The sequence below is a fragment of the Ensifer sp. SL37 genome, assembly GCF_026672675.1.
GTDB classification, from domain to species: Bacteria; Pseudomonadota; Alphaproteobacteria; order Rhizobiales; family Rhizobiaceae; genus Ensifer; species Ensifer adhaerens.
The window spans coordinates 922,747-1,148,857 of the sequence record NZ_JAPPRN010000001.1; the positions used below are offsets into that span (position 1 = coordinate 922,747).

Here is a 226,111-nt window from a genome sequence, read left to right on the forward strand (position 1 = left end):
ACCTGTCACGCGCGCACCGCATGGTGCGCGGCATCCGCGCCGGCGTGGTGCACGTCAATACCTATGGCGGCGCCGACAACACAGTGCCGCTCGGTGGCGTCAGGCAGTCCGGCAATGGTCACGACAAGTCGCTGCACGCGCTCGACAAATACATCGATCTGAAGACCGCCTGGATTCAGCTCTGACCCCCGGGACGACAAACCGTATCGGCGTTGGGCCGGGTAAGAAGGCTATTCCATCGTCGCCCGCAAGGCCCGGATGATCTCTTCGGCAAACATGGCGGCGGCCAGGCCGTGGCCGCGTCTTTCCCGCTGCACCAGCGAAAGCACGTTCTTTGCAAAAGTCCGGTCACGGATCTGCAGGTATGTCAGGACGCCGTTTCGCTGTTCCTCGGTAATGTCGAACTTGCTGAGGAAAGCGATGCCGTCGCCGGCCGCGGCCAGGAACTTCATCGCCTCGATGGAATTGGTGAGATAGCTCGGCTCGACTGTCAGCCCGGCCTCAGCGAAGGCGTCGGCGACGATGCCATGGATCTGCATCGACTTGTCGGCAAAGATCAGCGGGTAGGGCTGGCAATAGGCCAGCGGCAATGATTCCATGCCGGCGAGCGGGTGTTCAGGAGCAACGACCGCGCCGAGGCGGGTGTCCATCTTCCAGAGTGTCTCGATCTGCGGCGTCGGCGGGAGACTGAAGGCAAAGCCGAGGTCGGCCTCGCCACCGGCCACCGCCTGAACGATCTCGCGGGCGAACATTACCCGGATCGTGATCTTGAGGCGTGGATGGCGTGCGCCGAAGATCGCAGCCACCTTCGGCACGATGCCGCCGGCAAGGCCGTTCATTGTGGCGATGATCACCTCGCCGCTCTGCAGCGCCTTGATATCGCGAATTTCGGCTTCGACCTGGCTGTATTCCTTCATGGTCCGGCGCACATGCGCGACGAGGATTTCGCCGGCCGGCGTCAGCCTGAGGCCGCGCGGCAGCCGCTCGAACAGCGGCTCGCCGATATCCTCCTCAAGCTGCAACACATGCTTGTTGATGGCCGAGGCAGCGACGTTCAGCCGTTCGCTCGCCCCGCGGATCGAGCCTGAGCGCGCCACCTCGTCGATATAGCGCAGCACGCGTGAATGCAGCATGGTCTTCCCCAATTTAATCGTTCTCGAAAAGCGAACGGTACGAGCAGAAAATACTGCTTTTCGGAAGCGGTGCAATGACTTCTTATGGTTGGCGAGGGGCGCGCTGCCGGCACTGCACCCGCTGAATATGGCGGGTTATGGGCAGGCGCCGACGACTCTGAAAGTGGAGGACTATTCGTGAACCAGACTGAAGCCGCGCATTACGAAAAGGTGCGCGCCATCTTCGATATCCTGAACGGCGAGCGGGAGGCGGATCTTCTTTTGAAGAACCTGAACATCCTCGATGTTCACGGAGAGACCGTCTACCAGGGGTCCATTCTCGTCTACGACAAGCGCATCGTTGCGCTCAACCCCGACGAGACGGTCTTGAAGGTCAAGCAAGTCTTCGACGGCAAGGGCCTCTATGCGATCCCCGGCCTGATCGACGCGCATATCCATTTCGAATCCCAGCTCGCGCACCCGACGGCGCTCGCCGAGGCGATGGTTCCCTGCGGCACGACGACGATCTATGCCGAGTGCCTGGATCTGCTCAGCGCCGCGGGCAAGGAAGGCATCGAAGCGGCCGAGAGCCTTTTCCGGGATTACGAGCAGCTGCCCTACCGGCTCTATGCCTTCGCACCGGGCAAGAAGACGGCGGCATCGGTGACGGAAGCCGTGCTCAAGATGGAACCGGTGATCGGCCTCGGGGAGTTCGAGCACTTCACCTACAGTTCCGGCAACGACGACGATTTCCGCAAGGCGGCCTGGGTCCGCGCCAAGGGCGGCTTTATGAACGGCCACTGGGGCGTCACCGCGCTCTCCGACATGATCCTCAACTACCTGCCGGCGATCGGCGTCTCCAACAATCACGACGTCTGGAACGAGAAGGATATCGAGAAGAGCATTCGCTACGGCTTCCCGACGCACATCAAGTTCGGGGTCGGCAGCAGCGAGGTGATCAAGGTGCTGTTGCGCGCGATCGTCGACCGCAAATGGCCGACCGACAATTTCATGCTCTGCACCGACAACATCTCGATCGAGCGACTGCTCACCATGGGCCACATGGACTGGATCATTTCGCTCTCAGCCGAAATGGGCATCAACCCGATCCACGCGATCAAGATGGCGACCTACAACACCGCGCGTTCTTTCCACATGGAAGACAAGATCGGTTCGCTGACGCCCGGCCGGTTCGCCGATATCGTCTTGACCGACAGCCTGTCGAAGATCAATCCGCTCTACGTGTTCAAGGATGGCGAACTGGTCGCAAAAGACCGTAAGCTGCTGAAGAATGCCGACATCGACTATTCCGGCATGTGCAAGGACGGCGTTTCCGGCCTCGCCGATCTCTCGCCGGAGCAACTGGACATCGTGCCCCTGGAAGTGTCGGAAGACGGCACGCAGGCCAAGGTCTATTTGTTCGATGTCTACGGCCGCGGCCACGCCAAATTCTACCAGGAAATCTGGGTTCCGCTGAAGGATGGCAAGGTCGTTGTCGAGCATGAGGGCAAGAAGATGAGCCGGCTGTCGGTCGTCCAGCGCTATGCCGACGGCAAACGCCATGTGGTGAACGGGCTTTTCAAGGGCGTTCATGTCGATCGTGGCGCAGTGGCGACCTTTTGGCCGGCGCCGAAGCCCTATTTCGTCGTCGTCGGTCAGGACAGCGCCGAGATGTGCCATTGCCTCAAGCGGGTCGATACCCATGCCGGCGCCTGCATCGTCACCGACGACAGGGTGGAAAAGGCCGTCATGCCGCTGGAGATCTACGGGGTCATGGCGAACATGAGCGTCGAGCAACTGACGGCCAGTGCCGCTGCGATCGATGCGGCGCTCGAAGCTCTTGGCAACCGCAACGAAGGCGAACCGGTGGTCAACAAGCTGCTCAGCCTGTTCATCTCGTTGCACCGGTTCCGCTTCATGGCCTAGAGCCATTCAGAAAAAGGAGACGGGCGTTTCGGCGTCCGTCTGCCTGGAAAGTGGCGTGCTTCCGCGACAATGGGCGGACATGCCGAATGATATAAAAGCGCATCGCTGAGGGGGCGATGGGCCGGCGGGGTAAGGAGCTCCGCATCGTTTCGAGGGAGGAAACAATGGCACACAATGCGGCGGAAGCCGAAATCGTCGATACCGGCAGCCTGACGCGACGCTGGATCATGTATGTCGTCGGCATCTATGTGCTGACCTTCGGTGTCAGCCTGGCGATCCGCGCCGGCATCGGCATTTCACCCCAGAGCAGCCTGACGCGGACCATGACGCTGGTCTATCCGCCCTTCAGCCAGGGCACGTACAACTTCATGCTCGAACTGATCATGCTGTTCCTGACCTATCTGGTCCTGCCCAAGGACTTCAAGCTCAAGAACTTCGCCTCGCTGATCCCGGCTTTCGTGCTCGCGGTTTTCTTGGACTTCAACCTGGGGATCACCGAGTTCATCAAGCTCGAGGCCTATCCGCTGCGGGTGGCGCTGCTGGTCTTTGCCGATGCGGCGCTGGCCTTCGGCCTGTTCCTGATGATCCGCGCCAATCTGGTGCTGATGCCGATCGACATGTTCGTCAACACCATCTTCAAGCGCACCGGCTGGAAGTGGGGCAACATCAAGACCGGCTTCGACTGCACGCTGCTGGTTCTGTCGGCCTGTATCGGTCTGCTCTTCCTCGCAGAGGTCAAGTTCATCCGCGAAGGCACGATCCTGAACGCCATTCTCGTCGGGCAGTACATCAAGCTCTACTTCTTCCTGTTCAGGAAGTTCCAGGGCAAGGCGACACCTTCGCCGAAGGGCCTGGAAGCGGCCGCGGAATAGCATCCCGCGCAAAGATGCGAGAAGGGGCGCCCAACCGGCGCCCCTTTATCATGTGTCGTGATCTCTGCTTACGGGCGAACAGGCTTATCCGAAAGCGAGTTCGAGGTTCTGCCGGTCCCGTGCCACCACCTGGCACTTGGTTTCGAAACCGTCGCCGGCGACCACCAGAACGAGTTCCGGTGGTATGCCGGCGGAATTCGAAACCGTAACCGCCGCGCCATCGGCGCCCAGCGACCGGATGGTGCAGTCGATCCGTGAATGCCTGTCGTCGAAGAGAATGGTTCCGGCCTTCAGCACGCGCTGGCGCGGACCGAGCGGATAGCCGGCTTCGAGACTGCTCCATTCGACGCAGCGGTTTCGTCCGCCGGCCTTGGCGAGATACATCGCCGCATCCGCCTGGGCGAGCAAGGTGGCGTTATCCCTGCTATTGGCCGAAAGGGCGGCGGTGCCGAAGCTCGCAGTCACCGCGAGCTGGCCGAATTCACCGTGGATCGTCTGAGCGGCGATCGCTGCCCGCAGTTTTTCCGCCGCCGTCAGCGCGCCTGTCGCGTCGACATGCGGCAGCATGACGGCAAATTCCTCGCCGCCGAGCCGCCCAAAGAGGTCGCTTGCTCGCAGATTGGACTGGCAGATGGAGGCAACGGCCTTCAAGACCTCGTCTCCTGCCGCATGCCCGTGTGTGTCGTTGACCCGCTTGAAATGGTCCACATCGAGGACGATGCAAGACAGGTCATGCTGGTGCCGCACCGCGAGCGAGATCAGCTTGTCCGCTTCCTCGCGGAAGGCGCGCCGCGTCAGCGTCCCGGTCAGTCCATCCGTCGCGGCCGAGCGGAGCAGATCGATCCGGTCCATCGCCACGCCAGCCAACTCCATCAGGATCGCAAGATCCGTCTCAGTGAACTGTCGTGGCGCGCGATCGATCGCGCACACGGTCCCGACTGTATGCCCGTCCCGCGTCTTCAGCGGGACGCCTGCGTAGAACCGAACATGTTCGGGACCGGCCACGGCCGGGTGCTGCGAAAAGCGTGCATCCTTCGTGGCGTCGTGGACGACGAGAGGCTCCTCGGCGACGACGACATATCGGCAGAAGGTCTCTTTGCGCGGGACCTCGTCGGCCGAAAGGCCGGAGCAGGCCTTGTACCATTGGCGATGTGCATCGACCAAGGAGACGATGCCGATCTCTATGGAGAAGACCTGTTTGATCAGCCGTACGACCCGTTCAAGGCCTTCATCCCTTGGCGTGTCGAGGATATCGAGATGTCCAAGGGCGGCCAAGCGATCGAATTCCCTGCCTTTCGCGTCCGTCGTCGGACGTCCGGCTGGCTCAGCAACCACCATTCCGTTTTCCTTTCTCATTCCACGCCCGGCAATAGACGCGTTTTAGGGAAAAAACAAAAGGCGCTGAACAGCAACTGGATGTGGATTGCGCCGGCTCTGTGGCGAAAGATGCCGTGTTTGCACCGAACCAGCGACGCTGCGTCCGTGCTTACCCGCCGAAACTTCCGAGCTGCGTCGGCACGTGTACATAGTTGCGGTCGAAGTAGAGCAGCGCATTGCCATCGCTGCGCGAGCGGATGCCGACGACCCGGCCGATGAGGATATGGTGCGTTCCCAAGAGCCGCGCCTCGGCCAGTTCGCAGTCGAGCGAAACGATCGCATCCTTGACGGCGAAGCTGCCCGATTGCATCTCGACCCAGTCGGTGGCGGCATAGCGCGCGGCCATGTCCTGCGTCGCGCCGGCGAAATGGCCGGCGAGATCCCGATGGTCGTGGCTGAGCACGTTGACGCAAAAGCGCCTGTTGTCGATGAACAGCCCGCATTGGGTGGAGTTCCGGTTCATGCAGACAAGCAGCGTCGGCGGCTCGTCGGTTACCGAGCACATGGCGGTGGCCGTGAACCCGCCGCGTCCGGCGGGTCCGTTGGTGGTAATGACGTTGACCGGCGCGCAGACCCGCGCCATCGCATTGCGAAACTCGGTCTTTGAAACGAGCGGTTCCATGGCAGGCCTCACTCGGCTGCGCTGCGAAGGGTGGCGTTGTCGTCGAGCGGCGGCAGCCAGGTATTGCCGGTCCAGCCGTTCTCGTCGTAGTCGGCCATGCACTGATCGACGAGCGCCTCCATCTCCTTCAGGCGCCCACCGCGCTCGGCGCCCTTCAACACCTGCAGCCGCACCTCTTCGGGTGCACCGGCATAGTTGAGTTCGTAAAGCGCGTGCCGCCCGCCAAACTCGGTGCCGGTCGCGTCCCAGAGCAGCTTCATGATCTTGATGCGCTCGATATGGCCCATGTCGTTGGAGCCGCGCACATATTGCGCCAGGTAACGATCGATCTCGGGATTGCCGAAATCGCGCGCCGAGGAGGGCAGGTAGATCAGGCCGGAGGCGACGACCCTGCGGATCGTCTCGACGACGCGCGGATAGGCCTCCGACATGAAGGTGCGGTAGGAAAGCGCAGCTTCGAGATTGGGCAGCACCGCGCCGTCGGCCCAGGGAATGGGGTTATGCGCCATGGCGTTGGAGAAGCTCCAGAACATGTGTCGAAGGGCAATGACCTCGCCGAGCGCCGCCTGGTTGCCGCGGAAGGCGTCGCCGCCGGTCGCCCTCAAAGCCTTGGCAAGCAGGCCGGCGAGGAAGTCGAGTTTCACCGCGAAGCGGGTGCAGCCCTGGAAGCAGTAGCCGTGCATGAAGCCGGAGGCCGGGTGGAAGGAGAGGATCTTGGCGGCGTCGCGCAGCACCAGAACATCCTCCCAGGGCACGAAGACATTGTCGAGCACCAGGATCGCGTCATTCTCGTCGAAGCGCGACGACAGCGGATAGTCGAAGGGATGGCCGACCGTGTTGGCCGTCTGCTCGTAGGAGACCCGGCAGAACATCTTGATGCCCGGCGCGTTCATCGGAACGATGAACATGACGGAGAGCGAGGGATCCTCGGTCACCGTCGCCGAGCTCTGTGCGAGGAAATTGTAGTGCGTCAGCGCCGAGGAGGTCGCCACCACCTTGGCGCCGGAGACGTAGATGCCGGCATCCGTTTCCTTGGTGATGTGGACGAACACGTCCTTCACCGCATCCGCCGGCTTGTGGCGATCGATCGGCGGATTGACGATCGCATGGTTCATGAAGAGGGCGGCTTCCTGGGCGCGTCTGTGCCAGGCGAGCGCATTGTCCTTGAACGGCCCGTACCAGTTGGCATTGGCGCCCAGCGTGTTCATCAGCGCCGCCTTGTAGTCGGCGGTGCGGCCCATCCAGCCATAGGACATGCGTGCCCACTCGGCGATCGCGCCTTGCTGTGCCGCAAGATCGGAGGAGGAGCGGGCGACGCGGAAGTATTTGTGGGTGTAGCCGCCCGAGCCCGTGTCGGTCGGTGACGTCAGGATATCCTTCTTCGCCGGGTCGTGCAGCGCGTCATAGAGCCTTGCGAGCGACCGGGCGGAATTGCGCATGGCCGGATGGCTGGTGACGTCGTGGACGCGCTCGCCATTGATATAGACTTCGCGGCCGTCGCGAAGGCTCTCCAGATATTCGGCGCCGGTGAAGGGCCGCGCCCTGTCGGCGCGGAAATCCTCTGCTCTCATTTTCTCCTCCTTGAGTTTCGTCAAGGCTAGGCGTTGAAATCGGCAGCGGCCATGGACAGAATGGCAAAATGACTTGGACTTTTTCGGGTGGAACATGAGCAGCAGCATTCCAAGTTTCTTCGTCTATGGCGAACCGGAGCAGAAGGTCGAGCCCGGGTTCTTCCATGTCGAGACGGTGATGGCGCGGCGGAACCTGCATCAGGGCCAGGTCAAGGCGCACAAGCACGACCAGATGGGACAGATCACCTACTGGCTGAGCGGCGGGGGAACTTACTTCATCGACGACAAGCCTTTGGACTTTTCCGCACCCGCCATCAGCTTCGTGCCGAGCGGCATCGTGCACGGGTTTTCGGTCGATCCAGAGACGAGCGACGCGATTGTCGTTTCGATTGCCGATGGTGCGCTGCTCTCTATCCGCGAGCAAACGACGCTGGCGCTCGATACGCCCATGATGATCCGTGGCGACGGTGAAGACCGGCATTGGCGCCGTCTTGCGGAACTGCTCGATATCGTCGCTGATGAGTACGCCGGCGGTGCCACGGGCACGCAGCGGATGCTGGCATCTCTGGTCGCCGCCGTGCTGACCCAGATCGCCCGCCTGGCAGCCGCAGCACCGCCCACCGCCCAGCCGACACAGGCGATGCTGGCCACGGAACTGCGCCGGCTCATCGATCTGCGTTTCCGCGAGAACTGGAGCGTCGGGCACTACACCGACGCGCTCGCCACGACGCCGCACCTGCTTGCCAAGGCGAGCAGGGATGCCTTCGGCATGCAGGTGAAGGAACTGATCAACGAGCGGCGATTGCTCGAGGCCAAGCGCCTACTGCTCTTTACGGTCCGGCCACTCGAAGACATTGCCTATGAGATCGGCTTTGCCGACGCCGCCTATTTCTCGCGCTTTTTCCGCCTGAGGGTCGGCGAAGCCCCGAGCGACTGGCGCCGCGCGCGGTTGAACTCGCCTGGAGCCGGCTAAGTCACCGGCTCCGAGAGGTATCGCCAAGTCCGTCGGTTATCGGCCATAGGCCCGCATAACCTCCATCAGAGGCTCATGCTGGATCGCCCGGATCTTGAAGCGATCATGGGCTGTGCCGCCGGAATCTTCGGCCGCGATCATCGCGTTCACCACTGCTTCTTCGACGCTGTCGACGGTCGCGAGATAGACGGGGTCAAGCAGCTCGTCGTTGACGATTTCCAGCGACAGTCGCGGCGGCGCCTTGTGGGCCATCGGCTGGGTGTTGGCGGTGGAGAAGGCGAGGAAGATGTCGCCGGAATTGTTGCCGCCGGGCGTGCCGTTGCGGCCGATGCCGATCGCCGCCCGTCGCGCCAGGCGCTTGAGTTGATGCGGTGCCATCGGCAGGTCGGTCGCGATCACGACGATGATCGAGCCGCGCTCCTGCATCTGGCTTTGCGGCGTGCCGTCGCGCATGTGTTCGCCGACCGGAACGCCGCGGATCGTCAGCCAGTCGCGTTGCCCGTGATTGGCTTGGACCAGCGTGCCGATCGTGTAGTCGCGGCCGCCGAATTCAACGACGCGCGAGGCGGTGCCGGTGCCGCCCTTGAAGCCATAGGCGATCATGCCGGTGCCGCCACCACAATTGCCTTCCTGGACCGGGCCGGACGCGGCAGCGTCGAGTGCGGCGTGCACATCGGCTTCCGTGATCGGCTGGCCGTTGATGTCATTCAAAACGCCGTCATAGGTTTCGGCGACCACCGGCATCAGCCAGAGGAAATCATCGGTGTCGTAGGTCGTCCTGTAGCGCTCCAGCATCCATTGGATGGTGGCGTGGTGGGTCATGCCGACCGCATGGGTGTTGGTGATCATCACGGGTCCGAGGAAGAAGCCGCCATCCTCGATCCAGTGGGTGCCGGTCATTTCGCCGTTGCCGTTGAAGCGGTGCACCCCGGCATAAACCGGGACCGGTGTTTCCGATCCGGCATGCGGCAGGATGGCGGTGACGCCGGTGCGCACCGGGCGCTTTCGGCCGGGTCGCGGCGTTTGCTCCTCGATAGTGCGGAAGCCGACGGCAATGCCTTCGACATCCGTGATGGCGTTGAAGCGGCCGGTGCGGCCGGCAAAGGGCAGGCCGATATCGCGGGCGCGGGCGCTGGAGGGCGTAGAGGTTTTGTCGTTCATGATCATTTCTGCCGGGAGCGAAGGTAAAGGCCGAGCGAGGCGACGACGAAGGAGAAGGTCAGCATCATCACGGCGATGGCGTTGATCTCCGGTTTGATGCCGCGCCGAAGCATGGAGAAGATGAACATCGGCAGCGTCGTGACATCGACGCCGGCGATGAAATAGGTGATGACGAGATCGTCCATCGAGATGATGAAGGCGAGCAGCGCGCCGCCGACGATCGCCGGGAAAAGCTGCGGCAGCACCACCCGACGAAAGGTCATCCATTCGTTGGCGCCGAGGTCGGCCGACGCGTGTTCCAACGTGCGATCCATGCCGGCAAGGCGGGCCGAGACGACGATGAAGACGTAGGAGATCAGGAAGGTGCACTGGCCGATGATGATCGTCGTCAGGCCCAGCCGGATGCCGGAATTGACGAAGAAGATCAGGAGCGCGATGCCGAGCACGATATCCGGCATCAGCATCGGCATGAACATCACCACCCGGTAGAAGCGCTGGCCGACAAATTCGAAGCGGTAGAGCGCAATCGCGATCGCCGTGCCGAAGACGGTTGCAATGGCCGTTGTCGAGGCGGCGATGACCAGGCTGTTCCACACCGCCTGCAGCAGCTGCCCCGTCGATTCGATGTAGAGCGCGCTCTCGGAGACCTTGGTCTTGAAGCCGAGAACCTGAGCGTACCATTCGGTGGTGAACCCGGTCCAGGTCATCATGTTCACCGGATTGGCGTTGAACGAATAGATGGCGATGACCACGAGCGGGATGTAGATGAAGGCGAAGAACAAGCCGGTGTAGGCAAGCAGGCCACCGGTAAAAAGGGATCGAGCGATCTTCATGGGCGCCTCACCGTGCCAGTGCGGCGGCAGCGCCGCGCCGTCCGGAAAGGATGACATGGGCGATCATCATGATCAGCATGACGCTCATCACCATCATCGCCAGTGCTGCACCGAAGGGCCAGTTGCGGGCGGCGAGGAACTGCTGCTCGATGAGGTTGCCGAACATCATCACCTTGGCGCCACCAAGCACCGCCGGCACGACGAAGTTGCCGAGCGCCGGGATGAAGACGATGACGGAGCCGCCGGCGATGCCGGGTGCGGTCAAGGGCAGGATGATGCGCAAGAAGGTGCGCACGGGGCCGGCGCCGAGATCGAGCGAGGCGCGCACCAGCGTCCAGTCGAGTTTCTCGACGCTGGCATAGACGGGCATGAACATGAAGGGAATGAACACATAGGTCATGCCGAGGATGATCGCGCCCTTGGTGTAGATCAGGTCGAGCGGCCGTTCGATCAGCCCCGTGGATAGAAGCACTTCGTTGACGAGGCCGGTCTGGCGCAGGATCAGCACCCAGACGAACAGCCGCACGATCAGACTGGTGAAGAAGGGCAGTGTGATCAGGAACAGGCAGAAGTTCTTCCAGCGGTCGGAAAGCCGGGCGATGCAGAAGGCCGCGGGGTAGCAGACGAGGAGGGTCGCGAGCACCGTAAGGGCCGCGATCTCGATCGAGCGCAGGAAGATCGCGATGTAGATCGGATCGAACTCCTCGAACATCGGATCGGCGAAGCCGAGAATGCGGCCGAAATTATGCGGGTAGAAGGTCCATTCCACCCCGCCATAAAGGCCGGGTGCGAGAAAGCTGGTCACGATCATGATCGCGAGCGGCCCGAGGAAGAAGACGGCGAGAAAGGCCGAGACGGGCCCGAGCAGGAGTGCAAGCTGGAAGCGGCGGCGACTGGCGATCGTCATCTTAGGCACCTGCGCTTTCGCCAATCAGGTGCACGGCGGCTGGATCATAGGCAAGTCGCGCCTTACGGGTCTGCTCGACCGTGCCAACGAGGCTGCGGCGGTTGGCCGGAATCTCGGCGACGACCTTGCGGCCCTCGGCGGTGCGACCGAACAGCTCGAAGGTGGAGCCGACGAAGACGATCTGGTCGAGATCGACGTCGATCGTCGGGAAGGGAGCGTTGTCCTCGGCGAGGAAGAACTGTTCCGGACGGATCAGCGCCGTTGCCTCTGCCGAAATCTTCCGCTCGCAGGGCCGGTGGCGGATCGCCATGCCGTCAGCCGTCATCAACCGGTCGCCGTCGAGCCTGCCTTCGAACAGATTGCTGGCGCCGATGAACGTTGCAACGAACGTGTTGACCGGATGGTCGTAGATGGCGCGAGGCGTATCGAGCTGCTGGATGCGCCCGCCTGATAGCACGGCAACGCGATCCGACATCGTCAGCGCTTCCTGCTGGTCATGGGTGACGAAGATGAAGGAGATGCCAAGCTCGTTCTGCAGCGTCTTGAGTTCGATCTGCATGGCCTGGCGCAGGTTCTTGTCGAGCGCCGACAGCGGTTCGTCGAGCAAAAGCAGCTTCGGCCGGGCGATGATGGCGCGGGCGAGCGCCACCCGCTGCTGCTGGCCGCCGGAGAGCTGGCGCGGCTTGCGTGCTTCCATGCCTTCGAGCCCGACCATCTTCAGGGCGGACGCGACCTTTTCCCGGCGCTGCGGCTTGGCAACGCCCGCCACCTCCAGCGAGTAGGCGACGTTTTCGCCGACGGTCATATGTGGAAACAGCGCGTAGTTCTGGAAGACGGTGTTGACCGGGCGACGATAGGGCGGCCGGTCGGTCATGTCCTCGCCGTCGATCAGGATCGAGCCGCCGTCGAGTTCGACGAAGCCGCTGATCGCCTGCAGCAGTGTGGTCTTGCCGCAACCGGAGGGACCGAGCAAGGTCAGGAATTCGTTGCGGCGGACATCGAGATTTATACGGTCGAGAGCGGTCACGGTGCCGCCTTCCGGAGTGGTAAAGGCCTTGCTCGCCTCCACCAGCCGGACGATGGAATTCTGCATACTTCTGTTCCCCAAAATGTTATTCAAATAACGCTTGTGCGTTTTCGATATATGGATACCATTTGCCTATCGGAGTCAACGGCCACGAGAAGCCGTGATCCGGAAGCGGCCGGTCAAGGTCGTGTCAGGCCGTCCGGCCAGAACCATCAGAGGAGAATTTCGATGACGATGACAAACGGGACGACCCGCGGGGGCAGGAGAGCCTTCGCGACCCGTGCGCGCACAGTGGCACTGTCCCTCGCGACGCTGACAGCCCTTTTCGGCACGGCGCAAGCGGCCGAGCTCAACATCTACAACTGGGGCGAATACATCAATCCGGCTGTCCTCAAGAAGTTCGAGGAGGAGACCCAGATCAAGGTCAACCTCTCGACCTATTCCTCCAACGAGGAGATGCTGGCGAAGATCCAGGGTGGCGCCACGGGTTACGACATCGTCTTCCCGTCGGTGCACATGCAGGACATCATGGCCAAGCTCGACCTGCTCGAAAAGACCGACATCAACACCTATGAGGGCTTCAAGAATATCGACCCGACGTTCCTGCGCGCCAAGAGCGACCCGAAGGGCGAATATTGCCTGCCCTATGCCTTCGGTACGGTCGGTATCCTTTATAACCGCACGCTGCTCGGCAAGGACGTGACCGGCTGGCGCGACCTGATCGAAACCGTGAAGGCCAAAGGCCTGAAATTCACGCTGCTTGACGACATGCGCGAGGTGCTGTCGGTCGGCCTCATCCTCAATGGCCACAAGGTCAATTCCACCGACCCTGCCGAATTGCAGCAGGCGGCCGATACGATCATCGCCATGAAGCCGGATGTCGCCGCCTTCACCTATGACACCCGCCCGATGGTCGCGGCCGGCGATGTGGCGGCCGGTCATTTCTTCGTCGGCTCGATGGTCGACGTCTTCGGCAATCCGAAGGATCTCGGCTACGTGATCCCGGAGGAAGGCGCGACGATGTATCAGGAGGATATCTGCGTTCTGAAGACCGCGCCGAACAAGGAGAACGCCGTAAAGTTCATGCAGTTCTACACGCGTCCCGAAGTGGCGGCGCTCAACATCGAGCAGCAGACGAACGGCACGGCCAACGTGCCTGCGCGGCAATTGACCCCCGAGCAGATCAAGAATAGCAAGGAAATCAACCCGCCGCCGGAAACCATGCAGAAGCTGCAGATCTTCGAAGATCTCGGCCCCGGCGTGCGCCAGCTCGATCGGGTCTGGACGAAGGTGAAGACGGCGCAATAAACAGGCGATGCGACGGAGCGGGATATGCGGCGCTAGCTTGCCGGCGTCCCGCTCCGATCATGCAAGGGGAGGGGACGTGGCGCAGCGAATCCTGAAGCTGGTGCGCAGCGACGAGCTCAGACGCTCGAAATCTGATAAGCTCATCGCCAACTACATCGAGCGTAATCTGGCCGACATTCCCTTCGAGACGGCGCGTTCGATCGCGACCCGGCTTGAAGTTTCGCCGATGACGGTCGGGCGTTATCTTCGGCGCATGGGCTTCGACGGTCTCGACGAGCTGAAACTCGAGCTTCGGCGCGACGGCTCCAACAATCCTGCCTGGCAGGTGAAGGGATCGGTTGGCCGTCTGCGCGACGACAACCGCGAAGGCAAGCTGCTTGCCGGCCTGATCCAGCAGCAGATCGACAATCTCGGCATGATCTATGAGTTGACGACCGCGCCGGAATGGCAGCAGGCGATCGACGCTCTGATTGCTGCCAGCGAGGTCTATGTCGCTGCCTACCAGAACGTACGCGGCATCGCGCAGTATTTCGCGAGCCAGCTATCCTATACCCGGCCGCGGGTGCAGTTCGTCGATGGCCTCAACGGCACCTATGCCGAGCTGCTCGACGGTTCCGTCGAGGGACGCGTGCTGTTCCTGCACGACGTACGCCGCTTCGCCGCCAAGGCGCGGCCCTTGGCGGAGGAGGCGCGTCGGGCCGGCGTCAAGGTCATCCTCTTCACCGACGAGTTCTGCCCCTGGGCGCCGGAGGTCTCCGACATCTGCCTCGTCGTGCCCGGGTCCCATGGTCCGCTCTGGGATGGAGCAGCAACGACCGTCGCGGTCATGGACCTGCTTCTGAGCAACATCATCGTCGTCCTCGGCGACGAGGTCGGCGAGCGCGTCGCCCAGCTTACTCGGCTACAGAACGTCTTCGGCGACTTCGAGGATTGAAATCGAAGTCCGAAAGCTCAGGGCGCCGACGTCTGCGGGATGTAATCCAGCCCGATGTCGATGGAGGCCGGCCGGCCGTCGAGAAGCAGTTCGCTGATGCGCGGCGCCGTCCTGGCGATGACCTTGCCGCCCTTGACCACGCAGAGCCGGTTCGGTTTCAGCCGCAGCGCTTCGCTGACATCGGCCGCCTGCATCAGGACGAGGTCGGCCTTACAGCCGACGTCGAGGCCATAGCCTTCAAGGCCCATGGTTTTCGCTGCATTCACGGTGATGGCGTCGAAGATCTTGCGCTTGTCCTCGATCCCGCCCATCTGCGTCACGTGGATGGCCATGTGAGCCACTTCCAGCATGTCGCCCGAACCCATCGAGTACCAGGGATCCATGACGCAGTCGTGCCCGAAGGAAACGTTGAGGCCGGCCGCCATCAACTCGCGAACCCGCGTCATGCCGCGGCGCTTGGGATAGGTGTCGTGGCGTCCCTGCAGCATGATGTTGATCAGCGGATTGGGGATCACGTTGATCTCCGCCTCCGCCATCAGCGGGATCAGCTTGGAGACATAGTAGTTGTCCATCGAGTGCATCGAAGTCAGGTGCGATCCGGCGACGCGGCCCTGAAGTCCGAAACGGACCGTTTGAGCCGCCAGCGTCTCGATGTGGCGCGACATCGGATCGTCGGTCTCGTCGCAATGCATGTCGACCGGCAGGCCGCGGTCTGCGGCGATCCGGCAGAGCACTTCCACCGAGCGGGTGCCATCTTCCATCGTGCGCTCGAAATGCGGGATGCCGCCGACGATGCCGATGCCCATATCGAGTGCGCGGTTCAGTGAAGCCTCGCCGTCGGCCGCGCGAAAATAGCCGTCCTGCGGGAAGGCGACGAGCTGCAGGTCGATATAGGGCGCGACCTTTTCCTTTACCTCCAGCAGTGCCTCGGCCGTCACCAGCCGTGGATCGGAGGTGTCGACGTGGCTGCGGATGGCAAGAAGGCCCTGGCTGACGGCGAGGTCGCAATAGCGTAGCGCCCGCTCGACCAGCGCCTCCTTGGTCAACATCGGGCGCAGCTCGCCCCAGAGCGCGATGCCTTCCAGCAGCGTGCCCGAAATGTTCATCCGCGGCAGTCCGAGCGACAGCGTCGCGTCCATGTGGAAATGCGGGTCGCAGAAAGGCGGGCTGAGCAGGCGGCCGGTGGCGTCGATTTCTTCGCCCGCTGTCGCGGCAAGAGCCATCTCGATCGCTGCGATCTTGCCGCCCTTGACGCCGACATCGACGCCAAGCCGTCCGTCCGGAAGATTGGCATTGCGGATGATCAGGTCGAACATGCTGGTTTCTCCGGTGGCGGTAACGGCGCGGGCCTTGAGCGAGGCTTAGGAGCCGAAGCTCTTTCGATAAGCCGCCGGCGACGTGCCGAATCGACGAACGAAGGAACGACGGAAGGCGATATCGTCATGGAAGCCGATATCGGTCGCAATCTTTTTGAGCGGGATGCTTGTGTCTTCGGCCAATCTGCGCCCCGCCTCAAGCCGCATGCTCTCAACATAGTCAGCCGGCGTCATGCCCACCTCCTGCTTGAATTGCCTGGAGAAGTTTCGCTCGCTCATGCCGGTGCGCCTGGCGATCGCCCCGACACCGAGATCGGCAGAGAGGTTGTCGGCAATGTAGTCCTGCGCCGCGCGAATAGGGGTCTTCTGCGCAAGCTGGCCGGCAAGGAGCGTGCTGAACTGGGTCTGGCCGCCGGGTCGCTTGAGGAAGACAACAAGTTCACGCGCGACTTTCAAGGCGATGTCCAGGCCGAGATCCTTTTCGACGATGGCAAGTGCGAGGTCGATGCCGGCTGTCACGCCCGCCGAGGTCCAGACATTGCCGTCCTTGGTAAAGATGCGGTTGGGCTCGAGCTTCACCTCCGGAAAGCGCTTGCCGAATTCCGCCGCTTGCGACCAATGCGTCGTCGCCCGCCTGCCGTTCAACAGGCCCGCTTCGCCGAGCACGAAGGCGCCGGAGCATACCGATCCGAAGCGACTGGCACGGGCGGATGCGTCCTTCACCCAAGTCAGAAGCGATATCGGAAGCGGTCGTTCGTGAATGAGCGGGTCCCCGGCAACCAGCAGGGTATCGATGTCGGCAATGCCGTCATCCATCGCACGGTCGGGAAGGAGGGTCAGCCCGGAAGACCCACGCACCGGGGCGGTGGAGGCGCTGACGACCTCCACCGAATAATGGTCGGTGCCACTCTGACGGTTGGCCTCCGCGAACACGTCCGAAGGGCCGATAACGTCGAGGAGCTGGACGCCCTGCATTGCGACGATCGCGACTTTGTGAACGGCCATTAGCGAACCTCGAACAATCTGCCGGTGAGGATGATGCTGATCGTCCGATAGAAGACAACCGCAATCGCGCCAGCCAGAAACAGAAAGAACAGTCCAGCCAGCCCGGTGAGGACGGTGCTCTCGGCAGACGCAGCATACCGGAAGAAGGCGATCGAGAGCGCAGCAAGCGGAAAGCTGATCGCCCACCAGCCGACGCTGAAGGGGACATGGGAGCGGAATACCATCGGCGACAGGACGAGCATCAGAAACAGCGCGAAGTAGAACAGGACCGTGGCGAAGAGATCGACCGAACCCGTGACATTGGTATAGGCGAGGAAGCCGACGGCAAAGGGGGCGACCAGAACCATGAGAGACGGCCGAGCCAGCGCCGGAAGTGGATCTTCATGGCGCAACCGCGAGAAGATCAGCGCAATGAAGACTGCGGCGATGACGCTGCCGACCGAGAAGGCAAGCATGTTGACCTCATGTGCCCAGGCGAACGGCATGGCGTGGCCGGTAACGGCGATATCCAGAGTGGCGACACCGGGGATGAGCAGCGGCGGCAGCGTCGTATCGCGCGACTGTTGCCGGCCGAGGAAGCCCCTGGCGACGACATAGGCGAGGGCGAAGGTCAGCGCCGACGCAGCCGTCCAGACGACTTCTGACAGCAGCGGGCTATAGCGGTTGAGAAAAGCTGACTGCAGAAGCAAGCCGATTGCGACCGTTGCGAAGAAGTTGCTTTGAACCGGATGGGCGAATTCGGCGACGACCGTGGCCGGATGGCGGTGCCACTTGAAAGCGTAGCCGAGCGCAAGGCTTAGAAAGATCGAAGTCCCGAGCCAGCCGACATATTCGCCGGGAAGGGCCGGCAGACCGATCGTCCTGGTGGCTTCGCGCCAGGCGAGGCTCAGGCCGGTTATGCCCATTACCGAGGCGAACAGGTTGATCGGAAGCTGCGAGATCGACCTGCGGGTCAACGGCGTGCTGTTCGAGAGGTCCATGGATTGAACGGTCATTGGATTATTCCTGTCCGAAAGAGTGCTGACAGGATTAAAACACGCCACGCCGTTGTCTTGAATGATCCAGATAGTACGATTCCGGACTCGCTGCGTATGTTTCCGGCCAAGGACCGATCAGTCGCGCCGTCATATGGATTGCGGACGGCGAAGCCGGTCACACGGCTCCGTAGCTGCGCCAGAGAACGTAAAGGCTGACGGAAAAGATGATCGCACGGAAAATCTTGGTCAGCGTATCGCGCTGGGTCGAAAGCTGCGTCGAAACGATCGTGCCGATCACGCCACCCGCGACGCCACCCAGGATGAAGTAGCCGGCGATGCGCCAATCCACCAATCCAGAGGCGGCATAGTTGATCGCGGTCGTCAGGCCGAAGGTGCCGACAGCAAGCAGCGACGTGCCCACAGCGTTGATGAGCGGCATGCCGGTCGCAAGCAGCAGTCCGGGAACGATGAGGAAACCGCCGCCGATGCCGAAGAAGCCGGAACAGGTGCCGGTCAGAAGCGCTGTCAAGCCGGTCTTGGCGTGTGTGCCGAGCGAAAGCGACTGCGGTGTCGCCGCCGTGTCGCACCTGACCTTCCGCATGGCGAAGCTGACGAACATCATCACGAGGCCGAAGAGGAACAGCAATCGCTGGCCATCGATCAGCTTGCCGAGGCTGGAGCCGAAAAAGGCGCCAAGCGAACCCGCGACCGTGAAGATCAGCGCGCAGCGCCACCAGAGATGACCGCGGAGCGCGTGGCTTATCAGGTTGAGATAGGCATTGGCGGAAACCGCAAGCGCTCCGGTGCCGAGCGCGGTGTGCACGTCGCGGATGCCGACGACATAGATCAGGAGCGGCGTCGCCAGGATCGAGCCGCCACCGCCGATCAGGCCGAGCGTGAAGCCGGTGAGCGAACCGGAGCCGATCGCAAGCAGCATCTGCTGGAAGGGGTCCGCCACGATGCCGCTACCCCCAGACCGAACCGGGCAGCGCGTTGAGCGGTATCTTCAGGTAGCGTCGGCCGTTGTCCTCGGCGACAGGGAGCTCGCCGCCACGCACGTTCACCTGCAGCGCGTACAGGATGAGCTTCGGCATCGGCAGGGTGCGGTCGCGCGCCTCGCGCAGGCCGACGAAATCGGCCTCGGACTTGCCGGCAACGTGCGGGTTCGTGGCCTTCTGTTCGGCGACCGTGCTTTCCCAGCGCGCCTCGCGGCCGCCGGGGCAATAGTCGTGGCCGGTGAAGAGCCGTGTTTCGTCCGGCAGTGCCAGAATGGCCTGGATCGAGCGCCAGAGGTCGGCAGCGCTTCCGCCCGGAAAGTCGGCGCGGGCCGAGCCGCTGTCGGGCATGAACAGCGTGTCGTGAATGAAGGCGGCGTCGCCGATCACGTAAGAGATCGAGGCGAGCGTATGTCCCGGCGAATGCATGACGTGGGCCTTGAGCTCACCGATCTGAAACGTCTCGCCGTCGGCAAACAGCCGGTCCCATTGCGAACCGTCGCAGGCGAAGTCCGGCCAGTTGTAGATCTCCTTCCAGATCCGCTGCACGCCCTTCACATGTTCGCCGATCGCCGTCGGCGCGCCGGTCTTTGCTTTGAGGTAGCGCGCCGCCGAGAAATGGTCGGCGTGCGGGTGGGTGTCGAGGATCCACTCGACCGTCAAACCCTTGGCGGCGATATGGTCGAGGATCGCATCGGCATTCCGCGTCGCGGTCGAGCCGGACTTTTCATCGAAGTCCAGCACCGGATCGATGATCGCGCATTTGCCCGTCGCCGGGTCGGCGACGACATATTGGATGCTGCCGGTGCGGGGATCGTAGAAGCCGGTCACATCGGGCTTATGCATAGGCGAGGGCCTCTTCAGCCGCGGCGCACGGGAAGAAGATCGCGCGGGCGGGGTCAAAATCGTAATCGGCTTCGAAGCTCGGCGCGTCGGCGGCGAGCTGCGTGACGCAATCGAGAATGTACTTCACCTTGTCTTCCGAAAGCAGCACGCTGAAGTTCAGCCGGGTGAAACCCGGCTTCTCGATTTCCTCGCCGGCAAGGATCGCCTGGCGGATCTGTTCGGAGTGCTCGGCATCGATCGACAGCAGCCGATGAACGTAAGGTCCGGCGCAGGCGCAGCCGCCGCGCGCCTGGATGCCGAAGCGGTCGCTCAGCATGCGGGTGACGAGCTGCTGGTGGACATAGCCGCCCTTGCCGTTCCTGATGCGGAACGAAAAGATCGGCAGCCGGTCCGGTTCTTGCAAGCCGAGCAGTTCCAGTTGCGGAATGGCCCTCCAGGCGGCAAATGCCTGCTCCGCCAGTTCGCGGTTGCGCCGCTCCATGCTCTCAAGCCCGATCGCGTGTTTGACGATGAAGGCAAGGGCTGCACGGATGTCACCGACGACGTTCGGCGTTCCGGCCTCTTCGCGGGCCTCGATGTTGGCGCTGTAGTCGTGTGTATCCGGCGAAACGAACTTCACCGTGCCGCCGCCCGGCCAGGTCGGCTTGTCGGTCGTGACACTGTCGCGGCGAACGATCAGGATGCCGGAAGCACCCGGGCCACCGATGAACTTGTGCGGCGAGACGACGATGGCGTCGATCTCGGCACCGGAAACGGGAGACATGGCGATTGGAACATAGGGGCCGGCGCCGGCATAGTCCCAGATCATCTTCGCACCGGCAGCCTTGACCATGCGGGTGATCGCGGCCACGTCGCTGGTGATGCCGGTGATGTTCGAGCCGGCCGAGAGGGTACAGACTGTCAGGTCGGACGAGCCAACGCTCAGCGCTTTGCGAAGTTCCGTGAGGTCCGGTCCACCCGCCGGGCATTCGGCGATCTCAACGATCTCAGCGCCGCTTTCGCGCCAGGGCAGGATGTTGGAGTGGTGCTCGTAGGGGCCGATGATGACGCGGACGGTTTGGCCGGCAGCAACCGCGTCGCTAACGCCGACGAGCTTGACCAGACGGTTGATGCCGGAGGTCGCACCGGAGCCAGTGAAGATCACGGCATGGTCGGCCGTGGCGCCGCAGAATTCCCCGATCAGCGCCCGCGCTTCCCGCCGCATCCGGGTCATGAAGCCCCCGCAATAGGAGGCTTCGGTGTGGCTGTTGGCGTAGTAAGGCAGGACCTCTTCGAGCACGAAATCTTCGATCACGCGCAGCGCGCGGCCGGAGGCGACGTAGTCGGCATAGACCAGTGCCTTCGTGCCGTAGGGACCGGCGATCCGCGCCTTCGCTCCGACCAGGTCGTCGCGTAGCTCGGCGACGAGACCCGGCCGGTTCAGGGACTGGCGGAACCGGGCGAGCGGCGAGAGCGCCTCGCAGGGTTGGTGGACGGCGGGCACGATCATCGCGCTTACTCCTCGGAGCGGACATTGACAGCAATTGTAATCCCGTCCAGGGTCGAAAACCTCACCTATCTTCTGCGGTTTCATCGAGGAATTGTGTCAAATGATCGAATCGTCGCTCAAAATCGATGCTTTCGATCTGAACATTCTTACCGCATTGCAAAAAGATTCGTCGCTGTCGCAGCGGGATCTGGCCGAAAAGGTCGGCCTGTCGCAAAACGCCTGCTGGCGGCGCCTCCAGCGCCTGCAGGCAATCGGTGTGATCCGGGGCTCGCATGCAGACATCGATCTCGACGCTTTGGGGCTGGATCTCACCGTGTTCGTGATGATCCGCACCCGCCATCACTCCAAGGAATGGAGCGACGGTTTTCGGCAGCATGTCGAGCGGTTGCCGGAGGTGATCGATTTCTATCGCATCGGCGGGGATTGGGATTATCTGATCAAGGTGGTGACCCGCGGCATGCGCGGCTATGACACCTTCTACCAGAAGCTCATCACCAATTTCGACCTCGCCACGGTCACCGGCTTCTTCTCGATGGAGGCGATCATCAACGGTCGCCCCGTGGATCTGAGCCGGTTGAGGTGAGGCGCCGTCTCCCGGCACCTCATCATTCTGTCGTTACATGACGCCGAAGCGTTCGAAGGCCTCGACGGTGCTCATGCCGGCCTCGATCGCCAGCCGCACCTTGTTTTCAGTCTCGGCCTTTTCCAGCGCCAGCGCGATCGCCTCGCGCTCCGCCTCCTTCGGGATGACGAGCACGCCGTCGCGGTCGCCGAAGAGGATGTCGCCCGGCCGGATGCGGATGCCGCCGATCTCGATCGGGATGCCGTAGTCGACGACCTTGCCGCGTGGGCCCTGGTCCTGGGCGTAGGAGCCGTAGCAGAAGGTCGGGAAATCGAGCGCGAGAATGCCGGCGCTGTCGCGGCAATAGCCGTCGCAGATCGCACCGGCCGCCTTGAGTTTCATTGCTCGCGTCGACATCAGTTCGCCCCAGACCGCATAGCGCGGCGACGAGCCGGAACAGACGTAGATCTCGTTTTCCTTCAGGCTATCGAGTGCATGGAACATCAGGCCGAAAGGCTTGGCGCTGAATTCCGAATGGCCGCCGGCCTCAGCGGTCGCGAAAAAATCCGCCTCCAGCACGGGCATCGCGCGGCCCACAGCGACCATGTCGTCGCGCAGCGCCTTGATCTGCGGCGGCAGGAACTGGTGCTGCAGGCCCATCGTGTCGAGAATGTCGCCGACCACGGCCGTGAACAGCCGGCTGCGCATGGCGGTAAAGAGTTCGGTATCGTCTTCAAAATGTTTCATGTCTTCCCTCAATCCTTGTGCGCCATGGCCGTTGCAATGCCCTGCATGACGCCTCTGATTTCTGCGAGACCCTTCAAGCGCCCGATCAGCGAATAGCCGGGGTTGATCCGCTCCTTGCCGATATCGTCCGCGAGCAGATGGCCGTGATCGGGCCGAAGCGGGATCTGCCAGTCGGTGCGACCCTCGCGGACGCGGCGCTCCTGCTCCTGCATCAATGCCAATATCACCGCGGGCATGTCGCTCGATCCGCCAAGATGGTCGGCCTCGTAGAAGGATCCGTCTTCTTCGCGCTGGACGTTGCGCAGATGGGCGAAATGGATGCGCGGGCCGAATTCGCGCACCATGGCCGGCAAATCGTTGTCGGCGCGTGTGCCGTAAGAGCCGGTGCAGAAGGTGATGCCGTTGGCCGGACTGTCGACGGCAGCGAGAATGCGCCGGACGTCGGCCGGCGTCGAAACGATCCGCGGCAGGCCATAGAGAGAGAAGGCTGGGTCATCCGGATGGACGCAGAGCCGGATACCGACTTCTTCTGCGACCGGCACGATCTCCCTGAGGAAGCGCGCGAGGTTCTCATGCAAGATGTCGGCGGTGACGCCATTATATTCCGAGAGGGCTGCGAGGAAGCTCGCCCGGTTGAACTGGCGCTCGGTGGCCGGAAGACCGGCGATCAGATTGCGTTCGATCCGGTCGATTTTCGCCTGGTCCATCTCGTCGAAACGCTGGCGGGCGGCGGCGATCTGCTGCGTTGAGTAGCTGTCCTCCACATGCGGACGCTGCAGGACGAAGAGGTCGTAAGCGGCAAAATCGACAGCATCGAAGCGCAGCGCAAAGCCGCCATTGGCCAAAGGCTGCATCAGTTCCGTGCGCGTCCAGTCGACCACCGGCATGAAGTTGTAGCAGACGATGCTGATGCCCGAACGTGCCAGGGCGCGAAGCGTATCCTTGTACCAGCCGATATAGCGATCGCTATCTGGCGTCGCGAGCTTGATCGAATTGTGCACCGGAATGCTCTCGACGACGCTCCAGCGCAGGCCGGCCGCCTCGATCAGCGCCTTCTGCTTAAGGATAGCCTCATCGGACCACGGCGAGCCGTCGTAAATGTGATGCAGCGCCGAGACGATCCCTGTGGCGCCCGCCTGCCGGATGTGGCTGAGCGGCACCGGATCGTTGGGCCCGTACCAGCGAAAGCACTCTTCCATCAGTCTCATGCAGAACTCCTACCCGCTTCCGTGGCTATTGTTGGACCACGCCCGGCAATAATGTCCCATTGGTCCAACAATTCAAGTCTGAAAGCGGAGATTTCGCGTGAAAATCACCGATTAAGCTGAGGCCTTCAAATTTTCGCTTGACGGAAACTGCAATCTGGACCAACAAATAAGGCATCGCAGGGAGGAGAGCCGGTGAGCAGTTCGGTAAGGGAAGAGGTGTTGTCGGGCGTCGAGGCCGTGGAGCCGGGCAAGACCTCGGCCGTCGATCGGCTGGTCGAGCAGATCCGCGACATGATTTCTGAGCGTGGCCTTGGTGTCGGTGACGCGTTGCCGACCGAGCGTGATCTCGGCGAACAGTTCCAGGCCGGCCGCAACACCGTGCGCGAGGCGCTGCAGGTGCTGCGCGCCTATGGCATGGTCGAGACCCGGCCGAAGGTGGGCGCCGTGATCAGCGGTGGCCACGGCGAGGCGATCCGCCGGCTCTTTGCCTTTCACAACGGTATCTCACCGGACTCGTTTCATGACCTGCAGGGCTTCCGCCGCATCATCGAGACCGGTGTCGGCGAACACATCATCCTGACGGCCAGCGACGCCGATTTCGACCGGCTCGATGCGATCAATTCCAGGATCCTTGAGGCCGAGAGCGTCGAGGCAGCCGCACAGTGCGACTATGAGTTCCATTCGGCGATCGTCGAACTCTCGGGCAACCGCACGACGCTTGCCGCCTATCACATGCTGCGTTCGGTGATCGAGGAGGTCATGCGGCTCGGCAAGGCCGAACGTCCGGTGCACGCGGCGACCTTCGAGGCGCATGCCGAGATCATCCGGGCGCTGAGGGCGCGCGACCGCATCGCCTATGTCTACCTGATGAGCCGTCATCTGGAGTTCGGCATCCGCTTCGTCGATGCCGTGCCGGGCAGCTCGCAGCCACGATAAACATTTGGAGATTGGGTCCGAACCGCGCTTCACGCGGTGCGGGCAGCCATTTGCCGGATTTTCGCCCGTTGGTCCGGCGGCACGAACAGGGCACTTGGGAGGAGAACCAATATGAGCAACATGAAACGTCTGGCGCTTGCCGCACTTCTTGCCACCGTCAGCTTTGCGCCGGGCGCAGCCTTTGCTGGCGGCAAGGCGATCGCTGGCATCGTCTTCCAGCAGGACCAGTATTTCCGCGGCATCCAGATCGGCATGGAGAAGGCTGCGGAAGCCGCCGGCGACGAGCTTCTCGCCGGCAACAGCGACAGCAAGCTGGAGAAGGAAGCGCAGCTCATCGACACCTACATCGCTCGCGGCGTGAACTCGATCGTCGTGGCGCCGCTTTCGGCCGATGCCTCGGTGCCGGCGCTGAAGAAGGCGCGTGATGCTGGCATCACGGTCGTCACCTACGGCACTTCGGCCAATGGCGACGTCGCCCAGGCGACGGTGACGAGCTCGGACCGCGATATCGGCATCGGCACAGGCAACGCCGCAACCGACTTCCTGAAGACCCTCGGCAATGGTGGCAAGGTCAAGATCGGCACGCTCGCCTTCAAGGCACTGCTGCCTGAACAGTCGAACGCCCGCGTCGACGGGTTCTTAAGCGTCGTCAAGGACCAGGTCGATATCGTCGCCCAGCAGGATGCCTGGCTTGCCGAAAAGGCGCTCGCGGTCGCAAGCGACATGCTGACGGCCAATCCCGATATCCAGGTGATCTACGCTGCCAACGAGGGCGGCACGATCGGTGCGGTCCAGGCCGTGAAAAAGGCAGGCCTCGAAGGCAAGGTCTTCGTCTTCGGCACCGACGGTTCCGAGCAGCTCGCCAACATGTTGCTGAATTCCGACAACGTACTGCAGGCAACGACGGCGCAGCAGCCGCTCGAGGTCGGCAAGCAGGCGATCGAAGCGGCACAGAACCTGCTCGACGGCAAGAAGATCGAGACCAAGGTCAACGTGCCGGTGCTGCCTCTGACGCGCGCCGATACGCAGGCGGTCGCGGCCTACAAGGAAGGCCTGAAGGCGCTGAAGTGATTGGGTTTTGACGTCAGCCGAGCGGCGGGACATCGCGCCCGCCACTCCCTCGTCTTGCACAGCAGGAAATCCGCATGAGCTATCCGCAACCGAGTTCAGCCGCGTTGCAAGGGGTGCAGGGACGGCTGGACTTTCGGGCCGTGACCAAGCGTTACGGTCCGACTGTCGCCCTCTCCGAATTCACCCACAGCTTCGCCCCCGGCCAGGTGCATGCCCTGATGGGCAAGAACGGCTCGGGCAAATCAACGCTCGTCAAGCTGCTTGCCGGCGTCACCGAGCCGACATCGGGCACGATCAGTGTCAATGGCGAGGATCGCCATTTCACCTCGCCGCATGATGCCTTTGCCGCCGGCATCGTCACCGTGCACCAGGAGCTCTCGCTGGTGCCGGAGCTTTCTGTCGGCGAGAACATCTTTCTCGGCCGGCTGCCGCATCGGCGTCGCGCCGGTTTCAGCGTCGTCGACTGGGCGGGCCTGCACAAGCGCGCCGGCGAATTGCTTGCCGACATGGGGCTTGCGATCGATTCCCGCCAGCCGGTTTCGGCGCTGAGCGTCGGCCAGCAGCAGGTGGTGGAAATCGTCAAGGCGATGTCCTTCAACCCGTCGATCCTGCTCTTGGACGAACCGACCTCGGCGCTGGCGTCGCGCGAGGTCAAGCAGCTCTTCGCACTGATCGAACGGCTGCGCGCCCGCGGCGTGACGATGATCTACATCACCCATCGGATGAGCGAGCTTTTCGAGATTGCCGATACCTGCACGGTGATCCGCGACGGCCATTACATCGGCGCGGTCGAGATGAAGGCGACGACGCCTTCGGCGATCGTCGGCATGATGTTCGGCGATGCCGCCCGCGCAACGCGGCCGCCGCGGCGCACGCTCGATCGCACCCGGCCGGTGCTCGAGGTGCGGGATCTCAGCCGCTCCGGGCATTTTCAGAATGTTTCTTTCGATCTCTATCCGGGCGAAATCCTCGGAATCGCCGGCCTGCTCGGCGCCGGGCGCACCGAACTGATGAGGGCGATCTTCGGCGCCGACCGGATCGACAGCGGTTCAGTGACGTTCAACAGTCGCGATATGACCGGTGCCAGCCCACGCGACATGCGCAAGGCGGGACTCGGCTACACGCCGGAAAATCGCAAGGAGGTCGGCCTCGTGCAGTCGCTTTCGACCGCCGACAATCTCTGCATGGCGAGCCTCGGCCCGATCTCCAACAGAGGCTTCATTTCGCGCCGCCGCGAACAGCCGCACGTGCGCCGCCAGATCGCCGATCTGCACATCAAGTGCGGCGATCCGGAACTGCCCGTGTCGTCGCTGTCGGGCGGCAACCAGCAGAAGGTGGTGATCGGCAAATGGTTGAACCGGCAGCCGTCGGTGATGTTCTTCGATGAGCCGAGCCGCGGCGTCGACGTCCAGGCCAAGCGCCAGATCTTCGACATCATCTGGCAACAGGCCGCCGATGGCCTTGCCAGCCTCTTTGTCTCGACCGAGCTCGAGGAGGTGCTGGAAGTCGCCGACCGCATCCTCGTCATGCATCACGGCGCCGTCGTCGCCGAAGTGGATCCGACGAAAACCGACCTGACCGAACTCTACGGCCTGTGCATGGAAGGGGCCAAGCAATGACACTCGTGAGCCAGACCACGGAAACAGGCGGACAGAACACGCCGCTCAAGTTTCTGAAAACCTACCCGATGGAGATCATTCTCGCCGCATTGGTGATTTTCCTGATCTTCGTCGCACCGGGCTTCGCCTCCACCAGCAATGTCTTGAACGTGCTGCGTACCGTCTCGATGCTCGGCATCATCGCCTTCGGCATGACGGCGGTTATCATCAGCGGGGAGATCGATCTCTCGGTCGGCGCCGGTGCCGCGCTCGCCGGCTGCATCGTTGCCTGGTTCGCCGACCGTTTCACCGACACGTTCGGTGACTGGGGCGCGGTCACCGTCGGTTTTGCGGTGGCACTTCTGCTCGGCTTCTCGCTCGGCTATCTCACCGGCCGTTTCCGGCAGTGGTTCAACGTGCCGACCTTCATCACCACCCTGGCGCTTTTCGCGGCACTCCGCGGTGTCGCCAATTTGATCACCGGCGGCTTCCCGATGTCGTCCTTCCCGCTCGGTTTCGATTTCCTCGGCGGCGGTTATCTCTTCGGCATTCCGTTCCCGGTCTATATCTTTGCGCTGACCTTCGCGGCGATGCACTTCCTGATGAAGTACACAAGCTTCGGCCGTGAGGTTTACGCGGTCGGCGGCAACATGGAGGCGGCACGTCTCTCCGGCATCGACATCTGGAAGGTGAAGGCGCTGACATTGGGCCTGACCGGCGCGCTAACCGCCGTCTCCGGCACGCTGATCGCCTCGCAGATCGGGGCCGGCACCGGGACGACGGCGACCGGCATGGAACTCGACGTGATCGCGGCCGTCATCATCGGCGGTACCTCGCTCTTTGGCGGCAAGGGCCGGATCTGGGGCACGCTGATCGGGGTGCTCTTCCTTGGATGCATCTCCAACGGCATGACGCTGATGAATGTCAGCGAATATTGGCAATACGTCGTGCGCGGCGGGATCATCCTCGGCGCCGTGCTCCTGAACCAGGTTCTGGAACGGGTGCGCTGAGACCGGCGCGGGGTGTCCGCATCCCGCTCCCCCTTATGACCAACGATCACGCTTATGATCTCGGGTCGACGCCGGCCCGGATCATCGCGATCCATCGCGGAGACAATCATGACTGAATTCAAGGGAAAGATCGCGCTGGTCACCGGCACGTCCGGGATCGGGCTTGCCTCGGCGATCCGGCTCGCCTCGTCAGGCGCGACCGTGCTTGCTTGTGGCAACGACGTCGCCACCAACGAAATCTTCGACCGCATAGCCAAAGAGCGCGACTTGCCGATGTCGACCCGACTGACGGACGTTGCCGTGGAAGCAGAGGTCGAGGCGGCCGTGCGCGAGGCGGTGCTGCGCCACGGCGGCCTCGACATCATCGTCAATGCCGCCGCCGTTCACCCCTATGGCACCGTGCTCGACACCAGCGCCGAGACCTTTGCGCGCTGCCTGTCGGTCAATGTCGGCTCGATTTATCTCACCGGCCGCTTCGGCATTCCGGAAATGATGAAGCGCGGCGGCGGCGCGATCGTCAACATCTCCTCGGTGCAGGGTCATGCCTGCCAGCAGAACGTCGCCGCCTATGTCGCTTCCAAGGGCGCGATCCATGCGCTGACCCGCGCCATGGCGCTCGATCATGCGGCGGCGAAGGTCCGGGTCAATTCGGTCAGCCCAGGCTCGGTGCGCACGCCGCTGCTATCGCTTGCAGCCCGCACCTATGGGGGCGAGGGCGTCAGCGAGGCGGAAGCCTTTGCCCGCTTCGGCGCGGCACACCCGATCGGCCGCATCGGCGAGCCGGAGGAGGTGGCCGAGCTGGTCGCTTATCTCGCCTCGGATCGCGCCGCCTTCGTCACCGGCTCGGACTTCCGCATCGACGGCGGCCTCACCGCCGGCATCGGCGTCAAATAATCGGATAGGAAACGACAAGATGAAAATCGGCCTTGGGCTCTACCGGGAGCAACTCACCCCGGATAACTTTCAGTTTGCCTTGCAGGCGGGCGCGACCCACGTCGTCGCGCATCTCACCAACTATTTCGCCGGCAAGGATCCGAAGATCGACAGTGGCGACCAGGGCGGCTGGGGTGATTGCTCCGGTGACCGGCTCTGGACTTACGAAGAGCTGTCGGCGCTGGTGAAGGACGTGCGGGCCGGTGGGCTGGAAGTGGCGGCGATCGAGAACTTCTCGCCGCGCTTCTGGCATGACGTGTTGCTCGACGGGCCAGAGCGGGCGCAGCAGATCGAGGGGCTGAAGCAGCTCATTCGCGACGCCGGTCGCGCCGGCATTCCCTGCATCGGCTACAATTTCTCGCTTGCCGGCGTCTATGGCTGGACCCGCGGCCCCTACGCCCGCGGCGGTGCGGAATCCGTCGGCTTCGGCGTCGAAAACAGCATCGCGCCAAGCCCGGATGCGCCGATTCCAGACGGCATGGTCTGGAACATGCGCTATCGTCGTGGCGTCGCCGGCGCTGCCTCCGTTTCCGTCAGCTCGGCGGAGCTCTGGGACCGCCTCAGCCACTTCCTGAAGGAGGTCGTGCCGGTCGCCGAGGAGGCGGGCGTGGTGCTCGGCGCTCACCCGGACGATCCGCCAGCCGAGGAACTGCGTGGCACCGCGCGGCTCGTCAACCGTCCGGAGAAGTACGACCGGCTGATGGCGATCGTCGACTCGCCCTCGAACGGGCTCGAACTCTGCCTCGGCTCGCTGCAGGAAATGCCGGGAGGGGATATCTACGAGCACGTTCGTCGTTTCGCCCGCTCCGGCCGCATCGGCTACATCCACTTCCGCAACGTACGCGGAAAGATGCCGCGTTATGTCGAGACCTTCGTCGACGAGGGCGATATCGACATGGCCGAAATCATCCGCATCCTGCGCGACGAAAACTACCAGGGTGTGATGATCCCCGACCATACGCCGGCCATGACCTGCGGCGCCTCCTGGCATGCGGGCAAGGCCTTTGCGCTCGGCTACATGAAGGCGCTTGTGCAGAATGCCGAGGCGCTCGGCCCCGCGCGTTCGATCCCGACAAGCATCGCAGCGGAATAGGAGGCGGAGATGGCCCGTGAGCTCGTCTGTGTCGCGCCCGTCGGCGACCGCTGCGGCGAGGGCGCCGTCTGGTCGGCGGAAGAGGCGGCGCTCTACTGGACCGACATCAACCGCTTTCTGATCCACCGCTATGACGAGGCGGCGTGCGCGGTCAGGACGTGGCTCTTCGACGAGCCGGTGGTGGCGATCTCGCTGACCCGTGAAGATGGGCGTCTGCTCATCGCTCTCGGCTCGAAGCTCATATGGTGGTGGCCCGAAACCGACCGGCGGCAGGATCACGGCTTCGTCCTGCCCGGTTCACCGCGTGTTCGGCTGAATGACGGTCGCGCCGATCCCCTCGGAAACTTCTGGGTCGGCTCGATGAAGAACAACGTGCTTCCGGATGGCCAGCTTGGCGACGTTGCCCCGGGCGAGGGCATCCTCTACCGGATCGCACCCGATGGCACCGTCACCGAATGGCGGCATGGCCTCGGCATTTCCAACACGCTCTGCTGGAGCCCGGATCGAAGCACCTTCTACTTCGGCGATACGCTGGCAAACGAGATTTACGCCTTCGACTATCATGCCGTGGACGGCTCGATTTCCGGCGAACGACCCTTCTTCACCGGTTTCGATCGCGGCGCGCCCGACGGCTCGGCGATCGACAGCGAGGGGTTCCTCTGGAACTGCCGTTATGGCGGTGGCTGCATCGCCCGTGTTGCGCCGGATGGCAGCCTTGCCGAGACGATCGATATGCCGATCACCAACATCACCACCTGCACTTTCGGTGGCGCCGACCTGAAGACGCTTTACATCACCACGGCCGGTGCGGGGCCAGCCGAGCGTCTCGCCGGCAGCCTCTATGCCATGCGCGTCACGGTCGCCGGCATGCCGGAAAACCGGTTCGGGGCGGCTACAAAGTGAGCGCGGAGACCACACGGCGCGCGCTCGCCTGGGCGCATGGCTGCCTCTCGGTGCAGTCGCTCGGCGGCATGCTCGGCCCGGTGCTGTTCCTGCTTCCGGACGGGCGGCAAGTCAGCCCCTTGCAAGTTGCGCCTTGGGGCAACGATCCCGAGCGCGAGACGCTGCCGGAAATCCTGAAGGAATTGCGTGGCGAGTGGCCGTGTGTGCCTTTCGGCAGCGACGCCAGCCGCACGCTTCCTGCAGGCTGGTCCGTAGACGGTGAGAGTTTCGACGGCGCCGGCGTGCCGCATGGCCATAGCTCCAATGTCCATTGGGCGTGGGGTGCCTGCGACGACCGCCAGATAGCGATGGAATGCCATTATCCGGAGAACCATCCGATCCGACTGTTGCGGCGGCAGATCGTGCCGGATCCAAATGCGCCCTCCATCGACATCACCCTGGAAATCGAGGCCCGGCGTCCGTGCCGCCTGCCGATCGGCCTGCATCCGACGTTCCGACTGCCGAGCCGTCCCGGTTCGGTCACGATCGAACCCGGCGCCCATGATCGCGTCTGGAGTTTTCCCGGCGATGTCGAACCGGGCGCGGCTCTGTTCTCGCCCGATCGGCAATGGTTATCGCTCGGCAAGGTCGAGACGCGCAAAGGTGTCATGCTCGATGCGTCGCAGGTGCCGCTTGTCGAGGAGACCGAGGACCTGCTGCAGCTCTCGGGCATCGACGGCAGCCTCGCGCTCCACTATCGCGACGAGGGTTTTCGCGCGCGGCTCACTTGGCAGAACGAGCATTTCCCAAGCTTGCTGCTCTGGTACAGCAACCGCGGTCGCAAGGCCTACCCCTGGAATGGGCGGCACGTGGCGCTCGGCGTCGAGCCGATCGCATCCGCCTTCGATCTCGGACCGGCTGTCTCCACGGGCGACAGCCCCATCGCGGGATCCGGCGTTGCAACGGCGATTGCCTTCGAACCCGATCAGACCTTCACCACCCGCTATCGGCTTTCCGTCGAAGCCGCTCCGATCGGCTGAATGGTCGCTCGCTGAGACATATCCAACTGAAAGGCCAAGAGAATGAAATTGTTGCGTCTCACCGTCGACGGCTCTGCCGTGCCCTGCATCCTCGATGGCGAGGGCAAGGCGCGGGACGTGTCTTCGCTCGTCCAGGACTTCACGGCGGAGACTTTGCCTGGTGTCTTGGCAGTGCTCTCCGGCGCCGATTTCGCGGCGCTCCCTGTGATGCCGGTGGTCGATGCGGACATCCTGCCGCCGGTCGCAAGGCCCGGTACAATCTGGTGCGTCGGCCTCAACTACTCCGACCATGCGGAAGAGGCGGGACTGCCAGTGCCGTCCGAACCGATCCTCTTCAACAAGGCGGCCGGCACCTATTGCGGCCCGAACGCACCGCTTCTCCACACCGAGAAAATGTCGAAGCTGGACTGGGAGGTCGAGCTCGGCATCGTCATCGGCAAGCAGGCGCTCAACGTATCGCGCGCCGAGGCTATGGACCATGTCCTCGGCTACACGATCGTCGACGATGTCTCCGAACGTGCCTGGCAGATGGAGCGTGGCGGGCAGTGGGTGAAGGGCAAGAGCTTCCCCAATTTCTGCCCGACGGGCCCCTGGCTTGTGACGAAAGACGAGGTTCCGGACCCGCAGGCCCTGTCGATGTGGCTCGACGTCAACGGCGAGCGCATGCAGGCGGGTACGACCGCGCGCATGATCTTCGACGTCGCGACCATCGTCTCCTACATGAGCGAGTTCTGCGTGCTGGAGCCCGGCGATCTCATCTGCACCGGCACGCCCCCCGGCGTCGGCATGGGCAAGAAGCCGCCGCGCTATCTTGGGCCCGGTGACGTGGTCGAACTCGGTATCGATGGACTCGGCCGCCAGCGTCAGGTCGTTCAATCCCTCTAGACATGCAGAAGGGTCTCGCCATGAAGGAAAAGACGGGACGTTTGACCGGGCGCATTGCCGTGGTCACGGCTGCCGGCCAAGGCATCGGCCGCGCGGTCGCCGAACGACTGATGGCTGAAGGCGCCGAGGTCCACGCCAGCGACATCAATGCCGAGCTGCTCACCACCCTCGAAGGGGCTACAACGACGCGGCTCGATGCGACGGATCATGTGGCGGTCGGTGCCTATTTCGACGCCTTCGCCCGGGTCGATATCCTCGTGCACGCGGTCGGTTACGTGCATCAGGGCACGATCGAGGAATGCTCGCCCGCCGATTGGCGGCGCTCGGTGAACATTACGCTCGACAGCGCCTACAACGTCATTGCCGGCGCAATCTCGAAGATGAAGGCCAATGGCGGCAGCATCATCACCATCGGATCGGTTGCCTCCTCGATCAAGGGTTTCCCGCGGCGTGCCGCCTATGGCGCCGCCAAGGGTGGCGTCATAGGCCTGACCAAGGCGGTGGCAGCTGACTACGTTTCTCAGGGCATTCGCTGCAATTCGGTCTGCCCCGGCACCGTCGCGTCACCCTCCCTGGAAGAGCGCATCGGCGAACTTGGCGAAAAGCTTGGAAGCCGGGATGAGGCCTACCGATCCTTCATCAGCCGCCAGCCGGCCGGCCGGTTCGGCACGGTCGAAGAAGTCGCCGCCATCTGCGCCTTCCTCGCCTCCGACGAGGCGGCCTTCATTACCGGCCAGGCAATCAACATAGACGGCGGCATCACGATCTGAGACGCCGCATTCTCGCAGGGCCGTGAAATGCAAAACACCTCCGGATGCGCTCCGGAGGTGTTGGTTTTCGTAGGCCTGTTGGCGTCAGCGTGACGCCGTTCAGGATGGGTTGTCGCTTACGCCGACAGCGCCTTGAACTCGGCAAGGATGGCGTCGCCCATCTCGGTGGTGCCGACCTTCTTCGCCCCTTCGGCCATGATGTCGCCGGTGCGGATGCCCTGGTCGAGCACGGTGGCGATCGCCTTCTCCAGATTGTCGGCTTCCGTCACCAGGTTGAAGGAATAGCGCAGGCACATGGCGAAGGAGGCGATCATCGCGATCGGGTTGGCGATGCCCTGGCCGGCAATGTCGGGTGCCGAGCCATGCACCGGCTCATAGAGCGCCTTGCGCTTGCCGCTGACCGCATCCGGTGCGCCGAGCGAGGCCGACGGCAGCATGCCGAGCGAACCGGTGAGCATCGCCGCCACGTCCGACAGCATGTCGCCGAACAGGTTGTCGGTGACGATGACGTCGAACTGCTTGGGCTGGCGCACCAGCTGCATGCCGCCGGCGTCCGCCAGCATGTGCTCGAGCTGGACGTCGGAGTATTTCGCCTTGTGCGTCTCGGTCACCACCTGGTTCCACAACACGCCCGACTTCATGACGTTGCGCTTTTCCATCGAGCAGACGCGGTTGTTGCGGGTGCGGGCCAGCTCGAAGGCGACGCCGGCGATGCGCTCGATCTCGTAGGTGTCATAGACCTGGGTGTCGATGCCACGCTTCTGGCCGTTGCCGAGATCGACGATCTCCTTCGGTTCGCCGAAATAGACGCCACCGGTCAATTCGCGCACGATCAGGATGTCGAGGCCTTCGACCAGTTCGGGCTTCAGCGACGAGGCGGCGGAAAGCGCCGGATAGCAGATCGCCGGGCGCAGGTTGGCGAAGAGCTCGAGATCCTTGCGCAGGCGCAGCAGACCGGCTTCCGGGCGAACCTCGTAGGGCACCGCATCCCACTTCGGACCGCCGACGGCGCCGAACAACACCGCATCGGCGGCAAGCGCCTTTGCCATGTCCTCTTCCGAGATCGCCTGACCGTGAGCGTCATAGGCCGAACCGCCGACCAGGCCCTCGTCCGTCACGAAGCCGGCACCAAGCTCGGCATTCATGTAGGCGATGATTTTGCGGACTTCCGCCATGGCTTCCGGGCCGATGCCGTCGCCGGGGAGGATGAAAAGTTTGCGGGCCATTGTCGGCACTCCTGTGGTTTTCAGTCGGTGTAAAGCGGCACGGCCGCGTTGATAATGATGCGGGCTAGACCGCTGCCTTCGCGCCTTCGATCTGTCCGATGCGCTCTCGCAGCGTGTTGGCGACAGCCTGCGAAGCCGGAGCGAGGGCGATTTCAAGATTGGCGTTGCCGCCGTCTACCTCGATCGCGAGTTTCGAGACGCTGACGCCGAGCCGGCGAACGATGTCGAGCAGGCGGGAAACGATGTTTTCGAGATCGCCGCTTTCGATGGTGTAACGCATGGTGTTGCTCATCATGCGACCTTTGGCCATGGGCGCTGCTGAGGGCGCATTGTCTCGAAGGCACGCGCGAGGCGCAGCACGCCGATGTCGTCGAACTGCTGGCCGATGATCTGCAGGCCGATCGGCAGGCCGCCCGAGGTGTAGCCGCAGTTGAGCGAGATTGCCGGCTGGCCGCCCATGTTGACGGCGACTGTGAAGGCGATGTGTTCGAACGGCTTCTGCGGGTCGTTGACCGGCGAGGCCCATTCGGCCGGATAGGAGGCCGTCGGGGCCGTCGGCGACAGGGTGAAATCATAGCCGGAAAGTGCCGCATGCAGCGCGTTGCGCATGGCGTCGATCTGGGCGAAGCCGGTATAGACCTCGCGGCCGGAGAAATTCTCGGCCGTTTTGATCCAGTCGAAGATATAGGGCAGGATCTGCGCCTGTTTTTCCGGCGAGAGGCGCGACACGTCTTCCCAGCCGCGCGCCCGCCAGAAGCGGTCGAGACCGTCGATCATTTCGCGCGTCAGGAAGGGGCCGATCGGCTCGATGATCGCGCCGGCATCGGCAAAGAGCTGTGCCGCCTTCTTGACCGCCTGTTCCGTTTCTTGCGTGACCGACTGGCCGAAGCCGGCGTCGAGCCAGAGGCCGATCTTCAGACCCTTCAGATCACGATCAAGATCGAGCCAGGGAATGTCGGCATAGGGCAGGGACATGGTGTCCCGGGCGTCCGGCTGCGACAGCACCGACATGTAGAGTGCCGTGTCGGCGACCGTCCGGGTCATCGGGCCGGCAACGCGGCCGATAAAGGGCGGGTTGATCGGCACGCGGCCGGCCGAAGGCTTGAGCCCGACAATGCCGCACCAGCCGGCCGGCAGCCGGACCGAGCCGCCTATATCCGTACCGATGTGCAACGGTCCGTAGCCGGCTGCAGCGGCAGCACCGGCACCAGCGCTTGAACCGCCGGGATTGGCCGAAAGGTCCCACGGATTGCGGGCAAGCTTGTGGAAGCTGGAAAGGCCGGAAGACAGCATGCCGTAGTCCGGCATGGTGGTCTTGGCGAGAAGGATCCCGCCCGCCTCGCGGGTGCGGGCTGCCGGCGGCGCGTCGGCGGTTGCAGGCGTCAGCGACACGGCAGCACAGCCGAGCGGCACGGCGGTGCCCTTGGTTGCGATGTTTTCCTTGATCGTCACCGGCACGCCGTCGATTGCGCCCAGAGGTTCACCCTTTGCCCAGCGCTCTTCCGATGCCTTGGCGGCCTTGCGCGCCTCGGCCGGGTCATAGGCCCAAAGCGCGTTCAGCTTTGGCTCGGAAGCGTCGATGCGGGCAATCACCGCTTCGGTGACCTCGACGGGGGAAAGCTTCTTCGAGCGGTAGGCGTCGACGAGATCGACGGCGGAGAGATCGGCGAGTTCGGACATGGGGCACTTCCTAGGCAAAATGGCAGCGGGCGGACCAGGCCGGCGTCACCGGCTTGGCCTCAGGCGTTCGGGTCAGACAGATCTCCTGCCTGCGGGGACAGACGGCAGCATAGGCGCAGCCGGCTGCGGTCGTTGCGGTATGGACGGGCGTTTGCGGCGGCCCAGCGGAACGCACCCGCTTGCGCCGTCCGGAAAACGGTTTCGGCACGGCAGCGACCAGCGCCTGAGTATAGGGATGGCGCGGGTTGTCGAAGACCTCGGCCGTCGGTCCTTCCTCGACGATGCGGCCGAGATGCATGACGGCAACCCGGTCGGTGATGGCGCGCACGACGCCGAGATCGTGGCTGATGAACAGATAGGAAAGGCCGAGCCTTTCCTGCAGGTCCATCATCAGGTTCAAAACCTGCGCCTGGATCGAGACGTCGAGTGCAGACACTGGCTCGTCAGCGACGATCAGGGCCGGCCGGGTGATCAGCGCGCGGGCGATGGCGATGCGCTGGCGCTGGCCGCCGGAGAATTCGTGCGGATACTTGTCGGCCGACGCCAAGGGTAGGCCGACGGCTTCCAGCACCTCGGCGATGCGCCGGTTGCGCTCCGTGGTGCCCGTTCCACGCTCCAGCGAAACGATCGGCTCGGAGATGATCGTCCGAACCGTGTGGCGCGGATCGAGCGAGCCGTAGGGATCCTGGAAGATCGCCTGAAACCCCTTGCGCGCCTCTCGCAGTCCGGCGCGATCGAGCGCGTAGATGTCCTTGCCGGCTATCGATACCTGGCCCGATTGCGGCCGCTCCAGCCCCATCACGGCGCGGGCCAGGGTCGACTTGCCGGAGCCGCTTTCGCCGACGATGCCGAGGCTCTGGCCGGCGGCGAGTTCGACGCTGACACCATGGAGCACGCGCAGGCGGCTCTGCTTCGAGAAGATCGACGGGCGTGGCAGGTCGTATTCGCGCACCAGATCGGTGGTTTTGAGGATCACCTCGCTCACGGGGCCACCATCCTTTCGCGCGGATGAAAGCAGGCGGCGCGATGCTCCACGTTTCCATCGGTATTGATCAGGTCGAGTGCCGGGATCGCCTGACGGCAGTCGGCCTCGGCGAAGGAACAGCGGTCCGCAAAGGAGCAGTGGGATGGACGGCCAAAGGGATCCGGAACGATACCGGGGATGGCATTCAGCCGCGGGCGCCCATCGCCTTGATGGCGGGAGCCAAGGGCCGCGCCATGCGGCGACGCGGCGAAAAGGCCGCGGGCATAGGGATGCGCCATGCGCGCAAAGACATCGTCCGTGCGCCCGGTTTCGATGATGCGGCCGGCATACATGACCGCGATGCGGTCGGTCATCTCGGAGACGACGCCGAGATCGTGGGTGATCAGCATCAGTGCTGTGCCGGTGTCTTCGATCAGCTCGTCGAGCAGATCGAGGATCTGCGCCTGCACCGTAACGTCGAGCGCCGTCGTGGGCTCGTCCGCAATCAGCAGATCCGGTTCGCAGGCGATCGCCATGGCGATCATCACGCGCTGGCGCTGGCCGCCGGAGAGCTGGTGCGGGTAGAGATCGAGGTCGAAGCGCGGCGCCGGCAGGCCGACGCGGTCGAGCAGCGCACGCGCTTTCTTCTCCGCATCGGCCTTCGTTTCGCCGAGATGCAGCCGCCGTCCCTCGGCGATCTGCGCGCCGATCGATTTGACCGGATTGAGCGCCGTCATCGGCTCCTGGAAGATCATCGCCATGCGCCGGCCGCGATAGCCGCAATAGTCGGCTTCGTCCAAGCCCGCGAGATTGCGGCCGTCGAAGGAAAGTTCGCCGCGCACCCGCATGCGCTGCGGAAGCAGGCCCATGACGGCAAGGGCTGTCATCGACTTGCCGCTGCCGGACTCACCGACGATCCCAAGCCGTTCGCCGCGGTTGAGTTCGAGATCGATGTCGCAGACGATATCGACCGTGCTTTTGCCCGCGGTGAGTTCGACCGACATGCCGGCCATGTGAAGCAAGGGTTTGGTCATCGTTGCCGCCTCACGCGCGGGTCGAGAATGTCGCGCAGGCCATCGCCGAGCAGGTTGAGGCCGAGCACGGCGAAGGTGATCGCCAGGCCCGGGAAGATCGCGAGCCAGGGCGCCTGATAGATGAAGGTCTGGGCGTCGTTCAGCATCTTGCCCCAGCTCGGCATCGGCGGCTGCGTGCCGAGGCCGACATAGGAAAGGCCGGCTTCGGCAACGATCGCCAAGGCGAACTGGATCGTCACCTGAACGAGCAGCACGTGGTTGATGTTGGGCAGGATGTGCAGAAACGTGATCGCGACGTCGCCGCGGCCAGCGCAGCGCGCGGCCTGCACATATTCGCGTTTCCAGAGGCCCATTGAGGCACCGCGGGTGACGCGGGCAAAGACCGGAATGTTGAAGATGCCGATCGCGATCATCGCGTTGGTAGCGCCCGGACCGAAGATCGCGGTGATGATGACGGCGGTCAGAAGCGCCGGGAAGGCGAAGGCGAGGTCGCTCATGCGCATGACGAGACCATCGACAAAGCCGCCGCGAGCAGCCGCCCAAGCGCCAAGCGGCACGCCGATGCCGGCACCGACGAGAACCGCGACGATCGAGACGCTGATCGAGTTGCGGGCGCCGACCATGATCATCGACAGGATGTCGCGGCCGAAGTTGTCGGTGCCGAACCAATGGGCAAGGCTCGGTCCCTGCAGCTTGTCGCGGAAGTTCATCGCCGTCGGCGAATAGGGCGTCCAGACATAGGAGACGAGCGCCATCGCCACGAGGATGACGGTGACGGTGGCCCCGATCGTCAGATTTCGGCTGCCGATAAGCTTGGAGATGAGGCTGGGTTGCGCGGCGGTTGCAGGAGCGGACATCAGTGGCCTCCCCTCGACAGGCGCGGATCCAGATAGCCGTAGACCAGATCGACGAGGAAATTGATGGTGATGACGGAGGCGGCAAGCAGGGTCACCAGCGTCTGCACCGTCACGAGATCGCGCTGCGCGATCGCCTGGAAGACGAGGCGGCCGATACCCGGCAGGTTGAAGACATTTTCGATGATGATCGTGCCGGCAAGCAGGAAGGAAAATTGCAGGCCGATAATGGTGACGACCGGAATGAGCGCATTGGGCACCGCATGCTTCCAGAGAGCGCCCGAACGGCTAAGCCCCTTGGCGCGCGCGGTGCGGATGAAATCCTCGCCGAGCGTCTCGATGACGGCCGAGCGCGTGACGCGTCCGAGAATGGCCGCAAGTGGCAGCCCGAGTGCGAGCGCCGGCAGGATGAGAGAATGCAGGCCGTTCCAGATGCCGCCTTCCCAGCCGGCAAAGCCGGAGGCCGGGAACCAGGCGAGCTTCAGCGCGAAGAGCAAGATGAAGAGAAGCGCCAGCCAGAAGTTTGGGATGGCGACGCCCACCTGGGCGATGCCCATGACGACGGTGTCGCCGGCCTTGCCGCGGTTGGCGGCGGCATAGACGCCGATGGCGATGGCGACGGCGACCGAGATTGCCATGGAGAGCAGCGCCAGCGGCAGCGTCACCAGGATGCGCGGGCCAAGCAGCTCCCGGATCGGCACCGAATAGGTGAGGCTCATGCCGAAATCGCCGACCACGAAGCCGCCGATCCAGTGGAGGTAGCGGATCCAGATCGGCTGATCGAGGCCGAGCTGCCGGTGCAGCGCCGCGATCGCATCTGCGTCGGCATTCATGCCGAGCATCAGCACGGCGGGGTCGCCGGGCAGCACCTGCATCAGCAGAAAGACGATGACTGAGGCGACCAGCGTCGTCAGCAAGAGCGACACGAGGCGACCGCCAATGAAGGAAATCACATCAACCTCCCGGAAAGAGCGAGCGTTGACCGGCGCCGGGTGCGTCAATCAACGGCAGATCTGCGTCCGCCCCAACGAGGGGCAGATGCTGGAGCGGGGTGCGGATTTCCGTCCGCATCCCGCTCAATGAAAGTCGATCAGTTTTCCCAATAGGTCTGGGTCTGGTCGTCGGCCGGCACCGGCATGTTCTTCCAGAGACCCTTCACCTTCTTGTTCCAGACGCCGATCTTCGGCAGCGCGTAGAGGAAGACGTTCGGTTCGTCCGCTGCGAGCTTGCGCTGGAGCTGGCCGATCAGGTCCATCTGCTCGGCCTCGGTCGCAGCCAGCGTGTAGGACTTGTAGAGCGCCTTGTATTCCGGGCTCTGGTAGTTGAAGTAGTACTTGTCGCGCGCATAGATATCGAGGTCGCGGGCTTCCGCATGGGCGATGATCGTTGCGTCGAAGTTCGAGTTCTTGAAGACCTGATCCAGCCATTGTGCGAACTCGATCGGAACGAGGTTCACCTTGATGCCGACTTCGCTGAGCATGGCCGCGATGATCTCGCCGCCGCGGCGGGCATAGGCCGGCGGCGGCAGCATGATGGTGATTTCGAGGTTCTGAACGCCCGCTTCTTGCAGCAGTTGCTGCGCCTTGCCGGGGTCATAGGGGTAGGTCTCGTTCAGATCGACATAACCGGGTTCGACCGGCGAATAATGCGAGCCGATGGTCGTGCCGAAGCCCGAGTAAGTGCCTTCGACCAGCGCCTTGCGGTCGATCGCATGGGCAAGCGCCTGCCGCACGCGCACGTCGTCGAAGGGCTTCTTCGCATTGTTGAGCGCAAGCACCACCTTGCCCGAGGTGCTGCCGACCTCGACCTGCAGGTTCGGGTCGCTCTGGAACTGGCTGACCAGTTCTGCGGCCTGGAACATCGGGAAGGCATCGACGTTGCCGGCAAGAACGGCGGCCGCTGCAGCCGACGGGTCACTGATGAACTTGAAGGTCACTTCGCTGAGCTTAGCCGGTTCGCCCCAATAGTCGGCGTTCTTTTCCAGCACCACCTTGTCGCCCTTCGCCCATTCCTTGAACTTGAACGGGCCGGTACCGACCGGCTTGGTCTTGTTGTCGGCGGCCGACGACGGCGCGATCATGACCGCGTCGCCCCAGGCCATGTTGAAGAGGAAGTTGGAGGCCGGGCGCTTCAGCGTCACGACCGCGGTGGCCGGATCCGGGCATTCGGTCTTTTCGATCGGCTCGAACAGGCCCTTCTGCGCATTGGTGGAATCGGCCGAGACGGCGCGCTCATAGGAGAATTTCACCACCGAGCAGTCGAAAGCCGTGCCGTCATGGAACTTGACGCCCTGGCGGAGCTTGAAGCTGTAGGTCTTCTGGTCGTCGGAGATCGTCCAGCTCTCGGCGAGCAGCGGCTTCACCGTGCCGTCTTCCACCACCCGGACGAGACCTTCGAAAAGGTTGCCGTAGGTGATGTAGCGGATGGGTGCGGCGGCGCCCGCGGTCGGGTCGAGGCCCGGCGGCTCGAGCACCTGGCCGACAGTGATCGTATCCTTGGCCATCGCCGGCGTCAGCGACGCGGCGATGAAGCACGAGGCAAGCGCCAGTTTCGTCAAATTCATCATGGTTCCCCCGCTTTGCGGTTTCGTTGTTTATGGTCCCGGAAATCAGGTCGAAATAATCAGATCGAGCGTCCGCCGTCGACGTCGAGCGCCACGCCGGTGATCATCGACGCCTGCGGCGAGGCGACGAAGAAGGCGGCCTCCGCAAGGTCTTCCGGCTTCAGCAGGCGTCCGAGCGGAATGGAATCGCGGAACTTCTTGCGGATTTCGTCGGAGTCCTCGCCCATGAAGGTGGTCAGCAGCGGCGTTTCGCCGGCAACCGGGTTGAGCGCGACGACGCGGATGTTGAAGGGCGCGAGCTCGATCGCGAGCGCCTTGGTGGCAGAAACGACCCAGCCCTTGGTCGCATTGTACCAGGCAAGGTTCGGACGCGGCCGGTTGGCGCCGGTCGAAGCGATGTTGACGATAACGCCCGCCTTGTTTTCCTTCATGTGCGCCAGCAGCGCCCGCGTCATCAGGTAGACGCCGCGCACATTGACGCCGAGGATACGGTCGAATTCGTCGGGCTCGACCAGTTCGGCGTTCTGCGGCTTGTGGCCGATGCCGGCATTGTTGATCAGGATATCGACGCGCCCGAACTGCTTGAGACCCGCCGCAACGGCCGCATTAACGTCGGCTTCCTTGGCGATATCGGCAACCACGGCGATGGCATTGCTGCCGAGTTGCTTGGCGACGCGCTCTGCGCCTGCGGCATCGCGATCGACGACGATGACCTTGGCGCCGCCTTCGACGAAGCGCTTGGCAATGCCTTCGCCGAAACCGGAGCCTGCGCCGGTGATGAGAGCGACTTTACCTTCCAGTGACACTTTGTTGTTCCTCCCAAGGAGACTTAGATCATGGGTTGGAGCGCGATGCGGGTGGAACGCCGCCTGCGGTTTTGCGCGCTCTAGCCGTGGTAGACAGAGATGGTTTTCATGCTGGCAAAGCCGTAGAGGGCCTCAAAACCCTTCTCGCGGCCATGGCCCGATTTCTTGACGCCGCCGAAGGGCAGCTCGACGCCGCCGCCGGCGCCGTAATTGTTGATGAAGACCTGGCCGGCGTGCACGGCGCGCGCCATGCGCAACTGCCGGCCGCCGTCATTGGTCCAGACGCCGCAGACGAGGCCATAGGCGGTGCCGTTGGCAAGTCGAATGGCTTCCTCCTCGCCGTCGAAGGGCATGATCACCTGAACCGGGCCGAAGATCTCTTCCTGCACCGTGCGGTGTTGGTGCGGCACGTCTCGCAGCAACGTCGGCGCGACATAGGCGCCCTCGGCCGGCGCGTCGGCGACGATCTCGCCCTGCGCCGCGACCTTCAGGCCATCCTTGGCGGCGTCGGCAAGGAAGCCCTCGACGATCGCCTTCTGCCGGTGCGAGACGACCGGGCCGACCGAGAGATCGCTGCCAGCAGGACCGACCTTCAGGGCGCGGTACCGTTCGCTCATCCGCGCGACCACTTCTTCATAGACGGCACGCTCGACCAGAATGCGAGACGAGGCCGAGCAGGTCTGACCGGCATTCTGGATGCCGGCATTGACGAGGAAGGGGACCGCGCGGTCGAGATCCGCATCGGCAAAGACGATCTGCGCCGACTTGCCGCCGAGTTCCAGCGTCACCGGCACGGCGTTCTTCGCCGCGGCTGCCTGCACCATTTCGCCGGTGCGGACCGAGCCGGTAAAGGAGATGTGGTTGACATCGGGGTGTTCTGAGAGGGCGACGCCCGCCTCCGAGCCGAAGCCGGTGACGATGTTGAGCGCACCCGACGGCAGGCCCCCTTCTTCGGCGATGCGGGCAAACTCGAGGATCGTCAAGCAGGCTTCTTCTGCGGGCTTGACCACGGCGGCATTGCCCATGGCAAGGGCCGCGCCGAGACTGCGGCCGAGGATCTGCATCGGGTAGTTCCAGGGGATGATATGGCCCGTGACGCCGTGTGGCTCATAGACGGTCAGCACGGTGAAGCCGTTCTGATAGGGAATGGTGTCGCCATGTACCTTATCGGCAGCACCGCCATAGAATTCGAGATAGCGGGCGAGCGCCACGACATCGGCCCGCGCCTGGGTCAGCGGCTTGCCGACATCGCGTGCTTCGAGCTCCGTCAGAAGGTCGATGTTGCGCAGCACACCGGCCGAAATCCGGGTCAGCACCCGGCCGCGCTCGGTCGGCGTCAGGCGTCCCCACTCACCTGAGAGTGCCGCGCGTGCCGAACGCACGGCGAGATCGATATCGTCCCGAGTGCCCCGGGCGATGCGCGCAAATTCCAGGCCGTTGGAAGGATCCCTGACGGCGATGAACTCGCCGCCCGTTGCGTCCTGCCACTTGTTCGCGATGAAATTGCCGTAGGTCTTCACAGTCATGCCTCTTTGTCAGTCCCGCGCTCTTCAAGCAGCGCCTTCAATCTCATGGCCGTCGCGTTGATGTGGGCGCGGGCCAGTTTCTCGGATTCATCAAGGTTCCGTGCGGCGATCGCCTCGACGATCAGCCCGTGTTCGGCGACCGCAGTGCTCGCCCGCTCGCTCGAAAGCGAAAAGGCTGGGGCAAAAACCTGCGAGGTCATGCGCAGAAGCGGCCCGAGCGGCGCCAGCGACGCATTGCGCGAGGCCGCAACGATCGCCTCGTGAAAGACGACGTTGGACTGTGTGTAGGCGCCTGGATCCCAGTTTTCGACGGTCTTGCGCTGGCGCTCCACCTGCTTTGCCAGATCCTTGATCTCGGCATTTGTCGCCCGCTCGGCGGCGTTGCGGGCCGCCACGCCATCCATGGCCTCACGCACCGCGTAGGCGTCCAGCAGTTTCGGCAGGTCGGCGGTTGCGACCCGGACACCGCTGCCCGGCTTGTTGACAACCAGCCCGTCGCGCTCGAGCACGCGCAGCGCCTCGCGCAGCGGCGTGCGGCTGATGCCGAACTCGGCGGCGATCTTTTCCTGGCGCAGCGTCGCGCCCGGCGCATAGACGCCGGCATAAATACGTTCGCGAAGGGCCTGGGCCACTTCGTCGAGCAAGCGTGACTGGCTTCGCCATTCAAAGGATTGGTTCATCGATCCCTCCCAAGATCGAGGCAAATTGTATCCAGGATACAGGCCGAGTCAATCCGGTGATGACACATAAGTCCCAGGGATTGTCAGCAAGTACTGGCGACGCCGTCGGCTTCGGCAGTCCCGACTTGCGCCGCCGCGTTGACGCGCCGCTCGCCGCGGCTTCTATTAGGAACTGCTATGGTGGGAGGCTGGCCGTGCAGATGCTTGATTGGATCGCGATTATCCTGTTCCTCGTGACCTGGGTGGGACTGGAGCCGATGATGGCGCTTGGTTGGCCGCGCCGGACAGACAGCCTGATGCTGGACATGGTGCGTGTCCGGCAGGCCTGGATGCGCGAGGTGCTGACGCGGGATACCAACTTCATCGGTGACGCCGCCATTCTCGGTCACACGATCAATTCGGCCTCGTTCTTCGGCTCGGCCAATCTCATCGTCATCGTCGCCATGAGCAGTGCGCTTTTCATCCAGCCGACGATTGGCCTTCAGTCGGGCATCATCGCAATGTTCGCGCCGATCGAGCCGTTGTGGCTGTTTCAATGCAAGGTGCTGCTCGTCATGGCGACCTTGCTGCGCGGGCTGTCCGAATTCATCTGGGCGGTGCGGCAGATCAACTATTGCCTCGCAGCGATCGGAGCGAGCCCTTCGCGCGAAGAAGCCCGCGACATCGCCGCATGGGCCCACGCCCTGTCGCTGATGATCAATCCGGCCCTTCGATCCTTCAGCCAGGGTGTCCGCTCCTATTACTTCACCGTTGCCGCCGCGCTCTGGTTCCTGGGGCCGATCGCCTTTATTATCGCCATCGTCGGCTCGGTCGCGCTTCTCGTCTGGAGACACAGCTGGTCGGATACGGCCAAGGGCGTGATGGAGGTGCGCAAGCTGCTCGACGAGAGCCATCCGACGGCGGCCGCGGTAGAACCCTCAACAGCCGTCCGTTCTCCGGCGGCAAACAGCTGAGGGTTTTTGGCGTGACCGGTTGGAATTGGCCGGCGAGGTAACCACCTAGTATCCGTAACGTTCTGGAGGCGGTCGCCCATGTCAGACAAACCGATCAAGATTCCCGGCCCCGATCATCCGATCACCATCGAGCAAAACCAGGCCCGTGTCGTCGTCACCCTCGGCGGGCGCGTCATTGCCGACACCCGCAATGCGCTCGCCTTGCGCGAGGCGTCCTATCCGCCGGTGCAGTACATCCCGCGTGAGGATGTCGACATGTCTTTGCTTGAGCGCACGGATCACGCGTCCCACTGCCCCTATAAGGGGGATGCGTCCTACTACAGCATCCCATCCGGCGGCGAGCGATCGCGAAACGCAGTCTGGAGCTATGAGAACCCGCATGAGGCGGTCGCCGACATCCGGGATCGGTTGGCATTCTATCCGGACCGGGTGGATTCGATCGAAGAGCTTCGGCCCTAGGCGCGAAAGCCCGGCCGTCCGCGCGTCGCCGCATGACGGTTGCTGGAAGCGGCGGCGGTGCGACGTTACTTGCTCCGAACCTGAAACGTCTCGCGCACCGCTTTCAGGAACTCCGCCACTTTCGGCAGGTCGCCCAGTTGCTGGTGGTAGAGGTAGTAGAGGTGCGTAGGCGGCCCGAACCATTCGGGAAGAACCGGCACAAGTCTTCCTGCTGCGACGCCGTCAGCGGCGAGCGCGTCGCTGAGCATGCCGATGCCGAGACCTTCGGAGATCAGGCGCTCACCGATCGCCGGATCGTCGACGACGATCGATGGCGGGCGCTCGAGCGTAAAGTGCCTGTTGCCGTCTGACAGCACCCAATGGGCAAGCTCCCGTCGCATGCGTGTCCGGTGTGCCACCAGGGCGACGTGCATGAGGTCCTCGGGCGAAGACAGCGCCAATCCTGCGCAATAGGCGGGCGCGGCATAGAGGCGCTGCTCGATCGTTCCGATCTTGCGGTAGATCATCTCGCTGTCGACGGGTTCGCCCATCCTTAAGGCCACGTCGACGCCTTCGCCGATCAGATCGACATTTTGGTGGGTGGTCTGCACGTCGACCTGGACTTCTGGGCAGAGTTCCGCATAGCGCTTCAGGATCGGTGGCAGGAAGGTACGGGCAAAGGCGACTGACGTCGCGACCCTTAGGCGCCCGCGCGCCGTACCGTCGGCCGGTTGGAAGCCGGCGATGCCGCGGTCGATGAGCTCGACGGCGCCCCCGACCGATTCCAGCAGATGCTTTCCGGCCTCGGTCAAGGAGACCCGGCGGGTGGAGCGCAGCAGCAGGGCGACGCCAAGCGCTGCCTCAAGCTCGCCCAGGCGCCGGCTGACCGTGCTCGGTGGCAGGTGCAGGCGAAGCGCAGCTGAGGAAAAGCTCTCTGAGCGGGCGACCTCGAGGAAAATCCTGAGGCTGTTGAGATCGGCAGATTGGGGGGATTTCATGCGTTTCCGGAACAATTACTTCCACGATCGCAGGATAATCGACCGACGGTTGAATTGATAGCGTCTCGGCATCCAATCGAAGGAGCCGATCATGACCACTCGCAGACAAGCTTTGGGCCTTCTTGCCGCCGCGGCCCTGTTGCCGCTCGCACCGCGGATCGCCTTTTCCGCCGCGCCATTATCGACCGTCGCCAATGCCGGTTACTATCGCTTCCGCTTCGGAAAGTTCGAAGTCACCGCCTTGTCGGACGGCACCTTGGCGTTGCCGATGACAAAGATCTATCAGAACGAACCGGAAGGCGAGCTGCAGCGCAGGCTGGACGAAAACTTCCTCGGCAAGGAGCCGCATCTGTCGATCAACGCCTATCTCGTCAACGACGGCGAACGGCTGGTGCTGATCGATGCCGGGTCGGGGAGCCTGCTCGGCATTGCCGCCGGCAAGCTCTTGAGGCATCTCACGGCCTCCGGCTATCGCGCCGACCAGGTCGACGCGGTGATCCTGACCCATGTGCACGCCGACCACTCGGGCGGCCTCACCATCGACGGCAAAGCACAATTCCCGAATGCCGAGATCCATCTCGCCGAGCGCGAATACCGCTACTGGATCGAGCGGGAGGGCGTGACGGCGCTGACCGAGGCGCAGAAGACCGACTTTCAGCGAGCGCACGATGCCCTGGCCCCCTATATCGCCGCCGGAAAAGTGAAGCGTTTCGCCGACGACGCGGACGTCTTGCCGAACCTCGGATCGACCCTGCGCGCCGGGCACACGCCCGGGCATTCCGCGATCGTGCTGAAAGCGGATGACGGCCAGCGCCTCGTATTCTGGGGGGACGTCATTCACGGCGACTACATCCAGTTCGACACGCCTGACGTCTTCGTCAGCTTCGACGTCGACGGCACCGCGGCGGCAGCGACGCGTGCCGTGGCGCTGGCGGATGCGGCCGATGGGCGATACCTCGTCGCTGGTGCGCATCTGCCGTTCCCCGGTGTTGGCCATGTGGCGCGCGACGAGACGCTCTATCGCTTCGTCCCCTGGAACTACGTCGAGTAGCGGGTGGCAGCTTAGGCCTTGTCTACGAGATGACGTTGCGGACGAATGTCACGACGCCGTCGCCGTCATTGATGTAGGCATAGGCCTGCGCCGAGCTGTAGACGGTGCACCAACCTCGCCATTCTCTCGGACTGAGTGGGTGCTTAGCCGTTGATCGCCTGGATCAAGCCGCAGTCGGGCACGACGGCGCTTCTGAAATACGACCTGCCGATGACTTCAGAGGCATTCTGCCTGCAACTGCTACAGCGAACCGGCGTGATGTTCACGCCGGGCAGCGCCATGGACATGGGAGGCTATCTCAGGATCGGCTACGCCAATAACGAAGGCATTCTACGCGGAGGCTTGAGGCGCGTCTCCGCGTTCCTGCGGGAGCACCAGGCGGCGGCCGCCTGAGGGGAGTTTCCGTCAGGGCGCGATATCCAGTTCCGGGTAATTGCGGAAGATGCCGTCTTCATTGAAGGCCAGCCGTCGCGATGAGGCGAGATAGGCGGCGATGTTCGGCCGGGCTTTCACCGAGGCGTGCAGTTTCATGAGATTGGGGTAGTCCTCCTCATAGTGCCGCATCGCTTTGGCAAAGGCATAGCGTAGCCCCTCGATCACCTGGAACAGCGAAAGGTCGACATAGGTGACGGCGTTCCCGACTGCATGGCCGCTGCCATCAGGGTTTTGCGCGAGAATCCGCTCGAAATAACCGAGAAACTTCGGGATGCGGTTGGTGACGAATTCGAATGCGCGGTCCTTCGCCTCCGCCTTCTGCTCCTCATAATATTTCGAAGTCGCGATCGGATGGTGCGTGTCATGCACTTCGGCGATTAAGTCGGTGACGGTGAGCTGCAGGCCATTGGCGAACCACTGCAGCGCCTCACCGTCAGGCGCAAGGCTGAGCTTGGGGCCGAGGTAGAAGAGGATGTTGGCGACATGCGAGATGATCTGGTTGCCATCTTTCAGAAAGGGCGGCGCAAATGGCACGTGCGCCTCGGTGGCGCTCTCCATCAGCTTCAGCATCTCCCCGGTGCCGCGGCCCGGCGCGCGCGTCACATCGACATAAGCGGCGCCGGCGTCCTCGAGTGCCAGTCGGACAAATTCACCGCGCCCCTGGATGCCGTCCCAGTAGTACAATTCATAGGTCATGATGCCTCGATCCCATTCTCGATACCCGGTTGATATAGGCGCCGCGGCAGCGGCGGCGAGGGGAGGCCCTGACTTCGGACGCCTGCTCTGTCGAACAGGGGCGATCACATGCTAAGGCGCTATGAACACGTGTGGTGGGGAGTAGTCCAGGTGAGCAAGCCGAACTATCGCGACATTGCTGAACTGGCAGGCGTCGGTACCGCGACAGTCGAGCGGGTCTTGAACGGCCGCGGTGGTGTTCGCCCGGACCTCGTCGAAAAAGTCGTCGTTGCGGCGCGCGCGCTGAATTATCCGCGAACCCTTCCCGAGACCCATCGCGGGCTTTTGCGCATCGATGTGCTGATGGTGCGGCCGGAGACGACCTTCTATCGCCGCCTGTCGCAGGCCTTTCAGCGGATCGCCGAGACGCTGGATCCGCTCGTCGTCGTGCATCGCAGCTTTACCGAGGAAATGAAGCCGGAGGAGATCGCCAGGCGCATCCTTTCAGCCGAGGTTAGCCGCGCCGGATTGATCCTGGCCGTGCCCAATCATCCGCTGATCAGCGCCGCTGTCGAAGCCGTGATCGTGCGCGGCGTGCCGGTGGTCCATGTCGTGACAAGGGCCTCGCACGACTTGGGCGAATTCGTCGGCATCGACAATCACGCGGCCGGACGAACGGCGGCACTCTTCATCGCGCGCATGGCGCGCAAGGCGGGGCCCGTCGTCGCGCTCTGCCACCCGATCTATCAGGTCCATCGCGACCGCCTCAGTGGCTTCTCGGACTATTTTGAGGGGCATCCGGGCGACCGCCGGTTCGAGTGGCTGGGTTTTACCCGCGACGAGGAGCACTATGGCGCCGAAGCGTTGCGATGGGCGCTCGACATGTATCCGGATATGGCCGGGCTCTATAATGCCGGCGGCGCGAATGCGGCCCTGATCGACGTGCTTCGCCGACATAAGCGTGGCACCGAAATCTTCTTCGTCGGCCATGAGCTGACCGACTACACCCGCAAGGCGCTTAGCGACGGCATCATGGACGTCGTGCTCGACCAGGCGCCGGAGGCACAGGCCCGTCGCTCGCTTGACCTGATGCTGCGGCGGATCGGGCTTTCCGAGATGGAGCCGGACACCGCCCCCATTCGCTTCATTACCATCACAGCCGAAAGCCTTTGATCTGATTTGATCAAACAAGCTTTCGCCGTTCCGACCGCCTCCTGCTAGATTTTTATCAAGAAGGAGGCGCTCCGACAGACCCGGAAAGCAACCTCCTTCGAAGGATTTAGGGCGGAGCGCATGCGGTCCGCCGGGAGGAGAGCGCCATGGACGATCTGAAATATGGAACCCGCAACAAGCGCGGCGACTGGGCGCCGAACGAGCCGATCGAAACGGCGCCGCTGTTTGCCTTCCCGCCAAAACTGCTGGCGCTCGTCAAGTGGCTGCCGCATTACTTCTTTCCTTGGAATGCGATCTTCGCGGCGTCGGCCGTCGTCTATTGGGCCTGGGTGATCCCGCCGGTCGAGGCGATGCAGAGCTTGAGCGTCGGCTGGATCGCCTGGCTCTATGCGGTCAACGCGGTTTGCGTCTTCTTCTTCTACGGCGCTTTCGAGCTGCATCTCTATGTGCTGAAACGGCAGGAAAACCGGTTCAAGTACAACGGCAAGTTTCCGGCCGAGCAGAAGAGCAAAGCCTTCTGGTTCGAAAGCCAGAATCTCGACAACATCCTGCGCACGTTCCTCTCAGGCGTGACCATCTGGACCGCCGTCGAAGTCGCCATGCTCTGGGCCTACGCCAATGGCTATGCGCCGTGGCTGAGCTTCGCGGACAATCCCTGGACGCTCGCGCTCGTCGCATTGGTGGTGCCTGTTATCCACGAGTTCCATTTCTTCTGCATCCACCGGCTCATCCACACGCCGCTGCTCTACAAGTGGGTGCATTCGGTCCACCACAATTCGGTGAACCCGTCGCCCTGGTCGTCGCTGTCGATGCATCCGGTCGAGCACCTGCTCTACTTCGCCACCGCCTTCTATCACCTGATCCTGCCGTCCAACCCGATCCTGATGCTTTACCAGCTGCACTACGCGGGCTTCGGTGCCATTCCCGGCCATGTCGGCTTCGACAAGGTCGAGGTCGGTGAAGAGACGCTCGTCGATAGCCACGCCTATGCGCATTACCTGCACCACAAGTATTTCGAGGTGAATTACGGCGACGCCCTGATCCCGCTCGATCGCTGGTTCGGCACCTGGCACGACGGCTCCAAGGAGGGCGAGGCGCGGATGCAGGAGCGCTACCGCAAACGCAAGGAAAAACTCGCAGCCCGCAAGGCACGCAACACCATCGGGGAGGCAGCAGAATGAGCAACGTGATCACCTGGGTACCAGCCTGCAAGCTGGACGATATCGAACAGGAAGGGGCGATCCGCTTCGACCATGGCGGCCGAACCTACGCCGTCTACCGCGGTCCCGACGATAGCGTCTATTGCACCGCCGGGCTCTGCACCCACGAGGCCGTTCACCTCGCTGATGGCCTCGTCATGGACTACGAGGTGGAATGTCCCAAGCATTCCGGCGCCTTCGATTATCGCACCGGTGAAGCCATCAGGCTTCCGGCCTGCGAGAATCTCAAGACCTATCCCGCCGAAATCGTCGACGGCGAGGTTCGTGTGGCGCTCGGCTAAGGCCACCACGCAAGCATTGATCAGACCCATCGGGCCTCCGGAATGCGATCGGGTGATCCGGCACCCTCGGAGGAAATCATGAAATCCATGTACCTGGCGGCTGCGCTTGCCGCCTTGATGGGAAGTGCTGCCTCGGCGGAGACGATCGGCGTCTCGATGCAGAGCTTCGACAACAACTTCCAGACGCTGCTGCGTGAGGGCATCAATGCCCGCGCTGCCGAAGTCAACGGCGCCACCGTTCAGATCGAAGACGCACAGACCGACATCTCCAAGCAGCTCAACCAGGTGAACAATTTCATCGCGGGCGGCGTCGACGCGATCATCATGACGCTGACGGATACCTCGGCCGCCCCCGGCATCAGCGAAGCCGCTGAGAAGGCCGGTATTCCGCTCGTCTATCTCAATCTAGAGCCGGATAACCTCGGCAAGCTGCCGGAAAAGCAGGCCTATGTCGGCTCGAAAGAAACGGACTCCGGCAGATTGGGTGCGGAAGCTGCCTGTTCGCTGCTGAAGGAAAAGGGCAAGGCCAGTGATGCGCAGGTCTATATCCTGATGGGAGACCTTGCTCACCAGGCCTCGCGCGACCGCACCTCGGCGTTCAAGGAAACGCTCGCTGCCGGCGACTGCAAGGGTGCGACGATTGCCGACGAGCAGTCGGCCGCCTGGACGCGCACCAATGCGATGGATCTCACCACCAACTGGATCACCGCCGGACAGCCGATCGACGTGGTCTTTGCCAACAATGACGAAATGGCGATCGGCGCCATCCAGGCGCTGAAGGCCGCCGGTGTATCGATGGACGACGTGATCGTCGTTGGCATCGACGCGACCCAGGACGGGCTTGCCGCCATGGCCGCCGGCGACCTCGACGCAACCGTATTCCAGAACGCCAAGGGGCAATCGGCTAGCGCCGTCGACACGGCCGTCTCGCTGGTGCGCGGTGAAAGCGTCAAAAAGAACGTCTGGGTTCCCTTCGAGCTCGTTACGCCGAAAAACATGGCCGATTACGCGGCGCGCAACTGATCCTCCTCCTGCATGTTTCCTTAATCGTCGCCGATTGAAGCACAGAAACATGCAGGAATTCAGAGTTTTACAGCGACCTTTGCGCGTCTGAACGGATGCGCGGCGCTGTGGGCCGGCGCACTTCTCCTGCCTGCGCCGGCCACCTTTTTGAACGGGCTGACAAATCTTGCGTGCGGTTTTGCGACCGCCCCGCACGTCAACGCATGATCTACGGAGCAAGCCATGGATCGCATCGTCATAATCGGCGCCGGGGAATCCGGCACGCGCGCGGCCTTTGCCCTGCGTGAAACTGGCTTTGCCGGCAGCGTCACGCTCATCGGCACGGAACCGCATCTGCCCTATGAGCGGCCACCGTTGTCGAAGCCGCTCAATGGCGCCGTACAGATGAAGCCGATCTGCGGCGCTGAGGCGCTGGAGGGCGCCGGTATCGACTACCGGCAAGGTGTTTCTGCATCCCGACTGGATGCCGGTGACCGCTCCGTCACCTTGAGCGATGGCCGGACGCTCACCTATGACAAGCTGTTGCTCGCCACCGGCGCCCGTCCGAGGCGCCTCGCTTGCATAGGGGCCGAGCGCGCACTGGATTTCCGCACCTACGCCAATGCGGCGGCGATCTTCGCCCGTGCCGAAGCCGGCAGACACGTTGCGATCATCGGCGGTGGACTGATCGGCATGGAGCTTGCGGCGGTGCTGCGCGGCAAGGGCATCATGGTTAGCGTTATCGAAATGGCGCCGAAGCCGCTCGGTCGCGCGGTGCCGCCGCGTTTTGCCGCGAAGCTTCATGCCCGGCATCAGGATGAGGGCGTCACCTTCCATCTGGGGCAGGGGATCGCCGAAATCACCGGTGATGCGGTTGTTCTTTCCGACGGCACTCCGGTGCCGGCCGATATCGCCGTCGCCGCCATCGGTGTCCAGCCGGATACAGCACTCGCGGAGGCGGCGGGGCTTGCCGTCGGCAACGGTATCCTGACGGATGGCTATCTGCGCACCAGCGATCCGAACATCTATGCATCAGGCGATTGCGCCGCCGTGGCCCAGCCGGGTGGCGGGTATGTGCGCTTCGAAAGCTGGCGCAATGCACGCACCCAGGCCGAGGTCGCGGCCCTCAACATGGCCGGCGGCAAGGAGGCTTTTTCTGCCATCCCCTGGTTCTGGACCGATCAATACGATCTCGGCCTGCAGGTGGCGGGCCTGCCCCATCCGGACCATCAAAGCGTGACACGCCAGCTCGATGGTGGCGAACTCGAATTCTACCTCGATGGCGGGCGTCTCGTCGCCGCCGCTGGCCTCGGTTTCGGCAATGGTCTCGCCAAGGATATCAAGCTCTCGGAAATGCTGATTGCTGCCGGCGTCAGTCCCGATCCGGGAGCGCTCGCCGACGCCAGCGTGAACCTCAAGGCGCTGCTCAAAAGTGCCAGGGCCGCCTGATGCAGAAGCTGCTTGTCTTTCAATCGCTCTGGGCGATGGAGCGCCGGCATGCGGACGGCTTTGAGCGCAGTCTCGAAGAGAACATCGCAATGATCGTCGAGGCCGGGTTCGACGGCATCAGCGCGCATTATACCAATCGGCGCGATGTCGAGCACCTCAATGCCGTGATCCGCGGAACGGGCTTGAAGATCGAGGGCGTCTGTTTTCCTCGAAGCGTCGAGGATTTGCGCCTGACGCTGGAACTGGCCTCGGAGTTTCCGGTGAGCCACATCGATCTGCAGGCCGATGTTCGCCCGCGCCGGGTCGAGGATTGCCTGCCGCTGCTTGACGGCTGGGCCAGGCTTGCTGAGGAAATGGATGTTCCCGTCTATATCGAAACCCACCGTCACCGGATCACCAACGACCTCCTCTTCACGCTCGACCTGCTCGACCGGCGGCCCGATCTGCCGCTCTTGGCCGACCTCTCGCACTATCTCGTTGGCCGGGAATTCGCCTTTCCGGTGGAAGACGAAAGCCACGCCCAGATCCAACGCATTCTGCGCAACGCCGGCGCCTTCCACGGCCGTATCGGCTCCTGCCAGCAGATCCAGATCGAGCTTTCCTTTCCCCACCATCTGCCCTGGGTCGCTCTCTTCCGCGAGTGGTGGGACTACGGCTTCCGGCACTGGCGCTCCCACGCTGCCAACGATGCCGAGCTGGTCATGACCTGCGAACTCGGCCCAAGGCCCTATGCCATCACCGACAGGGACGGTAACGATACGACTGATCGCTGGGCCGAGGCGCTTTTGCTTCGCGAGATGGCCTGCGAGATCTGGGCGGAAAGTGCCAATTCCCCGACGGGTGAAGCACGGGATCTGAGGACGCCTGAACTCGTCATTTAACGAAGGACGGCCGGAACGGCAGATTGTGCTCGAGGCCGAGCCAGGGCGGGTTTTCCGCATACATTTCCACGATCAGCGCCTTGATCAGCTCGATGTAACGGGAATTGTCGCCGACCCGATGGTTGAGGATGACGGGTGAGGTCGCCCGCTCGCCCTCGATCATGCGATAGTGCAGATCGGAGCGGACCTGACGCGCAGAGGACGGGACGATACAAAGTCCGGCATCCGAGGCGACGAGGCCAAGCGCACTCTGGATCTCACGCACCTCATGCACCTCGGCCGGGCGCACATCCTGCGCGTGGAGCAGGCTCAACACGTGATCGGCATAGCTCGGGCGCGGTTCCTTCGGGTAGACGATCAGTTTTTGCCCGGCAACCGCACTCAACGGAAGCGGAGATGTGTCATCGGCAAACGGCGTGCCCTGCGGTATCGCCAAGGCGAGGCGCTCTTCCCGCATGAGGATGCCGGCGACATTGGGATCGTTGTGATGCAGCCGCCCGAAGCCGACATCGATCCGGCCTTCCTTCAGCGCCGCGATCTGCTGCACCGACACCATCTCCAACAGCCGGATATCGAGTTCCGGCGCGTTCTGCCTGAGCTTGCGCACCAGCGTCGGCAGCCCGCCATAGAGCGTGGACGCGACGAAGCCGATCGACAGCACGCGGTTCTGGTTGAGACCGACGCGGCGGGTCGCCTCTACCATCTGTTCCACCCGGCCGAGCACTTGCAGCGATTGTTCGTAAAACAATCGCCCCGCTTCCGTCAGCCGCACCGGCCGGCTCTTGCGGATGATCAGCGGCACGCCCAGTTCTTCCTCAAGAAGCTGGATCTGCCGGCTCAAGGGCGGCTGGGCGATGTGCAGCTGCTCGGCAGCGCGGGTGAAGTTGCGCTCGCGGGCGACGGCGACGAAGTAGCGAAGCTGGCGCAGATCCAATGTTACAGCCCCCATTTTCCTACCGTTGCGGTATGTTGCAGTGCGGCAAGCGCATGAATGCGCGTAATCTTTGCCATACTATACCGTCAAGGTATCATAGGTAACCTATTTGGTGTTGGACGTCACCCGCTGCGTGGGCGCACATTCAGGTCATGAACACGACCCTTGCACCCATCGCCCCGACAGCAGCCCTCTTCCCCGTGATCGAACGGGTCGAGACCATGCTGGTCGACCTGCCGACCATCCGGCCGCACAAGCTGTCGGTCGCGACCATGACCGGCCAGACGCTGATGCTGGTGAAGGTCCATTGCAGCGACGGAACGGTCGGCATTGGCGAGGGTACGACGATCGGCGGGCTTGCCTATGGCGGCGAGAGCCCGGAAAGCATGAAGCTTGCGATCGATACCTATTTTGCGCCTGTCATGGTCGGTGAGGACGCGACCCACGTGAAGGCGCTGATGGCGCGCATCGGCAAGGCGATCAAGGAAAACCGTTTCGCCAAGAGCGCGGTGGAAACGGCGCTGCTCGACGCCCATGGAAAGCGCTTGGGTCTGCCGATCAGCGAACTGCTCGGCGGGGCACTGCGCAAGCGCCTGGCGGTCGCCTGGACGCTGGCGTCGGGTGACACGGCCAAGGATATCGCCGAGGCCGAGAAGATGCTCGAGCTACGCCGTCATCGGATCTTCAAGCTGAAGATCGGTGCCAGGCCGCTGAAGGACGATATCGCCCATGTGGCGGCGATCAAGAAGGCGCTCGGCGAGCGCGGCGCGGTGCGCGTCGACGTCAACATGGCCTGGAGCGAATTTGAGGCCGCCTACGGCATGGCAGCGCTCGCCGATGCCGGATGTGAACTGGTCGAGCAGCCGGTGGCTTCGACCGCAGCGCTCGGTCGCCTCGTCCGCCGTTTCCCGCTGGCGCTGATGGCCGACGAGTCCCTCACCGGACCCGAGAGCGCCTTCGAGATCGCCAAGACCAAGGGGGCCGACGTCTTCGCGGTCAAGATCGAACAGAGCGGAGGTCTGTTCAATGCGCAGCGCGTGGCGGTCATCGCCGATGCCGCGGGCATTGAACTCTATGGCGGCACGATGCTGGAAGGTGGTGTCGGCACAGTGGCGTCAGCCCACGTGTTTTCCACCTTCGCCAAGCTGCAATGGGGCACGGAGCTCTTCGGTCCGCTGCTTTTGACCGAGGAAATTCTGGCGACGCCGCTCGACTACAGCGACTTCGAGCTGACGGTGCCGGATGCTCCAGGGCTCGGGATCGAACTCGATGAAGATCGGCTGAAATTCTTCGCGCGCGACGGGCTGCGCAAGACGATCAGCGTTGCGAAGTAAGGACTGAGCCATGCTGTTTCACGTCAGAATGGATGTTCGCATTCCCCACGATCTGCCTGCCGAGCAGGCGGCGGAGATCCTCGCCCGGGAAAAGGCCTATTCGCAACAGCTGCAGCAGAGCGGCAAGTGGCGGCATATCTGGCGGATCGCCGGGCAGTACGCGAACTACAGCGTCTTCGACGTGAAGGACAATGCCGAGCTGCACGAGATCCTCTCGGGGCTGCCGCTGTTCAAGTTCATGCAGATCGAGGTCACGCCGCTGCTTCGGCACCCATCCTCGATCCGCGAGGACGATAGCTGAGAATTTGTGCGTGCCGCGGCCGGGAGGTTTGGCAAGCGGCTTGAGCTTCAAGACAATCCAAGTGGAGGAATTGATATGAACGTGAAGATTTTCGACAAGCCGGAGACTCAAGCTTTCCTGAAGGTTCTCAGCGGCCTCGACAAGGACGGCGGCAACCCGCGTGTCAAAGAGATCGTGCACCGGCTGATGTCTGACCTGTTCAAGGCGATCGACGATCTCGACATCACCCCGGACGAATACTGGACCGGTATTGCCTGGCTGAACGAGATCGGCGCTGCCGGCCAGGCCGGCCTGATCTCGCCCGGCCTCGGCCTCGATCACTTCCTCGATGAACGTCTCGACGCGATCGACGAAGCGCTCGGCATCGAGAATCAGACGCCGCGCACCATCGAAGGGCCGCTCTATGTCGCCGGCGCACCGGCCTCGGAAGGCTTCGCCCGTCTCGACGATGGCCGCGACACCAATGGCCAGACGCTGATCATGCACGGCACCGTCTATGATGCCGACGGCCAGCCGCTGAAGGGCGCGACGGTCGAAGTCTGGCACTGTGACACCCGCGGTTTCTATTCGCACTTCGACCCGACCGGCCTGCAGGCGCCGTTCAACATGCGCCGCACGATCGTCACCGACGCCAAGGGCTGTTACAAGTTTCAAAGCATCGTGCCGCACGGCTACGGCGTGCCTCCGGGAAGCCCGACAGAGCAGCTGCTTTCCGCCCTTGGCCGTCACGGCCAGCGCCCGGCCCACATCCATTTCTTCATCAGCGCCGATGGGCACCGCAAGCTGACGACCCAGATCAACATCGCCGGCGACCCGCTGGTCAACGACGACTTCGCCTATGCGACGAGGGATGGCTTGGTGCCTGACGTCACCGAGCGGACCGACGAGGCGAGCATCAAGGCGAACAACCTCTCCGGCCCCTTCGCCGAGATCGAATTCGACATCCATCTCACCTCACTGGTGAACGGCGTCGACAACCAGATCAACGAGCAGCGTAAGCGCGCCGCCGCCTGATCACCTCTGCGGCGGCCGACTGAGCCGCCGCCCCCTGACATCAGACATTGTTGCAATCGCTAGAGCCGAGCACGGATCAGCCGTTTGCGGGAGAAGAACCATGTCCGCCGTTATCGACAAAGCCCAAGCCCTCGACGACCTGCTCGCCACCGCGGTCGAGGACGATCATGAGGCCGGCACGTTCCGCTGCCGCCGCGACATCTTCACCAACGAAAACCTCTTCGAGCTGGAGATGAAGCACATCTTCGAGAGCAACTGGGTCTATCTCGCCCACGAGAGCCAGATCCCCGAGAACAACGACTATTACACCACCTATATCGGCCGGCAGCCGGTTGTCGTCACCCGTGACAAGACGGGCGAACTGCACGCCGTCATCAATGCCTGTGCCCATCGCGGCGCCATGCTCTGCCGGCGCAAGCACGGCAACAAGGGCAGCTTCACCTGTCCCTTCCACGGCTGGACCTTCTCCAACACCGGCAAGCTCCTGAAGGTGAAGGACGAGAAGACGACGCAGTATCCGCCGCAGTTTGCCAAAGACGGTTCGCACGACCTGAAGCGCGTTGCCCGTTTCGAGAGCTATCGCGGCTTCCTGTTCGGCAGCCTCAATCCTGATGTCACCTCGCTCGAGGACTATCTCGGCGAAACGAAAGTCATCATCGACCAGATCGTCGACCAGGCGCCTGACGGTCTCGAGGTACTGCGCGGCAATTCCTCCTATATCTACGACGGAAACTGGAAGCTGCAGATGGAGAACGGCTGCGACGGCTATCACGTCAGCTCCGTTCACTGGAACTATGCCGCCACTATGGGCCGGCGCAACGAGGAGGGCACAAAGGCGGTCGATGCCTCGAGCTGGAGCCGCTCGATTGCCGGCGTCTACGGTTTCGACAACGGCCACATCCTGCTCTGGACCAACACCATGAACCCGGAGGTCCGGCCGATCTACAGCCACCGCGAGGAGATCAAGGCGCGCGTCGGCGAGGTGCAGGCGGATTTCATCGTCAACCAGACCCGCAATCTCTGCCTCTATCCGAACGTCTTCCTGATGGACCAGTTCAGCACGCAGATCCGCGTCACCCGTCCGATCAGCGTCGACAAGACCGAGATCAGCATCTTCTGCTTCGCGCCGAAGGGTGAAAATGCGGCCGATCGCACGCTGCGCATCCGCCAATACGAAGATTTCTTCAATGTCTCCGGCATGGGCACGGCCGACGATCTCGAGGAGTTCCGCGCCTGCCAGCAGGGTTACGCCGGCATCACCGCGCTCTGGAACGATCTCTCTCGCGGTGCGCCGCTCTGGATCGACGGTCCGGATGAGAACGCCAGGCGCATGGGCATCGCACCGCTGCTCTCGGGCGAGCGCAGCGAAGACGAAGGCCTCTTTGTCCGCCAGCACGAATATTGGGCGAAGGTGATGCGCACAGCACTTGCCTCCGAAAAGCAGGGAGCGGTCGCATGACGATCTCCTATGACACCGCCTGCGCCTTCCTCTATCGCGAAGCGCGCCTGCTCGACGACCGGCAATGGGACGAATGGCTGACCTGCTATGCGCCGGACGTCGGCTACTGGATGCCGGCCTGGGACGACGACGATCAGTTGACCGAAGATCCGCAGTCGCAGATCTCGCTGATCTATTACCCGAGCCGCGATGGCCTGGAAGATCGCGTCTTTCGCATCAAGACCGAACGCTCTGGAGCGTCCACGCCGGAGCCGCGCACAAGCCACAACGTCACCAATGTCGAGCTTGTGGCCGATCGCGGCGAGGAGGCGGACTTCCGCTACAACTTCCACACGCTCAACCACCGCTACAAGGTCACCGACCACTTCTTCGGGACCATGTTCGTCACGCTCCGCAAGAGCGGCAGTGAACTGCTGATCTCACGGAAGAAGATCGTGTTGAAGAACGACTACATCCGCCAGGTCATCGACGTCTACCACATCTGACGGCCGTCGCCTGACAGGAATGGGAGGAACAACCATGGCCAGCTACAGGATCGCTTTGAATTTCGAGGACGGCGTCACCCGCTTCGTCGAATGCAGGGACGATGAGAAGGTGCTCGACGCCGCCTTCCGCAACAAGATCAACCTGCCGATGGACTGTTCGGACGGGGTTTGCGGCACCTGCAAGTGCCGCGCCGAAAGCGGCGCCTACGACCTCGGCGACGACTTCATCGACGATGCGCTGACAGCGGACGAGGCGGCAAGCGGACTGGTGCTGACCTGCCAGATGAAGCCGTCGAGCGACTGCGTCATCGCGGTGCCGACGACAGCAGCGGCCTGTAAGACCGGACAGCAGAAGTTTACGGCGAGTGTGGCAAGCGTCGTCCCGCACAACGATGCGGCGATCGTGCTCGAACTGGATATCGAGGGCGCTGCAGCGCCGGCCTTTCTGCCGGGGCAGTACGTCAACATCGACGTGCCCGGCAGCGGCCAGAGCCGTTCCTATTCCTTCTCCTCGGCATCGGGCGAGACGCGCGTCGGCTTCCTGATCAAGAAGATCCCGGGCGGGCTGATGAGCACGTGGCTGGAACACGCCGAAGTCGGCACGAAACTGGAATTGACCGGGCCGCTCGGCAGTTTCTATCTGCGCGAGGTTCAGCGCCCCCTGCTCTTCCTCGCCGGTGGCACCGGTCTTGCGCCGTTCCTGTCGATGCTTGAGGTTCTGGCCCGCACCAACCCGGAGCAGAAAGTGCATCTGATCTACGGCGTCACCCGCGACCTCGATCTGGTGCTTGTCGACGAGATCGAAGCCTATACCAAGCGGCTTGCCAACTTCACCTTTGACACGGTGGTGGCGGATGTCGCCTCCAGCCATCCGCGCAAGGGCTGGGTGACCCAGCACATGCCCGAGGACGTGCTGAACGGCGGCGATGTCGACGTTTATCTCTGCGGCCCGCCGCCTATGGTGGACGCAGTGCGCAAGCATCTCGACGACACCGGCGTAAGGCCCAACAGTTTCCACTATGAGAAGTTCACGCCCAATGCGGTGGCGAAGGAGGCAGCATGACTTCCGCTCGTTTCGAAGGACGGTTTGCCGGCAAGGCAATCGTCGTCACCGGTGCCGCGCAAGGGATCGGCCGCGCCGTGGCGCTGCGTGCCGTGGCTGAAGGCGGCAAGGTTCTCTTTGTCGACCGTGCCGATTTCGTGTCCGAGGTGGCGGCGGAGGCCGGCAGTGAATGGGCGGCTGCCTTCGTAGCCGATCTTGAAACGCACGAGGGGGCAGCCGCAGCAATGCACTTTGCCGCGGAAAAATTCGGCGGCATCGACATCCTGATCAACAATGTCGGCGGCGCCATCCGCATGCGTCCCTTTGCCGAATTCGAACCGGTGCAGATCGATGCAGAGATCCGCCGCTCGCTGATGCCGACTCTCTACTGTTGCCATGCGGTGCTGCCGCATCTCTTTGCCCGCGGTGGCGGCACCATCGTCAACGTGTCGTCCAATGCCACGCGCGGCATTCACCGCGTGCCCTATTCGGCGGCCAAGGGCGGCGTCAATGCCATCACCCAGTCGCTGGCGATGGAGCTTGCCGACCGCAACATCCGCGTCGTTGCCACAGCGCCGGGCGGAACCGAGGCGCCGCCGCGCCGCATCCCGCGCAATGCCGAAGGCGACAATGAGGCCGAGAAGGCCTGGATGGGCGACGTCGTCGCCCAGGTGAAGCAGTCGAGCTTCATGAAACGCTACGGCAGCATCGAAGAGCAAGCGGCGCCGATCCTGTTCCTGGCCTCCGACGAGGCCTCCTACATCACCGGCAGTGTTCTGCCGGTCGCCGGCGGCGATCTCGGCTGACGGACCTTTTTCAACGCGCTAACACCTGGGGAGGAGATGATGCGCACGATCGATGTGAATGAAGCAATTGACGGGAGCCCGCTTGGGAGCTTCCAGTGGATGGTGGTAGTGCTCTCGGCGCTGCTGTTGATCGTCGACGGTTACGACGTCTTCGTCGCCGGCACGGTGCTGCCGACGCTGATTGCCGAATGGGGCCTGAGCAAGCCGCAGGCCGGCGCGCTGCAGGCCTGGGCGCTGTTCGGCATGATGTTCGGGGCGCTGATCTTCGGCCCGCTCGCCGACCGGATCGGCCGCAAGAAGGGAATCGCCATCAGCTTCCTGCTGTTTACGCTCTCAACCCTTTTGACCGGCTTTGCCAATTCGCCGGAGCAATTCAAGATCTTCCGGTTCTTCGCCGGTCTCGGCTGCGGCGGCTTGATGCCGAATGCGGTGGCGCTGATGAACGAATATGCGCCGAAGCGTCTGCGCGGCACGCTGGTGGCGCTGATGTTCTCCGGCTATTCCGTCGGCGGCATGGTCGCTGCCGGCCTCGGTATCGGCCTCATCCCGTCCTATGGCTGGAAGCCGATGTTCTTCATCGCCGCCGTGCCGCTGCTCCTCTTGCCAGTGATCCTCTGGAAGCTGCCGGAATCGCTCGGCTTCCTTATCCGCCAGGGCAAGCAGGAAGAGGCCAAACGCATCTATGCCAAGATCGATCCGAACGCGCGTCTCGGTACCACCGACAGGCTGGTCTTCTCCGAGAGGAAGGGGGCCTCGGCATCGGTGCTGGAACTCTTCCGCCATCAGCGGACCCTGCGCACCGTGATGCTCTGGGTCGCATTCTTCTGCTGCCTACTGCTCGTCTATCTCTTGTCGTCCTGGCTGCCGAAGGTGCTGCAGGAAGCTGGCTATGCCGAGAAGGCGAGCCTGCTCAGCCTGTTCTCGCTGAATTTCGGCGGCATGGTCGGCGCCATTGCCGGCGGTTGGCTCGGTGACCGCTTCGGCCTGCCCAAGGTGGTGGTCGGTTTCTTCGTTGCCGCCGCCTTCTCGATCGCGCTGATCGGCTTCAATCCGCCGACGGGTGTCCTGTTTCTGATGGTCTTTGTTGCCGGCGCCACCACGATCGGCACGCAGATCCTGCTCTATGCCAGCGTGGCGCAGCTCTACAACCTGTCGGTTCGCTCCACCGGTTTGGGCTGGGCCTCCGGTGTCGGTCGCATCGGCGCGATCGTCGGCCCGACGCTCGGCGGCGTGCTCCTGGCGCAGGAGCTTCCGCTGCAGCAGAACTTCGCGATCTTCGCCGTACCGGCGGCGATCTCGGCTGTCGCCATGCTGGTCTTCGCGGTCAGCAACGCCCGCCGCGTGGAGATCGCGCGACTGGCGGCGGCATAGATCGAGGCGAGGCGGCCGGGCCGCGAAGGGATCGGTTGCCACCCTTGAGCGCGCGCTGTCGATATCTACCTATTGCAGCGCGCGTACCACCCGAGGCGCGATGTTGCGCCAAGAACGACAAAGCCGCCATTGCTGGCGGCTTTCCCGATTGGAGTTCCTGTTTCATGGCCTATCTCGACTTGTCCAGCCATCGCCTTCACTACCGCATCGAAGGCGACCAGAGCGGCAACGCGCCCTGGCTGCTCTTCTGCAATTCGCTCGGCACCGACCTCTCCATGTGGGATGCGCAGATCGCCGATCTGTCGCCCCATTTCCGCGTGCTGCGCTACGATCGCCGCGGTCATGGCCAGTCCTCGGCGCCGCCGCCGCCCTATGCGCTCTCCGACCTCGGCCAGGATGTGCTCGCGCTCATGGATGGCCTGGGGATCGAGCGGACACATTTCTGCGGCCTGTCGATCGGGGGCCTGACCGGACAATGGCTAGGTATCCATGCCGGCAAACGTTTCGACAAGATCGTGCTCTGTGCCACGGCGGCGCGGATCGGGACGCCCGAGAGCTGGGCCACCCGCATCGACAGCGTTCGGGCGGACGGTCTCGCAGGGCTCGCCGCGGCCACGGCAGAACGCTGGTTCACCCCGCAGTTTGCAGCCAGCCATGCAGAAGCCGTCGATCGCATTCTGGGCGCCTTCACCGCCACCTCGACGGACGGCTACATCGGTGGCTGCACCGCGCTCGCGGGCGCGGATCTGAGGGAGGAGATCGTAGCGATTGCCAACCCCGTGCTCGCCATCTCCGGCAACGGCGATCCGGTATGCCCGCCGGCGGACCTCGAATATATCGCCGCCCGGGTGCAGCGAGGCCGGCACCTGTCGCTGCCTGGTCGGCATATCGTCAATATCGAGTCGGCAAAGGCCTTCAATTCGGAGCTTCTCGACTTCCTTCGGCCATAGGTGCCGCGCAGATCCGTCACTTGATCGGAACGAGCGGCGACGGCTTCGCCGACGGTGCCAGTCGCAAGCTCAGACGTGGCTCCGAACAATCCTGAAAGCGGTCAATCATGAAGGCGGCGACCAACGTCCAGGCGGGCCGCGTCAGCCATCGAGCCAGGCGGCCAGACTGTCAAGCGTCTGCAGCCCGTACTCCACCGCGCCGAAGTCGATGACCGCTTGGCGGCGCTCGCGACTTGGGTGAAGCTGGCGCAGGGTCAGCACGGTCTTGCCGTCGGCCTGTTCATCGAAAGTAATCGTCATATAGAAGCGATCGGGTCGTCGGGCTCAGCAGTGCCATAGTCCACTACGATCAATTCGTTGGGCACGATCTTCAGGAAGCGCATCAGACTGGGGAAGCGCTGCTGCCGACCATCAAACTCGCCCACCATGTCGAAGCGCCATACCCCGCCCTCACGGATGTCAGCCTCATGGTTCTCGATGCTGAAGCCAGCCGGGCCATACCATTGTGCCAGCGCTTGCGGGTCCATCCAGGCGGCGAAAACCTTTTGTCGCGGGTGCTTCAGCACCTTGACCAAAACGATTTCGCGGTCGGGCGACCAGGTCTCAAAAATCGGTTCCATTGCCGTTCCCTACGTCTTGTCCAGATAGGCTTCCAATCGGTCGAGCCGTTCGGCCCAACGTCGTCGCTCCGCTTCCATCCAGGTTGCCGCCTCTTCGAAGCGCCCCCGCTCCAGTCGACACCAGCGGCTGCGGCCACGTTTCTCGCTTGCGATAAGTCCGCAATCTTCAAGCACCTTGAGGTGCTGGGCGAAGGAGGGCAGTGCCATGTCGAAGGGCTCGGCAAGGACACTCACGGGCATCTCCCCGTCCGCAAGCCGTGAAACAACGGCGCGGCGCGTCGGGTCGCTGAGTGCATGGAAGGCAAGGTCAAGCGGGGTCGAATGATAGGGCATGCGCCACACTAAAGCGGACCGCGCACGCGCGTCAATGATAATAAGGTACTTGCCTTTGTATTCGGGTGAAATTAATAAGGCATCTACCTTACTATTAGGAGAGACCAATGGCAGTTCGTGTCGATCTCAACATTTCCCTGGACGGTTTCGCGACAACCACAGATCAGACCCCGGACAATCCGTTTGGCGCTGATTGGCCGCGTCTGGTTGCCGCCTATGCTGCGACCCGAACGATGCGGGAGCGCGTGTTCAAGGACACGTCCGGAGCGGGCACCACGGGCGTCGATGAGCAATATGCGCAGTCATACTTCTCAAACATCGGTGCTGAGATTATGGGTGCCGCCATGTTTGGATTTCACGCTCACCCAAACGATCCCGACTGGCGCGGCTGGTGGGGGGAAGAACCTCCGTTTCGCGTCCCGGTCTTCGTGCTCACGCACATGCCGCGGCCTCCGATCGAGATGGCCGGAGGCACCACATTTCATTTTCTGAACACGTCCCTTGCCGATGCACTCCGGCAGGCGACGAGCGCTGCGGACGGTAAGGATGTCCGTATTGGCGGCGGACCCACGGTCGTGCGCGCCTATCTCAAGGCAGGCCTTGTCGATAGCTTGCATGTGGCGATCGCACCCATCCTGCTCGGGCGGGGTATCCGTCTTTGGGACGATCTGCGCGGGTTGGAGGCCGGCTACACCGTCAAGGCAGAAACGGCCGAGAGTGGGACTGTCCACCTCACGTTTCAGCGCTAGCAGCGGACCAGAGCGATGGCAGCTTCTCGTCTCCTCGGACGATGCCATCTCTCCGGGCAAGACCGAAATCGAACAGACCGAGCACAGGGCGACGCGTGTCATCGCCCTGCGGCCAGTATGACGATGCTATCGATTCGCCAGTGTTTTCTGCAGGGCCTCGCGGGTCAGCTTGCTGATCTCGGCATGAATATCGGCGCGCGGCCGTTCCGTCGTGCCGCAAATCGGATCGACCTCGCCGAAGGATTCAAGCAGTTCGGCAGCGCCGTCCTTGCATATCGGCAGGAAGCTGAAGTGGTCTGCTCCGGCGACCGTGGCATAGGAGCCCTTCGGCGTCAGCGCCGCCAGCGGCTCGGAAGCGACCGCAAGCGGGATCGTCTCCTTGCTGCCGAGATTGATGAAATGCATCGGGATCGCGATCGCCTTGAGGCTGTCTTCCACATAGGCCTGGGCGAGGCCGGGGTCGACGAGTACGGCGCCTTTGATCCGAGGATCCCGGTTCGACTGCTCGAAACGCGCCTTGTCGACGGTGCGAAGATCGAGCTTGTCGACGTCGACCGGCGTGTCGTCGACATAGCCCCTGCCGCCGACGAACCAGGCGCAATCCCACTTGCCGTAGCTGTCGCAGTAGCCGGCATAGGCCTCGAGGCTCGCTCTTGCCCCTGAAATCTCCATGGCGGTCGAGCCGCCGAGAGAGAATCCGAGGACGGCGATCCGCCCGGGGTCGATTGCAGCGCTCCATTGCGGATCCCGGGTGAACGTGTCGATCAATGCCGAGAGGTCGGCCGTCCTTTCCCAAAGCTTCGGCGTGTTGGCAGGCGTCGAGTCGCCGCTGGTGGTGCCGGGATGGTTGGGGCCGGCGACGATGAAGCCGGCCGCCGCGAGCTCGGCCGCAAGCCAGCTCATCGCCTCGACGCGGCCGCCCGAACCATGGGACAGAACCACCAGCGGATACCGGCCCTCGCGCAAGGGGGCGTTCTTCGATGCGGGCGATCCCTCGAAGATGCGATTGTCGCCGACAAGCACCGGCTCACCGCCGGCTTTGGCGGGATACCAGACGGTGACGGCGAGTTGGCGTTCCCGCTTCGGTGCGGCAACGTCGATCTCGCGGACGCCGACGTCATCGGCTTGCGCCGAGGCGGCCAGGCTCAGAAGGAAGGCAGCGGCGGGAATGAACTGGAGGAGGGGCATTGGGCATCTCGCTGTGTTGGAAAAGACGGCCGATCGTCACCGACGCCCCGCTTGTCCGCGTCCTCGATCGCGATTGAGGTCGTCCCGAATCGCGATCTGGGCAATGATCCGCCCATCGAAATGCCTGCTTGCCGCTCGCCTGCCTGCCGTTTGTCTGCCCGCCTTTGTCTGCCCGTTTTTGTCTGAAGGACATGCCTTGATCTTTCTGCCGCTCCCGTTCGTCGTCGCCTTGCTGCTTCTTATCCTGCTTGCGTTCATGCTGCATGGCGACGAGCCAGGGCGGCGCAACCGGCCGTTCCTCGCTCTGGTGGCGCTCTGTGCGCTCCAGTCGGTGATCGTCGGGCTGCGTTGGGGCTATGACGTCACTGCGTTGAAGTTTGCGCTGCCGGTGCTTGCGAGCGGTGTGCCGCCGCTGGTGCTTGCGAGTTTCCACAGCCTGATCCGCAGAGACGAGCGCAGTGCTGCTGCGGCGGGGTGGGTCCATGCGGCGCCGACGATCGGTATGTTCGCGCTCGTGCTGTTCGCGCCATCGATTTCGCCTTGATCGTCGAATATGTCGGATACGCGCTGGCGCTCCTGAACCTGGCGCGCGTCGGTACGGATGCGCTGGAGGAAGCGCGCTTCGAAGGTGCGGCCGCGGCGCACCGCGCCTTGCTCATTGCCGCGTTCTCGCTCTGCCTTTCGGCGCTCTTCGATCTTGCGATCCTTCTGGATTTCGAATGGACGAGGGGCGCGAATATCGGCCTCATCGTCAGTAACGCGAACTTGCTGGGCCTGCTCTTCATCGGGCTGACAGCCATGGTCGCGGACCGTGCGCGTGCGCTTCCGGCCGCCGGCGCGGTCACCGACGAGGATCCTGTTGCAAAGCCGCAGGACCGCGAAATCCTCGACAGGATCGATCAACTGCTCGTCAGTCAGAAACTGGCCCGCGACGAAAACCTCACCTTGTCACGTCTGGCGCGGCGCGCGGGCCTGCCCGCCTGGCAGATATCGACCGCCGTCAATCGGCTGGCGGGCAAGAACGTCTCGCAATACATCAACGATATCCGGATTGCTGAGGCCTGCCGGCTGTTGCGCGAAACCGACATGTCGGTGACCGCGGCCATGCTGGAATCCGGCTTTCAGACGAAATCGAATTTTAATCGCGAGTTTCGCCGCGTCACCGACTTGAGCCCCGTCGCCTGGCGCGAGCAGAACCGGACCGGAGCGCTTGCCGCCTGACTGATGCCATGGCGATGCCCGGCCGCGGTGCGGCCGGGCTGGTTGGAGGCAAGGTGTGCGGTGACGTACTTGCGACGGTTACTGCTGGTCTGCGGCATTGTCGCCGATCGTGATCGCAACATCCTTCGTCTTGCCGGTCCGCCATAGGCTCAGGTTCTTCGAGGTGCCGGGCGAGAGGTCGGCGACCATGCGCGACAGGTCACGCGGCGACTTCACCGGGTTGCCGCCAAGCGCGATGATGATGTCGCCGGCCTTGATGCCGGCCTTGGCCGCGGGCGTTCCGCCACTGACGCCGACAACGAGCGCGCCCTCAGGCTGGGCAAGGCCGATGGCGTCGGCGATATCAGCCGTGACCGGCTGTATCTGCACGCCGATGAAGCCGTGCTGGATCGAACCATCCTTCATCAACTCAGTGACGACCTTTTGCGCCTGGTCCGAGGGGATGGCGAAGCCGACGCCGACGCTACCGCCGTTCGGCGAATAGATCGCCGTGTTGATGCCGACCACCTGGCCCTTTGCGTCGACCAGCGGTCCGCCGGAATTGCCGTGGTTGATCGGGGCGTCGATCTGGATGAAATCGTCATAGGGACCGCTGTGCAGGTCGCGGCCGCGCGCCGAGACGATCCCCGACGTGACCGTCGTGCCGATGCCGAACGGGTTGCCGATCGCCAGCACCTGGTCGCCAACCCGCAAGGTGTCGGAATCGCCCCAGGCAACTGTTGCGAGCGGCTTCGGCGCCGTGATTTTCAGGACTGCGAGGTCGTTCTTCGGGTCGGCGCCGACAAGCTTGGCCGGCACTTGCGTGCCGTCGTCGAGCGTCACCATGATGCTCGATGCCTTGTCGATGACGTGGTTGTTGGTGACGACGTAGCCGTCCGCGGTCACGATGAAACCGGAGCCGAGCGCTTCGGCCCGTTGACGCTGACGCTGCTCAGGCGCCTGGTCCGGCAAGGGGATGCCCTGATCGTGGAAGAATTGGCGGAATTGTTCGTCGAAGGGCGAATTTCCGCCCGGTTGCGACGGTTCGCTCGCACCGGCGTTGTCGGCCTTGATCACGGTCGTCACGGTGACGACCGCCGGCTTGTCTGCCGACACGACCGGCGCGAAGGATCCGCCGGATGTGGCCGGGACTGCAACGGCCGGACTGGCCGCCGCAGCGGCCACGTCATGGCCTGTGAAGGCTGCTACAGACAAGGGCGCAATGATGACGGCTGCGCCAAGGAGGGCGGCAGCTCGATACCTCGTGAGAATGTTTGACATGATCCTGTTCCTTTCGCTGCCTGTTTGCCGGACGAACTTGGCCGGACGCAGCCCGAGGCAGGTCGGGTCTGCGGGCACCGTCGGCCGGCATTGGATTAAGGGGCGGTCTGGTTACCGAAGGACCAGGCCCTTGAGCAGGCCCGGCCCCATCGGTTACGGCTCACCCGAAGACGGGTGAGCCTCAACGTGTCGGTCAAGCCATTCGGGCGATGTCGCGGTCGAGATGGCGAACGTCACCCTGGAGCCGGGCGTAGGACTGGGCCGGCAGCATGCCGTGATGGGCGGCGGCGGTCTTGACGGCGTCGGCGCGCACAGCACCGTCTTCGCGTTCAAGCTTCCGGTAGTTTGCTGCCGTCAGCTTGCCCTGTTCGTGGTCGGCGTTGATGCGGTGGTTGTCGACCCGGAGTTCATGCAGGACGTGATCGAGCCGCGTCGATGCAATGTGGGTCGGTGTCCGGTAGACCGGCATGGCCGGGGTTGCCATGTCGTCCTGGGCGAAAATGCCCTGGTAGTAATCGCCGGTATAGGCACCCTTGTCGTTGTCGCGGCCGAAATCGTGGTGATCGGCAGCAAAGGCGGCGCCGCTTAAGAGAACGAGGGCGACGGTTGCGATGGTGGTGGTCTTGAAGGGCGAGCGCATGACTGCATCTCCTGAATTGAAGGAAGCGCCGCGCGCTTCCGTTCGAGGCTGTCTCCTATTGTCGCGTCACGGCCGAAGCGGTCGCCGGCAATATTCAGCCTCGAAAATGAAGGTATTACTTCCGTGCGCCGCCGTCATGTTAATAACGCGTAATATTTCGGCAGACATCTCCGGAAATCCGCTTCATTAACATTATTTAATAAAGGCCAATTCGCTCCAGATTGACGGATATTCTTTCCCCAGGCGCGTATTGTGGCCCTTTTGCGGCCGCCCGCCCGCGCCTTTTCTAGTCAATCGAGCTTAGGGCTGAGGGCGCGGAGGAGGAGCTACGATCCGGCATAGTGGGCGCGCGGCCGGATCAGATCGCCGCTGACGACCTGTTCCATTGCGTGCGCGAGCCAGCCGACGGTGCGTGCAAGGGCGAATATCACCATCGGCGCGTCATCGGGTAGATCATAGGCAGCAGCGAGCGCCGCCAGAGAGAAGTCGAGATTGGCCGGTTCTCCGAGCAGTTCCTCGCCGGCCTCGGCCAGCGCGGCATAGAGCGGCGGCACGTCGAAGCTCGACATGATGGCCTTCGCGCGCGGGTCGCCGTCCGGATAGAGCCGGTGGCCGAAAGCCCGGACCACGCCGTCCGAAGACAGCATGGTACGGATCGCCTCGCGCACCCCGCCCACGGCCGCCTGTTCGGCAAGCCGCGTGACGCTCAGCCAGGCGCCGCCGTGCCTGGGGCCGGTGAGGGTGGCAAGCCCCGAAAGTGTGGCGGCGGAAAGTGCGGCGCCGGACGACGCGGTGACCCGTGCTGCAAAGGCGGAAACGTTGAGCTCGTGTTCCGCCGTCAGCACCAGGCATCGGCGGATCGGCTCCGCCGCCTCCGGCCGCTCCCAGCCGTGCGCCAGGCGCTCGTGCAGCGGCACATTTTCCCGCGACGGCGCAAGTCCGGCGGCAACGGTCGCCAGCACCTCGGCGGCCTCGGCCTTCAGGATGGCGGGCCTGCGTCCGAGCGCCGGCAGGTCGGCTTCGATGCGCCCGGCGAGAAGCGTAAAGGTCGTTGCTAGCCGCGATTGGCTGCTGCCGGGATCGCGCGCTGGAACAACAACCGCCGCCGGTGTCAGCCAGAGCAGGGCGGCGACCTCCTCCAGGGTCGCTGTGGTGGCAAGTTCGATCGCGTTGCTGCCGCGGTAGGAGAGCTGCCCTCCGGCGATGCTGGAGATCGTCGTTGGCAGTACCGGCTCGCCCCAGCGGATCGTCTCGGCCGCCACGACCGCCGCCTGCCGCCTGCCGGCGTGGCGCTCGGCCAGCCGGTGCACGTCGTCGGCCTGGTAGAGGCTGCGGCGCGGGTCGGCGGGGTCGGGCTTGGCGCGAATGCGGCCGCGGCTGACATTGGCATAGAGCGTCTGCCGTTTGCTGCCGAGCTTGGCGAGCGCCTCTTCGGCGGTGATCCAGAGTGTATTCATGTTGATCAATAGCATCAAGATTGACGTCAATAGGTCTAGGTCGGATCATCCTCGGCGTAAAGGAGAAACTTGATGATGAAGAACGGACTTGAAGACGTCGTCGCCGCCGAAACGCAGCTCTCCCATGTTGACGGCGAGGCGGGTCAATTGATCATCCGCGGCGTCTCGCTCGATCACCTGGCCGGCCACGCAAGCTATGAGGATGTCGTGGCGCTGTTGTTCGAGGGGCTGCTGGGGCCGATGCCGGACCGGGTTGAACTCGCGAAGCGGCTGGGTGAGAAGCGAGCGGAAGTGTTCGCCCATGTTGGCGCCATCGACGATGCGTTGCTGGAACTGCCGCCGGTCGACATCATGCGCGCGCTCATCGCCCGGCTCCCGGATGGGGAGGACCTCGATACGGCCCTACGTCTGCTCGCCGCGCCGGCCGTCTTCCTGCCGGCGGCGCTGCGCATGAAGAGCGGTGAAGCTCCGGTCGCGCCGACGCCGGCGCTGTCGCACGCCGCCGATATCCTGGCGATGCTCTGTGCCAAGGTGCCGAGCAGACAAGAAGTGGCGGCGCTCGACGCCTATCTGGTGACGATCTCGGACCACGGCCTCAACGCCTCGACCTTCGCCTCACGCGTGGTCGCCTCCACCAAGGCCGGTCTCACCTCTTCGGTGCTTGCCGCCATCGGGGCGCTCAAGGGGCCGCTCCATGGCGGCGCGCCTGGTCCGGTGCTCGACATGCTGGACGCGATTGGAACGCCTGAGAATGCGGAGGCCTGGCTTTCCGACGCGCTCGACCACGGCGAACGGCTGATGGGCTTTGGCCACCGTGTCTATCGTGTCCGCGACCCCCGCGCCGATGCGCTGAAGGGCGCGCTGAAACGACTGATCGCTGCGCATCCGGCCAACCGCGATCGCATTCGACTGGCAGAAGAGGTCGAACAATCGGCGCTCGCCGTCCTGAAGGTGCGCAAGCCCGACCGCCCGCTCGACGTCAACGTCGAGTTCTACACGGCGCTGCTGCTCGATGCGCTGCGCTTCCCGCGCGACGCCTTCACCGGCGTGTTCGCGATCGGTCGCACCGTCGGCTGGATCGCCCATGCCCGCGAGCAGGCGCTGGAAGGCCGCCTTATCCGGCCGCGTTCGCTCTATGTCGGGCCGCTGCCGCAACAGGCCGCGTGAGTGTTCTATGCTGAGGCGGAGACCATCCGCGCATTTCGCAGGTGTTGTTGAAAGAACGCCTTCAGGTCGCGGAAGTCATCGAAACCAAGGACGGTCGCAAAACGGGCGACCGTCGTCGGCGAGACGGCGCAGACTGACCTCCCCCCCCCCACATCGGCGCGCCGCTTCGCGCCCAGAACCAAGGAGTTTACCAATGGGATACAAGCCGTCTCCCCGTCCTGTCTTTGATCGTCCTAGCCACATCCCCTATGCCGGCGTCACGCGGCATCTCTGGGGCGAGGAAAATGCCGGTCTCGTTGACGGCTGGATCTACGCCTCGACGGAAAGCATTCACCAGATCGTCTTCATGCAGCCCGGCGGCTGCTTCAAGCATACGATGGCCTCCCGCGATCTTCGGGGCGTACGAGGTTCTCTACGTGCTGAGCGGTACACTTGGCCTTGCCAACCCCGAGACGGGTGAATTCTGCATCGCGAAGGAAGGCGAGGCGCTGTTCTTCCGCAAGGAAACCTGGCACCACGGTTTCAACCTTGGCAACGAGCAGGTCCGCGTGCTGGAATTCTTCGCGCCGCCGCCGGCCAAGGGCACGTCAGGCCCCTATGCGCGCACCAAGCCCTATATCGAGATCGAGCAATCGCGCTATGGCCAGAGCGAGTCCATCGGTCGCTGGCCGATGGACGCCGACGCCCAGCGGAAGGCCAGGACAATCCATTCGATGCGCGATGCCGATCTGCTCTTAAGCCTCGATCGGCAAACGCAGGGCGCCTATACCGGCCTCTATTGCGCGACCGATCAGCTCACCGTCGGCAAGACGACGCTGCTTTCGGGAAAACGCACCGGCATGGAGCGCCACAAGGGTGACGAATGCCTCTACTTGGTGTCGGGTATCTTGAACATCCATGTGCCCGATGCCGAAAGCCAGGTCTGGTTCGAGCTCAACCCGCGCGACGGCTTCCGGCGGGTTTCGATCACCAATATTTCAACATGACGGGCGACAAGGTGGAGTTCGTCTTCGGTGTCGCCCCGGAGTACTAGTCTCAAACAAAAACATACGGCAGTACCCGCTGGATGCTGCCGTATCTGAAAACAGGAAGTCGGCCGAGAGGAACGTTGCTTCCCAAATAAGTTGGCGGCCCTTAGGCCGCCTTCTTTGCGTCGAAGGGGATCTCGATATCGACGGCGAGCGTTGAGACCTGGGGGCCGCGTTCCATCGTTACGCGGACCTTGTCGTCGTCGATCTGCATGTGTTTGGAGATCGCCTGGAGGATTTCGTCGCGCAGTTTGGTGACGAGATCGCTATCGCCGGCGGATGCGCGCTCATGGGCGAGCAGCACCTGCAGCCGTTCGCGGGCGGCCGGCGCTGACTGTGTGCGGGAGAAGAAACGGAAAAGGTTCATGCCGCTTTCCTTCCGAAGATCTTGCCGAGGAAGCTGCGCTTCTCGCCGGGGATGTTGATCGGCAGGGCCTCGCCCTTCAGTCGGCGAGCCGCCTCGAAATAGGCGAGCGCCGGGGCCGAGCGGGTGTCGGCCAGCGTGACCGGCGAACCGACGTTGGACGCGCGCAGCACGTCGGCGCTTTCCGGAATGATGCCCATCAGCGGGATCGACAGGATTTCGAGCACGTCGTCGACCTTCAGCATGTCGCCGCGCTCGGCGCGTACCGGGTCGTAGCGGGTAAGCAGCAGGTGCTTTTCCATGCGCTCGCCGTTTTCCGCCTTGAGCGTCTTGGAATCGAGCAGGCCGATGATGCGATCGGAATCGCGCACCGACGAGACTTCCGGATTGGTCACGACGATCGCGATGTCGGCGTGGCGCATGGCCAACGTGGCGCCACGCTCGATACCGGCGGGGCTGTCGCAGATGACCCAGTCGAAGGCGCTCTGAAGGGCGGCGATGACCTTCTCGACACCTTCCGGCGTCAGGTTGTCCTTGTCGCGGGTCTGGGAGGCCGGCAGCAGATAGAGCGTTTCCAAGCGCTTGTCGCGGATCAGCGCCTGCGACAGCTTGGCCTCGCCCTGGATCACGTTGACCAGGTCATAGACGACGCGGCGTTCCGCGCCCATGACGAGGTCGAGATTGCGCAGACCGACGTCAAAGTCCACGACGACGACTTTCTCGCCGTTCTGAGCGAGTGCGGCGCCCAGTGCGGCGCTGGACGTCGTCTTGCCGACGCCGCCCTTGCCCGATGTAACTACGACTACCTTGCCCATTCGTCTCTCCAAGTATCTAAGAATTCGCCTTCGCCTACGTCCTCGTGACCCCGGCCGGATCGACCTGAATCACCAGATGCGGATGGCAAGCATCCACACCTTTCCTTGCCTCGGCCTAACCGAGCGTTCCGGCCTTCAGCTCTTCGCCGTCGAGCCAGATCTGCACGGACTTGCCACGCAGATTCTGCTCCATGTCGTCGGCCGTCTTGTAGAAGCCGTCGATCGCAATCAATTCCGCTTCGAGCTTGCGGCAGAAGATCCGCGCCGAAGCATTGCCCGTGGTGCCGGCCATCGCCCGGCCGCGCAGCGCGCCGTAAATGTGGATCGAGCCGCCGGCGACGACTTCGGCGCCCGAGGCGACCGAGCCGATGATCGTCACGTCCCCTTCGGGGAAGAACAGCGACTGGCCGGAGCGCACCGGCTGGGTGACGACGATCGACGGCGTCGCCTTGGTGGCAAGCGGTTCTGCCGTGATCACGGTTTCCGCGGCTGCTTCCGCTTCCGGCGTCTCGCTCTTTTCGGCCTGTTCCGCCATCTTGGCTTCGTAGTCCGCCGCCGGGCGACCGTCGGTCATCGCGGGAGGAAGGTCAGCGCCGAGCAGAGACTGGCGCGCGCCTTCGATGCCCATGATGCGCACATTGCGCTTGCCGAGCTGGTCGACGAGTTCGCGCAGTTGCGACCGGTCGATATCAAGGCCGTCGACATCAAGCACGACCGGGCGTCGCAGGAAGAAACCGGCGGAGCGGGAGGCGAGATGGTCGAGGCGGGTGAGCCAATCCTCGAGCGGAAGCTCGGGGGTCAGCGCTAGCGCAAGGAAGGATCGCCCCTTGAGGCGGATCGGCCGGGATTCGGTTAACACATCATTCATCTTGGTAAATTTTCCGTTGCTTCGGTGTATCGATCAAATGGTTAACAAATGGTTAATTCGGCAATGCGAAGGTTAATGAGGCGGCGCTGAGGACCGGTCGCCGGCCGCTGGAAAACAAGGAAAATCGGGTGGCCGAAAAAGCCGCTCTTTTGCCCATCGTCGCCTTGGCTTCGGCCGATCAGACCCTGCGCCCGGCGCCGAGCGACGCAGAAAGCCTCGATACGGCAAGGGCGATTCGTCCGGGCTCATGAGGGGAGTTGACATTGGAACGCTAAAATAAGAACATAACAAGAACAAAGCGGAGGTTCCCATGAGTCGGATGGAGACCATGACCCACACGGAAGAAGTGATCGAACGCGCCATGGCCGCCGTTGCGGCCGCCCGAAAGAAGCGGGAACGCGAGGCCGAATGGCGCAAGCGCACCTTCGGCCGCATCGACATGGCGCCGCCGTTGCCGCGGCTGAAGCGTGGCGGTGTCCAGCTTTCGCTTCGGCTCGACGGTTCCGCACGCTGACGAAGGAGCGGGCCGCTCAAGGCCCGGCAGCTGGATGACGGGCGAAGCGAGTCGAAGCTTCGAGAGGAATGAACATGAGGCATCGTCGAAGCATCGACCTGATGCCGCGCGAAGACGCCACCGTTGACGGGGCGACCTTGGAACTCTTGCCGGAATGGTACGTGCTCGTGGCGCAATGCGGGAAATGTCGACACCAGGGGCGGATCGATCGCCGGCTTGTTGCAAACAGGCGCGGATGGGGCGTCTCTCTCAATTCCATCGGCCCGGCGCTGAAATGCGTACGCTGCGGCAACAGGGAAGGGAACAAACTGCTTCTTGGCCGGTTGCCCCGTGACTGATGGGCGGTGCGGGCAGAAAGCGTGGCGGGGCAGATGGGTTTGCCTTGAGAGCGCACGAAGGCGTCTCAGTCACATAGAGGGTGATTCTCTGCTATTTGTACTATAGAATTGATAATGGTCGGTGCCTCTTTGAATTGTATGGCGTTGATGTCGATCATACATTGATTGTTAATGAAATTTATCAAGCGTGATGCGCTGAAATTAGCGTGGATTCGGAACAAATTATTATTCTTTTCGTTGATGTGGTGATCAAACGAAAGGATTAGATCATGAAGAAGCTTATAATCGCCGCGGCTGTTGTTTCTTTGATGGCAGGATCCGCATTTGCTGAGGATGCCAACCAGAAAGCCGGCACGGCCGCAGGCATCGTTGGCGGCGCAACCGCGGGTGCCGTCGTCGGCGGGCCGATCGGTGCCGGTGTGGGTGCCGTGGTCGGTGGCGCGCTCGGCGGAGCGCTGACGCCGCCGCCGCCGGAAGTCATCACCTATGTCGAACAGCAGCCCGCACCGCCTTCGGTCGTCGTGCAGGAGCAGGTCGTGATCGGTAAACCCATCCCGCAAGCCGTCGTCCTGACGCCCGTACCCGGTAATCCGCGCTACGCCTATGCGGTCGTAAATGACCACCGCGTGATCGTCGAGCCGCAGTCGAGAACGGTGGTCCAAGTCATCAACTGACCGTAGGCGGTCTTCATACTGTAGTCTCTCAGGGAGGGGTGGCGTTCCGCGCCGCCCCTTCCTTTTGCCCAGCTATCGATAAGGCGAGGCATCAAATGCCCTTGAGCGCTCAGCGGGATCGGTCGTGTCGATTGGTTCAACCTGATAAACTGCTGGCCGGATTTCATCGGCGGGGAGCACGTCATGGGAGCTGTCGCGCATGAAGACTGGCCGATCGAGATGTGGCGCCCGGGGGTTGAGACCCGCATGCTCATCTCCGCGCTCAATGGCGCTTCCGGATTGTGCCTGTTCGAACAATGGATCGCGCCCGGCGCCGGCGCGCCCACCCATAGCCATCCCGTCGAAGAGGTGCTGACGGTGGTGGCGGGGCAGGCGGAAATGTGGATCGACGACGAACGTTTCATCCTCACCAGCAATCAATCGCTGATCGTGCCGAAATTGCGTCGGCACGGGTTTGCAAATGTCGGCGGCGAAACGCTCCACATTCGCGCTGTGCTCGCATCCGCAGCCTTCGAGGCAAGCTTTGACGATGCAGCGGAAGCGACCAGGCGCTGGGCAGCCGCGCCGGTGCAGGGATAGGTCGGCACCTCCCATAAGCCACCACCCGAACTTCGGGCAAAGCCGTCGTGTCCGGCAGCGACCGGCTATCGAGGCTCGTGGCCTTCTTTCCCGAAAAGCTCGCACGCGTGTTTCTCACGCCGAGGGACGCACGGCGCCGAGGATGAAAATATACGCGCGAAACAACTAATATAAATCTCGAATTATATTGCCAGTATTTCGAGTATTTATTCGGTATTGCTTTACGAGTTTATATAAATACAGTCCGCATAGAAGTGTCGATATTTCCGTGGCAAAGTATTCTTGAAAATTGTTTGAAGGGGAGTGATCGCATGGCGAGGATCGTAGGTTCCTATGGGAACGACGTTTTGAAGGGTACCGCGGAAAGCGACCGCATCTGGGGGCTTTTCGGCGCCGACACGATCGACGGCGGCGCTGGCGATGATTTCGTCAGCGGCGGCGGCGGGCGCGATACCCTGATAAGCTCGAGCGGCTTTGATCGGCTCGACGGCGGTGCCGACGACGACCAGATCGTGCTGAACGGGACCGGCGGTGCGGTCACCGGAGGGGCCGGCTATGATGGTCTCGTGGTCGATTTCTCACAAACCTCCGAGCGCATGGTGTTCAACGGCGGGTCCGGCCACGGTTATGTCGGAGATCCTGCGCTCGCCGGGCGCCACGTCTTCTTCCACGATATCGAGTGGTTGCGGGTGCTTGCCGGCAGCGGCGACGACCGGATCGCCGGCACCGCCTCAGGCGACAACATCTCGACGGGCGCCGGCAACGATGTCGTCTACGCCGGTGGCGGAAACGATCTCATAACCAACAGCGGCGGTCACGATCGTCTCAATGGCGGCGCCGGCAACGACCGCTTCGTTCTCATCGGTACCGGCAGCACCGTCTCCGGCGGCAGCGGCACCGATACGCTGGCTATCGATCTCGTCGCCGCCAAAGCCCCCGTCGTCTTCAACCTGCAAAACGGCCACGGCATCATCGGTCATCAGACATCGGGCGAGCGCCATATCTTCGTCACCTATGACGGCATCGAAAAGATCGAAGTGACGACGGGAAGCGGCAACGACCGGATCCTGGGGAGTACGCTTTCCGATGTCATCCAGACCGGCGGCGGCAACGACTTCGTCGACGCGGGTGTCGGCGACGATACGATCATCGACGGGCTCGGCGCCAATCGCCTGTTTGGCGGTGACGGCCGCGATCAGATCACCTCGACGCTGTATTCGGCAGAAATCGACGGTGGGGCGGGCCAGGACTGGTTATGGATCAAGGAAACGCAGCGCACGAGCGACCTGACGGTCGACTTCTCCGCCGGAGGGGCCTCGACCGGCACCGTCATTAGCGGCATCGAGGAGGCGAGCCTCATGCTCGGCAGCGGCAACGATCGGGTGATCGCCGGCGATCTGACCTATCTCGTGGTCGAGGCCGGCGCTGGAAACGATCACCTCGAGGGCGGCGCCGGAGGGGATGCGCTCTATGGCGAAGACGGCAATGATTACATTCACGGGGGTGCCGGAAACGACTCGATCGTCACGGGCGCCGGTGACGATGTGGCCTATGGCGGCGACGGAATGGACACGCTAGCCAATACCGGCGGCAGCGACGTGCTCGATGGCGGCGCCGGAGACGACTGGCTGCAGGACACCTTCCCCGGCGGTGGCAGCCTCGGTGTTGCGTCGATCCTGCGCGGCGGCGCGGGCAACGACACGATCAATGCCCGCTACGTCGGCGAGGTCGATGGCGGTGAAGGCCGGGACCTCCTGAACCTCAACTATGGCGGCCTGCCGGAGGCGATGGACTTCGACGCGGCACGGGGTGTCACCCATACCGGCCTGACGTTCACCGGTATCGAATATTTCAACGTTTCGAGCGGGGGCTACGACGACGTACTGCGCGGCGGCGACGACAACGACACTTTTTACGCCTCGAGCGGCAACGATATCCTCGAGGGGCGCGGCGGGGATGACAAGCTGACGGGCGCGTCGGAAAACGACCAGCTCTTCGGCGGCGACGGGGCGGATTTCCTCGATGGAGGGTCCGAGAACGACCTATTGAGCGGCGGTAACGGCAGTGATGTGCTGACGGGTGGCCGCGGCGCGGACACCTTTTACTGGTCGTCGGAAACCTCCGGCGAGGTGGGCCTCGATCGCATTCTCGATTTCGATGGCCGGCAGGGTGACCGCATCGCCTTTTCCCACGAGGCCCAGGACACAACGGGTATTCACAGCTATGCGGATTTCCTTGCCGCAGCGCGCGACACGGCCGATGGCGTGTTCGTCTCCTTCAATGGCTCGGAAACCGAAGGCATTCTGATCGAGGATAGCTCGCTCTCGGTTCTCTCCGAAAGCGATCTCGTCTTCGGCTGAGGCCTCGTTCGTCAGGCCTCCGGAGCTGCGCCTTCGTCTTGGCGCGCGGCATTGATCGTCTCCGTGGTCAGGTGCCCATCGATGAGATGAAGGCGCCGGTCCATGCGCGCGGCCATATCCAGGTCATGAGTGACCGCGACCACGGTCTTGCCCTCTTCGCGCACCAGCGTTTCCAGGATCCTGAAGACCTGCTCGGAGCTCGTGCTGTCGAGACTGCCGGTCGGTTCGTCGGCGAGGATCAGCGGCGGGTCGTTGGCGAGTGCACGGGCGACCGCCACGCGCTGGCGCTGGCCGCCCGAGAGCTGATCGGGCCGCTTGTCGAGGTGATCGGCAAGCCCGAGTGCCGCAAGCAGCTCGCTTGCCTTCCCACGCATCTCGCTCCGGCCGAGGCGGCCGAGCTTGCGCATGGGAATTTCGACGTTCTCGCGGGCGGTAAATTCGGGCAACAGGAAGTGGAACTGGAAGACGAATCCGATATTGGCGAGCCGCGTGGCTGCCCGTTCGTTCTCGTCCATTCGCTCCGTGTCGCGACCGCGGATCATAAGCGTGCCACCCGTCGGCCGGTCGAGCAGGCCGAGCAGATAGAGGAGCGACGACTTGCCGGAACCGGAGGGGCCGGTGACAGCGACGAATTCCCGCTCGCCGATGGTGAGCGATATGTCCTTCACCAGCGTGACAGGTACGGTCTCCCTGAGGATCCGCGTCAAATCCTTGGTTTCGATCAGCGTGCTCATGTCGCGCCCCGGATGATATCGACGGGATTTGCCCGGGCCGCGCGCCGCGCCGGCAGGTAGCCGGCAACCGCTGCCGATCCGAGCGCGAAAGCGGCGGCGATCAGATAGTGCAACATGCTCCAGGCGATCGGTAGCCGGGTCATCTCCTGGCCGGTGGCGGCGAGCTCGAAGCGGACGAGCGAAAGGCCATAGATCATTGCCAAGCCGAACGCCCAGCCGACAAGCGTGCCGACTGTCGCGATCGCCACGCCTTCGAGCACGAAGAGGATGCGCATGTCGGTCTCGGTGAAGCCGAGCGATTTCATGATGGCGATGTCGCGCGCCTTCTCGTGCGTGATCGTCGAGATGATGTTGAAGATACCGAAGCCGGCGACCAGCATGATCGCAGCGACGACCGTGTACATGATGACGTTGCGCACGACGAGCGCCTCGAGGATCGACTCGTTGGCCTCCTGCCAGGCGATCGCCTTGTAGCCGAGTTCCGCCTCGATACGCCGGGCGACGGTCGGGGCGGCGTTCGGATCGTCGAGCTTGATGTTGATCACGTTGATCGCGTTGGGCCGGGCTGAGAGGATTTGGGCGTTTTTCTGCAGCACATAGGCCTCGCCCTCGTCGCGCGCCGTCGTGCCGGTGTGGAAGAGGCCGACGATCTTGAAGCGGCGGCTGAGCCCTTCCGAAGAGACGGCGGTGATCGTGTCGCCGATCTTGGCACCGAGCCGGGAGGCCATGGTATCGCCGATCACCACATTGTTGCCGCCGGCGGCAAGGGCGGCGAAGCTGCCCGCCCTGAAATCTCCGATGATCGGCGAGACCCGCGGCTCCGCCTGCGGATCGATGCCGATGACGGCGGCGCCGACCTCCTGACCGGAATAGCGAAGGACGCCCTGCGCCCTGAGGGTGGCTGCAAAGCGGCCGGGGATCCAGCCGTCGAGCCAGGAGAGCGCTGCCGTTGGGTTGATGATGCCGCGGCGGTCGTCGCGTGGCCTGAGGCCGGAAATGGCCGCGGCACTAAACAGGTCTTCCGCCGGCTGGCGGCGCGCCGTGCGTTGCTCGTCGGTCACCTGCACATGGGGCATCGTGTCGACGAGCTGGCGAACGAAGTCGTCCTGGCCGCCCTGCATCAGCGCTGCCATGGCGATGGAGAAGCCGACGCCGACCGCCACGCCCAGCATCGCGACGATCGTCTGTCGGCCTCGGCCGGTGATGTGCGTCAGTGCGATGTCGAGGATGAGGCGCATGGCGGGCTCATTTCTCCGGCGAAGGGGTGGCCTTCACCCGCGTGCCATCGGCAAGACCGGTCGGGAAGGGCGAGACGACGCGCGCGTCGTCTTTGAGGCCGGAGAGGACTTCGACGCCGTCGGCGCCGCGGATGCCCGTTTTCAGTTCTCGGATCCGTGCGCGATTGCCGTCGATCACGGCGGCCTTCGCTCCTTCCAGCGCCACGGTCGGGATGATCAAGGCGCCATTGGCGACCCGCACGATGATGTTGACGTCGGTCGACATGCCGATCCGAAGCGGCGTGTCGTCGGGCAGCCGAAAGCGCACGCGATAGGTCTTCGTTACCGGATCACCCTTGGGCGTGATGCTGTCGACCGTCGCTTCCAGCTTGCGGTCGGGGAAGGCATCCGATCGGAGCAGCGCCTTCTGGCCGACTTCGACGCGCGGGATATCCTCTTCGTTGACGTCGGCGGTGACGATCAGCGGTTTCGGCTCTCCGACCCAGAAGAGCACCGTGCCGAGATCCGCGACCTCGCCGATCTCGCCGTCCTGCCTGAGTACCTGGCCGGCGCTCGGTGCGCGCAGCACATAGGTCGCGAGCCGCGCCTGGCGGCCGGCGACGAGCGCTTCGAGCTGGCCGAGTTCGCTGCGCGCCCGGTCGACTTCCTGTTCGCTGATCGTGCTGCGTTCGGCGAGCGCCAGCTTGCGCCGATATTCCTCCTGCGCCAGCGTCAGCCGCGCCTGTAGTTCGCCAAGCGCCGCCCGTGCCTCGGTGTCGTCGAGGCGGGCGAGCACGTCACCCTTGGCGACACGCTGTCCCTCGCAATTGCACTGCTCGACGATGCGCTCGGCGACCGTCGGGGTGACTTTCGCCCAGGTGCGCGGCTCCACCACGCCATCCGCATAGATGATCTCCGCCGCATCGCCGCGTTTCGGCGAAATGACGGAGACGGGAACCGGGCGAAGAAAATACCAGGCGCTTGCCGCACCGACGGCAACGACAACGGCCGCTCCGATTGCATAACGAGTGAGCCGCACGAGACGCTCCTTGAACGCTTCCAATCCGTTCTGTATGAATAGACCGACGGTCGGTTTGTTTCAAGGCTGCCGATTTCCTCGACCTTCAGGAGCGTCGTGGACCGCGCCGCAAACCCGTGCTAAGCCGCCGTCCTGGGAGCGCTCATGGTCAGAACGAAGAAATTGCCGGAAGTCCGATCGAACGAGTTGATCGATTGCGCCGAGCGCTTGTTCTTTCTGCACGGCTACGAGAATACGACGGTCAACGACGTCATCCGCGAGGCCAATCTATCCAAGGGCGCCTTCTACCACTATTTCGTTTCGAAGGAGGCCTTGCTGGAGGCGGTCGCGACCCGCCTGGCTGAGCGGAACCTGAAGGAATTGCAGCCGCTTTTCGAAGATCCGTCGCTCGATGCAGTCGGCCAGCTGAATGCGCTTTTCGCCGGCTCGCGGCGGCTGAAGCTCGACATGGCGCCGCAGCTGAAGAACAGCTTCAACGCCCTCTTCAAGCCCGAAAATGTCGCGCTCTATCATCGTATCGACGAGGCGCTGATGGCCGTCAGCCTGCCGCTGGTCGCCGAAATGCTGCGGCGTGGGCACGCGGACGGAACGCTCGATGCGCCCGATCCGGAAGCTTCCGCCCTGATGTTGCTGCAACTGCGGCTGAGTGTCGCCAAAGTGATGCACAAGGCCTTGCAGCGACAGGAGGCCGGCGACCTCGACGGCGCGGCTGCGATGCTCGACGGCTGGATGCGAACCTACGGCACCGCCATCGAGCGCTTTCTGAAGCTCCCGGATGGAACGATCGAAGTGACCGAACCGGGTTTCTCCCGCGCTTTCCTTGAAGCATAGCCGACGGTTCGGTTGCCGGCTCGCGCGTCATTGCCTGCCGCGGCGGCAGGGATCAAAGCGCTCCGTCGATCGCGCCGCTGTTGCGCTCGCCTGTGTTCGTCGGAGACGGAAAGAGCTGGGAGCCAAAGGCGCCCTGGCTGCTGATCTCGGGGAAGCTGACGTCTGCGATTTCGAAATCGGGCATGAGCGCAAGCATCGGCAAGATCCGTTCGAAAACCGCGCCGCCCAGCGGTGCTGCATTCCAGCCGGAGGTGCGGAAGCCATAGGTCTCCTTCAGACCCTTGGGCTCGTCGAGCAAAGTGAGAAGCAGATAGCGCGGATTGTCGACGGGAACGACGCCCATGAAGGATGTGATGTTCAGCTCCTTCGAGTAGCGCCCGCTGACCACCTTTTCGGCGGTGCCGGTCTTGCCGCCTATGAAATAGCCTTTGACCTCCGCCTTCTTTGCCGAGCCGGTCTTGGCGTTGAGCCGCAGCAGATAGCGCAGCGCCTCGCCGGTCTCCGGCTTGATCAGATTGCGCGCGATGATGCGTTCGTCGAGCGCCGCACCCTTGATCAGAGTTGGCCTTATAAGGCGCCCACCGTTGACGAGCGCCGCCACCGCGATGCTCGCCTGCAGCGGCGTCACGGCGATGCCGTGGCCGTAGGAGGCGGTCGCCGTTTCGATCTCGCCCCAGCGTCGCGGCAATTGTGGATGGGCGCTTTCGGGCAGTTCCGTCGTCAGCCGCGACGTCTGCCCGAAGCGCGTCAGGAATGCCTGCAGGTTCTCCGGGCCGACGGATATCGCCATTTTCGCCATCGAGATGTTCGACGAATAGATGAAGGCCTCCGGCACCGTCAGCGGTCGATGCTGGCCGCGGTAGTCGTTGATGCGGAAGCGGCCGAAGGCGAGCGGCTTGCTGGCGTCGATGACGGAGCGGAGCGTGAACTGGCCGGAATCGAGCGCCATGGCCGTCGTCAGTGCCTTGAAGGTCGAGCCCATCTCGAAGGTGGCGGCGGCGATGCGGTTGATACGGTCGGGCTTCAGCGCGTCCACGGGCAGGTTCGGGTCGAAATCCGGGTAAGAAACGAGCGCCAGGATCTCGCCATTGGTGACGTCGAGCACCAAGCCGGCCCCGGCCTTGGCGCTGAACTTGGCGATCGCCTTGCGCAACTCGACCTCGAGCGCATGCTGGATGCGGATATCGAGCGTCGTGCTCACCGGCTCGAGGTTGCGATGGGAGAGATCCATGCCGCTCTGGCGCAGCACCTCCAGCCCCTGGCCCTCGATCCAGCGCTCGATGCCGGCGATGCCAATATTGTCGATATCGACCGCGCCGAGCACGTGGGCGGCAAGCGTGCCGTTGGGATAGAAGCGCTGTTTCTCGCGCTGGAAGCCGATCGCTGGAAGGCCGGCGTTCCAGACGGCCTGCTCTTCGGCCGGCGTCACTTGCCGCTTGATCCAGGCAAACGCCGCACCGCTCTTCAGCCGACGATAGAGGTCGCGCCCGTCGAGATCAGGGAAGATCGCTGTCAGTTTCTCGACTGCTTCGTCCACATCGACGATCAGTCGAGGCTCGGCGTAAAGCCCGGAACTCGGCACGTCGATCGCCAGCAGATTGCCGTTGCGGTCAAGGATCGAGGGACGGCCGAGCGACGGCGGCGGCGGTATGTAGCCGGTGCGCTCGTAGTCGGCGGCGCCGAGCTGGACGAGACGCGCGAGCATGAGGCCGAAGACGAGCGCGAACGCGCCGATGACGAGGAGAAGGCGGCCGCGGGGATCCGGCCGGAGCTGAGCCTTGCGTGCCATCTCAATAAAGTCCGTTGCTGTTGGTAAGAAGCTTCGCCCGCTGTTCGGGCGTAAGGTCCGCATCGGCCGTGGCCGATGTGCTCGCCGTCTCGAAGCCGTCGATGACCGGGCAGCCGCCGGCGCAAGGGGCAGTGCCCGGCTTGAAGGATTCGAGAATGGCACCCGGCGTGCCCGCCGGGACCGGTTGGCCGCTCTTCCGGTCGATCGCCTCGACCATCATGCCTGTTGGCGCGTGGAAATCGGCCGCGGCCCGCCCCGCAAGAGCCACCTTCATGAAATCGATGAAAATGGGTGCGGCGAGGCCGCCGCCGGTTTCGCCGTAGCCCATGGGCTTCGGCGTGTCGTAGCCGAGGAAGACACCGGTGACGATATCGGGCGTGTAGCCGACGAACCAGACGTCCTTCTCGTCATTGGTGGTGCCGGTCTTGCCGGCGATCGGCACGCCGAGCGAGCCGACATTTCGAGCGGTGCCACGTTCGACAACGCCGCGCAGCATCGAAGTGACCTGATAGGCTGTCATCGGATCGAGCACGTAGTCGCGGTCGTCCACGGGCATGGGCTCTTCCTGGCCGGTCCAGTCGGAGGCGTTGCAAGCGTCGCACTTGCGCTGGTCGTGGCGAAAGATCGTGCGGCCGTAACGATCCTGGACGCGATCGACCATCGAAGGCGTGACGGCCCTGCCGCCATTGGCGATGACCGCATAGGCCGAGACCAGCCTGAGCAGCGTCGTTTCGCCGGCGCCGAGCGACATCGGCAGGTAAGGCTTCAGCTCGTCATAGATGCCGAAACGCTTGCCGTAGTCGGCGACCAGATCCATGCCGAGATGGCGGGCAAGGCGCACGGTCATCAGGTTGCGGCTGTTTTCGAGCCCGACGCGCAGCGTCGAGGGACCGCTGAAGCGACCGTCGTAGTTCTTCGGTTTCCACATTCGCCCGGCGCCGTCGGCAAGGGCGATCGGCGCATCCATCACCAGCGTCGTCGGCGCATAGCCGTTGTCGAGGGCGGCGGCATAGACGAAGGGCTTGAACGACGAGCCCGGCTGGCGATAGGCCTGGGTTGCGCGGTTGAATTCCGACTGGGCATAGGAAAAACCACCGGCGACCGCCAGCACCCGGCCGGTGTTCGGATCCATGGAAACGAGCGCGCCCTGCACGAGCGGCGGTTGCCGGAGCAAGTAGCCGTCGCCCGCCTTTTCCACATATACGACGTCGCCGGGCGCCAGAGCCCCGTCGGGTCCCGCGGCGCAGCCCCGCTTTGCCTTGGCCGAGCGGCAGAGCGCCCAGGCCATGCCCGCCCGGCCAAGGCGGATCGTCTCGTTGGTGCCAAGAGCACCGCTTCGTTCCGCGACCGTCGGCCTTAGCCCGATCTCTGCTCCATCCTTGTCGGTCGCCATCACCACGCCGAGCCGCCATTCCGGCACGTCGGCGAGCGGCTGGAGCCTGGCAAGCGCCGGCGCCCAGTTTCCGGTCGAAGGGAGCCTGGCGACGGGGCCGCGGTAGCCCTTTGCCTGGTCATAGGCGACGAGGCCTTTGCGCAACGCCGTCATGGCGGCGACCTGCAATCGCGGATCGAGCGTCGTGCGCACGGAGAAGCCGGCCGTATAAAGGGCAGCATCGCCGTATCGGGCGTTGAGCTGGCGGCGGACGTCCTCGGTGAAATAGTCGGAACTGGCGACCGCGGGCGATTGTTGGCGTTGCCTGACGCCGAGCGAGGAAGCGGATGCCTTTGCGGCGGCGGCGGTGTCGATGACGCCGTTCTGCCGCATCTGGTCGATCACCCAGTTGCGGCGGCCGGTTGCCCGCTCCGCCTGGCGGTCCGGGTCGTAATTGTTGGGCGCCTTCGGCAGGGCTGCGAGGAAGGCTGCCTCCGCGACCGAGAGCTCGCTGACCGGCTTGTCGAAATAGGTGAGCGCTGCCTGCGCCACGCCATAGGCACCGCGCCCGAGATAGATGTCGTTGAGATAGAGTTCGAGGATGCGGTCCTTGGAATAGGTCTGGTCGATCCGCAGCGAAAGGATCGCCTCGCGCAGCTTGCGCTCCACAGTCCGGTCCGACGTCAGCAGGAAATTCTTGGCGATCTGCTGCGTGATCGTCGAGCCGCCGATCATGCGGCGACCGGAGCCGTAGTTGGCGAGATTGGCAAAGAGCGCCGTGCCGATGCTCGCAACATCGATGCCGGGATGGGTGTAGAAGTTCTTGTCCTCGGCGGAGAGGAACGCCTGGCGCACGCGTGCGGGGATGGTGGCGATGGGCAGGAACAGCCGGCGTTCCCGCGCGAGTTCCGCGACCATCGTGCCGTCGGCGGCATAGAGGCGGCTGGTCACCGCCGGCTCCCAGTTGGCGAGCGTGCGGTGATCGGGCAGGTTTCGCGTCAGGGCTGCGACGAGCGCGGCGGCGGCCAGCGCGACGACGACAGTAAGATTGAGGCATGTGCCGAGCAGATTTACGAGGAGCTTCATAACGGGCAGAGCGGACCTTCATGGCAGCAGGCAGCGTCGCCGACACGGGTGTTCGTGGGGCGGGCAGCGCATGCGGAGCGGAGTATCGGGGTGCGCCTACGTCCGCGGACGTTGGCTCGGTGACGGTGCCTGCGGCCGCTAGGGCCAGATGAAACGGCGCATGGATCAGGTCTCCGAAAGCGGTGCGGCTGACCGCGCCTTTCCTGAGTTGGCGGCTTCCGGGCAACGGCACGCACCGCCGATAAAGTTCACCGTAAAGGGATTGTGCTTACGCAACAAACCACGTTTATTTGCGAGACCCATTAGGTGAGTTAGGGCATTCATGGTCAGGCCATATCTTCCGCTCAATGCGCTACGCGCTTTCGAAGCCTCGGCGCGGCATCTGAGCTTTACGCGCGCGGCAATCGAGCTCTGCGTTACGCAAGCTGCAGTCAGCCATCAGGTCAAGCTTCTCGAAAACCGCCTGAACGTGACCCTGTTCAAGCGGCTGCCGCGCGGGCTGATGATCACGGCGGAGGGCGAGGCGTTGCTGCCGGTTCTGCGCGATAGCTTCGACCGGATGGCGGACATGCTCGACCGCTTCGAGGCGGGGCATATTCGCGAAGTGCTGATGATCGGCGCCGTCGGCACGTTTGCGGTCGGTTGGCTGCTGCCGCGGCTCGCGGATTTCCAGGCGAAGTATCCCTTTGTCGACGTTCGCCTCTCCACCAACAACAACCGCGTCGATATGGCGGCCGAGGGGCTGGATTTCGCTATACGCTTCGGCGGCGGCTCGTGGCACAATATCGAGGCGACGCGGCTCTTCGAGGCGCCGCTATCCGTGCTTTGCATCCCCGAGATCGCCGAGCGGCTGAAGACGCCGGCCGATCTGCTCGACGAAACGCTGCTCCGGTCCTATCGGGCCGACGAGTGGGTGACCTGGTTCGATGCAGCCGGCATCGCCTATCCGGCGCCCCTGCTCAAGGGCATCGTCTTCGATAGTTCGCTGGCGATGATGGAGGCAGCGGCCCAGGGGATTGGCGTGGCGCTGGCGCCGCCGCTGATGTTCTCGCGGCTGCTGTCGAACGGCACGATGCGCCAGCCCTTCGACGTTCATACCTCGATGGGAAGCTACTGGCTGACGCGGCTGAAATCGCGTCCCGTCACGCCGGCGATGACCGCCTTCCACGATTGGCTCGCTGCGGCGGCCGAGCAGGAGGCAGCGGCCTTGCCGGCCACGCCCGACGTTATCGCAGGCTGAACGTCCGCCACAGTGCAGTTCAACGCAAGCTGCGCCTCAACCGGGTCCCGCGGCGGTGCGTCTTTATGGCCCAATAATTCTAATGTCTGCCACCAATTCTAATGATGGCCACGACGCACGGCTTTTATCCGTTCACTCGGACGATTTTGCCGTCGAGCACTCGTACACCGTGCGCCCGCTTTGGGCATCGACGCCGGCGAGGCTCACCTCATAGCCCCAGAGATGGCGAATATGGCGCATCGTCGCGTCGCGGCTGCCCTCGTCGAGCAGGATACCGTGCTTGACATTGTGCTGCAGCCGCAATTGCCGGTCACCGAGCAGATCGACGTCCATCACCTGGATGTCCGGCTGGTTGGCAGCAACGTCGTAGCTGTTGGCGAGCGCCGAACGGACCGCGGAATAGCCGCGCTCGTTGTGGATCGAGGCAACCTCGACGAAACGATCCGACGAGCGATCTGAGAGCTGGAACAGCCGGAACTTGCGCATCACCGCCGGGCTCAGATACTGCAGGATGAAGGACTCGTCGCGATGGTTCGCCCAGGCGTCGCGCAGCGTTTCCATCCAGTCGCCATTGCCGGCAAAGGAGGGGAACCAGTCGCGGTCTTCCTCCGTCGGCTCGGTGGCGATCCGCTGGATATCCTGCATCATCGCAAAGCCGAGCGCGTAAGGGTTGATGCCCGGGTAGCGCCGGTCGTCGAAATCCGGCTGGAAGACGACGTTGGAATGGCTCTGCAACAGTTCCAGCATGTGGCCTTCGCCAATCCTGCCCTGGTCGTAGAGCCGGTTGATGATGGTGTAATGCACGAAGGTGGCGCACCCCTCGTTCATGACCTTCGTCTGGCGCTGCGGTGAAAAATACTGCGCGATCACCCGCACGATCCTGAGCAGCTCCCGCTGCCAGGGCTCCAGGATCAGACTGTGCTTTTCGAGAAAATAGAGCAGGTTCTCCTCCGGCAGGTTGAGCACCTTCTTGCGCTCGGAGGCGTCGCGCTCAGCCTCGGCCGGGTCGCGGTTCTCGGCGACCTGCGGTAGCGTTCGCCACAGGTCGCTATAGGTCTGCTCCTCATATTCCAGCCTTTCACGCGCTCTCTCGCGCACCTTTTCAGAGGAGAGGCGGGGCGGGCGGCGGTAGCGGAAAACGCCCTGGTCCATCAGCGCATGGGCGGAATCGAGAATGGCTTCGACGGCGGCAGTGCCGTGCCGCTCCTCGCATTTGGTCACGTATTTCTTGGCGAAATCCATGTAGCTCAGGATCGCACCAGCATCGGTCCACTGGCGGAAGAGATAGTTGTTCTTGAAGAAGTGGTTATGGCCGAAAGCGGCATGCGCGGTAACCAGCGCCTGCATCGCCATGGTGTTTTCTTCCATGAGATAGGTGATGCAGGGATTGGAATTGATCACCAACTCATAGGCAAGACCGCGGTGGCCCTTACGGTAGTGATGCTCTTCATAGGCAAAGCGCTTGCCGAAGGACCAGTGCTGGTACATCAGCGGCATGCCGACTGAGGAATAGGCGTCGAGCATCTGTTCGGAAGTGATGATCTCCAGCTGGTTCGGGTAGACGCTGAGGCCCATTTCTCCGAGCGCGACCTGCTCGATCGCGTCGTAAGCGCGCGACAGCGTCGCAAAATTCCAGTCGGACCCCTGGAACAGGAGACCTGAGGTCGTGCGTCTTGCCATCCGGTCTCCCCCTCATTTCCGTGTGCGTACGGTCGGCTGCCGGGCAAAAAGCCTGCGGAAGACCGGGTAGATGTCGGCGGGTTTCGCAATCCGGGTCATCTGGAAATTCGACTTCTCGCCGTCCACCGTGCGATAGGCGCGCCAGAGCGCGGTGCCGTTGTCCGTCGAGCCGAAGATTTCCGTCTCGCGCTCGTCTATGATCTCGACATAGGCATAGTACTGGCAGAGCTTCGTGAGTTTTTCCCGCAGCAGTGCCGCACAATGTTCGCTGTCGCCAATGATGTTGTCGCCGTCGGAGGCCTGGGCCGCATAGATGTTCCAGATCTGCGAGGGGTAGCGGTCCTCGACGATCCTGATCATCTCTTCGAGCGCCGTCGATACGATCGTGCCGCCACTCTGGGTGCTGTAGAAGAAGGTCTCCTCGTCGACTTCGCGCGCCTCGTCCGTATGGCGGATGAAGACGATGTCGATGCGTTCGTAGCGCCGTTTCAAAAACAGGTGCAGAAGCACGAAGAAGCGTTTGGCGAGGTCCTTCTCGCGCTCGCCCATGGAGGCCGAGACGTCCATCAGGCAGAACATCACGGCGTTGGCGTTCGGCAGCGGCTGCTGCTCAAAGCGGTTGAAGCGGATGTCGACCGGATCGACGTAAGGGATGCGCCGCCGCTTCTTCTCGATCCTTTCCAGCTCGACCCGCAGTTCCTTGAGCCTCTGTCGGCTCTTCGCCGTCGGCTCCGGCTCCACTTCCAGTTGCGCGATCTCGTCGGTGACCGCGGTCAGTTCCTTCTCCTTCGGCCGGTGCAGCGCCAGGTGTCGGCCAAAACTGTTGCGCATCGTGCGCCCGACATTGATATTCGTCGGCGTTCCCGCCGTGGCGAAGCCGGCGCGGCGGGGCTTGAAGGTGACCGTTTCCTTGAGACTGAGCTTGACCATGTCGGGCAGCTCCAGATCCTCGAAAAACAAATCCAGCACTTCCTCGCGCGACAGGATGAACTGGAAATCATCGTCGCTTTCGCCGGTTCCGGGCTTGCCCTTGCCGCCGCCACCGCCACCCGCTTCCGGTTTCGGCAGGCGGTCGCCTGCCGAAAACTCCTTGTTGCCGGGAAGCACGTAGTTGCGTTCGCCGGAGCCGCGGGACGGCTGGAACGTGGGCTCGCTGGCACCATCAGTCGGCATCGGCACGCCATGCGCGGCGTCGACGTCGATGATCCTGTCCGACTTGACCTGATCCTTGATGACCCGCTTGAGCTCTTCGCGGGCCCGCTTCAGAAAGCGTTGTCGATTGCCGAGGCTCTTATCCTTCGGATTGAGCCGCCGGTCGATGAAATTCGGCATATACCAATCCCCTGCTTCGGCTCAATCCCCTTCGGCATCGTTAGCCCGCCTTGTTGACCCGCATGTACCAGTCGACCAGTCGCCGGACCTGACGCTCCGTGTAGCCGCGCTCGGTCATGCGTTGGACGAACTCGGCATGTTGCTTCTCGGATGCGCTGTCCTTCTTCGAGCCGAAGCTGATGACCGGAAGCAGGTCTTCGACCTGGCCAAACATGCGCTTCTCGATCACATCGCGAAGCTTTTCGTAGCTCGTCCAGGAGGGGTTGCGCCCATGGTTCTTGGCGCGGGCGCGCAGGGTGAACTTGACGACCTCGTTGCGGAAATCCTTGGGATTGGCGATGCCGGCCGGCTTTTCGATCTGCGACAGTTCGCTGTCGAGGATCTCCCGGTTGAGGATTTGTCCGGTATCCGGGTCCTTGAAGTCCTGATCTTCGAGCCAGGCGTCGGCATAGGCGATGTAACGGTCGAACAGGTTCTGGCCGTATTCGCTGTAGGATTCGAGATAGGCCTTCTGGATTTCGTGGCCGATGAATTCGGCATAGCGCGATGCCAGCTCGGACTTGATGAAGTCGAGGTAGCTCGCTTCCGTCTCCTTCGGGAACTGTTCGCGGCGGATCGCCTGTTCCAGAATATACATGAGGTGCACGGGATCGGCCGCGACCTCCTTGGTGTCGTAGTTGAAGGTTTCCGACAGAACCTTGAAGGCAAAGCGGGTGCTGATGCCGGTCATACCCTCGTCGACGCCGGCGGCGTCGCGATATTCCTGAACGGACTTCGCCTTGGGATCGGTGTCCTTCAGGTTCTCGCCGTCATAGACCCGCATCTTGGTGTAGAGCGGCGAGTTCTCGTGACGGGCAAGGCGGGTGGAGACGGTGAAGCGGCTGAGGCTTTCCAGCACTTCCGGCGCGCAGGGACTCTTGGTCAGTTCGCTTTCGCGCAGCAGCTTCTCGTAGATCTGCCGCTCTTCGGTGACGCGCAGGCAGTAAGGCACCTTCACCACGAGGATGCGGTCGAGGAAAGCCTCGTTGTTCTTGTTGTTCTTGAACTGCAGCCATTCGGACTCGTTCGAGTGCGCAACAACGATGCCCTGATAGGGGAAGCCTCCAAAGCTTTCGGTGCCGTTGTAGTTGCCTTCCTGGGTTGCGGTCAAAAGCGGATGCAGCACCTTGATCGGCGCCTTGAACATCTCGACGAATTCGAGCAAGCCTTGCGTCGTGCGGTTGAGGCCGCCGCTATAGGAATAGGCGTCGGGATCGGCCTGGCTGTAGTTTTCGAGCTGGCGGATGTCGACCTTACCGACCAGCGAGGAAACGTCCTGGTTGTTCTCGTCGCCGGGCTCCGTCTTGGCGATCGCCACCTGGCGCAGCCGCGACGGCATCAGCTTGACGACGCTGAACTTTGAGATGTCCCCATCGACTTCGTCGAGCCGCTTCGTCGCCCAAGGCGAGATGAGGCCGGTCAGCCGGCGTCGGCCGATGCCGTATTTGTCTTCGAGCAGATCGGCCATGCGGTCGGGATGGAAGAGGCCGAGCGGTGATTCAAAGACGGGGCTCACCTTGCCGCCGACCGCCAGCGTGTAGATCGGCTGCTGCTCCATCAGTTTCTTCAATCGCTCGGCCAGAGACGACTTGCCGCCGCCAACGGGGCCGAGCAAATAGAGGATCTGCTTGCGCTCCTCCAGCCCTTGCGCTGCGTATCGGAAGTAACCGACGATGCGCTCGATCGTGTCCTCCATGCCGTAGAAGTCGGCGAAGGATGGATAGATCTTGACGGTCCGGTTGGAGAAGATGCGACCGAGGCGCTCGTCCGCGCTCGTATCGATCAGGGTCGGGTTACCTATGGCTGTGACCATCCGCTCCTGCGCGGTGGCATACATGCTTTTGTCATCACGACATGCGAGGAGGTATTCCTGAAGGCTGATTTCTTCTTGCGCTGCACTGGTATAGATCTCCGAGAAGAGATCGAAGACGTCGCATTCGCTCTTTTGCATCATGCTCTCCCGCGGCCGCTGGCTGAGACGGGGATCGCTGCTTATCGGCTCGCTCATTCGAATAAACGGCGTCCCATTCGCAAAGTTCCTTCAGAATACTCGCTTTCTTGTGATTCTCGAAGGGGTTGCTTTCGATGTTTGAAAGATCGTGAACGCGACATCACGAAATCCTGATCGAGCCGGTGGAAGAAGCGCGAAACGGCGGCGCAGACCGCCTGCTTTAAGCCCGGCGGCTCCGCCATTCCGCGTGATCATGACGGCGGGGTCGCGTCAGTTGCTGCCGGTTTCTGCGAGGTGTTGGGTGAGGAACGCGAGAACCGCGTCGCGCATGGTCCTGGTTTCGCCATGGCCGATGCCGAGTTCTGCAACCAAAGATACGTCACCCTCGGCGCCGGCCTCCCGATAGGCGGCCAGCGTGTCTGCATAGGCGCGCTCCACCGCCGGCGGCGGCGTCAGCGGATCGTCGAGCCCGACGCAGACCAATTGCGGCCGCGGCGCGACGAGCCCGGCGATTGCGCCGGTCGATGTCTCCGCGAGCAGGCCGCGCACGGTGAGATAGTGGCCGTGCCGATCATGCGCTCCGGTTTCGACGAGTGATGCGAAATCGGCGAAGGAGCAGAGATGCGCGGTTGCCGCGATGCGCTCATCGAGCGCTGCCAGGAAATAGGAGAGCGTCGCACCCATCGAAATCCCGGTCATGCCGATGCGGTCGGCATCGACATCGTCGCGCGACGAAAGCCAGGTGAGCGCCGCCTCCTGCTCGGCGAGCATCTGGCCGAAAAGCGTGCGACCGTACCAGAGGGCCGCCTTCGCCGCGGCGCTCTCGGTGACGGTGGAGCGTTCGCCGAATGTCGGCATATCGATGCAAAGGGTGACGAAACCATGCTCTGCCAGAAGGGGGCCGGGCGGGCCGAGCAGCGCCGGCCGGCCCTCGAGCAACTCGCTGGCACCGATCTCGTAGCGTCCGCCATGGGCGTGGGCGTAGAGGATCGCCGGTCGAGGCCCGTCGTTGCCGGGCGGTCGTGTCAGCAAACCGCGGATCTCGGCTCCATTGCGAAGGCTGCGGAAGCGCAGCCTCTCGACAAGGTGGGAGCCTTGCTCTTCCGTCTCGCACGCCTCCAGCACGAGCTCTGTTTTGGCGAGACCGAGAAGCGTCTGCAGGCGTTCGCGAGAAATGGACATGGGTACAATCTATCGAACTAGCCAGCCGCCGTCGACCGGCAGCACCGTGCCGGTGACATAGCCGGAGGCCGGGGCGGCAAAGAACAGCACGGCGGTGGCGAGATCATCCGGCGTGCCCCAGCGCCCGGCGGGGATGCGGGCGGAAATCTGGGCGTTGCGGTCGGGATCGTTGCGCAGCGCTTCGGTGTTGTCGGTCGCCATGTAGCCGGGCGCAATCGCGTTGACGGTAATTCCGCGCGGCGCCAGTTCGTTGGCCATCGCCTTGGTAAGGCCGGCAATGCCGTGTTTCGAGGCGGAATAGGCCGGCACGCGAATGCCGCCCTGGAACGTGAGCATCGAGGCCACGTTGACGATGCGGCCGGCGCGTCCGGTCGCAACCATGTGCTTCGCGGCCGCCTGCGACAGCAGGAAGGCTGCCTTGAGGTTGACGTCGAGCACGCTGTCCCAGTCTTCCTCGGAATAATCGAGCAGGTCGGCGCGGCGGATGATGCCGGCATTGTTGACGAGGATATCGATGCCGCCGAGGGCCGCGGCCGCCTCGGAGATGACGTTGGTCGCATTGAACTTTCTCGAAAGATCCACGGTCTGCTGGTGGAAGCGCACGCCCGCTTCCACGACCAGCGCTGCCGTTTCCGGCATTGGCGACGAGCCGATCGCGGCAATGTTGGCGCCGGCCCTGGCCAGTGCCAAGGCCATGCCCTGGCCGAGGCCGGTGCGGGCGCCGGTGACGAGAGCGGTCTTGCCGGCGAGGTCAAACAGCGCGTTCAAGGCGAAGCCCTTTGTCGTTGAAGAGGTGGATGGGGGCTGCCGCAAGCGACAGCCGGATGTCGTCGCCCTGCGCAAGGTTGTGCTGACCGGGAGCAACGACCAGCAGCTTCTGGCCGGCGACGTCGGCGTGCAGCACGGTTTCGGAGCCGAGCGCCTCGACGAGGCGGATCTTCGCCGGAATGCTGTTTTCGCCCGCATCGAGCGTTATGTGATGCGGGCGCACGCCAAGCGTGATGGGCGTTCCGGTTGCCGCCACGCCGCCCGCCATCGGAACCTCCAGGCGGTGACCGCCCTTGAGCGTCGCGACAGCCCTGTCCGAGCCGGCCGCCTCCAGCGTGCCTTCGAGGAAGTTCATGTGCGGTGAGCCGATGAAGCCGGCGACGAAACGGTTTGCCGGCTTGTTGTAAAGTTCGAGCGGCGTGCCAATCTGCTCGATACGCCCGGCGCGAAGCACGACGATGCGGTCGGCAAGCGTCATCGCCTCCACCTGGTCGTGCGTCACATAGATCATCGTTGCCGAAAGGCGGGCATGCAGCGCCGCAAGCTCGGCGCGGGTCGAGCCACGCAGTTCCGCGTCGAGGTTCGACAGCGGCTCGTCGAGCAGGAAGGCGACCGGGCGGCGAACGATCGCCCGGCCGATCGCGACACGCTGGCGCTGGCCGCCGGAGAGCTGGCCGGGCCGGCGTTCGAGATAGGCTTCGATCTCCAGCATACGCGCGGCTTCGGCAATGCGCTCGGCGATCTCCGCCTTGGGCATGCGGGTGTTTTCGAGCCCGAAGGCAAGGTTCTGGCGCACGCTCATATGCGGGTAGAGCGCGTAGGACTGGAACACCATGGCAAGACCGCGATCGGCCGCCGGCACGTCGTTGACCACCTTGCCGTCTATGGCGAGCTCACCGCCGGTCGGCTTTTCGAGCCCGGCAATCATGCGCAGCAGCGTGGACTTGCCGCAACCGGACGGGCCGACGAAGACGACGAATTCGCCGTCCTTGATCTCGAGGTTGATGTCATGAAGCACGTCGACGGCGCCGAACGACTTGGTCACATTGGTAAGCTTGATGTGGCCCATGGGTGCCCCCTTATTTCAGTCCGGTGCCGGCGATGCCGGTGGTGATGAAGCGTTGCAGGAAGATGAAGACGAGGACGACAGGGATCATCGTCACGACCGTCATGGCGAGAATGAAATGCCACTGCACGTTCAGCTCGCCGGAATAGATGCTCAAACCCACCTGCAGCGTATAGAGTTCCTTGCGCGACAGCACGATCAGCGGCCAGAGGAAGTCGTTCCAGCGCCAGACGACCGAGAAGATCGCCAGAACCGCGAGCGCCGGCGCCGTCAGCGGCAGGATGATGCGCCAGTAGATCTGCCACTCCGACGCCTTGTCCATGCGCGCCGCGTCGATCAGTTCGTCGGGGATGGTCAGCATGTATTGCCGCAGGATGAAGACGCCGGTGGGCGTGGCGACGGTCGGCAGGATCACGCCCCAGAGATTGTTGAAGAGGCCGAGGGCCGAGACAATCGAATAGAGCGGCACCATGATCACCGAGAGCGGCACCATCAGCGTCGCGAGGATCAGGAGCATCGCGAAGGTGCGGCCGCGAAACTCGTATTTGCTGAGCGCGAAGGCCGCCATGGAGTTGACGATCAGCGTGATCAGCGTCGCCGTCACGGTCACGAAGACGGAGTTCCAGAGATAGCGGACGAAGTCGAAGTGCGTGAAGGGCTCGCTGTAGTTCGACGTGGCGAAGGACATGGTGCGCACCGGCGTGCGCTCGGCGATCTTGACCTTGACGATCTCGGTCGGCTTCTCCGGTGAAACCATCTGGCTGACGATGCCGATGCGGCGGACCTCGGCGAGCACCTTCTTGCTGCCATCGGGCATCGTCACCTCATAGAGGTCGAGCGGCTTGTCATAGCCTTCGACCGTCGCCTTCTGCGTCACATAGGGCATGATCGTCGGCGGAAATTCGGCAAGCGCTGCCGGTGACTTGAAGGAGGAGCCGACGAGCCAGACGGCCGGGCCGAACATGATGAAGAGACCGCCGATCAGCCACACCCACGTGAAGACGTCGGTCCAGTGCCAGCCGTTGCGGCCGCGGCAGCGGAAGATGAATTCGGCGACACGGCTCATTTGCGGGCTCCCTTGTTCTCGCCTTTGCGCCCAAGGCCGAGCTGCACCAGCGTTAGCACCACCAGCACGGCGCCCATCAGGATCGAGGCGGCTGCGGCAAGGCCTGGATTGCGCAACTGCGTCGCAAAGCCGGTCTCGTAGATGTACTGCGTGATATAGAGCGTGCTGGTGCCCGGGCCGCCGCCGGTCAGAACGTAGACCTCGTCGAAGATCTGCACCGCGCGGATGAGCACGAGCACGATGACGACGAGCAGGTTCGGCATCAGCAGCGGCAGGGTGATGCGCCAGAAGGCGCGCGCCGGGCGGGTGCCGTCCATGTCGGCCGCTTCATAAAGATCCTTCGGGATCGCCTGCAGGCCGGCAAGCAGGATCAGAGTGTAGAAGCCCATATGCGCCCAGATCGAAACGCCGACGGTCGCGGCAAAGGACCAGTTGCGGTCGTTGAGCCAGGTGTAGGGATCAAAACCGAGGCCGTAGAGCCCGAAGTTGAGCAGGCCCTGGCGTTGCAGGATCCACTTCCAGATCAGGCCGACGACGACGGGCGACAGCAGAACGGGGAAGAAGAACACGGCGCGCCAGAAGCTGCGCGCCATAAGCTCGCGGTTGAGGATCAAGGCCGTCACTAGCGAAAACAGGATCATCAGGCTGACCTGCAGCACGACGAACCACGCCGTGTTACCGACGGCCGTCCAGAAGGTGTCTTCCGCGCAGGAGTTCGGGTCGGTGTAGTTCACGCAGTCAAACAGCCGCGCATATTGGTCGCCGCCGACGAAGCTCCGGTCCGGCAGGAAAAGGGCTGTGCCGCCGGTCATGGAATAGGCGAAGTTGATGAAGAACGGCAAAAGCACGAAGATGCCGAAGATCAGCATGTTCGGCAGCAGGAAGAAGGTCGCCATGCCGCCGATGCCGAGGCGGCGCTGCACCCAGCGCAGCGGCGCATCGATGGCCGCCATCGCCAGGCGAACAGGGGCCATTGCCGCCTCGCCGAGGCCTGAGCCGCTTCCTTTTGGAACATCTGCCTTCATCGCTTGCCACCTCGCCCACCGACTGCACTTTGAAGCGCAACGGTTGTCACCGGATTCTGGTCCGGAGCGCCGCGGGTTTCAATGAGTGCGCGGCGCTCTATCACTTTGATTTTGGTTCCTTCTGCCTTTGTTGGAAGGCCGATGTTCCTTCCCCCGCAAGAGGCGGGCAAGGCTTTTCCGGATGCCCGTAAGTATCAACTTACGCAGCGCCGGCCGATCCGACGGCATGACACGTCACGCCGTCAGCAGCCCGGCATCGATTGTGGCGATCAGTTACCGGTATCTTTCACCTTGGTGGCGATATCGGAGTCGATGCGGGCGAAGGCCTCGTCGACTGTCATCTCACCGGCAGCCGCCTGGCTGACGCGGGTGACGAGCGCACCGTAGACGGCGTCGGACCAGAGCCAACCGGGAAGCTTGCGCGCCTCGTCGGAGAGCGTCTTGCTCGCCTCGACGAAGGCGTTGAGCGCTGCCTTCGCCTGGGCGTCGTCGGTCTTGAAGTCGAGACCCTTGGCGAGTACGCCCTTGTGCGCGGGCAGGAATAGGGTTCGCTCGGAGAACTCCTTTACGATCGGTTCGCTCGCGAGGTAGTCCATTACCTTGGCGACGTCCTTCGGGTTCTTGGTGTACTTGACCGCAACCAGGCCGGCGCCGCCGGTCATGCCGGTGCAGTTCGTCGGGCCGCAGGGACTGCCGGTCGCGACCCAGTCGAAGTTGGTGCCGATCTTCGTCGAGAAGTTAGGCACCTGCCAGGAGCCGGAATAATAATAGACGAGCTGTCCGTTGATGAAGTCGTCGGCCGCCGCCCGGTAGGTCGAGCCCGCGGCCGAAACCCACACGTCCTTGCTCATCGTGCCGTCGGCAACCCAGCCGACGAAGGTCTTCAGGAAGTTCTTCGAGCCGTCGTCGAGCGGCGCCGGCTTGCCGTCGGCGCCGATGTAGTTGCCGCCATAGGCAAGGTTCGGGCCGCTCAGGCGGTGACCGGAGCGGTCGAGCGCCATCGGGAAGGGCACTTGCTGGTTTTCGGCAACCTGCTTGGCGGCCTTTGCCCAGTCGTCCCAGGTGGCATCCTTGCCGGGAATGGCGACGCCCGCCTGATCGAACAGCGTCTTGTTGGCAAAGCCGCCGGCAATGGTGATCTGGGTCATGAAACCGGAGATCTGGTTCGACCCGTCGGGACGCATCCAGTCCGCCTGGCCACCGAAGTTTTCGTCCCAATAAGCCGCATCGGCAACGAGCGGCCGCAGGTCGAGCCAATGCTGGGCCTGTGCCTTCAGATTGGTGACGCGGGCGATATCCGGGCCGTTGCCGGCTTCGAGTTGCACCGGCAGCTGCTCCTTGACGACGCTGTAGGAGACGTTGTCGAGGATCACGTTGATCCCGGGGTTCTCCTTCATGAAGCGATCGAGCAGGTCCTTCAGCACCTCGCCTTCGACGCCATCGGAATACCACATGATGCGCACGTCGCCGGCCATTGCTGCCGTCGACGTCAGAAGCCCGACGGCGAGCGCCGCGAGCATCGTCTTGGTCTTCTTCATTGTCCTTCTCCTCCACTTGATCCTTGGACGAGCTTCCTCCCGCTCGTTTGGGACGGCGCCGTCTTCTCCCGGCCGGCGCAATTCTTCGTGCCCTTATCGGGCGGCGAGCATGGTCGCCTCGCCGGCCACGGTGAAATCCTTGGCGGCGATGGTGCGCCCTTCGGCCTCGGCCGAACCGTCATTGCGGAAGACGACGCGGCCATAGTCCGGATCGTTGACGACGAAGGTGCCGTTGGCGGTTTCCTCGACCGTAAGCCCAGCAAATCGCGCTTTCGCCTCGGCAAGCTCCCCGGCTTCGCAAACCCTGACGATCCATCGCGTCCTGTGACCTGCCTGGCGCAACTCGGCATTCGCCGATGGGCCATCGGTTACCGCGACCAGTTCATTTCCACCGATCAGCACAACAGCGCCGTGGCCGCTGCGCGCCAGCGCCAGATTGCCCTCGACCCTGCTCTCGTCGAATTCGGCGACCGGGAACCAGGCATGGGTGAAATCCGGCTGTTCGCTGACGGTCGAAAAGTCGAGTACGGCCAGCCCCCTGTACTGGTGGGCACGAGGGAGGGTGCCGCAACCACCCCAATAGGATGGCCGGCCGTACCCGAACTGAATGGTTTCGCCCGGATGGTTGATCCAGATCGCCGCTTCCGGCCGCTGGCCAAGGCGCAAATGCAGCACCGTTTCCTGGTAGCCCCATTCGTTCCAGCGATAATGCGCCGCCGAGCCCATGGCGAAGTGGCGACCCTTGTAGTGGTAGAGTGCGGCGAAGCTGTTTTCACCCTGGGCGAAGCGCCATTCCTGGTGCTTGGCCTCGTCCTGATGGCAGGCAACGGCGGCAAGTGTTTCGGGCACGACGATGCCATGGTCGCGCAGGCAGACGGCAAGCTGGGGCAGCGCGTGCACCCGGCGGCCGTAACAGCCCTTGCCCCAAAGCAGGCGGGCAACACCCGAAAGTTCGAGCGAACGGCCGGCGCAGAGCGTGTGCTCGTAGGAGCGGCCTTGCGCTGCCGTCACCATGCCGTGGTGGGCGGAGCGGGCGATGATCTCGCAGAGGCGAACGATGCCGTTCTTGGCGCGTTCGGCGATATCGGCGTCCGGCGAAAGTGCGGCCAATGCCGTGAGGCCCTTGAGGTCGATCGGGAAATAGGGCGCGGAGTTGAACTCGGCCATCTCCCAGGCCTCGAAGTGGTCGAGCCAGGCGCGGACGCGGGCAGCACCCACAGCGCTCTGCTCGCGTCCCTTGCGGCCGGAGCGACGGAAGGTCGCCTGCGGGAACAGCTGGCCGGCGAGATAGGCGGACGTGTGGAACAGCAGCGCGTGGTTTTCGGAAAAATACCACTGCACGTCGTTGCCGGGCTCGTCCATCCAGTAGCGGAAACCGAGGATCGCCTGGTCGATGCGGTTCCGGGTCTTGTCGCCGATATCCAGGCCCCAGGTGGTGCGCGACCAGATCAACGGCACCAGCGAGAAGTCGGCGCAGTCATGGCAATCCTCGATCGAGGGCAGGATTTCGTCGATCATCGCGTCCGTTTCGGCGCCGCCGCGGCCGCTTGCGAGCCTTGCGAATGCACGTACCGTGTCGCGCTCGGAAAAGCCGGAGATCTCGTCGAGCGTTTCGGTGATGCGGGCCGAAAGCGCCTCGGGCGGCCTGCCCTGGCGGCCGGCATGGCAGATCTCGACGCCGAGCGAGCGCGAGGCGACGAAGCCGCCGGCATCGAGCGTGATGCGGAAATGGCGGAAGTCAGCCGGAGTGTCCTCCGATGGGCCGATCGTCAACTTCCTGTCGCCGGCCTTCATGAGGAAGTCGTGGTCGAAGCGTTCGGTCGACATGAAGTCGCCTTCAACCGCAACATTGACCTTTACGTCGAGCGGCAGGGCGGCAGCGAAGAGAAGCGTGATGTCGCCCTCGAAATAGGCGGTACGGTCGAAATGCATGCCGTCGAGTGCGGCTTCGATGTCGGCAGCCGCTTCGCTCGGGCAGGGTACGGGGAGCGCCACGCGCGCCGCCGGGCCGGAGAGATAGTCGAGCTGGAAGAAATAGCGGGCGTCGCGCTCGGCGAGGTCGTCGAAGAAGATCGTGACCTCGTTGAGACCGGCGTTGAGCGGTAGCTCGAATTCGGCCTTGGCCTCGAGGTTGCGGCTATAGGGCGCCATCCAGCCGATCTCGGTTCCGTTCAAGAAGACCACTGCGCCGCCGCAGGTGCCGAGGCGGATTTTCGCCGTTCCTGCGGTCTCGACTTCGATCGAGGTGCGGGCCCAGGTCGCAAGCCGCGTCGGCCGGAACCAGAAGCCGGAGAGATCGAGCCGCGGCGAGCCGAAGGGCAGCCACCAGCGGCTGGCCTCGAATGTGCCGCGCACGTCCGGCCGCTTGCCGCGATACGTTTCAGCAAAGATCGTCCGGCAGGGGTATTCGTGCGGAATGAAGTTCTTGTGTTTGGTCAGGAAGAAGAAGGGGTCCATTTCGCCCTTCATCGGCTGGTCCGGCACGTCGAACCGTTCCTCGGCAATAGCGCCGAGCTGCCAGTAGCCGATCGCCTGCCCCGGGACGAGGCTCTTCTTCAGATGGAAAATCGTATCGCTCATTTCAACTCAGCCAAGGCTACGGGGGTGACGTCGTTGTATTCCTGATTCTCGCCGGTCATGCCCCAGACGAAGGCATAGGGGCCGGTGCCGGCGCCCATGTGGATAGACCAGGCGGGTGACAGCACCGCGTCACAATCGGCGACGATCAGGTGCCGGGTCTCGTCCGGCTCGCCCATGACGTGGACGATCCGGTCCTCGGGCGCCATGTCGAAGTAGCAATAGGCCTCCATGCGCCGCTCATGCACATGCGGCGGCATGGTGTTCCAGGCGCTGCCTTCGGCGAGATCGGTAATGCCCATCAGGAGCAGGCAGGAGGACATCACTTCCGGATGGATGTACATGACGAGCCTGCGCCCGTTCGAGCGCTTGATGTCGCCGAGTTCGATCGCCTTGGCCTCGGCCTTCCTGATCAGCCGGTGCGGCAGGTCGGCGCCGGCGGGGACCGAGTTCATGTAGAAGCGCGCAGGCCTGTCGGCGGATTCGCTCGATACGACGATCTCCTTGGCGCCGCGCCCGACATAGAGCACATCGCGGTTTTCGAGCACGAAGCTCTTGCCGTCGACGGTGATGGTGCCGCTGCCGCCGAGATTGGCGATACCCATCTCTCGCGCCGAAAGCAGATAGGGCGTGCCGATCTCGGCGCCCGAGCCGAAGGATACGCTCTTCGTTTTCGGCATGGCGCCGCCGAGAATCAGCCGGTCGACATGGGTATAGGTAAAGTTCACCGCGTCCTCGGCAAAGAGATCACTGATCAGGAACTCGCGGCGAAGCCGCGCCGTGTCATATGCCTTGATGTCTTCGGGATTGGCCCCGTAAAGAACCTTCATCGTCATGCTTCCTGTCCTTCCGCGCCGACATGCTGCAGGGCTTCGGAAAGGCAGAGGATTGCCAGTGCCTGGCCATAGCCGGTCGGCTGAATGGGGATGTCCTTGTAGAATTGCAGGTCGTGGCCCATGCGCGTGCCGTAGGAGACATTGAGCACGGTGCCGGTCTCGTCGATGTTGCGCATCACGGCTTCGAGCGCGCTGAGACCGGCGGCTCTCCAGGCGGGCGTGCCGTAGCCGAGGCGATAGCCCTTGAGCAGGCCGTAGCCGATGCCGGCGGTGGCCGAGATCTCTTCATAGGACGATGCGTCGTCGAGCAGGGTGCGCCAGGCGCCCGACGCGGTCTGCAGCGGCAGAAGCGCCTCGACCTGGGTCACGAGCACGCCGCGCAGATACTCTTTCACTGGCGCTGCAATCTCTGCGAGGTCGAAGAGATCGAGCATGCCGGCGGTGATCCAGGCATTGCCGCGGGCCCAGCGGGCGCGGGCGAAATTGTGCCGGCCATCGAAGGTCCAGCCGTGGAACCAGAGGCCCGAATGCGTGTCGGCGAGATAGCGGGCATGCACGAGAAACTGCCGTGATGCCTCGTCGACCAGTTCGCGCCGGCCGCTCGCCTGGCCGTAGGAGGCAAGGAACAGGGCGACCATATAGAGCGTGTCGTCCCAGAGTTCATTGTCGTTGACCTTGTCGGAGACATGGTGCTCGAAGCCGCCTTCCGGCGTGCGGCCCATTTCGCTCATCACCCGGTTTGCCCATTCGTCGAGCAAGGGCTTCCACCGCGGGTTTCCCGTCTTCGCCCAGAGCACGGAGAGGCCGAGCATGGGTGCGGTCGTGTTGACGTTGAGTTCGGGAAGGCCGGCCGCAATACGCCCTTCGTACCAGCCTTCGATCAGCCGGCGGATGTCGTCACGGCCGGTGAACAGCCAGAGCTTGATCAGGCCGTAAAGGCCGACGCCCTGCGGCCATTCCCAACTGTCGAAGCTGATGTAGTCGCCCGCGGTGCCGTCGAGGTTCGGCTCAACGAACCGGCCGTCATGCTTGAGACCGGTCATGCCGCCGACAAGGCGATCGAGACCCATGCGAATATCGTGGGCGTTGAGGCCCATGGCACTCCTCCTCCTTGAAGCCGCTCTTCCCTCGGCTTTCTTGATGGGATAAAGGCATGACGTTTTTTTCTTGCGCAACATGAAAATTTTTCCCAGTATTGTGGCAGGGGGGGAGCGGATGACCGTCAAACCGTTGGCCGGCAAACGCGGCAAGAAGAGCAAGAAGGTCCGCTTGGAGGACATCGCCGAAGCGTGCGGCGTGTCGCTCAGCACTGCTTCGCGGGCGCTTGCCGGCGAAAAGGGCGTGCGCGCGGAAATCCGCCAGAAGGTGCTGGAGGCGGCGAAGAACGCCAATTACTCGATCCCGACGGCGGTTGCCGGCCAGAAGGTCATCGTGGCTGCGTCGAGTGCCGCGATGATCGACTATGTGCGCAACCAGTTCACCCACTACGTGCTGGAAGGGCTGAAGGAGCGCGCGCAGGCGCTGGACCTTGAAATCGTCACCCGGCCGATCGCCGACCGCAGCGAGGAGCTTGCGGTGCTTGCCGAGGCCGAGGCGGACGAGCAGGTTGCCGGGCTTCTGTTTCTCACCATCGACGACGAGGGCATGATCGCCGCCACCCGCGGCTTCGAGAAGCCGGTGGTGCTGCTCAACAGCGACGACCCCTATATGCGGCTATCGAGCGTCACGCCCTGCAACCGCTCGAGCGCGCGGCTTGCGACGGACCATCTGATCGAGCTTGGGCATGAGCGCATCCTGTTCCTGATGCGGCCGGGGCGCCGCACGATCGAAAGGCGCTACGAGGGCTGGCGCGACGGGCTGCTGGCGAAAGGCCTTCCCGCCACCGACGACATGCTCGTTACCGTCGAGGACTGGCTGCCGGAGCTTGCGATACAGGCGCTGACGCAGCGGATTTCGGAGCGGGGGCTGGATTTTACCGCCGTGCTTGCGGCTGGCGACAGCCTCGCGGTCGGAGCCATGCTCGGCATCCAGCAGAAGGGCTTTTCGGTTCCCGGCGACGTTTCGGTCATGGGCATGGACGACCTTCCGCAGGCGGCCTTCCTCAACCCGCCGCTGACGACGATGCATATCCCGATGCGCGAGATCGGCTCGGTTGCGCTCGATCTCTTGCGCGACACGCTGTCGGGCATCCCGGCGCCGCCGCGGCGCGTCGAGCTTGCCTGTCATCTGGTGCCGCGGGCCTCGACGGCGCCGCCGCGCAGCGCCTAGACTGTTTTATCGTTTCTTCGAAACGGCGAAACAGTCAATCTCTTCGAAAGACCGCAATTCCGGACGGAAAACCGTTCCACACTTTTTCTGGAATTGCGCTAAGCGCGAAGCAAAACCGTCAAGAAAGCCAAGCCGGCAACCGCACCGGCACACGGCCCGTGAGCGCCGCCTCGACGCAGTCGGCGAGGTTGCTGAAGCGCACAGCGCGGCCGGAAAGACCGGGCCCGTAATGGGCGTATTTCCCGGAATTGGTCATCAGCGCCCGGGTCTTGGTCGGAAAGACCGGTTCGGAGATCGAGCACCAGCAAAGATCCGGCAGGACCTGGATGCCGCTCTCTTCAAGGCGGGCAAGCAGACCTTCGTCCCGCGCTGCGGCTATCGCGTCTCGCCCGGCGGTGACGATCACGGCGACGTTGCTATCGCGCTTGCGGCCGTCGAAGGCTGTGGCCAGCGTGCGGCATTCCTCGAGCGACGCATGCGGGCTGCCGATGGCGACAAGCTCGACCTCCGCCGGACCGTCGTTCAGGAGCGACCAGGCCGCGGCCATGTCGGCGCGCGTGATCGTCGTGTGGTCGGCATCCTTGGCGGCGGCACCTTCCGCTTCCGGGGTCACGCCCTCCACATGCAGCATCGGGGATGCGGACGTGGTGCCGAAGGCGGCGCAAAGCGCCTTGAGGTCGTCGCGCGAGGGCTTTGCCGATGCAAGACCGCGCAAAAGCGGGATGCGGTCGGGTGCTGCCTTGCCGGCGAGATAACCGATCAGCGGCCAGAAGGCATCGTCGATATCCTCAGGCAGTTCCACGTCGATGACGCGCGTCGCCTTGCGCGGCGCGTCGAGATAGACGCCCGAGAGCGGTGCACGACCGGTGAGCGCAATGCAGAGATCGAGAAAGTCCGGGTGTTTGGCCGTGCGCGCGCCGAGCACCGTATTGGCGAATATGACGGCGTTCGATTCCGCCCAGGCGATGGCTTCGCCGGATTTCGGCGCGCTGTCGAGCAGATAGGGCGAGCAGGTGAAGGTCGGGCGGCAGCCCATGCGCACATAGGCGTCGGCAAGCCTTGCTGCCGGATCGCCGAAGCTCTCCGGCACGCCCTGCGCCTCCCAGTTGGCACGGTCGACCGAGATCGCATTCATCGTCGTCGGCACGCGAACCTTGGCCCCCATGTCCGCCATCTTCTCGGCGAAGGTGAGGTTTGCCGGGCTCGCATAGATGCAGCCGTCGATATGGCCCTGGACCACGTCGATGAGCTTTTCCGCACCCTGCTGCGCCGCCATCGCCGCGATGATGCGCATCGCCTGTTGCACGGCGATGCCGTCACGACCGTCGAGCATGGCGCGATCGTCGTCGGTGAGATCAAGCGCCGTCATTGCCGGCGGAGCGACCGGAATTGTCAGGCCATCGGCTTCGATTGCCGTATCGCTGATGCGCGCGGTCTTTGCCTGCGCCAGCGCCTTGAAGGCGTCGCGCGAAAGCCGAAGCACCGGCAGGGATTTTCCGAACATTTCGGCCGCGATCAGCGCGCCGAGCGTCAGCACGTCTTCCGCTTCCGAGAAGACCAGGGCCGCCGGCGCACGGCCGGTCAGCGCCATGTCGAGCAGCACGCCCGAACCGGTGCAGGAGCCGCGGCTCGACGGCATCATCAGGATGCCGTCGGTCAGACAGAGGCCGTGCAGCGGATGGTGCACGTCGATCACCCGACCCGTTGCCGGATCGACCCCGCCCCAGAAGCTCAGCGCCTCCTCCGTGTCGATGATGGGGCCATCGGCGGAGCCGGAAAGAATGCTGCGGGCGGAGATCGATTGGTTCATTTTACGACAAATCCATGAGCAAAGGGGTCGCGGTCATCGATGAAGATCGTGTTGATGCCGGTCATGCGGGCCCAGCCGGCAATCGACGGGATGATGGCGTCGCGGTCGGCGACCTTGGTCGCTGCCTCGACACGGCCCTTGAACAGCGAACCGATGATCGATTCATGCACGAACTCGTCACCGACCTTGAGCTTGCCCTTGGCGGCAAGCTGGGCCATGCGCGCCGACGTGCCGGTGCCGCAGGGCGAGCGGTCGATCGCCTTTTCGCCGTAAAAGACGGCGTTGCGCGCATGCGCTTCTGCCTGTGTTGGCTTGCCGGTCCACTGGATGTGGCTGAGGCCCTTGATTTCCGGGTGCTCCGGATGCACGAACTCGTATTTGGCGTTGAGCGCCGCGCGGAGCTTCGGGCTCCAGCCGACAAGTTCGCCGGCCGTATGGTCGGCCATGTCGCGAAAATTCTTCTGCGGTTCGACGATGGCGTAGAAGTTGCCGCCATAGGCGACGTCGACGACGATCTCGCCAAGACCCTCGACTTCAGCCGTCAGCCCCTCGGCGTAGAGGAAGCCCGGAACGTTGGTGAGGCGCACTTCTTCGACGAAGCGGCCTTCCTGGCGATAGGTGATGTCGACCTTGCCGGCCGGCGCGTCGATTGAAAGCTTGCCCGGTTCACGCGGCGTGATCAGGCCGTTTTCGATCGCCATGGTGATGGTGCCGATCGTGCCGTGGCCGCACATTGGCAGGCAGCCCGACGTTTCGATGAAGAGCACGGCGACATCGCAGTCGGCCCGGGTCGGCGGATAGAGGATCGAGCCCGACATCATGTCGTGGCCGCGCGGCTCGAACATCAGGCCAGTGCGGATCCAGTCGAACTCGCGCAGGAAATGGGCCCGCTTCTCCAGCATGTTAGCGCCTTCGAGTCGTGGCCCGCCGCCGGAAACGAGGCGGACCGGATTGCCGCAGGTGTGGCCGTCGATGCAGGAGAAGGTGTGGTTGGCCATGGTCTAAACTCTGTCAGAAACGTTGGGGCGAGAAGGAACTGATATCGATCGCCGGCCGCCGGCCGGTGAGCAGGTCGGCCACGAGCCGTGCGGTGCCGGCCGATTGCGTGAGACCGAGATGGCCGTGGCCGAAGGCGTAGACGACGCGGCCGGTGGCGCGGGCGCGGCCGATCGCCGGAAGGCTGTCGGGCAGCGATGGGCGGAAGCCCATCCATTGCACGCCGCCCTCGCTCTTGAAGCCCGGCAGGAAGGCTTGCGCCTTCTTCAGCATGGCTTCCGAGCGGCGGAAGTTCGGCGGCAGCTTCAGCCCGCCGAGTTCGACGGCGCCGCCGACGCGGATACCGGTCGAAAGCCTGGTGACGACGAAGCCGTGTCCGCCGAAGGTTACCTGGGTGCGCAGATCGAAGGCATCCTGCGGCAGCGTGGTGTTGTAGCCGCGCTCGGTTTCGAGCGGGATACGCTCGCCGAGCGTACGGGCGACCTGGTGCGAGAACGCGCCGGCTGAAAGCACGACCTGTTCTGCCCGCCGCGTCTTGCCGTCGGCCGTCAGTTCGACGCCACCTTCGATCGGCTTCAGTGCCGTAACTTCGGCACGCTCGATCACACCTCCCTTGGCGCGGAAATGGTCTGCCAGCGCCAGCGTGTAGAGCTTGGGATCGGCGATGGAATACCAGCCGGGGGTAAAGGTGCCATGGGTGAAGCGCGATGCGAGACCAGGCTGGATCTCGGCCATCTCGGCCGCGCCCATGTGTCGGAACTCGATGCCGTGTTCGGCTCGCGCGGTCCAGCCGGGAAGAGAGGCCTTCAGCTCGGCTTCGCTTTCATAGACCTGCAGATTGCCTTCCTTGCGCAGCATCGGCAGGGTGCCGGTCTCGGCGAGGAAAGGTTCGAGCTCGGCCTTGGAGAGGTCCATCATCGCCGTCTGGGCGGTCGTCGAATGGGCCACGCGGCTTGCCGAGCAGGCGCGCCAGAAGCGGAACATCCACGGCGCGATCTGTGCCGCATAGGCCGGTGGCACGCTCAAGGGCCCAAGCGGGTCGAGCAGCCACTTCGGCGCCTTCTTCAGGATGCCGGGTGACGCGAGCGGCAGGATGTCGGTGAAGGCGAAGGCCCCGGCGTTGCCCGCCGAGGCACCTGCTGCCGGGCCTTCCCGGTCGAGCACGGTGACGGAAAGTCCCCGTGCCTGGGCGGCGATCGCCGCAGAAAGGCCGACAACGCCGGCGCCGATGACGATGACGTCAGGCTGAACTGCATCCTTCATGATCGGCTCAGTGCGTCGCTGCGAGGAACTTTTGGAGTTCCGGATCCTTCGGCGCGCCGAAGAGCGCTTCCGGTGCGGCGATTTCCGCCATCACGCCCTTGTGGAAGAAGGCGACGCGGTCGGAAACTTCGCGGGCAAACTTCATTTCATGGGTGACGCAGATCATCGTCATGCCCTCGGAGGCCAGCATGCGCAGCGTGTCGAGCACTTCGCCGACGAGCTGCGGATCGAGCGCCGAGGTCACTTCGTCAAACAGCATGTATTCCGGCGACATCGCGAGTGCGCGGGCGATCGCCATGCGCTGCTGCTGGCCGCCCGACATGCGGGTTGGATAGACGCCGAGCTTCTCGCCGAGGCCGACGTGCGTGAGCTGCTTGACGGCGTTTTCCTCGGCCTTTTCCTTGGAGAGGCCGAGCACCTTGCGCGGCGCCAGCATGACGTTTTCAAGCACGGTCAGGTGCGGGAAAGCATTGAACTGCTGGAAGACGATGCCGAGCTTGCTGCGCAGCTTGTTGAGGTTTGTTGATTTCGCGTGGACCTCGGTGCCGTCGACGAGGATGCGGCCGGCATCGATCGGCTCGAGACCGTTGATGCAGGTCAGCAGCGTCGACTTGCCGGAACCGGAGCCGCCAATGATGGTCAGCACCTCGCCCTTGTTGACGGTGAGGTCGATGCCTTTGAGAACCTCCAGCGAGCCGAAGGATTTGCGAACGTTCTGGATCTCAATCATTGGACCACCGTTTTTCAAGGTAACCGCCGAGCCGGGCGATCGGGAAGCTGATAAGGAAGTAGATGGCGCCGCAGATCAGAAGGATCAGCAGCGGTTCCTGCAGGCGGGTGACGAGCACCTGCGAGGCGCGCAAGAGTTCGATCAGGCCGAGCCAGAGGACGAGTGCGGAGTCCTTCATGACGCCGAGCGTCAGGCCGATCCAGGACGGCAGCGAAACGCGGGTCGCAAGCGGCGCCACGATGTAGCGCATGTCCTGCCACCAGGTCATGCCGAGCGAGCGGGCGGCGCGGCGCGTCGTCGGTGGCACGGAAGAGATGCCGCCACGAACGATCTCGGTGCAATAGGCGGCCGTATAGAGCGACAGCACCACGCAGGAGGTCGTGAACGGTGCCCAGCCGAGCTTGGCGATCGCCTGGAAGGCATTGGCAAGAACCAGCTGGATCAGCAGCGGCACCGAACGGAAGATGTCGAGCACGAAGGTGAGCGGAGCGGCCCAATAGGGGCCGACCTGGTTGCGCACGACGCCGAAGATGATGCCGAGCACGGTGCCGGCGGTAACTGAGACGGCGGTGACCGCGAGCGTCATCAAGGCGCCCTGCAGCAGGAAGCCGAGATCAGCGAGGGTGAGGGCGGTATTGAACATCTCTCACCTCTCCTTAGTAGCGGAACATGCGCGCGGCGAGCAGGCGCGCGCCTAGCGTCACGGCCTTGGCGATCAGGTAATAGATGATCGCCGCGATCGCGAAGAATTCGAAGGTGCGGAACGAACGGGCGTTCAGTTCCTGGGTGATGCCGGCAAGGTCGGTGTTCATGCCGACGGTAACGCCAAGCGAGGTCATCAGGATCGCCCAGACCATCTGGTTGGTGACGGGCAGGAAGGCGATGCGCAGCATCTGCGGCAGCACGATGTAGCGGAAGGCCTGCACCGGGGTCATGCCGAGCGAGCGGCCGGCCCGTGCCTGGGTATCGGGAATGGCCTTGAGGGCGCCGCGGAAGTTTTCCGCGAGATAACCGGCATTGTTGAAGGCGATCCCCGCGAGCAGCGCCGTATAGGGGCTCAGGTGGATACCGAAATTGCCGAGGCCGAAATGGGCCATGTAGATCTGGAACAGCGCCGGCGTGTTGCGGGCGATTTCGACCCAGGCGGTGGCAAAACCACCGAGGATGCGATTGCCCGACAGGCGGCAAGCCGTCAGCGCGAGCGCCAGTGCCAGGCCGATGACCATCGAGAGCAGAGCCACCTGCAGGGTGACCAGCGCTCCGTCGAGCATCTGTGGCAGGGCTTTCAGCGCCTGGTTCCAATGAAAGGTATAGCTGAACATGTTTCGTCTCACCTCTTCGGAAACGAATAGCGGCGCGAAGCTAAACTTCGCGCCGCCAGATAAACGGCATATTAGCGGTAAACGCCCTTAGCCGTAAGGTCCGGAAGTTCGCCGCCGACCCACTTTTCGTAAAGTTCAGCGTAGCGGCCGGTGCGGACCTGCTGGTTGATGAAGAGGTTGAGGAAGTTGATGAAGCCGTATTCTTCGCGGTTGGTGAAGAGCGCGACGTAGTCGGTGTCGAACGGAGCCTTGCCAACGACGGAGATGCCGGCGAACTTGCCGCCCTTCACGTTGGCCTGGGCGACGGTCGAGGTCGAAACCGTAGCGTCGATCTGGCCCTGGCTGAGCGCGAGGAAGACGTCTGCCTGGGTCTGGTACGGACGGAACTCACCGGCGCCCCATTCCTTGACCTGCTTTTCGAGAGCGATCGCTTCGAACGTGCCGGCGGTCGCGCCGACAACCTTGCCCTTCATGTCTTCGAAGGACTTGACGCCCGACTTCTCGTTGGCAGTGACGGCCATTTCGAAGGCGAAGTAGGGGATCGTCATGCCGACGGTCTTGGCGCGCTCAAGCGTGTCGGAGGTCGAGGCAACGCCGACGTCGACGCGGCCCGACATCAGAGCGGGAATGCGCTCCGGGAACGGGGTCTCGACGATTTCGGCGGTGACGCCGAGTGCCTTTGCGAGGTCGTTGCAGTAGTCGACGTCAAAACCGATCGGGTTGTTGTTCTCGTCGCGAGAACCCATCGGCGGGAAGTCGAGCACGACTGCGCAACGCAGCGTACCCGAGCCGATGACGTCATCCAGCTTGTCGGCATGGGCCTGGCTGGTCAGAGCAGCGGCCGCAACGAGGCCGAGCGCGAGCACCGAAGTCTTCATTTTCTCTCTCCCTGAAATGAGTGCCGTTTGACGGCTGAGGCACTATTCCGTTTTAGACAGCACAAATCAATAGAAAAATACAATTAGTATACAAAAAGTATAAGTTCATAACGCAGAACGCGCGCAGGCATCCCATTTGTTTCGTCAAATGGGATGCCTGCGCAGCGATCTGTCGTGTCTTGCGGCTGCGGGCGGCAGGCACCCGCAGCTGTCGGTGAGTGCCTTAGCCCTGGAAGTCCTCGGGCAGCAGGCCTTCCGGCATGTTCTGGTAGGCGACCGGGCGCAGGAAACGGCGGATCGACAGGGTACCGACGCTGGTTGCGCCGAAGTTGGTCGAGGCCGGATAGGGTCCGCCATGCACCATCGAATCCACCACCTCGACGCCGGTCGGAAAGCCGTTGACGAGGACGCGGCCGGCCTTGCGCTCAAGGATCGGGCGCAGACGACGGGCGGTCTCGAGATCGGTCGCATCCATGTGGATGGTGGTGGTCAGCTGCCCCTCGAAGCCGCGGGCAAGCTGTTCCATTTCAGAGGTCGAACCGACGCGAACGACGAGGCCGAGCGGACCGAACACCTCTTCGCCGAGCGCATGGTCGGCCAGGAACTGGTCGCCGGTCGTTTCGAACAGGTTCGGCGAGACCGAGCGGCCGGACGATTCGGTCGTCAGCAGCGGCTTCACGGTGTTGCGGCTTTCAAAGCGCGCCTGGCCCTCGTGATAGGCCTTGGCAATGCCGTCGGTCAGCATCGTCTGCGGCGCGACCTTGCCGAGCGCTTCGACGGCGGCCGTGGTGAAGCGATCGGCGTCAGCACCTTCGACAACCACGGCGATGCCGGGGTTGGTGCAGAACTGGCCGGCACCCATGGTCAGCGAACCGGCCCAACCCTGGCCGAGTGTCTCGGCGCGTGCCTTCAGTGCTTCCGGCAGCAGGAACATCGGGTTGACCGAGCCGAGCTCGCCGAAGAACGGGATCGGCTCCGGACGTGCGGCGCAGAGATTGAAGAGCGCGCGGCCACCGGCGAGCGAACCGGTGAAGCCGACGGCCTTGATCAGCGGATGCTGGACAAGCGCTTCGCCGACCTGGCGGTTGCCGCCTTGGATCAGCGAGAAGACGCCCGGGTGAACGCCGGTCTTGCGGATCGCGGCCTCGACGGCCTGCGCAACGATCTCACCGGTGCCCGGATGGGCCGAGTGGCCCTTGACGACCACGGGGCAGCCGGCAGCAAGGGCGGCAGCCGTGTCGCCGCCGGCGGTCGAGAAGGCCAGCGGGAAGTTCGAGGCGCCGAAGACTGCGACCGGGCCGATCGGGCGCTGGATAAGGCGGATTTCCGGGCGCGGCGCTGGCTGACGCTCGGGCAGGGCCGCATCGAAACGGCGGTCGAGATATTCACCCTTTTCGATGTGGTCGGCAAAGAGACGGAGCTGGCCGGTGGTGCGGCCGCGTTCGCCCTGCAGGCGCGCTTCCGGCAGGCCGGTTTCCTGGGTGCCGATCTCGGTAATGGCCTCCGCGCGTGCCTCGATCTCGTCGGCGATGGCGCGCAGGAAGGCGGCGCGCTCGGTCCGGGTCGAATAGCCATAGCTCAGGAAGGCTTCTTCGGCGGCTTCAGCCGCGCGGTTGACCAGTTCCACGGTGCCGGTGGCGAACTGATGGACCGGACCGTGGGCGGGTGCCGATGCGAAGGTGCCCGCGCCGTCGAGCCATTCGCCGGCGACAAGGTGTTTTCCTTTGGGGGTGAAGGCCATCTGCCGATCCTTTCGTTCGATCCCGGATTGCCTTTTCTAGCAGAGGGGATCATGGCTGAATTGCACTTGTCGGATCTTTGTATACTATATGTATGCAGAACATCAATCGCCTGACTGGCCCTTCCGGATCAGGCGCAGCATTTGAGAGGGAGAGAGATGAGCGAAACCAACACCCTGACGATCGCAGCACTTTTCGAGCGCGTTGAGGCGATCTTCCTGAAGGCGGGGCTCAACGCCATTCAGGCCGGTGCACTGGCCCGCGTGATCGTCGCCGGCGAGCGGGATGCCTGCAAGTCGCATGGCATCTACCGCATCGAAGGAGCGCTTCGCACCGTCAAGGCGGGCAAGGTGAAGCCGGATGCAACACCGGAGCTCGAAGCGGGCGAAGGTTCCGCTATCGTCAAGGTCAACGCCAAGGGCGGTTTTGCCAATCCCGCCTTCGAGCTCGGCCTGCCGGTTCTCGCCGAACGCGCTCGCTCGCTGGGCATCGCCGCGCTCGTCATCAACGATTGCACCCATTTTTCGGCGCTCTGGCCTGAGGTCGAAGGCCTGACCGGCGAGGGACTTGCCGGCCTCGTGATGTGCCCGAGCTATGCGACCGTTGCGCCGACCGGCGGCAACAAGCCGCTGCTCGGCACCAACCCCTTCGCCTTCGGCTGGCCGCGCGAAAACAAGCCGCCTTACGTCTTCGACTTCGCCACCTCGGTTGCCGCCCGCGGTGAGATCGAACTGCACCGCCGTGCCGGCAAGCCCTTGCCGGAGGGCTGGGCGATCGATGCCGAAGGCAATCCGACGACCGATCCGGAAGCAGCGCTTGCCGGCGCCATGCTGCCCTTCGGCGGCCACAAGGGTTCGGCGATCGGCACCATGGTCGAGCTTCTTGCCGGAATCATGATCGGCGACCTGACGAGCCCGGAAGTGCTCGACTATCTCGGCACCACGACGCTTGCACCGTTCCATGGCGAACTGATCGTCGCCTTCTCGCCGGAGAAATTTGCAGCCGGACGCCCGGGCAATCCCTTCGCCCGTGCGGAAGTGCTGTTTGAGGCGATCGTCGGCCAGGGCGCCCGCCTGCCGTCGCAGCGTCGCTTCGTGGCGCGCGCCAAGTCGGAAGTCGAAGGTGTCGTTCTCAACACGGCTGAAATCGAGCAGCTCGAGCGGCTGCTTGCTCTTGGACTGGACGCCGTCGCGTAAGCGACGGCTAACCTTTTCGTCGGTCATCGACCCGTCGAGACTGCCAAACGAAAAAGGCCCTCCAACCGGAGGGCCTTTTCTATTTGAGTGCCGATCGAGCGATCAGGCCTTGTACTTCTGCACCGCGCCCGGGAGCTTGCTCCACTCGGCGTACCAGCTGTTGAACAGCTTGAACTGGGCTTCGACGTAGCCGCGCTGGCTGTCGGAGAGAACGTCGCTCTCGTTGAAGTGCAGCGTGTATTCCTTGTCGCCCTTCAGCACCATCATATGCTTGAAGTAGAGAACGAGGTCCGGACCTTCGTCGAAGGACGAGAGAACGGCGAGCGCCTGTTCCAGTTCCAGTGCGCGCAGACGTGCGTCGACGTCGCCTTCGGCGGCGGCACGCGACAGGTTGCACATGTGGATGACTTCCTTCGGCAGAACGCAGCCGATGCCGGTGATCGCGCCGGTTGCGCCGCAGTTGACGAAGCCGTGGAAAACGGCCGTGTCGACACCGATCATCAGCGAGACGCCATCGTCACGGCTGGTGATGTTCTCGGCCGCATAGCGCATGTCGGCAGCGCCGCCGAATTCCTTGAAGCCGACGAGGTTCGGATGTTCGGCGCGCAGCGCGAAGAACAGGTCGGCGCGGGTGGCGAAGCCGTAGTACGGGCTGTTGTAGATGACAGCCGGCAGGCTCGGGGCGGCCGAGAGAATGGCCTTGAAGTGGTTCTTCTGGGCAGCGACGACCGAGCCGCGCGAAAGCACGCGCGGGATGACCATCAGGCCCTGGGCGCCGACCTTCTCGGCATGTGCCGCGTGAGCGACGGCCGAAGCGGTGTTGACGGCGCCGGTGCCGACGATAACCGGAATGCCGGCCTTGACGAGGCGCTCGACGCCTTCCATGCGCTGTTCGTCGGTCAGGAGCGGCCAGTCACCCATCGAGCCGCAGTAGACGACGGCGGACATGCCTTGAGCGATCAGCTCCTTGCCCTTGCGCACCAGCGCGTCGAAATCGGGGGTGCGGTCTTCCTTGCAGGGGGTCATCAGCGCCGGGATGACGCCGGTGAAAATCTGAGCCTTCATCTGAAACTCCTCTCGGCTTTGTCTTCAGGGCAGCGGCGCACCTGCGCCCTTGCCTTTGATCCAGACAATAGCCGTTTGTATTTTATTTGTCGACAAGAAAAATACAAAGGTCGCTACAAAGCGATATCGAGCTTGTTGTTGCGGGCAAAAAGCTTCTGCACCTGCTCGACGATCTGCTCAGCATGCGCCTTGCCCAGCCGATCCGCAGCCTCGACGTCGCGCGCGGCGATCGCGGCGATCATGGCCGCATGCTCGTCGACGAAGCGCTGGGGGAACTGCTCGTCATAGGACTGATAATAGAGACGGAGAATGCGCCGCCCTTCGTCCAGCAGCCGGCGGAACAGGCTGGTAAAATAGGGGTTGCGTCCGCTTTCCGCGATTGCCGCATGGAAGGCGGCGTTGGTGGCGATCATCGTGAGCGGGTCGCGCGTCTGCACGGCTGCCGCATAGTCTTCGTGGAAGCCGCGAATGATCGCCAGGTCTTCCGGGCGGTGGTTCTGCGCCGCAAGCCGCGTGGTGACGCGGTACATCAGCACCAGCGCGTCGAAGAACGGATTGAGATTGAGGAAGTCGATGTTCGCCACCATCGTCGAGCGGTTCGGCAGCGTGTCGATCAGCCCTTCGCCGGCAAGACGCACCAGCGCCTCGCGGATCGGCGTGCGCGACATCTTCAGCCGCTCGGCAAGCTGCACTTCGTCGATCGGGCTGCCCGGCGGCAGCACCAGGTCGAGGATCTCGTCGCGCAAGAGGTCATAGACCATCTTTACGCCGGAGCCGCGCTTGCGCTCCGGGATGGGGCTGTTGTCGGTGTCGATATCGGTCATGTCAGATTCCTTTGTCGACAAAAGAAATACTTGTCTCTGTCGCCGGGATCAACAGTTTCTGCTGCCGTCATTGCGCGAAGCTGTTATCCGCATCTGCGTGCACAGGTTGTTGTGGCGACCCGTGCGTTTCCCACATGGGAGCGCTGAGTTTTGAGCGCTGCAACTTACGGAAAGCCTGAGATATAAGGTGTTCATCGAAGCGAAACGAGGCGCCACGGACTGGCAGCCAGGCTTCGAAAGCCCATTGAAAGGGGGATCAAATGAACATCGCACGCTCCATCAACAACTGGCGCAAGTACCGTCAGACGGTCACCGAACTGGGCCGCATGTCGAACCGCGAACTTCGCGACCTCGGCATCGAACGCGCCGACATCGACCGCGTCGCACGTACGGCCTTCGCCCGCTAAGGCGATCTTAAAGACTGAAGAATTGCCAAGCGCCTGCATCTCCTGCGGGCGCTTTTGCTTTTTGGCGCCTTCATTGCGCCATTGTCGTCCCACACATCGCTGGCACTGCGATTTGATTAATCGACTACTCCATTAATCGCGCCGCTTGCCGCCGACAGGCGCGGTGTTCGTTCAAGAGACTGAGTGCCATGCCGCCGTTTTCCCCTGAGATTACCGATTTCTGGAACGCGTCCTTTGCGGGCGATGTTCTCGCAAGCGCGGATCGGTTTACCGTCGTGGTCAATCCCGACCTCGACGAGGAGAGCCCGGCCATGGTGCTGCACACTGCTGAAAACGGCGTGATCGTGGCCCTGTCCCCGGCGCTCGGCGCCGCGCTGTCGGCGGCGGCGGGGCAGGTGCTCACCGAAGCGCCCCTTCGCCAAGGGCTGTGCGATGCCGGCATCGTCCTGAACGGTGCTGACAACCTCTTCTACTTCACCGAAGCGGATAAGGCTGTGCTGTTGCGGGAGAATTCAGGCGCCCATGTGCGCGCGCTCACGGCGAAGGATGCGGCCGCGTTCGCCCTGTTCCAGGGCTCCGCCTCGGAAGAGGATCTCGATGCAGCCTATGTCGAACTGGATCACTGGTTGGTCTACGGAGCCTTCGATGGTGACAGGCTGGTCTGTGCCGCGAGCATGTATCCCTGGCAGGAGCGGCAGATCGCCGATCTCGGTGTGCTGACGCTTGTGTCCGATAGGGGTAAGGGCCACGCCCGCAAGGTCGTGCGCGCAATCAGCAGGGCCGCCCTCGAAAAGGGCTACCAACCGCAATATCGCTGCCAACTCGACAACCACGCGTCGGTGGCGCTTGCGGGAGCCGTAGGCGTGACGCTTTTCGGCCAATGGGAAGCGCCCTCCGAAGACGGCTGAGACGCGGCTCGACGGTATGCCGGGCCGTCAAAACGATGCTGACAGAATCTGGCAGGGGTCGCGCGTAAAGTGGTCCCAGGATAAGAGATCGAGGGATTGCAGATGTCGGCGCAGGATATGTTTCAGATGAGTGCAGCAAACAGGTCGGGCGAGCGCAATTTCTGGATCGGCGCTGTTTCCGGCGATGACCTGCAGCATGCCGCCGAAGACGGCTTCTCTCGCTTTGGCTACGGCTACGGCAATGTCCAGGCGATGACGCGCATGAAGGCGGGTGATGGCTTCATCGGTTATGCGCCCAACGCCGCCTTTAACGGCAGGGCGGGGCTTGCATGTTTTGCCGCCATCGGTGTCGTCAAGGAGCGCCCGCCCTACTTCTTTGCCATGGGCGGTGTCGCCCCGCATCGCGGCGACATCGACTGGGCCGACAGCATGGAGGCGCCGGTTCGGCCGTGGCTCGACAGCCTTGAATTTGCCGAAGGCAACCGTAACTGGGACCAGAAGCTTCGTCTTGGTCATCTTGCCATCAGCGAGCGTGACTTCCGTGTGATCGCGCGGGCCATGCATGCAGACCTCGGCATGGTTTTCCCGAGGGTGCCGGCCTTTCGGCAGCAACTCGCCGGCTGATCGTTCGCGTCTTCAACCCGGCAGCAGCACCGTTGCGTCCTCCGCCGTGTCGACCGCTTGCTCCACCGAGCCGGCGGCGATGCTGGCATACATGCCGGTGGTTCTGAATTCCGTCGGGCTCAGACCGAAGGAGCGGCGGAACACCTTGGCGAAATAGTTGGGGTCTTCGAAGCCCGAGAGAATGGCCACTTCCTTGACCGGAAGGCTTGCGGTTTTCGTCAGCAGTTTTACCGCACGCTGCAAGCGCTTCTGCAGCACATATTCGGCCGGCGCCATGCCTTCGCTGGCGGCGAAGACGCGCGAGAAATGCGCCCGGCTCAAGCCCGACACGCGTGCCAGTTCCTCCACTGGAAGCGGGTTCTGCAAGTTGTTCATGATGTGGTCGACGACGCGGTGCATCGTCCTGTGTTCATGGCTGAACACCGGGTGCGAGCCGAAGACGTCGTCGTAGAGCGCCATCGCCGCCTCGTAGGCAATCGCCGAGGCTCTGCCTGGCGTCTCGCCGCCGCGGATCAGCCGCAGGCTGCAGTCGGCCAGATGCTCGATCGTTTCCGGTTGCAGCTTCAATACCGGACCGGTGACAGCGAGCAGGGCGCGGTGGATGCGCAGCGCCTCGTCGCCGTTCATCGAGATCCAGAAGAACTCCCAGCGCCCGCCGTCTTCCAGCCAGTAGCGATGATTGTGCGGCACGAGCAGGAGCAGCGTCTCGCCCTCGCGCACCCGATAGCTGCGGTTTTCGTATCGCAGGTTTCCGGCACCCGCGATCGTATGCTGGAGCACGGTAAAGGGCGTGTTTCCGCGCTTTCTGCCGTCCCAGTCATAGGTCGCATTGTTGCGGATTTCATAGCCGGTGCTGGTCGGCATCGCGTGCAGGCTCTGGCGTCCCCGCGGCAGCGAAACGGTGCGCATAACCGGGCCGTTGTCGATCAATTCTTGCAGCATAAAATTACCCATGAAAGCACAATACCGCTCTGGCGGGGTCGGCGATTATACACATAATGACCACCAACAGCGCAACAGGCGGTGCTTTTGGCCCGTAAGAAATGAGGGGATGCATCGAAGTTGCGCGCAGAGACGGTGGAAAACCGTGAATTGATTTTACCCTTTGTCAGAGATGCATGCAGTTCATGAGGAGTGAGGGCATGGCAACATTCAAGATCGCCATCATCGGCGCCGGCAGCATAGGCTTCACCAAGAAGCTCTTCACCGACATTCTCGCCGTGCCGGAATTGCGCGACATCGAGGTTGCGCTGACAGATCTCAGCGCCCGCAATCTGGAGATGATCAAGGCGATCCTCGACCGGATTGTCGAAGTCAACCGCCTGCCGACGAAGGTCACGGCAACCACCGACCGGCTGAAAGCGCTCGAAGGCGCCCGCTACATCATCAGCTGCGTCCGTGTCGGCGGGCTCGAAGCCTATGCCGACGACATCCGCATCCCCCTTAAATATGGCGTCGACCAATGCGTCGGCGATACGATCTGCGCCGGTGGCATCCTCTACGGCCAGCGCAACATCCCCGTCATCCTCGACTTCTGCCGGGATATCCGCGCGGTCGCCGAACCGGGTGCCAAGTTCCTGAACTATGCCAACCCGATGGCGATGAACACCTGGGCGGCGATCGAATACGGCAAGGTCGATACGGTCGGGCTCTGCCACGGTGTTCAGCACGGCGGCGAGCAGATCGCCGAAATCTTGGGAGCCGGCGAGGGCGAACTCGACTACATCTGCTCGGGTATCAACCATCAGACCTGGTTCGTCGACGTGAGGCTGAAGGGCCGCAGGATCGGCAAGGACGAGTTGGTTGCGGCCTTCGAGGCGCACCCGGTGTTCTCCAAGCAGGAGAAGCTCCGCATCGACGTGCTGAAGCGGTTCGGCGTCTATTCGACCGAGAGCAACGGCCATCTCTCCGAATATCTTCCCTGGTATCGCAAGCGCCCGGAGGAAATTACCCGCTGGATCGATATGTCCGACTGGATCCACGGCGAGACCGGCGGCTATCTCAGGCATTCGACCGAGACGCGCAACTGGTTCGAAACCGAGTTTCCGCAGTTCCTCGAAGCAGCCGGCCGGCCGCTCGACCATCAGAAGCGCTCGAACGAACATGCGAGCCATATTCTCGAGGCCCTGGAAACGGGCCGGGTCTATCGCGGCCATTTCAACGTCAAGAACGATGGCGTGATCACCAACCTGCCTGCCGACGCCATCATCGAATCCCCCGGCTTCGTCGATCGCTTCGGCATCAACATGGTCTCGGGCCTCACCCTTCCCGAGGCCTGTGCCGCCACCTGCCTTTCCTCGATCAACGTCCAGCGCATGTCGGTCCATGCGGCCGTGACCGGCGATCTCGATCTTCTAAAGCTGGCGATGCTGCATGATCCGCTGGTCGGCGCCATCTGCACACCGGAGGAGGTTTGGCAGATGGTCGACGAGATGGTGGTCGCTCAAAGCCAGTGGCTGCCGCAATACGCCCATGCCATCGACGGCGCGAAGGAGCGACTTGGCCGCGCAACCGTCAGGACGCGCGAATGGAAGGGTGCTGCGCGGCGTGAAGTGCGTTCGCTCGACGAGTTGCGCGCCGAGCGTCAGGTCCGCGCCGCCGGCTGATCGATTGCAGCGCTGCTTCCGTGAGGAGACGTGGGCAGCGCTGCCTGAAGTGCAGACTTTTCAAGGAGGAGGCCGCGTCCCGGCGCGGCAAAGAGGGAGAATCTAAGCCAATGACCAGCCACAGACTGATGAAAATGGCGAGCCTGATGCTTGTCGGCATCTCGGCCTTTGCCTTGGAGGCGACCGCTTCCGAGCCGACCGTCGTGCCCCAGCAGCCGGCCTTTCCGGCCGAGGGCAAGATCACCTATGTGCCGCGCGACTCGATCGCCGAGTTCAAGGCGCTGCCGGAATACAAGGAACCGACCTGGGTTACCGAGAAATACGTCAAGACCGGCAAGCTGCCGCCGGTCGCCGAACGGCTGCCGAAGGAGCCGATGGTCTTCAAGACCGGCAACATGCCTGATGGCGTCGGTGTCTACGGCGACACGCTACGCCACGTCATCGGCGGTCGTCCCGAGGGTTGGAACTACTCAGCCGGCCAGAGCCAGGGTTGGGGGGGCATCGATATCGGCATGTCCGAATGCCTGACGCGTACGGCGCCGCTCTTCCAGGTGGAAGCGAAGGACGTCGAGCCTCTGCCGAACCTTGCCAAGAGCTGGGACTGGTCTTCTGACGGCCACAAGCTGACGATGCATCTGGTCGAGGGCGCCAAGTGGTCGGATGGCGACCTCTTCGATGCCGACGACGTAATGTTCTACTGGGAAGACAACGTGCTCGACCCGAGCGTGACGCCGCTGAACGGCGCGACGCCGGAGACCTTCGGCGCCGGCACGACGCTGAAGAAGATCGACCAGTATACGGTCGAGTGGACCTTCAAGGAGGCCTTCCCGCGCCAGCATCTCTATGCCATGGCCTATGGCACCTTCTGCCCCGGCCCGTCGCATATTCTCAAGGCCAAGCATCCGAAATACGCCGGTACCACCTACGACCAGTACAAGAATGCCTTCCCGCCCGAGTACATGAACATCCCGGTCATGGGTGCCTGGGTCCCTGTCGCCTATCGCCCCGACGATATCATCGTGCTGCGCCGGAACCCGTACTATTGGAAGGTCGATGAGGCCGGCAACCAGCTGCCCTACATCAACGAGTTGCACTACAAGCTCTCGACCTGGGCCGACCGCGACGTACAGGCGATTGCAGGTTCCGCCGATCTCTCGAACCTCGAGCAGCCGGAAAACTTCGTGGAGTCGCTGAAGCGCGCCGCCCAGGATACGGCCCCCGCCCGGCTTGCCTTCGGCCCGCGCCTCATCGGCTACAATCTGCACATGAACTTCTCGGCCAATGGCTGGGGGGAGCCGGACGAACGCGCCCAGGCGGTGCGTGAACTCAACCGCAACGAGGATTTCCGCAAGGCGGTGACCATGGCGGTCGACCGCAAGAAGCTCGGCGAGGCGCTCGTAAAGGGCCCCTTTACCGCGATCTATCCCGGCGGGCTTTCCTCCGGCACCAGCTTCTACGACCGGCAATCGACCGTCTACTATCCCTTCGACATCGATGGCGCGAAGGCGCTGCTTGAGAAGGCGGGGCTGAAGGACACCGACGGCAACGGCTTCGTCAACTTCGCGGACGGCAAGGCCGGCGGCAAGGACGTGGAGATCGTGCTTCTGATCGACAACAGCTATGCGACCGACCGCAACCTGGCCGAGGGCCTTATCGGCCAGATGGAAAAGCTCGGCCTCCGGGTGGTTCTGAACTCGCTGGACGGCAAGCAGCGGGACGCGACCAATTACGCCGGCAAGTTCGACTGGATGGTTCACCGCAACGCCGCCGAATATGCCTCCGTCGTGCAGAACACGCCGCAGCTGGCGGCCGCCGGTCCGCGCACCAGCTGGCACCACCGTGCACCGGAAGGCGGTCAGCTTGACCTGATGCCCTTCGAACAGGAACTCGTCGACATCATCAACAAGTTCATTGCCACCAACGACAATGCCGAGCGCGCGAACTTGATGAAGCAGTACCAGAAGGTCGCGACGACGAACCTCGATACAGTCGGCCTTACCGAATATCCGGGCGCGCTGATCATCAACAAGCGCTTCGCCAACGTGCCGACGGGAGCGCCGATCTTCATGTTCAACTGGGCCGAGGACACGATCATGCGCGAGCGTCTCTTTGTCCCCGCCGACAAGCAGGGTGACTTCGAGCTCTTCGCCGAGCAGCTCCCGGGCAAGCCCGGCGAGAAGAGCCTGAGCAACTGATCGAAGGCCGCCCCTCCGGCCTCAAGCCGGAGGGGCGGCGCCTCATCTTAACCGACAGAAGGAAACGGCATGTTCAGGTTTCTGCTTGTCCGCATCGCCTCTGCCATTCCGGTGCTGCTTGTCTTGAGCGTGGCGACCTTCGCCATCATCCAGGCGCCGCCCGGAGACTACAGCGATTACATCCGCTCGCAGTTGATCAACCAGGGTGGCGCATCCTACGAGGAAGCCGAAGCCCAGGCGCAGGCCTATCGCAAGGAGCATGGCCTCGATAAGCCGCTGCCGGTTCAATACGTCAACTGGATGACCGGCATCCTGACGCGCGGCGATTTCGGCCACAGCCTCTATTACAACAAGCCTGTTGCCGATGTCGTCGGCGAACGCCTGCCGCGCACGCTGGCATTGGCGCTCGTCTGCCACATCCTGGCGTCCATCATCGGCATATCCTTCGGTATCATCGCCGCGACACGGCAATATTCGTGGATCGACAGCCTGCTTTCGACGGTGGCCTTCCTCGGCATGACGGTGCCGCGCTTCCTGATGGCGCTGATCATCGTCTACATCCTCGTCTTCCATTTCAATGTGAGCGAAATCAACAGCTTCCACTCGGCCCGTTATGGCGGTGCGCCCTGGTCCTGGGACAAATTCGTCGACCTCGTCAAACATGTCTGGCCGGTCGTGGCGATCGCCACTTTCGGCGGCCTCGCCTACAATATGCGGGTGATGCGCGGCAATCTGCTCGACACGCTGAACGCGCAATATGTCGAAACCGCCCGGGCGAAGGGCCTGAGCGAAGGCGCGGTGGTCATGCGCCATGCGGTGCCGAATGCCCTGCATCCGCTGATCATGTACCAGGGCGTTGTGCTGCCCTACATGCTGACCGGCGAGATCGAGACGGCGATCATCTTCGCGCTGCCGACCGTCGGACCGGCCATCGTCGGCTCCATGTGGGTGGGCGACGTCTATGTCACCGCCACCTTCATGCTGGTTCTGTCGGCGACCCTTATCCTCGGCAACATCATCGCCGACATGCTGTTGGCCGCACTCGATCCGCGCGTGCGTCTCGGAGGAGCCCCAGCATGACCGTCGAGATGCAAACAACCCTTCCGCTCGTCGTCGAACCCAAGAACGAGCAGCACAACGAAAGCTATCCTGCGCTCGTCTGGCGCCGGCTGAAGCGCTCCTGGACCGGCATGCTCGGCCTCGTGCTCGTTGGCCTGTTGCTCTTCATGGCGGTCTTTGCCGACTTCCTGTCGCCGGTCGATCCGAAGGCCACGGGCGTCGCCTTTGCGCCGCCGCAGGCGATCAGCTTTACCGATAAGGACGGCAACCTCGTTTTCTCGCCGCGCAGCTATCCGCTCAGCGAAGGTACGGAACTCGACCCGATCACCTTTCAGCCGATCATCGGCCCCGACTACGACAATCCGCAGATCCTTGGCTTCTTCGTCAAGGGCGCCCCCTACAGTCTCTTCGGCCTGATCCCGGCCGAGCGCCATTTCTTTGGCGCGGTCGATGGCTCGCCGGTGCATCTGCTCGGTACCGACAAGTTTGGCCGCGACGTGCTGTCACGCATTCTCGTCGGCTCGCGCATCTCGTTGATGATCGCCCTCATCGTCGTCTCGATCGTCACCATCGTCGGCACGACCGTCGGCATGGCGTCGGGCTATTTCGGCGGCCGCTTCGACGTCTGGACTCAGCGCTTCGTCGAACTGGTACTCGCCTTCCCGCAGTTGCCGCTCTACCTGGCGCTGACGTCGCTGATCCCGGTGACGGCGCCGACCAATGTCTTCCTCGCCTTCGTCATTATCGTCATGTCGGCGCTCGGCTGGGCGCAGATGTCGCGCGAGGTGCGCGGTAAGACGCTGGCGCTTGCCCGCATCGACTATGTGCGGGCGGCGATCGCCGTCGGCGCCAGCGACCGGCGCATCATCTTCCAGCACATCCTGCCGAACGTGATGAGCCATGTGATCGTCGCCGTCACGCTGTCGATCCCGCAGGTGGTGCTGCTTGAATCCTTCCTCGGGTTCCTCGGCTTTGCGGTCAAGCCGCCGCTCATTTCCTGGGGGCTGATGCTGCAGGATACCTCCACCTATTCCGTCATCGGGTCCTATCCCTGGATCCTGTCGCCCGTGGCCTTCGTGCTTGTCACGGTCTTCGCCTTCAATGCGCTTGGCGACGGCCTGCGCGACGCCATCGATCCCTATTGAGGAGGACGCATCATGACAGAGACAATCGACGTCCTCACTGCCGCGCCCTTTGAGCGCAGGGACCTTGCCGAACGCGATGGCCGGCCGGTCATCGACGCCCGCAATGTCGCGGTTCGATTCAAGGTCGAACATGGCACGGTGGAGGCGGTGAAGGATGTTTCCTTCCAGCTCTACCGCGGCGAGACCATCGCCATCGTCGGCGAGTCCGGCTCGGGCAAATCGGTTACCGCGCGCTGCGTCATGGGGCTGCTCTCCAAGCGCGCCACGATCGCCCCCCAATCGCGCATCGACTATGACGGCAAGGACGTGCTGAAATTCTCGCCGCGTGAGCGGCGCGGTTTGCGTGGCAATCGCCTTGCGATGATCTTCCAGGAGCCGATGAGTTCGCTCAATCCGGTCTACACGGTCGGCACGCAGATCATCGAGGCGATCCGGGCGCATCGCAGGATAAGCCGACGCGCCGCGACCGAGCGGGCGCTGGAGCTCCTGCGCCACGTGCGGATCCCGGACCCGGAGCTTCGGATCAATCAGTATCCACACCAGCTCTCCGGCGGCCAGCGCCAGCGGGTGATGATCGCGATGGCACTCGCCAACGATCCGGATGTGCTGATCGCCGACGAGCCGACGACGGCGCTCGACGTCACCGTCCAGGCGCAGATCCTCAACCTCATCCGAGACCTGCAGCGCGAGCTCGGCATGGCGGTGATCCTGATCACCCACGACCTGACGGTGGTTCGGCAGTTCTCGGACTACGTCTACGTCATGCAGTACGGCGAGGTGAAGGAGCACAACACCACGGCCGGGCTCTTCGCCAACCCGTTGCATGCCTATACCAAACGGCTGCTCTCGTCGGAGCCGTCGGGTGCGGCTAAAACGCTACCGGACAACGCCCCGATCATGCTCGACGGGCGGGACGTGAAGGTCTCCTTCATGCTGAAGAAGGGCGGTCTTTTCCGCTCGCAGTTTTCTGAGTTGGTCGCGGTCGACAAGCTCAGCCTTAATCTGCGCAAGCACGAAACGCTGGGGCTCGTCGGCGAATCCGGATCGGGCAAGACGACCTTCGGCCAGGCGCTGATCCGCCTGCTCAACCCCGATGGCGGCGAGATCTACTTCGACGGCATCCCGATCCACGACAAGGACCGGACCCAGATGCGGCCTCTGCGCTCGCGCATCCAGATCGTCTTTCAGGACCCCTTCGCCTCGCTCAACCCGCGCATGTCGATCGGCCAGATCATCGAGGAGGGGCTGGTCGTCAACGGCATCGGTGAGAACCGGAAGGACCGGCTCGACCGGGTGGTGGATGCGCTTAACGCCGCAGGCATGCCGGGCAACATCCTGTCGCGCTTTCCGCATGAGTTCTCCGGCGGCCAGCGCCAGCGCATTGCGATCGCCCGGGCCATCGCGCTTGAGCCTGAATTCATCCTGCTCGACGAGCCGACTTCGGCGCTCGATCTCTCGGTCCAGGCCCAGATCATCGAACTGCTGCGCAAGCTGCAGGACGAGCGGGGCCTGAGCTACCTCTTCATCTCCCATGACCTCAAGGTCGTGCGCGCGCTCTGCCATCGGGTGGTGGTGATGCAGCACGGCAGAATAGTCGAGGAGGGGCCGGTGAGCGAAATTCTGTCCAATCCCAAGACCGCCTACACCGAAAGGCTCGTGAGAGCCGCCTTCGATGTGGCAGCATGACCGCTAGAAAGCAGAGGCAATCCATGACCAGACAACCCAAGATCACCTTCATCGGCGCCGGCTCCACCGTCTTCATGAAGAACATCATCGGCGACGTACTGCAGCGTCCGGCGCTGTCGGCCGCGACGATCGCGCTGATGGACGTGAACCCCGAGCGCCTCGGCGAAAGCGAGGTCGTCGCCGGCAAGCTGGTGCGCACGCTCGGCGTCAAGGCTGATATCGAGACCCATTCCAACCAGAAAAAGGCGCTGGAGGGTGCGGACTTCGTCGTCGTCGCCTTCCAGATCGGCGGCTTTGAGCCCTGCACGGTCACCGATTTCGAGGTGCCGAAGAAGTACGGCCTGCGCCAGACCATTGCCGATACGCTCGGCGTCGGCGGCATCATGCGCGGCCTTCGCACCGTGCCGCATCTCTGGAAGATCTGCGAGGACATGCTGCAGGTCTGCCCGAACGCGATCCTGCTGCAATACGTCAACCCGATGGCGATCAACACCTGGGCGATCTCCGAGAAGTATCCGACGATCCGTCAGGTCGGCCTTTGCCATTCTGTCCAGGGCACGGCCTACGAGCTTTCACGCGATCTCGACATCCCGGTTTCGGAGATCCGCTACCGCGCCGCCGGCATCAACCACATGGCCTTCTTCCTCAAGTTCGAACACAAACAGGCCGACGGCAGCTTCCGCGATCTCTATCCGGATCTGGTGCGCGGCTACCGCGAAGGCCGCTTCCCCAAGCCCAGCCACTGGAACCCGCGCTGCCCCAACAAGGTGCGCTACGAGATGCTGACGCGGCTCGGCTATTTCGTCACCGAAAGCTCCGAGCATTTCGCCGAGTACACGCCCTATTTCATCAAGGACGGCCGTCCCGACCTGATCGAGAAGTTCGGCATCCCGCTCGACGAGTACCCGAAGCGTTGCGTCGAGCAGATCGAACGCTGGAAGGGGCAGGCGGCTGCCTTCAAGGAAGCCGAGACGATCGAAGTGGCCGAGAGCCACGAATACGCGTCTTCGATCATGAACTCGGTCTGGACCGGCGAACCCTCCGTCATCTACGGCAACCTCAGGAACAACGGCTGCATCACCTCGCTGCCGGAAAATTGCGCCGCTGAAGTTCCCTGCCTGGTCGATGCCTCGGGTATCCAGCCGACCTTCATCGGCGATCTGCCGCCGCAGCTGACGGCGCTGATCCGCACCAACATCAACGTGCAGGAGCTGACGGTTCAGGCGCTCATGACCGAGAACCGCGAGCATCTCTACCACGCCGCAATGATGGATCCGCACACGGCGGCCGAACTCGATCTCGACCAGATCTGGTCGCTCGTCGACGACCTGCTCGTCGCGCATCGCGACTGGATCCCGGAATGGGCGCGCGTGTCGAAAAAGGTCCAGGCAGCCTGACTTTTTCTCCCGGTCAGGCCGCGTCAAGCCCCGGAACCGCATGTCGTCTTTCCCCCATGTCCTAGCCGATTTACGGGGCAAGACCGACAGCGCCGGTTCCGGGGCTTGTTCTTCTCAAGCTGTTACGGCTGCCGCCAGCGGCAGCACGATCCGCATGCAGGCGCCGCCGGATGCCGAGCGGGAGACGTCGACGTAGCCGCCATGCAGGTGCACGATCTTCTGCACGAGGTTGAGGCCGAGGCCCGCGCCCTTGCCGTCCTTGCGCAGCCGCTGAAACGGCTCGAAGATCCGGTCGGTTTCGCTGCGCGGAATGCCGTCGCCGTCGTCGCAGACCTCAATCACGCCCTGGGGATCGACCTTGACCGTGATCGTGCCGCGCCTTCCGCCATGGTCGATGGCGTTCTGCACGAGATTGGTGAGCGCTCGCTCCAGCGACGCCTCGTCTCCCGTCACCATGACAGGGCGTTGATCGGCCTCGAATGTCATCTCGTAACCTGCCCCAAAGCCAAGCGGCGCGAGCGCGACGATCACCCGCTCGGCAAGTGCTGCAAGATCGACCGGCCTGAACTCATCGTTCTCGGCGTCGAGCCGTTCGAGATCGAGAAGCTGACCCGCCAGAATGGAAAGGCGCGTCACGTCCTCGTTGAGGCGGGTCTTGTCCGGTCCCGGCGGCAGCGAGGCGATGCGAGCGCCGAGAATGGCGACCGGCGTGCGCAACTCATGCGCCGCCTGGGCCAGGAAGCGCTTGTGTCTCGTATAGCCGTCATCGAGCCTTGTCAGCGCATCGTTGACGGCCGTCACCAGCGGCAGAAACTCATTGGGAACACCCGTCACCGGCATCTGGATGCCGCGCTGGTCATATTCGATGTGGGCGGCATGCGAGGCCGCGTGCGACAGGCCCGAGAGCATCCTTCGAACGACGATCGGGGTGACGACCACGGTCGCAAAGGCGAGCAGTAGCAGCATCGGCACGAAGATGCTGAGGAAGGCGCCGGTGGTGCTGAGCAGCAGGCGGCCGAGCGTCAATTGTCCCTCCGTGCCGCTGAAGATCTGGACCATGCCGGCCGGCGACTCGAGCCATTTGACGACCGCTTCCGGACGGGCGTTCTTGTCGGGCGAAAGCCGGAAGCGGGCGTCGTTCATGCGCTCGAGCCCGGCGACCGCAAAGGCGAATTCTTCCGGCACCGTGCCCTCCGAGAGTCTGTGCCCTTGTCTGTCGCGAACGATGAACCAGATCTTTCCCGCCTGTTGGCGCAGCCGCTGCAGCTCCGGCGTTTCCTGAAGTTCGAGCCCGCCATCGGCTTTGCGGGTGATCGCGTCCTTCAAGACGTCAACATTGCCGTTCTCGTAGCCGTCGATGAGATAGCCGGTCACCCAGAGCAGGCCGACCGCAATGGCGATAACGACAAGGGTCGCTACCGTTTCGAACAGCACGAGCCAGCCGACGAGCCGCCATTTGAAGGAATGGGAAGCGCGGCCGCTCATTGGTCTTCTCTGAGGAGATAGCCGACGCCGCGGATGCCGTTGATGGTCACGCCCGCGTCTGCGTCCGCCAGCTTGCGGCGCACGCGCGAGATATGGGTGTCGAGCGCATTGGACTGGATCTCGTCGTCGAGCCCGAACACGGCTTCCATCAGGGCCGCGCGCAGCACCATGCGTCCCATGCGACGGGTCAGCGTTTCAAGCACCAGAAGCTCGCGCCGCGGCATCTTCAGCGGCGTACCGGCCACACTCGCCTCGCAATGGGCAAGATCGAAGGAGAGCCGACCGACGGTGACGACATCGGATTGCACCGGAACCGGGCGACGGGCAAGCGCGCGCAGCCGCGCCAGCAGTTCCTCGAAGGCGAAGGGCTTGCCGATATAGTCGTCGGCGCCGCCATCGAGCCCCGCCACCCGGTCGGCGAGGTCGTCGAGCGCCGTCAGCATCAGCACCGGCACGGTGTTGCCGCGCGCCCGTATCACGGGGATGAGCGAGAGCCCGTCGCCATCGGGCAGCTTGCGATCGAGCACGACCACGTCATAGACGGCGTCGTTGAGGATCAGCGCGGCCTCAGCGAGATCGCGCGCATGATCGGCGATCATCCGGTGATGGCTCAACGCGGCCTTCAGCGCCCCCGCGAGCTCCTTCTCATCTTCGACCAGCAAGACCCGCATGAATGCGCTTTACCCCGTGCAACGTGCCTACGCGCGCGATCCTAGTGCCGCTTCATTGAGGGAACCTGTCATCCCGCCGCAAGGTAATCCCGATCTTTGTCGCCGCACAATCATTCGTTGCGGGCGCCCTGCATGACATGCTGTCTCAATCTTGATCCTTAGGCTGTGAAGCAGTGAAACCTCAAGAACGGGGTTCGCGGACAAAGCCAACCCGGATCACGGCGCATGACATTCAGCAAACGGACGTCGCCTACACTCAGACAACGCAGGGAAAGGCCGGCTGGCTGGCGTGCAGCGCATCCGGTTGCACTTGCGCGCGCAGGTCGGTTCCTGCGTCACGGTACCTTGGCGCTCGCTCTTGCCACCGCCGGCTGCGCCGGCCCGGACGTGACGCCCACAAACAGGCGACTTGAATTGACGACGGGTGCCGTGCCGCTTGCGCAGTCGACGTTTGATGTGAGCGACACCGGCATTATCCTTGCCTTTTCCGGTGGCGGCGCCCGCTCTGCTGCCTTCGGCTACGGCGTCCTGTCGGCGTTGGCCGAGGCGCCGTCCCCGGGCGGGCGAGGGCGCCGGCTTGCCGACGATGTCGCGGTTGTTGCCGGCGTCTCCGGAGGTGCTGTGCTCGCCTCCTATTTTGCCTTGAACGGCCGCGCGGGCCTTGAGGATTTCCGCAAGCGGTTTCTCGGACGCGATGTCGAGGCCTCGCTCAGGACGTCGTTTTCACCGCCCAATATCCTGCGCGGCTATCGCGGCGGGGTGAACGATCTCTCCGGTTTTCCGGCCTGGCTCGACGCCAACCTGTTTAACGGCGCAACGCTCGGCAACATCTCGCGCTCCGGCCATCCGCGCCTGGTGATCCACGCGACCGATCTCTATAACCGCGCACCGTTCATCTTCGACCGCGCCTCGTTCACCGCCATCTGCAGCAGCTACGACGACTATCCGCTCGCCTATGCGGTTGCGGCCTCGGCCGCCGTCCCGGTCGTTTTCGCGCCGCTGACCTTGCAGAACTTCCGAAGCGGTTGCGAGGCGTTGCCGGAAGCGAAAACACAGAAGACAGGGGTTCGCGCGCCGGGCTCGCTCGTTGCGCGCGAATACGCTGGCTCCCTCAGGCGCTATGAAACGGCAAGGGATCTCAACTATCTGAAACTCTACGATGGCGGCCTGGTCGATGGCGTCGGAACGCAAAGCCTGCTGCACCTGATGGGCCGGGGTGCTCCGGAACCCATCCCAGCGGAGCGCGCCTTCCGTCTCAGGCATTTGGTTGTCATCGTCGTCGATGCCTCCACGCGGATCGGCGGGGCCATCTCGAAGACAGTCGACAGCCCCAAGGCTCCCGATGCGATCGTCGCCGCCATCGACGCGATGATCAATATTCCCAATCTTCAGAGCTTCGATGCGCTGCGCGATCATCTGCCGGCCTGGCGGGAAAGCTTCGTGACTTGGCGGTGCGGCAGCAGCGGCGCCAAGCGGGGCTGCGGCGATCTCGATGTCGAGATCATCCGGCTGGCGCTGTCGGATGTATCCGAACCGGTGCTGGCGCGGCGGATCCTCGGGCTGCACAATCGGCTGAGCCTCAACGAAAAGGACGTCGATTTTCTTGCGGATCTCGGCCGGCGCCTGTTGCGCGACCATGCCGGCTATCGGCGGTTCCTCGACCGCGTCAACCATGGCGGGCAGAAGCTGGCCCGCGCGGATTGAGAGGTTGCAGACTGAGAAGGCAGGTTAGCGAGAGCCTGCCGGCTCAGTTCGCCCGTGCCTCCAGCCAGTCGTGCCACTGGTCCTCGCTGCCGTGGAAGACGTTGAGGTCGATCTTGCCATCGACCCCTTGAGAAAGGCCAGAACCGGAATACTGCCAGAACAGCCACTTGCGGTTCGGGTAGACGATCGACGGGTGCTGGGCGACGGCACGCAGCCAGAACGGATAGTTCTTGAAAGCGCCCTGCAGGTTGTCGGCGTAGAAGTCCGGCGCCGTGTAGATGATAGGACGCTGGCCGTAATGGGCCTCGAGCTTGTCCATGAACACCTGCATCTTTTCGCGCACGCGCTCGGGCGACAGGCGACGCTTGCAGCTCGATTCGCCATTATACTCGACGTCGATGACAGGCGGCAGCGCGCCCGGTTCACGCGGAACGTTGCGGATGAACCAGTCGGCCTGTTCGCCGGCCGTGCGGCACCAGTAGAAGAAGTGATAGGCGCCGCGACGGATGCCGGCCGCCTTGGCAGCGCGCCAGTTCTTCTTGAACATCGGATCGAGGTGGTCGCCGCCATCGGTCGCCTTGATGAAGGCGAAGTTCGCCCCTTGTGTACGCAGCCGAGCCCAGTCGATGTCAGCCTGCCAGCGCGAGACGTCGACGCCATGCACGGCCATCTTGCGCGGATTTTTGGCGCGGCCGAAGTTGATCGGCTTGGCGTCACGGAAACGATGACCGTAGATGCGCGAGCGGCCCTGTGGCATCGCCTGGGTCACCGGATTTTCCGGCGCGACGAAAGCGACCGGCCGCGCGTCCGGAACAGGCGCGGCGAGCGTCGTCGTGGTGTTTGACGCGGGTGCAAAGGCTTCCGGCTCCGGGACCGGTCCGGCCCAGGCGAGCATTTCTTGGGGCGGTGCTGATTGAACGTTCTGCGGCGGCGTCATCTGCGCGACCCGCGCGCCGACATTGGCGGCGGGCACCGGTGCGGCCGACATTGCGACCGAACTCGTCGTTTCGCGCGAGGGCGGCGCGATGGTGTCCAGGCTCGAACTGGAGGAGCAGCCCGAAATGAGGCCAGCAAAAAGGATTGCGGTCGCAGCTGAAAGACGCATGGGCACCCGTACGCAAAACAAGGTCGACGGCGATCGCCGGCCGACAGGTGTGAAATAGCTAACGGAAACTTACCCAAAAAGTTTGAATCCAATCTTACCAAGCGAACCCAATTTCACGCACTGGAGGTTGCATCGGGCCGGGCACTTTGACGCAGGCGTGGTGGCGCTGTCAGCTGGACGAATGTTCGATGCCGGTGCCTGTCCGTTGCCGGCGGCTGGTGCGGAATTCGAGGTTGCGGGCGATGGTGTCGTCGAGCGCGCCGGACGCGTCGGTGATCATCGTCGGCGCAAAATGCGAACGGAAACCCTCGCCGACCCGGAAGGCTGGTGTGTAGAGCGGGCCGAGCGGCTGTGTCGTCGTCACATAGGTGAGATTTTCGTCGCTTCCCGAGCGCGTCGGCAGGCCGTGGCGATGCAGGACCGAAGGAAGCGCGAGGCGCAGGCTGTTGGCCAGCAGGTGGATCATCTGCCGCCCGGAAAGCGAGTGGCGGTAGTTGCGGTAGAACCCCAGGCAATGGCGCAGGATACGGGCGCGGTTGCCGTCGAGGCGCGACAACTTGCGGGCAAAGAGGGCCACGTCCTCAAGACCATCGAGCGGACGGGTCATCAGGGTGAAGCCATCCATGTCGCGCAGCTTGGCCGAGGGCAGGAAGCGTTCGTCGGCGACGCACTCGTCGAAGAGCGGCGTGCCGAGCAGCGGGATCGTCAGGCTCAGGAACGCCGGCAGAGGCATCGTGGTTTCGCCGGTGATGAAGGCGAGCTCCTCCTGCATAGCCTCGATCGTCTGCGACGACGGATCGAACATCAAGCCATACTGGAAGGCGACGCCGGCGTTGAGGCAGGTCTGGATCGCCTCCAGTTGCGGCACCACCAGGTTCTGCTTTTTCTGGTAGCGTTTCAGTTGCGCTTCGTTCAGCGTTTCGACGCCGCTGAAAAGGCCGAGACAGCCGGCCGCCCGCACGGCTTCCAGATTGGCGGGATCGCGGAAGAAGTCGCCGGTGACGAGCGCAATCCAGCCCTGAAACAGCCCCTCCCGCCACAGCGATCGGATCACTTCGAGCTTGTCATAGAAGACGTCCTTGCTGTTGCCGTAGAAGTTGTTGTCGATGAACAGCACGTATTTCTTCGGCGGGGCGTTGCGCAGCTGCGCCTCGATATAGGCGGGGTCGTAGCTGTGATAGCGTCTGCCTTCGGCGGTTAGCGCACAGAAGCTACACTTGAAATTGCAGTAGCGGCTCGTCTCGATGTAGCTGACCGGACCGCGCCAATTGGCAAGGTCGAAGCGCGGCAGGATCGTCTCGGAGACGGCCCATTCGCCAAACACCTCCCTGATGACCGCCTGCATCTCCTCGACGTCACCGTCGCAGGCGTAGTCGAAGGTTTCGGCGCTCGAAACCGGCAGATTGCGCACGACCGGCCCGCCGGCGACGACGACGCAACCGGGTGACTTGGTGCGGGCATAGGCCGTCAGGTGCTGCATCCGGTCGAAGGCTGCGGTCACGCCCGTCAACACCAGCATGTCGAGGTCGGCAAAGGCTGCCTCGTCGACGAGCGGTCCGTCATGGAATTCGCTGTAGGCGCGAAGGTCCACGCGGTCGCGGGCAAAGGCGCCCGCCAGGAACAGGTGGCCGGTTCCCTGGGGGATGAAGTCGGGGCGGCCCCTGGGGTTCCGGGTTTCGTCGAAATGGGCTAGCACGATCAGGATGCGGGGAGGACTGGGACGGTTCATGCGCGGCTCCCCTGAGATCTGGCAAACTGGACATGCGGCGCCTGGTCGGTTTGGCCAAGCGGAAGAACCTCGCACCACGTGGCCCGGCGCAGCGAAAACATCGTCTCGAACGCCTGGCGCGCTTCGGCGTCTCTCGGTCCGGCGGCATGCTGCAGGGCGGCAAGCGCGACGGCCGGCATCTCCAGCCGGATCGCCTCCGCGAGGGCATACTGGGTGACGCGCTCGGCGCGGCGTTGTTGGCCGCGGCGCAGATGTAGGGTCGCTTCGCCGAGCGCTGCCACCGGTCGGCCGATCGGGTAAACCCGCGCAAAGCGCTCGAGTTTTCTAAGGACGAGCTGTGCGGCCAGCAGGTCGCCTCCGTCAGGGTCGCTGGCGACATCGAAGAGACGGGCGAGCGCCGGTAGCGTTCGCGTCTTCATCGCCGGGTTGAGCGTCTCGCACCAGGAAAGCGCGCGCTCGAGCCAGCTTGCGGCCTCCGTGCTGTTGCCCCGGCGCCGGGCGGCCTCGCTCAGAAGCGATGCGCCTTCGATCGAATGGACGAGTTCCAGCCCGTCACCCTTTTCGCGAAGGATCTGTTCGAGTTCGTCGAGGTCGGTGTCGATCGCGTTCCAGCGGCCAAGTGCTGCGTGGCCCCTGAGACGGCCGAGCAGGCCGCAGCCGAGCACCTGCATGTCCCCGCGCCGGCGCCCCTCCTCGCAGATCCGCTGCACGAGGATCTCCCAGGGCGCGATGCCCTCGAAGGCGGAGGTCAAAAGCCAAGGGCCGGAAATCGTCTCCAGCCCGACCGCCACTTCGCACCAGCGCCTCAGGTCGCCGACCGTCGCCGCATTGTTCAGGCCGGCCTCGAACGCCCGCTTGCCCGCGTGCCAATGACCGATGCCGATCTGGTACATGCCCGACAGTAAGTCGACCCGCACGCGCGTTCCCAACTGGTCGACGCGTTCGGAAAGTGCTGCCGCCAGCCGACTGTAGTGTTCGGCCTGGCTGTGCAGCGGGATCACGCCGCATATGGCGCCGAGGCTGGCATAATTGGCGGCGGTCGTCGGAGAGACGTATTTGTTTCTTTCGGCAAGGTTCGTCGCCCTCAGCGTCGCATGGATCAGCCGCAGCTTCTCGCTGGTGAAGTAATAGATCCGCGTCAGGTCCTCATGCGCCTTCGCCGCAAGCAGGAAGGGATCGGACGGCGATCGCGAGATTTCGCGCTTCAGGATCCAGTCCGCGTCGCGGTGGATGGTGCGGCGCCACACCTGTTCGGCGAGATCGAGTACGAGATGCAGCGCGAGGCCGGCAGAGGTGCGCGGCAGCGGCAGGCCGGAAAGCCGCAGTCCTTCCTCATAGGCATGGCGGGCCGCTTCGGCGCGGCCAAGATTGAGGCTGGCTTCGCCGAGCAGGAAGCAGGCGGCCGCCCGTCTTGCCGGTAGAATGGTGATCGAAAGGTCGCGCGCTGTCTTGAAGAAGCGCTCGATCAGATCGACAACCGCGGCGTTGTCGAACTGGCGCAGCCGCAGTTCGGCAACGCGGTCCAGATAGTTGAAGGCCTGCGCGGCGTCGCCTGCGCGCTCCCAGTGGCTGAGCACGCGCGGCAGGTTTTCCGCATTGTCCGGCTGCCCGCCTTCCTCCATCGCCTTGGCGATCGCGCGATGCGCTTCATGGCGCTGTTCCGACAACAGGCTTTCGTAGATCGCCTGGCGGATGACGGCATGGCTGAACATGAACCGGCCCGGGCGGTCGTCGGCGGGCTTGATCAGATGCGCCGCCTGCAGCCGCTCGATGCTCGCCTCGATGTCCAGTGCCGTCTTCCTGATCGGCGGCAGCGCGCCAAGCTCGGCAAGCGAGAAGGTCGCGCCCATGGCGCTTGCGATCTTCAGGAGAACCTGCAGCTCTGCCGGAAGCTGGTCGGTCCGGGCAATCACGGTAACCTTGGCGGTGTTGAGCAGGGTCGCATCGTTCGAGCGGGGCTCGGAGAGCAGCGAGACGGCTGCGGCAGGTTCGGCCGCCTTGGGCAGCCGGCGCTCGCCGATCATCCGGCAGATTTCGCAAATCAGCAGCGGGTTTCCGGCCGACTGCGCATAGACCGCCTCGCCGAAGCCGTCGGCGGGCGAGTTGCTGCCGATTGATGCGCGAACGAGCGCGATCGTACCCTCGAAGTCGAGCGGCAAAAGATCGAGCGTCTGGGCGCCGTTGTGGTGCAGGCCGGTCCACCGGGTCAGGTCTTCCTGTGTGCGGGTCGTCCGGGTCGATACGACCACCGGCACGGGTGCCGCCCCTGAAACCAGCCGCCCGAGCAGCTGGCCGGACGCCTCGTCGAGCCAGTGCACATCTTCGAGCACGACGAAGCCCTGTCCCCCGGCGAGACTGTCGGCCATGAGCTCGCTCAGCAGCTCGCGTAGCCGATGGGAGCGCCCGTCGCCGGACATGGCCCGGGTCTCCGGCGTGTCCGGCAAGGTGAGGTTGATGGCATCGTTGAGCAGCGGCGCGAGGGAAGCAAGCTCCGGTCTTTCCGCAAAGAAGAGCGCCACCTGGTCCGTGGCCTCGGCGCCGCGCAGATCGCCGATACCGAGCAGGTCGCGGATAACCCCGCGCCAGGCGAAATAGGGGACGTCGCTTTCGATGTCGTCGGCATTGCCGACGAGCACGCGGTTGCCGCGGTCGCGACAGCGCTCGACGAAGGCGCGCAGAAGGGCCGACTTCCCGACGCCGGAATCGCCCTTGACGATCATGATGCCGGACTGCCCCCTGCGCGCGCTTTCGAGATAGGCGGAAAGGGCCGTCATTTCGGCCGCACGGTTGAGGAGTGCCGGTGACTTGGTGTCGATCGTTGCGACCGTCTCGGCAATCGGCGCGAAGGCAGACACGCCGCCGCGCACGCCCGGTATGGCCAGCGACCACGGTCCGGAGAAGGCGATCTGGCTGGCCGTCTCCTTTGCCGTCGCCTGGTCGACAAGGATGCGCCCGGCGGCAACGCTTGCCAGGCGCGCGGCCATGTTCACGGCGGCGCCGACCACCGTGTAGTCCGCGCGGTGGCTGGCGCCGAGCGCGCCACAGAAGCTTTCGCCGGTGGAGATGCCGGCCGAAAGGCCGATATCGGGATCGTCGAGCTCGCCTGAAAGACGCAGCGCCGCAACGATCGCGCGGCGCGCATTGTCGGCATGTTTGGGGCCGGGCAGACCGAAGACCGCGAAGATCTCGAGACTGTTTGCGTGAAGGGCTGTGTGGAGGATTTCCCCGCCGGTGCGGCCGACAACGGCGATCGACCGTGCAACGAGCTGGTTCAGCCGATCGAGATCTTTCTCGAGGTCCGGGCCAACGATATGCACGAACAGGGCCGTAATGGTTCTCAGGTCCGCCAGCCACTCCGAAAGCGGCGATAGAAGCCGACCGCGCAGCGAAAGCGGCAGGTAGGCTTCAAGCCGCTTGCTGGCGAAGCCCGAAAGGGGGTGGGGCTGCCCGGTTGCGGTCGAATAGGGATCGATGCGTTCGAGGCGGGCGGTGCCCTCCCGGCCGGGCCGGCCGGTTGCCTGCTTGCCGATCAGCTGCCACACGGCGTCGGAGACGAGAATTTCGCCGGCATCGCTCAAAAGGCCGCAATGGTCCGCCTGCGCCAGGCAGTCGCCGCCGACGATCAGCCAGCGCTGGTCGATGCGGGGAACGAGGTGCAGCAGGGTGATGGTGCCGACGCCGACGGCGATGCGCAGCTGCAGCGCGTCCTCCGGCCCGCCCGGGCCGCCGATCTCTTCACGGATGCGGCCGGCACAATAGCAGCTGCGCCAGGCGGCCTGCTCCAGTTCGCTGTCGGAGGCAGCCTGCCAGCCGGCAAGCAGGCTGTCCCCGGCAAAGCTCAACACGGTGCCACCATGTTCCTCGATATGCCGGACGAGCGGCCCCATGTAGCCGTTGAGCAGCCGGCTCACCCGTTCGGCGCCGGCGGCGCGGTCGCTTTCGGACCATTTGGCGGTCAGGCGGGTAAAACCGGAGATGTCGGCGAACAGCAAGGCGCCGGGAAAGTCCTCGCGCGTCGGGCCAGCCGAATCCGTCGCCGCCGGGGCAGACCATCGAACCAGGGCTCCCGACAGGTAACGTTGGAATTCATTCTTGCCGGCGCCACCTACCACGCAAAATTCTCCCCAAGATTTTAGAGTAACATGCCTCCTTTCGCACTTAAAGGCCGCCCGTGTTGACCTATGGGTTTCCAGTAACGGCAAGTAAATATCTGTTCCACGCCGCTTGCTAACGGAGTAATGTTTGCCCGATTGTTCGAGGGGGTCTCGCAACAGGAGGGGATGATGGGGGTCGACTGGGCTGGTCCGGTCGCCGCCGTGACACGCCGCAATGTCTTGCGGCTGTTCTCGGCAGGCGTGATGGCGAATGTGCTTTCCGGGTGTCGACACGACTGGCCACCGGCCGCGGCCTGCGAGCTTCCCTACCCGATCGTCGACGTTCACTGCCATTTCTTCAACGCGGCCGATGTGCCCGTGGAAGGGCTGGTGCGCTATGTGGCGCTGCGGGAGAAACTGCCGGAAGCAAAACTCTCCGCCGATCCGCTGCAGTCGAAGCGTCTGGAAAACGCCCTGGTGGTCTTCCTCGTGACGGCCCTTGGCGACGTCGCGCCCAAGGCCAAGGCTGAGGACGCTATTCTCAAGAAGCGGGTGCCGCGCCCCTCCGACGCCGAGTTCGAGCGGCAGAAGGACGAGCAGTTGCGCATCGCCGTCAAGCAACTGGTCGCGCTAGCCGGCGAGCAGCGCGCATCGTTGACCGCACGAAGCGGCGCCGAAACGCCGGATTATCAAGGCCTGTTGGAACAGATCGGCGGCACCCCCGGCCTGCCGCAGGGCTTGCAGCGGCGCTCCGGCAGCGTGGAGGAGACGGATGTCGATGCCCTGGCGTCGGCCGCCAAGGCCCACGAACAGATCGGCAACTACCTTTCCTTCGTGCGCCTCATGCAGGACTACCGCGAAAACCTGGCGGAAACCTATGCCCGGATCTTCGCTTCGAAATGCCGGTTTTCCATGATCACGCCGAGCATCCTCGATTTCGAGAAGTCGATCGGCGGCAGGGCATCGCCGCAGCACGACCAGATCGACGTGATGGACGAGATCCAGCAGCTGGTGATCAAGCGGCACGGCATCCACATGCACAGCTTCGTCGGCTTCGATCCGCACCGGGAGGCGCAGAAGCGTGGCTCGTCGCTGGAAAACGTCCGCTACGCGATCATGGAAAAGGGCTTCATCGGCGTGAAGATCTACCCGCCGATGGGCTTCAAGGCATGGGGCAATGCGGATCCGGCGATCGATGCGGCGCTGAAGCGGCTCTACGACTGGTGCCGCGACAACAGCGTGCCGATCATGGCGCATGCGGAAAACAGCATCGGCGCCGGCTGCGGCTATGGCAATATGGCGAGCCCCGCCTACTGGAAGAAGCTGCTCGACACCAACCGTTACAATGACTTGCGGATCAATCTGGCGCATTTCGGCGCTTTCGATGAAGTCATTCGCCCAGGCGCACCGACGGGGGTCATGGTGTCCTGCGCCCAGGACAAATTCTCCGGTCCGCCGACCTGGGAGGACATCATTGGCGAGACGATCGGCCACGGGCGCCGGCCGAACCTGTTTGCCGACCTGAGCTACCTGAGCGAGCTCGTCACCGACAACACGCCCGGGCTGCACGAAAAAATCCGCGCGCTGCTCGACAAATGGCTGCGGGACTACGATCCCGATGCGCGCCATCTGATGTTCGGCACCGACTGGTCGATGATGGCGCTGGAGAAGGACTACAACGCCTACGTCCCGCGGATCGCCCAGCAACTGAAGGAGGCCAATGTGAGCGAGGAGGACCAGCAGAACATCTTCTGGAAGAACGCCTCCCGTTACCTCGGCCTCGACCGGCCGGGGCCGACCCGCCAGCGGCTCGCCACCTATTGTCGCAAGCGTGGCCTGGACGCCTCCTGGCTCTCGCAGCTGGAGATCGCCTGACCGCGAAACTGCTACCCGCGGTCCGGCACGTGCCTATCGCCACGGTGCGGTTCTGGCGATCCATTCGCGCGTCCGGCCTTCCGGGTCGGCGTTGCGGGTGATGTCGGTAACGACGGCGGCGATGTCGGCGCCGTGCTCGAAGACGCCGGCGATCCGCTCGACGTTGAGGCCGCCGATGGCGACCAGCGGCAGCAACCCGACACGGTTCCGCCAGGCGGCAAGGCGCGGCAGTCCCTGCGGCGCCCACTTCATAGCCTTGAGAATGGTCGGGTAAACCGGTCCGAGCGCGACATAGTCGGGCTTGGCAGCAAGTGCTGTCTCCAGTTCCGTCTCGTCATGGGTGCTGAGTCCGAGCTTCAGGCCGGCGGCGCGGATTGCAGTAAGGTCGGCCTCCGCCAGGTCCTCCTGGCCGAGATGGACGAAGTCGCAGCCTTCCGCGATCGCCAGTTGCCAGTAGTCGTTGACGATGAGCTGGCAGCCCTGCTCGTCGCAAACGGCCTTGGCCGCGCGGATCTCGCGGCGGATCTCCGCTTCCGTACGATCCTTGACGCGTAGCTGCACCAGCTTGACGCCGAGCGGCACCAGCCGCTCGATCCAATCCGTGCTGTCGACGATGAGATAGAAGGGGTCAAGTTTCACGCAAACACCGCCTTTCCGATGACGGGGGTGGAAGGGACGGCAAAATCGCGCGGTTCGAGCATGCCCGCCTCGAAGGCCTGCCGGCCGGCATCGATCGCGCCCGCGAACGCAGCGGCCATCAGCGCGGGCTTGGCGGCGCCGGCTACAGCGGTGTTGAGCAGGACGGCATCGAAGCCGAACTCCATCACCGTCGTTGCGTGCGAGGGCCGGCCGATGCCGGCATCGACGATCAGCGGCACATCGGGAAAGTTGGCCCGCATTGCCCTGAGCGCCTGGATGTTCTGCGGCCCCATGGCGCTGCCGATCGGCGCGCACCAGGGCATCAGCACCTTGCAGCCGGCTTCCACGAGCCGTTCGGCAACCACGAGATCATCCGTGGTGTAGGGAAAGACTTCGAACCCTTCGGCCGAGAGGATGCGCGCCGCCTCGACCAGCCCGAAGACATCGGGCTGCAGCGTATCGTGGTGGCCGATCACTTCGAGTTTCAGCCAGTTGGTGCCGAAGACCTCGCGCGCCATCTTGGCCGTCAACACCGCCTCTGACACCGAGTGGCAGCCGGCGGTGTTCGGCAGCACGTGCACGCCGAGCGCCCGGATCAGTTCGAAGAAGGCGCCGCCCTGGCGGCCTCCGGCGGTTTCGCGCCGGAGCGAGACCGTGACGATCTCAGTGCCTGACGATCGCACCGCATCTTCCATAACGGCGGGGGAGGGGTAGCGGGCGGTGCCGAGCAGCAACCGTGAGCGCAGGTCCTGTCCATAAAGCGTCAGCATGTCTCAGCCTCCTTTCATCGGCGAGAGAATTTCGATCCGGTCCCTGTCGCTGAGCGCATGACCCGAACGGTCGGCCCGGTGCACCAGTTCGCCGTTGACGGCGGTGGCGAGCCAGTCGCCTTCGAAATCAAGGGCGGCCAGAAGCTCGGCGAGGGTGGTGACGGCGAGGTCGTGATCCTCGCCATTGACGGTCAGTCTCATGCGGCATCTCCCTTCAGGTCCTGCGCAAGCGCGAGGTCGGCTGCTTCCGCCGCCAGGGCCGGCGAAAGCAGGAAGCCATGGCGGTAAAGTCCGTTGATCGTGATGGTCTGCTCGGTGCGCAGGGCGCGCGGCAGGTTGTTGGCGAAGGCGGGGCGGACGCCGGCGCCGGTTTCGACGAGGCGCGCTTCGCCGAAGGCCGGATGCAGCGCATAGGCGGCGTTCAGCAGTTCCATGAGGGAGCGGGCGGTGATCGGTCCGCCGTCATCCGTCTCGATCATCGTCGCCCCGCACATGAAGAGGCCGCCGCCGCGCGGCACGATGTAGAGCGGGATGCGGGGATGAATGAGCCTGACCGGCCGCGACAGTTCCACGTCGCTTGTCTGCAGGTAGAGCATTTCGCCGCGCACGCCCCGCAGGCCCGGCGTTTCGCCGATGCGTGCCGCGCCGGCGCAGTCGGCGACGAGATCGTGGTGGCCATCGTCGCTCGTCTCATCGAGGAAGGTGACGCCGTGATCGACAAGCTTCTGCCGCAACCGGCTCAGCGCCCGGCGCGGGTCGAGATGCGCCTCACCGGGAAAAAACAGCGCCTCGCGGAAACGTCCGGCAAGCGCCGGTTCCAGCCGTTCGATCGCGGCGGCGTCGAGCCATTCGAAGCCGGAGGTGCGTGAGGCAAAGCGCTTGAGTTCGCCCGCATCCCGTGGCGGGGCGACGACAAGCGTGCCGTTTCGGGAAACCTCGCCCGGCAGGGCGTCGTCCCACCAGTCGATGGCGCCGATGCCCTTCGTCAGCACCACCTCTTCGGCGCTCTCGCGTTCGCACCAGGGTGCCAGCATGCCGCCGGCAAACCAGGAGGCCGCGCCGGCAAAGCCTGGTTTTTGCTCGACAACCGTCACCGCGACACCGCGGGCGCTAAGTTCATGCGCCAGACAGAGCCCTGCGACGCCGGCACCTTTGACGAGGATCCGCATGGCTCAGTGTTCCCGCGAGGCGTGGGCGGGCCGTCGTGAGGGAAGCGGGATGGTGTTGGCGGTGTGCATGCCGAGGCTCCGATTGTGGAGACCCAGTTCACGAGCGAAGGAAGGGGAAGGACGCCTTGCCGTTGAATGGTCGCGGGAACGCGACGTTTGCGGCAGCGATGTCTGCACCGTCCCTACGCCAGTATGAACTGGATCAGGTTCAACGGGTCACTGCGCCGCGCAAACCGCATAGCAGAATCTCAGCCCCTTGGCGGGACACCCCTGGTGAATGCTACAAGCTGACCGTTCGGGGCGGTTTTTGTCAAGAGCCAGCATTCGTGTGCGATGTGATCTCATCTGCCGAGAAAATTATCTATAATTTTGCGACGAGAAAGCGGAAGCGTTGGCGGCGTGCTGAGGGGAGGAGTGTCAGGCGGGCAGAGCGGGTCGAAAAATACCGGAGAAGCCCCGCTCGTCCTCGTTTCTCGGGTGCGTTACGCCCGATTTCGGAAATGGGAGATGCGACCGATTGATTGGTGATTGTTGCCCTGTCTCGGCGGTTTCCAGATTCACTCACGGTCAAAATACAACCAGAAGGGTATTTGCTAACACAAACTCTCCACCTGGGTGCTTGCGAACTTTGCTCGTCGATAAAATTATAGATAATATCAGATTCTATCTATTTCGCGTTTGCGATGACCTGGAGGACGAGCCTAAATGCTGGACGGAACCCTATCAACTGGCGCTAATTTTACCCCGGGCGACGCGGGCGAATCCCGCTGGACCCAAGCGGAAGCTGAAAAAATCTATAATTTGCCGTTCAACGATTTGCTCTACCGCGCACACACGGTCCATCGTGCGCAGTTCGATCCCAACGCCATCCAGATGAGCCGGCTGCTCTCGATCAAGACCGGAGGCTGCGCCGAGGATTGCGGCTATTGCAGCCAGTCCGCCCACTATCCGACCGGGCTCAAGGCATCGAAGCTGATGGAGGTCGAGCGTGTGCTTGCCGAGGCGCGACAGGCGCGCGACGGCGGTGCGACGCGCTATTGCATGGGGGCCGCCTGGCGCAGCCCGAAGGACCGCGACATGGACGCGATCGTCGCCATGATCGGCGGTGTGCGGGCGCTTGGCATGGAAACCTGCATGACGCTCGGGATGCTGACGCCGGACCAGTCCGCACGGCTCGCCGAGGCCGGGCTCGACTACTACAACCACAATGTCGATACCTCCGAACGCTTCTACGGCGAGATCATCACCACCCGCAGCTTTGCCGACCGGCTGGAGACGCTCGCGAATGTCCGCGATGCCGGCATCAAGGTCTGCGCCGGTGGCATTCTCGGCATGGGCGAAACCGCCGACGACCGGATCTCCATGCTGGTGACGCTCGCCAATCTGCCGGTGCCGCCCGAAAGCGTGCCGATCAACATGCTGATCCCGATCCCGGGCTCGAAGCTGGCCGATGCAGCGCCCGTCGATCCGATCGATTTCGTCCGCACCATCGCGCTTGCCCGCATCCTGATACCGCTATCGCATGTCCGGCTTTCGGCCGGCCGGACCGACATGAGCGACGAGACGCAGGCGCTCTGTTTCTTCGCCGGCGCCAATTCGATCTTTGTCGGCGAAACCCTGCTGACCGCCGACAATCCCGGCGAGGACCATGATGCGGCGCTCTTCCGACGCCTGGGGTTGAAGCCGATGGCTCCGGCGGCAAGGCAGGATGCGGCCGAATGACCCTGGGTCTGTTTGCGCGCTATGAGAAGACGCTGGAGGGCCTTGATCGCAAGGGCCGCCGGCGCGCACTTGCCCCCGCTGGCGGCCTGGATTTTACCTCGAACGACTACCTGGCGCTCGCCGCTTCGACGCGGCTGAAGGCGGCGATAACGAGTGCCATCGCGCGCGGCGTGCCGGTCGGCTCCGGCGGCTCACGGCTGTTGCGCGGCAATCACGAAGAACACGAGGCGCTTGAGGCGGAAGCGGCCACCTTCTTCGGCGCGGAACGAATGCTCTTCTTCGGCAGCGGCTATGCCGCCAATGCTGCCCTGTTTTCGACGCTGCCGCAGCGCGACGACCTCATCGTCCACGATGCCCTGATCCATGCGAGCGCCCATGAAGGCATCGCTGCGAGCAAGGCCGATTCGGTTGCGGCAGCGCACAACGATATCGACGCCTTTGCCGATGCGATCGGCCAATGGCGCCGCGCCGGCGGCACAGGGCGCCCGTGGATTGCCGTCGAAAGCCTCTATTCGATGGATGGCGATCGGGCGCCGCTCGCTGACCTCTTAGCGCTTGCCGCGCAGCATGACGGCTTTCTCGTCATCGACGAGGCGCACGCGACCGGCGTCTTCGGGCCGGAAGGTCGCGGTCTCGCCGCTGAGCTGGAGGACCGGGAGAACGTCGTCATGCTGCATACTTGCGGCAAGGCGCTCGGTGTTTCCGGCGCACTGGTCGGAACAAGCGCCGTGCTTTGCGACTATCTCGTCAACCGCGCCCGCAATTTCATCTATTCGACCGCGCCCTCGCCACTCATCGCGGCCGCGGTGCGTGAAGCGCTCGCCGCCCTCGTCGACGAGCCGGAACGCCGCGCCGCATTCGACGACCTCAGGTCTTTCGCCAACCGGGCGCTTGCCGAAGTGCTCGGCATCGAAGGCAGCGGCTCGCAGATCCTGCCCATCCCGATCGGTGATAACGGCCGAGCGGTCCGCATCGCCGCCCGTATGCGCGCCGAGGGTTACGATGTCAGGGCAATCCGCCCGCCGACGGTGCCGGAAGGCACCGCGCGTCTTCGGATCGCCATCACCCTCAACGTCGACCGGGCCGCAATCGTGCAGATGCTGCAGCAGTTGAAGATCGCGATCGCGAAGGAGCGGCCATGAAAACCCGTATTGTGATCACCGGTACCGATACCGGCATCGGCAAGACCATCTTTTCCGCAGCCCTCACCGATGCGCTCGACGGTTGCTACTGGAAGCCTGTGCAGTCAGGGCTCGACGAAGAAACCGACAGCGAAACCGTCGCCCGGCTTGGTCGGTTGTCGTGTGACCGCGTCCTGCCCGAAGCCTACAGGCTCGCAACACCGGCATCGCCGCACCTGTCAGCACGGATCGACGGCGTCACCATCGACCCGGAGCATCTTTCCCCGCAGGCGGTGGAACGACCGCTGGTGATCGAAGGCGCAGGCGGGCTTCTGGTGCCGCTGACGGAGCACACGGTCTTTGCGGATGTCTTTGCGCGCTGGCTGATCCCGGTGGTTGTCTGCGCTCGCACCGGGCTCGGCACGATCAACCACACCCTCTTGTCGCTCGAAGCGCTGCGCCGCCGCGCCATTCCCGTTCTCGGCGTCGCCTTCATCGGCGACGCGCAGGAGGACAGCGAAGCGATCATCGCGCGCCTTGGCGGGGTGCGCCGGCTCGGGCGGCTGCCGCGGCTCGACCCGCTGACGCCCGACCGCCTGCGCCACGCCTTCGCCGAGAATTTCAACATCGCCGATTTTCGAGGGATGCCGGCATGAAGAGCTCCGCCGTCTGGTATCCCTTCACCCAGCATGCCCTCGAACCGGCGATGCGCCGCATCGTCGGCACCGAAGGAGCGTATCTCGTCGACGAAGATGGCGCGTCGATCCTCGATGCGATTTCGTCCTGGTGGGTTATCACCCACGGCCACCGTCACCCCACGATCATGGAGGCGATCCGCAGGGCTACGGAGACCTACGACCAGATCATCTTCGCCGAATATACTCACGCACCGGCGGAAGACCTGGCGCGCGGGCTGATCGAGATCGCACCGCCCGGGCTCTCCCATGTGTTTTATTCCGATAGCGGTTCGACTGCGGTCGAGGTCGCGCTGAAGATGGCGCTCGGGTTCTTCCACAACAGCGGCCAGCCGCGGAGCCGGATCTGTGTGCTGGAGCATGGCTATCACGGCGACACGATCGGCACGATGTCGGCCGGCGAAAGAGGCGTCTTCAATGCCGCCTACGCGCCGCTGCTCTTCGCCGTCGATCGCCTGCCCTTTCCGGAGCCGGGCCGGGAGCAGGCAACGCTCGACGCCTTCGAACAGGCTTGCGCTTCCGGCGAGGTTGCCGCCCTGTTGATCGAGCCTCTGCTGCTTGGCGCCGGTGGCATGAAGACCTATCCGGCTTCCGTGCTGTCCGAGCTGAAACGCATTGCCGAACGGCATGGCAGCCTGCTGATCGCCGACGAGGTGATGACCGGTTGGGGGCGGACGGGCAGCCTGTTTGCCTGCGAGCAGGCCGGGATCGCGCCCGATATTCTCTGCACCTCGAAGGGGCTGACCGGCGGCGCGCTTCCTCTGGCCGCGACGCTTTGCACCTCGGAGATCTTCGAGGCGCATCTTTCGGTCGACCGACGCAAGACCTTCTTCCATTCGAGTTCCTACACGGCCAACCCGATCGCCTGTGCCGCGGCACTTGCCAATCTCGCCGTCTGGAGACAGGAGCCGGTGGGAGCGCGTATCGAAACCTTGGTCGCGCGCCAGCGTCGACATCTGGCGCGCTTCGCCGACGATCCTCGCTTCGTCGACGTTCGCCAAATCGGCACCATTACAGCCCTCGACCTCACGGTGCCGTCCGGCGGCTATCTCGCCGAGGTCGGCCCGCAGCTCAGGGCGTTTTTCCGCAAGCGTGGTTTGCTGATCCGTCCGCTCGGCAACGTCATCTACCTGATGCCGCCCTATTGCGTCACCGATGCCGATCTCGGGCGGGCCTATGACGCGATCGACGAGGCGGCGTCGCTCTTCGGGGCAGGGCAGCTATGAGGCTCGTTCGCTCATCCCGGATCGTCGGTTTCGGCCATGCGGTGCCGGAGCGGCGTGTCGCCAACGGCGAAATCGAGACGACGCTCGGGCTTGAGCCCGGCTGGATCGAGCGCCGCACCGGCATTCGCGAGCGGCGCTGGGCCGCGTCTGAAGACACGCTGTCGGGGCTTGCAGCAAAGGCGGGCGCAATGGCGCTCGAAGATGCCCGCACCCCGGCCGCCAATATCGCCCTGGTCCTGCTTGCGACCTCGACGCCCGATCACCTGCTGCCGCCTTCAGCACCCCTGCTCGCCCATCGTCTCGGCCTTTCCAACGCTGGTGCGATCGACCTTGCCGGCGCCTGCTCGGGTTTCCTCTACGCGCTGACGCTTGCCGATGGTTTCGCGCGGGCTCAGGGAAAGCCGGTGCTGGTGGTGGCGGCCAACATCTTGAGCCGCAGGATCAATCTGGCCGAGCGGGCGAGCGCCGTGCTCTTTGCCGATGCGGCCGGCGCCGTCGTCGTCGCGCCGTCCGATGACCCGCAAACCGGCCTCGTCGGCGTTGACCTCGCCGCCGACGGCAGCCGCTACGATCTGATCTCTATTGCCGCCGGCGGCGGCAACAGGCCGTTTTCCGCCGACACCAGGCCCGAGGACCTGTTGATGACAATGCGCGACGGGCGCGAGATGTTCGCGCAGGCGGTGGAGATGATGACGGCCTGTGCCGTGAACGCCATGGACGCCGCCGGCTGCGTGGCCTCGGACATCAGCCGCTTCGTGCCGCATCAGGCCAATGCCCGCATTTTCGACGCCGTCTGCGATCGTCTCGGCATCGCGCCGTCGAAAACGGTGCGCACGATCTCGGACTACGGCAATTCGTCGGCCGCGACCATCCCGCTGTCGCTATCGCTGGCGCACCGAGAAAAACCCTTCGTCTCCGGCGAAAAGCTGTTGCTGACGGCGGCCGGCGCGGGGCTTGCGGGAGGGGCGGCAGTGCTCGCGATCTGATGACGCGTCGACGGCAGCCACGCCGCGTAACCTGGGGCGCGCGCCGTGATGTCAGGGTGTTGAGGGCGCGGCGCAAGAGCCGCGTTTCATCAGCATTGGCTGCAGCTTGTATTCCTCCTGCAGCGCATGGCTGCCGAGCACGCCTTCGAGTGCCAGCCGGGCGATCTCGTCGATCGGCTGGCGAATGGTGGTGAGCCGCGGCAGCACCAGCGAAGCCAGAGGAATGTCGTCGAAGCCGACGATCGAAAGGTCGTTCGGGACCCGAAGCCCCATGTCGTCGGCGGCGCGCAGCAAGCCGATTGCCTGCTGGTCGCTGGCGGTGGCGATCGCAGTCGGGCGACTTGCTACGGGTTGCGTCAGCAGCTGCTTACCAAGTTCTTCACCTGAGCGGTAGTCGAAGTGCCCCTCGACGATCTGCGGCGGAACGTAGTCGCCTGGGTGGCTTTTCTGGAATTCCTCGAGCCGTTGAACGAAACCGCCGCGGCGCTCGCCGGAGACTTCGGTCGTGCCCGGACCGCTGATATAGCCAAGCCGACGATGGCCGAGCGAAAGCAGGTGGTCCGCGGCGAGATAACCGCCCTGACGATTGTCGACGGAGACGAGCGCATGGCCGCTCAAGGGCCGGTCGACGGTCACCGTGCGCGTGCGCGACGCCAATCCATCGGCGAGGCTGTTGCTGACGGGAACGAGGATCAGCCCGGCCGGCAACCGTCCGAGCAGGGTTTCAATTTGCTGCTTCTCGGCGTCCGGGTCGTCATGGGTGTTGGCAAGCAGCACCGAGTAGCCTTCGGCGGAAGCCAACATCTCCACCTGTTTGGCAAGCTCGGCAAAGAAGGGGTTGGTGATGTCAGGCACGACCAGGCCGATAATGTCGGTCTTGGCGAGCCGGAGGCTGCGACCGAGAATGTTCGGTCGGTAGCCGATCGCGTCGATCGTTGCTTCGACCTTAGCCCTGATGTCCTCGCTCACCGTCTTGTTCTTGGCAAGCACACGCGAAACCGTGCCGACGGACACCCCGGCGCGCTGGGCAACATCCTTGATCGTCGGGTTCAAACGGTCGGCTCCCTATCACGTTCGCTGCATCGATCAGGAGGGAAAAATCATGCAACGGATCAAAGTCTTACGCCAGCGACCGCGGGTCCGCCCGACGGCAGCTGGCCTTCCTCTTAGATCAGAGAATGCCGCGAACCGGTAGCGGCTTCCAGCACAAATTTCTCAGCGATGAAACGTTTCATATTGACAGCGATACCGCCTTTCTATCTTCTAAAGGTCGAAGCGGGCCACGCATGTTCATGTGATGAAACGTTTCATTGATGGTTGGAGGACCATCTTTTCACCGGAGGAGAACCCATGAAATTTTCCCTGTATGCGTCTATCGTCGCACTTACCGTTGCCACCGCATTGCCGACACTTGCCATGGCTGCCGATAAACCCGTCGTCGGCCTCGTCATGAAGTCGCTTGCAAACGACTTCTTCAAGAACATGCTGGAAGGCGCCGAAGCACATGCGCAGAAGCGTGGCGACTACGAGCTTAAAGCCATCGGCATGCAGAACGAGACCGACTTCGAGAGCCAGCTGAATGGCGTCGAGAACTTCATTACCCAGGGCGTCGATGCGATCGTGATTGCGCCGGCCGACTCCCGCGCCATGGTCGCGCCGCTGAAGAAGGCGATGGATGCGGGTATTGTCGTCATCAATTTCGACGTTTCGCTCGACGAGCAGGCAAAGAAGGATGCCGGCGTCGATCTGGCCTTCGTCGGCCCTGACAATCGAGGCGGCGCCAAGATGGTCGGTGATGCGCTCGCCAAGGATCTCGGCGCCGGCGGTAAGGTCGTGATCCTCGAGGGCAATCCGGGCGCCGACAATGCAGCGCAGCGCAAGCTCGGCTTCGAGGATGCGATCGCGGCAGGCAAGCTCGATCTTCTCGATTCTCGGACGGCGCATTGGGAAACGGAAGAGGCCAATTCCGTCTTCTCGACCATGCTGACGGCGCATCCCGATATCCAGGGTGTGCTCGCCGCCAACGATTCCATGGCGATCGGTGTCGTCAAGGCGCTCGACGCGGCTGGCCGAAACGACATCAAGGTCGTCGGCTTCGACAATGTGCCGGCGGTAGCCCCCATGCTGAAGGACGGCAAGCTTTTGGCGACAGTCGACCAGTTCGGTTCGCAGATGGCGGCGAACGCAATCGACAAGGCGCTCGAAGTCGTGGCCGGCGGGCCCAAACTCGAAGGTTGGGTGAAGACCGACATCGAGCTCGTGACCAAGGACAACGTGAAATAGCTCTGAGACCGCGCGTGCGCACCGGGCGCTGCCCGGTGCGCTTCGGCAAGGACAGCATCCGCCGCAGGCCAATGGTTTGCGTGCGCAATTGCTGCGTTTCAAAAGGGCCAGGTCATGATGAACACGCAAACCGTGCAGGCGGAAGCGGCTGGCGTTTCGATGCCGCCGGTTCTGGAACTGCACGATGTTAAGAAGGCCTTCGGGGGTACCAAGGCACTGAACGGCGTCAGCCTCTCCATTCAGCCGGGCGAAGTGCACGGCCTCATCGGCGAGAACGGTGCCGGCAAATCGACTTTGATCAAGGTTCTCTGCGGTATCGTCCGTCCGGACGAGGGCGCAATCAATCTTGCAGGCCGGGCCTATGCGCCGGCCACGCCCCGGGAGGCCAAGGCCAACGGTCTCCAGGTGGTGCACCAGGAATTCAACCTTCTGCCCCATCTGTCGGTGGCGGAAAACATCTTCATCGAGCATCTGCCGCGCAATGCGTTCGGCGTCGTTAGACGGCAGGAGATGCATGCCGGCGCACGGGCCGCACTCGACGCCATCGGCCTCAGCGACATCGACGTGCGCTGGCCGGTCGCGCGCCTCGGCATCGCCCACCGACAGTTGGTCGAGGTGGCGCGCGCGCTGATGACGGAAAGCCGTATTCTCATCCTCGACGAGCCGACGGCGACGCTGACGTCGCGCGAAACCGAGCGGCTGTTCAAGATCGTCAGCGACCTTCGCCGTCGCGGCGTCTCGATCGTTTTCGTGTCGCATCATCTCGACGAGGTCTTCCGCATCTGCGATCGGGTGACGGTGCTGCGCAACGGCGAGACGGTGTTCTCGCGGCCGATCGTCGAGACCAATCAGGACGAACTTGTGCGCGCCATGGTGGGCCGCAAGCTGCAGCAGCAGATGGCGAGCGAAGTGGTCTCGTTTGCTCGGCCGGCACAGGCGTTGTCGCTTGCCCGGTTTCGCCCGCCGCAATCGCCGCATGCCGAGGGCATTTCACTGCACCTGCACAAGGGCGAAATCCTGGGGATCGCCGGGCTTGTCGGCTCCGGCCGCACCGAGCTTCTGCGGGCGATCGCGGCCGCTCAACGGCCGCTCTCCGGTGAGCTCTTCCTTGAGGGGAAGCGCGCCTCCTTCCGCTCGCCGCGCGAGGCGATCAATGCCGGTATCGGCTTCGTGACCGAGGACCGGAAAGAGGAAGGCCTGATCCTCAACATGTCGATTTCGGCCAATGTCACGCTCGCGTCCCTCTCGGACGTCTCGCGTGCCGGCATCCTTGACAGGAAGGCGGAAATCGAAGTGACGGAACGGCTCGGCGCCGAGCTCAAGCTGAAATATGGCGGACCCGGCAAGAATGCCGCGACGCTCTCGGGCGGCAACCAGCAGAAGGTGGTGCTCGCCAAATGGCTGGCGCGCAATCCGAAGGTACTGCTGCTCGACGAGCCGACACGCGGCGTCGACGTCGGCGCCAAGGCCGAGATTTATGCCCTGATCCGCCAGTTCGCTGAACGTGGCTTGGCGCTGTTGATCGTCTCGTCGGAGCTGCCGGAACTGATGACCCTGTCGGACCGCATCCTCGTGATGTCGCAGCACCGTGTCGTCGGCGAGCTGTCGCGGCCGGAATTCTCCGAAGAACGTATCCTGCAATTTGCCTACCAGGGCGAGCAGCAACAGGCGAGGCAGTAAGATGCAAGCACTCGAAAAGACACAAGCCGGCGAAACCGTCCATGCCCGCCAGCTGCCGGGCTGGTCGCCAAAGGTGCTCCTGCGCGATGCCGGCATCGGCCTGGCGCTCCTGCTTTTGATCCTCTTCTTCTCGGTCTCGACCGAGCACTTCCTGACGGCCAACAACATCTCCAACATCCTGACGCAGATCACCATCAACCTGATCCTCGCCGTCGGCATGACCTTCGTCATCCTGATCGGCGGCATTGATCTTTCCGTCGGCTCGATGCTGGCCTTCTGCGCCGTCGTCGGCGGCACGGTGTTGACGATTCCCGATCTCTCGGTGTTCCAGGCCGTGGCGCTGGCAACGCTCGCCGCTGTCGGCACCGGCGTCGTCTGTGGCTTCCTGAATGGCTGGATCAGCGCCTTCTGGGGGCTGCCCTCCTTCATCGTCACGCTTGGCATGCTGAACATCGCCCGCGGTGCCGCGCTGCAGGTGACGGACGCACGCACGATCTATTCGTTTCCGCCGAGCTTCAACGCCTTCGGCTCGCAGATGATCTTCGGCATCCCCGTCGTCTTCCTGATCGCGCTGCTGCTCGTCGCGATCGCCTGGTTCGTACTGTCAAAGACGGTGTTCGGCCGGCTGCTCTATGGCATCGGCAACAACGAGGAGGCCGTGCGTCTCGCCGGCCATTCGCTGATGTTCTACAAAGTGGCGGCCTTCACGATTGCCGGTGCGCTCGTCGGCATCGCCGCCATGGTCTACATGGCCCGCCTTAACATCGCGAGCCCGATCATCGGCATCGGCTTCGAGCTGAACGCGATCGCCGCCGTCATCATCGGTGGCACGAGCCTCAACGGCGGCCGCGGCACGGTGATCGGCACCCTGCTCGGTGCCTGCATCACTGGGGTGCTTGCCAACGGCCTCATCCTGTTCGGGCTCAGCGATTTCATGCGGCAGATGATCACCGGTGTCGTCATCATCCTCGCCGTCATCATAGATAAATATCGCGAACGGCTGACCGGTATCTAAGACCGGGAGCCACGTGCGGACGGATCGCCGCCCGCCGCAATCGACGAAACGCGGTGAAGGACAAGGTGGTCGGGTCGATAGACCCGCCCGCGGGGATCTCTGCGGCCTGGTTTTCACGCAGAAGCAAATGGGGAAGGTTAGGCTGATGCTCAAGAACATCGATCCGGCGCTAAACGCCGACGTGCTGCATGCACTACGCTCAATGGGACATGGAGACCGGATCGCGATCGTTGACGCGAATTTTCCCGCCGACACGATCGCCCGCCACACCCGGCTCGGCCTACCGCTGCACATTGCGAATGTCTCGGCCGCGCGTGCGGTGCGCGCCATTCTTTCCGTCATGCCGCTCGACACGCCGCTGCAGCCCTCGGCGGCGCGGCTGACGCCGGACGGAGAGGCGGGCGAACTGCCGGACGTCCAGCGCGAGGTGCAGGCCGAGCTCGTGCGTGCGGATGGTATTCTTTCGAAGATGTATGCGATCGAGCGTTTCGCCTTCCACGAGGAAGCGAAGCGCGCCTATTGTATCATCGTGACGGGCGAGGCGCGCCGCTTCGGCAGCTTCCTCTTCACCAAGGGCGTGGTGCCGCCGGCCAGCCACTGGCACGAGGCCGTCGCCGGGTGAGAGCCACCTTGGCCGCCATCAAAGGGTCGCAAGCTCCCGATTGGAAAGCACGCCATCATTGGCCCGCCTTATCTCGACCTTCCGTTCGAGCTCGGCGACGATGTCTTCGCTGAAATCGATCGAGGTCAGCTCGGCGATCTCGGGCAGGGCGCCGGGCGTGAAGACATTGACCTCCACCAGCTTGTCGCCGACGACGTCGAGGCCGACCAGGAACATGCCGTCGCGCACCAGTTTGGGGCGCATCTCTTCGGCGACGGCAAGCATCGCCGGGGTGACGACGGCCGCGGCGGGCCGGCCGTTGACATGCATGTTGGAGCGCAACTCGCCTTCCGCCGGAACGCGCCGCACGGCGGCATAGGTGTCGCCACGCTTGAGCGGCCGGCCGTTCATCAGGAACAGGCGGACGTCGCCCTCCGTCGCCGCCGGCAGGTATTCCTGCGCGATCACATAGCCCATCTCGCTGACGGCCTCGAAGATCTGGTTGAGGTTCGTCTCATGGCTGGAGCCGACCTTGAAGACGTTCTTGCCGCCGGAGCCCTGCAGCGGCTTCAGGATGACGCCTTCGGGATGGGCGTCGAGGAAGGACCGGACCTCCTCCATGTGTTTCGTGATCAGCGTGGTTGGACGGACGACCTCGGGAAAACCCTGCAGATAGAGCTTGTTCTGTGCTGCCGCCAATCCGTCCGGGTCGTTGACGACGATCGCACCGCGCTCGGCGGCGAGCCGCCCGAAGATGATGCCGGCCTGGGTCGCCCAGGGACGCGTTGCGGCATCCTCCGAGGGGTCGTTGCGCAGAAAGAGGATCTGGATATCCGTAATGTCCAGGACCTCGCGCCGCGTCGCATCACCCCGCAGTGCCGCAATGAAGGTTTCAGCCTTGCGCGGCTTTGCAGTTCCGAGAGAAAGCGCATGGACGATCAGGCGGCCGTCGGGTGTCAGAACGAAATCGCCTGGCGTGAGGTAGACGATCTCATGGCCGCGGGCGAGGGCGGCGAGTGCCAGCGACGTCGTCGCATAGAACGTCTCTTCGCCCTCGATGGAGTTGACGAGAAAGGCAATGCGCATTCGGTTTCCTACTCTGAGATCAAGTCGAGCGGGGACAGTCCCCTTTGGGCTCGCTGAAGTCGGTCGCGCGCTTTGACCTCATCGAGAAAGATAGGGCGGAGCGCTGCGGTACCAAGGAGGCCGCGCAGGCTGAGTTCCTGGATCGCGCCGAAATGCGAGGCGGCGATCTTGCCCATCCAGAACGGTTCGAGAGTGCCGCCGCCGGCGAGGTGATCGAGAAGCTGCAAGAGGCCGCGCAGGTAGATCGCGTCCTTGACCAGCCCGCCGCCGCGATAGATGCGCAGCGTGATGTTGAAGGCCTCGGTGGCCGCAAAGCCATGACCGTCGACGAGCAGCCGGTAGGTCTGCGGAAAGGGTGCGCCGTCGAGCATGGCGGCGCAGCCGACGACCCGTGCCGCCAGCACGCGCAGCCGGTCTATCGTCATGCCGGCGCTCAGATATTCGGCAAAGACCGCGAGCCCCTCCTGCATGCCTTCGTAACCGGCCAGTCCGGAGCGAAGGATACGCAGCCCCTGGGCCGAACCGTTGAAATAGGTCAGCAGATGCACGCCAATCTCGTGGTTGAGCAGCGCCTCGACGCGATCGGCGTCGAGCGCGGAACTCCTGGCGATCAAAAGCTGGCCGCGCGAAACGAGCAAGCCAGCCGGCAGGTCGTCGCGAATGTCGACGGAGGCGGAAAAATCGGCCGACTGGCGCCGATAGGCCGATATCATCGCCTGGGCGCGCTCCCTTATGTACTCGCAATCGCGCCTGTCTGCGGCCGAAGACCGTGCATCGCGGTCGGGTGCAGTGCGCGCCAGGATTTCGGAGGCGGCGTCATGAAGCGTGGCTTCCACCGGGCCATAGAGGGCGCGACCGAACTCGACGAAGGTGCGCGTCTCCCGCGCCGAGATCATCGACAACTGCAGATCGACCTCCTGCTGCTTTTCCCGGTACAGGGCGTAGAGCAGCGGATCTTCGAGATGTTCGAAGTTGAGGGAAAAGAGCTTCCGCTTGGCCGTCTCGATCTGCAGCGTCAGCGGCCGGTAGTAGAGACGCGGACTCTTGGAGAAGCCGCCCGAAGCGAACTCCGTCCAAGCGGCTTCGGCGTTGATTGGCGTCACCGCCAGAAGGAAGTCGAAGCTGGAGGCAATCTCGTCGATGCCGCGGTCGGCGCGCACGACGGCATCGACGAAGGCTTTTCGGCCGAAGGCACGGTGCGTCGGCAGCCGAAAACTGTCCGATTTTGCGCGGGCGAAAGCAGCAACGGCTCTTAGCCCCGCGTCGAAGATGCTCGCGACCAGCCGCTCGCGCAGTTGCGGATAGATGCGGCGCGTTCCCGGCTCGCAGTAGATCGGCGCGAAGCGCACCGTCAGGTGTGGGGTGTCGAGCGCAAGCGCCTTTCGGCCTGTCGCTGTCGCCGCTGGGCGCTCGACGAGCGTCACATGCGGTGTGCGGAATTTTCCTTCGATCGTTGCCGCCGTCTCGATCAGGGCCTTGGCGGCGACCTGCTCGGCGGCACGCGCGCCGGCGACCACCTCGATCAAAAAGGGCGGCAGGAAGGGCGCGTCCTTGGCCGGCGGTTCATCGCTTTCGAGCTCACCGAATTCGAGCACGATGAAAAGGCCGAGTCGCTGTTCGATTACGCGCCCGACACGTTCGATGATTGCGGCGGCGGTATCGATGTCGGGCGCCAGTAGATAGGCGGCGTTCGCCTGGGCGATGTCGCGCGCCACCGGCTGTTGGTGCTCGGCGGCGATGTGCACGCAGAGGAAGGGAACGAGGCGGTCGATGTGCAGCCGTCCGCCCTCGCCGAAATCGCGCCGCACGGCGCGGCCATCCGTCAGCCGGCCGATGGCTTCGTCGAGCCAGGCCGGGGTCGGACTTACGGGCGTCGCTTTCTCCTCCGTCATCGCTGCCTCGCCAACGTTTCGGTCAGGATCGGGACGAGGGAAGAGACCAGTGCCCGCAGAGAACGAAGCGCCCGGATATCCGGCTTGCCGGTCCATTCGTCCATGAAGGTCTTCTTGAACTCGATCGCGATCGCGCAGCCGGTCTCGGGAAAATGCTCGTGGATGAAGCGCGTCTGCTCTCCGCGTCCTTGGAAGGCGACGTTCTCGCGTACATCCACCGGCCGGCCGTCGATAGAGGCGGTGCCGAGCGCCGACATCAGCGTATCGATGACGCCGGCCCATCTGAGCCGATCCATCGAGGAGGTCCCGATGTTGATTTCCGGGGCTTCGTCGGGAGCCGCAGGCGCGGCGTCCGGCCCCTGTCGCCGGTGGTTGTAGCTGTGCATGTCGAGCACGATGAAGCGACCGTGGCGGCGCTCGATCGCCGTCAGCATCGAATGCAGCATGGCATAGTACTCGTCATGGACGGCGAGGGACGCCTCGATCATCTCGACGGGCGGATGTTCCCGCCAGACGGAAAGGCCCCAGGCTTGCGCCGGCTGAAGATAGACCGCGCCCGTGCGGGCACGGTTGAGGTCGACCTCGAAGCGGGACCTGTGGACGACGATGCGGTTGGCAAGATCGCGGATGACGAACTCGGTGAACGGATCCTCCTCGCGCAGCCGTTCCTCGTCTGTCAGGGCGGTGAGCGCGCGGGCGTCGCTGCGCATCGCGTGCCCGTTGTGGATCGCCGTGCCGACGATCGGCCCATCGCCGCGGTGTGCGGTCCACCAGGTGGTTTCGCTGGCTGAGCGGAACTGTTCCGTCGGCTCGCTTTGCATCTTCGCTCCCGCACTCCCTCGCTCTGGTCGCTACGGGGGTGCAACTCCCCGGTGGCCCGAAGGGTTCCAGAACGGGAGAAATTTCCGGGGCGGTCGAGACGCAAGGCCACCCCGCTTCGACAGCCGCCCTCAACGTTTTTGTTGGCCGATCTCGCCGAGAATCCACTGGCGGAAGGCGCTGATTTTCGGGGCGTTTCGCCGGCTTTCCGGATAGACCATCCAAAAGGCCTGGCTCTCGTCGCAGAGCAGATCGAAGGGCTGGATCAGACGCCCGTCTGCGAGTTCCGCGGCAAAGAAGGCCGGCGTCAGGATCGCCACGCCCTGTCCGGCCGCGGCCGCATTTCCCTCATAGACTTGGGCGCCCATGCTGGAGCCGGGCCGGCTCGCAAGCCCTTCCACCGGCACGTTGGCGGCGGCAAACCACTGCGCCCACCAGGGATCACCGGGGTCGAGAAGCGGCAGGCGCAGGAGGTCGGCCGGTTCCTTCACGCCACCGATGCTGGCCGCAAGGCCTGGGCTCAACATCGGCGAAAAATCGGCGTTGATCAGACGGTGGGCGGCAAGTCCCGGCCACTCGCCGCGGCCTGAGCGAATGCCGATATCGACCTCCTCGCGACTGAAGTCGACGAGATGCGGCTCGGTTTGAAGTCGCACGGCAAGCGAGGGGTGAGTGATCTGAAACGAGCCGAGGCGCCGCGCCAGCCAGTTGGAGGCAAAGGTCGCGATCGTACTGATGACCAGTGTTCCCTGGGCGCCGCCGCGCGCGCTCACATAGGCTTCGCTGAGCTGCTCGAAGACCTGCGTCACCACGGGTGCAAGCCGCTGGCCGACCTCGGTGAGCGCGATCTGGCGTGGGCGGCGGAGGAACAGGGATGCGCCGATCCGATCTTCCAGCACCTTGATCTGATAGCTCACCGCAGCTTGCGTCATGCCGAGTTCGCTTGCGGCATTGGTGAAACTTCCATGGCGCGCGACCGCCTCGAAGACCCGTATCGCCGTCAATGGGGGAAGCGGAAGTGTCTTATGCATCAAATGGCCTTATGCATGGTGACCGATATTCGATTGGAAGTTGATGCCGTCCACAACCATTTTCAAGGTCCGTCCATTAGACGGATTGATGAAGAGGATGACGGCTATGACAACTATTCAAGTACGTAGTTTTTCGTCGACAAACGATTTTTCCGTCGGTTCCTGGCTGGCGCTCCTGTTCGCGAGGAAGAGCCGGACGACCGATGTCGTCGACGTCAGGGATCTGTCGGATCACCTGAAGCGGGATATGGGCTTTCTCGACGGCAACCGCCCCGACGGGCACGACCTCCCGACCGCATGATTTCGTCCGACCGCTTGATTTCGACAGACCCGGGCGGACCTCCCACCGCCCGGGTCTTTTCTTGCCCGCGACGCAGCGTCGTCGCCCGGGCGGAGCAGTTTTCCACGTCCCGCCCGCTCTTTGGGTCAGAATTCCTTTAATCTACTGTTTAAGTGGATAATCTCGGTGGTGTCGGCCGGCGCGAGTTTGCGGCGGCCGCCTGAGATGAGGTCCATGATGAGCATGTTGCGGCAATACGAGCGTTTGAGTGCAATCCGCGAGGTCCTGCAGGGCCGGCTGGAACTGCACGAGGCACGCGATTGTTTTGGTTTCGACGATATCGAGGATGGCACGGTCCATGAGCTTAAGGATCGCATTGCCGAACTTTCCGATGAGATCTCGACCTTGAAAAGCCGCTGCGGACGCTATCAAAGCTTCGGCCGTCAGTGACCAAATCCGCCATCAATTACCTGAAGTGACGGCGGCACGCCGTCGATGAATGGAACATCCCCATGACGTTGCATGTAAATTCCCGCGTCGCAGATTATGCGATCAACCCGCTTTTTCTCGAGCGCTGGTCTCCGCGCGCCTATTCGGGTGCCGAGATTTCCGAGCCCGAGCTGTTCGAGATTCTTGAGGCTGCTCGCTGGGCGCCGTCCGCCTACAATGCCCAGCCTTGGCATTTCGTCTATGCGCGCCGCGGCAGTGAAGGTTGGGAGAGGCTGCTCGGCCTCCTGAACGAGTTCAACCGGAGTTGGGCGGCGGAGGCATCGGCGCTGATCTTCGTGTTGTCGAAGACTTCACTGTTGCCGCCCGGCGGTAGCGAAGAGGTGGCGTCCTACACCCATTCCTTCGATGCCGGTGCCGCCTGGGGTGCGCTTGCGCTGCAGGCAGCGCATTCCGGCTGGCAGGCGCATGGTATGGCCGGTCTCGACTATGAGCGCGCGCGAACGGAGCTCGGCGTGCCCGAGAACTATCGGATCGAAGCGGCCGTCGCGATCGGGCGTCTCGGCGACAAGGCGCTGCTTCCGCACGCGCTGCAGCAGCGCGAGCAGCCAAGCCCGCGCAAGGCGCTGTCGGAGATCGTATCCGAAGGCCGGTTCGTGGCCGGCTGACCCGTCAAACGAGGGGGCGGGCAAGGCTTGCCGGCTTGCCCCCTCAGTGGTCGTCGGTCTCATCCCGGCTAGTCTCATTCAGCGCCTGCACGGTGACCGCAGCGACGAGGCCGGTCAGTACGATGCCGGAAAAACCGATCACCAGCGCCAGCACCCGAGCGCTCAGATGCTTCGGCGTGATGTCGCCGTAGCCGATGGTCAGGCCCGTGACGAAGGTGAAATAGAACGCTTCGTCGAGCCGCCAGTCTTCGATGCGGCCGATGACGACGCCGGTTCCTGCCATTACGATCAGGATCGCTGAGAAGATCGGCCAGAGCAGCTGAAGCTGCTGGTAGAGATTGGAGAAGAACCGGCGTCGCATTCTCTTCGTCTGCCGCCGGCGTTGAGATTCCGCCACGCAATCCTCCCTCTCGCGGATAGGCCTGGAAGGCGAACCAGCCGCGCCCCCAAGACGATCGGCCCAAGGCTCGCTTGCCGCCGCCGAAATCCCTTCGCAAACGCACCGCCGCCGCTCTGAAGATAGCCCTGAGTCGGGTCGGCTTCCAGCGCCTGTTTTCCGGCCGGCAAACGGGATGCGATGCCGTCAGTTGCATTTCTTGCAACCGCTTTGGCCGAGTGCTATCGCTTTAGAATAATCTCATGAAAGCTCCTGCCAAAGGACAACCCGGATGGCATCGCATGAGCATTCACTTGCCGGCGACGGCCGCTCTCTCTCCGCGGGCCTGCGGCTCGACGTGATCGCAGGTCTTACGGCCGCCGCCGTGGTCCTGCCCAAGGCGATGGCCTATGCCACGGTCGCCGGCCTGCCCGTCAGTGTCGGCCTCTACACCGCCTTCGTGCCGATGATCATCTACGCGCTTCTCGGCACGTCGCGCGTTCTCAGCGTCTCGTCGACCACCACGCTTGCGATCCTCGCCGGCACGCAGCTCGGCCTTGCCGTCCCGGATGGCGATCCGGCCAAGCTGCTGACGGCGACCGCGACGCTGACGGCGCTCACCGGCGCGCTACTGTTCCTGGCATCGCTGCTGCGTTTCGGCTTTGTCGCCAATTTCATATCGTCGCCGGTGCTGATCGGCTTCAAGGCCGGCATCGGCCTTGTCATCGTGCTCGACCAGGTGCCGAAGCTGCTCGGCATTCACATCACCAAGGAAGGCTTCTTCCGCGATATCCTCAGCATCGCCGGGCACCTGTCCGAGACCTCGATGCTCACGCTCGCGATTGCGGCCGCGGCTCTGGTGGCTTTGCTTGCGATGGAGCGCCTCTGGCCGCATTCGCCGGCGCCGCTTCTGGCGGTGGCCGCGGGCATCGCGCTTTCCTGGTTCGCGGGTCTCGCCGCGCTCGGCGTTTCCACCGTCGGCTTCATCCCGCAATCGCTGCCTTCGCTGACACTTCCGAGCTTGGGTCTTGTTCAGGAACTCTTGCCGGGCGCGCTCGGCATCGCGTTGATGAGCTTCACCGAGACCATTGCCGCCGGCCGGGCCTTTGCCGCTCCGTCCGACCCGCCGATCCGGGCGAACCGCGAGTTGCTGGCGACGGGTGCCGCGAATTTCGGGGGCGCCTTTTTCGGTGCCATGAGTGCCGGCGGCGGCACGTCGCAAACCGCCGTGGTGCGAGCGGTCGGCGGCCACAGCCAGATGGCGTCTCTGGTCACCGCGGCGGCTGCGGCTGCGACCATGCTGGTCCTGGCGCCGCTGCTCGGCCTGCTGCCGCAGGCCGTGCTTGCGGCGATCGTCATCGTCTACTCGGTCGGGCTCATCAAGCCCGCGGACTTCCTCTCCGTCCGCAAGGTCCGGCTGATGGAGTTTCACTGGGCGTTGGCCGCCTTTCTCGGCGTGCTGTTTTTCGGCACGCTGCAGGGCATCATCGTTGCAATCGTGCTGTCCTTCATCGGGCTCGCGCGCCAGGCGGCCTCGGCGAAGGTCTATGTCGTCGGCCGCAAGCGCGGCACCGATCGGCTGCGGCCGCTCTCGTCCGCGCACCCCGATGACGAGACCTTCGAGGGACTTTTGATCCTACGCCCGGAGGGTCGGCTCTTTTTTGGCAATGCCCAGCAGGTGGCCGACCAGGCGCAGATGCTGGTCGCAAAGCAGAAGCCCAGAGTTGTCGTGCTCGACATGAGCCGGGTTTTCGACATCGAATATTCGGCGCTGCAGATGATGATGGAGGGCGAGCGCCGCATCAGCGAACACGGCGTCACCGTCTGGCTGGCCGAGCTGAACCCGGACGTGCTTGCCTATGTGCGCGCATCCGGCTTTGCCGATCAGCTCGGCCCTGACCGCCTGTTCGTCAATACCCGCACGGCGCTCCAGCACTATCTGGCCGGCGCCGCGCAGGCGTAAAGCAATTCCAGGAAAAGCGCACAGCGGTTTTCCGTCCGGAATTGTGCTCAGAAAATGAGCTATTCCGCCATCATCTCGCCCGTTCCGCCGAAGGCCGGCGGGAAGTCCCGATACTTCGGCAGGCCGTCCTTCATCGGCAGCACCGTCTCCTGATAGTTGACATGAAGCATCGGCTTGAAGGCAAGCGACGGGATTGCCGCTGCAAAGACGTCGGTGACACCCCAGAGCGGATGTTCGGTCATGAGATGCCCGCCGCAGGCCTTGCACCATTTGCGCACGCTCGTTGCCGTCTTCTGGTAGCCAACCAGATTGTCCGCACCCTTGACGATCTTGACCTTCTCCGGTGGCCAGAGCGTAAAGGCGTTGACCGGGCCTGCCGACCAGCTTCGGCAGGAACTGCAATGGCAATAACCCATGGCGGCCGGATCGCCGCTCACTTCGATCTCGACTGCGCCGCAGAAGCACTTTCCGTTGAGGCTGCCGTTCGCTGCCATGACTTTCTCCTTTCGGTTCTTGTCGCCCGGAAATCTGGCTCTTGCTGATAACCGGCGTGAACCCTGCCTGAGGGTCTCACTCTGAGCCCTGAGGTCAACGCCTCCTTTCGAGCTAGTTGCACTGCTGACGGCCTCGGAAATTAAAGATGAGTACAATACTCATATTTGTTGTGCACACCGCACGGACGCGCTAATGAACGCCGGCGCTGCCTCGTCTGCACCGCGCCCTGTCTCTCATCTTCGCTCTGCCGACGGCTCCTGATCGGCCCTGAAACCTATCATGCCAGAGAAATCAGCTTCGCATTTGATGCTCGACGACGCGATCGTCGCCTACTACGACGAGCTTTGCGCGATGACGCGGCGGCGTGGTCACCAGGCGGCAACCGCGAACGAGGTCGTTCACGAGCTTTATGTTCGGTTGGTCGATCGGCGCACGCCGCTTGAGGGCAAGTCGTCGCTCAGGGCGTTTCTGCGCCGCGCCTGTGCCAATCTCGGTATCGACCGGCTGCGGCGCGACCGCTTCGAGTTCAAGCTTTTCTCCGGTAGCGAAGAAGACGCTCTGGCTGTCGCCAGCGATATCACTGCGCCTGATGCCAACATCGATCTTCCCCGGCGGCTGGCGATCCTGAAGAGGGCGATCATGGACATGTCGCTGCAGCGGCGGCGCGTCTTTCTCGCAAGCCGCATCGGCAACCTCACCTCGGACGAAATCGCCATGCGCACAGGGATCAGTCGCAACATGGTCGACCGGCATCTGCGCAAGGCCTATCTGCATTGCCTCGACCGGTTGGAGGAGGTGTTGTGACGGCGCGCGACAGGAGGATGCGCGAGCAGGCGGTGGATTGGCTCGTCCGCCTGACGGGTGATCCCGACGATGAAGCGTTGCAGCTCGCCTTCGAACGCTGGCGCGCGGAGGATCCTGCCCATGCCGAGATTTTTGCGCGCGCTCAAAGGGCGATCGGTGACGCATCGCTCTTGATCCGGCGCGAACCGGAATTCGCCCAAAGGGCGGTGAAGCGGACAGGGACGCGGCGAAAAACCGCAACAGCGCTGGCGGCCATCGTCAGCGTCGGCGCCGGCATTTTTGTTGCGCTCGACGGCGCCCTGTGGATGCAGGCGGACGTCATCGCCGGCAAGGGTGAAAGGCCGATTCTTACCCTTGAGGATGGCTCGACACTGCAGCTCAACGCCCAGTCGGCCGTCGCCTATCAGTTCACTTCCGCCGAGCGGCGGATCGTGCTGCTGCGTGGCGAGGCCTTCGTCCAGGTCGCGGCCGACAGCCAACGGCCCTTTGTCGTTAAGGCCGGAGGCGGCACGACGACGGCACTCGGGACGGCATTCGACGTCAACCTCACCGACGACGGCACCAGCGTCACCGTTCTCGAACACGCCGTATCGGTCGCGACGGACGCGGCAATGCCGCCGCGCCGCGTCGCGGTCAACGAGCAGGTCAGCTACGACCATGACGGCCGGCTCGGCGATGTCACGCCGGTCGATCCATTCGTGGCAGCAGCATGGCGGCAGGGGCGCCTGGTTTTCGAGGAACGCACGATCGCGTCCGTCGTCGAGGAAATCGGGCGCTACGTTCCCGGCAAGATCCTGATCGCCGATGCCGGCGTCGGCGCCAGGCGGGTGTCCGGCAGCTTCGATCTCTCCGATCCCGTCGGCGCATTGCAAGGTCTTGCCGAAGCCTTCGACGTCAAGGTCACCCGGATCGGAGCCTACGTCACGATCCTGCGCTAAAAAAATCGAGGACGAGGTGTCCCTGAACCGGCACCTCGTTCGTCCAGAAACCAGACCCCGGCCTTTTCGGCCATCTCTCTGTCTGGAACCATCATGTCATATTCGAATACGACCGGCCGCCGCCGCCAATCCGGAATTCTCAACCTGCTGATGGCAGGCACCGTGTTTGCCCTCACCACCACCGTCGCCCTTGCGCAAGATGCGGTGCGGCATCACGTCGACGTACCTGCGGGCAAGCTGACGACGGCCGTCAATCGCCTGGCCTCACAGCTCAAGCTGCAGGTGGTGTTCGACAGCTCGGTCGCCTCAGGTGTCACCACGCCAGGCCTTTCCGGCGAGATGACGGCCGAAGAGGCGCTGGCGCGGTTGCTGAGCGGAACGGGCGTCCGCTATCGTTTCGTCGGCAGCTCGACGGTGAAGCTGATGGGTGCGGTGGAAGCCGCGACGCCGGCAGACGGCGAAGGCACGAAGCTCGCGCCCATTGTCGCCCGCGGCGACGCCAAGGATGGTGACCGCGCGCCGAACGTCGCGGTCCTTGATGCCGAGGACATCGAAAAGGCCCAGGCATCGAGCCTTCCGGAATTGCTGCAGAAGACGCCCGGCGTGTCGATGGGCGGTGGCGTGCGCATCGAAGGACAAACGCTCGCCATCCGCGGCTTTGCCCGGCAGTCTGACGTGCGGATCATCCTCGACGGCGCGCCGAAGAATTTCGAGAAGTACGACCAGGGCACAGTCTTCATCGAGCCGGAACTGCTCAAGCGCGTCGAGATCGAAAAGGGCGCGACATCGGTGCGCTATGGCAATGGCGGCTTCGGCGGCACGGTGCTGATGGAGACCAAGGACGCGGCCGACATACTCAGGCCCGGCGAAGAATGGGGCGTCTGGGCCAAGTCCGGTTTCCAGAGTGCCAACAAGCAGTTTCTCGAAACCGGCGCGCTCTACGGAAAGTCGGATTTCGGCGGCCCCATCACCTATGATGGCCTTCTGGCCGGCACATGGCGCAAAAGCGGCGACATGCGCGTCGGCGGCGGCGAGGTCTACAACTATTCCAACTCGAAGCTGACCACCCTGCTTGCCAATGTCGGTGCCGAATATGACGGCCACGAGATCAGGGGGACGGTCGCCTACGGCCAAAACGACAATTGGGGACCCGTGGCCGCCATCCGCGGCCAGTCGGCGCCGTCGGACTACAACATCACCCGCTACGGCTACAAGGAAGCGATGCGCCGGCTTCTCACCTGGCGTGAAATCGAGGATTTCACCTCGACGCTTACCTATAGCTATACGGGCGACAGCGACCTGGTGAATTACCGCATGATGGGGAGCTTCTCGTCGACCGGCCAGCATGCGAAGCGGCCCGACATTCCGGGGCTCAACCCCAGCGCATCCGTCGGCGGCTACGAAAACGATGCCACCTACACAGACATCAAGTTCGAAGCGGAGAATACCTCCAACTTCACGCTCGGCGGACTGTCGCACAGCCTGAACTATGGCATTCAGTACCTGGATCATGACCGGGACATCTGGATGTATGACATCGCCAACCGCACCCAGGCGCAGTACAACTACGGCTCCTACGCCCCCTGGTTCATGCCCGAGGGCTCGCAGAAGACCTTTGCCGCTTTCGTTCGCGATCGGATCGAACTGACGGACGCGTTTGCCGTGACGCCGGGCCTGCGCTACGACCATGTGCGCTCGAAGGGCGTGCCGAACGAGGCGCCGCGGTTCGACAATCCGCTGGCCGGGCACGACTATTCAGCCGTGTCGCACCAGGGTGTGACGCCGGCGATCAGCCTGTCATGGGAAGCCACGCCGTCGGTGCGGTTCTTTGCCGACTGGGCCTATGCGATGCGGGTGCCCAACATTGACGAAATCTATTCGACCCAGAGCGTGCTTACCAAGGCTTCCGGCACCAGCCGTGATCTGGAGGTCGAGCGTAACAGCACCTTCAACATTGGTGTCGACTTGAGCTTCAACGACGTGCTGACGACCGACGACATGCTGTCGACGCGTATTTCGATCTACAACAACCACGTCTCCAATCCGGTAACGCGCCGGTTCGGCACGGCCAACCTCGCCGACGTTACCGGCAACGTGCCATTTTACTGGAACACGCCGTCCTACGATATCCGCGGCATCGAGTGGCAGACGCACTACGAGACCGAGCGTATGTTCGCCGATCTCGGCGTGTCCTGGATGACCGGCGAGCGGACCGGCGCCGTCAACAACGTCTGGGGACCGGACACCTATATCAACGATCTGGCGCCCCTGACCGTGATCGCGACGGCCGGGATCAAGGTACCGGATCAGGACCTCGCCTTCGGCTGGACAGGCACCTTCGTCGACGACCAGAACCGCACGCCCTACAATCAGGGCGGACAGACCTACGCGCGCCCGCCGAGTGCCGGCTATGCGGTGCACGGCCTCTTCCTCGACTGGACGCCGACATCGGGCTTCATGGAGGGTGGCGAAGTGCATCTCGCGGTCGACAATATCTTCGACAAATACTACGAGCCCTATCTCAGCGACGGGATCTCGGCGATGCCCGGCCGCAACTTCAAGATCGCGATCAGCCGCAAGTTCTGACCGGACATGGACCCGGCCGGCCGGCATGCGGTCGGCCGAATGTCCTCCTACGCGCCTCCGCGCAGCAGTGGCGCTTGATTGCGGTGCTCCACCCGCCTCTGTCTGTAAAGTTGCGTATAATAGGTTGCGAGCTTGCCAATCCTTGCTTGACAGCCGTCGATTGCCCGTATCTTAATCATGCTCTCAGATTGAGCATGATCAATCCATTCACATGACCTCGATGGTCGACGGGCAGTTTCGCCCCATGATGCCCCCATCTTCGATGGGCCCGGCGTCGTGGGGTTTTTGGTTTTTGGCGGGTACATGAGCGGCGCGGTAAAGATCGGCATCCTCTATTCGACGACCGGGCCCTACGGGACGATGGGCCGCGACTGTCGCGACGGCGCGGAATTGGCGATCGAGGAGATTGCGGCAAGCCATCCGGGCCGGATCGAGCCGGTTTTCATCGATCCGGAAGCCAATATCGACCGCTATCTCGAAGGCGCCAGATCGCTGCTGCGCGACCACGGATGCCGCCACATCATCGGCACCATCACCTCGCTCGCTCGCAAGGAGGTCATTCCGCTTGTCGAAAAGCACGACGGCCTGCTCTGGTACATGTGCCCCTATGAGGGCTTCGAGGCCAACGACAACGTGATCTATACGGGCGGCTGCCCGAACCAGCATTTGCTGCCCTTGCTCGACTATCTGCTGCCGCGTTTCGGCAACCGGCCCTATCTGATCGGCGCAAACTATGTCTGGGGCTGGGAAATGAACCGCCTGGCGCGTGAGCTGGTGGAGGAAGCCGGCGGCGCAATCCTCGGCGAGCGTTACCTGCCGCTCGAGGAAACCGCGGTCGAGCGGATCGTCGCCGAAATCGAGCAGCGCCGGCCGAGCTTCATCCTCAACAATCTCGTCGGTCCTTCCAGCTACGCCTTCCACGCGGCGATCCGTGCGCTCGCCGTGCGCGATCCGGGGTTCCGGCCGGAAAATTGCCCGGTCGTCAGCTGCGACCTGCAAGAGTGCGAGCTGACGGACATTGGCCTCGGGGTCGCGACCGGCCAGCTCTGCGCCGCTTCCTATTTCGACACGGTGGTTTCGCCCGACAATGCGGCCTTCAAGCTGCGCGTTGCCAGTCGCTTCGGCCCCGGGCGACGCATCTCCAGCCTGTTTGCCAGCGCCTATGCCTCCGTCAAGCTTTGCGCCGAGGCGATCATCGAGGCGGGCGTCGACGATCCCGCGACGATCACGCAGCTTGTTTCGGCAGCGGCGCATCAGAGTGTGCTCGGCCCGCTCAGGATCGATCCGCAGACCCACCATGCGGCGTTGCCGTTCCATCTCGGCCGCATCAGCGACGACGGAGGCTTCGACATCGTCACATCGCTGCCGTCAATTGCCGCCGACCCCTATCTGACCGGCCAGCGCAAGCGCAAGGCGCCCCAATTGCGGATCGTCTCATGAGGGAAACACCGAACTTCACCGGCTGGCGTGCGGCAATCCTGCACCGCGAAGACCAGACGACGGAGCGGCTGGTGCGACAGCTCAAGCTCTTCGGCTTCGACGTCACCGTACAATGGCAGCCGCTCGATGCGCGCGACCTGCCCGATATCATCCTCGTCGACGCTGACCAGGGCTGGAGCGGGCTCTTGCCCTGGAAGGACGAACAGGCGCCACGGCCGCTGATCGCCTTGCTCGGCTCGGAAGCACCGGGCCGGGTCGCCTGGGCGATGGGGCAGGGGGTTGCGGCCATCATCGCCAAGCCGGTCGCGTCCTCGGCGGTCTACCCGGCCCTGGTGTTGGCGGTTGGGATCCACGAGGAGCGCCGCGCCGTCGCCGACAAGATCGCCCATCTCGAAGAACGGGTGCGCATGCGCCCGCTCGTTCATGCCGCCGTGCAGAAGATCGGTCAGGCCTGCCATGTCAACGAAGAACAAGCCTATGGAATCCTGCGCAATTGCGCGATGAAAAAGCGCCTGTCGATGGAGCAGATCGCCGGTTCCATCCTCGGCGGTGCCGAGCCCTTGCCGGAGGCCGGTTGATGCAGGTTTTGAAATCCATGTTCAGGCAGCCGGCGGCGCTGTTCGGTCTCGTCGTCGTTGCACTGGTCGTCATGCTCGCTTTGGCCGCTCCGCTGGTTGCCCCCTATAGCCCGGACGAACAGATGTTCGACGGGCTGACGCTCGAAGGAGCGCCGTTGCCGCCGAGTGCTCAGTTCCTGCTCGGTACCGATACGCTCGGCCGCGACCTCTTTTCGCGCCTGCTCTATGGCGCCCGAACTTCGCTTGTCATCGGCCTCGTCGCCAATGGCGTTGCCGTCTCGATCGGGCTCATGATCGGCATTCTCTCGGGCTACATGCGGGGCCTTATCGGCAGCGCACTGATGCGCTTCACCGACCTGATGATGGCCTTTCCGGCGCTGCTGCTGGCGATCGTCCTTGCCGCACTGCTGCGCCCAAGTCTCTGGATCGTCGCCATGGTGATCGCGCTCGTCAACTGGGTCCAGGTCGCCCGCATCGTCTATACCGAGACCCGTGGCTTGGTCGAACGCGACTTCATCCTCGCCGAGCGCTCACTCGGCGCCGGCCACGGGCGCATCCTGTTTCACCACATCCTGCCGCATCTGGTGCCGACGGCGATCGTCTGGGGCACGCTCGGCATCGCAACCACGGTGCTGCTCGAAGCGACGCTCTCATTCCTCGGCATCGGCGTCCAGCCGCCGACACCCTCCTGGGGTAACATCATCTTCGAGAGCCAGAGCTATTTCCAGGCCGCGCCCTGGCTGGTGTTCATCCCCGGCGCCGTCATCCTTTTGACCGCGCTCTCCTTCAATCTGGTCGGCGATGCGCTCCGCGATATCCTCGACCCGACGCAACGCGGGAGGGGCTGAGATGGCATTCCTTCTGCTGCGCCGTCTCGTGCAGACCGCGCTCATCCTGCTCGGCGTTGCCGCCATCACCTTCCTGTTGCTCTATGCGCTTCCCGCCGACCCGGCGCGCATGATCGCCGGGCGCAGCGCAACGGCGCAGACGGTCGCCAACATTCGTCGGGAACTCGGGCTCGACCAGCCGCTGCTCGTTCAGTTCTGGAGCTATCTCCAGGGGCTGGTGCAGGGCGATCTCGGTCGCTCCTACGCGCAGAAGACCGATGTCGGTACCTTGATCGCGGCGCGCCTGCCGGCAACGCTGATCCTGATGGCGGCCGGAATTTTCGTCGAAGTCCTGCTCGGCGTGTTTCTCGGTGTCGTCGCGGCCATCCGGCGCGGCGGTTTCGTCGATCGGCTCGTGATGATGGCATCCTTCGTCGGCGTCTCGGCACCGCAATTCGTTGCGGCCCTTTTGCTGCTCTATGTCTTCGCGGTCACGCTCGCCTGGTTCCCGATGAGCGGCTTCGGCAGCTTCGCCCATGTGGTCCTGCCGGCGCTGACGCTCGGCATCCTCGGTGCCGGCTGGTATGCGCGCATGGTGCGCTCGGCGATGATCGACGTCTTGAACCAGGATTATGTGCGCACCGCACGTGCCAAGGGCCTGTCCTCGTTCCGCATCATCTTCCGCCATGCGCTGCCGAACGCGCTTCTACCCGTCATCGCCATGGTCGGCATCGATATCGGCCAATTCATGAGTGGGGTCGTTGTCGTCGAGGCCGTCTATGGCTGGCCAGGCATCGGCCAGCTCGCCTGGCAGGCGATCCAGCAGGTCGACATTCCGATCATCATGGGGGTGACGCTCGTCTCGGCGCTCGCGATCGTGCTTGGCAACCTCCTTGCCGACCTCGTCGCGCCGCTCATCGATCCGCGCATCCGCGCCCGCTAATCCGAAACCAACCAAAAAGGGGAACAACAATGTTCAAAAGCTGGCTTCGAACTTCAACCGTCGCTGCGGCACTGCTCGCAGCACCGCTCTCGGCCCTTGCACAGGATGCGCCGAAACAGGGCGGAGATATCGTCATCACCTACAAGGACGATATCGCCACGCTCGATCCCGCCATCGGCTACGACTGGGTCAACTGGTCGATGATCAAGAGCCTGTTCTCGCGCCTGATGGACTACAAGCCGGGTACCACCGAGCTGGTGCCGTCGCTCGCCGAAACCTTCGACGTCGCGCCGGATGGCCTGACCTATACGTTCAAGCTGCGCAAGGGCGTGAAATTCACCAACGGCCGCGAGATCGTCGCCTCGGACGTGAAGTATTCGATCGAACGGGCGGTCGACCCGAAGACGCAGGGGCCGGGCGCCGGTTTCTTCGGCGCGATCAAGGGCTTCGACGATCTCTCGGGCGGCAAGGCGGCGACGCTTGAAGGCATTGAGGCGCCGGATGATGCGACTGTCGTCTTCCACCTGTCGCGCCCGGACGCAACCTTCCTGCACGTGCTCGCCGTCAACTTCGCCTCGGTCGTGCCAAAGGAAGCGGTCGAGGCTGCCGCCGGCGACTTCGGCAAGAAGCCGGTCGGCTCCGGCACCTTCGTCCTTAGGGACTGGACCGTCGGTCAGAGCCTGACCTTCGAGCGCAACCCCTACTATTTCGTCAAGGACATGCCGCATATCGACAAGTTCACGGTCGAGGTCGGCCAGGAGCCGCTGGTGGCGCTGCTGCGACTGCAGAAGGGGGAGGTCGATATTGCCGGGGACGGTATTCCGCCGGCAAAATTCCTCGAAATCAAGAATTCGCCTGAAGGCGCCGAGATTATCGTGGATGGACAGCAGCTCCATACCGGCTATGTCACGCTCAACACCAAGGTGAAGCCCTTCGACGACGTAAAGGTTCGTCAGGCCGTCAATATGGCGATCAACAAGGAGCGTATCACCCGCATCCTCAATGGTCGCGCGACGCCCGCCAACCAGCCGCTGCCGCCGCTGATGCCGGGTTACGACAAGGCGTTCACCGGTTATGACTATGACGTCGAGAAGGCGAAGGCCCTGCTCGCCGAGGCCGGACATGGCGATGGCTTCGAGACGGTGCTCTATTCGACCAACACCGACCCGCAGCCGCGCATCGCCCAGGCGATCCAGCAGGATCTGGCCGCCATCGGCATCAAGGCGGAGGTGCGGGCGCTGGCCCAGGCCAACGTCATTGCCGCCGGCGGCACCGAAGGCGAAGCGCCGATGATCTGGTCGGGTGGTATGGCCTGGATCGCCGACTTCCCGGACCCGTCGAACTTCTACGGCCCGATCCTCGGCTGCTCCGGTGCGGTCCAGGGCGGCTGGAACTGGTCGTGGTACTGCAACGAGGCACTCGACAAGCGCGCCGTTGCCGCCGATTCCATGTCCGATCCGGCAAAGGCGGCCGAGCGGCAGGCGGAATGGGGCAAGATCTTCACCGACATTATGGCCGATGCGCCGTGGGTGCCCGTCACCAACGAGCGCCGCGTCGTCGCCAAGTCGCCGCGAATGGGTGGCGAGGGCGAGATCTACGTCGATCCGACCCGGGTCATCAACTACGACGCGATCTTCGTGAAGCAATAAGCGTCGGGCTCTCCGGAGGTCGTCTTCGGGGAGCCTCTTCATGAGTTTGGGAGAGATTTCATGTGCGTTGCCTGCACACACACCATCCATCGCGCCAAGCATCATTTCGGCTGGAACCGCGACTTCGAGCCGACGCTGATCGCCAAGCCCGGTGAGACCATCCATTTCGAATGCCTGGATTCTTCCGGCGGGCAGCTCGGCGCTGGCTCAACGCTTGAGACATTGGCCTCGCTCGATTTCGAGAAGATCAATCCGGTGACGGGGCCTGTCTATGTCGAAGGTGCTGCGCCCGGCGACGCGCTGAAGGTGACGATCCGCCGCTTCGTGCCCTCGGGCGTTGGCTGGACGGCCAACATTCCGGGCTTCGGCCTGCTCGCCGATCAGTTCACCGATCCGGCGCTGCACATGTGGTCCTATGATGCGAATACCATGGCACCGGCGCTCTATGGACCGGGCGGCCGCGTGCCGCTGAAGCCCTTCGCCGGCACGATCGGCGTCGCGCCGGCCGAACCGGGCCTGCATTCGGTGGTGCCGCCGCGCCGGGTCGGCGGCAATCTCGACATTCGCGATCTCACATCGGGCGTCACCCTCTATCTGCCGGTCGAGGTGGAGGGCGCGCTGTTTTCCATCGGCGACACCCACGCAGCCCAGGGCGACGGCGAGGTCTGTGGCACCGCGATCGAGAGCCAAATGGAGGTCGAAGCCACGATCGAGCTCGTCAAGGATTCCCGTCTCGCCAGCCCGCGGTTCACTACGCCGGGTCCGGTGACCCGTCATCTGGATGCTGCCGGTTACGAGGTGACGACCGGCATCGGCCCGGATCTGATGACCGGCGCGCGCGAAAGCCTGATGCGCATGATCGACCTGCTTGGCGCCGAACACGGCTTGAGTCCGGTCGATGCCTATCTGCTCTGCTCGGTCTGCGGCGACCTCCGCATCAGCGAGATCGTCGACGCTCCGAACTGGGTCGTTTCCTTCTACTTCCCGAGGATCGTCTTTTCGTGACAACGGCAGCACCCGTGCTCGGCATCGATGGCCTCTGCGTCGATGCGCTGACGCCGCAAGGGCCGCGAAGGGTCCTTGATGCCGTCAGCTTCAACCTCATGAGCGGCGAAACGCTGTGCATTGCCGGCGAGAGCGGCTCGGGCAAATCCGTGACTTCGCTTGCTGTCATGGGGCTCCTGCCGAAAGCCTCGCTGCGGATCGCCTCCGGCAGCATCAAGCTCGAAGGGCGCGAACTCTCGAAGCTCTCCAACAGTGCGATGCGCAGCGTGCGCGGCGGCGATGTCGCGATGGTCTTTCAGGAGCCAATGACATCGCTCAATCCCGTGATGTCGATCGGCGAGCAACTGACCGAGGCCATTCGCGAACATCAGGGTTCCGAGGGGGGAACGGCGAGTGCCGTCGCCCTGCGCATGCTGGATGCGGCGCACATCACCGAGCCGGCGCGGCGCATGACGCAATATCCGCACGAGCTTTCCGGCGGCATGCGGCAGCGCGTGATGATCGCGATGGCACTCTCGTGCCGACCCAAGGTGCTGATCGCCGACGAGCCGACGACGGCACTCGACGTTACCGTGCAGGCGCAGATCCTGACGCTGATGAAGGAACTGAAGCGGGAATTCGGCGCTTCGATTGTGCTGATCACCCATGACATGGGCGTGGTCGCGCAGATGGCGGACCGCGTGGTCATCATGCAGCAGGGCCGCATCGTCGAGCAGGGCGACGTACTGCCGATCTTCCGCTCGCCGCGCGAGCGCTACACGCAGGAGTTATTGGCGGCCGTGCCGAGGCTGGGGGCGCATGCCGGCACCGACGGCCCGCCGCGCATCGCCGCAACGGCTGCGGCATCCGTCTCGCGGGCGGCGAGCCCGGTCCTGTCCGTGCGTGACCTCGCCGTCCACTACGGAAAAAAGCCCAGCGGACTGTTGGGCGGAAAGAAGCTGGCCGCCGCCGTCAGCGACGTTTCCTTCGACATCTTCCCCGGTGAGACGCTGGGGCTCGTCGGCGAAAGCGGATCGGGCAAGTCGACCACCGGCAAGGCGGTGCTCGGCCTCATTCCATTCGATGGCGATGTGGCGATCGACGGCCAGCAGATCGGCGCGCTGTCGCAACGCCAGATGCGGCCCGTGCGCCGCTCCGCGCAGATGATCTTTCAGGATCCCTATGCCTCGCTCGACCCGCGCATGGCGGTCGGGGCGGCGATCGCCGAGCCGCTGCTCATCCATGGCATCGGCAATCGCAGCGAACGCACGGATCGCGTCGCCGATCTGTTGCGCCGTGTCGGGCTTGGGCCCGATGCTGCCAGCCGCTATCCGCACGAGTTCTCCGGGGGACAGCGGCAGCGCATCTGCATTGCCCGCGCGCTGGCGGTCAATCCGAAGCTGATTGTCGCGGATGAAAGCGTGGCCGCGCTCGACGTGTCAGTGCGGGCACGCGTGCTTGATCTGATGCTCGAACTGCAGGAGACGATGGGTCTTGCCTATCTCTTCGTCTCGCACGACATGGCTGTGATCGAGCGGATGTCGCACCATGTCGCCGTCATGCGCGGCGGCCGCATCGTCGAGATGGGAACGCGCCGCGCCGTGTTCGAGGATCCGCAGGACGCCTACACCCGGGCGCTGATGGCCGCGGTGCCGCTGCCGGACCCGCCGATGCGGAAAAGCGCTTAGAGCGAGATGACAAAACGGGTGCGGTCTCCGCCCGCATCCCCCTCTGTTTGAAACAATCGCGATCGATCACGGCGCGAGCGCTTGCGACAATACGATGCGAGCCGAGAGGCCGCCGGTCGGTCGGTTGCGCAGTTCGAGTTCGGCGCCGGTTCGGTCAAGCGCACGCTCGACGATGCTGAGGCCGAGCCCGCTGCCGGCCGCCGCCTTGAACCGACCGCGGAAGAAGCGCTCGGTCACGCGCGGCATTTCCTCCTCGGGGATGCCAGGCCCCTCGTCGTCGATCGCGATTGCCAGATGCTGGCCTCGTATCTCGGCGTGGCAAGAGACCGTTGCGCCCGGTGGCGAATGGTTGATGGCGTTTTCGAGCAGGTTGCGCGCCGCGAGCCGGAAGAGGTCCGGATCCATATTGATCCTGAGACCGGACATCGCCCCGTCGACGACAACATCGACGCGACGCGCCTGGCCGGCGAGTTCGGTGCGAAGACTTGTCAGCATCTCGCCGACATCAAAACCGGCCGCCGGCCTGCCGCTCTCGGTGGCTTCGACCGAGGCGATATCGAGCAGTTGCCGCACCAGCTTGCCGGTCCGGTCGACACCGGCGACGATCTGGCCGAGCGCCTTCTCGCGGATTTCGCCGTCGTCGCTGGCGAGCGCCACCTGCGCCTGCGTCTTGAGGCCCGCCAGCGGCGTACGCAGCTCGTGGGCGGCAAACGCGATGAAATTCTGCTCGCGCTCGCGGGCGCCGGCGACACGGGCAAAAAGGCCGTTCAGCGACTTCAAGACCGGGCTGATCTCGCGCGTCGTGCCGGTGTCCTCGATCGCGTGCAGGTCGGAGGCTTCACGCGCGGCAAGGTCGCCGGCAAGCTTGCGCAGCGGCGCGAGGCCACGCCCGACGCAGAGCCAGATCAGCACGGCCAGAAGCGGAATGATCAGCAGCGCCGGCAGCAACAGCCCCTTGACCAGGTCGTTGACCAGCCGGTCGCGGATGCGCAGGTTGTCACCGACGAGAACGCGCACGCCGAGGCTCGCATTCTCCACCGCAAAGACACGCCAGGTCTCGCCGTTGATGACGGTTTCGGAAAAGCCCATGGCGTGGGGTGCAAGCGTTGTGTCGGGCGCGCTGTCCGACTTGCCGATCAGAGTTCCGTCCAGCGACCAGATCTGGCAGGAGAGCTGCCGGTCGTAATGCGGGTGCTCCAGCAGCGGGATGCTGATTGCGCTCTGTGCCGGGCGGTTGGCATGGGTGTCGCCTTCTTCCTTCATCATGTCTGGGCTGACGATCAGCGAATTCACCATGCGCGCCGCCTCCATCAGCCGCGCGTCGAGCACGCGCTCGACTTCGGCGCGGGTGCTGAGGAAGATCCAGACGGTGGCCGATAGCCACAGGAGCCCCGTCGTGATCAGGAGGATGGCGAAAAGCCGGGCGCGCAGCGATTGCATCAGCCGGCTCCGCCCAGCCGGTAGCCGATGCCCCGGATGGTTTCGATCAGTCCCGGGCCGAGCTTGTTGCGCAGATGGTGGATGTGTACCTCCACGGCATTGCTCTCGATTTCCTCCTGCCAGCCGTAGAGTTTGTCCTCCAGCTTGGTCTTGGAGAAGATCACCCCCGGGTGCGACATCAGCGTATGCAGGATGGAATATTCGCGCCGCGAGAGTTGCACCGGTTTGCCCGCCTGTTCCACCGATTGCCTGGCCGGATCGAGCCTGAGCGTCGACCATTCCAGCGCGGCGCTCGCCCGGCCGCTGGAGCGTCGCGCCAGCGCCCGAAGCCTGGCGGCGACCTCGTCGAGGTCGAAGGGTTTGCCGAGATAGTCGTCGGCGCCAGTGTCGAGGCCGGCAACGCGATCGCGCACGGTGTCGCGTGCGGTCAACAGCAGCACCGGAATGTCGCTCTGCCTGGCGCGCAGGTCCCGCAGAATGTCGAGACCGGAGCCGTCGGGCAGCATCAGGTCGAGCACGACCGCGTCGAAGCCGTTGGCGGCAAGCGCCGTCGCGGCCGCATCGCAGGTGCCGACGGCATCGGTGGTGAAGCCCGCCAGCGCCAGGCCGACCTTCAGGCCGTCTCTAAGGATATCGTCGTCTTCGACGATCAGGACTCGCATCGCTACTCCTAACATTTCTGAGAGCGCGATCCTTTAATCGCTCCCTTAAGGCAGCCTTAAGGTAGGACTTCCCTCTGAGGCGGCATTGCAACAATCGAATCGTTGAATGCCCGATATGACCGAAGCACACGAGCCTTCTTCCTCCACGGCCGATCACAAGACCGGCATCACGCTGACCCGCCGCAGCCTTGTCGTCGGCGCGGCCTCGCTGTTCGTCACCGGCTGCGCGACCGCCCGCCCGACGCCGGCGGTGGTGCCGGCAGCCGTCACGCCCGTCCGCCCCTCAGCCGGCCGGACGGTGCCGCCGATGTACTATGCGATGCCCGACGAGCAGTTTCCGATCCCCGAGGTGAAGATCGCCGAGGTCGATCCGAAGTTCTGGCGGCAGGAGGTGGATTATCCGACCAGTGAGCGGCCCGGCACGCTGATCGTCGATACGCCCGCGAAATACCTCTATCACGTGCTGCCGGGCGGGCGGGCGATGCGCTACGGCATCGGCGTCGGGCGCGAGGGCTTTGCCTGGTCGGGCCGGGCGATCGTCGCCTACAAGCGCAAATGGCCGCGCTGGACGCCGCCCGACGAGATGGTCGCGCGTCAGCCGAAACTCCAGCCCTACAGCATCGCCAATGGCGGCATGCCCCCGGGCATCAAGAACCCGCTCGGCGCCCGCGCGCTCTATATCCATAAGGACGGCAAGGACACGCTCTACCGCATCCATGGCAGTCCCGAGGCATTTTCGATCGGCAAGGCGGTCTCTTCCGGCTGCATTCGCCTGCTCAATCAGGATGTCGTCTACCTCCATGATCAGGTCCGCGACGGCAGCACCATCGTCGTCATTCCGGATCCGACCAAGGGCGACATGGCGATCGGTTAGGTGAGGGCAGGCAGCGAGCGCGGGAATTCTGCAACACTTCGAAAACGAGTACCGCCTCGCGCAAGCGATCCACGCCAAAGAAAGATTTTCACCACATTTCGGTCACGGTTCGGCCCAACAGCCTTGGGCCTCCCCTCGGACCTCCCAACCGAAATCTCCAACCCTGGAATTGAATACAGTGTCGATGAATTTGTCCCGCCGGTCGCTGCTCGCGGTGATCGCCAGCTCTGTTTTGAGCGCCTGCACGCAGATCCCGAAACCCGAACCGAAACCGAAGCTGATCGAGCCGATCGGCGGTGATGGCGGCTCGCCGGAAAAGGCGGCGGATGCGGCGGGCGTGCCGACGAAGACCTTCGACTATGCCAGGATCTACGCGCCGGTGAAGGACGAAGGCTACGACGTCCCGGGCATCCAGCACACCGAGATCAAGCCGCAGTTCCTGCGCCAGGAAGTGGCCTATGCCACCAACGAGCCGCCCCATTCGATCGTCGTCGATACCCAGACGATGTTCCTCTACTACGTCCTGCCCGGCGGCCGCGCCATCCGTTACGGCGTCGGTCTTGGTGCGGCCGGCCGCGCCTGGAAGGGGCGTGCCGTCGTGCATTGGAAGCGCAAGTGGCCGCGCTGGACGGTGCCCGACGACATGGTCGCACGCCAGCCGCACCTCAAGAAATACGGCATCGATGCCGGCGGCATGGATCCGGGCCTCGACAATCCGCTCGGCGCCCGCGCCATGTATATCTTCCAGGACGGCCAGGATACGCTTTACCGCATCCACGGCTCGCCGCAGTGGCGCTCGATCGGCAAGAACGCGTCGGCGGGCTGCGTGCGGATGCTGCAGCAGGACGCGATCGATCTCTATGATCGCGTCAGAGGCAAGACGCCGCTGCTCGTCCTGTGATGGGCGACAATCTGGCGTAATTTCTGCGCCCTTGCCGGACGGATTGCCTCAAAGTGGCTGCGGAAGCGGCAGCCCGTCCGGCCCCATCAGCATATAGTCGGGCGACCGCTGCACCGGCTGGGAGTCCGGCAATGGTTGCCCATCCGGCAGGGGCTGCGCGTCCTGCATCGGCTGCGATTGCACCATGCCGCCGCCCGAGAGATCGGTGACGACGATCGGCGTGCCGTTCGGCACGCGGTTGTAGAGATCGACGACGTCCTGGTTGATCATGCGCACGCAGCCCGACGACACCGACTTGCCGATCGTCCACCATTCCGGCGAGCCGTGAATGCGGTAGAGCGTGTCTTCGCCGTTCTGGAAGATGTACATGGCGCGGGCGCCGAGCGGGTTCTTGAGGCCGGGATCCATGCCGCCCGCCTCGATGCTGAATTGCTGCAGCTCGGGCTGGCGCGCCACCATCTCGTTCGGCGGCTTCCAGCGGGGCCATTCGCGCTTGTACTGGATGACGCCGCGCCCGGCCCAGGCGAAACCGGCACGCCCGAGGCCGACGCCGTAGCGCATCGCCTGGCCGCCTTCATAGACCCTATAGAGAAAGTGGCTGCCGACGTCGACGACCAGCGTTCCCGGCTTTTCGCCGGTCGGATCGGCGACCATCTGGCGGTAGAAGCGCGGATCGATCTTCTCGTAGGGAATGGCCGGCAGCGGGTAGGGCTCGTTCGGCTTCTCGCCGTACATGTCGGCCAGGAACGTGTTGGTCTCGGGAACCGGTTCCGGCGCATAGGAGCGCGTCACAGTAGGCCGCGGCGAGGCGCAGCCGGCGAGACCAACGGCCGCCAACCCGGCGGAAAGCTGCAGGAAGGCGCGGCGGCGGAACTCTCTTTCGGGCATGTAATCCTCGATCGTCCTCTATTCGCTACCGGCGATGCAACCGACCTTTTAAGTCAATTGTGCGTCGCCAGCCGACGGAACGATCACAGGCCGGCGTAGGGGTCCGCCAGCGCCGCTTCGGGTCGGCTGATAGGATACTTAGTTCCCGAGATCTTCGCGGCCAGCTTTTCAGCACCGTTTTTCTCAAGAAGCGCCCGGAAGCTCGGATGCATGCCGCCATCGACATAGGCGTTCAGCGGCGCCGACGTCTGGTTGGTCATCATGCCGGCGAGCTTCGCGTCCTCCGATTGCAGTCGCGCCACCAGCCCGGCATCGGGCGTGGAGATCGCCGCCGGGCAGGCGGCAAGCGGGTCGGACGGTTCGCCATCGGCGAAATCGGTGTTGAAGACGTAGCGGCGGCCGCAGGCCGAAACCTTCGGCTGACGCTTCGTCGCCTCGAAGATGTCGTAGCCCTGCTTGATGTTCTTCCAGAAGTCGAAATTCGGGTCGCCGCGGTGCTTGGCCATGTTCTCCGCCGTCATGCGGAAGGGATAGGCCTGAACCTGGAACGTGCCCTGGCCGCCGGCGAGCGCGCGTTGCACCACGGAATAGATTTCGCCGACACCCTGGTCGGTCATGGCGTAGCAGCCGGACGACGAGCAGGCGCCGTGCACCATCAGCGCTTCACCGGTGTAGCCGAGCGCCGATTCCAGCCGGTTCGGGTAGCCGAGGTTAAACGACAGGAAATATTGCGATTTCGGGTTCAGCATGCCGGCGGAGACGTGGTAGAAGCCCTCCGGCGCCTGGCGGTCGCCCGACTTCATCTTCGGGCCGAGCTTTCCCGACCAGCGGCACATGGGATAGGTCTTCAGCAGCGCGTACTGGCCCTGCTTATTCTGTTTCCAGACTTCGAGTTCGCTTTCCTGCTTGAAGATGCGGATCAACACCGGGCTTTCCGGCTTGCTGCCGTTCTTCGCCATGGCGGCGATCAGCTTGGCCGGGATCGGCGGTGGCTCGCGCACGTCGTCGGCGTCGAGCGCCATGCAGCCGGACAGCGCCAGGGCCATCGCGCCGATCGCCAAGGCATGCCGCATCCGTCGCACCTGCGCGAATATCCTGCCGGCCTGAGGTGTCTCGGAAGAAGGGCTCTTGATCGTCTCGCGCCGCATGCGGGCTCCTGGAAATGCTTCCGCCACCAAGCGTCCTTCGTGTGGCGTGTGTGCCGGCCGGTTGCGTTCGACGCAGTTCGGTTCAGCCTCAAGTTCAGCGATTAAGCGGTGACAGCCCTGGCTGCAAGCCTTTGTCCCTGGCGCTCGCGATCAAAAATTTTTGAACGCGCGCTGCCATAGCTGACCGCCGATTGGGTCGATGTTGAGACAAGATGGTGAATTTTTTCTCAACGCGGGCGCCGGAAAAGTCCCGCTGCGTCAGTCCCGCGGCTCACTGCCGGGCGCATAGACGGTCTTCTGCTTGAAGGCAAAGACGTTGCCGCAGCGGCAGCGCACCATGTGCTTGGCGGGGTCGGGAGAGGTGCGTTCAGTCGAGAAGCCCTTGGGCATCACGTCGATGGTAAAGCCGCGATTGCTGCCCTTGCCTTTGTCGTTTTCCGACGCTTCGGCGAAGCCGGCGGCTCCGCATTTGGCGCATTCCAGCTTTCTCGAATACCGATCCCGCGATGCCATGTTCAATCACACTCGATAGCGCTGCCACATCCGGATGGCGGGCGGCGGCGCTTGGTTGCCCGAAACACCGAACTATAGGAGGCCGCCCGTCGTTTCAAGTTTGCCGGTGACGGGTTTTGGCGGCAACGCCTAACGATAGCCGGTTGCGTCGGCCGGCTTGTTCGCCTCCATCACCTCGCGCATGTAGCGCCAGCAATCGGGCCGCGAGCCGTCGAGATCGGAAAACCCGTAGACCTGCGCCAGCCCGCCGCTCGACAGCGACTGGCCGTTCCAGCGGGACTTGTCCGGATCGGCCGCGAGCGCCGCGATGGCGCGGCCGACGAAACGTGGTGTTTCCGAAATGACGAAGTGCGGTTGGTTCTTTGTGGCGTCCTGCCAGTTGTCTTCACCGACCTCGAAATGTTCGAGCATCATCTCCGACCGCATCCAGCCGGGCGTGATCGAAACCGCGGTTGCGCCGTGCGGCGAAAGGTCCTTGGCGTGGGCCCAGGCCATGCGGTTCGCTGAAACCTTGGCAAGGTCGTAGAACGGCGACAGCCGGTAGTTCTCGGCATTGTATTCGGCGGTGCCGTCGGTCACCTCGACCAAGAGGCCGCCGGGCTTCTCGATCATCAGCGGCAGGGCATAGTGGGCGGTGATCAGGTGCGTATCGACGCCGAGATGCAGGAGCTTCAACCCGTTTTCGAGATTGTGCTCCCAGACCGGCTTGTTCCACTCGAACAGCAACTCGCCGCCCCAGACGTCGTTGACGAGGATGTCGAGCCGTCCCTGTTCGCTGCGGATGCGCTCGACAAGCGCCTGTACCTGCGCCGGCTGCAGATGGTCGACCTGGGCGGGAATGCCCTTGCCGCCGAGGCTGGTGACGATCTCGGCGGTTTCCTCGATCGTTTCGGGACGCCCGTAATCGGATTGCTGTTGCCGCGTGGTGCGGCCGGTTACGTAAACAGTGGCGCCGGCGGCGCCAAGTTCGGTCGCGATGCCGCGCCCGCCGCCGCGCGTCGCGCCAGCGACGAGGGCGACTTTTCCTTCGAGTGTCATGATTCTTCTCCTTCGCGGCCGCTTGCCGACTGGCGTTTTCTTGCTCGGGTGATATATAAATGATTGTTCGGTTATAAATGAGAGTCAAGATGCCTCGCCCAAAAACCATGCCTGACGAAGAGCTGCTGGCCGCCGCCTTCGCATTGATGCGGGCCGATGGTCCAGATCGCCTGACCTTCGCGGCGCTGGCTGCACGTACGGGCCTTTCCGGCGCCACGCTGGTGCAGCGCTTCGAGAACAAGGCGAAGCTGATCCAGCGGGCGCTCAGCCAGGCCTGGGACGGGCTGGACGGGCAGACGGCGGAGCTGATGGCGAGCGTACCGCGGACGCCGGAGGGCGCCATCGCACTGCTCGTCGGCCTCTCGGGCGATTATGGCGGTATCGACAGCTATGCCGACGACCTCAGGATTCTGCGGGAAGACCTGCGCGATCCGTTGCTCCGTGCCCGCGGCGCAAAGTGGCGCGACGTGCTCGCAGGCGTGCTCGACGAATGCCTCGCCGGCCTTCCCGCTGCGAGCCCGGGGCTCGGTCTGCTGATGGCGTCGCAATGGCAGGGATCCTTGCTCTGGTGGAGCTTCGACCCGCAGGTGCCGGTCACGGTCTTTGTCGAGCAGAGCCTGACGCGCTTCGTCGAAGCTTTTGCGAGACGGCCGGCAGGCTGACAACTGCGGCAGTGGCGTGCTCACCGGTCTGTCAAATCGCCGTGAGATGGCCGTGCGGTGGATGACGGCGGCGCAAGCTGGTCTTAGATGCTGATCCATGATCAGATTTGTCGCAGTCCTCGTTGCCCGCATCTCCACTTTGGCACTCGTCGTCTCGACGCTTGTCGCCTTGCCGGTCGCGGCTCAGACGCCATCGCCGATTTCGGCCTTGCTGGACGAACTGGCCTCACGGTCAGAGCTTGATCCCCTGAAGACCGTGATCGTCGCCCGCGACGGCAAGATCGTCGCTGAGCGTGGTTACGGCCGCAACCGCGTGACGGACTCGACCAACATCAAGTCGGCGTCGAAATCGATCATCTCGGCGCTGGTCGGCATCGCCATCGACAAGCGGCTGCTCGAAGGTCCGGAGCAGAAGATCGCGCCGATCCTGAAGGCGGACCTGCCGGCCTCGCCTGATCCGCGCATCAACGACATCACCATAGGTCATTTGCTTTCGATGCAGGCCGGGCTCGGCCGTCTCTCGGGCCCGAACTATGGGCGATGGGTCGCCAGCCGGAACTGGGTGCGCACGGCGCTTGCCCAGCCCTTCGACGACGATCCGGGTGGTGAGATGCTCTATTCCACCGCCTCGACCCATCTGCTTTCGGCGATCCTGACGAAGGTCAGCGGCAAGTCGACCCTGGCGCTCGCGCGCGCGTGGCTGGGGCCGCTCGAGGGCTTCCGCATCGGGGCCTGGGATCGCGATCCGCAAGGCATCTACCTTGGCGGCAACCAGATGGCGATGAGCCCGCGCTCCCTGCTTGCCTTCGGCGAACTCTATCGCAATGGCGGCCGCACGGCGTCAGGCCAGCAACTGGTGTCGGAAGGGTGGGTCGCGGCCTCCTGGCAGCATCGAACCAATTCGCGCTTCTCCGGCGACGAGTACGGTTATGGCTGGTTCGAGCGCCAGATCGCCGGTGAAGAAGTGCATTTCGCCTGGGGTTATGGCGGCCAGATGCTCTACATCGTGCCGAACCTGGATCTGACGGTGGTGATGACATCGGCCGAAAGCGGGCCGTCGGCCCGCAACGGCTACCGCGACGCGCTGCATCTGGTGCTCGGCGAGATCATCACGAATGTAAAGGCCGATCCGGAAACGGACGGGTGACAGGGCGCCGGCTCGACGCCGCTCCGCGTCAAGCCAGCAACGGTTCCACGACGCCAAGCAGGCATTCGATCGCAGCTTCATTCTTCAGCGCCGCCTCAGACGCCTCGAATTCCGCGAGCTCGATGCCGGCAATCTGCTCTTTCGGGATTGCCGCGAAGATGGCGCGCAAGGTCTGCGGATAGAGGCCTCCGCCGATCGCATAGGCGGCCGGCACATGCTTCGGCTCGAGCACGTCCCAATCGACATGGATCCAGACCGGCGCATCGCCGATCAACGAAAGAATGACTTCCGGCGTCGCTTCTGTCGGCGAAAGGATGCACACGCCTGCCTGCCGCAGCAAATCCATCTCCGCGGGGTCGATGTCGCGCGCGCCGACGATGACGACCTTTGCCGGGTGCAGCCCGCTGCCGTGGCCGCTCTCCCAGAGCCCGCAGGCGGCAGCCAGCACCATGCCGCCGAGATAGCCGCTTTCGGTGGTCTGCGGCGTGTTGAAATCGCCATGGGCATCGAACCAGAGCAAGACCGCGTCGGCGCGTTCCCGCGCGACGACCGGCAGTGTCGCAAGGCTGGCGGAGCAGGTATTGGCGATGAAAAGTGGTTTGTTGCCACGCGCAAGTGTTGCGGCAATCGCCGCCTGCAAAGCGGCCAGGGTCTCCCCGGCCTCAGGCAGGCTTGCCGACCAGTCGTCTTCCTTTGCCGGTGACGGGCTGCCGATAACGGTCGGCTGCAGCCCGGTGCGCTTGCTCAGCGCTTCGGCCGTCAGGGCCGCCCCGGGGATGGCGCCGGACGTTCTGTCGGCGATGCGTCCCTGGGAGACGACGAGTTCATAGGGCACGGGCATTCTCCTTGCATTTTCGGTGGGCGTTAACGCCGGTATTGGGCGCACCTGCAAAGCCCGCCTGTTTCAGCGTTTTCGAGGGGATCTGTGGGATTGGTTTGAAGGGAAGCCTCGAAGATTCGATATATCTACGTGGATATATCGATATCGCGCCGCGATCGCAATTTCATCGGGGCGAGCGTTGATGCGATTGCCGTGCACAGGGCGACGCGGGTCGCGGCGACCGCCAATGTCGCTCGGCCGTTTGGCGCGGCGCGGGTGCCGCGGAAATTTCAGAGGTGACAGGTGCTTGCCGCAATCTATGTCGCGGCAAGCGATTTCGTTTAAATCGGCAGCTGGTGCACTTAGCCGGCAAAGCCTTCAATGACGATCTTGCCCTTGGCAGCGCCGGTTTCGATGCGGCGATGCGCTTCGCGCAGGTTCGCCGCGTTGATCGGCGACAGCACCTCGGCAAGCGTCGTCTTCAGCCGTCCGGCATCGATCTCGTCGGCGACGAAGCTCAGCAGACGATGCTGTTCGATCATGTCGGGCGTCTGGTGCATCGGGCGGGCGAACATGAACTCCCAATGCAGGCTCGCCGCCTTGGTCTTCATGCCGGCCATCGGCATCGGCACGTCGGTGTTGTCGATCGAAACGATGCCGCCTTGCGGCCGGATCAGCTCGACAGCGTCGTCCCAGTGGCGCATGTCGTTGAAGATGGCGATGTGGTCGACATGGGGAAAGCCGAGCGCGCGGACCTGCGCGACCAGCGGTTCACGGTGGCTGACCACGTGGTCGGCGCCAAGTTCCTTGACCCAGGCGATGGTTTCCGGCCGCGAGGCGGTGGCGATGACGGTGAGGCCGGCGCGCTTTGCCAGCTGGATACCGATCGAGCCGACGCCGCCGGCGCCACCGACGATGAGGATCGACTGGCCGTGGTCGGCGCCGTCCCGGTCGATGCCGAGCCGGTCGAAGAAGGCCTCATAGGCGGTGATCGTCGTCAGCGGCAGGGCGGCCGCTTCCGCAAAGGACAGGCTCTTCGGCTTGCGCCCGACGATGCGCTCATCGACCAGTTGATACTGCTGGTTGGATCCCGATCGAGTCAGGTCGCCGGCGTAGTAGACGGCGTCGCCCGGCTGGAACAGCGTCACATCAGCACCGACGGCCTCGACCACGCCGCTTGCGTCCCAGCCGAGCACGCGCGGCGTTTCCTCGACCTTGTCCTTCGGCGCGCGCATTTTCACGTCGACGGGATTGACCGCGACGGCGCGGACCGCGACCAGGATATCATGCCCTTTGGGCTCCGGCTTCGGGAGCTCGACATCGAGGAAACTCTCCGGGTCGGAAACCGGGAGATAGCGGGTGAGGGCGACAGCTTTCATGAGTTGCTCCTTTGTGGGGTGAAGAGGTGTGATTGCCGCGGTCATGCCACGCGCTCGAGTGCCGGATAGCTAGAGTAGCCTTCGGCGCTGCCGCCGAAAAGCGTGGCCCCGTCGAAGCTTGCGAGCGGCAGCCCGTCTTTCAGTCGGCGCGGCAGGTCCGGATTGGCGATGAACGGGCGGCCGAAGGCGACGATGTCGGCAAGACCGGCGGCAAGGATCGTCTCGGCCTTCTTACGATCATAGCGGCCGGCGACGATGATGCGGCCGGAATAGGTGGCGCGCAGCTCGCGGCGGAAGTCGTCGGGGATGACGGGCGCATCGTCCCAGTCGGCTTCCACCAGATGGATATAGGCAAGGCCGATGCGGTCGATTTCGCCCGCGGCCTTCAGGATCGTCGGGATGATCTCGTCGTCCTTCATGTTGCGCTGGGTGATATAGGGCGACAGCCGGATGCCGACCCGGGAGGCGCCGATCTCGCCGGCGACCGCCTCGGCGACCTCGACCAGGAAGCGGATGCGGTTTTCGGCCGGGCCGCCATAGCGGTCGTCGCGCCGGTTGGACGAGCGGCGCAGGAACTGGTCGATCAGGTAGCCGTTGGCGCCATGGATCTCGACGCCGTCAAAGCCGGCTTCGATGGCGTTGGCCGCCGCCTGGCGGAAATCTTCGACGATGCCGGCGATCTCGCTCAGCTCCAAGGCGCGCGGCAAGGGGCTGTCGACCATCGCGCCGATGCCGGTTTCTGGATCGGCCACCCAGACCTTTGCGTCCGGCGAAATCGCAGACGGTGCGACCGGGCGTCCGCCGTCGTGGAAACTCTCATGGCTCATGCGGCCGACATGCCAGAGTTGCAGCATGATGCGGCCTCCGGCCCGGTGTACGGCGTCGGTGACGAGCCGCCAGCCGGCGATCTGCGCGGGAGAGTGGATGCCGGGTGTAAACGAGTAGCCCTGGCCCTGCGCCGAGATCTGGGTGGCCTCGGTGACGATGAGGCCGGCCGAGGCGCGCTGGGCATAGTACTCGGCCATCAGGGCGTTGGGCACATTGCCCGGCTGGCTGCTTCGCGCCCGCGTCATCGGCGCAAGCGCGATGCGGTTGGGTAGGGTCAAGGACCCGAGCGGGATCGGAGAAAAGAGCGATGGCATGGTGAGATCCTTTGGGAGGGGCAGTCGCATAGCGGCAGGGCCAAGCGCGGGGAAGCACGTCAGTTGATCAGTGCGCCGCCTTCGATGTCGATGACCGAGCCGGTGACGAAGGGATTGTCGATGGCGAAGAGATAGCCGCTGGCGATATCTTCCGGTTGCCCGGCGCGGCCGGCAGGCAGTGTTGCAGCGGCGCGATCGAACATCGCGTCGCGCGCCTCGCCGGCCATGCCGGCATAGGCTTCCGTTCGCGTCAGGCCGGGGCTGACGACGTTCACCCGCAGCGGTGCCAATTCCTTGGCCAGCACCTTGGCGGTTGCTTCGAGTGCCGCGTTCATCGCCGTCTTGACGAAGGTGCCCGGCACCGATCGGCGGGCGAGAAAGCCCGAGGTGAAGGTGATCGTACCGCCGGGCCGAATGCTCTTGCCCGCCTCGCGGGCAAGCAGGATCGAGCCCCAGTACTTGACGTCGAAGGCGGCCTTGGCTGCTTCGAGGTCGATATCGACGACGGTGCCGCCCGGCGCCGAGGAGCCAGCCGTGACGATCAGGTGATCGAACGGACCGAGCTGTTGGAAATAGGCGACCACTGCCGCGGCATCGGCAAGATCGAGACCGGTGGCGCGGCTGGCGATCTCTACCCGACCCCGGCGCTCGGCAAGCGCCTTGGCGACGGCGGCGCCGATACCGCTGGTGCCGCCGATGACGACGGAGACGGTGGTGTCAGTGAAAGTCATGGTCATTCTCCGGAGGAAGAGTGGGAAGGGGTTCGGAAAAGACGGCTTCGAGCAGCGGTCCGCCGGGCGCGCGCAGGAACAGCCGCCGCTCGCCGATGTCGGCAAGGTCCATGGTCGAATAGGGAATGGCGAGCCGGTCGAGCTTGGCGCGGAAGGCGGCGTAGCCTTCGAACCGGAAGCCGACATGATCGATCGCTTCGGCCGCACACTCGAAGCCCACGCCACGGCTGCCGATGAGGTGGACGATCGGCTTGCCTCCGGCATAGAGCCAGCAGCCGGGGATTCGGCGGATAGCTGCCGGACGCTCGCCGACGGTCAGGTCGAAGACCGTCTCGAAGAACGCGCGTGTGGCGTCGATATCGGTGGTGCGGATGGTGACGTGGTCGATGTGCATGGCGCGTCTCCTTTCGCCAGCAAATTTAGCGCTTGCGGCGCATCCGGATAATTGGCTTATTTCCAAAATTATATTTCGGGGAAAGCGAAAGATGCTGCTGGACAATCTGGCTCTGTTCCTTCTGATCGTCGAAAAGGGCGGGCTTTCCGCCGCCGGCCGCGAGAAGGGGTTGTCGCCAGCCTCCGTCTCCGAGCGGCTGGCAGCACTCGAGGCCCACTATGGCGCCGCACTTCTGAAACGCACGACGCGGGCGATCAGCCTGACGGAGGAGGGCCGCCTGCTGGTGGACGGCGCCCGCCGGCTGCTGGCGGAGGCCGACGAACTGGAGAGCGGCATCCGGTCGGGCACGCGCACGATCTCGGGGCCGATCCGGCTGAGCGCGCCTGAGGATATGGGGCGGCGCTACATCGTACCGATCCTCGATCGCTTTCTCGCGGAGCACCCCGATGTGACGGTGGATCTCAATCTCACCGACGGTTACCTCGACCTGGTCGGCCAGGGCATGGATTTCGCGATCCGGCACGGCGTGCTGGCCGACAGCACGCTGAGGTCTCGGTCGCTCGGGGAGAACCGGCGCGTCGTCTGTGCGGCGCCGTCCTATCTCGAAGCTATGGGTCGGCCGGAGCATCCCGACGATCTCTCCCGCCACGACTGCATCGTCATGCGCTTCGGCGCCAATCTCGACCGCGAATGGGCCTTTCAGGTGGATGGCAAGCCGCACAAGGTCATGGTGCGCGGGCGTCGCGTCGCCAATGACGGCGGACTGGTGGGGGCGTGGTGCAGGGCGGGGCGCGGCATCGCCCTGAAGTCGGTGTGGGACATCGCCGAGGACCTGGCCTCCGGCGCGCTGGTCGAGCTTCTCAAGGATTTTGCGGTCGGCGAAACCGGGTTGCAGATCGTCTATCCGCCGGCGAACGTCCAGCCACGCCGGGTGCGGCTGTTGATCGAGCGGATCGCTTCGGAACTCGGTTCGATCGAGACTGTCCTGACGCGCATTGGAGACGCATAGGGCCGGCGACACGTCCGCCCGTGGCCGCTGCCGACGTGGCCGTCGTGCAACAGTACCGCCCCCCGTTTTCCAATGCGGCATGCCAGCGCATTGCGGTCGCGCGCGGCTTCACTTATAAAACATGAGTAACACATTCAACGCACGGCGCCACCGCTGGTTCCGGCGGCGGCCGCGCGGCTCCCGCGATGGAGAGGCAGATTGATGACCGATGCGATGGTGCAGGGGCTCCACGAACGGGAAGAGGGCAGGATACGCCGTTTCTTCAGCCGCCGCCTCAGAAGTCGCGAGGATGCCGTCGACGCCACGCAGGAAACGTTCATGCGCATGCTGGAGGCATCGCGCTCGACGCTGATCGAGAACCCGCAAGCCTATCTGTTCCAGGTCGCGCGCTCCGTCGCGCGGGTCGCTGCCGAGCGCACCGCGCGCGAGCAGGCGCTGTTCGTTGCCGACGAGGACGGCATGGAGCATGCCGAAGACAGGCCGATCCAGGATCGCATCGTCAACGCCCGCCAGTGCCTTTTGATCATGGCGCGCACCATCGAGGGGCTTCCGAACCGTTGCCAGCAGGTCTTCATCCTCAGCCGCCTGCACGGCCTCAGCAACGGCGCGATTGCCGAGCAGCTCGGCATATCGAGAAACATGGTCGAAAAGCACATCATCCGGGCGCTGCTCGAATGCCGGAAAATGCGCGCCGAAATTATTTTCTGAGCCGACATCAGGCAAAACCATCCATTCAACTCTAAGATGATGGGAGCGATTCTTTGGGACCGCCCGAAGGCATTTTCAGTTCGACCGGAAGACAGGAATGAGTGGCGATCGCCAGACAATCGATGACAGCGTTCTGCAAGCGGCTGCCGGCTGGGTTGCGCGACTGCAGTCCGAGGATGCGACCGTTATCGACCGCCAGGCATTCGAGCGCTGGCTCGACGAGCATCCGGATCATCGGGCGGCCTACGAAGAACTGCGGGCATTATGGAGCGATCTCGGCGAGGTACCGATCCCCGAAGGGCGGCTCGGGCAGTTGCGCGCACAGCGCCGCCGCCGCGTCGGTGGCTTTGTCGGGCTCTGTCTTGCCGCAGGCGTCGCGATCCTGACGCTGGCGACGCCCTATGGCGACCGTTGGCGCGCCGACTACTACACCGGTGTCGGCGAGGTCAGGCGCATCGCGCTGGAGGACGGGACGCAGGTGGACCTCAACACCGACACGGCGCTCGTCGTCCGATATGATCAGGGGCAAAGAAAGGTGCGGCTGCTGCGCGGCGAGGCGTTCTTCGCCGTCGCAAAAAATCCGCAGAGGCCCTTCGTGGTCGAAGACGGCTCGATCAGCGCGACGGCGCTCGGAACCCGCTACTCGGTTGGCGCGACGGGGGCGGACCGAGCGGCCGACGTTAAGGTGGAGGAGGGCCGTGTCGAAGTCGAGGCGGCCGGGCAGAAAGCCATCCTGGGCGCCGGCGAAGCGGCAACGATCGACCGGCAGGGTCGCCTGTTCCTGACGAAGACGGATGTTGCCGCCGGGACGGCCTGGCGCGACGGAAAGCTTGTCTTCTCCCGTCTGCCGCTCCGTGAGGTCCTTTCGACGCTCGAGCGCTACCGCCGCGGCCGGATCCTGCTCATCGACGAGAAGGCCGGCGCGCTCGAAGTGTCGGGCATCTTCGATCTGCACGATACCGACGACGCACTGAGCGTTCTCGAAGCCAGTCTGCCGCTCCGTGTCTTGCGGCTCTCGGGCCTGATGGTCCTCGTCCAGTCGCGTTAGGTTGACGCCGGCGGCAAGGCGGTTTCGCGCCTTACAAGAATCTTTTCTGACAAAAATCGTCCGGTGACGTCAGGAGAACGCGCTCCCCACACTCTTAGTCAGCAGTGGCGGCGCTGCACCTGGTTCGAGGTGGCCCGCCCGGAGTTGGAGTAGGGGATCTCGGATGAGAATTTTGCAGGGTCGTGGATCGCGACGCCGGTCTTTTGCATGCTTGGCGCTCGCCAGTGTTTCTTTCATCGCCTGCGCGAGCGCAATGCAGGCGCAGGCGACGGCGGCACCGTCCGCGATCACGGCGTCCAAAGCGATCTCCGTTCCCGCGGGCTCCCTTGAAACGGGCATTCTCAAGCTCGGCCGGCAGGCCGACCTGCGCCTGCTCTATCCGAGCGCGCTCACCAGCGGCAAGGTGACCAAGGGCGTTGAAGGCAGGCTCGCGACCGAGGCGGCGGTTGCGCAACTGCTCGACGGGACCGGGCTTCGCTTCCGCATCGTCAGCGCAACGACCGTGCAGATCTTCGATCCGGCGGACGCGACGATCACCACCGGCGCCGTCGTCAGGGATGGCGCAACGCAACTGGAAAAGATCACCGCGACCGGCGAGCGGACCGGCGCCGAAGGCATCGTCGAGACTGACGGCTACGTGGCGAAATCCGCAAGGATCGCCACCAAGACCGATACGCCGGTCATGCAGACGCCGCAGTCGATGTCAGTGATCAGCCAGAAACAGTTGCAGGACCTGAAGCCCCAGAACCTGATGGAAGCGCTGAATTATACACCCGGCGCCCGCGTCGGCCAATACGGCGCCGAGCCGCGCTTCGACGCCTTCAAGGTGCGCGGCATCGACCTGACGCTGACCGGCATCTTCCGAGACGGCTTGCGCCAGATCGCAAGCCCCAACGGCCTGTTCCGGCTGGAGCCCTATGGCGTCGAGGCAATCGCCACGCTGCGCGGCCCGGCCGCCTCCATCTACGGCGCCAGCTCGTCTGGCGGTATCGTCGATATCGTCTCGAAACGCCCGACCAGCGACCCGCTGCGCGAGGTTGAGGTGCAATACGGTTCCTTCGGTCGCGTGCAGGGCGCCTTTGACGTTTCCGGACCGCTCGACGACGAAGGCACCATGCTCTACCGCATGACCGGTCTTGCGCGCGACGGCCGCACCGAGATCGAGGCGGTGAAGGACGACCGCCTGTTCATCGCGCCCGCTTTCACCTGGCAGCCGGACGAGGGCACCAAGTTCACGCTGCTTGGCGAGTACATGGATTCGACCACCGGCGGCACCTGGGGCTACCTCAACCGCTACGGGCCGGACGGCAAGTCGATCGGCGCGATCCCGACCTATGGCGGCGACGCCCGCTTCAACGATTTCACCCAGAAGCAGGCGCGCATCGGCTACGAGCTGGAGCATGAGCTCACAGACAGCGTCACGCTCTTCCACAAGCTGCGCTACTCCGACATTTCGACGCGGCAGGAATGGGTGTTCGCCAAGTATCCGGGCCTGACCGTCGAGGACAACAGCGGCCTTGCCAGCGACACCTATCTGAAGTTCGACTTCGACACGGGTGCCGCTGCGCACCAGCTGATCGCCGGCATCGACTACAGCTACATGAAGTACACCTCGCAGCAGGGCAGCGGGCCGGATCTCTTCACCGACGACTTCACCTATGTGCCGAAGCTGACTTCGACCCAGAAGCAGTCGCAAAGCGGCATCGGCATCTACATCCAGGACCAGATCGAGTATGAGGCCTGGCGCCTGACGGCGGGCCTGCGCCACGACTGGGTGGACAACAAATATTCCGTCGACGGAAGGCGCTTCAACCGCGACGACAGCGAGACGACCGCGCGCGCCGCCCTTGGCTACGTGCTGCCGAACGGCATGATGCCCTATGTCAGCTACGGCACGGCCTTCGTTTCCAACCCGGGCGTGATCCTCAATCTCGGCGGCACCGATACGCCGGCGATGCCGACGCTCGGCAAGCAATGGGAGGCGGGCGTCAAGTATGAGATCCCCGGCCAGAACGCGACGATTACGGCCGCGGTCTTCAACATCGACCAGGAAAACGCCACCGTCTACGAGACGTCATCGGGTCTCAACCTCCTGCGCCAGCTCGATCTGAAGTCACGCGGCTTCGAGCTCGAGGGCACGGCCTCGCTCGACAACGGCTGGAACTTCATCGCGTCCTACTCCTACAACGACGTCGAAATCACCAAGCTGACGTCGGAAACGCTCGGCAACCAGCTGAACTCCTCGCCCTACCACATGTTCTCGCTGTGGGCGGACTACGAGGTGCAGTCCGGACCGCTCGAAGGGCTCGGCGTCGGCGCAGGCGTGCGCTATGTCGGCTCGAGCTTCGGCGACAACGTCCACACGCCGGTCCTCAACAACCAGGCGCGCACATTTGTCGATGCTTCGGTGCGCTACGATCTTGGCGCTGCCAATCCGAACTTCGAGGGCGTGCGGCTTCAGCTCAATGCGACCAACCTCTTCGACGAAGTCGAGCAGCTTTGCACAACGGGCTTCTGCTACTTCGACGAAGGCCGCAAGGTCGTCGCCAGCCTGCGCTACCGCTTCTGATGGCGTCGGAAAAGGCAGTCCAGCCAAGGCCGTCGCCGGCCGCGATCTTCTTCGCGGTCGGTGGGCTCTATGTCGCGCAGAGCGTGATCGGCGGGCTGACGATGCTCGGCCTGCCGGCGGTCTTGCGGACGCAAGGCCTCCCGCTCGACCAGATCGGCCTCGTCTATCTGACGGTGCTGCCCTGGGCGCTGAAGTTCCTCTGGTCGCCGCAGGTGGAGCGTTTCCGCCTGCCGGTGGTCGGTCGCAACCGCTCGGCGGTCATCATTGTCGTCGGCGGCACGCTGTCGGCGCTGATGCTGGCGGTTCTCGGGTTCATCGGCCCGGAGCGGCTCTTCCCCGTTCTCGCCTGCCTCGTGTTCATCGCGCTCTTCACCTCGACCGTCGACATCGCCTGCGACGGTTTTGCGGTCGAGACGCTCGCCGAAGAGCATCACGGTTGGGGCAATGCCGCCCAGGTCGGCGGCTCCTATGTCGGCTCGGCGATCGGTGCCGGCCTGTTCCTCGTGCTCGTCGATCGGCTCGGCTGGGCCCCGGCGGTGTGGATCATGGCCGCCGTCGTGCTGGGGCTCGGTCTGCCTTTCCTGCTCGGGCCCGGTTCGCGCCCGACGAACGAGGCGCGCAGCCACACTCCGTCGCTCAAGGCCGCGCTCGCCCGGCCGGAGGTGCGCAAAGGCCTTCTGCTCGCAGCGATCTATGTGTCCGCGCAGAAATGGGGCCTTGCCATGCTCGGCCCTTTCCTGATCGACTACGGGTTCGATCTCGCCTCTGTCGGTATGCTCAATGGTGTCGGCAGCATGCTCGTCGGCTTCGGTGGGGCCTTGTTCGGCGGTCTGCTCGTGCGCCTGTGCGGTACCGGTGCCGTGCTGATCGGCGCGCTGCTCCTGCAGGTGACGATGCTGGTCGCCTTCGCCTATGTCGGCGCCTCCGGGGATGTCTCGCGACCGCTGGTGATGACGCTTGCGGTTGCCAGTTCCTCCGGCGTCATGGCGATCGGCTTCGTCGCGCTCTATGCACAGTTCATGGGCTGGGCCGATCCGCGCCAGGCGGGCGTCGATTTCACTCTGTTCCAATGCATGGACAGCCTTGTCAGCATGGCCGGGGGCTTGGGCGCCGGCTGGATCGCCGAACGGTTCGGCTATTCCGCCTTCTTTATTTGCGCGGCAGGGGTTTCAACGGTTGCGGTGCCGTTGCTGGCGTTCCTCGTGCGGCCGCCGATGCGGGCCGACGCGCAGCGCGCCTTGCCCTGACGCCGGCGCTACCTGATGTACACGGGCAAGGGACCGGTTAGGGCGCGGATGCACGTGCTGGCCGGTTGCGGAACTGTCGGCGATAGCTGGCTGGCGAGATGGAGAGGGCGCGGGTGAAATGCTGGCGGAAGGAGACGGTGGAGCCAAAACCCGCCATCTCCGCTACGTGATCGACCGAACAGGAGCCGGTCTCCAGCAGGCGCTGCGCCACCGCCAACCGCTGCGCCAGAACCCATTGCGTGAACGTCGTTCCTGTCTTCTTGCGGAAGTGCCGGGTAAAGCTGCGGAGACTCATGCCGGCGTGATCGGCCAGCCGTTCGAGCGACAGTGGCTCGTCGAGATGTTCGATCGCCCAGGTAATCGTCGCTGAGAGCGGGTCGCCGCTGCCGGGGGCAGGGAGCGGCGCTTCGATATATTGCGCCTGGTCGCCGTGACGATGAGGTGCGACGACCAACCGGCGGGCGATGCGGTTGGCGATCTCGGCGCCGTGGTCGCTGCGCACGATGTGCAGGCAGCAGTCGATCGCCGCGGCCGTTCCGGCGGACGTCAGGATATCGCCCTCGTCGAGATAGAGCGCGTTCCGGTTCAGCGCAACCTGCGGGTAGGCGCGCTCGAATTCGTCCGCCCAGGCCCAGTGCGTCGAGGCCGCCCGGCCGTCGAGCAGCCCGGCTTCGGCGAGCACGAAGGTGCCGAGGCAGAGGCCGACGAGCCGGGCGCCACGGGCGTGGGCGTCGCGCAGCGCCTCAAGCAGGCTTTCCGACGGACGGTTGCCCGCATCGTTCCAGGCCGGCACGATGATCGTGTCCGCTTCCGTCAGGCTTGCGAGATCGTGCTCCACCTCGATGCTGAAACCGGACATGGTGCGAACGGTACCGGTCTTTTCTCCGGCAATCACAAGCCGGTAACGTGGCGCGCCGAGCTTCAACAGGTCGTCGCCGAAGACGATGCAGGGCACCGAGAGGTGAAAGGGGCTGATGCCCTCGAAGGCGACGATGGCGACGGTGTGCATGTGCTGGCCGATACTCAAGCAATGAAGTTGGCCGGAACCTATCACATATTGTCATTCAGGCCACTTTCGTGATGAGGCCGCTTTGACGATCTTCGCGGGCGTCGAAACGCGAAAGGAACCTCCCATGACACAACACCCGACCATCCGTACGATTGCCGGTGCCGCTGCCCCCGCCAGCCTCGATCCCAGGAAGACGGCGCTGCTGGCGATCGACTTCCAGAACGAATATTTTGCCGGCCGCATGCCGATCCCGGACGGTGAGAGGGCGCTCGCCAATGCCAAGCGGCTGATTGCGCGCGCTGATGCGGAGGGCATGAAGGTCTATCACGTCAAGCATGTCACGCCGGCTGGCAGCCCGGTGTTTGCCGAGGACAGCGAGACTTCGGCGTTTCACCGGGACATTCAGCCCGCCGCCAACCATTCGGTGGTGCGCAAATCCTCCGTCAGCGTCTTTGCCAGCACGGATCTCGGCACCCAGTTGAGGCAGGCTGGCGTCGATACGCTCGTCATGTCAGGGCTGATGACCCATGCCTGCGTTGCCGGTGCAGCGCGCGATGCCGTGCCGCTCGGCTTCAACGTCATCGTCGCTTCGGATGCCTGCGCCACACGCGATCTCGATACGGGGGAAGGTGACGTCGTTCCGCATGCGCTGCTGCATCGCGCATCGTTGGCGACGATCGATGACACCTTCGGCGATATCCTGACGACCGATCAGGTGCTGGCGCTGGCGCGCCGGTCCTGATTGAGCAGCGCAACCGGGCCTGTCTGGAGCGCGCTCTTCTGAGAGGTCGCATTCGGACAGAACGGGTCGCCCGACCTTGCTAGGCGGAACCGCGCAGCATGATCTCGGCGCTCAAGAGAATGCGCTCGTCCTCGGGGAAGGCGTCGCCGTCGTCGGTGGTTTCCCCGAGCTTGAACAAAAGCAGTTCGATCGCCAGACGACCGATCTCGTTGTAGTTCTGCGCCACCGTCGTCAGCGGCGGGCAGGTGTAGCGCGACAGCGGATGGTCGTCGTGGCCGGCGACGCGCAGATCCGCATCGGCATCGCGTCCGACCTTGAGACCCGACTGGAAGGCGGCGGCAATCACGCCGAAGGCGACGCGGTCGTTGGCGCAAAGCACCGTCCTGGTTGGAAAGCCGCCGGAGCCGAGGATGCGCAGCGTCTCGTCGAAGCCGAATTTTTCGAAATCCCAGGCGGCATTCGGCGTGGTTTCGACCAGTGCCGGCTCCATCTTCAGCTGCTGCATCGCTTCCAGATAGGCGTCGCGCCGGGCCATCGCGTTGTTGTTGACCGGCGGCATGCCGAAGTAGCAGGGGGGGCTGCCGGAGCGGCAGAGATAGTCGACCATCAGCCGGAAGCTCTGGCGGTTGTCGGTGCCGACGAAGGAGGAGCTGTCATCGAGCGGCGAGTCCACATAGATCAGCGGAATGCTGGCGCCGAGCGCCGTCAGCGTCCGGTGGTGCGACTGCACGCCGAGCGGCGCGATGATGGCGCCGGCGACGTTCATCGACTTGAAGGTCTCGATCGCCCGCTCTTCCATTTCCGGCCGCCCGTCGGAGGAGAGCACGAAGGCAAGGAACCCTGCCTGGTTGGCGATGTGTTCGATCCGGCGCGTCAGCGCCATGTAGAAAGGGTCGGTCGAGTTCGGGACGATGACGCCGAGGATGTTGGTGCGGCGGCGGTTCAGGTTGACGGCGAAGATGTTCGGGCGAAAACCCGACTGCTTGATCGCAGCCTCTATGGCATCGCGGGTCTTCTTGCGGACCGAGCCTGGATCATTGAAGTATTTCGAGACCGTCGGGCGCGACAAGCCGACGAACTCCGAAAAATCCTCCATGGTCTTGATCTGTCTGTCCACGGTCGCTGTGCCCCATATTGTTTTGATTTCGTTTATAGGTTTATTTCGAGGGGATAGGCAGTACCGGCTCGCAAATATTCACCGAACATCCGGCCGGGCGCTAAGCGCGGCAGGCCCTGAAGTAATCCTCGAGAACCCGATCGACGGCAGCAAGTGCCAGCGGTTTTGCTTGAGCCGCGACTTCACCGTCGCGCACGCGCTCGTAATTGCCGGGGAGATACTGGCTGATCAGCGTTTCCGCGATGACGACGCCGTCAAGCAGTGCCAGAAGTTCTTCGACGGCTGCCGCGACCTTCGGATGCGGCCAGTAATAGCGGATGCGGTCGCTATAGGAGAAGTGCCGCTGCAGCCGCTGGGCCTCCGCCGAGCCGTGGTAATACTTGCCCCAGTTGGCCGGCTCCTCGCGCATCACTTCCTCGGTGACGGCCGCCAGCGTCTGCTTGCGCGCCTCGGGGAAAAGGAAGGCGGCGATCTGGTCGAGGCCGTAGAGTGCCTCGCGCAAAGCGAAGGTCAGGCCCGGGCCGACCTTGAGAATGGCAAAGCCGTCGGAAACGAGATCGCGCAGCGCCTCTGGTGTCTGGTAGTCGGTCGAATGCGCTTCGAAGACGACGCCGTCGAGCTGTTTCAGGCTGGCGCTGAGGTTCGCCGCTTTCGCCCGGTCATAGGCGATCACGTTCTCGTTGCCGAACTCGACGCCCGGCTGGACCACCGCGCCGACGACACGTCCGAAGGCGTCGGCAGCGCCGGCCTTTTCAAACGCCTGGCGATGAATGGAGACGGTCTCGACCGCCGCCTCGGGTGCGGTGACTTCCAGCGTGTCGAGTTCTTCCAGTGCGCCGCCCGGAACCGGCACTTCGGTGCCGATGATGTAGACGGGAGCGGTGTGGTTTTCGCCGCGAATAGCGGCTTCGGCGGCAGCCGCCAGCCGCGCGGCGCGCTCCGCCGTCACCGCATCGGGCAGAGCCACCGGCTCGCCGGCGCAGCCCATGCTGGTATCGAGATGCAGCTTGGTGAAGCCGGCCTTGGCATAGGCTTCGATCATCGTCTCGGCCTTGGCCATGGCCTCTTCGGCCGCAAGGTGTTTCCACGGGTTGGGGCCGAGATGGTCGCCGCCAAGAATGATCTTTTCCTTCGGGAAGGCGACACGATCGGCGATCCCGGCGACGAAGCGGGTGAAATCGGCGGGCGTCATGCCGGTATAGCCGCCGTCCTGGTTGACCTGGTTGCAGGTCGCCTCGATCAAAAGCGCGGCATCTTCCTTCAGCGCCCGCAGCATGGCGGCTTCGATTACCAGCGGGTGGGCCGAGCAGACGGAGGGAATGCCGCGCGGGCCGGGGCGTTCGGACCAGCGGGCGATGTCGATCAGGAGGTTCTGTTGCATGGCGGTCAGCCCTTTTTCGCGGTGATGAAGGTTTCGAGATCGGCGCGCGTCGATGCGCCTTCCATAGGGCCGGAAATCATGACGGCGCGCGCGCCCGAGGCATTGGCGAATTCCAGTGCTTCAGCGGGCTTGGCTCCGTTCAGCCAGAAGGTGACGAAGGTCGCGCCGAAGCAGTCGCCGGCGCCGGTCGGGTCGATTTCCTCGACCGCAAAACCCGGATGCGAGAGCGTCGTTTCACGATCGAAATAGCTGGCGCCTTCGGCGCCGCGCTTGACGACGACCACCTTGATGCCGGTGGCGAGCAGCTCGGCAATGGCTTCCGCTTCGGTCTTTGCCTGCGTGAACAGGAAGAGTTCCTGTCCGCTCGGCAGGAAGACGTCGGTCTTGGCGAGCACCGTCTGCAGCGCCTCGCGCATGCCGGGACTGTCGAGGATTTCCGGCCGCAGGTTCGGGTCGAAGGAGACGGTGCCGCCGGCTGATTTGATGATCTCGATCGCGGCGATGATGCTCTCGACCACGCTCGGAGCGTAGAGCGACGAGCCCATCACGTGCAGGTGGCTGCAAGTTCCGACCAGCGCCCGGGTCGCCTCGTCGAGCCGGATCGTGCCGCAGGCACTGTGGCGGATGTTGAAGACGAAGGCGCGGCTGCCGTCGGCGCGGTAGCGCACGAAGGCGCTGCCGGTGGTGCCGAGCGGATCGACCGCGATACCCGAGATGTCGACGCCATCGGCCTTGAGCCGATCAAGGTTGACGTGGCCGAAATCGTCGTTGCCGACGCGCGAGATCATTGCCGCTGCCTGGCCGAGCTTGCCGACCTGGTCAATGAAGATCGCCGGCGCACCCGAGGGGTAGGGGCCGATCAAAGGGGTCGCCTGGCGAAAGCCGTCGCCCTTTTCGGTGGCGATGATCTCCACGAGAATCTCGCCGATCGTCAGTATCTTGTGCATGGGTATGTTCTCTTCGGAAAGATCAGCGCTTTGCCTGCTTGGCGCGTACGTCGAGCCAGACGGCGATCAGGATCACCAGGCCCTTGACGATAAGCTGGTAGAAGTAGGGGACCGACAGCATGTTCATGCCGTTGTTCATGACGCCGATGATGAGCGCGCCGATCAGCGTGCCGACCATGGTGCCGACGCCGCCGGCAAGCGAGGTGCCGCCGAGGACTGCCGCCGCGATTGCGTCGAGCTCGTAGCTCATGCCGGCATTGGTCTGGGCAGAGAACAGGCGGGAGGAGAGAAGCACGCCGCTGATCGCCGCCATCACGCCCGAGATCATGAAGATGGTGATCTTCAGCCGGTCGACCTTGATGCCGGAATAGACGGCAGCCTCGCGATTGCCGCCCGTCAGATAGGCGCGGCGGCCGAAGCTCGTCTTGCTCAAAAGGATGTGGTTGACGAGGAAAAGCACGGCGACGACCCAGATGATGATCGGCAGGCCGAGGAAGCTTTCGGTACCGATGGCGGTCCAGGTCGAGTTCTCGATCATCGCCGGCGCGCCGTTGGTCGGCAGGCTGACCATGCCGCGGTAGATGCCCATGGTCGCGACGGTGACGATGAAGGATGGCAGCAGCAGCTTTGCCGTCAGTACGCCGTTCAGCATGCCCATCAGGGCGCCGGCAAGAAGCGTGATGGCGAGCGCCGGCGCGAAGCCGAGGCCGAAGGCGAAACATTGCGCGCCGACCATGCCCGCAACCGCAATGATCGAGCCGACCGAAAGGTCGATCTCACCAAGCAGGATCACCCAGGTCATGCCGAAGGCGGCGATCGCCACCACGGCCACCTGCTGCAGGATGTTCATGAAGTTGACGACCGACATGAAGCGCGGGTTGAGGAAGGAGAAGATGACGCAGAGCATCACCAACGACAAAAGGATGCCGCCATACTGTTTCAGGGCGCGCAGGAAGGTGGCCTGGAGTTCCGATTGCTGCGTCATGATTTAAATCCCGTTGCGTGCGCCATGATCGTTTCCGGGTTGAGTTCGGCGCCGGAAAGCGTTGCGCCGATGACGCCCTCGTGCATGACGACGACGCGGTCGCTCATTCCCAGCACTTCCGGCAGCTCGGAGGAGATCAGCAGGATCGCCGTTCCCTCGGCCGCCAGCTGGCGGATGATCTTGTAGATTTCGAACTTGGCGCCGACATCGACGCCGCGAGTGGGCTCGTCGAGGATCAGCACCTTGGGCCGGGTCAGCAGCCACTTGGCGAGCACGATCTTCTGCTGGTTGCCGCCGCTGAGCGAACCCGAGGGCGTGTCGAGCGAATGGGTCTTGATCGCCAGCCGGCCGACTTCCTGGGCTGCCGCCGTGCGTTCGGCGCGGCTGCGGGTGAAGCCGAGCGGGCCGGTGAAATCGGAGAGCGCCGCCATCGAGATGTTCCAGCCGACGCTGTGGCTGAGGACCAGGCCCTCTTCCTTGCGGTTTTCGGTGACGAAGCCGATGCCGCGGGCGATTGCCTCTGCCGGCGAGCGGAAGCGGACCGGTTGCCCCTCGAAGCGCACAGTTCCGGTCGCGGCCCTCATGCCGAAGAGCGCGTTCATCACCTCGGAGCGGCCGGAGCCGACGAGGCCGAAGAAGCCGAGGATTTCACCGGGCCGGATGTCGAAGGAGATGTTCTCGAACTCGCCGTCGCGGGTGAGGTCGTCGACGGAGAGAACCGGCGTGGCATCCGGCTTCTGCTCGTGTGCCGCTGGCGGATAAATTTCGTCCATGCGGCGGCCGACCATCAGCGCGATCAGCGCCTCGATGGTGACGTCGTCGCGATCATGGGTGGAGACATATTCACCGTCGCGGATGACCGTGATGTCGTCGCTGAGCCGCATGATCTCTTCCATGCGGTGCGAGATGTAGATGACCGCGACGCCACGGCTCTTCAGCCGCGCGATGATGTCGAAGAGGATCTCGGCTTCGCTGTCGCTGAGCGACGACGTCGGCTCGTCGAGAATGACGACTTTGGCCTCGTGGCTTAAGCCCTTGGCGATCTCGACCAGCTGGCGCTGGGCGATCGAGAGATTGCCGACCTTCTCGCTGACATCGATCGGCAGGCCGAGATCGGCGACGATCGCGCGGGCCCTGACGACCAGTTCCTTGTCGTTGATGAAGCCGAAGCGGCGTGGCTCGCGGGTGGCGAGAATGTTTTCGGCCACCGTCAGATTGCTGCAGAGGCTGAGTTCCTGGAAGACGATGGCAAGACCGAGTGCGGCGGCATCCTGCGGATTGCGCGGCTGGTAGGGGCGCCCATCGAGGGCGATTTCCCCCGAGGTCGCCTCGTGAACCCCTGCGAGGATCTTCATCAGCGTCGATTTGCCGGCGCCGTTTTCGCCGAGCAGCGTGTGCACCCGGCCGCGCCGAACCTTGAGGCGCATGCCCTTCAGCGCCGCGACCTGGCCGAAGGATTTGGTGACGTTGTCGATTTCGAGAATGGTATCGCTGGTCGAACCAAACATGGCGGCCTCCTTCAGGTCAGCCGAGAGCAGCGCCTCCGGCCAGAGGACGGAAACGGACCCTGATGGGTTGCCGCCGCCCCTGAGGTGAGGCGGCGGCTGTCCTGGGAGGACTTACTTCGCGGTGTAGACGCCGGGGACGATCGGCTGTTCGGCCGGCACGGTCTCGCCGGCGGCAACCTTGACGGCGGTGTCGACCGCCTGCTTGCCCATCTGGTCCGGGAACTGTTGGATGACGCCGACCATGACAGGGTTCGTGTCGACGGCGTCGCGCGCTTCCTTCATGCCGTCAAAGCCGATGACCTTGACCTGGGATTCGAGACCCGCAGCCTTGACCGCAACGGCAGCGGCAAGGGCGGCATCGTCGCCGAAGCCGAAGATGCCGGTGATGTCGGGGTTGGCCTGCAGCATGTTCTGGGCGGCGGCCAATGCTTCGGCGCGGGTGATGCCGGTCTGGATCGCGACGATTTCCATGTCCGGATGCTTGGCGATCGCTTCCTTGAAGCCGTTGACGCGGTTTACCACCGACTGGACCGTCGGATAGTCGATGACGGCGACCTTGCCCTTGTTGTCGAGAACCTTGGCCATCAGCTCGCCGGCCTTGACGCCGCCGGTGAAGTTGTCGGTGCCGATATGCGAGGTGACGGTCGCGCCATTGGCCGGAACGTCGACGGTGATCACCTTGATGCCGGCCTTCTCGGCCTTTTCGATCGCAGCGCGCACGCCCTGGCTGTCGACCGGCGAGATGACGATGACGTCGACGCCCTTGACGATGAAGTCTTCGACATCGGCGAGCTGCTTGTTCAGATCCTGGTTGGCGATCGAGACCTCGAGCTTGACGTTCTTGGCTTCAGCTTCGGCTTTCATCGCGTCGGCGAGCTCGATGTAGAACGGGTGCTGCTGGGTCAGAAGCGACGCGCCGATGCCGTCGGCAAAAGCCGAGGAGGCAAGGAGCGACAGCGCCGTGCCGGCGACGAGAGATTTCAGAATGCGGGACATGTTCATGGTTTCCTCCCTGGAAACGGCGCGGGCCTTCTTGTGTCTCAGCCAAGCTGGCGAGGCCCTCCCACCGCCGTCTTGGTGAGGCCGTAAAAATCATAAAAGTTTTCGCGCGTCAACTTTTAAAAATACACGAACAAAATATTTGGAGCGCAGTGTGGAAATTTTTAGGTTGCAGCGGTCGTCCTTTCAGTCCTTTTGCGGTTGGCTTGTCTTTCCGCAGCCTTGCGCCAGATTTCATGACAAACGGCAAAGGAGACGAGCCATGGCTGAGACCGGCAAGACGGCGTTGGTCCGCATTCTCGGGCGGGTGCAAGGCGTCAGCTTCAGGGTCTGGACGCGTGACGAGGCGCGCAAGCTCGGTCTGGTGGGATGGGTTCGAAACGAGGCGGACGGGTCGGTAGCCGCCTTGATCAGCGGCCCGGAGGACGCGGTCACCCTCATGCTCGAGCGCCTGCATGACGGGCCGCCGGCGGCATGGGTTTCAAAGGTGGTTGCCGAATTTGTCGAGCCGCCCGGGCACGTCGGTGACTTTCGCATCACCAAATAGGCCGGGATTGGTTTTTAGCGCCGGTCGGCGTTAGCCTGCCGAAACCGCTGACGGCCGGCCATAGGCGCGCAGGAACGTCTTCACCGCCCTGCGGGCGCTGATCTCCAGCTCTGCTTCGCTCGGCGTTTCACCGAACAGCCCACCCATCTGCAGGTCGGCCTTGATCAGTGCGATGAACTGGCGCGCCGCGAGGTCGAAATCGTCGATGTCGAGCGGTGCGATGTGGGCAAGGCGCGCAAACAGCGCCGCCAGCGCCCGATCGGTCTTGCCGGGTCCTTGCTCCCGCCAGAACTGGAAGAGATGCGGATAGCGGTTGCCCTCGGTCGAGATCAGCTTCTGGATGAACTTGGCGTCCTGGTTGCAATTGCAGTTCTTGTTGAGGCGCACGGCAAATTCGGCCAGGTCTTCCTCGAGGTTATCGGCGTTCTCGGGAAAGGTCGCGAGGATGGAGAAAAGCACGCCGTTCACGCGATCCATGATGTCCTGGATCACCGCCATGAACAGCGTCTCTTTCTCGCGGTAGTGATTGTAGATGGTCTGACGCGAGACACCCGCCGCGACGGCGATTTCGTCGATGCTGGCGCCGGAAAAGCCTTCCCGACAGAAAACATCGGCCGCGGCCTCCAGGATCGCAAGGCGTTTCGCGAATTGCCCTTTCTGGGGGCGAGCGTCAGCCGAGGCCAAATCAAATTTCTTCATGGACCGAAGATAGGCGCCATTGACGATTTAGACAATGCTGTCTAATTTTACACGTGTGTCCAAATTAATGGACGGAATAGTCAGCGCAGGATGCGTATCCCCAACGTTCGATCCTGGCACGACGATGTCTTTGAGTTTCAATCCGGGCGGCAGCGATTTCGGCGCCGCGATTTCTGAAAGTTCATTGCCATGACAACGTCCTTCCTCCGCACGGCGATCGTGCTCGGCCTGATCTCGGCGATCGGCCCGTTTGCAATCGACATGTATCTGCCGGCCTTGCCGTCAATCGGCAAGGACCTGACGGCCGAAAACGGCGTGGTGCAGTTCAGCCTGCTGGCGTTCTTCATCTCCTTTGCCATCTCGCAGCTTGTCTATGGCCCCCTCTCCGATATCTGGGGCCGCAAGGCGCCGCTCTATCTCGGCATCGGCCTCTTCACCGTCGCCAGCATCGGCTGCGCGCTTTCGACCGACATCGAAACCCTGATCGCTTTCCGCTTCCTGCAAGGGATCGGCGGTGCCGCCGGCATGGTCATTCCGCGCGCCGTGGTGCGCGACATGCACACGGGCGTCCAGGCTGCGCGGCTGATGTCGATGCTGATGCTGGTCTTCAGCGTTTCGCCGATCCTGGCGCCGCTTGCCGGCAGCGCCGTCATCGGCTTCTACGGTTGGCGCGGCGTGTTCTATGCGGTGACCATCGCCGCCTTCATCGGCCTGATCCTGCTGTCGACGCAATTGCAGGAAACCCGGCCGAAGAAGGATCGCGCCGACAGCAGTATCGCAAGTGCGCTTGCCGCCTATCGCCTGCTTCTCTCCGACCGCAATTTCCTGACGCTCACCTTCATCGGCGGCCTCGGCATTTCCGGGTTCCTGGTCTATCTCGCCAATTCGCCCTTCGTGCTGATCGACCATTATGGGCTGACGCCGACTGAGTACAGCATCGCCTTTTCGATCAATGCCGTGTCGTTCTTCGCTGTGTCGCAGGCGACCGGCTGGCTCGGCGAGCGCTTCGGTCTGGTGCGGGTCATGCATCTTGCCGTCGGCGCGTTCGCGCTGACCATGGTCACGATGTTCATCGTCATGAGCCTCGGCTTCAACCAGTTGCCTGTCATGGCCGCGTTCCTCTTCGTCGGCTATGGCGTGCTCGGCCTGGTTATCCCGACCTCGGCGGTGCTGGCGCTTGAAGACCACGGCGAGATCGCCGGAACGGCCTCGGCACTGATGGGTACGCTGCACTTCGTCACCGCCGCCGTCGCCATGGTGGTTGCGACTATCTTCTTCGACGGAACGGCCCTGCCGATGGCCGGCGCGATCGCCGCTTGCGCCCTTGCCGCCTTCCTGCTGACGCAAGCAACGATCGGCCGCAGCCGGGTGGTCGCGGCAGAGTAGGCGCTGCTATTGCTGAACAAAGGCCGGCGAGGGCGTCCTCGCCGGCCTTTTGTGGTCAGGTATGACCGAATGGGCCGTCCTTAAAAATTCCAGTCCTCGTCCTCGGTCGCCACAGCCTTGCCGATAACGTAGGACGAACCGGAACCGGAAAAGAAGTCGTGGTTCTCGTCGGCATTCGGCGAAAGCGCCGAGAGAATGGCCGGGTTGACCTTGCAGGCTTCCGCCGGAAACAGCGCCTCGTAGCCGAGGTTCATCAGCGCCTTGTTGGCGTTGTAGTGCAGGAACTTCTTCACGTCTTCGGTCAGGCCGACGTCGTCATAGAGCGCCTCGGTGTATTTCGCTTCGTTGTCGTAGAGTTCGAGCAGCAAGTCGAAGGCGAAAACCTTGATCTCCTGGCGGCGTTCCTCGCTCAAGCGCTCCAGCGCGCGCTGGAACTTGTAGCCGATGTAATAGCCGTGCACCGCCTCGTCGCGAATGATCAGCCGGATCATGTCGGCGGTGTTGGTGAGCTTGGCGCGGCTCGACCAGTACATCGGCAGATAGAAGCCGGAATAGAACAGGAAGCTTTCGAGAAAGACGCTCGCGACCTTCTTCTTCAGGGGATCGCCGGAGGCATACTCCGCCATGATCAGCGCGGACTTCTTCTGCAGGAACTCGTTCTCTTCCGACCAGCGATAGGCGTCATCGACATCGGGTGTCAGGCAGAGCGTCGAGAAGATCGAGGAATAGGAGCGGGCATGCACCGCCTCCATGAAGGAGATGTTGGAAAGCACCGCCTCCTCATGTGGGGTGGTCGCATCTTCCATCAGTCGGACGGCGCCGACGCCGTTCTGGATCGTGTCGAGCAAGGTGAGGCCGGTGAAGACGCGGATGGTGAGTGTCTGCTCCTCCGGCTTCAGCGTTGCCCAGGAGGGAATGTCGTTGGAAAGCGGCACCTTCTCCGGCAGCCAGAGATTGCCGGTCAGACGGTTCCAGACCTCCAGGTCCTTGTCGTCTTCGATGCGGTTCCAGTTGATGGCGCGGATGCGGCTTGCGGGTTTGGTGTGCATGTTCATGTCGTTGAACCTTTGTGATCGTGTATGCCTCATCGCGCGGTGAGGGGGTGCCCCTCATCCGCCTGCCGGCACCTCTCCCGGCTTGCGGGGAGAGGGCTAGGGTGGGGGGCCGTTACTGGAATGCGAGGTTACAGCGCGCAGGAAACGCAGCCCTGGACCTGCGTACCCTCGAGCGCCATCTGCCGAAGGCGGATGTAGTAGATGGTCTTGATGCCCTTCTTCCAGGCATGGATCTGAGCACGGTTGATGTCGCGGGTCGTTGCCGTGTCGCGGAAGAACAGGGTCAGCGACAGGCCCTGGTCGACGTGCTGGGTGGCGGCCGCATAGGTGTCGATGATCTTCTCCGGCCCGATCTCGTAGGCGTCCTGGTAGTATTCGAGATTGTCGTTGGTCATGAAGGCGGCCGGATAGTAGACGCGGCCGATCTTGCCCTCCTTGCGGATCTCGATCTTCGAGACGATCGGGTGGATCGAGGAAGTGGAGTGGTTGATGTAGGAGATCGAGCCCGTCGGCGGCACGGCCTGGAGGTTCTGGTTGTAGAGGCCGCCAGCTATCACCGCCCGTTTCAACTCCAGCCAGTCTTCCTGCGTCGGGATGGATATTCCCGCCTGCTCGAATAGGTCTTTCACCTTTTCGGTCGCCGGCAGCCATTCGGTCTCAGTGTATTTGTCGAAATAGTCACCCGACGCATATTTCGAGTTTTCGAAGCCGGCGAAGCTCTTGCCCTTCTCGACCGCCAGCCGGTTCGACGCGCGGATGGCGTGATAGGTCACCGTGTAGAAATAGATGTTGGTGAAATCGATGCCTTCCTCGGAGCCATAATAAATGCGCTCGCGGGCGAGATAGCCGTGCAGGTTCATCTGCCCGAGGCCGATCGCGTGGCTGTCGTCGTTGCCCTTTTCGATCGAGGGCACGGACGAGATGTGGCTCATTTCGGAGACGGCGGTGAGGGCGCGGATCGAGGTTTCGATCGTCTGGCCAAAATCCGGGCTGTCCATGGCAGCGGCAATGTTCAGCGAACCGAGATTGCAGGAGATGTCCTTGCCCATGTGCTTGTAGGAGAGGTCGTCGTTGAACGCGCTCGCCTCGCTCACCTGCAGGATTTCCGAGCAGAGATTGCTCATGGTGATGCGCCCGGCGATCGGGTTTGCCCGGTTCACCGTGTCTTCGAACATGATGTAGGGATAACCGCTCTCGAACTGGATCTCGGCGATGATCTGGAAGAAGTCGCGCGCCTTGATCTTGCGCTTGCGGATGCGGGCATCCTCGACCATCTCGCGGTACTTCTCGGTCACCGAAATCTCGGTGAGGGGCACGCCATAGACCTGCTCCACGTCATAGGGTGAGAACAGATACATGTCCTCGTTGTTGCGGGCGAGCTCGAAGGTGATGTCGGGGATGACGACGCCGAGCGACAGCGTCTTGATGCGGATCTTCTCGTCGGCGTTTTCGCGCTTGGTATCGAGGAAGCGCATGATGTCGGGGTGGTGGGCGTGCAGGTAGACAGCACCGGCTCCCTGGCGCGCGCCCAGTTGGTTGGCGTAAGAGAAACTGTCTTCGAGCAGCTTCATGACCGGGATGACGCCGGATGACTGGTTCTCGATCTGCTTGATCGGCGCGCCCATCTCGCGGATGTTGGTGAGCGACAGCGCCACGCCGCCACCGCGCTTGGAAAGCTGCAGCGCCGAATTGATGGCGCGGCCGATACTCTCCATGTTGTCCTCGATCCGGAGCAGAAAGCAGGAGACGAGCTCGCCGCGGCTCTTCTTGCCGGCGTTGAGGAAAGTCGGCGTTGCCGGCTGGAAGCGGCCGGAGATGATCTCGTCGACGAGATCGCGGGCAAGCCCCTCGTTGCCGCGCGCCAAGGCCATCGCCACCATGCAGACACGGTCTTCGTAGCGTTCCAGGTAGCGCTTTCCGTCGAAGGTCTTCAGCGTATAGGACGTGTAGTATTTGAACGCCCCGAGGAAGGTCGGAAAGCGGAACTTCTTTGAATAGGCATGATCGTAGAGATCGCGCACGAAGTTGAAGGAATACTGGTCCAGCACTTCCTGCTCGTAATAGCCCTCGGTCACCAGATAATCGAGTTTTTCCCGGAGGTTATGGAAGAACACCGTGTTCTGGTTGACGTGCTGGAGGAAGTACTGTTTCGCCGCCTGCCGGTCCTTGTCGAGCTGGATCCGTCCCTCTTCGTCATAGAGGTTCAGCATTGCGTTCAGCGCATGATAGTCGAGCGCTGCTTCCGTCGCCTTCAAGGGGCGTTCGAGTGTCGTGACGTCCAAAATCGTTCCATCCCGTTTTTGACATTGGCGACGTCCTCGTCGGTCCCGAGCAGCTCGAACCGGTAGAGATAGGGTACCCGGCACTTGGCCGAAATCACGTCGCCGGCGATCCCGTAGGTCGCGCCGAAATTGCTGTTGCCCGCTGCGATCACGCCGCGGATGTGAGAGCGGTTGCCCGCGTCGTTCAAGAAGCGGATGACCTGCTTCGGCACCGCCCCGCGGCCATCGTCGCCGCAATAGGTCGGCACGATCAGCACATAGGGCTCTGCGACCGTAAGTGCGTCCATACTTTCCCTGAGCGGTATGCGGGCGGCGCGAAGGCCGAGCTTTTCGACGAAGCGATGGGTGTTTTCCGAGCGACTGGAAAAATAGACGATCAGGCCCATCGCCCGCGTCCTTCAGGAAAGCGCGCTGATCATGTCCGGGCGGAAACCCGCCCAATGCCGCTCGCCGGCGACGACGACCGGGACCTGCCGATAGCCAAGACCCTGCACCAGCGCGAATGCATCGGAATCCTCGGAGATATCGACGATGCGATAATCGATGCCTTGGCGGTCGAGCGCGCGGGTTGTGGCGGTGCATTGGACGCAGGCTGGTTTGCTGTAGACGGTGATCGACATGGGTTCCTCGTGAGGGTCTGGCAAATGGGCGCAAAAAGTCGTCGGATCGCGCGAACGCGAACCGTGGTGTTGGCGATTGGACACGAAACATCGCTCCCCGGTCGACTCGACCGGAGTTGACGTCGTCAAGCTGGCCCAAGGTCGGTTACGCAACCGGGCCGGCTCGTTTTGGTCGGGCGCTCAGGAATTCCGCGGATGCGGGTTTTCAAGGCGCGGCCTTTCGATCAGGCGCGCAACAACGCGCACCCGTCCGCAGAAGGTGGATCTGAACTGGAAGAAACTGGCATGACTTCACCCCGAAGCTTTCGACGGGCTGCCGGGGAGACGTCGAGACGATCGGGCAGGCTCATCCTGCCACGCACTCAACCCCTCCGGACACCCCGCCCGTGGACGTTTGGTGATCGAGGCAGGTCTCCTGGCTTACGGGTCAAAGCTTCCATCCCGACCTTCCCGAGGCCTCATGCCTCAGTGGTCCAAATCCGGACAGTCGCTCGCCGTCTACAGTTGCGGGGGCAGCTACGGCATAGCCTCAGCGGAAACTCGCCGGCGCACCGTATTCCCGTCTTAGCTCCCAATCCTTGCGAATCGGAAGAACCTCGAACACTAGATATAGTAGTTCATCGCAAATCTGCGTCAATAGGTGTGAGGTGCCGGACGGCCCGTGCGGAGGGTCTTTTCTTTTGCAGTGTGGATAACGGAGAGTAAACGGCGCTTTGAAACGGCTCTCCGTCGGGGGCTTCGTCTCGCCGCCGAAACGGCAACAAGCGCCGCAGCGCTCGCAGGGTTTTGGGGAGAAATTTCGATGGAGCCATCACGCGGGCCGGATGCTGCACTAGGCGATCCAGGCCCGTCGCGTCTCGGCACTCGCTCAATCGCAGAGCAGGATGCTGACGTCCTTGTTTTCGCCGGGTTGCGCACGCGGCGAGACTGCCATGGCCCGTGGCTTGCTCGCGCCCTTGCAGCCTGCCGAGGTTTGCGGCACGGATGAGGCCTCTTCCTCGGGCCAGTGCCACGGATCGGCTGTATCGCCGATGCGCGGGCGAATGTGCTCCTGGTCCCGCGTCAAGCCGATATCCCGGAGCTGGAACTCGTTGAAGGTATCGATGGCAACGGAGGGGCTGAGGGTCTTATCGGCCCAGTTCAGAACATAGTAAATCGTTGATCGCATTGCGCTAAGCATTGCTATCCTCACTTCTCTAAAAGGTCGTGTGTTCGCGAAAAAAGTGAGGGTTTTTGCCGTTTCGCGCAAAGCGATTTCTCGCATGCTGGCATAAAGAATGCTTATCTCAGTTCCATGAGCAAGATTCCTCCCATGAGTGCGGTGCGCGCTTTTGAGGCCGCCGCCAGGCACCTGAGTTTCACCCGCGCCGCCGAAGAGCTCAGCATGACGCAGGCGGCCGTCAGCTATCAGATCCGGCTGTTGGAAGATCGCATCGGCGCGCCGCTGTTCGTCCGGCTTCCGCGCGAGGTGCGATTGACTGGCGCCGGGCGGCAGTTGGCGCCGAAGGTGACCGAAGCGATCGATCTCTTAGGGGCAGCCTTCTCGGAGATCGCCGACAAGACCGAGCATCACCTGCACATCTCCGTGCTCCCGACCGTCGTTTCGAGCTGGCTCGGCCAGCGCCTCGCCTCGTTTCAGACCGCGCATCCCAATATCAGCATCAGGGTGCACATGTCGACCGAGCTGGTCGACTTCAAGCGCGACGCCGTCGATCTCGCGGTGCGCAGCGGCGCCGGCGACTGGCCGGGCAACGATGTCTTTCCTTTGTTTCCGCTCGATTACGTGCCTGTCTGCACGCCCTCCTTCCTGGAGAAGCACCAGCTCAAGGAGCCCGCCGACGTTCTGAGGGTCCGGCGTTTCGGCAACGCCAGCTGGTGGCGGCGATGGATGATCGAAACCGGCGTCGAACCGCCGGCAAGCAACGGCACCGAATTGATCTTCGACGTCCAGGCGATGGATGTCGCCACAATCCTGGCGGATCACGGCATTGCGATTGCCGTCTCAACCTTCCTGATGGATGAACTGAAGAGCGGCAGGCTCATCCGGCCGTTCGAGCACGTGGTGCGCGACGGCCGCGCCTATTGGCTCGTCTATCCGCAAAGCACCAGGCGGCAGAAGAAGATCCAGGCTTTTCGCGACTGGGTCGTTGCCGAAGCCGATGCGTCGAATGCGATGCTTGCCACCGTGATGGAGGTGTCAAGGTCGCTTCATCCAGGGGGCAGCGCAAGCGCGCTCACCAAGCCGGAATAGGATTTGCTGAGCGGGGCTGCGTAGGAGCCGCGCTTGCTCGTCGAAAGCCCCTGCGACACCAGTGCTTCCGCCTGCTTGACCGCGGCCGACACGCCGTCGATGACCGGCACGCCGTAGTCGGCCTGGAGCATGCGGGCGAGATCCGCCATGCCGGCGCAACCGAGCACGATTGCCTCGGCGCCGTCCTGATGAAGCGCCAGTTCGATCTCGCTCCGCAGCTTGGCAAGGGCGTTCGAGGACTTGTCCTCCAGTTCAAGCACGGGAATATCGGCGGCGCGCACCTTCGCCCGGCCCGCCATGCCGTAGTGCCGGGTCAGGTTTTCGATCAGCACCCGCGAACGTTCCAGCGTCGTCACGACGGTGAAGCGCTGCGCCACCATGGCTGCGGTTGCGACAGCGGATTCGCATAAGCCCACCACCGGCATGCGGGCTAGCGCGCGCGCCGCCTCAAGCCCCGTATCGTCGAAGCAGGCGATGACGGCGGCGTCCGCGCCCGCGGCTTCGCCGTCACGGATCTCCGCGAGCAGGCCCGGAAGCGCAATCGCACCGTCATAATGCCCTTCGATCGAGACCGGACCGGATTTCGATGTGCGGGCGAGGATTTCCGTGTGGGGTTCGGCGACCGCCCGCGCAGCAGTCGCTGCCTTTGAGGTCATCGAGGCGGTGGTGTTGGGATTGACGATCAGAATGCGCATTGGTCCTAGCTCAGCTTTGCCTGGCGGCGCCGCAGCATCAGTATGACAGCCAGCGCGACTAGGATGATGGTGAAGGAGAAGAGGGTTGTGACCGTGCCGAGCGCATAAAGCACCGGCGTCGTCACGTTCGTCGTCATGCCGTAGATCTCGAGCGGCAGGGTGTTGTAGCTGCCTGATGTCATCAGCGTGCGGGCGAACTCGTCATAGGAGAGCGTGAAGCCGAAGAGACCGACGCCGATCAGGCTCGGGGCGATCATCGGCAAAAGCACATGGCGAAAGGTCTGCCACGCCGTCGCGCCGAGATCGCGAGCGGCCTCTTCATAGGCCGGCGAAAACCGGTTGAAGACCGCAAACATGATGAGCACGCCGAAGGGCAGCGTCCAGGTCAGATGCGCGCCGAAGCCGGAGGAATACCAGGCGGGTTTCAGGCCGAACTGCTGGAAGACGACGCCGATGCCGAGCGAGATGATGATCGACGGCACCACGAGACTGGCGACAGTCAGATAGAACAGCGCGGTCGCGCCGCGGAAGCGCCGGCGGAAGGCGAGGCCCGCAAGCAGGGCGACGACGACATTGACCACCATGACCATCAGCCCCAGCGTGAAGGACCGGCGGAACGAAGCGCCGAAATCACCGACCGCCTGCCTTTCGAACAGATTGTAGAACCAGTGCACGGAGACGCCGTTCAGCGGAAAAGTGAGACCGCCGTCCGGCCCCTGGAAGGCGAGGATCAGCACCGCCGAGAGCGGGCCGTAGAGGAACAGCACGAACAGGGTGAAGAAGGCTGCAAGCAGGTAGAATTCCTTGCCGCGTTTCTCGTGAGGCATGTCAAAGCTCCTTGCGAATGTCTACGACGCGTAGGATGGCGGCGACCATCAGGAGAACGACGATCAGAAGAACCACCGCGTTGGCGGCGGCGGCCGGATACTGCAAGAGCGACATCTGGTTCTTCATCATCAGCGCCACCGAGGCGCTCTGGCCGCCGGACATGACCTGCACGGTCGAGAAATCCGCCATGACGAGGGTGACGACAAAGATCGAGCCGATGGCGATGCCGGGCTTGGCGAGCGGCAGAATGACGTTCCAGAGGATCTGGAAGCCGGAGGCGCCGCAGTCTCGGGCCGCTTCGATCAACGATCGGTCGATGCGCATCAGCGTGTTGAAGATCGGCGTCACCATGAACAGCGTGTTGAGATGGACCATGGCGAGCACCACGGCAAAATCGGAATAGAGCAGCCACTCGATCGGCTGTGGGATGAGGCCGAGCTCGATCAGGGCAGAGTTCACAAGACCGTTGCGGCCGAGCACCGGGATCCAGGAAATCATGCGGATGATGTTCGACGTCAGGAACGGCACGGTGCAGACGAGGAAGAGCACCATCTGCATGGTGGTGGTACGAACATGGAATGCGAGGAAATACGCTACCCAGAAGCCGATCGCGAGGGTCAGTGCCCAGACGAGAACGGTGAATTTCAGCGTGTTGAGATAGGTCTTCCACGTCACCCAGGAGCCAAGCGTGTCGGCGTAGTTCATCGTCAGGAAGTCCGGGTAGAGACCGGCAAAATCATAATCCCAGAAGCTGACGACGACGATCGTCAGGATGGGCAACACGAAGAAGAAGCCGAGGATCAGCGTCAGCGGCAGCGCCTGGATGTAGGAGGCAAGCGCGCGGGGAATGGCGGGGCGACGGGGCGCCGTCTCTGTTCCGATCTCCCCTGACTGCGAAGTGGCTATTGTCGCCATTGTTGGTCCTCTCTTCGATTTTTGGACGAGGGGGTGCCCCTTATCCGCGCGGTGAGGGATTGCCCCTAGTCCGCCTGCCGGCACCTTCTCCCCGCAGGCGGGAGAAGGGATATGCCGCACCGCCTCACAAACATCTGGACCGCAGGTGTGGCACGTCCCCTCTCCGCGCGAGCGGGGAGAGGGTTAGGGTGAGGGGCAAGACCGCTGCGGGCGCAGTCGTACCCGTGCCTGCGACTACGCCGCGATGAATTCGTTCCAGCGCTTGATCATGTAACGGTCCTCGTCCATGACCGAGTTCCAGCAGGCAACTTTGCCCATGCGCTGTTCGAACGATCCGCCGTCGCGGACGGCGCCGGCCTTTTCCATCACCTTGCCCTCCGGCGAGAGGATGTCGCCCTTGGCGGGCTTGCCCTCCACCCAATAGCCCCACTCGTCCTCGGACATGAAACCCTTGGCGGTTTCCATCGCGGCGGAATAGTAGCCTTGGCGGTTGAGATAGGCGCCGACCCAGCCCGACAGATACCAATTGATGTATTCGTAGGCCGCATCGAGCTGCGCGCCCTGAAGATGGGCGGCAAGGCCGAGTCCGCCGCCCCAGGCGCGATAGCCTTCCTTCAGCGGCTGGTACTTGCAGGCAATGCCCTTGGAGCGCACGGCGGCGACGGCCGGCGACCACATGGACTGGATGACGACTTCGCCAGAGGCCATCAGGTTGACGCTCTCGTCGAAGGATTTCCAGAAGGCACGGAACTGGCCGTCCTGCTTGGCCTTGATCAGGAACTCGATCGTCTTGTCGATCTCGTCCATGGTCATGTTGCCTTTATCGGCATATTTGATGTTACCCATCGCCTCCATGATCATTGCCGCATCCATGATGCCGATCGAGGGGATGTTGAGGATCGCGGTCTTTCCCTTGAAGGCCGGGTCCATGATGTCGGCCCAGGTCGAGATTTCGCGGCCGACGAGATCGGGGCGAATGCCGAGCGTGTCGGCGTTGTAGATCGTCGGGATCAGGGTCATCCAGTCGGTCGGCGACTTGGCGAAGGTCTTGGAATCCTGGGCGTCAACAAATCCAACGGTGTGCGGCGCGGTGCCTTGCGCGACGACGCTTTCGGGCTTCAGCTTGCCGTCTATGAACAGCGGCACAATCTTGTCGAAGTACTTGATCTTCTTGACGTCCATCGGCTGTATCACGCCGGCTGGGAAGACCTTCTTGGCGATCCAGTATTCGATGTCGGCGATGTCGTAGGAATCGGGCTGCGTTACCGCCCGCTGCGCGGCGGCGTCGGAATCGGTCGCCGTCATCTCCAGCGTGATGCCGAGGTCTTGCTTACACTTCTCGGCGATCGCGTTGATGTTTGAAACGCCGGTGCCGAACTGCCGCAGCGTGATTGGATTTTGCGCCCAGATCGTTGGGAAGCCGGTGATCACACCGGATCCGGCGATCGCGCCGACGGCAGCAACGCCGGTCTTGAGCAGCGAACGCCGTGTTAGGCCGCTCGCAGGTTTCTCGGTCTTGGTTTCAGTCGTCATGTGCAGTTCCCCTTCTTGTGATGGTTGATTAGCTCATGCGGAAAGGCGGCCGAGGGGGACGACGTCCTCCAGGGTCCAACTCAGCGACACCGCGTCGCCGACCGCGACCGGCTTCCTGAAATGGTCGGCGTCGCTGACGATAACCGTGAAGTCGTCGCTGCCGGCGCCGGTGGCGGTGAGCTTCACCGAGGCGCCGCGATATTCGATGTTGGAGACCACCGCCTGGAAGCCGAGGCCCTTCTCACTGGGCGGGGCGAGCCGCACGCGATCGGTGCGGATGCCGATGTCTATCGGCCGACCCACCTGCTGGGCGATATCGCGCACCGTAAAGACCTGGCCCCCGGACGTCTCCATTTCGACGACGTTGTCGCTGATCGCCCGGACTTTTCCGGGGAGAACGTTGTGGTCGCCCATGAAGCGGGCGACGAAGGCGGTGGCCGGCCGCTCGAACACCGTGCGGGGTGCTGCCGCCTGCTCAATCCGGCCGTTGTTCATGACGACGATCAGATCGGCGAGCGCCATTGCCTCTTCCTGGCTGTGGGTGACGTGTACGAAGGTGATGCCGAGTGTCTTCTGCAGCTTCTTCAGTTCGGCGCGCATGCGGATCTTCAGGAACGGGTCGAGCGCCGAGAGTGGCTCGTCGAGCAACAGCGCCTCCGGCTCGGTGATCAGCGCGCGGGCAAGCGCCACGCGCTGCTGCTGGCCTCCGGAAAGCTGGGCCGGGCGCCTGGTGCCGTAGGCCTCCATCTGCATCAGCTTCAGTATGTCGAGCGCCTTGGCGCGTCTGATGTCACGGGTGACGCCCTTCATCTTCAGGCTGAAGGCGACGTTGTCGATGAGGTCGAGATGAGGGAAGAGCGCATAGGACTGAAACATCATCGCCGTGCTGCGCCTGGCCGGCGGAAAATCCGTGACGACGATATTGCCGAGCCTGAGATCGCCTGAGGAAATGCTCTCATGGCCGGCGATCATACGCAGCGTCGAAGTTTTGCCGCAGCCGGACGGGCCAAGGAAGCAACAATAGCTGCCGGCAGGGATCTTCAGGCTGATGGAATGCACGGCCGTGGTCGCGCCATACATCTTGGAAACGGAAACGATATCGATCTCTGCGGCTTTCGACATGAGGCTTTCTCCTTGCAACAAGAAGAAGCATCAATCGTGCCAAATTCGATCGTCGTGCCTAAGGCTATGTTTTATAGCGAGAATGGCCGTTTTTTGTGCCGGATTGTGTCGTTCACGGCGTAGGGCGACTGCCCATGATTTGGGCTTTTTGTCGTCAATATGCGCAAATTATTGTATACGATAACGTAAAATTTTGAGCACAACGATCGCGGCGGCTCCACCGGGGTGGGCAAGGGCGAATTTCGCGACCTATTGGCATTCCCGAAGATGACGCTTTCATGGAGAAACTGAAAATCAGCTGAGAACGGCTGTTACCAAACTGACATGGCGGCTCCCTAAAGACTGCGGCCAACCGCAGAGAAGGGAAGTATCAGCCCTTCGACGCGGATACCGCAAGCCATCGTCGGAGGCCCGTTTCCATGAAAATCGTCCAGATCAGCGACACCCATCTCAGCCCCGCCAAAAGCCACTTCAACGGCAATTGGGAACCGGTTCGCGCCTGGATCGAGGCGGTGGCACCCGATCTCGTCATCCACACCGGCGACGTCACCATCGATGGCGCTGACCACGAGGACGACATCACCTTCTCGCTCGATCTGATCGGCCAGCTCTCGATGCCGGTGCTGATCGTTCCCGGCAATCACGATGTCGGCCATCTGCCGGGTTCGCACCAGCCGGTGGACCCAGTTCGGCTTGCCCGCTGGCGCCGGCTCGCCGGTCCGGACTACTGGGGCCGCGACCATGGCGACTGGCGGCTGCTCGGCGTCAACAGCCTGCTGATCGGCTTCGAGGACGAAGAAGAAGACAGGCAGTTTGCCTGGCTGGAGGAACAGTTGCTCAGCCGCGACGGCCGCCGGGTGGCCGTCTTTGCCCACAAGCCGCTCTTCGTCGACGATCCGGGCGAAGGCGACACCGGCTACTGGGGCATCCGTCCGCGCCAGCGCCAACGCCTGTTTGATCTTTTCGCCGAAGCCGAGGTGGCGCTGCATGCAAGCGGCCACCTGCACTGGGCCTGGACGGGCAAGCACGCCGGGACGTCTCTCGTCTGGGCGCCGCCGACCTCCTTCATCATTGATACGCTGGAACGGCCGATGCCGGGTGAGCGGCTGGTCGGCGCCGTCGTACACGAGTTTAGCGACGTCAACGTCAAAAGCGAGATCATCGCGGTGCCGGGACTGACCAGCCACCTGCTCGATCCGATCGTAGAAGAGGTCTACCCGCTGGCGGCCAAGAAGACGGTCCGTGCGGAGGCGGCGCAATGAGCGTGCTTTCGCTAGAGGGTATCACCAAGTCCTATGGCGGCAACGCGATCCTGAAGGGGGTTAGCCTGCAGGCGGAGGCGGGTGAGTTCATCGCGCTCGTTGGTCCTTCCGGCTGCGGCAAGAGCACGCTGTTGCGCATCGTCGCTGGTCTCGATCATGGCGACGGCGGCGAGATCGTCATCGGCGGCCGCAGTGTCGCGCGCATGGCCGCGGCCGATCGCAATGTCGCGATGGTCTTCCAGTCCTATGCCCTCTATCCGCACCTGACGACGGGCGAGAACATCGCCGTGCCGCTTGCGATGCGGCGGCTGACAGCGGCGCAGCGTCTGCCTGTGATCGGCAATCTGATGCCGGGGCAGAAGCAGATCCGCAGCGATATCCAGCGCCAGGTCAAGGAAATGGCGCTGGCGCTGAAGATCGATCACCTGCTCGACCGCAAGCCCGGCCAGATGTCCGGCGGCCAGCGCCAGCGCGTGGCGCTCGCCCGCGCCATGGTGCGCCGCCCGGCCGTCTTCCTGATGGACGAGCCGCTCTCCAATCTTGATGCCAACCTGCGCGTCCACGCCCGCGGCGAGATCGTCGATCTCCACCGCCGCGCCGGCGTGCCGACGCTCTATGTCACCCACGACCAGTCGGAAGCGCTGTCGATGGCGGATCGAGTGGCAGTGATGATCGGCGGCAATCTCTTGCAACTGGCGACCCCGAAGGAGATCTACGACAACCCCTCCCATATCGAGGTCGCACGCTTCCTCGGCCAGCCGAAGATCAACGTGCTGGAGACCCGCACGGATACCGCGAGCATCGTGCGCTTCGGCGATCTGGTGCTTCTGGCAAGCCGCGGACAGGCGCCGGATGCTTCAGTGAAGCTCGCAATCCGCCCGGAATTCGTGCGCTTCCATGCGGCAAGCGCCGGCCGGTTGAGCGCGCGGGTCGAGCGTATGGAGTTCCTCGGCTCTGAGGTAATCGTTCACGCCCGCCTCGATGCGATCGGCGAGCTAGTCACTGCCAAGTCAGCACCTGCCGAGGCCGCGGTGCTCGCGATCGGTCAGCCCGTTGACGTCGAGTTCATGCCGGAACGGGCGATGCTGTTCGACGGCGAGGGCACCCGGCTGCCAGCCGAGCGGGTCGCTATCGCCGCGACGCTGGAGAAGATCCATGGCTAAGGCGGGTTCCAATCGGGATACGGCGGCAGGGGCGGCGGATTTCGTGGATACCGCCCTCTGCCCTGCCGGGCGTCTCCCCCACAAGGGGGGAGATCGGCTGGAGGCAATGCCTCAACATTCATCTCTGCGAGACGGTGTCCAGCCGGCGCAGCGGCTGCGGACCCAGACGGCGATCGGTGCCGCGACCACCGATCCCGATCGCCGCGAGGCCCGCATTGCCTGGCTGTTAGCGCTGCCGGCCATCACGCTGCTCGTCCTCTTCATCCTTTTACCGACCGCGGCGGTGATCGTTCTCGGTTTCACCGATTTCGAGCTCGGCTACGGCAGCTTCCGCTTTGTCGGCTTCGAGAACTATGCCGAACTCTTCAGCGACCGCACCTTCCGGCGCTCGCTCTGGAACACCACCGTCTACACCGCGATCGTCACACCGGTTTCGATCGTGCTGGCGC

Annotated in this window: 208 protein-coding genes, 3 pseudogenes and 2 riboswitches (2 of these 213 running past the window's edge); of the genes and pseudogenes, 99 read left to right on the plus strand and 112 right to left on the minus strand. The window is 63.7% G+C overall.

Annotation, left to right across the window (positions count from 1 at the left end; genetic code table 11):
- Window positions 1–185, plus strand: the end of a protein-coding gene (locus tag OVA00_RS04180; protein WP_060604387.1) for an aldehyde dehydrogenase. The gene continues 1,294 nt to the left of window position 1, outside the view; 185 of the gene's 1,479 nt are visible here — the last part of the coding sequence; its start codon lies off the left edge, out of view; it ends in the stop codon at window positions 183–185.
- Window positions 186–230: 45 nt separating this feature from the next.
- On the opposite strand, the gene OVA00_RS04185 is transcribed toward OVA00_RS04180, so the two are convergent.
- Entirely contained in the window at window positions 231–1,133 is a 903-nt protein-coding gene (locus tag OVA00_RS04185; protein ID WP_060582286.1) for a LysR family transcriptional regulator, read from the minus strand.
- A 177-nt stretch (window positions 1,134–1,310) separates the two neighbouring features.
- On the opposite strand from OVA00_RS04185, the gene OVA00_RS04190 reads away from it, so the two are divergent.
- Together OVA00_RS04190 and OVA00_RS04195 are read left to right on the plus strand one after the other, a co-directional pair.
- On the plus strand, window positions 1,311–3,038 hold the full coding sequence (locus tag OVA00_RS04190) for an amidohydrolase family protein (protein ID WP_060517820.1): 1,728 nt from the start codon (window positions 1,311–1,313) through the stop codon (window positions 3,036–3,038).
- 164 nt (window positions 3,039–3,202) lie between these two features.
- A complete protein-coding gene (locus OVA00_RS04195; RefSeq protein ID WP_034787819.1) occupies window positions 3,203–3,910 on the plus strand; it encodes a YczE/YyaS/YitT family protein in 708 nt (235 codons plus the stop codon).
- A gap of 84 nt (window positions 3,911–3,994) precedes the next feature.
- Here OVA00_RS04195 and OVA00_RS04200 read toward each other — a convergent pair whose 3' ends face one another.
- The 3 genes from OVA00_RS04200 to OVA00_RS04210 all read right to left on the minus strand — a co-directional run bounded on the left by OVA00_RS04200 (window position 3,995) and on the right by OVA00_RS04210 (window position 7,480).
- Window positions 3,995–5,248: a sensor domain-containing diguanylate cyclase gene (locus tag OVA00_RS04200; RefSeq protein ID WP_060517822.1), complete on the minus strand. Its 1,254-nt coding sequence runs from the start codon at window positions 5,246–5,248 to the stop codon at window positions 3,995–3,997.
- 148 nt (window positions 5,249–5,396) lie between these two features.
- A complete protein-coding gene (locus tag OVA00_RS04205; protein WP_034787824.1) occupies window positions 5,397–5,909 on the minus strand; it encodes a flavin reductase in 513 nt (170 codons plus the stop codon).
- Between the two features lie 8 nt (window positions 5,910–5,917).
- Window positions 5,918–7,480, minus strand: a complete 1,563-nt coding sequence (locus tag OVA00_RS04210) for a 4-hydroxyphenylacetate 3-hydroxylase N-terminal domain-containing protein (RefSeq protein WP_060582283.1) — start codon at window positions 7,478–7,480, stop codon at window positions 5,918–5,920.
- 94 nt (window positions 7,481–7,574) lie between these two features.
- Between OVA00_RS04210 and OVA00_RS04215 the strand changes: the two genes are divergently transcribed.
- The gene (locus tag OVA00_RS04215; protein WP_060517825.1) at window positions 7,575–8,453 is read left to right on the plus strand and encodes a helix-turn-helix domain-containing protein; all 879 of its coding nucleotides are present in this window, start codon (window positions 7,575–7,577) and stop codon (window positions 8,451–8,453) included.
- Window positions 8,454–8,489: 36 nt separating this feature from the next.
- On the opposite strand, the gene OVA00_RS04220 is transcribed toward OVA00_RS04215, so the two are convergent.
- The 4 genes from OVA00_RS04220 to OVA00_RS04235 are packed head-to-tail and all read right to left on the minus strand — an operon-like array spanning window position 8,490 to window position 12,447.
- A complete protein-coding gene (locus OVA00_RS04220; RefSeq protein ID WP_060517827.1) occupies window positions 8,490–9,614 on the minus strand; it encodes a DmpA family aminopeptidase in 1,125 nt (374 codons plus the stop codon).
- A 2-nt stretch (window positions 9,615–9,616) separates the two neighbouring features.
- Window positions 9,617–10,504 (minus strand): ABC transporter permease, encoded by an 888-nt coding sequence (locus OVA00_RS04225; protein ID WP_268088089.1) that lies wholly within the window; start codon window positions 10,502–10,504, stop codon window positions 9,617–9,619.
- Window positions 10,455–11,354: an ABC transporter permease gene (locus OVA00_RS04230; protein WP_034787833.1), complete on the minus strand. Its 900-nt coding sequence runs from the start codon at window positions 11,352–11,354 to the stop codon at window positions 10,455–10,457. Before OVA00_RS04230 ends, OVA00_RS04225 begins: the two co-directional genes overlap by 50 nt.
- A gap of 1 nt (window position 11,355) precedes the next feature.
- Window positions 11,356–12,447 carry an ABC transporter ATP-binding protein gene (locus OVA00_RS04235; RefSeq protein WP_034787836.1) on the minus strand — a complete coding sequence of 364 codons (1,092 nt, stop codon included), beginning with the start codon at window positions 12,445–12,447 and terminating at the stop codon, window positions 11,356–11,358.
- 162 nt (window positions 12,448–12,609) lie between these two features.
- Here OVA00_RS04235 and OVA00_RS04240 point away from each other — a divergent pair, with 162 nt between their 5' ends.
- Together OVA00_RS04240 and OVA00_RS04245 are read left to right on the plus strand one after the other, a co-directional pair.
- Window positions 12,610–13,689 (plus strand): polyamine ABC transporter substrate-binding protein, encoded by a 1,080-nt coding sequence (locus tag OVA00_RS04240; RefSeq protein ID WP_234852724.1) that lies wholly within the window; start codon window positions 12,610–12,612, stop codon window positions 13,687–13,689.
- 76 nt (window positions 13,690–13,765) lie between these two features.
- Complete coding sequence (locus OVA00_RS04245; protein ID WP_043614025.1) at window positions 13,766–14,623, plus strand: MurR/RpiR family transcriptional regulator; 858 nt, start codon at window positions 13,766–13,768, stop codon at window positions 14,621–14,623.
- Between the two features lie 17 nt (window positions 14,624–14,640).
- Here the strand turns inward: OVA00_RS04245 and OVA00_RS04250 are convergent, their stop codons facing one another.
- From OVA00_RS04250 to OVA00_RS04275, 6 genes are all read right to left on the minus strand, one after another.
- On the minus strand, window positions 14,641–15,939 hold the full coding sequence (locus OVA00_RS04250; protein WP_268088091.1) for an amidohydrolase family protein: 1,299 nt from the start codon (window positions 15,937–15,939) through the stop codon (window positions 14,641–14,643).
- 45 nt (window positions 15,940–15,984) lie between these two features.
- Entirely contained in the window at window positions 15,985–16,944 is a 960-nt protein-coding gene (locus OVA00_RS04255) for a GlxA family transcriptional regulator (protein ID WP_060517832.1), read from the minus strand.
- A complete protein-coding gene (locus OVA00_RS04260; protein ID WP_268088093.1) occupies window positions 16,944–17,939 on the minus strand; it encodes an SLAC1 anion channel family protein in 996 nt (331 codons plus the stop codon). The genes OVA00_RS04255 and OVA00_RS04260 overlap by 1 nt, the downstream gene beginning before the upstream one ends.
- Window positions 17,940–18,096: 157 nt before the next feature.
- Window positions 18,097–18,858, minus strand: a complete 762-nt coding sequence (locus tag OVA00_RS04265; RefSeq protein ID WP_060517834.1) for a sulfite exporter TauE/SafE family protein — start codon at window positions 18,856–18,858, stop codon at window positions 18,097–18,099.
- Window positions 18,859–18,886: 28 nt separating this feature from the next.
- The gene (locus OVA00_RS04270; RefSeq protein ID WP_134886307.1) at window positions 18,887–19,762 is read right to left on the minus strand and encodes an MBL fold metallo-hydrolase; all 876 of its coding nucleotides are present in this window, start codon (window positions 19,760–19,762) and stop codon (window positions 18,887–18,889) included.
- Window positions 19,755–21,251, minus strand: a complete 1,497-nt coding sequence (locus OVA00_RS04275) for an aminotransferase class V-fold PLP-dependent enzyme (RefSeq protein ID WP_082566296.1) — start codon at window positions 21,249–21,251, stop codon at window positions 19,755–19,757. The genes OVA00_RS04270 and OVA00_RS04275 overlap by 8 nt, the downstream gene beginning before the upstream one ends.
- Window positions 21,252–21,351: 100 nt before the next feature.
- Between OVA00_RS04275 and OVA00_RS04280 the strand changes: the two genes are divergently transcribed.
- Window positions 21,352–21,834, plus strand: coding sequence for an Lrp/AsnC family transcriptional regulator (locus tag OVA00_RS04280; protein WP_034787865.1), 483 nt, complete (start codon window positions 21,352–21,354; stop codon window positions 21,832–21,834).
- Window positions 21,835–21,867: 33 nt separating this feature from the next.
- On the opposite strand, the gene OVA00_RS04285 is transcribed toward OVA00_RS04280, so the two are convergent.
- The gene (locus OVA00_RS04285) at window positions 21,868–22,560 is read right to left on the minus strand and encodes an RraA family protein (protein ID WP_034787868.1); all 693 of its coding nucleotides are present in this window, start codon (window positions 22,558–22,560) and stop codon (window positions 21,868–21,870) included.
- 8 nt (window positions 22,561–22,568) lie between these two features.
- Complete coding sequence (uxuA, locus tag OVA00_RS04290) at window positions 22,569–23,759, minus strand: mannonate dehydratase (protein ID WP_268088500.1); 1,191 nt, start codon at window positions 23,757–23,759, stop codon at window positions 22,569–22,571.
- A gap of 201 nt (window positions 23,760–23,960) precedes the next feature.
- Between uxuA and OVA00_RS04295 the strand changes: the two genes are divergently transcribed.
- From OVA00_RS04295 to OVA00_RS04340, 10 genes are all read left to right on the plus strand, one after another.
- A complete protein-coding gene (locus OVA00_RS04295; protein ID WP_051659113.1) occupies window positions 23,961–24,704 on the plus strand; it encodes a FadR/GntR family transcriptional regulator in 744 nt (247 codons plus the stop codon).
- 111 nt (window positions 24,705–24,815) lie between these two features.
- Window positions 24,816–25,775 carry a substrate-binding domain-containing protein gene (locus tag OVA00_RS04300; RefSeq protein ID WP_051659114.1) on the plus strand — a complete coding sequence of 320 codons (960 nt, stop codon included), beginning with the start codon at window positions 24,816–24,818 and terminating at the stop codon, window positions 25,773–25,775.
- 74 nt (window positions 25,776–25,849) lie between these two features.
- On the plus strand, window positions 25,850–27,394 hold the full coding sequence (locus OVA00_RS04305) for a sugar ABC transporter ATP-binding protein (RefSeq protein WP_082566297.1): 1,545 nt from the start codon (window positions 25,850–25,852) through the stop codon (window positions 27,392–27,394).
- Entirely contained in the window at window positions 27,391–28,383 is a 993-nt protein-coding gene (locus tag OVA00_RS04310) for an ABC transporter permease (RefSeq protein WP_034787896.1), read from the plus strand. The genes OVA00_RS04305 and OVA00_RS04310 overlap by 4 nt, the downstream gene beginning before the upstream one ends.
- A 108-nt stretch (window positions 28,384–28,491) precedes the next feature.
- Window positions 28,492–29,277: an SDR family NAD(P)-dependent oxidoreductase gene (locus OVA00_RS04315; RefSeq protein WP_034787900.1), complete on the plus strand. Its 786-nt coding sequence runs from the start codon at window positions 28,492–28,494 to the stop codon at window positions 29,275–29,277.
- Window positions 29,278–29,296: 19 nt separating this feature from the next.
- A complete protein-coding gene (locus OVA00_RS04320) occupies window positions 29,297–30,409 on the plus strand; it encodes a mannonate dehydratase (protein WP_034787903.1) in 1,113 nt (370 codons plus the stop codon).
- A gap of 9 nt (window positions 30,410–30,418) precedes the next feature.
- Window positions 30,419–31,312: an SMP-30/gluconolactonase/LRE family protein gene (locus OVA00_RS04325; RefSeq protein WP_268088097.1), complete on the plus strand. Its 894-nt coding sequence runs from the start codon at window positions 30,419–30,421 to the stop codon at window positions 31,310–31,312.
- The gene (locus OVA00_RS04330) at window positions 31,309–32,331 is read left to right on the plus strand and encodes a hypothetical protein (protein ID WP_034787909.1); all 1,023 of its coding nucleotides are present in this window, start codon (window positions 31,309–31,311) and stop codon (window positions 32,329–32,331) included. Before OVA00_RS04325 ends, OVA00_RS04330 begins: the two co-directional genes overlap by 4 nt.
- Window positions 32,332–32,373: 42 nt before the next feature.
- On the plus strand, window positions 32,374–33,216 hold the full coding sequence (locus OVA00_RS04335) for a fumarylacetoacetate hydrolase family protein (RefSeq protein WP_268088098.1): 843 nt from the start codon (window positions 32,374–32,376) through the stop codon (window positions 33,214–33,216).
- Between the two features lie 2 nt (window positions 33,217–33,218).
- Window positions 33,219–33,986, plus strand: a complete 768-nt coding sequence (locus tag OVA00_RS04340) for an SDR family oxidoreductase (protein WP_268088099.1) — start codon at window positions 33,219–33,221, stop codon at window positions 33,984–33,986.
- Window positions 33,987–34,102: 116 nt separating this feature from the next.
- Here the strand turns inward: OVA00_RS04340 and leuB are convergent, their stop codons facing one another.
- The 11 genes from leuB to OVA00_RS04395 form a co-directional block, all read right to left on the minus strand.
- On the minus strand, window positions 34,103–35,212 hold the full coding sequence (gene leuB, locus OVA00_RS04345) for a 3-isopropylmalate dehydrogenase (protein ID WP_089042909.1): 1,110 nt from the start codon (window positions 35,210–35,212) through the stop codon (window positions 34,103–34,105).
- Window positions 35,213–35,276: 64 nt separating this feature from the next.
- Window positions 35,277–35,492 carry a hypothetical protein gene (locus OVA00_RS04350; protein ID WP_134886311.1) on the minus strand — a complete coding sequence of 72 codons (216 nt, stop codon included), beginning with the start codon at window positions 35,490–35,492 and terminating at the stop codon, window positions 35,277–35,279.
- Window positions 35,493–35,503: 11 nt separating this feature from the next.
- Window positions 35,504–36,892 carry an amidase gene (locus tag OVA00_RS04355; protein WP_268088102.1) on the minus strand — a complete coding sequence of 463 codons (1,389 nt, stop codon included), beginning with the start codon at window positions 36,890–36,892 and terminating at the stop codon, window positions 35,504–35,506.
- Window positions 36,893–36,902: 10 nt separating this feature from the next.
- The gene (locus tag OVA00_RS04360) at window positions 36,903–37,877 is read right to left on the minus strand and encodes an ABC transporter ATP-binding protein (RefSeq protein WP_083523734.1); all 975 of its coding nucleotides are present in this window, start codon (window positions 37,875–37,877) and stop codon (window positions 36,903–36,905) included.
- Window positions 37,874–38,890 carry an ABC transporter ATP-binding protein gene (locus OVA00_RS04365; protein ID WP_060608125.1) on the minus strand — a complete coding sequence of 339 codons (1,017 nt, stop codon included), beginning with the start codon at window positions 38,888–38,890 and terminating at the stop codon, window positions 37,874–37,876. The genes OVA00_RS04360 and OVA00_RS04365 overlap by 4 nt, the downstream gene beginning before the upstream one ends.
- Window positions 38,887–39,747, minus strand: coding sequence for an ABC transporter permease (locus tag OVA00_RS04370; RefSeq protein ID WP_060521844.1), 861 nt, complete (start codon window positions 39,745–39,747; stop codon window positions 38,887–38,889). Before OVA00_RS04370 ends, OVA00_RS04365 begins: the two co-directional genes overlap by 4 nt.
- Window positions 39,747–40,697, minus strand: coding sequence for an ABC transporter permease (locus OVA00_RS04375; RefSeq protein WP_034801757.1), 951 nt, complete (start codon window positions 40,695–40,697; stop codon window positions 39,747–39,749). The genes OVA00_RS04370 and OVA00_RS04375 overlap by 1 nt, the downstream gene beginning before the upstream one ends.
- A 137-nt stretch (window positions 40,698–40,834) precedes the next feature.
- Window positions 40,835–42,310, minus strand: a complete 1,476-nt coding sequence (locus OVA00_RS04380) for an ABC transporter substrate-binding protein (RefSeq protein ID WP_060608119.1) — start codon at window positions 42,308–42,310, stop codon at window positions 40,835–40,837.
- Between the two features lie 56 nt (window positions 42,311–42,366).
- Window positions 42,367–43,113: a glucose 1-dehydrogenase gene (locus tag OVA00_RS04385; protein ID WP_034801753.1), complete on the minus strand. Its 747-nt coding sequence runs from the start codon at window positions 43,111–43,113 to the stop codon at window positions 42,367–42,369.
- Between the two features lie 80 nt (window positions 43,114–43,193).
- Complete coding sequence (locus OVA00_RS04390) at window positions 43,194–44,639, minus strand: aldehyde dehydrogenase family protein (RefSeq protein ID WP_034801751.1); 1,446 nt, start codon at window positions 44,637–44,639, stop codon at window positions 43,194–43,196.
- Window positions 44,636–45,319 carry a GntR family transcriptional regulator gene (locus OVA00_RS04395; protein ID WP_034801749.1) on the minus strand — a complete coding sequence of 228 codons (684 nt, stop codon included), beginning with the start codon at window positions 45,317–45,319 and terminating at the stop codon, window positions 44,636–44,638. Before OVA00_RS04395 ends, OVA00_RS04390 begins: the two co-directional genes overlap by 4 nt.
- A gap of 200 nt (window positions 45,320–45,519) precedes the next feature.
- Between OVA00_RS04395 and OVA00_RS04400 the strand changes: the two genes are divergently transcribed.
- Window positions 45,520–46,272: a DUF599 domain-containing protein gene (locus OVA00_RS04400; RefSeq protein WP_082584675.1), complete on the plus strand. Its 753-nt coding sequence runs from the start codon at window positions 45,520–45,522 to the stop codon at window positions 46,270–46,272.
- Between the two features lie 78 nt (window positions 46,273–46,350).
- A complete protein-coding gene (locus tag OVA00_RS04405) occupies window positions 46,351–46,731 on the plus strand; it encodes a DUF427 domain-containing protein (RefSeq protein WP_268088107.1) in 381 nt (126 codons plus the stop codon).
- A 65-nt stretch (window positions 46,732–46,796) separates the two neighbouring features.
- Here OVA00_RS04405 and OVA00_RS04410 read toward each other — a convergent pair whose 3' ends face one another.
- Window positions 46,797–47,708 carry a LysR family transcriptional regulator gene (locus OVA00_RS04410; protein ID WP_060584594.1) on the minus strand — a complete coding sequence of 304 codons (912 nt, stop codon included), beginning with the start codon at window positions 47,706–47,708 and terminating at the stop codon, window positions 46,797–46,799.
- 91 nt (window positions 47,709–47,799) lie between these two features.
- On the opposite strand from OVA00_RS04410, the gene OVA00_RS04415 reads away from it, so the two are divergent.
- Both OVA00_RS04415 and OVA00_RS04420 read left to right on the plus strand, forming a co-directional pair.
- Window positions 47,800–48,759 carry an MBL fold metallo-hydrolase gene (locus tag OVA00_RS04415; protein ID WP_060521851.1) on the plus strand — a complete coding sequence of 320 codons (960 nt, stop codon included), beginning with the start codon at window positions 47,800–47,802 and terminating at the stop codon, window positions 48,757–48,759.
- 150 nt (window positions 48,760–48,909) lie between these two features.
- On the plus strand, window positions 48,910–49,152 hold the full coding sequence (locus OVA00_RS04420) for a hypothetical protein (protein WP_060521852.1): 243 nt from the start codon (window positions 48,910–48,912) through the stop codon (window positions 49,150–49,152).
- 12 nt (window positions 49,153–49,164) lie between these two features.
- On the opposite strand, the gene OVA00_RS04425 is transcribed toward OVA00_RS04420, so the two are convergent.
- On the minus strand, window positions 49,165–49,890 hold the full coding sequence (locus OVA00_RS04425; RefSeq protein ID WP_060521853.1) for a glutathione S-transferase: 726 nt from the start codon (window positions 49,888–49,890) through the stop codon (window positions 49,165–49,167).
- A 150-nt stretch (window positions 49,891–50,040) separates the two neighbouring features.
- Here OVA00_RS04425 and OVA00_RS04430 point away from each other — a divergent pair, with 150 nt between their 5' ends.
- From OVA00_RS04430 to OVA00_RS04455, 6 genes are all read left to right on the plus strand, one after another.
- Window positions 50,041–51,042: a LacI family DNA-binding transcriptional regulator gene (locus OVA00_RS04430; RefSeq protein ID WP_060521854.1), complete on the plus strand. Its 1,002-nt coding sequence runs from the start codon at window positions 50,041–50,043 to the stop codon at window positions 51,040–51,042.
- Between the two features lie 146 nt (window positions 51,043–51,188).
- On the plus strand, window positions 51,189–52,223 hold the full coding sequence (locus OVA00_RS04435; RefSeq protein WP_060584590.1) for a sterol desaturase family protein: 1,035 nt from the start codon (window positions 51,189–51,191) through the stop codon (window positions 52,221–52,223).
- An 8-nt stretch (window positions 52,224–52,231) separates the two neighbouring features.
- Entirely contained in the window at window positions 52,232–52,543 is a 312-nt protein-coding gene (locus OVA00_RS04440) for a MocE family 2Fe-2S type ferredoxin (protein ID WP_034801776.1), read from the plus strand.
- Between the two features lie 78 nt (window positions 52,544–52,621).
- Complete coding sequence (locus tag OVA00_RS04445; protein ID WP_060529331.1) at window positions 52,622–53,566, plus strand: substrate-binding domain-containing protein; 945 nt, start codon at window positions 52,622–52,624, stop codon at window positions 53,564–53,566.
- 222 nt (window positions 53,567–53,788) lie between these two features.
- Complete coding sequence (locus OVA00_RS04450; protein WP_268088113.1) at window positions 53,789–54,994, plus strand: NAD(P)/FAD-dependent oxidoreductase; 1,206 nt, start codon at window positions 53,789–53,791, stop codon at window positions 54,992–54,994.
- A complete protein-coding gene (locus OVA00_RS04455; protein ID WP_089042900.1) occupies window positions 54,994–55,875 on the plus strand; it encodes a xylose isomerase in 882 nt (293 codons plus the stop codon). The genes OVA00_RS04450 and OVA00_RS04455 overlap by 1 nt, the downstream gene beginning before the upstream one ends.
- Here the strand turns inward: OVA00_RS04455 and OVA00_RS04460 are convergent.
- Window positions 55,868–56,809, minus strand: a complete 942-nt coding sequence (locus OVA00_RS04460) for a LysR family transcriptional regulator (RefSeq protein WP_034801727.1) — start codon at window positions 56,807–56,809, stop codon at window positions 55,868–55,870. The two genes, OVA00_RS04455 and OVA00_RS04460, sit on opposite strands and share 8 nt — an antisense overlap.
- Window positions 56,810–56,961: 152 nt before the next feature.
- On the opposite strand from OVA00_RS04460, the gene OVA00_RS04465 reads away from it, so the two are divergent.
- From OVA00_RS04465 to pcaD, 9 genes are all read left to right on the plus strand, one after another.
- Complete coding sequence (locus tag OVA00_RS04465; protein ID WP_060584588.1) at window positions 56,962–58,143, plus strand: muconate/chloromuconate family cycloisomerase; 1,182 nt, start codon at window positions 56,962–56,964, stop codon at window positions 58,141–58,143.
- A 10-nt stretch (window positions 58,144–58,153) separates the two neighbouring features.
- Window positions 58,154–58,444, plus strand: coding sequence for a muconolactone Delta-isomerase (gene catC / locus OVA00_RS04470; RefSeq protein WP_034801725.1), 291 nt, complete (start codon window positions 58,154–58,156; stop codon window positions 58,442–58,444).
- A 75-nt stretch (window positions 58,445–58,519) separates the two neighbouring features.
- Entirely contained in the window at window positions 58,520–59,458 is a 939-nt protein-coding gene (catA, locus tag OVA00_RS04475; RefSeq protein WP_034801723.1) for a catechol 1,2-dioxygenase, read from the plus strand.
- A 100-nt stretch (window positions 59,459–59,558) separates the two neighbouring features.
- Complete coding sequence (locus OVA00_RS04480) at window positions 59,559–60,917, plus strand: Rieske 2Fe-2S domain-containing protein (protein ID WP_134886315.1); 1,359 nt, start codon at window positions 59,559–59,561, stop codon at window positions 60,915–60,917.
- Window positions 60,914–61,402: a benzoate 1,2-dioxygenase small subunit gene (benB, locus tag OVA00_RS04485; protein WP_268088118.1), complete on the plus strand. Its 489-nt coding sequence runs from the start codon at window positions 60,914–60,916 to the stop codon at window positions 61,400–61,402. The genes OVA00_RS04480 and benB overlap by 4 nt, the downstream gene beginning before the upstream one ends.
- Window positions 61,403–61,436: 34 nt before the next feature.
- Window positions 61,437–62,465, plus strand: coding sequence for a benzoate 1,2-dioxygenase electron transfer component BenC (gene benC, locus OVA00_RS04490; RefSeq protein WP_034801720.1), 1,029 nt, complete (start codon window positions 61,437–61,439; stop codon window positions 62,463–62,465).
- On the plus strand, window positions 62,462–63,250 hold the full coding sequence (gene benD / locus OVA00_RS04495) for a benzoate diol dehydrogenase BenD (protein WP_034801719.1): 789 nt from the start codon (window positions 62,462–62,464) through the stop codon (window positions 63,248–63,250). The genes benC and benD overlap by 4 nt, the downstream gene beginning before the upstream one ends.
- A 36-nt stretch (window positions 63,251–63,286) precedes the next feature.
- Window positions 63,287–64,621, plus strand: a complete 1,335-nt coding sequence (locus tag OVA00_RS04500) for an MFS transporter (RefSeq protein WP_082566574.1) — start codon at window positions 63,287–63,289, stop codon at window positions 64,619–64,621.
- A gap of 164 nt (window positions 64,622–64,785) precedes the next feature.
- Window positions 64,786–65,571: a 3-oxoadipate enol-lactonase gene (gene pcaD, locus OVA00_RS04505; protein ID WP_134886316.1), complete on the plus strand. Its 786-nt coding sequence runs from the start codon at window positions 64,786–64,788 to the stop codon at window positions 65,569–65,571.
- A gap of 141 nt (window positions 65,572–65,712) precedes the next feature.
- Here the strand turns inward: pcaD and OVA00_RS04510 are convergent.
- Both OVA00_RS04510 and OVA00_RS04515 read right to left on the minus strand, forming a co-directional pair.
- Window positions 65,713–66,191: pseudogene (locus tag OVA00_RS04510) on the minus strand (SRPBCC family protein).
- A gap of 9 nt (window positions 66,192–66,200) precedes the next feature.
- Entirely contained in the window at window positions 66,201–66,524 is a 324-nt protein-coding gene (locus tag OVA00_RS04515) for an ArsR/SmtB family transcription factor (RefSeq protein ID WP_060521861.1), read from the minus strand.
- A 107-nt stretch (window positions 66,525–66,631) separates the two neighbouring features.
- Here OVA00_RS04515 and OVA00_RS04520 point away from each other — a divergent pair, with 107 nt between their 5' ends.
- Window positions 66,632–67,273 (plus strand): dihydrofolate reductase family protein, encoded by a 642-nt coding sequence (locus OVA00_RS04520; protein WP_060644430.1) that lies wholly within the window; start codon window positions 66,632–66,634, stop codon window positions 67,271–67,273.
- Window positions 67,274–67,399: 126 nt separating this feature from the next.
- Here OVA00_RS04520 and OVA00_RS04525 read toward each other — a convergent pair whose 3' ends face one another.
- A complete protein-coding gene (locus OVA00_RS04525; RefSeq protein WP_034801709.1) occupies window positions 67,400–68,461 on the minus strand; it encodes an alpha/beta hydrolase family protein in 1,062 nt (353 codons plus the stop codon).
- A gap of 196 nt (window positions 68,462–68,657) precedes the next feature.
- On the opposite strand from OVA00_RS04525, the pseudogene OVA00_RS04530 reads away from it, so the two are divergent.
- Window positions 68,658–69,682, plus strand: a pseudogene (locus OVA00_RS04530) (helix-turn-helix domain-containing protein).
- Window positions 69,683–69,763: 81 nt separating this feature from the next.
- Here OVA00_RS04530 and OVA00_RS04535 read toward each other — a convergent pair.
- From OVA00_RS04535 to OVA00_RS04545, 3 genes and pseudogenes are all read right to left on the minus strand, one after another.
- Window positions 69,764–70,942: pseudogene (locus tag OVA00_RS04535) on the minus strand (Do family serine endopeptidase); the annotation flags it as partial.
- Between the two features lie 193 nt (window positions 70,943–71,135).
- Window positions 71,136–71,582, minus strand: a complete 447-nt coding sequence (locus OVA00_RS04540; RefSeq protein WP_090425993.1) for a hypothetical protein — start codon at window positions 71,580–71,582, stop codon at window positions 71,136–71,138.
- Between the two features lie 326 nt (window positions 71,583–71,908).
- Window positions 71,909–73,039, minus strand: coding sequence for a citrate synthase (locus OVA00_RS04545; protein WP_060584600.1), 1,131 nt, complete (start codon window positions 73,037–73,039; stop codon window positions 71,909–71,911).
- Between the two features lie 75 nt (window positions 73,040–73,114).
- Here OVA00_RS04545 and OVA00_RS04550 point away from each other — a divergent pair, with 75 nt between their 5' ends.
- Both OVA00_RS04550 and OVA00_RS04555 read left to right on the plus strand, forming a co-directional pair.
- The gene (locus OVA00_RS04550; protein WP_034801767.1) at window positions 73,115–74,206 is read left to right on the plus strand and encodes a citrate synthase/methylcitrate synthase; all 1,092 of its coding nucleotides are present in this window, start codon (window positions 73,115–73,117) and stop codon (window positions 74,204–74,206) included.
- Window positions 74,207–74,490: 284 nt separating this feature from the next.
- Entirely contained in the window at window positions 74,491–75,192 is a 702-nt protein-coding gene (locus OVA00_RS04555; protein WP_326494115.1) for a cupin domain-containing protein, read from the plus strand.
- Window positions 75,193–75,340: 148 nt separating this feature from the next.
- Here OVA00_RS04555 and minE read toward each other — a convergent pair whose 3' ends face one another.
- From minE to minC, 3 genes are all read right to left on the minus strand, one after another.
- Window positions 75,341–75,601 (minus strand): cell division topological specificity factor MinE, encoded by a 261-nt coding sequence (gene minE / locus OVA00_RS04560; RefSeq protein WP_034798387.1) that lies wholly within the window; start codon window positions 75,599–75,601, stop codon window positions 75,341–75,343.
- Window positions 75,598–76,413, minus strand: coding sequence for a septum site-determining protein MinD (gene minD, locus OVA00_RS04565; RefSeq protein ID WP_034798389.1), 816 nt, complete (start codon window positions 76,411–76,413; stop codon window positions 75,598–75,600). Before minD ends, minE begins: the two co-directional genes overlap by 4 nt.
- A 115-nt stretch (window positions 76,414–76,528) precedes the next feature.
- A complete protein-coding gene (gene minC / locus OVA00_RS04570) occupies window positions 76,529–77,281 on the minus strand; it encodes a septum site-determining protein MinC (protein WP_268088122.1) in 753 nt (250 codons plus the stop codon).
- Between the two features lie 128 nt (window positions 77,282–77,409).
- On the opposite strand from minC, the gene OVA00_RS04575 reads away from it, so the two are divergent.
- From OVA00_RS04575 to OVA00_RS04595, 5 genes are all read left to right on the plus strand, one after another.
- Entirely contained in the window at window positions 77,410–77,532 is a 123-nt protein-coding gene (locus tag OVA00_RS04575; protein ID WP_255381169.1) for a hypothetical protein, read from the plus strand.
- Between the two features lie 77 nt (window positions 77,533–77,609).
- Window positions 77,610–77,795 (plus strand): hypothetical protein, encoded by a 186-nt coding sequence (locus OVA00_RS04580; RefSeq protein WP_034798488.1) that lies wholly within the window; start codon window positions 77,610–77,612, stop codon window positions 77,793–77,795.
- A 607-nt stretch (window positions 77,796–78,402) separates the two neighbouring features.
- Window positions 78,403–78,807 (plus strand): DUF1236 domain-containing protein, encoded by a 405-nt coding sequence (locus OVA00_RS04585; protein WP_268088128.1) that lies wholly within the window; start codon window positions 78,403–78,405, stop codon window positions 78,805–78,807.
- A 183-nt stretch (window positions 78,808–78,990) separates the two neighbouring features.
- The gene (locus OVA00_RS04590; RefSeq protein WP_034798394.1) at window positions 78,991–79,386 is read left to right on the plus strand and encodes a cupin domain-containing protein; all 396 of its coding nucleotides are present in this window, start codon (window positions 78,991–78,993) and stop codon (window positions 79,384–79,386) included.
- 311 nt (window positions 79,387–79,697) lie between these two features.
- Window positions 79,698–81,746 carry a calcium-binding protein gene (locus OVA00_RS04595; RefSeq protein ID WP_268088130.1) on the plus strand — a complete coding sequence of 683 codons (2,049 nt, stop codon included), beginning with the start codon at window positions 79,698–79,700 and terminating at the stop codon, window positions 81,744–81,746.
- An 11-nt stretch (window positions 81,747–81,757) separates the two neighbouring features.
- Here the strand turns inward: OVA00_RS04595 and OVA00_RS04600 are convergent, their stop codons facing one another.
- From OVA00_RS04600 to OVA00_RS04610, 3 genes are read right to left on the minus strand one after another with little or no spacing between them, the layout of a single operon-like run.
- Window positions 81,758–82,480 (minus strand): ABC transporter ATP-binding protein, encoded by a 723-nt coding sequence (locus OVA00_RS04600; protein ID WP_060521876.1) that lies wholly within the window; start codon window positions 82,478–82,480, stop codon window positions 81,758–81,760.
- A complete protein-coding gene (locus OVA00_RS04605; protein WP_034798398.1) occupies window positions 82,477–83,718 on the minus strand; it encodes an ABC transporter permease in 1,242 nt (413 codons plus the stop codon). Before OVA00_RS04605 ends, OVA00_RS04600 begins: the two co-directional genes overlap by 4 nt.
- Window positions 83,719–83,725: 7 nt before the next feature.
- Window positions 83,726–84,736, minus strand: a complete 1,011-nt coding sequence (locus OVA00_RS04610) for an efflux RND transporter periplasmic adaptor subunit (protein ID WP_034798492.1) — start codon at window positions 84,734–84,736, stop codon at window positions 83,726–83,728.
- A 144-nt stretch (window positions 84,737–84,880) separates the two neighbouring features.
- On the opposite strand from OVA00_RS04610, the gene OVA00_RS04615 reads away from it, so the two are divergent.
- Entirely contained in the window at window positions 84,881–85,567 is a 687-nt protein-coding gene (locus OVA00_RS04615) for a TetR/AcrR family transcriptional regulator (RefSeq protein WP_268088134.1), read from the plus strand.
- Between the two features lie 52 nt (window positions 85,568–85,619).
- On the opposite strand, the gene OVA00_RS04620 is transcribed toward OVA00_RS04615, so the two are convergent.
- Together OVA00_RS04620 and OVA00_RS04625 are read right to left on the minus strand one after the other, a co-directional pair.
- The gene (locus OVA00_RS04620; RefSeq protein ID WP_268088135.1) at window positions 85,620–87,356 is read right to left on the minus strand and encodes a peptidoglycan D,D-transpeptidase FtsI family protein; all 1,737 of its coding nucleotides are present in this window, start codon (window positions 87,354–87,356) and stop codon (window positions 85,620–85,622) included.
- A gap of 1 nt (window position 87,357) precedes the next feature.
- Window positions 87,358–89,814, minus strand: a complete 2,457-nt coding sequence (locus tag OVA00_RS04625; protein WP_268088137.1) for a penicillin-binding protein 1A — start codon at window positions 89,812–89,814, stop codon at window positions 87,358–87,360.
- A 322-nt stretch (window positions 89,815–90,136) separates the two neighbouring features.
- Between OVA00_RS04625 and OVA00_RS04630 the strand changes: the two genes are divergently transcribed.
- The gene (locus OVA00_RS04630; protein ID WP_051659435.1) at window positions 90,137–91,054 is read left to right on the plus strand and encodes a LysR family transcriptional regulator; all 918 of its coding nucleotides are present in this window, start codon (window positions 90,137–90,139) and stop codon (window positions 91,052–91,054) included.
- Between the two features lie 132 nt (window positions 91,055–91,186).
- On the opposite strand, the gene OVA00_RS04635 is transcribed toward OVA00_RS04630, so the two are convergent.
- The 12 genes from OVA00_RS04635 to bglB all read right to left on the minus strand — a co-directional run bounded on the left by OVA00_RS04635 (window position 91,187) and on the right by bglB (window position 107,211).
- The gene (locus OVA00_RS04635) at window positions 91,187–92,734 is read right to left on the minus strand and encodes a SpoVR family protein (RefSeq protein ID WP_268088140.1); all 1,548 of its coding nucleotides are present in this window, start codon (window positions 92,732–92,734) and stop codon (window positions 91,187–91,189) included.
- A gap of 12 nt (window positions 92,735–92,746) precedes the next feature.
- Entirely contained in the window at window positions 92,747–94,066 is a 1,320-nt protein-coding gene (locus OVA00_RS04640) for a YeaH/YhbH family protein (protein WP_268088141.1), read from the minus strand.
- Window positions 94,067–94,106: 40 nt separating this feature from the next.
- Entirely contained in the window at window positions 94,107–96,056 is a 1,950-nt protein-coding gene (locus tag OVA00_RS04645) for a PrkA family serine protein kinase (RefSeq protein ID WP_058329685.1), read from the minus strand.
- 270 nt (window positions 96,057–96,326) lie between these two features.
- Window positions 96,327–97,238 carry an alpha/beta hydrolase family protein gene (locus tag OVA00_RS04650; RefSeq protein ID WP_268088142.1) on the minus strand — a complete coding sequence of 304 codons (912 nt, stop codon included), beginning with the start codon at window positions 97,236–97,238 and terminating at the stop codon, window positions 96,327–96,329.
- A 9-nt stretch (window positions 97,239–97,247) separates the two neighbouring features.
- Window positions 97,248–98,006, minus strand: a complete 759-nt coding sequence (kduD, locus tag OVA00_RS04655; protein ID WP_268088143.1) for a 2-dehydro-3-deoxy-D-gluconate 5-dehydrogenase KduD — start codon at window positions 98,004–98,006, stop codon at window positions 97,248–97,250.
- Entirely contained in the window at window positions 97,990–99,075 is a 1,086-nt protein-coding gene (locus OVA00_RS04660; RefSeq protein WP_112771351.1) for an ABC transporter ATP-binding protein, read from the minus strand. Before OVA00_RS04660 ends, kduD begins: the two co-directional genes overlap by 17 nt.
- 10 nt (window positions 99,076–99,085) lie before the next feature.
- On the minus strand, window positions 99,086–100,138 hold the full coding sequence (locus OVA00_RS04665) for a carbohydrate ABC transporter permease (protein WP_192440565.1): 1,053 nt from the start codon (window positions 100,136–100,138) through the stop codon (window positions 99,086–99,088).
- Window positions 100,135–101,163: a carbohydrate ABC transporter permease gene (locus OVA00_RS04670; RefSeq protein ID WP_268088146.1), complete on the minus strand. Its 1,029-nt coding sequence runs from the start codon at window positions 101,161–101,163 to the stop codon at window positions 100,135–100,137. The genes OVA00_RS04665 and OVA00_RS04670 overlap by 4 nt, the downstream gene beginning before the upstream one ends.
- Window positions 101,164–101,432: 269 nt before the next feature.
- Window positions 101,433–102,701, minus strand: coding sequence for an ABC transporter substrate-binding protein (locus tag OVA00_RS04675; protein ID WP_268088148.1), 1,269 nt, complete (start codon window positions 102,699–102,701; stop codon window positions 101,433–101,435).
- A gap of 93 nt (window positions 102,702–102,794) precedes the next feature.
- The gene (locus tag OVA00_RS04680; protein ID WP_268088149.1) at window positions 102,795–105,281 is read right to left on the minus strand and encodes a hypothetical protein; all 2,487 of its coding nucleotides are present in this window, start codon (window positions 105,279–105,281) and stop codon (window positions 102,795–102,797) included.
- Entirely contained in the window at window positions 105,278–106,114 is an 837-nt protein-coding gene (gene kduI / locus OVA00_RS04685) for a 5-dehydro-4-deoxy-D-glucuronate isomerase (RefSeq protein ID WP_268088150.1), read from the minus strand. Before kduI ends, OVA00_RS04680 begins: the two co-directional genes overlap by 4 nt.
- Window positions 106,111–107,211: a beta-galactosidase BglB gene (gene bglB / locus OVA00_RS04690; RefSeq protein WP_268088152.1), complete on the minus strand. Its 1,101-nt coding sequence runs from the start codon at window positions 107,209–107,211 to the stop codon at window positions 106,111–106,113. The genes kduI and bglB overlap by 4 nt, the downstream gene beginning before the upstream one ends.
- A gap of 118 nt (window positions 107,212–107,329) precedes the next feature.
- On the opposite strand from bglB, the gene OVA00_RS04695 reads away from it, so the two are divergent.
- Window positions 107,330–108,382, plus strand: a complete 1,053-nt coding sequence (locus OVA00_RS04695) for a LacI family DNA-binding transcriptional regulator (protein ID WP_112771358.1) — start codon at window positions 107,330–107,332, stop codon at window positions 108,380–108,382.
- A 118-nt stretch (window positions 108,383–108,500) separates the two neighbouring features.
- On the opposite strand, the gene lhpI is transcribed toward OVA00_RS04695, so the two are convergent.
- From lhpI to OVA00_RS04735, 8 genes are all read right to left on the minus strand, one after another.
- Entirely contained in the window at window positions 108,501–110,192 is a 1,692-nt protein-coding gene (lhpI, locus tag OVA00_RS04700; protein ID WP_268088155.1) for a cis-3-hydroxy-L-proline dehydratase, read from the minus strand.
- Window positions 110,189–111,190: a 4-hydroxyproline epimerase gene (locus tag OVA00_RS04705; protein ID WP_060521880.1), complete on the minus strand. Its 1,002-nt coding sequence runs from the start codon at window positions 111,188–111,190 to the stop codon at window positions 110,189–110,191. The genes lhpI and OVA00_RS04705 overlap by 4 nt, the downstream gene beginning before the upstream one ends.
- A 13-nt stretch (window positions 111,191–111,203) precedes the next feature.
- Window positions 111,204–112,451 carry an NAD(P)/FAD-dependent oxidoreductase gene (locus tag OVA00_RS04710; protein WP_034798409.1) on the minus strand — a complete coding sequence of 416 codons (1,248 nt, stop codon included), beginning with the start codon at window positions 112,449–112,451 and terminating at the stop codon, window positions 111,204–111,206.
- A 7-nt stretch (window positions 112,452–112,458) separates the two neighbouring features.
- Window positions 112,459–113,181 carry an amino acid ABC transporter ATP-binding protein gene (locus tag OVA00_RS04715; RefSeq protein WP_034798411.1) on the minus strand — a complete coding sequence of 241 codons (723 nt, stop codon included), beginning with the start codon at window positions 113,179–113,181 and terminating at the stop codon, window positions 112,459–112,461.
- Window positions 113,174–113,824, minus strand: coding sequence for an amino acid ABC transporter permease (locus tag OVA00_RS04720; RefSeq protein WP_034798414.1), 651 nt, complete (start codon window positions 113,822–113,824; stop codon window positions 113,174–113,176). The genes OVA00_RS04715 and OVA00_RS04720 overlap by 8 nt, the downstream gene beginning before the upstream one ends.
- Window positions 113,825–113,837: 13 nt before the next feature.
- Window positions 113,838–114,503 (minus strand): amino acid ABC transporter permease, encoded by a 666-nt coding sequence (locus OVA00_RS04725; RefSeq protein ID WP_034798417.1) that lies wholly within the window; start codon window positions 114,501–114,503, stop codon window positions 113,838–113,840.
- A gap of 71 nt (window positions 114,504–114,574) precedes the next feature.
- Window positions 114,575–115,381, minus strand: coding sequence for an ABC transporter substrate-binding protein (locus tag OVA00_RS04730; RefSeq protein WP_034798420.1), 807 nt, complete (start codon window positions 115,379–115,381; stop codon window positions 114,575–114,577).
- Between the two features lie 223 nt (window positions 115,382–115,604).
- On the minus strand, window positions 115,605–117,122 hold the full coding sequence (locus OVA00_RS04735; RefSeq protein ID WP_112986007.1) for an aldehyde dehydrogenase (NADP(+)): 1,518 nt from the start codon (window positions 117,120–117,122) through the stop codon (window positions 115,605–115,607).
- 156 nt (window positions 117,123–117,278) lie between these two features.
- Here OVA00_RS04735 and OVA00_RS04740 point away from each other — a divergent pair, with 156 nt between their 5' ends.
- A complete protein-coding gene (locus tag OVA00_RS04740; protein WP_034798426.1) occupies window positions 117,279–118,316 on the plus strand; it encodes an Ldh family oxidoreductase in 1,038 nt (345 codons plus the stop codon).
- A 102-nt stretch (window positions 118,317–118,418) separates the two neighbouring features.
- Here OVA00_RS04740 and OVA00_RS04745 read toward each other — a convergent pair whose 3' ends face one another.
- The gene (locus OVA00_RS04745; protein WP_034798428.1) at window positions 118,419–119,381 is read right to left on the minus strand and encodes a dihydrodipicolinate synthase family protein; all 963 of its coding nucleotides are present in this window, start codon (window positions 119,379–119,381) and stop codon (window positions 118,419–118,421) included.
- Window positions 119,382–119,494: 113 nt separating this feature from the next.
- Window positions 119,495–120,205 carry a GntR family transcriptional regulator gene (locus OVA00_RS04750; protein WP_034798498.1) on the minus strand — a complete coding sequence of 237 codons (711 nt, stop codon included), beginning with the start codon at window positions 120,203–120,205 and terminating at the stop codon, window positions 119,495–119,497.
- A 260-nt stretch (window positions 120,206–120,465) separates the two neighbouring features.
- Between OVA00_RS04750 and OVA00_RS04755 the strand changes: the two genes are divergently transcribed.
- The 3 genes from OVA00_RS04755 to OVA00_RS04765 all read left to right on the plus strand — a co-directional run bounded on the left by OVA00_RS04755 (window position 120,466) and on the right by OVA00_RS04765 (window position 122,144).
- A complete protein-coding gene (locus OVA00_RS04755) occupies window positions 120,466–120,612 on the plus strand; it encodes a DUF1127 domain-containing protein (RefSeq protein WP_064817045.1) in 147 nt (48 codons plus the stop codon).
- 188 nt (window positions 120,613–120,800) lie between these two features.
- Window positions 120,801–121,520, plus strand: a complete 720-nt coding sequence (locus OVA00_RS04760) for a GNAT family N-acetyltransferase (RefSeq protein ID WP_268088169.1) — start codon at window positions 120,801–120,803, stop codon at window positions 121,518–121,520.
- A gap of 126 nt (window positions 121,521–121,646) precedes the next feature.
- On the plus strand, window positions 121,647–122,144 hold the full coding sequence (locus OVA00_RS04765) for an EVE domain-containing protein (protein ID WP_192444638.1): 498 nt from the start codon (window positions 121,647–121,649) through the stop codon (window positions 122,142–122,144).
- 12 nt (window positions 122,145–122,156) lie between these two features.
- On the opposite strand, the gene OVA00_RS04770 is transcribed toward OVA00_RS04765, so the two are convergent.
- Complete coding sequence (locus OVA00_RS04770) at window positions 122,157–123,098, minus strand: AraC family transcriptional regulator (protein ID WP_034798432.1); 942 nt, start codon at window positions 123,096–123,098, stop codon at window positions 122,157–122,159.
- A gap of 188 nt (window positions 123,099–123,286) precedes the next feature.
- Here OVA00_RS04770 and OVA00_RS04775 point away from each other — a divergent pair, with 188 nt between their 5' ends.
- The 6 genes from OVA00_RS04775 (at window position 123,287) to OVA00_RS04800 (ending at window position 132,232) form a co-directional block, all read left to right on the plus strand.
- Window positions 123,287–124,750, plus strand: coding sequence for an alpha-glucosidase/alpha-galactosidase (locus OVA00_RS04775; RefSeq protein ID WP_112985754.1), 1,464 nt, complete (start codon window positions 123,287–123,289; stop codon window positions 124,748–124,750).
- A 110-nt stretch (window positions 124,751–124,860) separates the two neighbouring features.
- Window positions 124,861–126,945 carry an ABC transporter substrate-binding protein gene (locus tag OVA00_RS04780; protein ID WP_134887553.1) on the plus strand — a complete coding sequence of 695 codons (2,085 nt, stop codon included), beginning with the start codon at window positions 124,861–124,863 and terminating at the stop codon, window positions 126,943–126,945.
- A 69-nt stretch (window positions 126,946–127,014) separates the two neighbouring features.
- Window positions 127,015–128,025, plus strand: coding sequence for an ABC transporter permease (locus tag OVA00_RS04785; protein WP_060521888.1), 1,011 nt, complete (start codon window positions 127,015–127,017; stop codon window positions 128,023–128,025).
- Window positions 128,022–129,149, plus strand: a complete 1,128-nt coding sequence (locus OVA00_RS04790) for an ABC transporter permease (protein WP_090425958.1) — start codon at window positions 128,022–128,024, stop codon at window positions 129,147–129,149. The genes OVA00_RS04785 and OVA00_RS04790 overlap by 4 nt, the downstream gene beginning before the upstream one ends.
- 12 nt (window positions 129,150–129,161) lie before the next feature.
- Entirely contained in the window at window positions 129,162–130,835 is a 1,674-nt protein-coding gene (locus OVA00_RS04795; protein WP_060644557.1) for an ABC transporter ATP-binding protein, read from the plus strand.
- 23 nt (window positions 130,836–130,858) lie between these two features.
- Window positions 130,859–132,232: an alpha-glucosidase/alpha-galactosidase gene (locus OVA00_RS04800; protein WP_060529358.1), complete on the plus strand. Its 1,374-nt coding sequence runs from the start codon at window positions 130,859–130,861 to the stop codon at window positions 132,230–132,232.
- A gap of 114 nt (window positions 132,233–132,346) precedes the next feature.
- On the opposite strand, the gene OVA00_RS04805 is transcribed toward OVA00_RS04800, so the two are convergent.
- Together OVA00_RS04805 and OVA00_RS04810 are read right to left on the minus strand one after the other, a co-directional pair.
- Window positions 132,347–133,717 (minus strand): sensor histidine kinase, encoded by a 1,371-nt coding sequence (locus tag OVA00_RS04805; RefSeq protein WP_268088174.1) that lies wholly within the window; start codon window positions 133,715–133,717, stop codon window positions 132,347–132,349.
- Window positions 133,714–134,388, minus strand: coding sequence for a response regulator transcription factor (locus OVA00_RS04810; protein ID WP_034798445.1), 675 nt, complete (start codon window positions 134,386–134,388; stop codon window positions 133,714–133,716). The genes OVA00_RS04805 and OVA00_RS04810 overlap by 4 nt, the downstream gene beginning before the upstream one ends.
- Window positions 134,389–134,613: 225 nt before the next feature.
- On the opposite strand from OVA00_RS04810, the gene OVA00_RS04815 reads away from it, so the two are divergent.
- Entirely contained in the window at window positions 134,614–136,092 is a 1,479-nt protein-coding gene (locus OVA00_RS04815) for a patatin-like phospholipase family protein (RefSeq protein WP_268088175.1), read from the plus strand.
- A gap of 43 nt (window positions 136,093–136,135) precedes the next feature.
- Here the strand turns inward: OVA00_RS04815 and OVA00_RS04820 are convergent, their stop codons facing one another.
- The 3 genes from OVA00_RS04820 to OVA00_RS04830 all read right to left on the minus strand — a co-directional run bounded on the left by OVA00_RS04820 (window position 136,136) and on the right by OVA00_RS04830 (window position 143,038).
- On the minus strand, window positions 136,136–137,197 hold the full coding sequence (locus tag OVA00_RS04820; protein WP_192444624.1) for a glycoside hydrolase family 25 protein: 1,062 nt from the start codon (window positions 137,195–137,197) through the stop codon (window positions 136,136–136,138).
- A gap of 169 nt (window positions 137,198–137,366) precedes the next feature.
- A complete protein-coding gene (locus OVA00_RS04825) occupies window positions 137,367–138,926 on the minus strand; it encodes a B12-binding domain-containing radical SAM protein (protein ID WP_090296481.1) in 1,560 nt (519 codons plus the stop codon).
- Window positions 138,923–143,038 carry an AAA family ATPase gene (locus OVA00_RS04830; protein WP_268088176.1) on the minus strand — a complete coding sequence of 1,372 codons (4,116 nt, stop codon included), beginning with the start codon at window positions 143,036–143,038 and terminating at the stop codon, window positions 138,923–138,925. Before OVA00_RS04830 ends, OVA00_RS04825 begins: the two co-directional genes overlap by 4 nt.
- Before the next feature lie 171 nt (window positions 143,039–143,209).
- On the opposite strand from OVA00_RS04830, the gene OVA00_RS04835 reads away from it, so the two are divergent.
- Complete coding sequence (locus OVA00_RS04835) at window positions 143,210–144,895, plus strand: amidohydrolase family protein (RefSeq protein ID WP_268088178.1); 1,686 nt, start codon at window positions 143,210–143,212, stop codon at window positions 144,893–144,895.
- Between the two features lie 33 nt (window positions 144,896–144,928).
- On the opposite strand, the gene OVA00_RS04840 is transcribed toward OVA00_RS04835, so the two are convergent.
- From OVA00_RS04840 to thiO, 4 genes are read right to left on the minus strand one after another with little or no spacing between them, the layout of a single operon-like run.
- Complete coding sequence (locus OVA00_RS04840) at window positions 144,929–145,534, minus strand: thiamine phosphate synthase (protein ID WP_159415750.1); 606 nt, start codon at window positions 145,532–145,534, stop codon at window positions 144,929–144,931.
- Window positions 145,531–146,304, minus strand: a complete 774-nt coding sequence (locus OVA00_RS04845; RefSeq protein WP_268088180.1) for a thiazole synthase — start codon at window positions 146,302–146,304, stop codon at window positions 145,531–145,533. Before OVA00_RS04845 ends, OVA00_RS04840 begins: the two co-directional genes overlap by 4 nt.
- A gap of 3 nt (window positions 146,305–146,307) precedes the next feature.
- Window positions 146,308–146,505 carry a sulfur carrier protein ThiS gene (gene thiS / locus OVA00_RS04850; RefSeq protein WP_060583946.1) on the minus strand — a complete coding sequence of 66 codons (198 nt, stop codon included), beginning with the start codon at window positions 146,503–146,505 and terminating at the stop codon, window positions 146,308–146,310.
- Window positions 146,502–147,473 carry a glycine oxidase ThiO gene (thiO, locus tag OVA00_RS04855; RefSeq protein WP_268088186.1) on the minus strand — a complete coding sequence of 324 codons (972 nt, stop codon included), beginning with the start codon at window positions 147,471–147,473 and terminating at the stop codon, window positions 146,502–146,504. The genes thiS and thiO overlap by 4 nt, the downstream gene beginning before the upstream one ends.
- 161 nt (window positions 147,474–147,634) lie before the next feature.
- Window positions 147,635–147,755, minus strand: a riboswitch (TPP riboswitch).
- Window positions 147,756–148,178: 423 nt separating this feature from the next.
- Here thiO and bioB point away from each other — a divergent pair.
- From bioB to OVA00_RS04880, 5 genes are read left to right on the plus strand one after another with little or no spacing between them, the layout of a single operon-like run.
- Window positions 148,179–149,195: a biotin synthase BioB gene (bioB, locus tag OVA00_RS04860; RefSeq protein ID WP_268088188.1), complete on the plus strand. Its 1,017-nt coding sequence runs from the start codon at window positions 148,179–148,181 to the stop codon at window positions 149,193–149,195.
- Window positions 149,192–150,337: an 8-amino-7-oxononanoate synthase gene (locus OVA00_RS04865; RefSeq protein WP_268088190.1), complete on the plus strand. Its 1,146-nt coding sequence runs from the start codon at window positions 149,192–149,194 to the stop codon at window positions 150,335–150,337. The genes bioB and OVA00_RS04865 overlap by 4 nt, the downstream gene beginning before the upstream one ends.
- A complete protein-coding gene (gene bioD, locus OVA00_RS04870; RefSeq protein WP_268088192.1) occupies window positions 150,334–150,972 on the plus strand; it encodes a dethiobiotin synthase in 639 nt (212 codons plus the stop codon). Before OVA00_RS04865 ends, bioD begins: the two co-directional genes overlap by 4 nt.
- On the plus strand, window positions 150,969–152,237 hold the full coding sequence (locus tag OVA00_RS04875) for an adenosylmethionine--8-amino-7-oxononanoate transaminase (protein WP_060644568.1): 1,269 nt from the start codon (window positions 150,969–150,971) through the stop codon (window positions 152,235–152,237). The genes bioD and OVA00_RS04875 overlap by 4 nt, the downstream gene beginning before the upstream one ends.
- A complete protein-coding gene (locus tag OVA00_RS04880) occupies window positions 152,234–153,223 on the plus strand; it encodes a beta-ketoacyl-ACP synthase III (RefSeq protein WP_268088195.1) in 990 nt (329 codons plus the stop codon). The genes OVA00_RS04875 and OVA00_RS04880 overlap by 4 nt, the downstream gene beginning before the upstream one ends.
- A 51-nt stretch (window positions 153,224–153,274) precedes the next feature.
- Here the strand turns inward: OVA00_RS04880 and OVA00_RS04885 are convergent, their stop codons facing one another.
- A complete protein-coding gene (locus OVA00_RS04885) occupies window positions 153,275–154,276 on the minus strand; it encodes a LacI family DNA-binding transcriptional regulator (RefSeq protein ID WP_089042872.1) in 1,002 nt (333 codons plus the stop codon).
- Window positions 154,277–154,573: 297 nt separating this feature from the next.
- Here OVA00_RS04885 and OVA00_RS04890 point away from each other — a divergent pair, with 297 nt between their 5' ends.
- From OVA00_RS04890 to OVA00_RS04905, 4 genes are all read left to right on the plus strand, one after another.
- Window positions 154,574–155,506 (plus strand): sugar ABC transporter substrate-binding protein, encoded by a 933-nt coding sequence (locus OVA00_RS04890; RefSeq protein WP_034798471.1) that lies wholly within the window; start codon window positions 154,574–154,576, stop codon window positions 155,504–155,506.
- 117 nt (window positions 155,507–155,623) lie between these two features.
- A complete protein-coding gene (locus OVA00_RS04895) occupies window positions 155,624–157,186 on the plus strand; it encodes a sugar ABC transporter ATP-binding protein (protein ID WP_268088501.1) in 1,563 nt (520 codons plus the stop codon).
- Between the two features lies 1 nt (window position 157,187).
- Window positions 157,188–158,201, plus strand: coding sequence for an ABC transporter permease (locus OVA00_RS04900; RefSeq protein WP_060521908.1), 1,014 nt, complete (start codon window positions 157,188–157,190; stop codon window positions 158,199–158,201).
- A gap of 145 nt (window positions 158,202–158,346) precedes the next feature.
- The gene (locus OVA00_RS04905; RefSeq protein WP_060644571.1) at window positions 158,347–158,823 is read left to right on the plus strand and encodes an RbsD/FucU family protein; all 477 of its coding nucleotides are present in this window, start codon (window positions 158,347–158,349) and stop codon (window positions 158,821–158,823) included.
- An 18-nt stretch (window positions 158,824–158,841) separates the two neighbouring features.
- Here the strand turns inward: OVA00_RS04905 and OVA00_RS04910 are convergent, their stop codons facing one another.
- The 4 genes from OVA00_RS04910 to OVA00_RS04925 all read right to left on the minus strand — a co-directional run bounded on the left by OVA00_RS04910 (window position 158,842) and on the right by OVA00_RS04925 (window position 163,630).
- The gene (locus OVA00_RS04910) at window positions 158,842–159,888 is read right to left on the minus strand and encodes a glutathione synthetase (RefSeq protein WP_060529375.1); all 1,047 of its coding nucleotides are present in this window, start codon (window positions 159,886–159,888) and stop codon (window positions 158,842–158,844) included.
- A gap of 8 nt (window positions 159,889–159,896) precedes the next feature.
- Complete coding sequence (locus OVA00_RS04915) at window positions 159,897–161,780, minus strand: flavohemoglobin expression-modulating QEGLA motif protein (protein WP_268088199.1); 1,884 nt, start codon at window positions 161,778–161,780, stop codon at window positions 159,897–159,899.
- Window positions 161,777–162,601 carry an N-formylglutamate amidohydrolase gene (locus OVA00_RS04920; protein WP_090296452.1) on the minus strand — a complete coding sequence of 275 codons (825 nt, stop codon included), beginning with the start codon at window positions 162,599–162,601 and terminating at the stop codon, window positions 161,777–161,779. Before OVA00_RS04920 ends, OVA00_RS04915 begins: the two co-directional genes overlap by 4 nt.
- Before the next feature lie 129 nt (window positions 162,602–162,730).
- Window positions 162,731–163,630, minus strand: a complete 900-nt coding sequence (locus OVA00_RS04925; RefSeq protein WP_268088200.1) for a LysR substrate-binding domain-containing protein — start codon at window positions 163,628–163,630, stop codon at window positions 162,731–162,733.
- 106 nt (window positions 163,631–163,736) lie between these two features.
- Between OVA00_RS04925 and OVA00_RS04930 the strand changes: the two genes are divergently transcribed.
- From OVA00_RS04930 to OVA00_RS04940, 3 genes are all read left to right on the plus strand, one after another.
- Window positions 163,737–163,931: a hypothetical protein gene (locus tag OVA00_RS04930; RefSeq protein WP_034798505.1), complete on the plus strand. Its 195-nt coding sequence runs from the start codon at window positions 163,737–163,739 to the stop codon at window positions 163,929–163,931.
- A gap of 216 nt (window positions 163,932–164,147) precedes the next feature.
- Window positions 164,148–164,360: a hypothetical protein gene (locus OVA00_RS04935; RefSeq protein WP_370689606.1), complete on the plus strand. Its 213-nt coding sequence runs from the start codon at window positions 164,148–164,150 to the stop codon at window positions 164,358–164,360.
- A gap of 62 nt (window positions 164,361–164,422) precedes the next feature.
- Complete coding sequence (locus OVA00_RS04940; protein ID WP_060521914.1) at window positions 164,423–165,025, plus strand: nitroreductase family protein; 603 nt, start codon at window positions 164,423–164,425, stop codon at window positions 165,023–165,025.
- A gap of 43 nt (window positions 165,026–165,068) precedes the next feature.
- Here the strand turns inward: OVA00_RS04940 and OVA00_RS04945 are convergent, their stop codons facing one another.
- Window positions 165,069–165,386, minus strand: coding sequence for a potassium channel family protein (locus tag OVA00_RS04945; protein WP_034798484.1), 318 nt, complete (start codon window positions 165,384–165,386; stop codon window positions 165,069–165,071).
- Window positions 165,387–165,693: 307 nt separating this feature from the next.
- On the opposite strand from OVA00_RS04945, the gene OVA00_RS04950 reads away from it, so the two are divergent.
- The gene (locus OVA00_RS04950; RefSeq protein WP_034798485.1) at window positions 165,694–167,364 is read left to right on the plus strand and encodes a SulP family inorganic anion transporter; all 1,671 of its coding nucleotides are present in this window, start codon (window positions 165,694–165,696) and stop codon (window positions 167,362–167,364) included.
- 59 nt (window positions 167,365–167,423) lie between these two features.
- On the opposite strand, the gene OVA00_RS04955 is transcribed toward OVA00_RS04950, so the two are convergent.
- The gene (locus OVA00_RS04955; RefSeq protein ID WP_034798487.1) at window positions 167,424–167,858 is read right to left on the minus strand and encodes a GFA family protein; all 435 of its coding nucleotides are present in this window, start codon (window positions 167,856–167,858) and stop codon (window positions 167,424–167,426) included.
- A 280-nt stretch (window positions 167,859–168,138) separates the two neighbouring features.
- Between OVA00_RS04955 and OVA00_RS04960 the strand changes: the two genes are divergently transcribed.
- The 10 genes from OVA00_RS04960 to OVA00_RS05005 all read left to right on the plus strand — a co-directional run bounded on the left by OVA00_RS04960 (window position 168,139) and on the right by OVA00_RS05005 (window position 180,296).
- Window positions 168,139–168,663: an RNA polymerase sigma factor gene (locus OVA00_RS04960; RefSeq protein WP_113187172.1), complete on the plus strand. Its 525-nt coding sequence runs from the start codon at window positions 168,139–168,141 to the stop codon at window positions 168,661–168,663.
- Window positions 168,660–169,601 (plus strand): FecR family protein, encoded by a 942-nt coding sequence (locus OVA00_RS04965; protein ID WP_162765870.1) that lies wholly within the window; start codon window positions 168,660–168,662, stop codon window positions 169,599–169,601. Before OVA00_RS04960 ends, OVA00_RS04965 begins: the two co-directional genes overlap by 4 nt.
- Before the next feature lie 93 nt (window positions 169,602–169,694).
- Window positions 169,695–172,187, plus strand: coding sequence for a TonB-dependent receptor (locus OVA00_RS04970; protein ID WP_268088207.1), 2,493 nt, complete (start codon window positions 169,695–169,697; stop codon window positions 172,185–172,187).
- A gap of 303 nt (window positions 172,188–172,490) precedes the next feature.
- Entirely contained in the window at window positions 172,491–173,627 is a 1,137-nt protein-coding gene (locus tag OVA00_RS04975; protein WP_060521916.1) for a transporter substrate-binding protein, read from the plus strand.
- Window positions 173,624–174,205: an ANTAR domain-containing response regulator gene (locus OVA00_RS04980; protein ID WP_060530382.1), complete on the plus strand. Its 582-nt coding sequence runs from the start codon at window positions 173,624–173,626 to the stop codon at window positions 174,203–174,205. Before OVA00_RS04975 ends, OVA00_RS04980 begins: the two co-directional genes overlap by 4 nt.
- Window positions 174,205–175,053 (plus strand): ABC transporter permease, encoded by an 849-nt coding sequence (locus tag OVA00_RS04985; RefSeq protein WP_034805438.1) that lies wholly within the window; start codon window positions 174,205–174,207, stop codon window positions 175,051–175,053. Before OVA00_RS04980 ends, OVA00_RS04985 begins: the two co-directional genes overlap by 1 nt.
- A gap of 1 nt (window position 175,054) precedes the next feature.
- The gene (locus tag OVA00_RS04990) at window positions 175,055–175,975 is read left to right on the plus strand and encodes an ABC transporter permease (RefSeq protein ID WP_268088212.1); all 921 of its coding nucleotides are present in this window, start codon (window positions 175,055–175,057) and stop codon (window positions 175,973–175,975) included.
- 29 nt (window positions 175,976–176,004) lie between these two features.
- Complete coding sequence (locus OVA00_RS04995; protein WP_268088213.1) at window positions 176,005–177,624, plus strand: ABC transporter substrate-binding protein; 1,620 nt, start codon at window positions 176,005–176,007, stop codon at window positions 177,622–177,624.
- Between the two features lie 60 nt (window positions 177,625–177,684).
- Window positions 177,685–178,629: an acetamidase/formamidase family protein gene (locus OVA00_RS05000; RefSeq protein WP_113187143.1), complete on the plus strand. Its 945-nt coding sequence runs from the start codon at window positions 177,685–177,687 to the stop codon at window positions 178,627–178,629.
- A complete protein-coding gene (locus OVA00_RS05005; RefSeq protein WP_268088215.1) occupies window positions 178,626–180,296 on the plus strand; it encodes an ABC transporter ATP-binding protein in 1,671 nt (556 codons plus the stop codon). Before OVA00_RS05000 ends, OVA00_RS05005 begins: the two co-directional genes overlap by 4 nt.
- Before the next feature lie 66 nt (window positions 180,297–180,362).
- On the opposite strand, the gene OVA00_RS05010 is transcribed toward OVA00_RS05005, so the two are convergent.
- Both OVA00_RS05010 and OVA00_RS05015 read right to left on the minus strand, forming a co-directional pair.
- Window positions 180,363–181,736, minus strand: a complete 1,374-nt coding sequence (locus tag OVA00_RS05010) for an ATP-binding protein (RefSeq protein WP_113187141.1) — start codon at window positions 181,734–181,736, stop codon at window positions 180,363–180,365.
- Window positions 181,736–182,398 carry a response regulator gene (locus OVA00_RS05015; protein ID WP_034805456.1) on the minus strand — a complete coding sequence of 221 codons (663 nt, stop codon included), beginning with the start codon at window positions 182,396–182,398 and terminating at the stop codon, window positions 181,736–181,738. The genes OVA00_RS05010 and OVA00_RS05015 overlap by 1 nt, the downstream gene beginning before the upstream one ends.
- Window positions 182,399–182,513: 115 nt before the next feature.
- Here OVA00_RS05015 and OVA00_RS05020 point away from each other — a divergent pair, with 115 nt between their 5' ends.
- Together OVA00_RS05020 and OVA00_RS05025 are read left to right on the plus strand one after the other, a co-directional pair.
- Window positions 182,514–183,272 carry a L,D-transpeptidase gene (locus OVA00_RS05020; RefSeq protein ID WP_060581085.1) on the plus strand — a complete coding sequence of 253 codons (759 nt, stop codon included), beginning with the start codon at window positions 182,514–182,516 and terminating at the stop codon, window positions 183,270–183,272.
- A 184-nt stretch (window positions 183,273–183,456) separates the two neighbouring features.
- Window positions 183,457–184,173: a L,D-transpeptidase gene (locus OVA00_RS05025; protein ID WP_060530387.1), complete on the plus strand. Its 717-nt coding sequence runs from the start codon at window positions 183,457–183,459 to the stop codon at window positions 184,171–184,173.
- A gap of 48 nt (window positions 184,174–184,221) precedes the next feature.
- Here OVA00_RS05025 and OVA00_RS05030 read toward each other — a convergent pair whose 3' ends face one another.
- The 4 genes from OVA00_RS05030 to OVA00_RS05045 all read right to left on the minus strand — a co-directional run bounded on the left by OVA00_RS05030 (window position 184,222) and on the right by OVA00_RS05045 (window position 187,760).
- Window positions 184,222–185,061: a L,D-transpeptidase gene (locus tag OVA00_RS05030; RefSeq protein ID WP_082566580.1), complete on the minus strand. Its 840-nt coding sequence runs from the start codon at window positions 185,059–185,061 to the stop codon at window positions 184,222–184,224.
- A gap of 83 nt (window positions 185,062–185,144) precedes the next feature.
- Window positions 185,145–186,134, minus strand: a complete 990-nt coding sequence (locus tag OVA00_RS05035; RefSeq protein ID WP_060530479.1) for a L,D-transpeptidase family protein — start codon at window positions 186,132–186,134, stop codon at window positions 185,145–185,147.
- 333 nt (window positions 186,135–186,467) lie between these two features.
- Window positions 186,468–186,722 carry a hypothetical protein gene (locus tag OVA00_RS05040; protein ID WP_034805462.1) on the minus strand — a complete coding sequence of 85 codons (255 nt, stop codon included), beginning with the start codon at window positions 186,720–186,722 and terminating at the stop codon, window positions 186,468–186,470.
- 129 nt (window positions 186,723–186,851) lie between these two features.
- Complete coding sequence (locus OVA00_RS05045) at window positions 186,852–187,760, minus strand: SDR family oxidoreductase (protein WP_034805465.1); 909 nt, start codon at window positions 187,758–187,760, stop codon at window positions 186,852–186,854.
- 89 nt (window positions 187,761–187,849) lie between these two features.
- On the opposite strand from OVA00_RS05045, the gene OVA00_RS05050 reads away from it, so the two are divergent.
- Window positions 187,850–188,422, plus strand: a complete 573-nt coding sequence (locus OVA00_RS05050) for a TetR/AcrR family transcriptional regulator (protein WP_112985521.1) — start codon at window positions 187,850–187,852, stop codon at window positions 188,420–188,422.
- 97 nt (window positions 188,423–188,519) lie between these two features.
- Entirely contained in the window at window positions 188,520–189,569 is a 1,050-nt protein-coding gene (locus OVA00_RS05055) for a serine hydrolase domain-containing protein (RefSeq protein ID WP_034805481.1), read from the plus strand.
- A 28-nt stretch (window positions 189,570–189,597) separates the two neighbouring features.
- On the opposite strand, the gene OVA00_RS05060 is transcribed toward OVA00_RS05055, so the two are convergent.
- The 5 genes from OVA00_RS05060 to OVA00_RS05080 form a co-directional block, all read right to left on the minus strand.
- Complete coding sequence (locus OVA00_RS05060; RefSeq protein ID WP_268088223.1) at window positions 189,598–190,404, minus strand: arginase family protein; 807 nt, start codon at window positions 190,402–190,404, stop codon at window positions 189,598–189,600.
- Window positions 190,405–190,751: 347 nt separating this feature from the next.
- A complete protein-coding gene (locus OVA00_RS05065; protein WP_060644600.1) occupies window positions 190,752–191,768 on the minus strand; it encodes a zinc-binding alcohol dehydrogenase family protein in 1,017 nt (338 codons plus the stop codon).
- Window positions 191,769–191,809: 41 nt separating this feature from the next.
- Complete coding sequence (locus tag OVA00_RS05070) at window positions 191,810–192,910, minus strand: alkene reductase (RefSeq protein ID WP_060530393.1); 1,101 nt, start codon at window positions 192,908–192,910, stop codon at window positions 191,810–191,812.
- Between the two features lie 59 nt (window positions 192,911–192,969).
- Complete coding sequence (locus OVA00_RS05075) at window positions 192,970–193,641, minus strand: SDR family oxidoreductase (RefSeq protein WP_268088226.1); 672 nt, start codon at window positions 193,639–193,641, stop codon at window positions 192,970–192,972.
- A complete protein-coding gene (locus tag OVA00_RS05080) occupies window positions 193,628–194,035 on the minus strand; it encodes a glyoxalase (protein ID WP_268088227.1) in 408 nt (135 codons plus the stop codon). Before OVA00_RS05080 ends, OVA00_RS05075 begins: the two co-directional genes overlap by 14 nt.
- Window positions 194,036–194,126: 91 nt before the next feature.
- Here OVA00_RS05080 and OVA00_RS05085 point away from each other — a divergent pair, with 91 nt between their 5' ends.
- From OVA00_RS05085 to OVA00_RS05105, 5 genes are all read left to right on the plus strand, one after another.
- A complete protein-coding gene (locus OVA00_RS05085; protein ID WP_110818816.1) occupies window positions 194,127–195,044 on the plus strand; it encodes a LysR family transcriptional regulator in 918 nt (305 codons plus the stop codon).
- 201 nt (window positions 195,045–195,245) lie between these two features.
- Window positions 195,246–195,752 (plus strand): sigma-70 family RNA polymerase sigma factor, encoded by a 507-nt coding sequence (locus tag OVA00_RS05090; RefSeq protein ID WP_089042863.1) that lies wholly within the window; start codon window positions 195,246–195,248, stop codon window positions 195,750–195,752.
- 97 nt (window positions 195,753–195,849) lie between these two features.
- Window positions 195,850–196,800 carry a FecR family protein gene (locus tag OVA00_RS05095; protein ID WP_090425918.1) on the plus strand — a complete coding sequence of 317 codons (951 nt, stop codon included), beginning with the start codon at window positions 195,850–195,852 and terminating at the stop codon, window positions 196,798–196,800.
- 253 nt (window positions 196,801–197,053) lie between these two features.
- Window positions 197,054–199,369, plus strand: coding sequence for a TonB-dependent siderophore receptor (locus OVA00_RS05100; RefSeq protein ID WP_268088229.1), 2,316 nt, complete (start codon window positions 197,054–197,056; stop codon window positions 199,367–199,369).
- A complete protein-coding gene (locus OVA00_RS05105) occupies window positions 199,369–200,616 on the plus strand; it encodes an MFS transporter (RefSeq protein ID WP_112771379.1) in 1,248 nt (415 codons plus the stop codon). The genes OVA00_RS05100 and OVA00_RS05105 overlap by 1 nt, the downstream gene beginning before the upstream one ends.
- A 37-nt stretch (window positions 200,617–200,653) precedes the next feature.
- On the opposite strand, the gene OVA00_RS05110 is transcribed toward OVA00_RS05105, so the two are convergent.
- A complete protein-coding gene (locus tag OVA00_RS05110; protein ID WP_268088231.1) occupies window positions 200,654–201,643 on the minus strand; it encodes a GlxA family transcriptional regulator in 990 nt (329 codons plus the stop codon).
- 106 nt (window positions 201,644–201,749) lie between these two features.
- On the opposite strand from OVA00_RS05110, the gene OVA00_RS05115 reads away from it, so the two are divergent.
- Window positions 201,750–202,367, plus strand: a complete 618-nt coding sequence (locus OVA00_RS05115; RefSeq protein WP_159415767.1) for an isochorismatase family protein — start codon at window positions 201,750–201,752, stop codon at window positions 202,365–202,367.
- Window positions 202,368–202,446: 79 nt separating this feature from the next.
- On the opposite strand, the gene OVA00_RS05120 is transcribed toward OVA00_RS05115, so the two are convergent.
- From OVA00_RS05120 to OVA00_RS05145, 6 genes are all read right to left on the minus strand, one after another.
- Window positions 202,447–203,463 (minus strand): LacI family DNA-binding transcriptional regulator, encoded by a 1,017-nt coding sequence (locus OVA00_RS05120; protein WP_268088502.1) that lies wholly within the window; start codon window positions 203,461–203,463, stop codon window positions 202,447–202,449.
- 121 nt (window positions 203,464–203,584) lie between these two features.
- Window positions 203,585–204,865, minus strand: coding sequence for a D-tagatose-bisphosphate aldolase, class II, non-catalytic subunit (locus OVA00_RS05125; protein ID WP_268088233.1), 1,281 nt, complete (start codon window positions 204,863–204,865; stop codon window positions 203,585–203,587).
- 5 nt (window positions 204,866–204,870) lie between these two features.
- Entirely contained in the window at window positions 204,871–205,812 is a 942-nt protein-coding gene (locus OVA00_RS05130; protein ID WP_268088235.1) for a tagatose kinase, read from the minus strand.
- 22 nt (window positions 205,813–205,834) lie between these two features.
- On the minus strand, window positions 205,835–206,797 hold the full coding sequence (locus OVA00_RS05135) for an ABC transporter permease (protein WP_060521942.1): 963 nt from the start codon (window positions 206,795–206,797) through the stop codon (window positions 205,835–205,837).
- A complete protein-coding gene (locus tag OVA00_RS05140; protein ID WP_089042858.1) occupies window positions 206,794–208,305 on the minus strand; it encodes a sugar ABC transporter ATP-binding protein in 1,512 nt (503 codons plus the stop codon). The genes OVA00_RS05135 and OVA00_RS05140 overlap by 4 nt, the downstream gene beginning before the upstream one ends.
- Window positions 208,306–208,416: 111 nt before the next feature.
- A complete protein-coding gene (locus OVA00_RS05145; protein ID WP_034805529.1) occupies window positions 208,417–209,307 on the minus strand; it encodes a substrate-binding domain-containing protein in 891 nt (296 codons plus the stop codon).
- A gap of 259 nt (window positions 209,308–209,566) precedes the next feature.
- Between OVA00_RS05145 and OVA00_RS05150 the strand changes: the two genes are divergently transcribed.
- Window positions 209,567–209,851 (plus strand): acylphosphatase, encoded by a 285-nt coding sequence (locus OVA00_RS05150; protein ID WP_268088240.1) that lies wholly within the window; start codon window positions 209,567–209,569, stop codon window positions 209,849–209,851.
- A 30-nt stretch (window positions 209,852–209,881) separates the two neighbouring features.
- Here the strand turns inward: OVA00_RS05150 and OVA00_RS05155 are convergent, their stop codons facing one another.
- Window positions 209,882–210,550 carry a TetR/AcrR family transcriptional regulator gene (locus OVA00_RS05155; RefSeq protein WP_268088242.1) on the minus strand — a complete coding sequence of 223 codons (669 nt, stop codon included), beginning with the start codon at window positions 210,548–210,550 and terminating at the stop codon, window positions 209,882–209,884.
- Between the two features lie 189 nt (window positions 210,551–210,739).
- Here OVA00_RS05155 and OVA00_RS05160 point away from each other — a divergent pair, with 189 nt between their 5' ends.
- A complete protein-coding gene (locus OVA00_RS05160; RefSeq protein ID WP_060644615.1) occupies window positions 210,740–211,936 on the plus strand; it encodes a multidrug effflux MFS transporter in 1,197 nt (398 codons plus the stop codon).
- A gap of 80 nt (window positions 211,937–212,016) precedes the next feature.
- Here the strand turns inward: OVA00_RS05160 and nrdF are convergent, their stop codons facing one another.
- The 5 genes from nrdF to OVA00_RS05185 form a co-directional block, all read right to left on the minus strand.
- Window positions 212,017–212,991, minus strand: coding sequence for a class 1b ribonucleoside-diphosphate reductase subunit beta (gene nrdF, locus OVA00_RS05165; protein ID WP_268088244.1), 975 nt, complete (start codon window positions 212,989–212,991; stop codon window positions 212,017–212,019).
- A gap of 128 nt (window positions 212,992–213,119) precedes the next feature.
- The gene (gene nrdE, locus OVA00_RS05170) at window positions 213,120–215,273 is read right to left on the minus strand and encodes a class 1b ribonucleoside-diphosphate reductase subunit alpha (protein ID WP_268088246.1); all 2,154 of its coding nucleotides are present in this window, start codon (window positions 215,271–215,273) and stop codon (window positions 213,120–213,122) included.
- Entirely contained in the window at window positions 215,243–215,659 is a 417-nt protein-coding gene (gene nrdI / locus OVA00_RS05175; RefSeq protein ID WP_060644618.1) for a class Ib ribonucleoside-diphosphate reductase assembly flavoprotein NrdI, read from the minus strand. The genes nrdE and nrdI overlap by 31 nt, the downstream gene beginning before the upstream one ends.
- A gap of 12 nt (window positions 215,660–215,671) precedes the next feature.
- Window positions 215,672–215,893, minus strand: coding sequence for a glutaredoxin-like protein NrdH (gene nrdH / locus OVA00_RS05180; protein ID WP_034805557.1), 222 nt, complete (start codon window positions 215,891–215,893; stop codon window positions 215,672–215,674).
- Window positions 215,894–216,281: 388 nt separating this feature from the next.
- A riboswitch (cobalamin riboswitch) is annotated at window positions 216,282–216,507 on the minus strand.
- Between the two features lie 254 nt (window positions 216,508–216,761).
- Entirely contained in the window at window positions 216,762–217,061 is a 300-nt protein-coding gene (locus OVA00_RS05185; protein WP_060644620.1) for a hypothetical protein, read from the minus strand.
- Window positions 217,062–217,187: 126 nt separating this feature from the next.
- Between OVA00_RS05185 and OVA00_RS05190 the strand changes: the two genes are divergently transcribed.
- Window positions 217,188–218,144: a LysR substrate-binding domain-containing protein gene (locus OVA00_RS05190; protein WP_268088249.1), complete on the plus strand. Its 957-nt coding sequence runs from the start codon at window positions 217,188–217,190 to the stop codon at window positions 218,142–218,144.
- On the opposite strand, the gene OVA00_RS05195 is transcribed toward OVA00_RS05190, so the two are convergent.
- From OVA00_RS05195 to OVA00_RS05215, 5 genes are all read right to left on the minus strand, one after another.
- On the minus strand, window positions 218,102–218,839 hold the full coding sequence (locus tag OVA00_RS05195) for an aspartate/glutamate racemase family protein (RefSeq protein ID WP_034805563.1): 738 nt from the start codon (window positions 218,837–218,839) through the stop codon (window positions 218,102–218,104). The genes OVA00_RS05190 and OVA00_RS05195 overlap by 43 nt on opposite strands.
- A 5-nt stretch (window positions 218,840–218,844) precedes the next feature.
- On the minus strand, window positions 218,845–219,666 hold the full coding sequence (locus tag OVA00_RS05200; RefSeq protein ID WP_060644622.1) for an ABC transporter permease: 822 nt from the start codon (window positions 219,664–219,666) through the stop codon (window positions 218,845–218,847).
- Window position 219,667: 1 nt separating this feature from the next.
- Window positions 219,668–220,582 (minus strand): ABC transporter permease, encoded by a 915-nt coding sequence (locus OVA00_RS05205; protein ID WP_034805568.1) that lies wholly within the window; start codon window positions 220,580–220,582, stop codon window positions 219,668–219,670.
- 234 nt (window positions 220,583–220,816) lie between these two features.
- A complete protein-coding gene (locus OVA00_RS05210) occupies window positions 220,817–222,115 on the minus strand; it encodes an ABC transporter substrate-binding protein (protein ID WP_034805570.1) in 1,299 nt (432 codons plus the stop codon).
- 33 nt (window positions 222,116–222,148) lie between these two features.
- Window positions 222,149–223,237, minus strand: coding sequence for an ABC transporter ATP-binding protein (locus OVA00_RS05215; RefSeq protein WP_268088252.1), 1,089 nt, complete (start codon window positions 223,235–223,237; stop codon window positions 222,149–222,151).
- A gap of 419 nt (window positions 223,238–223,656) precedes the next feature.
- On the opposite strand from OVA00_RS05215, the gene OVA00_RS05220 reads away from it, so the two are divergent.
- The 3 genes from OVA00_RS05220 to OVA00_RS05230 form a co-directional block, all read left to right on the plus strand.
- A complete protein-coding gene (locus tag OVA00_RS05220; RefSeq protein WP_192357031.1) occupies window positions 223,657–224,499 on the plus strand; it encodes a metallophosphoesterase family protein in 843 nt (280 codons plus the stop codon).
- Window positions 224,496–225,662: an ABC transporter ATP-binding protein gene (locus tag OVA00_RS05225; RefSeq protein WP_090296773.1), complete on the plus strand. Its 1,167-nt coding sequence runs from the start codon at window positions 224,496–224,498 to the stop codon at window positions 225,660–225,662. Before OVA00_RS05220 ends, OVA00_RS05225 begins: the two co-directional genes overlap by 4 nt.
- A 106-nt stretch (window positions 225,663–225,768) precedes the next feature.
- Window positions 225,769–226,111 carry the 5' end (the start) of a carbohydrate ABC transporter permease gene (locus OVA00_RS05230; protein ID WP_268088255.1) on the plus strand. The gene runs 620 nt beyond the window's last position, so the window shows 343 of its 963 coding nt (coding positions 1–343); its start codon is at window positions 225,769–225,771; its stop codon lies off the right edge, out of view.

Coding starts and splice junctions, on each gene's coding strand:
- OVA00_RS04185 (WP_060582286.1), bottom strand. CDS start 1,133: ATGCTGCATTCACGCGTGCTGCGCTATATCGACGAGGTGGCGCGCTCA.
- OVA00_RS04195 (WP_034787819.1), top strand. CDS start 3,203: ATGGCACACAATGCGGCGGAAGCCGAAATCGTCGATACCGGCAGCCTG.
- OVA00_RS04200 (WP_060517822.1), bottom strand. CDS start 5,248: ATGGTGGTTGCTGAGCCAGCCGGACGTCCGACGACGGACGCGAAAGGC.
- OVA00_RS04205 (WP_034787824.1), bottom strand. CDS start 5,909: ATGGAACCGCTCGTTTCAAAGACCGAGTTTCGCAATGCGATGGCGCGG.
- OVA00_RS04210 (WP_060582283.1), bottom strand. CDS start 7,480: ATGAGAGCAGAGGATTTCCGCGCCGACAGGGCGCGGCCCTTCACCGGC.
- OVA00_RS04215 (WP_060517825.1), top strand. CDS start 7,575: ATGAGCAGCAGCATTCCAAGTTTCTTCGTCTATGGCGAACCGGAGCAG.
- OVA00_RS04220 (WP_060517827.1), bottom strand. CDS start 9,614: ATGAACGACAAAACCTCTACGCCCTCCAGCGCCCGCGCCCGCGATATC.
- OVA00_RS04225 (WP_268088089.1), bottom strand. CDS start 10,504: ATGTCATCCTTTCCGGACGGCGCGGCGCTGCCGCCGCACTGGCACGGT.
- OVA00_RS04230 (WP_034787833.1), bottom strand. CDS start 11,354: ATGACGATCGCCAGTCGCCGCCGCTTCCAGCTTGCACTCCTGCTCGGG.
- OVA00_RS04235 (WP_034787836.1), bottom strand. CDS start 12,447: ATGCAGAATTCCATCGTCCGGCTGGTGGAGGCGAGCAAGGCCTTTACC.
- OVA00_RS04240 (WP_234852724.1), top strand. CDS start 12,610: ATGACGATGACAAACGGGACGACCCGCGGGGGCAGGAGAGCCTTCGCG.
- OVA00_RS04250 (WP_268088091.1), bottom strand. CDS start 15,939: ATGTTCGACCTGATCATCCGCAATGCCAATCTTCCGGACGGACGGCTT.
- OVA00_RS04255 (WP_060517832.1), bottom strand. CDS start 16,944: ATGGCCGTTCACAAAGTCGCGATCGTCGCAATGCAGGGCGTCCAGCTC.
- OVA00_RS04260 (WP_268088093.1), bottom strand. CDS start 17,939: ATGACCGTTCAATCCATGGACCTCTCGAACAGCACGCCGTTGACCCGC.
- OVA00_RS04265 (WP_060517834.1), bottom strand. CDS start 18,858: ATGCTGCTTGCGATCGGCTCCGGTTCGCTCACCGGCTTCACGCTCGGC.
- OVA00_RS04270 (WP_134886307.1), bottom strand. CDS start 19,762: ATGCATAAGCCCGATGTGACCGGCTTCTACGATCCCCGCACCGGCAGC.
- OVA00_RS04275 (WP_082566296.1), bottom strand. CDS start 21,251: ATGATCGTGCCCGCCGTCCACCAACCCTGCGAGGCGCTCTCGCCGCTC.
- OVA00_RS04280 (WP_034787865.1), top strand. CDS start 21,352: ATGATCGAATCGTCGCTCAAAATCGATGCTTTCGATCTGAACATTCTT.
- OVA00_RS04285 (WP_034787868.1), bottom strand. CDS start 22,560: ATGAAACATTTTGAAGACGATACCGAACTCTTTACCGCCATGCGCAGC.
- uxuA (WP_268088500.1), bottom strand. CDS start 23,759: ATGGAAGAGTGCTTTCGCTGGTACGGGCCCAACGATCCGGTGCCGCTC.
- OVA00_RS04300 (WP_051659114.1), top strand. CDS start 24,816: ATGAGCAACATGAAACGTCTGGCGCTTGCCGCACTTCTTGCCACCGTC.
- OVA00_RS04305 (WP_082566297.1), top strand. CDS start 25,850: ATGAGCTATCCGCAACCGAGTTCAGCCGCGTTGCAAGGGGTGCAGGGA.
- OVA00_RS04310 (WP_034787896.1), top strand. CDS start 27,391: ATGACACTCGTGAGCCAGACCACGGAAACAGGCGGACAGAACACGCCG.
- OVA00_RS04315 (WP_034787900.1), top strand. CDS start 28,492: ATGACTGAATTCAAGGGAAAGATCGCGCTGGTCACCGGCACGTCCGGG.
- OVA00_RS04320 (WP_034787903.1), top strand. CDS start 29,297: ATGAAAATCGGCCTTGGGCTCTACCGGGAGCAACTCACCCCGGATAAC.
- OVA00_RS04325 (WP_268088097.1), top strand. CDS start 30,419: ATGGCCCGTGAGCTCGTCTGTGTCGCGCCCGTCGGCGACCGCTGCGGC.
- OVA00_RS04335 (WP_268088098.1), top strand. CDS start 32,374: ATGAAATTGTTGCGTCTCACCGTCGACGGCTCTGCCGTGCCCTGCATC.
- OVA00_RS04340 (WP_268088099.1), top strand. CDS start 33,219: ATGCAGAAGGGTCTCGCCATGAAGGAAAAGACGGGACGTTTGACCGGG.
- leuB (WP_089042909.1), bottom strand. CDS start 35,212: ATGGCCCGCAAACTTTTCATCCTCCCCGGCGACGGCATCGGCCCGGAA.
- OVA00_RS04350 (WP_134886311.1), bottom strand. CDS start 35,492: ATGCGTTACACCATCGAAAGCGGCGATCTCGAAAACATCGTTTCCCGC.
- OVA00_RS04355 (WP_268088102.1), bottom strand. CDS start 36,892: ATGTCCGAACTCGCCGATCTCTCCGCCGTCGATCTCGTCGACGCCTAC.
- OVA00_RS04365 (WP_060608125.1), bottom strand. CDS start 38,890: ATGACCAAACCCTTGCTTCACATGGCCGGCATGTCGGTCGAACTCACC.
- OVA00_RS04370 (WP_060521844.1), bottom strand. CDS start 39,747: ATGTCCGCTCCTGCAACCGCCGCGCAACCCAGCCTCATCTCCAAGCTT.
- OVA00_RS04380 (WP_060608119.1), bottom strand. CDS start 42,310: ATGATGAATTTGACGAAACTGGCGCTTGCCTCGTGCTTCATCGCCGCG.
- OVA00_RS04390 (WP_034801751.1), bottom strand. CDS start 44,639: ATGACTGTGAAGACCTACGGCAATTTCATCGCGAACAAGTGGCAGGAC.
- OVA00_RS04395 (WP_034801749.1), bottom strand. CDS start 45,319: ATGAACCAATCCTTTGAATGGCGAAGCCAGTCACGCTTGCTCGACGAA.
- OVA00_RS04400 (WP_082584675.1), top strand. CDS start 45,520: ATGCTTGATTGGATCGCGATTATCCTGTTCCTCGTGACCTGGGTGGGA.
- OVA00_RS04405 (WP_268088107.1), top strand. CDS start 46,351: ATGTCAGACAAACCGATCAAGATTCCCGGCCCCGATCATCCGATCACC.
- OVA00_RS04410 (WP_060584594.1), bottom strand. CDS start 47,708: ATGAAATCCCCCCAATCTGCCGATCTCAACAGCCTCAGGATTTTCCTC.
- OVA00_RS04415 (WP_060521851.1), top strand. CDS start 47,800: ATGACCACTCGCAGACAAGCTTTGGGCCTTCTTGCCGCCGCGGCCCTG.
- OVA00_RS04425 (WP_060521853.1), bottom strand. CDS start 49,890: ATGACCTATGAATTGTACTACTGGGACGGCATCCAGGGGCGCGGTGAA.
- OVA00_RS04435 (WP_060584590.1), top strand. CDS start 51,189: ATGGACGATCTGAAATATGGAACCCGCAACAAGCGCGGCGACTGGGCG.
- OVA00_RS04445 (WP_060529331.1), top strand. CDS start 52,622: ATGAAATCCATGTACCTGGCGGCTGCGCTTGCCGCCTTGATGGGAAGT.
- OVA00_RS04450 (WP_268088113.1), top strand. CDS start 53,789: ATGGATCGCATCGTCATAATCGGCGCCGGGGAATCCGGCACGCGCGCG.
- OVA00_RS04455 (WP_089042900.1), top strand. CDS start 54,994: ATGCAGAAGCTGCTTGTCTTTCAATCGCTCTGGGCGATGGAGCGCCGG.
- OVA00_RS04465 (WP_060584588.1), top strand. CDS start 56,962: ATGAACACGACCCTTGCACCCATCGCCCCGACAGCAGCCCTCTTCCCC.
- catC (WP_034801725.1), top strand. CDS start 58,154: ATGCTGTTTCACGTCAGAATGGATGTTCGCATTCCCCACGATCTGCCT.
- catA (WP_034801723.1), top strand. CDS start 58,520: ATGAACGTGAAGATTTTCGACAAGCCGGAGACTCAAGCTTTCCTGAAG.
- OVA00_RS04480 (WP_134886315.1), top strand. CDS start 59,559: ATGTCCGCCGTTATCGACAAAGCCCAAGCCCTCGACGACCTGCTCGCC.
- benB (WP_268088118.1), top strand. CDS start 60,914: ATGACGATCTCCTATGACACCGCCTGCGCCTTCCTCTATCGCGAAGCG.
- benC (WP_034801720.1), top strand. CDS start 61,437: ATGGCCAGCTACAGGATCGCTTTGAATTTCGAGGACGGCGTCACCCGC.
- benD (WP_034801719.1), top strand. CDS start 62,462: ATGACTTCCGCTCGTTTCGAAGGACGGTTTGCCGGCAAGGCAATCGTC.
- OVA00_RS04500 (WP_082566574.1), top strand. CDS start 63,287: ATGATGCGCACGATCGATGTGAATGAAGCAATTGACGGGAGCCCGCTT.
- pcaD (WP_134886316.1), top strand. CDS start 64,786: ATGGCCTATCTCGACTTGTCCAGCCATCGCCTTCACTACCGCATCGAA.
- OVA00_RS04515 (WP_060521861.1), bottom strand. CDS start 66,524: ATGCCCTATCATTCGACCCCGCTTGACCTTGCCTTCCATGCACTCAGC.
- OVA00_RS04520 (WP_060644430.1), top strand. CDS start 66,632: ATGGCAGTTCGTGTCGATCTCAACATTTCCCTGGACGGTTTCGCGACA.
- OVA00_RS04525 (WP_034801709.1), bottom strand. CDS start 68,461: ATGCCCCTCCTCCAGTTCATTCCCGCCGCTGCCTTCCTTCTGAGCCTG.
- OVA00_RS04540 (WP_090425993.1), bottom strand. CDS start 71,582: ATGCGCTCGCCCTTCAAGACCACCACCATCGCAACCGTCGCCCTCGTT.
- OVA00_RS04545 (WP_060584600.1), bottom strand. CDS start 73,039: ATGAATACACTCTGGATCACCGCCGAAGAGGCGCTCGCCAAGCTCGGC.
- OVA00_RS04550 (WP_034801767.1), top strand. CDS start 73,115: ATGAAGAACGGACTTGAAGACGTCGTCGCCGCCGAAACGCAGCTCTCC.
- OVA00_RS04555 (WP_326494115.1), top strand. CDS start 74,491: ATGCCGGTCTCGTTGACGGCTGGATCTACGCCTCGACGGAAAGCATTC.
- minE (WP_034798387.1), bottom strand. CDS start 75,601: ATGAACCTTTTCCGTTTCTTCTCCCGCACACAGTCAGCGCCGGCCGCC.
- minD (WP_034798389.1), bottom strand. CDS start 76,413: ATGGGCAAGGTAGTCGTAGTTACATCGGGCAAGGGCGGCGTCGGCAAG.
- minC (WP_268088122.1), bottom strand. CDS start 77,281: ATGAATGATGTGTTAACCGAATCCCGGCCGATCCGCCTCAAGGGGCGA.
- OVA00_RS04580 (WP_034798488.1), top strand. CDS start 77,610: ATGACCCACACGGAAGAAGTGATCGAACGCGCCATGGCCGCCGTTGCG.
- OVA00_RS04585 (WP_268088128.1), top strand. CDS start 78,403: ATGAAGAAGCTTATAATCGCCGCGGCTGTTGTTTCTTTGATGGCAGGA.
- OVA00_RS04590 (WP_034798394.1), top strand. CDS start 78,991: ATGGGAGCTGTCGCGCATGAAGACTGGCCGATCGAGATGTGGCGCCCG.
- OVA00_RS04595 (WP_268088130.1), top strand. CDS start 79,698: ATGGCGAGGATCGTAGGTTCCTATGGGAACGACGTTTTGAAGGGTACC.
- OVA00_RS04600 (WP_060521876.1), bottom strand. CDS start 82,480: ATGAGCACGCTGATCGAAACCAAGGATTTGACGCGGATCCTCAGGGAG.
- OVA00_RS04605 (WP_034798398.1), bottom strand. CDS start 83,718: ATGCGCCTCATCCTCGACATCGCACTGACGCACATCACCGGCCGAGGC.
- OVA00_RS04615 (WP_268088134.1), top strand. CDS start 84,881: ATGGTCAGAACGAAGAAATTGCCGGAAGTCCGATCGAACGAGTTGATC.
- OVA00_RS04620 (WP_268088135.1), bottom strand. CDS start 87,356: ATGGCACGCAAGGCTCAGCTCCGGCCGGATCCCCGCGGCCGCCTTCTC.
- OVA00_RS04625 (WP_268088137.1), bottom strand. CDS start 89,814: ATGAAGCTCCTCGTAAATCTGCTCGGCACATGCCTCAATCTTACTGTC.
- OVA00_RS04630 (WP_051659435.1), top strand. CDS start 90,137: ATGGTCAGGCCATATCTTCCGCTCAATGCGCTACGCGCTTTCGAAGCC.
- OVA00_RS04635 (WP_268088140.1), bottom strand. CDS start 92,734: ATGGCAAGACGCACGACCTCAGGTCTCCTGTTCCAGGGGTCCGACTGG.
- OVA00_RS04640 (WP_268088141.1), bottom strand. CDS start 94,066: ATGCCGAATTTCATCGACCGGCGGCTCAATCCGAAGGATAAGAGCCTC.
- OVA00_RS04645 (WP_058329685.1), bottom strand. CDS start 96,056: ATGCAAAAGAGCGAATGCGACGTCTTCGATCTCTTCTCGGAGATCTAT.
- OVA00_RS04650 (WP_268088142.1), bottom strand. CDS start 97,238: ATGTCCATTTCTCGCGAACGCCTGCAGACGCTTCTCGGTCTCGCCAAA.
- OVA00_RS04660 (WP_112771351.1), bottom strand. CDS start 99,075: ATGGGCCACATCAAGCTTACCAATGTGACCAAGTCGTTCGGCGCCGTC.
- OVA00_RS04665 (WP_192440565.1), bottom strand. CDS start 100,138: ATGAGCCGTGTCGCCGAATTCATCTTCCGCTGCCGCGGCCGCAACGGC.
- OVA00_RS04670 (WP_268088146.1), bottom strand. CDS start 101,163: ATGAAGGCAGATGTTCCAAAAGGAAGCGGCTCAGGCCTCGGCGAGGCG.
- OVA00_RS04675 (WP_268088148.1), bottom strand. CDS start 102,701: ATGAAGAAGACCAAGACGATGCTCGCGGCGCTCGCCGTCGGGCTTCTG.
- OVA00_RS04680 (WP_268088149.1), bottom strand. CDS start 105,281: ATGAGCGATACGATTTTCCATCTGAAGAAGAGCCTCGTCCCGGGGCAG.
- kduI (WP_268088150.1), bottom strand. CDS start 106,114: ATGACGATGAAGGTTCTTTACGGGGCCAATCCCGAAGACATCAAGGCA.
- bglB (WP_268088152.1), bottom strand. CDS start 107,211: ATGGGCCTCAACGCCCACGATATTCGCATGGGTCTCGATCGCCTTGTC.
- OVA00_RS04695 (WP_112771358.1), top strand. CDS start 107,330: ATGACCGTCAAACCGTTGGCCGGCAAACGCGGCAAGAAGAGCAAGAAG.
- lhpI (WP_268088155.1), bottom strand. CDS start 110,192: ATGAACCAATCGATCTCCGCCCGCAGCATTCTTTCCGGCTCCGCCGAT.
- OVA00_RS04705 (WP_060521880.1), bottom strand. CDS start 111,190: ATGGCCAACCACACCTTCTCCTGCATCGACGGCCACACCTGCGGCAAT.
- OVA00_RS04710 (WP_034798409.1), bottom strand. CDS start 112,451: ATGAAGGATGCAGTTCAGCCTGACGTCATCGTCATCGGCGCCGGCGTT.
- OVA00_RS04715 (WP_034798411.1), bottom strand. CDS start 113,181: ATGATTGAGATCCAGAACGTTCGCAAATCCTTCGGCTCGCTGGAGGTT.
- OVA00_RS04720 (WP_034798414.1), bottom strand. CDS start 113,824: ATGTTCAATACCGCCCTCACCCTCGCTGATCTCGGCTTCCTGCTGCAG.
- OVA00_RS04725 (WP_034798417.1), bottom strand. CDS start 114,503: ATGTTCAGCTATACCTTTCATTGGAACCAGGCGCTGAAAGCCCTGCCA.
- OVA00_RS04730 (WP_034798420.1), bottom strand. CDS start 115,381: ATGAAGACTTCGGTGCTCGCGCTCGGCCTCGTTGCGGCCGCTGCTCTG.
- OVA00_RS04735 (WP_112986007.1), bottom strand. CDS start 117,122: ATGGCCTTCACCCCCAAAGGAAAACACCTTGTCGCCGGCGAATGGCTC.
- OVA00_RS04740 (WP_034798426.1), top strand. CDS start 117,279: ATGAGCGAAACCAACACCCTGACGATCGCAGCACTTTTCGAGCGCGTT.
- OVA00_RS04745 (WP_034798428.1), bottom strand. CDS start 119,381: ATGAAGGCTCAGATTTTCACCGGCGTCATCCCGGCGCTGATGACCCCC.
- OVA00_RS04750 (WP_034798498.1), bottom strand. CDS start 120,205: ATGACCGATATCGACACCGACAACAGCCCCATCCCGGAGCGCAAGCGC.
- OVA00_RS04755 (WP_064817045.1), top strand. CDS start 120,466: ATGAACATCGCACGCTCCATCAACAACTGGCGCAAGTACCGTCAGACG.
- OVA00_RS04760 (WP_268088169.1), top strand. CDS start 120,801: ATGCCGCCGTTTTCCCCTGAGATTACCGATTTCTGGAACGCGTCCTTT.
- OVA00_RS04765 (WP_192444638.1), top strand. CDS start 121,647: ATGAGTGCAGCAAACAGGTCGGGCGAGCGCAATTTCTGGATCGGCGCT.
- OVA00_RS04770 (WP_034798432.1), bottom strand. CDS start 123,098: ATGGGTAATTTTATGCTGCAAGAATTGATCGACAACGGCCCGGTTATG.
- OVA00_RS04775 (WP_112985754.1), top strand. CDS start 123,287: ATGGCAACATTCAAGATCGCCATCATCGGCGCCGGCAGCATAGGCTTC.
- OVA00_RS04780 (WP_134887553.1), top strand. CDS start 124,861: ATGACCAGCCACAGACTGATGAAAATGGCGAGCCTGATGCTTGTCGGC.
- OVA00_RS04785 (WP_060521888.1), top strand. CDS start 127,015: ATGTTCAGGTTTCTGCTTGTCCGCATCGCCTCTGCCATTCCGGTGCTG.
- OVA00_RS04790 (WP_090425958.1), top strand. CDS start 128,022: ATGACCGTCGAGATGCAAACAACCCTTCCGCTCGTCGTCGAACCCAAG.
- OVA00_RS04795 (WP_060644557.1), top strand. CDS start 129,162: ATGACAGAGACAATCGACGTCCTCACTGCCGCGCCCTTTGAGCGCAGG.
- OVA00_RS04800 (WP_060529358.1), top strand. CDS start 130,859: ATGACCAGACAACCCAAGATCACCTTCATCGGCGCCGGCTCCACCGTC.
- OVA00_RS04805 (WP_268088174.1), bottom strand. CDS start 133,717: ATGAGCGGCCGCGCTTCCCATTCCTTCAAATGGCGGCTCGTCGGCTGG.
- OVA00_RS04810 (WP_034798445.1), bottom strand. CDS start 134,388: ATGCGGGTCTTGCTGGTCGAAGATGAGAAGGAGCTCGCGGGGGCGCTG.
- OVA00_RS04815 (WP_268088175.1), top strand. CDS start 134,614: ATGACATTCAGCAAACGGACGTCGCCTACACTCAGACAACGCAGGGAA.
- OVA00_RS04820 (WP_192444624.1), bottom strand. CDS start 137,197: ATGCGTCTTTCAGCTGCGACCGCAATCCTTTTTGCTGGCCTCATTTCG.
- OVA00_RS04825 (WP_090296481.1), bottom strand. CDS start 138,926: ATGAACCGTCCCAGTCCTCCCCGCATCCTGATCGTGCTAGCCCATTTC.
- OVA00_RS04835 (WP_268088178.1), top strand. CDS start 143,210: ATGGGGGTCGACTGGGCTGGTCCGGTCGCCGCCGTGACACGCCGCAAT.
- OVA00_RS04845 (WP_268088180.1), bottom strand. CDS start 146,304: ATGCTGACGCTTTATGGACAGGACCTGCGCTCACGGTTGCTGCTCGGC.
- thiS (WP_060583946.1), bottom strand. CDS start 146,505: ATGAGACTGACCGTCAATGGCGAGGATCACGACCTCGCCGTCACCACC.
- thiO (WP_268088186.1), bottom strand. CDS start 147,473: ATGCGGATCCTCGTCAAAGGTGCCGGCGTCGCAGGGCTCTGTCTGGCG.
- bioB (WP_268088188.1), top strand. CDS start 148,179: ATGCTGGACGGAACCCTATCAACTGGCGCTAATTTTACCCCGGGCGAC.
- OVA00_RS04865 (WP_268088190.1), top strand. CDS start 149,192: ATGACCCTGGGTCTGTTTGCGCGCTATGAGAAGACGCTGGAGGGCCTT.
- bioD (WP_268088192.1), top strand. CDS start 150,334: ATGAAAACCCGTATTGTGATCACCGGTACCGATACCGGCATCGGCAAG.
- OVA00_RS04875 (WP_060644568.1), top strand. CDS start 150,969: ATGAAGAGCTCCGCCGTCTGGTATCCCTTCACCCAGCATGCCCTCGAA.
- OVA00_RS04880 (WP_268088195.1), top strand. CDS start 152,234: ATGAGGCTCGTTCGCTCATCCCGGATCGTCGGTTTCGGCCATGCGGTG.
- OVA00_RS04890 (WP_034798471.1), top strand. CDS start 154,574: ATGAAATTTTCCCTGTATGCGTCTATCGTCGCACTTACCGTTGCCACC.
- OVA00_RS04895 (WP_268088501.1), top strand. CDS start 155,624: ATGAACACGCAAACCGTGCAGGCGGAAGCGGCTGGCGTTTCGATGCCG.
- OVA00_RS04900 (WP_060521908.1), top strand. CDS start 157,188: ATGCAAGCACTCGAAAAGACACAAGCCGGCGAAACCGTCCATGCCCGC.
- OVA00_RS04905 (WP_060644571.1), top strand. CDS start 158,347: ATGCTCAAGAACATCGATCCGGCGCTAAACGCCGACGTGCTGCATGCA.
- OVA00_RS04910 (WP_060529375.1), bottom strand. CDS start 159,888: ATGCGCATTGCCTTTCTCGTCAACTCCATCGAGGGCGAAGAGACGTTC.
- OVA00_RS04915 (WP_268088199.1), bottom strand. CDS start 161,780: ATGACGGAGGAGAAAGCGACGCCCGTAAGTCCGACCCCGGCCTGGCTC.
- OVA00_RS04920 (WP_090296452.1), bottom strand. CDS start 162,601: ATGCAAAGCGAGCCGACGGAACAGTTCCGCTCAGCCAGCGAAACCACC.
- OVA00_RS04925 (WP_268088200.1), bottom strand. CDS start 163,630: ATGCATAAGACACTTCCGCTTCCCCCATTGACGGCGATACGGGTCTTC.
- OVA00_RS04930 (WP_034798505.1), top strand. CDS start 163,737: ATGACAACTATTCAAGTACGTAGTTTTTCGTCGACAAACGATTTTTCC.
- OVA00_RS04935 (WP_370689606.1), top strand. CDS start 164,148: ATGAGCATGTTGCGGCAATACGAGCGTTTGAGTGCAATCCGCGAGGTC.
- OVA00_RS04940 (WP_060521914.1), top strand. CDS start 164,423: ATGACGTTGCATGTAAATTCCCGCGTCGCAGATTATGCGATCAACCCG.
- OVA00_RS04945 (WP_034798484.1), bottom strand. CDS start 165,386: ATGCGACGCCGGTTCTTCTCCAATCTCTACCAGCAGCTTCAGCTGCTC.
- OVA00_RS04950 (WP_034798485.1), top strand. CDS start 165,694: ATGGCATCGCATGAGCATTCACTTGCCGGCGACGGCCGCTCTCTCTCC.
- OVA00_RS04955 (WP_034798487.1), bottom strand. CDS start 167,858: ATGGCAGCGAACGGCAGCCTCAACGGAAAGTGCTTCTGCGGCGCAGTC.
- OVA00_RS04960 (WP_113187172.1), top strand. CDS start 168,139: ATGCCAGAGAAATCAGCTTCGCATTTGATGCTCGACGACGCGATCGTC.
- OVA00_RS04970 (WP_268088207.1), top strand. CDS start 169,695: ATGTCATATTCGAATACGACCGGCCGCCGCCGCCAATCCGGAATTCTC.
- OVA00_RS04975 (WP_060521916.1), top strand. CDS start 172,491: ATGAGCGGCGCGGTAAAGATCGGCATCCTCTATTCGACGACCGGGCCC.
- OVA00_RS04980 (WP_060530382.1), top strand. CDS start 173,624: ATGAGGGAAACACCGAACTTCACCGGCTGGCGTGCGGCAATCCTGCAC.
- OVA00_RS04985 (WP_034805438.1), top strand. CDS start 174,205: ATGCAGGTTTTGAAATCCATGTTCAGGCAGCCGGCGGCGCTGTTCGGT.
- OVA00_RS04990 (WP_268088212.1), top strand. CDS start 175,055: ATGGCATTCCTTCTGCTGCGCCGTCTCGTGCAGACCGCGCTCATCCTG.
- OVA00_RS04995 (WP_268088213.1), top strand. CDS start 176,005: ATGTTCAAAAGCTGGCTTCGAACTTCAACCGTCGCTGCGGCACTGCTC.
- OVA00_RS05000 (WP_113187143.1), top strand. CDS start 177,685: ATGTGCGTTGCCTGCACACACACCATCCATCGCGCCAAGCATCATTTC.
- OVA00_RS05010 (WP_113187141.1), bottom strand. CDS start 181,736: ATGCAATCGCTGCGCGCCCGGCTTTTCGCCATCCTCCTGATCACGACG.
- OVA00_RS05015 (WP_034805456.1), bottom strand. CDS start 182,398: ATGCGAGTCCTGATCGTCGAAGACGACGATATCCTTAGAGACGGCCTG.
- OVA00_RS05020 (WP_060581085.1), top strand. CDS start 182,514: ATGACCGAAGCACACGAGCCTTCTTCCTCCACGGCCGATCACAAGACC.
- OVA00_RS05025 (WP_060530387.1), top strand. CDS start 183,457: ATGAATTTGTCCCGCCGGTCGCTGCTCGCGGTGATCGCCAGCTCTGTT.
- OVA00_RS05030 (WP_082566580.1), bottom strand. CDS start 185,061: ATGCCCGAAAGAGAGTTCCGCCGCCGCGCCTTCCTGCAGCTTTCCGCC.
- OVA00_RS05035 (WP_060530479.1), bottom strand. CDS start 186,134: ATGCGGCATGCCTTGGCGATCGGCGCGATGGCCCTGGCGCTGTCCGGC.
- OVA00_RS05040 (WP_034805462.1), bottom strand. CDS start 186,722: ATGGCATCGCGGGATCGGTATTCGAGAAAGCTGGAATGCGCCAAATGC.
- OVA00_RS05045 (WP_034805465.1), bottom strand. CDS start 187,760: ATGACACTCGAAGGAAAAGTCGCCCTCGTCGCTGGCGCGACGCGCGGC.
- OVA00_RS05050 (WP_112985521.1), top strand. CDS start 187,850: ATGCCTCGCCCAAAAACCATGCCTGACGAAGAGCTGCTGGCCGCCGCC.
- OVA00_RS05055 (WP_034805481.1), top strand. CDS start 188,520: ATGATCAGATTTGTCGCAGTCCTCGTTGCCCGCATCTCCACTTTGGCA.
- OVA00_RS05065 (WP_060644600.1), bottom strand. CDS start 191,768: ATGAAAGCTGTCGCCCTCACCCGCTATCTCCCGGTTTCCGACCCGGAG.
- OVA00_RS05070 (WP_060530393.1), bottom strand. CDS start 192,910: ATGCCATCGCTCTTTTCTCCGATCCCGCTCGGGTCCTTGACCCTACCC.
- OVA00_RS05075 (WP_268088226.1), bottom strand. CDS start 193,641: ATGACTTTCACTGACACCACCGTCTCCGTCGTCATCGGCGGCACCAGC.
- OVA00_RS05080 (WP_268088227.1), bottom strand. CDS start 194,035: ATGCACATCGACCACGTCACCATCCGCACCACCGATATCGACGCCACA.
- OVA00_RS05085 (WP_110818816.1), top strand. CDS start 194,127: ATGCTGCTGGACAATCTGGCTCTGTTCCTTCTGATCGTCGAAAAGGGC.
- OVA00_RS05090 (WP_089042863.1), top strand. CDS start 195,246: ATGACCGATGCGATGGTGCAGGGGCTCCACGAACGGGAAGAGGGCAGG.
- OVA00_RS05095 (WP_090425918.1), top strand. CDS start 195,850: ATGAGTGGCGATCGCCAGACAATCGATGACAGCGTTCTGCAAGCGGCT.
- OVA00_RS05100 (WP_268088229.1), top strand. CDS start 197,054: ATGCAGGCGCAGGCGACGGCGGCACCGTCCGCGATCACGGCGTCCAAA.
- OVA00_RS05105 (WP_112771379.1), top strand. CDS start 199,369: ATGGCGTCGGAAAAGGCAGTCCAGCCAAGGCCGTCGCCGGCCGCGATC.
- OVA00_RS05115 (WP_159415767.1), top strand. CDS start 201,750: ATGACACAACACCCGACCATCCGTACGATTGCCGGTGCCGCTGCCCCC.
- OVA00_RS05120 (WP_268088502.1), bottom strand. CDS start 203,463: ATGGAGGATTTTTCGGAGTTCGTCGGCTTGTCGCGCCCGACGGTCTCG.
- OVA00_RS05125 (WP_268088233.1), bottom strand. CDS start 204,865: ATGCAACAGAACCTCCTGATCGACATCGCCCGCTGGTCCGAACGCCCC.
- OVA00_RS05130 (WP_268088235.1), bottom strand. CDS start 205,812: ATGCACAAGATACTGACGATCGGCGAGATTCTCGTGGAGATCATCGCC.
- OVA00_RS05135 (WP_060521942.1), bottom strand. CDS start 206,797: ATGACGCAGCAATCGGAACTCCAGGCCACCTTCCTGCGCGCCCTGAAA.
- OVA00_RS05140 (WP_089042858.1), bottom strand. CDS start 208,305: ATGTTTGGTTCGACCAGCGATACCATTCTCGAAATCGACAACGTCACC.
- OVA00_RS05145 (WP_034805529.1), bottom strand. CDS start 209,307: ATGAACATGTCCCGCATTCTGAAATCTCTCGTCGCCGGCACGGCGCTG.
- OVA00_RS05150 (WP_268088240.1), top strand. CDS start 209,567: ATGGCTGAGACCGGCAAGACGGCGTTGGTCCGCATTCTCGGGCGGGTG.
- OVA00_RS05155 (WP_268088242.1), bottom strand. CDS start 210,550: ATGAAGAAATTTGATTTGGCCTCGGCTGACGCTCGCCCCCAGAAAGGG.
- OVA00_RS05160 (WP_060644615.1), top strand. CDS start 210,740: ATGACAACGTCCTTCCTCCGCACGGCGATCGTGCTCGGCCTGATCTCG.
- nrdF (WP_268088244.1), bottom strand. CDS start 212,991: ATGAACATGCACACCAAACCCGCAAGCCGCATCCGCGCCATCAACTGG.
- nrdI (WP_060644618.1), bottom strand. CDS start 215,659: ATGGGCCTGATCGTCTATTTTTCCAGTCGCTCGGAAAACACCCATCGC.
- nrdH (WP_034805557.1), bottom strand. CDS start 215,893: ATGTCGATCACCGTCTACAGCAAACCAGCCTGCGTCCAATGCACCGCC.
- OVA00_RS05185 (WP_060644620.1), bottom strand. CDS start 217,061: ATGCGATCAACGATTTACTATGTTCTGAACTGGGCCGATAAGACCCTC.
- OVA00_RS05190 (WP_268088249.1), top strand. CDS start 217,188: ATGAGCAAGATTCCTCCCATGAGTGCGGTGCGCGCTTTTGAGGCCGCC.
- OVA00_RS05195 (WP_034805563.1), bottom strand. CDS start 218,839: ATGCGCATTCTGATCGTCAATCCCAACACCACCGCCTCGATGACCTCA.
- OVA00_RS05200 (WP_060644622.1), bottom strand. CDS start 219,666: ATGCCTCACGAGAAACGCGGCAAGGAATTCTACCTGCTTGCAGCCTTC.
- OVA00_RS05205 (WP_034805568.1), bottom strand. CDS start 220,582: ATGGCGACAATAGCCACTTCGCAGTCAGGGGAGATCGGAACAGAGACG.
- OVA00_RS05210 (WP_034805570.1), bottom strand. CDS start 222,115: ATGACGACTGAAACCAAGACCGAGAAACCTGCGAGCGGCCTAACACGG.
- OVA00_RS05215 (WP_268088252.1), bottom strand. CDS start 223,237: ATGTCGAAAGCCGCAGAGATCGATATCGTTTCCGTTTCCAAGATGTAT.
- OVA00_RS05220 (WP_192357031.1), top strand. CDS start 223,657: ATGAAAATCGTCCAGATCAGCGACACCCATCTCAGCCCCGCCAAAAGC.
- OVA00_RS05225 (WP_090296773.1), top strand. CDS start 224,496: ATGAGCGTGCTTTCGCTAGAGGGTATCACCAAGTCCTATGGCGGCAAC.